Source organism: Shewanella insulae, assembly GCF_009831655.1.
Lineage (GTDB): Bacteria > Pseudomonadota > Gammaproteobacteria > Enterobacterales > Shewanellaceae > Shewanella > Shewanella insulae.
The window spans coordinates 173,015-403,700 of record NZ_WRPA01000001.1; the positions used below are offsets into that span (position 1 = coordinate 173,015).

198 protein-coding genes, 5 tRNA genes and 1 pseudogene (2 of these 204 cut by a window edge) are annotated in these 230,686 nt (G+C 51.1%); 108 read left to right on the plus strand and 96 right to left on the minus strand.

Annotated features, from left to right (window positions below; genetic code table 11):
- A protein-coding gene (gene sodB / locus GNT65_RS00770) for a superoxide dismutase [Fe] (protein ID WP_160793231.1) crosses the window boundary here: on the minus strand, positions 1-246 show its start. It extends 339 nt beyond the left edge of the window; the window shows 246 of its 585 coding nt (coding positions 1-246); the start codon lies at positions 244-246; the stop codon falls past the left edge of the window.
- A gap of 231 nt (positions 247-477) precedes the next feature.
- Here sodB and GNT65_RS00775 point away from each other — a divergent pair, with 231 nt between their 5' ends.
- Entirely contained in the window at positions 478-828 is a 351-nt protein-coding gene (locus GNT65_RS00775; RefSeq protein WP_160793232.1) for a Grx4 family monothiol glutaredoxin, read from the plus strand.
- A gap of 75 nt (positions 829-903) precedes the next feature.
- Here the strand turns inward: GNT65_RS00775 and GNT65_RS00780 are convergent, their stop codons facing one another.
- The gene (locus GNT65_RS00780; protein ID WP_160793233.1) at positions 904-2,139 is read right to left on the minus strand and encodes a uracil-xanthine permease family protein; all 1,236 of its coding nucleotides are present in this window, start codon (positions 2,137-2,139) and stop codon (positions 904-906) included.
- Positions 2,140-2,336: 197 nt separating this feature from the next.
- On the opposite strand from GNT65_RS00780, the gene GNT65_RS00785 reads away from it, so the two are divergent.
- Positions 2,337-3,449: a DUF2066 domain-containing protein gene (locus tag GNT65_RS00785; protein ID WP_160793234.1), complete on the plus strand. Its 1,113-nt coding sequence runs from the start codon at positions 2,337-2,339 to the stop codon at positions 3,447-3,449.
- Positions 3,450-3,469: 20 nt separating this feature from the next.
- Positions 3,470-4,228: a DnaA inactivator Hda gene (gene hda, locus GNT65_RS00790; protein ID WP_181006101.1), complete on the plus strand. Its 759-nt coding sequence runs from the start codon at positions 3,470-3,472 to the stop codon at positions 4,226-4,228.
- An 87-nt stretch (positions 4,229-4,315) separates the two neighbouring features.
- Here hda and GNT65_RS00795 read toward each other — a convergent pair whose 3' ends face one another.
- The 3 genes from GNT65_RS00795 to bepA form a co-directional block, all read right to left on the minus strand.
- Positions 4,316-4,687 carry a DUF2069 domain-containing protein gene (locus GNT65_RS00795; RefSeq protein WP_160793236.1) on the minus strand — a complete coding sequence of 124 codons (372 nt, stop codon included), beginning with the start codon at positions 4,685-4,687 and terminating at the stop codon, positions 4,316-4,318.
- 14 nt (positions 4,688-4,701) lie between these two features.
- Positions 4,702-5,049 (minus strand): arsenate reductase (glutaredoxin), encoded by a 348-nt coding sequence (arsC, locus tag GNT65_RS00800; RefSeq protein ID WP_160793237.1) that lies wholly within the window; start codon positions 5,047-5,049, stop codon positions 4,702-4,704.
- Between the two features lie 85 nt (positions 5,050-5,134).
- Positions 5,135-6,592 carry a beta-barrel assembly-enhancing protease gene (gene bepA / locus GNT65_RS00805; protein WP_160793238.1) on the minus strand — a complete coding sequence of 486 codons (1,458 nt, stop codon included), beginning with the start codon at positions 6,590-6,592 and terminating at the stop codon, positions 5,135-5,137.
- 170 nt (positions 6,593-6,762) lie between these two features.
- On the opposite strand from bepA, the gene GNT65_RS00810 reads away from it, so the two are divergent.
- Both GNT65_RS00810 and GNT65_RS00815 read left to right on the plus strand, forming a co-directional pair.
- On the plus strand, positions 6,763-6,984 hold the full coding sequence (locus GNT65_RS00810; protein ID WP_160793239.1) for a sulfurtransferase TusA family protein: 222 nt from the start codon (positions 6,763-6,765) through the stop codon (positions 6,982-6,984).
- Between the two features lie 169 nt (positions 6,985-7,153).
- Positions 7,154-8,254, plus strand: a complete 1,101-nt coding sequence (locus GNT65_RS00815; protein ID WP_160793240.1) for an AI-2E family transporter — start codon at positions 7,154-7,156, stop codon at positions 8,252-8,254.
- Positions 8,255-8,326: 72 nt separating this feature from the next.
- On the opposite strand, the gene GNT65_RS00820 is transcribed toward GNT65_RS00815, so the two are convergent.
- Positions 8,327-9,214, minus strand: coding sequence for a LysR family transcriptional regulator ArgP (locus GNT65_RS00820; protein ID WP_160793241.1), 888 nt, complete (start codon positions 9,212-9,214; stop codon positions 8,327-8,329).
- A 126-nt stretch (positions 9,215-9,340) separates the two neighbouring features.
- Between GNT65_RS00820 and GNT65_RS00825 the strand changes: the two genes are divergently transcribed.
- Positions 9,341-9,964 (plus strand): LysE/ArgO family amino acid transporter, encoded by a 624-nt coding sequence (locus GNT65_RS00825; protein ID WP_160793242.1) that lies wholly within the window; start codon positions 9,341-9,343, stop codon positions 9,962-9,964.
- 101 nt (positions 9,965-10,065) lie between these two features.
- Here the strand turns inward: GNT65_RS00825 and bcp are convergent, their stop codons facing one another.
- Positions 10,066-10,536, minus strand: a complete 471-nt coding sequence (gene bcp / locus GNT65_RS00830; protein WP_160793243.1) for a thioredoxin-dependent thiol peroxidase — start codon at positions 10,534-10,536, stop codon at positions 10,066-10,068.
- Positions 10,533-11,087, minus strand: a complete 555-nt coding sequence (locus GNT65_RS00835; protein ID WP_160793244.1) for a glycine cleavage system transcriptional repressor — start codon at positions 11,085-11,087, stop codon at positions 10,533-10,535. Before GNT65_RS00835 ends, bcp begins: the two co-directional genes overlap by 4 nt.
- 243 nt (positions 11,088-11,330) lie before the next feature.
- Between GNT65_RS00835 and dapA the strand changes: the two genes are divergently transcribed.
- The 7 genes from dapA to GNT65_RS00870 all read left to right on the plus strand — a co-directional run bounded on the left by dapA (position 11,331) and on the right by GNT65_RS00870 (position 22,577).
- Positions 11,331-12,215: a 4-hydroxy-tetrahydrodipicolinate synthase gene (dapA, locus tag GNT65_RS00840; RefSeq protein WP_160793245.1), complete on the plus strand. Its 885-nt coding sequence runs from the start codon at positions 11,331-11,333 to the stop codon at positions 12,213-12,215.
- 4 nt (positions 12,216-12,219) lie between these two features.
- Complete coding sequence (gene bamC, locus GNT65_RS00845; protein WP_160793246.1) at positions 12,220-13,341, plus strand: outer membrane protein assembly factor BamC; 1,122 nt, start codon at positions 12,220-12,222, stop codon at positions 13,339-13,341.
- 186 nt (positions 13,342-13,527) lie between these two features.
- Positions 13,528-15,897, plus strand: coding sequence for an EAL domain-containing protein (locus tag GNT65_RS00850; RefSeq protein ID WP_160793247.1), 2,370 nt, complete (start codon positions 13,528-13,530; stop codon positions 15,895-15,897).
- 163 nt (positions 15,898-16,060) lie between these two features.
- Positions 16,061-17,146 (plus strand): efflux RND transporter periplasmic adaptor subunit, encoded by a 1,086-nt coding sequence (locus GNT65_RS00855; RefSeq protein WP_160793248.1) that lies wholly within the window; start codon positions 16,061-16,063, stop codon positions 17,144-17,146.
- On the plus strand, positions 17,143-20,271 hold the full coding sequence (locus tag GNT65_RS00860) for an efflux RND transporter permease subunit (protein ID WP_160793249.1): 3,129 nt from the start codon (positions 17,143-17,145) through the stop codon (positions 20,269-20,271). The genes GNT65_RS00855 and GNT65_RS00860 overlap by 4 nt, the downstream gene beginning before the upstream one ends.
- Positions 20,272-20,495: 224 nt before the next feature.
- Entirely contained in the window at positions 20,496-20,810 is a 315-nt protein-coding gene (locus GNT65_RS00865) for a hypothetical protein (RefSeq protein WP_239880806.1), read from the plus strand.
- Between the two features lie 396 nt (positions 20,811-21,206).
- Complete coding sequence (locus tag GNT65_RS00870; protein ID WP_160793251.1) at positions 21,207-22,577, plus strand: hypothetical protein; 1,371 nt, start codon at positions 21,207-21,209, stop codon at positions 22,575-22,577.
- 96 nt (positions 22,578-22,673) lie between these two features.
- Here GNT65_RS00870 and GNT65_RS00875 read toward each other — a convergent pair whose 3' ends face one another.
- The 14 genes from GNT65_RS00875 to GNT65_RS00940 form a co-directional block, all read right to left on the minus strand.
- Positions 22,674-22,913, minus strand: coding sequence for a DUF2897 family protein (locus GNT65_RS00875; protein ID WP_160793252.1), 240 nt, complete (start codon positions 22,911-22,913; stop codon positions 22,674-22,676).
- A 30-nt stretch (positions 22,914-22,943) separates the two neighbouring features.
- Positions 22,944-23,681, minus strand: coding sequence for an 8-amino-3,8-dideoxy-manno-octulosonate cytidylyltransferase KdsB (gene kdsB / locus GNT65_RS00880; protein WP_160793253.1), 738 nt, complete (start codon positions 23,679-23,681; stop codon positions 22,944-22,946).
- 82 nt (positions 23,682-23,763) lie between these two features.
- Positions 23,764-24,834 (minus strand): 3-deoxy-alpha-D-manno-octulosonate 8-oxidase KdnB, encoded by a 1,071-nt coding sequence (kdnB, locus tag GNT65_RS00885; protein WP_160793254.1) that lies wholly within the window; start codon positions 24,832-24,834, stop codon positions 23,764-23,766.
- An 89-nt stretch (positions 24,835-24,923) separates the two neighbouring features.
- Complete coding sequence (gene kdnA, locus GNT65_RS00890) at positions 24,924-26,111, minus strand: 8-amino-3,8-dideoxy-alpha-D-manno-octulosonate transaminase KdnA (protein ID WP_160793255.1); 1,188 nt, start codon at positions 26,109-26,111, stop codon at positions 24,924-24,926.
- A 208-nt stretch (positions 26,112-26,319) separates the two neighbouring features.
- Positions 26,320-26,931, minus strand: a complete 612-nt coding sequence (can, locus tag GNT65_RS00895; RefSeq protein ID WP_160793256.1) for a carbonate dehydratase — start codon at positions 26,929-26,931, stop codon at positions 26,320-26,322.
- 131 nt (positions 26,932-27,062) lie between these two features.
- Positions 27,063-27,896, minus strand: coding sequence for an alpha/beta fold hydrolase (locus GNT65_RS00900; RefSeq protein WP_160793257.1), 834 nt, complete (start codon positions 27,894-27,896; stop codon positions 27,063-27,065).
- 6 nt (positions 27,897-27,902) lie between these two features.
- The gene (locus tag GNT65_RS00905; RefSeq protein WP_160793258.1) at positions 27,903-28,625 is read right to left on the minus strand and encodes a M15 family metallopeptidase; all 723 of its coding nucleotides are present in this window, start codon (positions 28,623-28,625) and stop codon (positions 27,903-27,905) included.
- Positions 28,619-29,749, minus strand: coding sequence for a succinyl-diaminopimelate desuccinylase (gene dapE / locus GNT65_RS00910; protein WP_160793259.1), 1,131 nt, complete (start codon positions 29,747-29,749; stop codon positions 28,619-28,621). The genes GNT65_RS00905 and dapE overlap by 7 nt, the downstream gene beginning before the upstream one ends.
- A complete protein-coding gene (locus GNT65_RS00915; RefSeq protein WP_181006120.1) occupies positions 29,746-30,090 on the minus strand; it encodes an ArsC family reductase in 345 nt (114 codons plus the stop codon). Before GNT65_RS00915 ends, dapE begins: the two co-directional genes overlap by 4 nt.
- A gap of 451 nt (positions 30,091-30,541) precedes the next feature.
- Positions 30,542-31,051, minus strand: a complete 510-nt coding sequence (crr, locus tag GNT65_RS00920; protein WP_160793261.1) for a PTS glucose transporter subunit IIA — start codon at positions 31,049-31,051, stop codon at positions 30,542-30,544.
- A 66-nt stretch (positions 31,052-31,117) separates the two neighbouring features.
- Positions 31,118-32,824, minus strand: a complete 1,707-nt coding sequence (gene ptsP / locus GNT65_RS00925; protein WP_160793262.1) for a phosphoenolpyruvate--protein phosphotransferase — start codon at positions 32,822-32,824, stop codon at positions 31,118-31,120.
- Positions 32,825-32,835: 11 nt separating this feature from the next.
- Positions 32,836-33,093 (minus strand): HPr family phosphocarrier protein, encoded by a 258-nt coding sequence (locus GNT65_RS00930; protein WP_160793263.1) that lies wholly within the window; start codon positions 33,091-33,093, stop codon positions 32,836-32,838.
- A gap of 31 nt (positions 33,094-33,124) precedes the next feature.
- On the minus strand, positions 33,125-33,517 hold the full coding sequence (locus GNT65_RS00935) for an ACT domain-containing protein (RefSeq protein ID WP_160793264.1): 393 nt from the start codon (positions 33,515-33,517) through the stop codon (positions 33,125-33,127).
- Positions 33,518-33,722: 205 nt separating this feature from the next.
- On the minus strand, positions 33,723-35,360 hold the full coding sequence (locus GNT65_RS00940; RefSeq protein WP_160793265.1) for a methyl-accepting chemotaxis protein: 1,638 nt from the start codon (positions 35,358-35,360) through the stop codon (positions 33,723-33,725).
- A 378-nt stretch (positions 35,361-35,738) separates the two neighbouring features.
- On the opposite strand from GNT65_RS00940, the gene GNT65_RS00945 reads away from it, so the two are divergent.
- Entirely contained in the window at positions 35,739-36,431 is a 693-nt protein-coding gene (locus tag GNT65_RS00945) for a DUF3334 family protein (protein WP_181006103.1), read from the plus strand.
- A 64-nt stretch (positions 36,432-36,495) separates the two neighbouring features.
- On the plus strand, positions 36,496-37,524 hold the full coding sequence (locus tag GNT65_RS00950) for a LacI family DNA-binding transcriptional regulator (protein WP_160793266.1): 1,029 nt from the start codon (positions 36,496-36,498) through the stop codon (positions 37,522-37,524).
- On the opposite strand, the gene GNT65_RS00955 is transcribed toward GNT65_RS00950, so the two are convergent.
- From GNT65_RS00955 to GNT65_RS00980, 6 genes are all read right to left on the minus strand, one after another.
- Positions 37,521-38,135, minus strand: a complete 615-nt coding sequence (locus GNT65_RS00955; RefSeq protein ID WP_160793267.1) for a 3'-5' exonuclease — start codon at positions 38,133-38,135, stop codon at positions 37,521-37,523. The two genes, GNT65_RS00950 and GNT65_RS00955, sit on opposite strands and share 4 nt — an antisense overlap.
- Positions 38,136-38,228: 93 nt before the next feature.
- Positions 38,229-40,313 (minus strand): elongation factor G, encoded by a 2,085-nt coding sequence (fusA, locus tag GNT65_RS00960; RefSeq protein WP_160793268.1) that lies wholly within the window; start codon positions 40,311-40,313, stop codon positions 38,229-38,231.
- A gap of 396 nt (positions 40,314-40,709) precedes the next feature.
- Positions 40,710-43,211, minus strand: a complete 2,502-nt coding sequence (locus GNT65_RS00965; RefSeq protein WP_160793269.1) for a glycoside hydrolase family 15 protein — start codon at positions 43,209-43,211, stop codon at positions 40,710-40,712.
- A gap of 97 nt (positions 43,212-43,308) precedes the next feature.
- Positions 43,309-44,859 carry an MFS transporter gene (locus GNT65_RS00970; RefSeq protein WP_239896950.1) on the minus strand — a complete coding sequence of 517 codons (1,551 nt, stop codon included), beginning with the start codon at positions 44,857-44,859 and terminating at the stop codon, positions 43,309-43,311.
- Positions 44,860-45,674: 815 nt separating this feature from the next.
- Complete coding sequence (locus tag GNT65_RS00975; protein WP_160793271.1) at positions 45,675-47,204, minus strand: M28 family metallopeptidase; 1,530 nt, start codon at positions 47,202-47,204, stop codon at positions 45,675-45,677.
- A 356-nt stretch (positions 47,205-47,560) separates the two neighbouring features.
- Positions 47,561-49,690, minus strand: a complete 2,130-nt coding sequence (locus GNT65_RS00980) for a glycoside hydrolase family 97 protein (protein WP_160793272.1) — start codon at positions 49,688-49,690, stop codon at positions 47,561-47,563.
- A 383-nt stretch (positions 49,691-50,073) separates the two neighbouring features.
- On the opposite strand from GNT65_RS00980, the gene GNT65_RS00985 reads away from it, so the two are divergent.
- The 5 genes and pseudogenes from GNT65_RS00985 to GNT65_RS01005 all read left to right on the plus strand — a co-directional run bounded on the left by GNT65_RS00985 (position 50,074) and on the right by GNT65_RS01005 (position 53,163).
- Positions 50,074-50,478 carry a GFA family protein gene (locus GNT65_RS00985; protein WP_160793273.1) on the plus strand — a complete coding sequence of 135 codons (405 nt, stop codon included), beginning with the start codon at positions 50,074-50,076 and terminating at the stop codon, positions 50,476-50,478.
- Positions 50,479-50,600: 122 nt separating this feature from the next.
- A pseudogene (locus GNT65_RS00990) lies at positions 50,601-51,674 on the plus strand (NAD(P)H-dependent flavin oxidoreductase).
- Between the two features lie 5 nt (positions 51,675-51,679).
- On the plus strand, positions 51,680-52,138 hold the full coding sequence (locus GNT65_RS00995) for a GNAT family N-acetyltransferase (protein WP_160793274.1): 459 nt from the start codon (positions 51,680-51,682) through the stop codon (positions 52,136-52,138).
- A gap of 50 nt (positions 52,139-52,188) precedes the next feature.
- Positions 52,189-52,629: a hypothetical protein gene (locus GNT65_RS01000; RefSeq protein ID WP_160793275.1), complete on the plus strand. Its 441-nt coding sequence runs from the start codon at positions 52,189-52,191 to the stop codon at positions 52,627-52,629.
- Positions 52,630-52,761: 132 nt separating this feature from the next.
- On the plus strand, positions 52,762-53,163 hold the full coding sequence (locus GNT65_RS01005; protein ID WP_181006104.1) for a DUF3465 domain-containing protein: 402 nt from the start codon (positions 52,762-52,764) through the stop codon (positions 53,161-53,163).
- Positions 53,164-53,167: 4 nt separating this feature from the next.
- On the opposite strand, the gene GNT65_RS01010 is transcribed toward GNT65_RS01005, so the two are convergent.
- On the minus strand, positions 53,168-54,451 hold the full coding sequence (locus GNT65_RS01010) for an HD-GYP domain-containing protein (protein ID WP_160793276.1): 1,284 nt from the start codon (positions 54,449-54,451) through the stop codon (positions 53,168-53,170).
- 318 nt (positions 54,452-54,769) lie between these two features.
- Positions 54,770-55,006 carry a hypothetical protein gene (locus GNT65_RS01015; protein WP_160793277.1) on the minus strand — a complete coding sequence of 79 codons (237 nt, stop codon included), beginning with the start codon at positions 55,004-55,006 and terminating at the stop codon, positions 54,770-54,772.
- 411 nt (positions 55,007-55,417) lie between these two features.
- On the opposite strand from GNT65_RS01015, the gene GNT65_RS01020 reads away from it, so the two are divergent.
- Together GNT65_RS01020 and GNT65_RS01025 are read left to right on the plus strand one after the other, a co-directional pair.
- Positions 55,418-56,884, plus strand: coding sequence for a DEAD/DEAH box helicase (locus tag GNT65_RS01020; RefSeq protein ID WP_160793278.1), 1,467 nt, complete (start codon positions 55,418-55,420; stop codon positions 56,882-56,884).
- An 892-nt stretch (positions 56,885-57,776) separates the two neighbouring features.
- Positions 57,777-58,238, plus strand: coding sequence for a hypothetical protein (locus GNT65_RS01025; protein ID WP_160793279.1), 462 nt, complete (start codon positions 57,777-57,779; stop codon positions 58,236-58,238).
- Between the two features lie 217 nt (positions 58,239-58,455).
- Here GNT65_RS01025 and GNT65_RS01030 read toward each other — a convergent pair whose 3' ends face one another.
- From GNT65_RS01030 to GNT65_RS01045, 4 genes are all read right to left on the minus strand, one after another.
- Positions 58,456-60,435 (minus strand): alpha-amylase family protein, encoded by a 1,980-nt coding sequence (locus GNT65_RS01030; protein WP_244952060.1) that lies wholly within the window; start codon positions 60,433-60,435, stop codon positions 58,456-58,458.
- A complete protein-coding gene (locus tag GNT65_RS01035; protein ID WP_244952061.1) occupies positions 60,435-62,372 on the minus strand; it encodes a glycoside hydrolase family 13 protein in 1,938 nt (645 codons plus the stop codon). The genes GNT65_RS01030 and GNT65_RS01035 overlap by 1 nt, the downstream gene beginning before the upstream one ends.
- Before the next feature lie 12 nt (positions 62,373-62,384).
- Positions 62,385-63,890, minus strand: coding sequence for a tryptophan halogenase family protein (locus tag GNT65_RS01040; RefSeq protein WP_160793281.1), 1,506 nt, complete (start codon positions 63,888-63,890; stop codon positions 62,385-62,387).
- 94 nt (positions 63,891-63,984) lie between these two features.
- Positions 63,985-66,714 (minus strand): TonB-dependent receptor, encoded by a 2,730-nt coding sequence (locus GNT65_RS01045; RefSeq protein WP_160793282.1) that lies wholly within the window; start codon positions 66,712-66,714, stop codon positions 63,985-63,987.
- Positions 66,715-67,199: 485 nt separating this feature from the next.
- Here GNT65_RS01045 and GNT65_RS01050 point away from each other — a divergent pair, with 485 nt between their 5' ends.
- The 4 genes from GNT65_RS01050 (at position 67,200) to GNT65_RS01065 (ending at position 75,135) form a co-directional block, all read left to right on the plus strand.
- Positions 67,200-68,825 carry an alpha-glucosidase family protein gene (locus GNT65_RS01050; protein ID WP_160793283.1) on the plus strand — a complete coding sequence of 542 codons (1,626 nt, stop codon included), beginning with the start codon at positions 67,200-67,202 and terminating at the stop codon, positions 68,823-68,825.
- A gap of 139 nt (positions 68,826-68,964) precedes the next feature.
- Entirely contained in the window at positions 68,965-70,230 is a 1,266-nt protein-coding gene (locus tag GNT65_RS01055) for a sugar MFS transporter (protein ID WP_160793284.1), read from the plus strand.
- A gap of 166 nt (positions 70,231-70,396) precedes the next feature.
- Positions 70,397-71,620: an RsmB/NOP family class I SAM-dependent RNA methyltransferase gene (locus GNT65_RS01060; RefSeq protein WP_160793285.1), complete on the plus strand. Its 1,224-nt coding sequence runs from the start codon at positions 70,397-70,399 to the stop codon at positions 71,618-71,620.
- Positions 71,621-71,871: 251 nt separating this feature from the next.
- Positions 71,872-75,135: a DEAD/DEAH box helicase gene (locus GNT65_RS01065; protein ID WP_160793286.1), complete on the plus strand. Its 3,264-nt coding sequence runs from the start codon at positions 71,872-71,874 to the stop codon at positions 75,133-75,135.
- An 81-nt stretch (positions 75,136-75,216) separates the two neighbouring features.
- Here GNT65_RS01065 and GNT65_RS01070 read toward each other — a convergent pair whose 3' ends face one another.
- Complete coding sequence (locus tag GNT65_RS01070) at positions 75,217-75,636, minus strand: secondary thiamine-phosphate synthase enzyme YjbQ (protein WP_160793287.1); 420 nt, start codon at positions 75,634-75,636, stop codon at positions 75,217-75,219.
- A gap of 176 nt (positions 75,637-75,812) precedes the next feature.
- Here GNT65_RS01070 and GNT65_RS01075 point away from each other — a divergent pair, with 176 nt between their 5' ends.
- The 7 genes from GNT65_RS01075 (at position 75,813) to GNT65_RS01110 (ending at position 83,046) form a co-directional block, all read left to right on the plus strand.
- The gene (locus GNT65_RS01075) at positions 75,813-77,738 is read left to right on the plus strand and encodes a VRR-NUC domain-containing protein (RefSeq protein WP_160793288.1); all 1,926 of its coding nucleotides are present in this window, start codon (positions 75,813-75,815) and stop codon (positions 77,736-77,738) included.
- Positions 77,739-77,938: 200 nt separating this feature from the next.
- Positions 77,939-78,508 carry a TlpA disulfide reductase family protein gene (locus tag GNT65_RS01080; RefSeq protein WP_160793289.1) on the plus strand — a complete coding sequence of 190 codons (570 nt, stop codon included), beginning with the start codon at positions 77,939-77,941 and terminating at the stop codon, positions 78,506-78,508.
- Positions 78,498-78,716 (plus strand): DUF4266 domain-containing protein, encoded by a 219-nt coding sequence (locus tag GNT65_RS01085; RefSeq protein WP_160793290.1) that lies wholly within the window; start codon positions 78,498-78,500, stop codon positions 78,714-78,716. The genes GNT65_RS01080 and GNT65_RS01085 overlap by 11 nt, the downstream gene beginning before the upstream one ends.
- A gap of 46 nt (positions 78,717-78,762) precedes the next feature.
- Positions 78,763-80,166, plus strand: a complete 1,404-nt coding sequence (locus tag GNT65_RS01090; protein WP_244952071.1) for a DUF3570 domain-containing protein — start codon at positions 78,763-78,765, stop codon at positions 80,164-80,166.
- Positions 80,167-80,258: 92 nt separating this feature from the next.
- Complete coding sequence (locus GNT65_RS01095; RefSeq protein ID WP_420853490.1) at positions 80,259-81,134, plus strand: FAD:protein FMN transferase; 876 nt, start codon at positions 80,259-80,261, stop codon at positions 81,132-81,134.
- 271 nt (positions 81,135-81,405) lie between these two features.
- A complete protein-coding gene (locus tag GNT65_RS01100) occupies positions 81,406-82,314 on the plus strand; it encodes an AbiJ-NTD4 domain-containing protein (RefSeq protein WP_160793292.1) in 909 nt (302 codons plus the stop codon).
- Between the two features lie 138 nt (positions 82,315-82,452).
- Complete coding sequence (locus tag GNT65_RS01110; protein WP_160793293.1) at positions 82,453-83,046, plus strand: hypothetical protein; 594 nt, start codon at positions 82,453-82,455, stop codon at positions 83,044-83,046.
- 159 nt (positions 83,047-83,205) lie between these two features.
- Here GNT65_RS01110 and asnS read toward each other — a convergent pair whose 3' ends face one another.
- Positions 83,206-84,606: an asparagine--tRNA ligase gene (gene asnS, locus GNT65_RS01115; RefSeq protein ID WP_160793294.1), complete on the minus strand. Its 1,401-nt coding sequence runs from the start codon at positions 84,604-84,606 to the stop codon at positions 83,206-83,208.
- Between the two features lie 246 nt (positions 84,607-84,852).
- On the opposite strand from asnS, the gene GNT65_RS01120 reads away from it, so the two are divergent.
- The gene (locus tag GNT65_RS01120) at positions 84,853-85,188 is read left to right on the plus strand and encodes a hypothetical protein (RefSeq protein ID WP_160793295.1); all 336 of its coding nucleotides are present in this window, start codon (positions 84,853-84,855) and stop codon (positions 85,186-85,188) included.
- A gap of 162 nt (positions 85,189-85,350) precedes the next feature.
- Here GNT65_RS01120 and GNT65_RS01125 read toward each other — a convergent pair whose 3' ends face one another.
- Complete coding sequence (locus GNT65_RS01125) at positions 85,351-85,932, minus strand: CoA pyrophosphatase (protein WP_160793296.1); 582 nt, start codon at positions 85,930-85,932, stop codon at positions 85,351-85,353.
- 9 nt (positions 85,933-85,941) lie between these two features.
- A complete protein-coding gene (gene pabB, locus GNT65_RS01130; protein ID WP_160793297.1) occupies positions 85,942-87,363 on the minus strand; it encodes an aminodeoxychorismate synthase component I in 1,422 nt (473 codons plus the stop codon).
- 127 nt (positions 87,364-87,490) lie between these two features.
- Here pabB and GNT65_RS01135 point away from each other — a divergent pair, with 127 nt between their 5' ends.
- From GNT65_RS01135 to GNT65_RS01145, 3 genes are all read left to right on the plus strand, one after another.
- Positions 87,491-89,014 (plus strand): fumarate hydratase, encoded by a 1,524-nt coding sequence (locus GNT65_RS01135; protein WP_160793298.1) that lies wholly within the window; start codon positions 87,491-87,493, stop codon positions 89,012-89,014.
- 175 nt (positions 89,015-89,189) lie between these two features.
- Positions 89,190-91,235, plus strand: a complete 2,046-nt coding sequence (locus GNT65_RS01140) for a dipeptidyl-peptidase 5 (protein ID WP_160793299.1) — start codon at positions 89,190-89,192, stop codon at positions 91,233-91,235.
- Positions 91,236-91,706: 471 nt separating this feature from the next.
- Positions 91,707-92,135 carry a GFA family protein gene (locus GNT65_RS01145; RefSeq protein WP_160793300.1) on the plus strand — a complete coding sequence of 143 codons (429 nt, stop codon included), beginning with the start codon at positions 91,707-91,709 and terminating at the stop codon, positions 92,133-92,135.
- A 92-nt stretch (positions 92,136-92,227) separates the two neighbouring features.
- On the opposite strand, the gene GNT65_RS01150 is transcribed toward GNT65_RS01145, so the two are convergent.
- The 4 genes from GNT65_RS01150 to adhE form a co-directional block, all read right to left on the minus strand.
- The gene (locus GNT65_RS01150) at positions 92,228-92,854 is read right to left on the minus strand and encodes a hypothetical protein (protein WP_160793301.1); all 627 of its coding nucleotides are present in this window, start codon (positions 92,852-92,854) and stop codon (positions 92,228-92,230) included.
- Positions 92,855-92,941: 87 nt separating this feature from the next.
- Entirely contained in the window at positions 92,942-93,265 is a 324-nt protein-coding gene (locus GNT65_RS01155; RefSeq protein WP_160793302.1) for a hypothetical protein, read from the minus strand.
- 296 nt (positions 93,266-93,561) lie between these two features.
- Positions 93,562-94,227 (minus strand): 2OG-Fe(II) oxygenase, encoded by a 666-nt coding sequence (locus GNT65_RS01160; RefSeq protein ID WP_160793303.1) that lies wholly within the window; start codon positions 94,225-94,227, stop codon positions 93,562-93,564.
- A gap of 239 nt (positions 94,228-94,466) precedes the next feature.
- Entirely contained in the window at positions 94,467-97,085 is a 2,619-nt protein-coding gene (adhE, locus tag GNT65_RS01165) for a bifunctional acetaldehyde-CoA/alcohol dehydrogenase (RefSeq protein ID WP_160793304.1), read from the minus strand.
- A 337-nt stretch (positions 97,086-97,422) separates the two neighbouring features.
- On the opposite strand from adhE, the gene GNT65_RS01170 reads away from it, so the two are divergent.
- Positions 97,423-98,058, plus strand: a complete 636-nt coding sequence (locus GNT65_RS01170; protein ID WP_160793305.1) for a YchE family NAAT transporter — start codon at positions 97,423-97,425, stop codon at positions 98,056-98,058.
- Between the two features lie 59 nt (positions 98,059-98,117).
- Here the strand turns inward: GNT65_RS01170 and GNT65_RS01175 are convergent, their stop codons facing one another.
- The 9 genes from GNT65_RS01175 to GNT65_RS01215 all read right to left on the minus strand — a co-directional run bounded on the left by GNT65_RS01175 (position 98,118) and on the right by GNT65_RS01215 (position 105,703).
- Entirely contained in the window at positions 98,118-99,443 is a 1,326-nt protein-coding gene (locus GNT65_RS01175; protein WP_160793306.1) for an anti-phage deoxyguanosine triphosphatase, read from the minus strand.
- Between the two features lie 28 nt (positions 99,444-99,471).
- Positions 99,472-100,059 carry a 5'-deoxynucleotidase gene (gene yfbR, locus GNT65_RS01180; protein ID WP_160793307.1) on the minus strand — a complete coding sequence of 196 codons (588 nt, stop codon included), beginning with the start codon at positions 100,057-100,059 and terminating at the stop codon, positions 99,472-99,474.
- A gap of 300 nt (positions 100,060-100,359) precedes the next feature.
- The gene (locus tag GNT65_RS01185; protein WP_160793308.1) at positions 100,360-101,574 is read right to left on the minus strand and encodes a pyridoxal phosphate-dependent aminotransferase; all 1,215 of its coding nucleotides are present in this window, start codon (positions 101,572-101,574) and stop codon (positions 100,360-100,362) included.
- Positions 101,575-101,851: 277 nt separating this feature from the next.
- Entirely contained in the window at positions 101,852-102,412 is a 561-nt protein-coding gene (efp, locus tag GNT65_RS01190) for an elongation factor P (protein WP_160793309.1), read from the minus strand.
- Positions 102,413-102,459: 47 nt separating this feature from the next.
- Complete coding sequence (earP, locus tag GNT65_RS01195; protein WP_160793310.1) at positions 102,460-103,629, minus strand: elongation factor P maturation arginine rhamnosyltransferase EarP; 1,170 nt, start codon at positions 103,627-103,629, stop codon at positions 102,460-102,462.
- A gap of 150 nt (positions 103,630-103,779) precedes the next feature.
- Positions 103,780-104,307: a flavodoxin FldA gene (gene fldA, locus GNT65_RS01200; RefSeq protein ID WP_011865715.1), complete on the minus strand. Its 528-nt coding sequence runs from the start codon at positions 104,305-104,307 to the stop codon at positions 103,780-103,782.
- A gap of 50 nt (positions 104,308-104,357) precedes the next feature.
- Positions 104,358-104,630, minus strand: coding sequence for a LexA regulated protein (gene ybfE, locus GNT65_RS01205; RefSeq protein WP_011865716.1), 273 nt, complete (start codon positions 104,628-104,630; stop codon positions 104,358-104,360).
- An 11-nt stretch (positions 104,631-104,641) separates the two neighbouring features.
- Complete coding sequence (locus GNT65_RS01210; protein WP_011865717.1) at positions 104,642-104,863, minus strand: DUF2788 domain-containing protein; 222 nt, start codon at positions 104,861-104,863, stop codon at positions 104,642-104,644.
- Positions 104,864-104,944: 81 nt separating this feature from the next.
- Positions 104,945-105,703, minus strand: coding sequence for an alpha/beta fold hydrolase (locus tag GNT65_RS01215; protein WP_160793632.1), 759 nt, complete (start codon positions 105,701-105,703; stop codon positions 104,945-104,947).
- Between the two features lie 298 nt (positions 105,704-106,001).
- Here GNT65_RS01215 and seqA point away from each other — a divergent pair, with 298 nt between their 5' ends.
- On the plus strand, positions 106,002-106,532 hold the full coding sequence (seqA, locus tag GNT65_RS01220) for a replication initiation negative regulator SeqA (protein WP_160793311.1): 531 nt from the start codon (positions 106,002-106,004) through the stop codon (positions 106,530-106,532).
- A gap of 44 nt (positions 106,533-106,576) precedes the next feature.
- Entirely contained in the window at positions 106,577-108,232 is a 1,656-nt protein-coding gene (pgm, locus tag GNT65_RS01225) for a phosphoglucomutase (alpha-D-glucose-1,6-bisphosphate-dependent) (protein WP_160793312.1), read from the plus strand.
- A 128-nt stretch (positions 108,233-108,360) separates the two neighbouring features.
- Here pgm and msrA read toward each other — a convergent pair whose 3' ends face one another.
- A complete protein-coding gene (gene msrA, locus GNT65_RS01230; RefSeq protein WP_160793313.1) occupies positions 108,361-108,840 on the minus strand; it encodes a peptide-methionine (S)-S-oxide reductase MsrA in 480 nt (159 codons plus the stop codon).
- 275 nt (positions 108,841-109,115) lie between these two features.
- Here msrA and astE point away from each other — a divergent pair, with 275 nt between their 5' ends.
- The 9 genes from astE to GNT65_RS01275 all read left to right on the plus strand — a co-directional run bounded on the left by astE (position 109,116) and on the right by GNT65_RS01275 (position 118,715).
- Positions 109,116-110,147 (plus strand): succinylglutamate desuccinylase, encoded by a 1,032-nt coding sequence (astE, locus tag GNT65_RS01235; RefSeq protein ID WP_181006121.1) that lies wholly within the window; start codon positions 109,116-109,118, stop codon positions 110,145-110,147.
- A 183-nt stretch (positions 110,148-110,330) separates the two neighbouring features.
- Positions 110,331-111,509, plus strand: coding sequence for a thiamine pyrophosphate-dependent dehydrogenase E1 component subunit alpha (locus GNT65_RS01240; protein ID WP_160793315.1), 1,179 nt, complete (start codon positions 110,331-110,333; stop codon positions 111,507-111,509).
- Between the two features lie 3 nt (positions 111,510-111,512).
- Entirely contained in the window at positions 111,513-112,490 is a 978-nt protein-coding gene (locus GNT65_RS01245) for a transketolase C-terminal domain-containing protein (protein WP_160793316.1), read from the plus strand.
- Positions 112,491-112,501: 11 nt separating this feature from the next.
- Positions 112,502-114,064, plus strand: coding sequence for a dihydrolipoyllysine-residue acetyltransferase (locus GNT65_RS01250; RefSeq protein ID WP_160793317.1), 1,563 nt, complete (start codon positions 112,502-112,504; stop codon positions 114,062-114,064).
- Between the two features lie 119 nt (positions 114,065-114,183).
- Positions 114,184-115,251: a quinolinate synthase NadA gene (nadA, locus tag GNT65_RS01255; protein WP_160793318.1), complete on the plus strand. Its 1,068-nt coding sequence runs from the start codon at positions 114,184-114,186 to the stop codon at positions 115,249-115,251.
- A 320-nt stretch (positions 115,252-115,571) separates the two neighbouring features.
- Positions 115,572-117,560 (plus strand): methyl-accepting chemotaxis protein, encoded by a 1,989-nt coding sequence (locus tag GNT65_RS01260; RefSeq protein ID WP_160793319.1) that lies wholly within the window; start codon positions 115,572-115,574, stop codon positions 117,558-117,560.
- A gap of 146 nt (positions 117,561-117,706) precedes the next feature.
- A tRNA-Ser gene (locus GNT65_RS01265) sits at positions 117,707-117,794 on the plus strand.
- 221 nt (positions 117,795-118,015) lie between these two features.
- Positions 118,016-118,207: a ribbon-helix-helix domain-containing protein gene (locus tag GNT65_RS01270; protein WP_160793320.1), complete on the plus strand. Its 192-nt coding sequence runs from the start codon at positions 118,016-118,018 to the stop codon at positions 118,205-118,207.
- Between the two features lie 163 nt (positions 118,208-118,370).
- The gene (locus tag GNT65_RS01275; protein ID WP_160793321.1) at positions 118,371-118,715 is read left to right on the plus strand and encodes a zinc ribbon domain-containing protein YjdM; all 345 of its coding nucleotides are present in this window, start codon (positions 118,371-118,373) and stop codon (positions 118,713-118,715) included.
- Positions 118,716-118,857: 142 nt separating this feature from the next.
- Here GNT65_RS01275 and cls read toward each other — a convergent pair whose 3' ends face one another.
- Positions 118,858-120,324 carry a cardiolipin synthase gene (gene cls / locus GNT65_RS01280; protein WP_160793322.1) on the minus strand — a complete coding sequence of 489 codons (1,467 nt, stop codon included), beginning with the start codon at positions 120,322-120,324 and terminating at the stop codon, positions 118,858-118,860.
- A 194-nt stretch (positions 120,325-120,518) separates the two neighbouring features.
- On the opposite strand from cls, the gene GNT65_RS01285 reads away from it, so the two are divergent.
- From GNT65_RS01285 to GNT65_RS01310, 6 genes are all read left to right on the plus strand, one after another.
- Positions 120,519-121,367 (plus strand): endonuclease/exonuclease/phosphatase family protein, encoded by an 849-nt coding sequence (locus GNT65_RS01285; RefSeq protein WP_181006123.1) that lies wholly within the window; start codon positions 120,519-120,521, stop codon positions 121,365-121,367.
- A 309-nt stretch (positions 121,368-121,676) separates the two neighbouring features.
- Entirely contained in the window at positions 121,677-123,455 is a 1,779-nt protein-coding gene (locus GNT65_RS01290; protein WP_160793324.1) for a DUF885 domain-containing protein, read from the plus strand.
- Positions 123,456-123,618: 163 nt separating this feature from the next.
- A complete protein-coding gene (locus tag GNT65_RS01295) occupies positions 123,619-124,299 on the plus strand; it encodes a response regulator transcription factor (protein ID WP_160793325.1) in 681 nt (226 codons plus the stop codon).
- A 401-nt stretch (positions 124,300-124,700) separates the two neighbouring features.
- Positions 124,701-125,828: a M14 family metallopeptidase gene (locus GNT65_RS01300; protein ID WP_160793326.1), complete on the plus strand. Its 1,128-nt coding sequence runs from the start codon at positions 124,701-124,703 to the stop codon at positions 125,826-125,828.
- Positions 125,829-125,836: 8 nt separating this feature from the next.
- Positions 125,837-126,154 (plus strand): hypothetical protein, encoded by a 318-nt coding sequence (locus GNT65_RS01305; RefSeq protein ID WP_041511287.1) that lies wholly within the window; start codon positions 125,837-125,839, stop codon positions 126,152-126,154.
- Positions 126,151-126,432 carry a YeaC family protein gene (locus tag GNT65_RS01310; protein ID WP_041511286.1) on the plus strand — a complete coding sequence of 94 codons (282 nt, stop codon included), beginning with the start codon at positions 126,151-126,153 and terminating at the stop codon, positions 126,430-126,432. The genes GNT65_RS01305 and GNT65_RS01310 overlap by 4 nt, the downstream gene beginning before the upstream one ends.
- A 63-nt stretch (positions 126,433-126,495) precedes the next feature.
- Here GNT65_RS01310 and ansA read toward each other — a convergent pair whose 3' ends face one another.
- A complete protein-coding gene (gene ansA / locus GNT65_RS01315) occupies positions 126,496-127,509 on the minus strand; it encodes an asparaginase (protein WP_160793327.1) in 1,014 nt (337 codons plus the stop codon).
- 122 nt (positions 127,510-127,631) lie between these two features.
- Positions 127,632-129,473, minus strand: coding sequence for a signal peptide peptidase SppA (gene sppA / locus GNT65_RS01320; RefSeq protein ID WP_160793328.1), 1,842 nt, complete (start codon positions 129,471-129,473; stop codon positions 127,632-127,634).
- Between the two features lie 165 nt (positions 129,474-129,638).
- Between sppA and GNT65_RS01325 the strand changes: the two genes are divergently transcribed.
- Together GNT65_RS01325 and GNT65_RS01330 are read left to right on the plus strand one after the other, a co-directional pair.
- Positions 129,639-131,654, plus strand: coding sequence for an oxidoreductase (locus GNT65_RS01325; protein ID WP_160793329.1), 2,016 nt, complete (start codon positions 129,639-129,641; stop codon positions 131,652-131,654).
- A 164-nt stretch (positions 131,655-131,818) separates the two neighbouring features.
- Positions 131,819-132,367, plus strand: coding sequence for a YciI family protein (locus tag GNT65_RS01330; RefSeq protein WP_244952063.1), 549 nt, complete (start codon positions 131,819-131,821; stop codon positions 132,365-132,367).
- A 114-nt stretch (positions 132,368-132,481) separates the two neighbouring features.
- Here GNT65_RS01330 and yfaE read toward each other — a convergent pair whose 3' ends face one another.
- The 5 genes from yfaE to ubiG all read right to left on the minus strand — a co-directional run bounded on the left by yfaE (position 132,482) and on the right by ubiG (position 138,281).
- Positions 132,482-132,862 (minus strand): class I ribonucleotide reductase maintenance protein YfaE, encoded by a 381-nt coding sequence (gene yfaE / locus GNT65_RS01335; RefSeq protein ID WP_160793330.1) that lies wholly within the window; start codon positions 132,860-132,862, stop codon positions 132,482-132,484.
- Positions 132,831-133,961 (minus strand): class Ia ribonucleoside-diphosphate reductase subunit beta, encoded by a 1,131-nt coding sequence (nrdB, locus tag GNT65_RS01340; protein WP_160793331.1) that lies wholly within the window; start codon positions 133,959-133,961, stop codon positions 132,831-132,833. The genes yfaE and nrdB overlap by 32 nt, the downstream gene beginning before the upstream one ends.
- Before the next feature lie 59 nt (positions 133,962-134,020).
- Positions 134,021-136,309 (minus strand): class 1a ribonucleoside-diphosphate reductase subunit alpha, encoded by a 2,289-nt coding sequence (nrdA, locus tag GNT65_RS01345; protein WP_160793332.1) that lies wholly within the window; start codon positions 136,307-136,309, stop codon positions 134,021-134,023.
- Between the two features lie 477 nt (positions 136,310-136,786).
- Entirely contained in the window at positions 136,787-137,545 is a 759-nt protein-coding gene (locus GNT65_RS01350; protein WP_160793333.1) for an HAD family hydrolase, read from the minus strand.
- Positions 137,538-138,281 carry a bifunctional 2-polyprenyl-6-hydroxyphenol methylase/3-demethylubiquinol 3-O-methyltransferase UbiG gene (gene ubiG / locus GNT65_RS01355; protein WP_160793334.1) on the minus strand — a complete coding sequence of 248 codons (744 nt, stop codon included), beginning with the start codon at positions 138,279-138,281 and terminating at the stop codon, positions 137,538-137,540. Before ubiG ends, GNT65_RS01350 begins: the two co-directional genes overlap by 8 nt.
- A 298-nt stretch (positions 138,282-138,579) precedes the next feature.
- Between ubiG and gyrA the strand changes: the two genes are divergently transcribed.
- From gyrA to GNT65_RS01370, 3 genes are all read left to right on the plus strand, one after another.
- Entirely contained in the window at positions 138,580-141,219 is a 2,640-nt protein-coding gene (gyrA, locus tag GNT65_RS01360; protein WP_160793335.1) for a DNA topoisomerase (ATP-hydrolyzing) subunit A, read from the plus strand.
- A 130-nt stretch (positions 141,220-141,349) separates the two neighbouring features.
- Positions 141,350-142,441, plus strand: a complete 1,092-nt coding sequence (gene serC / locus GNT65_RS01365) for a 3-phosphoserine/phosphohydroxythreonine transaminase (protein WP_160793336.1) — start codon at positions 141,350-141,352, stop codon at positions 142,439-142,441.
- Between the two features lie 205 nt (positions 142,442-142,646).
- A complete protein-coding gene (locus GNT65_RS01370; protein WP_160793337.1) occupies positions 142,647-143,171 on the plus strand; it encodes a hypothetical protein in 525 nt (174 codons plus the stop codon).
- Between the two features lie 125 nt (positions 143,172-143,296).
- On the opposite strand, the gene GNT65_RS01375 is transcribed toward GNT65_RS01370, so the two are convergent.
- Positions 143,297-144,487 carry an amino acid aminotransferase gene (locus GNT65_RS01375; RefSeq protein ID WP_160793338.1) on the minus strand — a complete coding sequence of 397 codons (1,191 nt, stop codon included), beginning with the start codon at positions 144,485-144,487 and terminating at the stop codon, positions 143,297-143,299.
- Positions 144,488-144,876: 389 nt separating this feature from the next.
- Here GNT65_RS01375 and aroA point away from each other — a divergent pair, with 389 nt between their 5' ends.
- The 10 genes from aroA to GNT65_RS01425 all read left to right on the plus strand — a co-directional run bounded on the left by aroA (position 144,877) and on the right by GNT65_RS01425 (position 154,844).
- Positions 144,877-146,157 carry a 3-phosphoshikimate 1-carboxyvinyltransferase gene (gene aroA / locus GNT65_RS01380; RefSeq protein WP_160793339.1) on the plus strand — a complete coding sequence of 427 codons (1,281 nt, stop codon included), beginning with the start codon at positions 144,877-144,879 and terminating at the stop codon, positions 146,155-146,157.
- 176 nt (positions 146,158-146,333) lie between these two features.
- Positions 146,334-147,026 carry a (d)CMP kinase gene (gene cmk / locus GNT65_RS01385; RefSeq protein ID WP_160793340.1) on the plus strand — a complete coding sequence of 231 codons (693 nt, stop codon included), beginning with the start codon at positions 146,334-146,336 and terminating at the stop codon, positions 147,024-147,026.
- 99 nt (positions 147,027-147,125) lie between these two features.
- Positions 147,126-148,793, plus strand: coding sequence for a 30S ribosomal protein S1 (rpsA, locus tag GNT65_RS01390; RefSeq protein WP_041511275.1), 1,668 nt, complete (start codon positions 147,126-147,128; stop codon positions 148,791-148,793).
- 72 nt (positions 148,794-148,865) lie between these two features.
- Positions 148,866-149,153: an integration host factor subunit beta gene (ihfB, locus tag GNT65_RS01395; protein ID WP_011865753.1), complete on the plus strand. Its 288-nt coding sequence runs from the start codon at positions 148,866-148,868 to the stop codon at positions 149,151-149,153.
- A gap of 122 nt (positions 149,154-149,275) precedes the next feature.
- Positions 149,276-149,593 carry a LapA family protein gene (locus GNT65_RS01400; protein ID WP_160793341.1) on the plus strand — a complete coding sequence of 106 codons (318 nt, stop codon included), beginning with the start codon at positions 149,276-149,278 and terminating at the stop codon, positions 149,591-149,593.
- A 1-nt stretch (position 149,594) separates the two neighbouring features.
- Positions 149,595-150,755: a lipopolysaccharide assembly protein LapB gene (gene lapB, locus GNT65_RS01405; protein ID WP_160793342.1), complete on the plus strand. Its 1,161-nt coding sequence runs from the start codon at positions 149,595-149,597 to the stop codon at positions 150,753-150,755.
- Between the two features lie 35 nt (positions 150,756-150,790).
- Positions 150,791-151,486, plus strand: coding sequence for an orotidine-5'-phosphate decarboxylase (gene pyrF, locus GNT65_RS01410; RefSeq protein WP_160793343.1), 696 nt, complete (start codon positions 150,791-150,793; stop codon positions 151,484-151,486).
- Between the two features lie 63 nt (positions 151,487-151,549).
- Positions 151,550-152,365, plus strand: a complete 816-nt coding sequence (locus GNT65_RS01415; RefSeq protein WP_160793344.1) for an SDR family oxidoreductase — start codon at positions 151,550-151,552, stop codon at positions 152,363-152,365.
- 38 nt (positions 152,366-152,403) lie between these two features.
- Positions 152,404-152,946, plus strand: a complete 543-nt coding sequence (locus GNT65_RS01420) for a DUF2058 domain-containing protein (protein WP_160793345.1) — start codon at positions 152,404-152,406, stop codon at positions 152,944-152,946.
- 146 nt (positions 152,947-153,092) lie between these two features.
- Complete coding sequence (locus GNT65_RS01425; protein WP_160793346.1) at positions 153,093-154,844, plus strand: acyl-CoA dehydrogenase family protein; 1,752 nt, start codon at positions 153,093-153,095, stop codon at positions 154,842-154,844.
- Between the two features lie 63 nt (positions 154,845-154,907).
- Here the strand turns inward: GNT65_RS01425 and dacB are convergent, their stop codons facing one another.
- The gene (gene dacB, locus GNT65_RS01430; RefSeq protein ID WP_338091750.1) at positions 154,908-156,383 is read right to left on the minus strand and encodes a D-alanyl-D-alanine carboxypeptidase/D-alanyl-D-alanine endopeptidase; all 1,476 of its coding nucleotides are present in this window, start codon (positions 156,381-156,383) and stop codon (positions 154,908-154,910) included.
- Between the two features lie 103 nt (positions 156,384-156,486).
- On the minus strand, positions 156,487-156,663 hold the full coding sequence (locus tag GNT65_RS20490; protein ID WP_181006106.1) for a hypothetical protein: 177 nt from the start codon (positions 156,661-156,663) through the stop codon (positions 156,487-156,489).
- 242 nt (positions 156,664-156,905) lie between these two features.
- Here GNT65_RS20490 and GNT65_RS01435 point away from each other — a divergent pair, with 242 nt between their 5' ends.
- The 3 genes from GNT65_RS01435 (at position 156,906) to GNT65_RS01445 (ending at position 159,452) form a co-directional block, all read left to right on the plus strand.
- A complete protein-coding gene (locus GNT65_RS01435; protein ID WP_160793348.1) occupies positions 156,906-157,238 on the plus strand; it encodes a DUF1904 domain-containing protein in 333 nt (110 codons plus the stop codon).
- Between the two features lie 11 nt (positions 157,239-157,249).
- Entirely contained in the window at positions 157,250-158,563 is a 1,314-nt protein-coding gene (gene pssA, locus GNT65_RS01440) for a CDP-diacylglycerol--serine O-phosphatidyltransferase (RefSeq protein ID WP_160793349.1), read from the plus strand.
- A gap of 133 nt (positions 158,564-158,696) precedes the next feature.
- The gene (locus GNT65_RS01445) at positions 158,697-159,452 is read left to right on the plus strand and encodes a tRNA-uridine aminocarboxypropyltransferase (protein WP_160793350.1); all 756 of its coding nucleotides are present in this window, start codon (positions 158,697-158,699) and stop codon (positions 159,450-159,452) included.
- 371 nt (positions 159,453-159,823) lie between these two features.
- On the opposite strand, the gene GNT65_RS01450 is transcribed toward GNT65_RS01445, so the two are convergent.
- The 5 genes from GNT65_RS01450 to GNT65_RS01470 form a co-directional block, all read right to left on the minus strand.
- A complete protein-coding gene (locus GNT65_RS01450; protein ID WP_160793351.1) occupies positions 159,824-161,152 on the minus strand; it encodes a Xaa-Pro dipeptidase in 1,329 nt (442 codons plus the stop codon).
- Positions 161,153-161,240: 88 nt separating this feature from the next.
- Positions 161,241-162,383 carry a serine hydrolase domain-containing protein gene (locus GNT65_RS01455; protein WP_160793352.1) on the minus strand — a complete coding sequence of 381 codons (1,143 nt, stop codon included), beginning with the start codon at positions 162,381-162,383 and terminating at the stop codon, positions 161,241-161,243.
- Positions 162,384-162,627: 244 nt separating this feature from the next.
- Positions 162,628-163,227 carry a response regulator transcription factor gene (locus tag GNT65_RS01460; RefSeq protein ID WP_160793353.1) on the minus strand — a complete coding sequence of 200 codons (600 nt, stop codon included), beginning with the start codon at positions 163,225-163,227 and terminating at the stop codon, positions 162,628-162,630.
- A complete protein-coding gene (locus GNT65_RS01465; RefSeq protein ID WP_244952064.1) occupies positions 163,224-165,053 on the minus strand; it encodes a sensor histidine kinase in 1,830 nt (609 codons plus the stop codon). The genes GNT65_RS01460 and GNT65_RS01465 overlap by 4 nt, the downstream gene beginning before the upstream one ends.
- 276 nt (positions 165,054-165,329) lie before the next feature.
- The gene (locus GNT65_RS01470) at positions 165,330-166,499 is read right to left on the minus strand and encodes an FAD:protein FMN transferase (protein WP_160793355.1); all 1,170 of its coding nucleotides are present in this window, start codon (positions 166,497-166,499) and stop codon (positions 165,330-165,332) included.
- Positions 166,500-166,692: 193 nt separating this feature from the next.
- Between GNT65_RS01470 and GNT65_RS01475 the strand changes: the two genes are divergently transcribed.
- The 4 genes from GNT65_RS01475 to GNT65_RS01490 all read left to right on the plus strand — a co-directional run bounded on the left by GNT65_RS01475 (position 166,693) and on the right by GNT65_RS01490 (position 170,954).
- Complete coding sequence (locus tag GNT65_RS01475) at positions 166,693-168,045, plus strand: FMN-binding protein (RefSeq protein WP_160793356.1); 1,353 nt, start codon at positions 166,693-166,695, stop codon at positions 168,043-168,045.
- 29 nt (positions 168,046-168,074) lie between these two features.
- Positions 168,075-169,115, plus strand: coding sequence for a porin (locus tag GNT65_RS01480; protein ID WP_338091751.1), 1,041 nt, complete (start codon positions 168,075-168,077; stop codon positions 169,113-169,115).
- 161 nt (positions 169,116-169,276) lie between these two features.
- Entirely contained in the window at positions 169,277-169,843 is a 567-nt protein-coding gene (locus tag GNT65_RS01485; protein WP_160793358.1) for a GNAT family N-acetyltransferase, read from the plus strand.
- 190 nt (positions 169,844-170,033) lie between these two features.
- Positions 170,034-170,954: a manganese-dependent inorganic pyrophosphatase gene (locus tag GNT65_RS01490; RefSeq protein ID WP_160793359.1), complete on the plus strand. Its 921-nt coding sequence runs from the start codon at positions 170,034-170,036 to the stop codon at positions 170,952-170,954.
- A 129-nt stretch (positions 170,955-171,083) separates the two neighbouring features.
- Here the strand turns inward: GNT65_RS01490 and GNT65_RS01495 are convergent, their stop codons facing one another.
- Positions 171,084-173,486, minus strand: a complete 2,403-nt coding sequence (locus GNT65_RS01495; protein ID WP_160793360.1) for a Lon protease family protein — start codon at positions 173,484-173,486, stop codon at positions 171,084-171,086.
- 290 nt (positions 173,487-173,776) lie between these two features.
- Between GNT65_RS01495 and GNT65_RS01500 the strand changes: the two genes are divergently transcribed.
- Entirely contained in the window at positions 173,777-174,736 is a 960-nt protein-coding gene (locus tag GNT65_RS01500; RefSeq protein WP_244952065.1) for a GGDEF domain-containing protein, read from the plus strand.
- A 1,385-nt stretch (positions 174,737-176,121) separates the two neighbouring features.
- Here GNT65_RS01500 and GNT65_RS01505 read toward each other — a convergent pair.
- On the minus strand, positions 176,122-177,393 hold the full coding sequence (locus GNT65_RS01505; protein ID WP_160793361.1) for a tyrosine-type recombinase/integrase: 1,272 nt from the start codon (positions 177,391-177,393) through the stop codon (positions 176,122-176,124).
- Between the two features lie 327 nt (positions 177,394-177,720).
- On the opposite strand from GNT65_RS01505, the gene GNT65_RS01510 reads away from it, so the two are divergent.
- The gene (locus tag GNT65_RS01510) at positions 177,721-179,292 is read left to right on the plus strand and encodes a DUF3369 domain-containing protein (RefSeq protein ID WP_160793362.1); all 1,572 of its coding nucleotides are present in this window, start codon (positions 177,721-177,723) and stop codon (positions 179,290-179,292) included.
- A 99-nt stretch (positions 179,293-179,391) separates the two neighbouring features.
- On the opposite strand, the gene GNT65_RS01515 is transcribed toward GNT65_RS01510, so the two are convergent.
- A complete protein-coding gene (locus GNT65_RS01515) occupies positions 179,392-179,865 on the minus strand; it encodes a hypothetical protein (RefSeq protein ID WP_160793363.1) in 474 nt (157 codons plus the stop codon).
- Between the two features lie 288 nt (positions 179,866-180,153).
- Between GNT65_RS01515 and ccoN the strand changes: the two genes are divergently transcribed.
- The 11 genes from ccoN (at position 180,154) to ttcA (ending at position 190,102) form a co-directional block, all read left to right on the plus strand.
- Entirely contained in the window at positions 180,154-181,581 is a 1,428-nt protein-coding gene (ccoN, locus tag GNT65_RS01520; protein ID WP_041511255.1) for a cytochrome-c oxidase, cbb3-type subunit I, read from the plus strand.
- 12 nt (positions 181,582-181,593) lie between these two features.
- On the plus strand, positions 181,594-182,199 hold the full coding sequence (gene ccoO / locus GNT65_RS01525; RefSeq protein ID WP_041511254.1) for a cytochrome-c oxidase, cbb3-type subunit II: 606 nt from the start codon (positions 181,594-181,596) through the stop codon (positions 182,197-182,199).
- Positions 182,200-182,214: 15 nt separating this feature from the next.
- Entirely contained in the window at positions 182,215-182,382 is a 168-nt protein-coding gene (locus GNT65_RS01530) for a cbb3-type cytochrome oxidase subunit 3 (protein WP_160793364.1), read from the plus strand.
- Positions 182,383-182,384: 2 nt separating this feature from the next.
- Positions 182,385-183,353 carry a cytochrome-c oxidase, cbb3-type subunit III gene (gene ccoP / locus GNT65_RS01535; protein ID WP_160793635.1) on the plus strand — a complete coding sequence of 323 codons (969 nt, stop codon included), beginning with the start codon at positions 182,385-182,387 and terminating at the stop codon, positions 183,351-183,353.
- A gap of 110 nt (positions 183,354-183,463) precedes the next feature.
- The gene (locus GNT65_RS01540) at positions 183,464-183,943 is read left to right on the plus strand and encodes a FixH family protein (RefSeq protein ID WP_160793365.1); all 480 of its coding nucleotides are present in this window, start codon (positions 183,464-183,466) and stop codon (positions 183,941-183,943) included.
- Positions 183,944-183,949: 6 nt separating this feature from the next.
- Positions 183,950-186,361 (plus strand): heavy metal translocating P-type ATPase, encoded by a 2,412-nt coding sequence (locus tag GNT65_RS01545; RefSeq protein ID WP_160793366.1) that lies wholly within the window; start codon positions 183,950-183,952, stop codon positions 186,359-186,361.
- The gene (gene ccoS / locus GNT65_RS01550) at positions 186,358-186,543 is read left to right on the plus strand and encodes a cbb3-type cytochrome oxidase assembly protein CcoS (RefSeq protein ID WP_160793367.1); all 186 of its coding nucleotides are present in this window, start codon (positions 186,358-186,360) and stop codon (positions 186,541-186,543) included. Before GNT65_RS01545 ends, ccoS begins: the two co-directional genes overlap by 4 nt.
- A complete protein-coding gene (locus GNT65_RS01555) occupies positions 186,540-187,232 on the plus strand; it encodes a sulfite exporter TauE/SafE family protein (protein WP_160793368.1) in 693 nt (230 codons plus the stop codon). The genes ccoS and GNT65_RS01555 overlap by 4 nt, the downstream gene beginning before the upstream one ends.
- A 55-nt stretch (positions 187,233-187,287) precedes the next feature.
- The gene (gene etrA / locus GNT65_RS01560) at positions 187,288-188,037 is read left to right on the plus strand and encodes an electron transport transcriptional regulator EtrA (RefSeq protein WP_160793369.1); all 750 of its coding nucleotides are present in this window, start codon (positions 187,288-187,290) and stop codon (positions 188,035-188,037) included.
- 94 nt (positions 188,038-188,131) lie between these two features.
- Complete coding sequence (gene uspE, locus GNT65_RS01565) at positions 188,132-189,064, plus strand: universal stress protein UspE (protein ID WP_160793370.1); 933 nt, start codon at positions 188,132-188,134, stop codon at positions 189,062-189,064.
- 84 nt (positions 189,065-189,148) lie between these two features.
- On the plus strand, positions 189,149-190,102 hold the full coding sequence (gene ttcA, locus GNT65_RS01570; protein WP_160793371.1) for a tRNA 2-thiocytidine(32) synthetase TtcA: 954 nt from the start codon (positions 189,149-189,151) through the stop codon (positions 190,100-190,102).
- 79 nt (positions 190,103-190,181) lie between these two features.
- Here the strand turns inward: ttcA and GNT65_RS01575 are convergent, their stop codons facing one another.
- Both GNT65_RS01575 and GNT65_RS01580 read right to left on the minus strand, forming a co-directional pair.
- Entirely contained in the window at positions 190,182-190,805 is a 624-nt protein-coding gene (locus GNT65_RS01575) for a DUF2987 domain-containing protein (RefSeq protein ID WP_160793372.1), read from the minus strand.
- Positions 190,783-191,610 (minus strand): glucosaminidase domain-containing protein, encoded by an 828-nt coding sequence (locus GNT65_RS01580; RefSeq protein ID WP_160793373.1) that lies wholly within the window; start codon positions 191,608-191,610, stop codon positions 190,783-190,785. The genes GNT65_RS01575 and GNT65_RS01580 overlap by 23 nt, the downstream gene beginning before the upstream one ends.
- 135 nt (positions 191,611-191,745) lie before the next feature.
- Between GNT65_RS01580 and yvcK the strand changes: the two genes are divergently transcribed.
- Entirely contained in the window at positions 191,746-192,657 is a 912-nt protein-coding gene (gene yvcK, locus GNT65_RS01585) for a uridine diphosphate-N-acetylglucosamine-binding protein YvcK (RefSeq protein WP_160793374.1), read from the plus strand.
- Between the two features lie 64 nt (positions 192,658-192,721).
- Here yvcK and GNT65_RS01590 read toward each other — a convergent pair whose 3' ends face one another.
- The 5 genes from GNT65_RS01590 to GNT65_RS01610 form a co-directional block, all read right to left on the minus strand.
- The gene (locus GNT65_RS01590; RefSeq protein ID WP_160793375.1) at positions 192,722-193,915 is read right to left on the minus strand and encodes an amino acid aminotransferase; all 1,194 of its coding nucleotides are present in this window, start codon (positions 193,913-193,915) and stop codon (positions 192,722-192,724) included.
- Between the two features lie 1,576 nt (positions 193,916-195,491).
- A tRNA-Leu gene (locus GNT65_RS01595) sits at positions 195,492-195,578 on the minus strand.
- Positions 195,579-195,616: 38 nt separating this feature from the next.
- Positions 195,617-195,690, minus strand: a tRNA-Cys gene (locus GNT65_RS01600).
- A gap of 35 nt (positions 195,691-195,725) precedes the next feature.
- Positions 195,726-195,801 (minus strand) — tRNA-Gly (locus GNT65_RS01605).
- 232 nt (positions 195,802-196,033) lie between these two features.
- A complete protein-coding gene (locus GNT65_RS01610) occupies positions 196,034-197,470 on the minus strand; it encodes a glyceraldehyde-3-phosphate dehydrogenase (protein WP_160793376.1) in 1,437 nt (478 codons plus the stop codon).
- 203 nt (positions 197,471-197,673) lie between these two features.
- Between GNT65_RS01610 and GNT65_RS01615 the strand changes: the two genes are divergently transcribed.
- Both GNT65_RS01615 and gap read left to right on the plus strand, forming a co-directional pair.
- The gene (locus tag GNT65_RS01615; RefSeq protein WP_338091752.1) at positions 197,674-198,513 is read left to right on the plus strand and encodes a DUF2989 domain-containing protein; all 840 of its coding nucleotides are present in this window, start codon (positions 197,674-197,676) and stop codon (positions 198,511-198,513) included.
- Positions 198,514-198,721: 208 nt separating this feature from the next.
- Positions 198,722-199,732 carry a type I glyceraldehyde-3-phosphate dehydrogenase gene (gene gap / locus GNT65_RS01620; RefSeq protein ID WP_160793377.1) on the plus strand — a complete coding sequence of 337 codons (1,011 nt, stop codon included), beginning with the start codon at positions 198,722-198,724 and terminating at the stop codon, positions 199,730-199,732.
- Between the two features lie 93 nt (positions 199,733-199,825).
- Here gap and GNT65_RS01625 read toward each other — a convergent pair whose 3' ends face one another.
- The 4 genes from GNT65_RS01625 to GNT65_RS01640 all read right to left on the minus strand — a co-directional run bounded on the left by GNT65_RS01625 (position 199,826) and on the right by GNT65_RS01640 (position 202,795).
- Positions 199,826-200,158, minus strand: a complete 333-nt coding sequence (locus GNT65_RS01625) for a hypothetical protein (RefSeq protein ID WP_160793378.1) — start codon at positions 200,156-200,158, stop codon at positions 199,826-199,828.
- A 246-nt stretch (positions 200,159-200,404) separates the two neighbouring features.
- Positions 200,405-200,680, minus strand: coding sequence for a hypothetical protein (locus GNT65_RS01630; protein WP_011865802.1), 276 nt, complete (start codon positions 200,678-200,680; stop codon positions 200,405-200,407).
- A 114-nt stretch (positions 200,681-200,794) separates the two neighbouring features.
- Positions 200,795-202,126 (minus strand): NAD(P)/FAD-dependent oxidoreductase, encoded by a 1,332-nt coding sequence (locus GNT65_RS01635; RefSeq protein ID WP_160793379.1) that lies wholly within the window; start codon positions 202,124-202,126, stop codon positions 200,795-200,797.
- A 102-nt stretch (positions 202,127-202,228) separates the two neighbouring features.
- A complete protein-coding gene (locus tag GNT65_RS01640; RefSeq protein ID WP_160793380.1) occupies positions 202,229-202,795 on the minus strand; it encodes a GNAT family N-acetyltransferase in 567 nt (188 codons plus the stop codon).
- Between the two features lie 121 nt (positions 202,796-202,916).
- Between GNT65_RS01640 and GNT65_RS01645 the strand changes: the two genes are divergently transcribed.
- On the plus strand, positions 202,917-203,996 hold the full coding sequence (locus GNT65_RS01645) for a hypothetical protein (RefSeq protein WP_160793381.1): 1,080 nt from the start codon (positions 202,917-202,919) through the stop codon (positions 203,994-203,996).
- Positions 203,997-204,067: 71 nt separating this feature from the next.
- Here GNT65_RS01645 and GNT65_RS01650 read toward each other — a convergent pair whose 3' ends face one another.
- Positions 204,068-204,763: an SDR family oxidoreductase gene (locus tag GNT65_RS01650; RefSeq protein ID WP_160793382.1), complete on the minus strand. Its 696-nt coding sequence runs from the start codon at positions 204,761-204,763 to the stop codon at positions 204,068-204,070.
- Between the two features lie 154 nt (positions 204,764-204,917).
- On the opposite strand from GNT65_RS01650, the gene GNT65_RS01655 reads away from it, so the two are divergent.
- The 3 genes from GNT65_RS01655 (at position 204,918) to GNT65_RS01665 (ending at position 210,765) form a co-directional block, all read left to right on the plus strand.
- Positions 204,918-205,928, plus strand: coding sequence for a phosphotransferase (locus tag GNT65_RS01655; protein ID WP_160793383.1), 1,011 nt, complete (start codon positions 204,918-204,920; stop codon positions 205,926-205,928).
- A 460-nt stretch (positions 205,929-206,388) separates the two neighbouring features.
- Positions 206,389-207,576, plus strand: coding sequence for an efflux RND transporter periplasmic adaptor subunit (locus GNT65_RS01660; RefSeq protein WP_160793384.1), 1,188 nt, complete (start codon positions 206,389-206,391; stop codon positions 207,574-207,576).
- 6 nt (positions 207,577-207,582) lie between these two features.
- On the plus strand, positions 207,583-210,765 hold the full coding sequence (locus GNT65_RS01665) for an efflux RND transporter permease subunit (protein ID WP_160793385.1): 3,183 nt from the start codon (positions 207,583-207,585) through the stop codon (positions 210,763-210,765).
- A gap of 271 nt (positions 210,766-211,036) precedes the next feature.
- Here the strand turns inward: GNT65_RS01665 and GNT65_RS01670 are convergent.
- Together GNT65_RS01670 and punC are read right to left on the minus strand one after the other, a co-directional pair.
- A tRNA-Ser gene (locus tag GNT65_RS01670) sits at positions 211,037-211,127 on the minus strand.
- An 80-nt stretch (positions 211,128-211,207) separates the two neighbouring features.
- The gene (gene punC / locus GNT65_RS01675) at positions 211,208-212,500 is read right to left on the minus strand and encodes a purine nucleoside transporter PunC (protein ID WP_160793386.1); all 1,293 of its coding nucleotides are present in this window, start codon (positions 212,498-212,500) and stop codon (positions 211,208-211,210) included.
- A gap of 130 nt (positions 212,501-212,630) precedes the next feature.
- Here punC and punR point away from each other — a divergent pair, with 130 nt between their 5' ends.
- The 6 genes from punR to GNT65_RS01705 all read left to right on the plus strand — a co-directional run bounded on the left by punR (position 212,631) and on the right by GNT65_RS01705 (position 215,931).
- The gene (punR, locus tag GNT65_RS01680) at positions 212,631-213,533 is read left to right on the plus strand and encodes a DNA-binding transcriptional activator PunR (protein ID WP_011865811.1); all 903 of its coding nucleotides are present in this window, start codon (positions 212,631-212,633) and stop codon (positions 213,531-213,533) included.
- Between the two features lie 154 nt (positions 213,534-213,687).
- The gene (locus GNT65_RS01685; protein WP_160793387.1) at positions 213,688-214,347 is read left to right on the plus strand and encodes a Bax inhibitor-1/YccA family protein; all 660 of its coding nucleotides are present in this window, start codon (positions 213,688-213,690) and stop codon (positions 214,345-214,347) included.
- Between the two features lie 188 nt (positions 214,348-214,535).
- Positions 214,536-214,925: a sulfurtransferase complex subunit TusD gene (tusD, locus tag GNT65_RS01690; RefSeq protein WP_160793388.1), complete on the plus strand. Its 390-nt coding sequence runs from the start codon at positions 214,536-214,538 to the stop codon at positions 214,923-214,925.
- A 36-nt stretch (positions 214,926-214,961) separates the two neighbouring features.
- Positions 214,962-215,318 carry a sulfurtransferase complex subunit TusC gene (gene tusC, locus GNT65_RS01695; RefSeq protein WP_160793389.1) on the plus strand — a complete coding sequence of 119 codons (357 nt, stop codon included), beginning with the start codon at positions 214,962-214,964 and terminating at the stop codon, positions 215,316-215,318.
- Positions 215,318-215,599 carry a sulfurtransferase complex subunit TusB gene (gene tusB / locus GNT65_RS01700; RefSeq protein WP_160793390.1) on the plus strand — a complete coding sequence of 94 codons (282 nt, stop codon included), beginning with the start codon at positions 215,318-215,320 and terminating at the stop codon, positions 215,597-215,599. The genes tusC and tusB overlap by 1 nt, the downstream gene beginning before the upstream one ends.
- Positions 215,600-215,607: 8 nt before the next feature.
- Complete coding sequence (locus tag GNT65_RS01705; RefSeq protein ID WP_160793637.1) at positions 215,608-215,931, plus strand: TusE/DsrC/DsvC family sulfur relay protein; 324 nt, start codon at positions 215,608-215,610, stop codon at positions 215,929-215,931.
- Between the two features lie 226 nt (positions 215,932-216,157).
- Here the strand turns inward: GNT65_RS01705 and serS are convergent, their stop codons facing one another.
- The 6 genes from serS to lrp form a co-directional block, all read right to left on the minus strand.
- Positions 216,158-217,444: a serine--tRNA ligase gene (gene serS / locus GNT65_RS01710; RefSeq protein ID WP_160793391.1), complete on the minus strand. Its 1,287-nt coding sequence runs from the start codon at positions 217,442-217,444 to the stop codon at positions 216,158-216,160.
- A gap of 19 nt (positions 217,445-217,463) precedes the next feature.
- Positions 217,464-217,838 (minus strand): fluoride efflux transporter CrcB, encoded by a 375-nt coding sequence (crcB, locus tag GNT65_RS01715; RefSeq protein WP_011865819.1) that lies wholly within the window; start codon positions 217,836-217,838, stop codon positions 217,464-217,466.
- Positions 217,831-219,162 (minus strand): AAA family ATPase, encoded by a 1,332-nt coding sequence (locus GNT65_RS01720; protein ID WP_160793392.1) that lies wholly within the window; start codon positions 219,160-219,162, stop codon positions 217,831-217,833. The genes crcB and GNT65_RS01720 overlap by 8 nt, the downstream gene beginning before the upstream one ends.
- Before the next feature lie 21 nt (positions 219,163-219,183).
- Entirely contained in the window at positions 219,184-219,810 is a 627-nt protein-coding gene (lolA, locus tag GNT65_RS01725) for an outer membrane lipoprotein periplasmic chaperone LolA (protein WP_160793393.1), read from the minus strand.
- A 134-nt stretch (positions 219,811-219,944) separates the two neighbouring features.
- Positions 219,945-222,452, minus strand: coding sequence for a DNA translocase FtsK (locus GNT65_RS01730; protein WP_160793394.1), 2,508 nt, complete (start codon positions 222,450-222,452; stop codon positions 219,945-219,947).
- A gap of 183 nt (positions 222,453-222,635) precedes the next feature.
- A complete protein-coding gene (gene lrp, locus GNT65_RS01735) occupies positions 222,636-223,139 on the minus strand; it encodes a leucine-responsive transcriptional regulator Lrp (protein WP_160793395.1) in 504 nt (167 codons plus the stop codon).
- A 179-nt stretch (positions 223,140-223,318) separates the two neighbouring features.
- Here lrp and ald point away from each other — a divergent pair, with 179 nt between their 5' ends.
- Both ald and trxB read left to right on the plus strand, forming a co-directional pair.
- Positions 223,319-224,434 (plus strand): alanine dehydrogenase, encoded by a 1,116-nt coding sequence (gene ald, locus GNT65_RS01740; RefSeq protein WP_160793396.1) that lies wholly within the window; start codon positions 223,319-223,321, stop codon positions 224,432-224,434.
- Between the two features lie 131 nt (positions 224,435-224,565).
- Complete coding sequence (gene trxB, locus GNT65_RS01745; RefSeq protein WP_160793397.1) at positions 224,566-225,516, plus strand: thioredoxin-disulfide reductase; 951 nt, start codon at positions 224,566-224,568, stop codon at positions 225,514-225,516.
- Positions 225,517-225,645: 129 nt separating this feature from the next.
- Here trxB and rplT read toward each other — a convergent pair whose 3' ends face one another.
- From rplT to thrS, 4 genes are all read right to left on the minus strand, one after another.
- Complete coding sequence (rplT, locus tag GNT65_RS01750; protein ID WP_011865827.1) at positions 225,646-226,005, minus strand: 50S ribosomal protein L20; 360 nt, start codon at positions 226,003-226,005, stop codon at positions 225,646-225,648.
- 18 nt (positions 226,006-226,023) lie between these two features.
- Entirely contained in the window at positions 226,024-226,218 is a 195-nt protein-coding gene (rpmI, locus tag GNT65_RS01755; protein WP_011865828.1) for a 50S ribosomal protein L35, read from the minus strand.
- Between the two features lie 87 nt (positions 226,219-226,305).
- Positions 226,306-226,848 (minus strand): translation initiation factor IF-3, encoded by a 543-nt coding sequence (infC, locus tag GNT65_RS01760; protein WP_160793638.1) that lies wholly within the window; start codon positions 226,846-226,848, stop codon positions 226,306-226,308.
- Positions 226,849-226,851: 3 nt separating this feature from the next.
- Positions 226,852-228,780 carry a threonine--tRNA ligase gene (thrS, locus tag GNT65_RS01765; protein WP_160793398.1) on the minus strand — a complete coding sequence of 643 codons (1,929 nt, stop codon included), beginning with the start codon at positions 228,778-228,780 and terminating at the stop codon, positions 226,852-226,854.
- A gap of 302 nt (positions 228,781-229,082) precedes the next feature.
- On the opposite strand from thrS, the gene GNT65_RS01770 reads away from it, so the two are divergent.
- The 3 genes from GNT65_RS01770 to GNT65_RS01780 all read left to right on the plus strand — a co-directional run bounded on the left by GNT65_RS01770 (position 229,083) and on the right by GNT65_RS01780 (position 230,404).
- Positions 229,083-229,346, plus strand: a complete 264-nt coding sequence (locus GNT65_RS01770) for a hypothetical protein (protein ID WP_160793399.1) — start codon at positions 229,083-229,085, stop codon at positions 229,344-229,346.
- Between the two features lie 120 nt (positions 229,347-229,466).
- Entirely contained in the window at positions 229,467-230,207 is a 741-nt protein-coding gene (locus GNT65_RS01775; RefSeq protein ID WP_338091753.1) for an SDR family oxidoreductase, read from the plus strand.
- A complete protein-coding gene (locus GNT65_RS01780) occupies positions 230,204-230,404 on the plus strand; it encodes a CPXCG motif-containing cysteine-rich protein (RefSeq protein WP_160793401.1) in 201 nt (66 codons plus the stop codon). Before GNT65_RS01775 ends, GNT65_RS01780 begins: the two co-directional genes overlap by 4 nt.
- A gap of 124 nt (positions 230,405-230,528) precedes the next feature.
- Here GNT65_RS01780 and GNT65_RS01785 read toward each other — a convergent pair whose 3' ends face one another.
- A protein-coding gene (locus GNT65_RS01785; RefSeq protein ID WP_160793402.1) for a riboflavin synthase subunit alpha crosses the window boundary here: on the minus strand, positions 230,529-230,686 show its 3' end. Its footprint extends 454 nt past the window's final position; only the last 158 of its 612 coding nucleotides appear in the window; its start codon lies off the right edge, out of view; it ends in the stop codon at positions 230,529-230,531.

Sequence of the window (230,686 nt, forward strand, 5' to 3'; positions counted from 1 at the left end):
TGCTAAACAGTTCCAGTAGAAGGTATGGTTCCAGATTTGAGCCGCGTTGTTGAAGATGCCACCGGTAGAAGTCTTAACGATCTCTTCCAGGCTCTTTTCGGCAAGCTCAGTACCTTCAACAAGACCATTTAGTTTCACTACATAGGTGTTGTGATGCTTACCATAGTGGTACTCGATGGTTTCCTGGGAAATATGGGGCTCGAGTGCGTTCTTCGCATAAGGCAGTGCTGGTAATTCAAAAGCCATGTTTTTTCTCCATTGACATTCAATTGTCTTTTTAGGTTTGCTCACAAAGGCACATTCTACCTGATAAAGTTGTGATGTGAATCATTGTTTGTTTGATTTTTTAGATTAATTCAATCGATAAGCTAACTCAGTGAATAACCCTGAAAAAAGTAGGTTTTCGTTATCCCTGAACCTAGCGTACAATAGGCTAAATTTGTTGACGTGGCTTTGCTGCAAAATTTAGGAAAGAAGATGGACACAAACGAAACTGTAGAAAAAATCAAACAGCAAATCGCTGAAAATCCTATCATCCTCTACATGAAAGGGTCTCCTAAGCTACCTAGCTGTGGATTTTCTTCGCAAGTGGCGCAGATCATGATTAACTGCGGTGCTCAATTTGCCTATGTTGATATTTTGCAGCATCCCGATATTCGTGCCGAGCTGCCTAAATACGCTAACTGGCCAACCTTCCCACAGCTTTGGGTTGAAGGTGAGCTGATTGGTGGTTGCGACATTCTGACCGAAATGTATCAGAAGGGTGAGCTTCAGACCCTAATCGCCGACACGGCCGCTAAGTACGCTGACCAAGAGGGTGAGGCTTAATCTTAATTACGCCTTACTATCGGATAAGAAAAAGCCCTTCAAGTGAAGGGCTTTTTTATGCTTGATGGCAGGTGGTTAAGCTGTTTCTTGTTCGGCGCTATCTTGGGGGTCAGGGAGCAGGAGGTTCATGGTAATGGCTACGATACCGCACAGACTGATCCCTGTGAGGCTAAAAGAGCCGATTCCAAATGCCATGCCGCCGATACCGAAGACCAGGGTGACGCCGACGATACAGAGGTTTCTTGGCTCTCCGAGATCGACATGGTTTTTGATCAGTGAATTCAGGCCCACTGCGGCGATGGAGCCAAATAGTAGACACATGATGCCGCCCATGACGGGGACGGGGATGGTCTGCATCAGGGCGCCGAGCTTGCCGATAAAGGCCAGCAGAATGGCGGTGATGGCGGTCCAGGTCATGATGGCCGGGTTAAAGGCTTTGGTCAGTGTTACTGCACCCGTCACCTCGGAGTAAGTGGTGTTCGGTGGGCCGCCGAGTGCCGATGCCGCTATGGTGGCGATGCCGTCGCCGCTTAGGGTACGGTGTAGGCCAGGCTTCTTCATATAATCTTTGCCGGTGACGTTAGAGATAGCCAGAATGTCGCCGATATGCTCGACCGCCGGGGCGATGGCCACGGGGATCATGAAGGCGATGGCGTGCCAGTTAAACTCGGGGGCCACAAAGTTAGGCATCGCCAGCCAACTGGCCTGGGCGACCGGGGTAAAATCTACCACACCAAAGATGAGGCTGAGGCCGTAACCGACTATGATGCCAGCTAGGATTGGCATCAGCTTAACTATGCCCTTGGCAAAAATCGCAACGGTAATGGTGGTCAGCAGTGAGGCGAGGGAGATGATCAAGGCGTGTTCGGGATCAACCAGAACCAGGCCGCCATCGCCGCTCTTGCCGAGCGCCATGTTAACGGCCACTGGCGCGAGACCCAGGCCAATCACGATAATCACGGGCCCGACGACAACTGGCGGTAACAGACGCTTGATGAAGGCATCCCCCCTAAATTTTACCAGGGTGGCCAGCATCAGATACACACATCCAGCTGCCATGAGTCCGCCCATGGTCGCGGGAATGCCCCAGGTCTGTACGCCGTAGAGTATGGGAGCGATAAAGGCAAAGGAGGAGGCGAGGAAGATAGGGACTTGGCGTTTGGTCACAAGCTGGAAGAGCAAGGTGCCTATGCCGGCGGTAAAGAGGGCGACGTTGGTATCGAGCCCGGTTAACAGCGGCATCAATACCAAAGCGCCAAAGGCGACAAATAGCATCTGCGCGCCCTGTAGGGGGATTGCTAAACGTTTCATTGTTATTCTCTTTTTATGGCTAAACCGCACAATGTTAACGTCTTGCTAGTATATTTGCACTTATCTTGATCACATTCTCTTTCTCACCTTGCCAATGCCCTGGAAAAAAGCGAATTTGGCGCCTTTTGCAGACAGGCATGGTTAACGCTTATGTGTTACACTGCCGCCATTGTATTCGTGAGTAGATAAAGATACGGATGTTTAAGAGTTTTTTTTCTATGGTAATTGTCGGCACCTTATGTGCCGCGAGCCTTACGGTATCGGCCGTCGAGGTGACCGAGCTGGATAAGAGCGTGATTAAGATCGCCGACCGCAGCCGGCAGGTGAAGAATCAGGCCTTGCAGCAGGCGATGCAAGAGGTCGTGTTGAAAAACACCGGCGATCGCGAAGTACTCAATGTGCCGCAGGTCAAGCAGGCTATTGCCGCACCGACTGCCTACATTCGTCAGTTCGGCTATCTGGAACAGGGCGGCGAACAGTATCTGCAGGCGTCATTTGATCACAGCAAGATCATCGGTTTGCTGCGACAAGCCGAGCTACCCGTGTGGGGCAAGCAGCGTCCCTTGACACTTCTCTGGCTGGTACAGGAAAACGAGGGCAAGCGTGAGCTGCTTAATGACTCATCAATGCTGGAAAGTCGTCGCTTGATTTCAGACTTGGCTCAGGCGCGAGGCGTGCCTATGTTATTGCCCATGATGGATCTCGATGATTCGATGGCGATCAGCGTCAATGACGTGAGAGGCATGTTTGCCGACCAGGTAGCCAAGGCGAGTCAGCGTTATGGCAGTGACTATTTTGTGATGGTCTCTATGGATAACCTGGCCGATGGTTTGGTGAACTTGAAGCTGGCACTCTATCCGGCGAGCAGCGAGCAGCCATTATTGAGTCCTCTGGCGACGCTATCGACTCAGGTTATGGGGATGGACGCCGCGATGACGGGGATCTTTGAGGCGATTAGCCAATATTATGTGGCACGTTATGCTATCGCCGATAGTGGCGAGGCCAATACCACTCAGCTCACCTTTGTCGATATCACTGATCGTCAGCAGCTGTTGGCGATTGAGAAATATCTGCATCAGCTCAGCGCCGTCAAGTCGGTGTCCCTCACTAAGCTTCAGGGGATCACTGCGGAGTTTTCGCTGCAACTGTTTGGCAGTGAGGAAGATCTGTATCGTTTGATCAGCCTGGAGCCCAAGATCCAGAGTCAGCCACAAACTAACAGCCAGCCAGGAGTCGGCGGCGATGAAATGGTCGATCCGTTATCGTCGTCACAGACTCCACGCCAAGAGTATATTTGGCAAGGGCATTAAGGTAAGCTGGGCGGCATTAAATGGTCGCCCTGGCTTTAACTCATAAGATTAGATCGAGATCCCTATACGTGTCACCCCATTCACCGGTACAACTCTCTTTACCCGTCTATCTGCCCGATGATGAGACCTTTAACAGTTACTATCCCGCGGCTGGTAATGACGAGCTGATCCAGAGCCTGCAGGCATGCGCCGAAGGAGATGCCAATAAGGCTGTGTATCTGTGGGGGCCGGTAAAAGCCGGACGTACACACCTGATGCACGCCACCTGCGCTAGGGCCAACGAGCTCAATCGCAGTAGCTTCTATCTGCCACTGGGTATTCATGCCAGTATTTCCACCGAACTGCTCGAGGGGCTAGAGTTGGTCGATCTCGTCTGTATCGATGATATCGATGCCATTGCCGGGCACCCCTTGTGGGAGGAGGCGCTGTTTGACCTCTATAACCGGGTGGCGGAGCAGAAACGCTGCGCCTTAGTGGTAAGTGCCAGTGCAACCGCCAGCGACGCAGGATTTGCCTTGCCGGATCTCGTGTCTCGGATGCAGTGGGGGCTGACCTATCAGCTGCAGCCTATGGCCGATGAGGAGAAGCTGGCGGCGCTCCAACGTCGGGCTGCGATGCGTGGCTTGCAGTTGCCCGAAGATGTTGGTCGCTTCCTGCTTAATCGTCTGGCGAGGGATCTACGTACCCTGTTCGACGTGCTCGATCGCTTGGACAAGGCCTCTCTGGTACATCAGCGTAAGCTAACCATTCCCTTCGTGAAAGAGATGCTACGCTTGTAGCACTTGTTTCGCTGTTAGGGTAAAGAATCACCGAAGATTACCCATAAAAAAGGCACCTCATGGTGCCTTTTTCGGTATCTGTGTAGGCTATTTCTTGCGCTTCTTCAATCCCAGGCCTAATTCCCGGCCACGGATGCGCGCGTAGAAGGGCAGGGTGACCATCAAGAGGCTCAACAGCGCCACCTCACAGATGGCGAACGCCAGCGCCGTCTCGGTGACATAGAGCAAGGTCAGGCCATGCAACATGTAGAGACAGATGATGAAGCTGGCCCAGGCATAGGTGTAGGGCTGGCCGGTCAAGATCCCCTTAAGCGGTGCCAGTAGGGGCAAGATCCACAGCAGGCTGAAGATCAACGAATATTGGCCGGTTAATCCTTGATTGCCAAACCAGGCGGTCATCATAAGTAGCAGCGCCACATAGGCGGCGCGGCTAATTTGGAACAGTGTCTTTGAGCTCATGTCGACTCGCAACCTTACAGGATGGCCAGTACGCTTTCTGGGGGTCTACCTATGGCCGCCTTACCATTAGCCAATACGATAGGACGCTCGATCAGCTTAGGAGTGTCGACCATGGCCTGGATCAGCGTCTCGTCGTCGGTGACTTCGGCAAGGTTCTGTGCCTTGTATTCCTCTTCCTTGGTACGCATCAGCTCACGGGGGGAGAGGCCCAGTTTTTCTAAGATGCTGCGGATCTCCACCTTAGTCAGTGGTGTCTTAAGGTATTCGATTACTTGGATATCGCAGGCTTTCTCTTCCAGCAGCGCCAGGGTCTGACGGCTTTTTGAACAGCGAGGGTTATGAATTATGCTTACTTGCGTCATGGCAGTTCTATCCATATCTAGAAATTTGCCGACATTCTACTGCAAAAGGTGAGCCGAGTCACAGCAAGATGGCCCACCTAACGCCTTAAAGTAGCTCGAGTTGTTTCTTAGACTGTTTGAACTGACGGATCCTGGCCTCGATCTTGGCCAGCTGCAGCGGATTTTTCTCCGACAGACGGTAGGCAAAGTTAAGCTGATCTATGGCGCCGTCATAGTCGGCGGCCAGCGCCATGGTTTCTGCCTTGGCAAAATGCTCCATGGCACGATTGCCTGTCTGTTTATAGGCATCGCTTAGCAGTTGTAACGGCAGCTGATTCTGCTTATCGAGGAAGATCATGTCTTCCAGCAGTGGGATGGCTTGCTTGGCCTGACCGTTTTCGATCAGCGCGTTGGCCAGGTTGATGTTAACCACCTGCGAGGTGGGCTTGAGCTTGCGCTCTTGCGTGAGCAGAGCGATCGCCTGTTGATGTTGATGGCGTTCCAGCAGGAGATCTGTCTTAGTGTCGATATAAAACAGGTTGTTGGGATCTTTTGCGAGCAGCTGGTCTATGATGACCTCAGATTCCTCTGCTTTCTCGGCGCGCAGCAGGGCGAGCGCCTTACCATACTGGGCCGCTTCCTCGAACTGGTAGCTATTCTTCCTCAGCTGGTCGTTAAACAGAGCCAGCGCCGCCTCTTCGCTGTAACTGGAGAAACGTACCTGGATGCGCGCCTTGGCGAGCTGAAAATCCAGGTTATCGGCCACATATCTGTGGGGATACTGGGCCGCGCGGTTTCTGGCCTCGGCTATTCGTGATTCCGGCAAGGGGTGGGTCAGCAACATCTGTGGTGGCTTAGTCGTGAAGCGGTAGCGAGTGGCCAGCTTAGAGAAGAAATCGGCCGCACCGTTAGGATCGAAGCCTGCATCGACCAAGATCTGCATGCCGATCCGATCTGCCTCTTTTTCGTGCAGGCGGGTGTAGTTGATCTGCGCCTGAGTCGCTAAGGCCTGAGTGGTCGCCATGGCGGCCATTCCCACCTGAGGTGCGGCTATGGTGAGCAAGATAGCGCCGAGTAGGCCGGCTATGGTCGCCGGAGAACTCTTCTGTTGCGCCTCGAGAGAGCGCGCCAGGTGTCTCTGGGTAACGTGGGTGATCTCGTGGCCCAATACCGAGGCTATCTGGCTCTCGTTATCGGCGTTGAGAAACAATCCCGTATGCACGCCCACATGGCCGCCGAAGAAGGCGAAGGCGTTGATCTCATCGTTTCTAAGCAGGAAGAAATAGAAGGGAGTCTTTACCCCAGTCGCATGGGCCACCAGACGGTTTCCCAGCTCGGTCAGGTATTGATTGAGTACGGGATCGTTAAGCATGGGGGCCGACGAGCGGATCACCCGCATGTAGGCATCGCCGTAGCTGTTTTCCTTCTCCAGGCTGAAGGTGTTCACCGCAGCGGTGCCGAGATCCGGTAGATCGTTGTTGGCAAAGCCTAGGGGGGCGATGGAGAACAGGGCCATCGACAAGGCGCCGGCAACCAGGGATTTTGCTTTATTCACTTTACTCAAACTTATCCTTAGCGATCTATTGATAACTGGGTCTGCTTACTTTGAACCAAATCGAGTCAATTAGTTCAGTTTGCCTGGAACTCGTGGCAAAGGCGTTGCCACCAATGTCTGCTTGTGGTTTCACTGGAGACTTAGGATAATAGCCCGAGTTTGCCTTTAGCAAGATCATTATGACTTTTATTGACTTAACCCACTACCGATGTCCCCTGGCCTTAGTTAAGCTAAAGATGGCCCTCAAACAGCTACCAAGCGGCGAAGTGCTGAGAGTTATGCTTAAAGACAACGGCTCGCGCCAGGATGTCCCCAGGTTTCTAAACAAGGCCAACTGGCAATATGTTGAGTTACAAAATGATGCAGAGATCTTGGTGTTATCGATAACGCGAGGCGACTAATTTTTACCCTTGGGGAGTTTCAAATATCGACCTTAACGAGTCTTTAGATAGAAATGAGTCTATAGATAGCAGAGGCGCCGATTAATTATTTTTCATGATGCTCGATGTTGCAGACCTAAGCGTTTAATTTACAGAGCGGTGGGTCTAGGTTTCTAAATAGGAAGAGTAGATGTTTTCAGTCATTACCAATTGGTATAAAGAGAGATTTAGTGATCCCCAGGCGGTGACCCTGATGCTGATTTTGCTCGGGATCGCCCTGACTATCTATTTTGCCGGGGGACTCTTGGCTCCCTTGTTGGTCGCCTTGGTATTGGCATTTCTGCTCGAATGGCCGGTGGCGCAGATGGTTAAGATCGGCATCAATCGCACCACGGGAGCCTCCCTGGTACTCGTGTTGTTTGTGGGGGTGATGCTGCTGATCACCTTCGGTCTGGTGCCCAGCATCTGGCGCCAGGGGGTAGCTCTGGTGACGGACCTGCCTACCATGCTGGATAAAGGTTTCATCACCCTCAAGGCCTTGGTGGAACAGTATCCGCAGTTTCTAAATGTCGAGCAGCTCGACGCCTCGGTCGGGGAACTCAAAAAGCTGCTGGATACTCAACACATATTGGATCTGGGTAAACAACTTATCGGCTACTCGGCCTCGCTTTTGGTACTCATGGTCTATGCCATCTTAGTGCCGCTGTTGGTGTTTTTCTTCCTCAAGGATAAAGATGAGCTGATCCGCGGCAGTAAGCGCTTCATTCCCGCCAACCGTGACCTGGCCCGTAAGGTGTGGCTGGAGATGAATCAGCAGATCTTTAACTACATTCGGGGCAAGGTGATCGAGATTGTGATCATAGGCGCCGCAAGTTATATCTTCTTCGCCATCATGGATCTGCGTTACGCCGCGCTGCTCGGGGTGTTAACCGGCTTCTCCGTATTGATCCCCTATGTGGGCGCAACCCTGGTGACACTGCCGATCGCTTTGGTGGCTTTCTTCCAATGGGGAATTAGTCCTGAATTTGGTTACCTGATGCTGGGCTACGGCATCATTCAGGCGTTAGATGGTAACCTGCTGGTGCCGATTTTATTTTCCGATGCAGTGGATCTCCACCCAGTGTTTATTATTGCGGCGGTATTGGTTTTCGGCGGACTCTGGGGGGTCTGGGGCGTCTTCTTCGCCATTCCGCTCGCCTCCCTGGTGAAGGCTGTGGTCAATGCCTGGCCTAAAGCCGATAAGCCTGAGCAGGAAAAGCCTAAGACAGAGGCCGAGCAGGGCGCACTCTAACCAGTATCCAAACGTTAAAGGAGCCGCGAGGCTCCTTTTTTATGGTCAGTTTTTATAGAAAGTGTTTGCGATTTATCTCAACGCCTGCTTGGCCGTTGCCGCCAGGGCGCGGTAGACCAAGGTCGTCTGCTTGGCCTTGATGTTCCAGTGTTGCCAGTAGAGGGGCACCTTCATGGTGCACTCTGGTGCGATCAGTTTTAACGCGCCGCTTTGCAGCAGGGGCTCGGCCTGAAGATGACCCACCAGGCCGTAACCCATACCCAGTAAGATAGCCTCCAGAAAGCTCTCGGAGGAGGGGATCTGGTGCTCGCGCCACTGCTCGGGCTCTATGGCAAAATGCTCCCCTAGAAACTTCTCATGCAGCTTATCTTTGGTGGAGAACACCACGGCCGGCGCCTGACGCAGACGGCTAGGGCTCACGCCATCGGCAAAATAGTCCCGAATAAAGTCCTCTGTGGCCACGCACAGGTACTCCATCTGTCCAAGGTACTCGCTGGAGCAACCCGTTAGTGGCGCCTCTGTGGTGGTCACACAGCCCACCGCCTCGCCGCTCTTGAGCAGATGGTGGGTGTATGATTCATCGTCGACAATCAGCTCCAGTAGCCAGCGATGGCGCTTAAACACTTCGGCGAGGGCGGGCAGAAACCAGGTGGCCAGGCTGTCGGCATTGACGGCTATCTTCACTACTGTGGGCAGCGATGGATCATCGGCGTCGATCTCGGCGCTGAGCTCACTCTCTAAGAGGCTCACTTGGGCATAGTGTCTGAGCAGGCGTTTGCCCATAGGGGTGGCCTGTACCGGATTGCTGCGGATCAGCAGAGTCTGACCGACTCTCTCCTCTAGCGCCTTGATGCGCTGAGATACGGCGGACTGGGTGATAAACAGGGCCTTTGCGGCGCGCTCGAAGCCGCCTTCGGCGATCACCACGCTCAAGGCTTTCAGGTGGGCGTAATCCAGCATCGAAACATCCAAATCATCATTATAAGTTTGACTAATGATACATTAAATTTATTAGTTGGGTTTATTTTTAGAAGATGGCTATGCTTGCGGCCTCATTATTCGTCGTGGTTTATCTGGAGTTTTCTCGTGCAAGCATTCATTCAAGGGATAGGCGTTGGTGGCAGCCTGATCATCGCCGTTGGGGCGCAAAACGCCTTCGTATTAAAGCAGGGGTTAAAGCGCGCCCATTCGTTGCCTATCGCCGCCCTATGTTCTTTTATCGATGCCGTGATGATCACCGCCGGTGTGGCAGGACTTGGCCATCTGATCCTGGCCTTTCCCTTAATCAAGGATATCGCCAGCCTTGGCGGCGCGGCCTTCTTGCTTGTCTATGGCGCTCAGGCACTGCGTGCCTCGTTCAATGCCCAGGGCCTGGATACCGAGTCGACTCAGGGGGCGGACACCCTGCGCGCCGCGTTGTTGACGACACTGGGGATCAGTTTACTTAACCCTCATCTGTATCTGGATACTGTGGTCTTGCTGGGCAGCATCAGCACTCAGTTTGAGCAGCAAGACAGGCATATGTTTGGCGCCGGCGCCGTACTCGCGTCCTTCGTGTGGTTCTTCGCCTTGAGCCTGGGCGCCAGGTATCTCACTCCGCTGTTTAAGCAACCAAAGGCCTGGTGCTATTTAGACAGATTCATCTTTGTGACTATGTGGAGTATCGCGGCGGCGCTGCTGTGGCCCTACGTTAAGGCCATGATGGGCTAATTGGTTGTTAAGCTGATTGGTTGATGGGCTAGTATTTAACGAATCTTTAGATAGTAAAAAAGCCGGCATTGCCGGCTTTTTTTATCGAATGCTAACTGGCGTTAGCTGTTTTCTTGAATATATTTCAAGACAACTTCGTGGTGGTCTTTGGTTTTGAATTTGTTGAAGATATGTTCGATGTTGCCGCTTTCATCGATAAGGAAAGAGGTGCGTACCACGCCCATGTTTTCACGACCCATGAATTTCTTGAGTTGCCAAACACCATAAGCTTCGCATACGGCATGATCTTCGTCCGCGAGCAAGGTGAAGTTCAACTCCTGTTTGTTTGTGAAGTTTGTGAGCTTCTTCGGTGTATCAGGGCTAATTCCAATAATCACAACATTCAGTTCATCAAGCTCTGATTTAGTGTCCCTTAGCGCACAAGCTTGAACAGTACAACCAGGTGTAGAGGCTCTTGGGTAAAAGTAAACGAGAACTTTCTTGCCTTTAAAATCGGCAAGGGAAACTGATTCATCATTTTGGTTCTGTAGGGTAAAGTCGGGGGCCATTTCGCCCTGGGTTAAGGTTTTCATAGATCGTCCTTAGGTTGTGTTTCGATACCCTGCATACGTTCGATATGGCAGCTTAGGTTCATCTCTTCTGCGAGGGCGGCGATAGTTTGTTCGAGTTTTTCGATATCGACCTTCTCTGGCACGTTGATGGTTAAGAAGACATTCTGTACCGGCTCGCCGTCTGGGGTTTCCTCGGCGTGGGAGCGCACTGCGGCAAGATCCAGTGAGCGATCCGCCAGGAATTGGGTAATACGCTTCATGGTGCCGCGCTGGTCTGTACCGTTGAAGGTCACTTCGAGGCGAGACACATAGTTTGGCGGCGTGTGCTGGGAGCAGCGCTTCATTACCGTTAGCAGGCCGAGCTCGACACTCAGGGCGGGGAGGCTGGCTTCCATCTTAGTGATCGATGCCCATGCGCCTGAAATCATCATGATCAAGGTAAACTCACCGCCAAAGAGGGCCATACGGCTATCGACGATATCGCAATCGCATTCGCTGGCTAGTCTGGCAAATTTACTGACGATACCAGGACGATCAGAACCCAGTGCGGTAACGACCAGATGATTGGACATGAAATTCCCCCATTGATTGGTAACTCGTTGTACAAATAAGCGTCGATTGAATAATGTCGGCGTTTTTTAGGTGGCTTATGCTATCACAAGTAATCAGTTTTGAGATCCCTGTCGTGATAAAGAGTCAAACATTTGACCTATCGGCAGCGGTGTTATCATTCTCCGTGATCTAGGGATACTTATGCTTGTTTTTACCTGTGAGCATCAGTACCATAGCCAGTCCTGAATCCTTGGGGAAATCACATGATAAACGGAAGCATCGTAGCCTTAATCACACCCATGAATCGTGATGGCTCAGTCGATTATGCAAGTCTCGAGAAGTTGGTTGAGTACCATATTGAACAGGGTACTGACGCCATCGTTGCCGTCGGCACAACCGGCGAATCTGCCACTTTACCTCTTTCAGAACATATTGACGTGGTTGCCCACACGGTAAAATTTGCCGCGGGACGCGTCCCGGTGATCGGTGGTAATGGCGCAAACGCCACCGCCGAAGCGATCGAGCTCACCAAGGCACAGGCCAACCTGGGCGTGGCCGCCATGTTAGGTGTGACGCCATACTATAACAAACCCTCGCCTAAGGGCCTGGTTGCCCACTACAGCGCCGTTGCGGCCGCTACCGATATCCCACAAATTCTCTACAACGTGCCCGGCCGTACCTCTGTGGATATGTTGCCCGAAACCGTAGCTCAGTTGGTCGAAGTGCCAAACATCATAGGGGTGAAAGAGGCGACTGGCGATCTTAGTCGCGTGGCTAAACTGCGAGAGTTATGCGGTGATGACTTCATGCTCTACAGCGGCGATGATGCCACGGCCCGTGAATTCCTTTCCCTGGGTGGTAATGGTGTGATTTCCGTAGCCAACAACATAGTGCCTAAGCAGTTTAAGCTGATGTGTGACGCGGCCCTCAAGGGCGATCTCGAAGCGGCCCTCAAGGCCGAGGCGCCAATGAAGGAGCTGTTCAGCGCGCTGTTTTGCGAGGCCAACCCGATTCCTGTGAAATGGGCTGCGCATCGCATGGGACTGATCAATCAGGGACATATTCGCTTACCGTTAACGGAACTTTCCGAGCAATATCATGGTCTGTTGCTAGAAGCGATGAAGAATGCCGGAATAGAGGTTCAATAATTAGATGCTAAAGCAAGTCACCCCAATTCTACTGGTTGCCGCCGTAACGGCCTGCAGCACGCCTATCGACAGACGTCAGGCCAATGGCAATGACGAGTATGCCAATGTGACGGCTCAGCCCAAACTGGTGATCCCAGCAGGATTGAATCAGCCGAAGTACAACACAGAGTATGATATCCCTGAGGTCGGCAGCAAGGTCGACAAGACACTTGTCGGCAAGAAGCTCGATATTCGTCCGCCGCTGCAGGTGCTGCCGATGGCAGAAGGTACCCATGTCGAGGAGTCGAGCGATAGCATCAAGATCGTGGTCGAGTCTATCGATAACGATATCGATCTACGCAACGAGATGTTCAGCATCTTGGATGAATATTTTAGTCGCCACGAGATCAAGATCCTCAAAGAGGACAGAGAAAGTGGTGTGATCGAAACCGATTGGATAGAAAATCAAGAGATTATCGATTCTTCTATGTGGGGTGCAGATGAAGTCTATTCGGTGCGTCAACGCTATCGCTTCAGCGTTAATGTGCGTCCACATGGCCGTAGCGGTAATCTTGCTATCGAATTAATTGAGCATGAAGAGAGCTTCGATGGTAAGGCGCAAGATATCCTGCTCACCGGCGAAGATAAGCGCCGCTACACTGTGGATATGCTCAACAACACCATCGCCTACATGAGCGTCAAGCGTGCTAAGGCGATCAAGGCGAAACGCTTGCGTGAAAGTCTGGGTATCGATGTGGCTCTAGTGAAGGCGCCAGAAGTGGCCGAAAACGAAACGACAGAGCAAAGCTACTGGTTGGCGGATGCTGGCTACAGCCGCACCTGGGATCGCCTGCGTATCGTCTTGCCGGAAATGGGTTTCGAGATCGTCGATTTGGATAGCAACAAAGGGCTTTACTATATCAATGTGAGTGACGATTCCGGTTTCTGGAGCTCGTTATGGAGCGATAAGAAGCTGCCGATCAAGGAAGGCTCTTATCGTCTACAGATAGAGCAGGACACTAACGATGAGACCAAGACCCGCATCTACCTTAAAGATAAGGAAGATAGTCCTGTGAGCAATGAAGTGGTCGAGGCTGTCTATGACGGTATGGCCGAGCTGATGAGCGAAGACCGTAAGGTCAGATAATTTCAGTGATTCATTAAGAAAAGAGGCCGCTTGGCCTCTTTTTTTTGCCTGTATACACAGCAAAAGACAGTAAGGCCAACCCCTGTTGGGTTAATCGGTTTTTGGATGGCGAGTCGGCAATCCATGCCATATAGTTAGTGGGACTGTCACACATAAGTTTGATGGAGCTAGTTAGCCGAGGTTGAGATGCCAGCTAAGGTGCCACTGCAGGATGTAGATGCAAAATACCTGAAGATCATCAGCGAGTTTGCCATCGATATGCTCTCGCTGAGCGGTGTCGATGAGATCCTCTGGCATCTGGCCAAGAATGTGGTGTCTCAGCTCGGATTCGATGATGTGGTTGTCTACCTGTTAGATCCTGAGCGAAATGTTTTGATGCAAAAGGCGACTTTCGGCGCCAAGAATCCCTGCGGTCATGAGATCCTGTCGCCAATCGAGCTCAAGTTGGGTGAAGGCGTGGTCGGCACGGTCGCCAAGACCAAGCAGCCGTTGATCGTTGCCGATACCCGACTGTTTCCTAACTATATTGTCGATGATGCGCCCAGACTCTCCGAACTCGCCGTGCCTATCTTGATGGATGGGGAGGTGATAGGGGTGATAGATACCGAACATCCCAAGAAGAATTTCTATACCTCGCAACATGAACGTATTCTTTTTGCGCTTGCCTCCATTACCGCGTTGAAGATCCACAAGGCTAATAACCTGGTGACGCTGCAAAAGCGGGTCGCGGCATTGGAATTTGCCAGTAAGATCCAAGATACCCTGTTCGCCATTGCGGAGATCATCTTCGAGACCGACTCGATTAAGGCCTTCTATCATAAGCTGCATGTTTGTACCGCCCGCCTGATCCGGGCCGACAACTTCTATGTTGCGCTACTCAGCGAGGATGGTCGCAGGTTACGTTTTCCCTATCATGTGGATCAATATGACGAGCTATATGATGATGCGGAGATAAGCGTCTCGCCTTCTCAGCTTGGGCTCGCAAGTTACGTGCTGTTAAAAAATAGGCCTCTGCTCGCCGATGAAACCCAGCTAGAGGAGATGGTTAGTCAGGGAGACATAGTTATCAATGGTGTCATGCCAAAGACCTGGCTCGGGGTACCCTTTGGCGATGAGGCATTTCGCGGGATCCTTGTGGTGCAGAGTTATCACGGTAGTCACCGTTACGGCGAGACAGACAAACAGCTGATGGTGTTTGCCGCTAAACATATAGGCAACGCCATCAGTCGCATGAATTTTAAGGCCCACCTTACCGAGATAGCCCTTTATGATTTCCTGACCAAATTGCCTAATCGTACCCTGTTCATCGATAGGCTCAATCAGGCCATTGGTAAGCTCACGCTTAGGGTCGGTGATAGTGGTGCCTGTTCTGGCCTGGGGTTAGTGCTGCTGGATATCGACCATTTTAAAGCGGTTAATGATGCCTATGGTCATCATATGGGTGATGAGCTGCTCAGGGAATTTGCTCAGCGCATGGACAAGGCGAAAGGCAAAGACGACACCCTCAGTCGACTTGGAGGCGATCAGTTTGGTCTGTTGTTGCTGGGTATAGACTCAGAGGAGGAGTGCCGTCAGCGCGTCGAAGGCTTACATCAGCAGATGCTAGAAGTGTTAAATCTGGGAGGGATCTCTATTACCCTGTCGGTCAGTCTAGGCCTGGTCTGTTGTTTCTCTGGGACGGTGAGCGCGGCAGATCTGATGCGCCGCGGCGATCAGGCGCTATTTAGAGCCAAGTTAATGGGCAGACATAGGCTGTGTGTGTTTGCGTCGGGTGAGCAGGCCGAGCTGCAGGAAGAACAGATCTGCCAGGAGTTTCGCCAGGCGGCCAGCCAGGGGGGGCTCTACTTAAGTTTTCAGCCCCAATATCGACTCAAAGACGGCGGTATCATGGGGGCCGAGGTGTTACTGCGTTGGGAGCATCCTAAGCTTGGCGTTATCTCGCCCCGGCGACTACTCGCTCCCTTGCGGCGTCAAGGCGAGTTAGAGCTGATCGATGCCGTGGTTGCTAAACTTGTGCTTGCTCACCTCAAGCAGTATCGCGGCGCCTACCCAGAGGGCTTTCGGCTCAGTGTGAACATTGCTGGAGATGGTAGCGCCTTGTTTGAGGAGCTGGAAACACTGGCTGGGCAGGGGGAGCTGGCGAGCTTGCTGGGGATAGAGATCCCTGAGTCCAGTCTGGCTACCGCCTACGATCAAGTCGGACCTTGTATCGCCAGGGCGAGGGCACTCGGTGTATTGGTGAGCCTGGATGATGTAGGGGCCAGTCATTCGACCTTCAGTTATCTGCAGCAGTATCGGTTAGATCGTCTCAAGATAGCACAGGGGCTGGTGAGTCCTATGGAGATGGCTTATGACAACCAGTTCATCTTAGAAACACTGATCAGCCTGGCAAGCAGCCTCGACATCGAGACACTGGCGCTGGGGATCGAGACCCGGGCCCAGTATCGGGTGATGCAGGCGTTAGGGTGCGACTATGGGCAGGGCGAATTTATGAATCCCTGTGTCGACGAGGATAACCTCCTGCTTATGCTGACAGAATCGCATCTGTATAGATGATCTGCCGGGTTGAATCGTTATCGATGAGATACCCTTTTGCGCCCTGAGGTAAGCAAGGTTGTTAATCATATGTTAAGTTTGTAAGTAAAGGTAAAACGCCTTGAAGCACCGATATTCCTAGGTACACTACCGATAACATAACGCCCATTCTCTCGGAAGATTGATGAAAAAAACGATAATAATCTCAATGCTTTTAGCGGCAGGCGCCGCCACCTATTATTTCACTCAGCAAACCGATTCACCCAAGGGACCACGCACTCGTCCTACGCCGAATGTGGTGATCGCTAAGGCGGAAATGCAGCCTATTCGAGACGAGGTCGAGGCTCTGGGTACCGGCAAAGCTAACGAATCTATCACAGTGACCCCTAAGGTGACCGACATGGTGACCGAGATTAACTTCGATGATGGTCAGATGGTGGATAAGGGCCGGCTATTGGTGCGTCTGCAAGACAGAGAGCAGAGCGCCCGGGTGACAGTGGCTCGGGTAAAGATGAAAGATCATCAGCGTGAACTGGCACGTATTAGCTCCCTGGTGACCAGCCAGACGGTGGCGGCATTAGAACGCGATCGCCTGCAGACATTGATTGATACCGCCAAGGCCGAATTAGAGCAGGCAGAATCGGCCCTCAAAGACAGACGCATACTGGCACCGTTTTCCGGGCGCCTCGGCCTGCGTCAGGTGAGTAAGGGCAGCCTGGTGACCCCAGGTACAGTTATCACCACTCTAGATGATATCTCGACCATTAAACTGGATTTCTCGGTGCCAGAGCGCTTCCTGCAGTCCCTGGCGATCGGCAAGTCGGTGGAGGCCAGCGCCGTGGCCTTCGAAGGTGAGCTGTTCACCGGCAAGGTCGTATCCGTCGATAGCCGCGTCAATCCCACTACTCGCGCCGTAACTGTGCGCGCCGAGATCCCCAACAAAGATCTGCGGCTGCTGCCCGGCATGTTGATGAAGGTGAAGCTGATTAAGCAGAGCCGAAATGCGCTCATCATCCCAGAGGCGGCTATCATTCCCATCCAGCGCGATCATTTCGTCTATCTGGTGAATGATGAGAATGTGGTTGAGCGTCGTCAGGTACAACTGGGCCTGCGTAAGCGTGGCTGGGTTGAGATAGTCGATGGCGTTGAGGTTGGCGAGCAGGTGATGGTGCGCGGCATTCTCAAGGTGCGTCCAGGTGACACAGTCAAGGTTCAGTACAGTGAACATTTCAGTTTCAACCAACAAGCTAAGGTGGAGCCGCTAGCATGATCTTGACGGATTTGTCGGTAAAACGACCGGTTTTTGCGTCCGTCATCAGCATGTTATTAATTGCCTTCGGTCTGGTCTCCTTCGAAAAGCTCCCACTGAGGGAGTATCCCAATATCGATCCGCCGATCGTCTCGGTGCAAACCAACTATCGCGGCGCCAGCGCAGCCGTGGTAGAGAGTCGTATCACCCAGCTGGTGGAAGACAGGATCAGCGGCGTCGAGGGGATCCGCAACATCAACTCCTCAAGTAGCGACGGTCGCTCCTCTGTGACCCTGGAGTTCGATGTCGGCCGAGATATCGAGGCGGCGGCCAACGATGTGCGCGATCGCATCTCGGGTCTGCTCAACAACTTACCGGAAGAGGCCGATCCCCCAGAGGTGCAGAAGGCCAATGGTGGTGATGAGGTGATCATGTGGCTCAACTTGGTCTCGGATCAGATGAACACCTTGCAGCTCACCGACTATGCCCGCCGGTACCTGGTCGATCGCTTCTCGGTGATCGACGGCGTGGCCAATATTCGTATCGGTGGCGGTAAGGTGTACGCCATGCGGGTGTGGATAGACAGGCAAGCCCTGGCGGCGCGAAACCTGACGGTGTCGGATATCGAATCTGTGCTGCGCTCGGAAAACGTCGAGCTACCGGCCGGTTCGGTGGAGTCTCAAGACAGACACTTCACCGTGCGCCTGGAGCGTACCTTCAAGACCGCGGAAGATTTCAACAATTTGGTGCTGGCCGAAGGGGAGGATGGTTACCTCATCAAGCTGGGTGATGTGGCTAAGGTGGAGATAGGCTCGGAAGAGGAGCGCATCACCTTCCGCGGTAACCGTGAGGCCATGATAGGCCTGGGGATCTCCAAGCAGTCGACCTCTAACACCCTGGAAGTTGCCCGCGCCGCCAATGCCCTGGTCGATAAGATCAACCCAACGCTGCCCGCCGGCATGGAGATCAAGCGCTCCTACGACAGCTCTGTGTTTATCGAGGCTTCTATCAAGGAGGTTTATCAGACCCTGTTTATCGCCATGTTCCTGGTGATAGTCGTGATCTATCTCTTCCTGGGCAGCGTGCGCGCCATGTTGATCCCGGCGCTGACGGTGCCTGTGTCGCTCATGGCAACCTTTATCGTGCTCTATGCCCTAGGTTACACCATTAACCTGCTGACCCTGCTGGCGATGATTCTGGCCATAGGTATGGTGGTGGATGATGCCATCGTGGTGCTGGAAAACATTCACAGACGTATCGAGGAGGGAGACTCCCCGTTAAAGGCGGCCTACTTAGGTTCACGTGAGGTGGCCTTTGCCGTGGTGGCGACCACCCTGGTCTTGGTGGCCGTGTTTATGCCTATCACCTTCCTCGAGGGGGATCTGGGTAAGCTCTTTAAGGAGTTCGCGGTGGCCATGAGCGCCGCGGTGATCTTCTCGAGTCTGGTGGCGCTGACCCTGAGCCCCATGATGTGCTCTAAGTTGCTTAAGCCTGCCGGTCAAGACCCTTGGCTGGTGCGTAAGATAGATGCGGGCATGGACTGGCTCTCGGCCGGTTACCGTGCGACCCTCAAGCGTGCCATGACCCATCCCTTTATCGTCAGTTCGTTGGTGGTTATCGCCTTGGGGATCAGTGGTTACCTGATGACTAAGGTGCCGCAAGAGTTTGCACCCAGGGAAGATAGGGGCTCAATGTTCCTGATCGTCAACGGTCCTCAGGGGGCAAGTTTCGAGTATATCAGCCCCTATATGGATGAGATCGAGGAGCGTCTGATGCCGCTGGTGGATAGCGGCGAGATCAAGCGTCTACTGATCCGTGCGCCTCGCGGCTTCGGTCGCAGTGCCAACTTCTCTAACGGCATGGCAATTATCGTGCTGGAAGACTGGGCAACTCGCCGCAGCGCGTTTGAGATCATAGGCGACATTCGTGCTCGTCTGTCGGATCTGGCCGGTGTGCGAGCCTTTCCCGTGATGCGTCAGGCTTTTGGCCGTGGCGTGGGTAAGCCGGTGCAGTTTGTGCTGGGAGGGCCGAGTTATGCCGAGATCGCCAAGTGGCGTGACATACTGCTGGAGAAGGCCAAGGAGAATCCTAATCTGGTCGGGCTGGATCATGACTATCAGGAAACTAAGCCCCAGCTGAGGGTGGTTATTGATAAGGACAGGGCGGCAGATCTCGGGGTCTCCATCTCTCACATAGGCAGAACCCTAGAGTCTATGCTTGGCTCACGCTTGGTGACCACCTTCATGCGCGGCGGCGAAGAGTATGACGTGATCATCGAGGGTAACCGGGATAATCAGAATACCGCTAGCGATCTGAGCAACATCTATGTGCGCTCAGACAGAAGCCGCGAGCTGATCCCTTTGGCCAACTTGGTGTCGGTGGAGGAGTTTGCCGATGCCAGTCAGTTGAACCGTTATAATCGTATGCGGGCCATCACCATAGAGGCCAACCTGGCCGATGGCTATAGCCTGGGTGAGGCGCTCGATTATCTCAACAATCTGGCATACACCTATCTGCCGGCCGAGGCGGTGATTAGCTACAAGGGGCAATCCCTGGATTATCAGGAATCCGGCAGTTCTATGTATTTCGTCTTCCAGCTGGCCCTGGGGATCGTCTTTTTGGTGCTCGCGGCCCAGTTCGAGAGCTATATTCACCCTATGGTGATCATGCTCACCGTGCCTCTGGCCACCTTGGGTGCCCTTATCGGTCTCTGGGTGACGGGCCAGAGTCTGAACATCTATAGCCAGATCGGCATCATCATGCTGGTGGGGCTGGCGGCCAAGAATGGTATCTTGATCGTGGAGTTCGCCAACCAGTTGCGGGATAAGGGGATCGAGTTCGACAGTGCCATCATCCAGGCGGCCAGTCAGCGTCTACGCCCTATCTTGATGACGGGGATCACCACGGCGGCCGGGGCTATCCCGTTGGTAATGGCACAGGGGGCGGGCGCCGAGACCCGTTTCGTCATCGGCGTGGTAGTCTTGTCGGGCATTATTCTTGCGACCTTCTTTACCCTTCTGGTGATACCTGTTGCCTACGGCCTGATAGCCAGAAATACAGGTTCGCCTGAGGAGATCAGCCAGCGACTGGACGCCGAACTTGCTCAGGATCAACACCATGCATCAGGCTTAAGAAACGCCGACTAGCTAAGTTAAAAGGCCAATCCTCAGATTGGCCTTTTTTGTCACTATTACCCATAGCCGGTTTAATGAGAAGTGGCGTATCTGGTTTTGCCTTCTGTCATGTCAGCTTGACAGTTGGTAACAAGAAAATCACATACAAAAGGGTTTGACCACTAAGGTCTCATTAACAAGGCGGGCCGACTATAGTAGGGTGGGATCAAAACTAAGTTGCAACAGGGAGAATGCAGATGACATTATCAATCGAGGCTAAGCATCAGCCTAAATCGGCGCCGGCGACGCTGCAGAAGAATGCCATTCGAGTCGATGGACGACTGACTATGAGCCGTGAAGCGCTCGACTTTAAATCTTACAGTTCTGACTGCCTCTATGGTCCATATCACCTGCCGTTGAAGGATATTGTTAAGGTGGAGACTTGCTGGGGTAAGGGCGCCGGGATCTTACCCATTACCCACGATGGGATCCAGGTAACCTTGGGTAATGGTGAGCGTTACCAGTTTATCGTGGCCGATCCCGATGCCTGGATTGAGAGTCTCTCGGCATAGCGCCGCCAGGTAATTCAGAGGTAGCGACTCGCTAATCTCTACCAGAGACTTATGCTAATAATAAAGGCTGGCCCTGTCAGTGCTAGCCTTTTTGATCCCAACGCGACTCCTTATCCTAATTCTTTTCCTTCTAATTGCTATCCTGCAGCGCGTTTATCTCACTGTGCTCCTCGCGAACTCTGCCGTTATCTCAACTTACTGTCATCTAATTGGGCCGTGCAACCCGCTGTATCCGCAAAGCCTCATTGCGTTAAGCATGAAATCACGAATAGTCGGGCAGCATTGAATCTACACAGAGTCGCCACTCCTTTTCAGTCTATTACCCTGATTGACATTTCTTGACGCAAAAAGTTTGTCATAGGTAAGGCCTTTGTAATTAATCTGTTAAGGAAGTTTATGTTAATTAAAAAACGCAATTGGAAATTGGCACTGCTCGGTGGCGCGGCGCTGTTAACCTCGGCCTGCGGTTCGGGTGAGTCGAGTAGCGACGCGGCGGCCTATATTCAGTTCTACAACGCGTCACCAAACAGTGTGGCGACTCATCTGGTGCTAGATGAATATGCCTATACGGCCGTTGATTTTAGTGATGCCTTGCCCAGATATGAATATCCTCAGGGGGAGACCGACGCCGCTATTCGCGGCTACGATGTCGCTGGTGACAGTATCGATCTCCATGAGTTTACGCTTGACCTACAGGATGGCGATAACCGATTGTTCGTGCTTGTCGGCGACTATGAGAGCAGTGAATATCTGGATATTCGTTATGAGCGCAGCGAGATGGATGGCATTAACGACGATGATGACAGCGACGAGAGCAAGATGGCCTTGCTGGTCGTGCATGGGGCCATGGGTGAGGGTGCCTATGATCTCTATCTGGCCAAGGCGGCAGCAGAATTTAGTGAGGCGGAGCCGTTAGGGAGCCTTAGCTACAAAGAGCACACAGAGGCGTTAATGCTGGACACAGGTGAATATGTGCTTTATCTGACAGAGCCGGGAAGTCGTGAGCCTGTGTTTCGTACCGGTACCATGATATTGACCAGTGAGACGGTCAATAAGCTGATCATTCACAACAGTTTTGGCCCGGGGGAGCCTAAGTTGGTGGTCGACAATGTCGACTCAACCGGCACGCCTGTGGGGTATGTGAATCTGGATGCCGATGCCGAATATCGGGTCTACAACGCCCTCAATCAAGAGAATACCATCGATCTGCAGCTTGACAGCGATGCCCAGAGTACCAAGTTGTCGGCCTTGGCGCCGCACACCCTTAGTGGCTTTAACCTGATAGATTACAACGACTATGGGGTCAGGGTGTTTGCCAGTGGGTCAAGTGACTTGCTGGCCAACAACCTTCTGGTGACCTTTAATCAGGATGAGAGCAAGACATTGGTGATCTATGACGATCAGTCTGGACAGACGCGGGGCATGACGATTGCTCACGATCATAGGCCGAGCGCCTTTGAACATACACTATCTGTGGCTAACCTCATCGACACCTATGACAGCCTGGATCTCTATTTTGTGCGCCAAGGGGAGACAATAGATACGGCCGTTTATAAGTTGACTTATCTAAGCTTTACTGAGCTGGCGCAGATCAAGCTGCCGACGGGCGACTATGACATCAGCCTGGTTCATCAGGAAGACAATGGCACTCTCACTTTGGTGTATCAATCAGATGCGCAGGCGATCGATAAGACTGGTAACTACACCTTAGTGCTGAGCCGGGACGACTGCCAGCCGCTGGGCCACAGGGCGATGTTGTTCCAGTAGTGAGTCGTTCACAAAAGTTGTGGTAAATAAAAAAGGCTTACCCGAGTAAGCCTTTTTTTATGTCGATTCGCATTACTATCGAGCCTAGGGTTTATCTTAGTCTGGGCGATTTGAAGAGTCTGCCTTCTGCTTTACCCCTTGGCTTTTAGCTTGGTTTTCAGCCCGATCTACACTCTGGTTTTCAGTCTGGTTTTCATCTTTCGCCGTGTGCTGTTTCTGCTGGGGCTTACCAAATGGCGGCAACTTAAACTTGTTGCTGTATTTAAGCACCGCCAGGTTGCTGGCGATCACCCCGAGCACCAAGATGATGATGAGCCAGACTTCGAGACTCGACATTAGTAATCTCCCTTACTCACTCAGTATTGGCTAGTCCACTGCCAGACGGGCTTCACAGACGCGAATATCTTCCGGGGTATCGACCTCGGGCGAGTCGAAGGCGCTGATGGCAACCTTGATCTTGTAACCGTGTTCCAGCGCACGCAGCTGCTCTAGCTTTTCGAGATCTTCTAAACGGCCCAGCGGCAGCTTGTTGAAGGTTCTGACAAACTCGCGGGTGTAGGCATAGACGCCAAGGTGCTTGTATACAGGGTAGTCATCAGTGTCGCGGCCGAAGGGGATACGGGCGCGAGAGAAATAGAGGGCGTTAAACTCGTTGTCGAACACCATCTTGACGTGTTTGGGATCGTTAAGCTCGTGCTCTTCGGTGATCTCATAGCCTAGGGTCGCCATACCGAATTCCCCTGGGTGACGCTCAAACAGGGTGATGATCTGCTCGATAGAGATGGGATCGATAAGTGGCTGATCGCCCTGCAGGTTGATCACCAGGTCCTCGTCCGCTAAACCAAGCTGAGTGATGGCATCCTCGATTCTGTCGGTACCGGAGGCAGCCTTCTCATCTGTCATGACCACCTTGCCGCCAAAGGCTTCGACGGCCTCCTTGATGCGCAGATCGTCGGTGGCTACATAGATGGCGGTTAAGCCTTTTGCCAAAGCCGCACGCTCGTATACATGCTGGATCATCGGCTTACCGTTAATCGGCGCCAAGGGCTTACCCGGAAAACGGCTAGAGCCATAGCGTGCTGGGATTAACAGAGTCACATTCATTTGGATATACCTATCAGTTACAGTGTGCTCAAGCATAAGAGAAGGGGCTCACTTGGAGCCCCTCACACCTTGAGCTTACAGGTTAGATTCGACGGAACAGTTTAGTCAACATCTCGTCGGTAACTTTCTCTTCCCAACCTTCGCCGTAGACGTTAGCCCACAGTGGCCCCATGCTCTTAGTGACGGCAACCATCTTAGCGATGGTTTCATCCGGCAGGTCTTTACAGATGTTCTTAGGCAGGGTGATGTTGTGCTTGTCCATCATCTGACGGAACTCGGCGACACCTTCAGGGTAGAACTCTTCCAGCACGTCGAACGCCAGACAGTTACCTATACCATGGTGATAACCCAGTACATAGCCTAGGCCGTAAGAGACGGCGTGACAGGCGCCAACCTGGCTATAGGCGATGCTCATGCCGCCCATGTATGAGGCCATCATCAGCTTGTCATCTTTCTCTGGGTGATCGTCCAGGAAGACTTCGCGGCAAAGATCCATCGACTTCTCGGCGAAGGCTTTGGCAAATTCGTTCAAGAAGGTGCCTTGTAGCGATTCGACACAGTGGATGTAGCAATCCATACCCGTATAGAACCACTGATCTGTCGGTACGCCGTCGATCAGCTCTGAATCCATGATGATCTGGTCAAATACAGTGTAGTCAGAGTTCAGACCTAGCTTACGTACCGGGCCACAAAGTACTGCTGTGCGAGAAGCCTCGGCGCCTGTACCTGAAACCGTTGGGATACCGATATGGTGAACGGCAGGGTTCTTGATCAGATCCCAACCCTGATACATGGCGCTGCCACCCGGGTTGGTCAGCATGAGTGAAACTGCCTTGGCCAGATCCATGGTGGAACCGCCACCCAGACCGATAACGCTAACGGGTAGCTTGCTGTTAAAGGCTTGTACCTGTTCGGTCAAATCATCAACCTGCTTAGTGGTTGGCTCGTCGTCTACGTTGACGTAGATCACTAAGTCCTGTGGCTTAGCGGGTACGCGCTGGGCGAGGGGCTTGTCCTGATGCACATCGTCTACCAGGAAGACCACGAAGTCTTCGCCTTGCTTACGCTCTTCCTCGAGCACGGTATCGAGCTGCGCGAATGAACCACGACCAAAGATCATTTTTGGTACGCATTTGAAATTTTTAAAACTCATTACAGCATTCTCCATTGAGACATCTAGTGTAAAAAGTAACGTCGCAGAGCCGAACGGGCCGCTGCGACAGGGAATTTGAGAGACGCTAATTAAGCGGCAAAGGCACGCTTGATGTTCTCGATGCGCTGGGCGATCTCTTCTTCAGTCCAAGAGAGTTTGATCAGCATCGAAATGGTGCGGCTCATGATGGCGTCTGACTTAGGCACAGACACCTGAGTATAGTCAGGTTTGTCGTCGATTAATGTGATCGGCAGAGCGGCTGGAGATTTAAGCTCTTGAATGTGCTTCCAGTTTGATAGGTAGTGCCAGTTGTTCACGTACCAGTAGAAGCAACCGTCAACGCCGTTTTCGGCCAGTTTCTTGTTGATCTCTTGGGTGCGTTCTTCGGTCGGTAGCATGAAGCTCAGGAAACCAGCTGAGTCGCCTTCAGGATCTGGGATCTCACGGAAGCTCACCTCAGGTAGCTCGGCCATGGCGTCTTTCAGCAGCTTCTTGTTCTTGCGCTGAATGTCGATGATGGTATCTAGCTTACGCAGCTGTGCCAGACCCATCGCCGAGTTCATCTCTGAGATACGGAAGTTCAGGCCCATGATAGGGTGGCCTTCTGCGCCGCGATCGTTGCCGACATGGTCATGGCCATGGTCAGAGAACATGTGGGCGTGGCCATAGATGGTGTCACTGTTGGTGATCACCGCACCGCCTTCACCACAGGTGATGGTCTTAACAGAATCGAATGAGTAGCAGCCTACGTCACCGATAGTACCAAGCGCCTGGCCCATATAGCTGCCGCCGATGGCCTGACAGGCATCTTCAAGCAGTACCAGGTCATGCTTTTCACAGATAGCCTTGATCTCATCCATCTTGGCCATAGAGCCACACATGTGAACCAGGTTTACAGCCTTGGTACGTGGTGTAATAGCGGCTTCGATGCCTTCTGGAGACAGACACAGTGTCTCGTCGATTTCGGCAAATACGGGAACGGCGCCGGCCATGAACACGGCTTCAACAGAGGCCACGAAGGTAAATGGTGGAACGATCACTTCATCGCCTGCGCCGATACCTGCGGCGGCCAGGGCAGTTTGCAGTGCAGCGGTACCGCTAGAGAGCAGGTGGGCGTGTTTGACATTCATCTTCTCGCAGAGCAGTTGCTCCATCTCACGCGTTTTCCAACGATCATTACGCATGTGATCAAAGTTGTAACGGAAGGTAAAACCGTTCTCCATTACGTCAGCAACTTCCTGTTTCTCTTCAGGACCAAATAATTCAAAACCAGGCATGGAATAGTTCCTTAGCATTCGCTGCGCCCGCGGCGCGAAAAATAAATCAATGCGAATTATAAACGCGATGGGTGTAAAACTGCGATGTTTATTAAGGAATATTTACCGAAATAAGCGGCTTTTTTTTGCTTTTAGGCGGGTGGCGTTAGCGATAGCGCATGATTTGACCATCATGCGCTCTGCGTACTGGTTGGCAAGGGGGAAGGGGTCACCTGTGGCTAAAGGTCTCGTTGTCTACCGTGACGTCGAGATCCGACAGCAGGCCGTTTTCGACACTGTAGATCCAGCCGTGTACCGCCACCTTATGGCCGCGTTCCCAGGCGTCTTGCACTATGGTGGTGCTGGCGACATTGCCGACCTGCTCGATGACGTTGAGCTCACACAGGCGATCGAAGCGGGTCTTCTCATCAAGCTCGGCAAGTTCCTTAGCGTGTAGGCGATGGATATCGCGGATATGACCCAGCCAGTTGTCGATGAGTCCAAGGCGTTCGTTGCCCATGGAGGCCTTAATGCCGCCGCAGCCATAGTGGCCGACCACCATGATATGTTTAACCTCGAGCACCTCGACGGCATATTGCAGCACAGAGAGGCAGTTGAGATCCGTATGTATCACCATGTTGGCGATGTTACGGTGAACGAACACCTCGCCTGGCATGAGATCGATGATCTGGTTCGACGGTACCCGGCTGTCGGAGCAGCCTATCCAAAGATACTCAGGGTTTTGCTGTTGGGCTAGTTGCTCGAAGAACTTTGGGTTTTCTTCAAGGATGCGGTTGGCCCAGCGGCGGTTGTTGTCGAACAAAGGTTTAAGTAGTTTCATTTAGTTAAAATCTTGGCTATGAAGAAGATTCTGCGGGGCTGCATTCTAGCACCAATCATTTGCCCTGCTGGTCTACTCAGTCTAGATGCTATCTCGGGCTAACCCGATAGCCGTCGACCTGAATGCGCGCCTTATCTTAAGTGTTTCCCAAAAAAGTCACTCAGATGCTGATTAATCCACTCACTCTGTTCCAGTGTCGAGATATGCCCAGCCTCGGGGATATGCAAAAACTCGCTGCCGTCGATGGCATCGTGCATCAGATAGCCCTCCAGCACGGGTCTGGGCTTATCCTGGGTACCTGTCATGATAAGGGTCGGCAGGGTAAGTTGCTCGATATCTTCCATGATGTCTCGGCGACCGAAGATGATGCGGCCGAGACGCGCTATGCTGTCGAGTCGTTCTGAGTCTAAGCTAGCAAGCGAGGACTTAAAGGAGGCGATGAGCTCGGGCTGCTTCTGCTCAACCTCATCGGCAAAAAACAGTGGCGCTATCTGCTCAATCAGCGGTGCGGGTAACTGGCCTGCGGTCGTCATGGCATCGAGCATGGCGTAGTATTTGGCGCGGCTGACTTCGGGTTCGAAGCCGAGGAAACAGCCCATCATCACTAGCGTCTTCACCCGGCGTGGCGCCATCAGAGTTAACTCGGCGCCCCACATGCCGCCAACCGACAGGCCTAAGATGGAAAACTCATCGATCGCTAGGTTGTCCATCAGCGCCAGATAATGCTGGGCGAGATGTTTGAGCGAGCGGCAGTCGCTTGGCAGCGGATCTGAATGTCCATGACCCCATAGCTCTGGCACGATACAGCGGTAATCTTGACTCAGGTGAGCGATCTGCGGCGCCCACATGGCGCTATCCCAAAGGTAGCTGTGACCGAGTAGGAGTACCGGCCCCTGGCCGACATCAAGATAGCTCATCTGCTGGCCGTTTATATTGAAACTATGGCGATAATGGTCGAGGTTCATGTGAGATCACTTCTTGAGAATTTGTTTAACAGGTCCGTTGGGGGATGGTGCAACGAAATAGACGTAGCGTGACACCAGCGCCTCGAGGCGGGTGAGAATAGGGCCCTTAAGCTCGATAGCTGCCAGCTCGAGTCGCGCCTTAAGCTTGTCGCTATCGAAGGCGGCGAGATACTTATCGGCGAGAGGGTAATAACTCAGGTGCCAGGGCTCTGGACTGACCCCACTGAGACCGGCCTGATAGGGAAAATAGAAACCAAAGTCGGCGGCATGGCTCGCTAACCAAGTATGCAGCTTATGACAGGGACCGCCCGGGTGATATTCGCTGTCGATAAGCTGTAACGACTGACGGTCGATGTTTTTGGCATCAAACAGGTCCAGATCGGTACCCCAGTGATGGCGCGACATGCCGGGTAGTGCAGACCAGAGTAGGATGGCATCCAGCAGCTGGTTGTCGTCTAAGCTCTGGATATCGATAGGCCGTGAGGCTTCGTCTAGTACCTGCCGTCTGCCGCTCGCCTTGGCATTCCAGATACTAAGCTGGCGGTCAAAATCACGGAAGCTGGAGCAGATAGCTATCTCTACGCCGTCACCGGCGGCGGCTGTCTGCATCCTGATGAACTGGGCCGCGCACTCGACTGCCAGTCTGTGCCCCTGACAATCGGTCAGGGGCAAGTTGCCATCGCCGTAGAGATCCAGACCTTCCAGGGCATTAAGATCAGGCGTTAGCAAAGCAGTTTTTCCAAGATACGTTCATACACTTTGGCAAGCTGCTCGATATCCTCAACCTTGACACACTCATTGACCTTGTGAATGGTGGCGTTAACCGGGCCAAGCTCGATAACCTGAGCCCCTGTGGGGGCGATAAAGCGCCCATCCGAGGTACCGCCTGAGGTTTGGGGATCTGTCTCTGTGCCCGTGATCTCATAGATGGCTTCACGGGTGGCATCCAGGAGTGGCCCTGCGTCGGTGAGAAACGGCAGTCCGTTAAAGATCCAGCTGATCTCATAGTCCAGCCCATGGGCGTCTAAGATGTTGAGCACCCGCTGGATCAGGATCTCGGCGGTAACTTCGGTGGAGTAGCGGAAGTTAAACATCACCTCCAGGCTGCCGGGGATCACGTTAGAGGCGCCGGTGCCGCCATTGATATTGGCTATCTGAAAACTGGTGGGCGGGAAAAATTCGTTGCCGTTGTCCCACTTCATACGCGCCAGCTCATCTAGGGCCGGGGCCGCCTTATGGATCGGATTATCAGCCAGGTGGGGGTAGGCAACATGGCCCTGAATCCCCTTGATGGTCAGATTACCCGTGAGGCTGCCGCGGCGACCGTTCTTGACGATATCGCCCAGCTTATGGGTGGAAGAGGGCTCACCGACCAGTGACCAGGTGATCTTCTCGTTGCGGGCCTCCAGGGTGTCTATCACCCGGGTGGTACCGTTGATGAAGGGGCCTTCCTCGTCGCTGGTGATCAGAAAGGCGATGGAGCCTTTGTGGTCCGGGTGCTTGTCGACGAAGCTCTCGGTGGCGACGACCATGGCGGCGAGGGAGCCTTTCATGTCGGCGGCGCCGCGTCCGTGAAGATAGCCGTCGATCACAATAGGGTCGAAGGGTGGCGTATGCCAACGATTAAGCTCCCCTACGGGGACCACATCCGTATGGCCGGCAAAGCAGAATAGCGGACCTTCTGAGCCGCGCCGCGCCCACATGTTGGTGGTATCTTCAAATACCATAGATTCGATATTAAATCCCTTAGCGGCGAGGCGCTTGGCCATCAGCGGCTGGCAGCCTTCGTCTAAGGGGGTCACCGAGGCTCTGGCAATCAGATCTTGTGCCAGTGAGAGGACATCCTGGCTCATCGGCTGAAGATCTCCTCATATTGTGCCGGCTTGAAGCCTACGCTGATCTGTCCCTTGTGGTCTAACACGGGACGCTTTATCAGTGTGGGATAGGTGAGCATGAGGGAAACGGCTTTGGCCTGGTCTATGTCGGATTTCTCGGCATCGCTGAGGTTACGGAAACTGGTGCTGCGTTTATTAAACAGGCTCTCCCAGCCGATCTGCTCGACCCAGGTGTTAAGTTGCGCTTCGGTTAATCCATCGACGCGAAAGTCATGAAAGGTCATAGCCTGTTGGTTGGCGTCGAGCCATTTGAGGGCTTTCTTCACTGTGTCGCAATTCTTAATACCGTATAGGGTCAAAATCTGATTCTCCATGTGGGGCAAAGGCCGTTTAGTGCTTTTATGAACTAATACCAATCGTAATAAATAATTGATCATTCTAGCTTGTTAAAACGCTCGATAACTGTATTAGTATTTTTAATTGTAGAATAACTACTTATCTAAAAATCCTGCTTTGTTCTCAAGCGTTTTTCCTGCGCTATTTCTGAGCACATGTTTACTGTGATTGGTATAACGTGAGTGCTTTTGTTAACTAGGGCCTTTGTAATACTTGAGCCGCTTCGGTGGCGACCACTTCTACTTGCTGCTCATTGTGGCACCGAGTCGAGTTCGCCTCAAGGGGTAAGCACAGGGCAAGTGTCTGTTTGAAAAAAAATCACTCAGCTGATGGTGAGATTTAGGCTAAGGATTAACGAGTTGCTGAAGTGAGTTAAGGGAACCCGGCACTGAATGCGCCGGGTGATAGTGCGCGTTAAAGCTGAACCGAGAAGATCACATCTTTGCCGGCTTCTATGCTGCCCATGCGCTTGTCGAGCCCCTGAATATCTTCCATGTTAGCCAGCACCACAGGCGTGAGCAGGCTCTCGACATGGGCCTTGAGGTAGTCAAGATCGAACTCGAGTATGGGATCGCCAGCCTTGACCTGCTGTCCCTCTTCCGCCAGACGGGTGAAGCCGTTGCCCCTAAGCTCGACCGTACCGACACCGAAATGGACAAACAGCTCAAGCCCCTGGGGTGACTCTATGCTAAAGGCGTGGTTGGTTTCGAAAATTTTGCCTATGGTGCCATCTACCGGTGCCACTATCTGTTTGCCCTTAGGGGCGATGGCGATGCCATCACCGACGATCTTTTCGGCAAAGACCACATCCGGTACCTTCTCTATGGCTACTATCTCGCCCGACACCGGCGCATACACGTCAATCCCGCCCGTGATGGGTGGTTGACCAGAAATTAAACGTCTTATGCGGCTTAAAAATCCCATTGAATTGCCCCTGTGCTAGCACGCTGTTGTGTCGCGTTGAATTATGCCTAGCATACTCAAAAATTATCAAGAGTGACAGTGTGTTAATAAATGATTTAATGCATCGATGCGTGATACTTGTAGGGCTCTGCGTGCGAGTTCGACGCAATCTGGGTATGACCACCGACTGAGAGCCTGCTTAACCTCCAGCAGAGAGGCGAGGTTGACGCTAAACTCTTCCAGCCCTAGGCCAACCAGGAGCGGAGCGGCGCCTGGGTTACTGGCGAGCTCGCCACACATGGAGACGCGCACCTTGGCGGCCTTGGCCTGCTCTATGATCTGAGCGATCAGGCGAATGATCACCGGCGAGAGTACGGGGTATTGGTCGATAAGCAGCGGGTTGGCACGGTCGGCGGCCATGGTGTACTGAGTGAGATCGTTGGTGCCTATGCTGACAAAGTCCAGCAGGGGTAACATGGAATCCAGGTTAAATACCGCCGCCGGGGTCTCCACGACTATGCCAAGTTCGAGTTCGCCAAAGCCTTTCTCTTCCTCCATTAGCTCCTGCTTGCACTGCTCCAGTAGGGTTAGCACCGCCTCGAGTTCCTCTATCTGATTGACCATGGGAAACATGAGGCGGATGGGTCCATGGTTGGCGGCCCTGAGGATCGCCCTGAGCTGGGCGCTAAACAGCTTAGGATGGGCGAGCGTGTACCTGACGCCCCTGAGGCCCAGGGCAGGATTCTCCTCGCTGTCCATGGCGAGGGCGGGCACCTCCTTGTCGGCGCCCAGATCCATGCTGCGAATGGTCAGCGGCTTGCCGTCGAGCAGCTGCAGGGCATCACAGTAGAGTTGATACTGGCGGTTCTCATCCGGCAGCTCATGGTTGTTCATAAACAGAAATTCGGTGCGAAACAGGCCAACCCCTTCGGCGCCTACATCGGCCAGGTGGTTGATCTCGCTGATGCAGCCAACGTTAGCCAGCAGCGGAATGGTGCGGCCATCCTTAGTCTGGGTGACAGTGCCCTTTAAGGCCTGTAGTGCTGCCTTGCGTTCGTCCGCCTGCTGTTTCTGGGCGTTGAGATCGCTTATCTGTGCCTGGTCGGGCTCGACATAGAGTTCGCCATTGATGGCGTCAACCGCCAGCGCCATGCCATCTGTCACCTCTAATGTCTGCCAGGGGCAGCTCATGAGGGTCGGAATACCTGCGCTGCGGGCCAGAATCGCCGTATGACTGGTGACGCCCCCGGTTTGCAGCACCAGGGCGCTGACGCGCTCAAGTGGCAGGGTAGCGAACTCCGCCGGGGTGATATCTTTGGCCAGTACGATGGCATTTTCTGGCAGGCGGCTAAGATTATCGCAGTGGCCGGTGAGCAGGGTGCGGATCAGACGCTGACCTAGGCTCAATACATCTTCGGCGCGTCTCGCCAGATAGGGCGAGTCAGCCTCTTGCATCGCCTGGGCCTGCTTGGCAAAGCTATGCTCCACCGCCAGGGCGGCTGAAAACTGGCGCTTGCCTATGGTGTCGCTGAGCTCGGCCAAGAGCTCCTCATCTTCTAGCAGCAGGAGGTCGGCCTCGATGAGCTGGTAGTTGTCCGATTCGGGATCTAGCTTGGCGGCGCAGGCCTGGCTTTGTTTGACAAGAGTCTTGAGGGCGCGATTGAGGCGCTGTTGCTCGCGGGCGAGCTGGGCGGGAGGCAGGAGGTGGTAGTCAAGTTTACTCTCGTAGGTGCGTAGCACCTTTGCCTGCCCGAAGGCGATGCCCGCCGATACCGCTATGCCTCGAATCGTCATCCTGACTCCTGTTAACTTAAGGTGATAAGCAACTCGGCGACGGTATCCACCGCCGTTTTTGCCTGTTCGCCATCGGCGCTGACCTTGACCTCGACGCCCTTATAAAGCCCCAGGGTCTGCAGCTTAAACAGGCTCTTGGCACTGGCCTGTTTGCCCTGACATTCCACTATGATGTCACAATCATAGGCCTTGGCCGCCTTAACGAGCAGGGCTGCTGGCCGAGTATGAATGCCGTGCTCGGCCATGATGGTGACTGTCTTTTGGTACATAAACTCGCTCTTTGGAAATGACGCTCGGCACTTAGGCCTGGTAATGAATGATCTGATAGTTGGTCTTCTTCAGTGCCTGTATCGCCTGTTGCAGTTTATCCTTCTTCACCAGAATATAATCGGTATCGAAGGTAGAGATGGCAAAGATACTGATCTTGGCTTCGGCCAGAATGCCGGAGACGCTGGCGAGGATCCCAGTCATGGAGAAACCTAGAGGGCCGAGAACCTCGAGGCAGCGCCAATTGCTTTCCTCTTCGAGGCTGTCGAGTTGTAGCTCGGCGGGAACCACCACTGAGAGTTCATCTTTGGTCTTGCCGATAAAAAACATGGGCTGACGAAACACCTCGGGCACTAACTCACTGTCTGGGCTGAAGCTGTGAATACTGTATAGCTGAGGATGAACCGCCAACGTCATTCGGGCCATGGTTTTGTGATCCCATCGATGATGAAAAATCTGATGTCGTTAAGCTTATCACAGATTTAATACCAGCTGTCGAGCTTTGCGCAGGGATTTTTTATGACTGTGTTTGACGAAATAGAGGCGTGCAATAGCCGTGGATACTTGGCGTAAAAAAGGGGAGCCCTATGGCTCCCCGCTTGGTTAAATCGCCTTAAATTCAGCTGTTAGTTTATACCTTAAACTGGCCTAAGATCTTGGCGCTGGTCTGGCTTATCTGACGCAGTGATTCTGCTGCCATGCGATTGCTCTCGTTGGCCTTGACCGATACCTCGGAGAGCTCGGTGATGCTACAGATATTACGGTTTATCTCCTCGGTGACCAAGGATTGCTCCTCGGTGGCGCTGGCCAGCTGGGTGTTCATGTCACTGATATGGGCGATCAACTCCAAGATGGTGTTGAGGGAGTCACCCACGGCCTGGGCTTGTTGCTGCAGCTCGACCGATTGGGTCTGAGTGTCGCTGTTGCTGTGCATCACATTGGCAACGCCGTTCTGGATGTCTGTGATGATCTTCTGGATCTCGTTGGTGGAGTCCTGGGTGCGGTTGGCCAGCGCGCGAACCTCATCGGCCACTACGGCAAAGCCTCGACCATGGGCACCGGCGCGGGCGGCTTCGATAGCGGCGTTAAGGGCAAGCAGGTTGGTCTGATCGGCGATACCGCGGATCACATCCAGTATGCTGCCGATCTGCTCCGACGATACCCCAAGGTGCTGAGTAATGCTCTCGGCATTTTTCAGCTCCTGAACTAGCTTATGGGTGTTGTCGACCGTACCATCCATCTGCTGCTTGCTGTCCTGGGCCTGCTGCTTGACGCTATTGGCCGCATCGGCTGCTTGCTGGGTGCTGCTGGCCATCTCATGGGTGGTGGATAACATCTGGTTGATGGCGGTGGCCACGCTGCTGGTCTCTTGATGTAGGTGATCCACGCTGGCGTTGGATTCGGCTACGGCATTAAACAGGCGGTCGGCATCCTGGTTCAGATCCTGACCAACTGGCTGAAGATCCGCCACCATCTTATTTATCTTGCCGACAAAGTTATTAAAAGCTAAGGCCAGAGCGACCACCTCATCTCTGCCTTTCGTTGGCAGGCGCTTGGTGAGATCGCCTTCACCCTCGGCGATATCTTTCATCGCATCGATCGCCTGATTCAGGGGCGAGCTGATGGAGTGATTGAGGACTAAGAAGAAGGCGAAAATGGGCGCCGAGATCAGGATCATTATGCCTAAGTAATTATACATGACGCTGATGGTGGTATCGTTTACGTCACTCATGTAGGAGGTGGTCACCAAGGTCCATTGCCATTCGGGGAAGGTTCGGGCCTCCATGAGCGCCTCCTCACGTTCACCCGTGACCGGGTTTTTCATCTCCATTCGCGCCTTGGCGATACCCGAGTCAGAGGCATCGTCAAGCAGACGATCCAGGCCATTGCCGCCCATCTGGCTGGACAGGGCCGAAGCCTTGATGCCGAGCCGGTCTGGCGCCGAGCCGTTGGCGAGCAGTGTGTGTTCTCGGTCGAACAGCAGGAAGTAGCCACTGGCACCATATTGGATCTGATTGACCAGGTTTGCCGCTTCCTGCTTGGCCTGTTCTGGTGTCAGGATATCTTGCTGGGACTGACGATAGTGGGTATCTATCACGCTCAAGAGGGTGGATAACTGCGCGTCGTTTTGCAGCCATTTCTGTTTAATCAGGTTGTTGCGCTGCTCGTTTATCGAAAAGCTGGCGAAGACAAAGGTGCCGATGGCGGCAAGTACCAGCATTAGGATGAGGCGTTGAAGAATGGTGAACTTTCTGAGGATGGCAAGCATTTTATATCCTATCAATCATCCGTTTAAATGTCGCTAATATACAGGCTAATAATTGCGATGAAAATGCGGTGAGAACGAATAGTCAATCGTTTGACTGTTTATTGTTAATTAATTGAACTGGCTCACGTTGACAGCGGATCCTATTGGCATTTTTACGCAATCGAACAATGTTTGTAGGCCTCTTTGTGAGAAGGTTAACGGTGCTTTGCACAGGCTTTTGATAGGGCGCATGCATGTTGAATCACGGGAATTAATATTAAAAATATCTGTACGATATTTGACCCCTGAATGAGAATTAACTAATCCCCTGTTTTGATTTTGATTTTTAGCCTAATAGCGCGCAGAATGGAGTATGACCTTTTTTTGTGTGATGAGATTATGACCTCGCAAGTGATCAGTTCCGACGATATTCTTCTTAAACTCTGCCACTCTGTGTGCCATGTGCTGTCCAGTACCACGGCGAGTCAGGTGAGCCATGCGGCCATGGTGCAGAGCATCACTAAGACCTGCCTCAAGCCAGATCTCGGCTGTTTCTCTATCTTCGATGGCGGATTCTCCGGCTTGGTGGTCATTAACTTTTCTGCCCCGGCTGCCGTAGAGATCTATCAGGCCTATATGAAGCAGATGGGCATGCCAGAGTCTGAGCTGGCCTTCTCTCATACCTCGGATGAGGTGGGGGATGTCATGGGGGAATTGATGAATCAGATCCTGGGGGATTTTATCGTCAAGGTTAACAAGGAGCTGCAAACCTCGATTAATCAGAGTCAGCCCAAGATGTTGACCATCAACAAGGAGCTGACCATCTCCATCGACACTAATCTGGATGAGGCAGTGGCGCGTAGGGTGGCCTTTAAAACTGCCAGAAATCATATCTTTTATCTTGAATATGCCATGGATAAGACAGAATTTATCAAGTTGGCTGAGTTTGAACACGAGGAAGACGATCCCGATGCCTTGCTGGCACAACATGGTCAGGGGAGCAAAGAAAAGGATGATTCCTGGTCGGCGGCGGTCAATAGTGCCGTAGTGGTCGACGATTCAGATGATCTGATGAAGGAGCTTGGGATATAATCTTAACCCTTGAGGGGCGAGCGACAGATCGCCCTGTTTGTGTATTACAAGGTCGTCCATAATTATGACAACGAAAGCTACCTCTATCGATATCGCATACCGCGCCGGGGTATCACAATCCACGGTATCGCGTGCGTTGCGAAACAGTCCGCTCGTCAATGAAGAGACGCGCTTGAGAGTACAGGCGATTGCCAAGGAACTTAATTATAAGGTCGACAAAAATGCCAGCAACCTGCGCACCCAGAGCAGCCTGACCCTGGCCTTGTTGTTGTGTGAAGATCCCACCAACGACGACTCTTTGATCAACCCCTTCTTTCTCTCTATGTTAGGTTCTATCACCCGGGCAACGGCGCAGCAGGGTTACGACTTGCTGGTGTCCTTTCAGCAACTCAGCAGCGACTGGCACGCCGACTATGAAGACAGTAATAAGGCCGATGGCATTATCTTGCTTGGATATGGCGATTACAAGGACTACGAAGAGAAGCTCAATAAGCTGACCGCTCAGAACACTCACGTGGTGATTTGGGGCCCAGCGGAACAAAAGTCTTCAGTCCTGTCGATCGGCTGTGATAATCGTCAAGGTGGCAGGATCGCGACCGAACACTTGTTGGAGAAGGGATTTAGCCGGATAGCATTTATCGGTGACGCCTCAGATCATTGTCCTGAGTTTCTGGCACGCTATCTGGGTCATCAACAGGCACTTAGGGCCGCAGGCGTGCCGTTACAGAAAAACCTGCAGATGGATGCCATTAGCACCGAAAGTTCGGGCTTCGAGGCCGCAAAGCAATTATTGGCACAGAAAACTCCCTTCGATGCGATCTTTGCTGCCAGCGATCTGATTGCCATCGGCGCCATGCGAGCGCTAAAAGAGCAGGGGATCCGAGTTCCCGAAGATGTTGCCGTTGTTGGCTACGACGACATTCCTGTGGCCAGTTTTGCCAATCCAGCATTAACGACTGTCAAGCAAGACACTAAGTTAGCTGGCGAGATCTTGGTTGAGAGCCTGCTGAAACTGATCAAGGGGCAGGAGGTGAGCAATCAGTTGATCCCCACCTGCCTGATCGAGCGTGAATCCTGCGGCAAACCAGGCTAACCTAAGTATGAACGCATAAACTTTTCAAGCTGATGCTTAGGTTGACGTTGCAGCTTGAGCATCAATTCAAAACTGGGCGCTGGACAGGCCCATCTTTGCGCCACCGCATCGGTAAGCGCCAGCCACAAGGCGCCAGTCACCTCGGCATCATTCAGTGCGCGGTGAAACACGCCGTCGTTGGCGATAGCTAAATAATTCACTAGGGTGCCCAGCTGATGGTTGGGTGCAGCTTGAAATAGACGCCTCGCCAGCAATAGCGAACAGGCAAAAGGTTGGGGTTGCTCCAGATTGATTCGTGCAAATTCAGCGGCTAAAAACTTCTGATCGAAACTGGCGTTGTGGGCCACCAGGTGACAGCCATTAATAAAGTCGGCAAAGTCTGCCATGACGGTTTCACAACGCGGCGCATCATTGAGCATCTCATTGGTGATCCCCGTGTAGTCTGCGATAAAACGGCTAACGGCAAAGCCAGGATTCATCAACTGCTGAAATCTGTCGATCACCACACCTTGATTGAGTTTTACCGCCCCTATCTCGATGGCGCGATCGCCCTGGGCGGGAGAGAGGCCTGTGGTTTCAAAATCCAATACCACTATGGCTTCTTGGGACATAAAGGCTCCTGTTAGGGATGGGCACAAAAGAAAAACCCTAACAACATACATTGTTAGGGTTTTTAGTAAAGAAACTTTAGTTAAGGAGTAAGATTACTTCTTAGCTTCTCTTTCTTTAACTTCAGCGATAACTTTTTCAGATACGCTGTTAGGACATGGTGCGTAGTGTGAGAACTCCATAGAGAACTGACCACGACCAGAAGTCATTGTACGTAGTGAACCGATGTAACCGAACATTTCTGATAGCGGTACGTCAGCCTTGATACGAACACCAGTCACACCAGCTTGCTGATCTTTGATCATGCCGCGACGACGGTTAAGGTCACCAATTACGTCACCTACGTTGTCTTCTGGGCTGAATACGTCAACTTTCATGATAGGCTCAAGTAGTTGCGCGCCAGCTTTTGGCATAGATTGACGGAATGCGCCTTTAGCAGCGATTTCGAACGCGATAGCTGAAGAGTCAACTGCGTGGAAAGCACCGTCAGTCAGTTCTAGTTCAACGTCTAGCACTGGGAAGCCTGCAACGGTACCGGTCTGCATCATGCTCTCGAAACCTTTCTCAACAGCAGGCCAGAATTCCTTAGGTACGTTACCACCAACAACTGAAGAGCTGAAGGTAAAGCCAGAGTTTTGCTCACCAGGACGGATAACATAGTCGATCTTACCGAACTGACCAGAACCACCAGACTGCTTCTTGTGCGTGTAGCTATCAGCAATTTCTTGAGTGATAGTTTCACGGTAAGCTACTTGTGGCTCACCAACGATTAGGTCAACGCCGTAAGTACGCTTCAGGATGTCAACCTTAATGTCTAGGTGAAGTTCACCCATACCCTTAAGGATGGTTTCGCCTGAATCTTCGTCAGTTTCAACGCGGAATGATGGATCTTCTGCGATCATCTTACCGATAGCGATACCCATCTTCTCGCTGCCGCCCTTGTCTTTAGGTGCTACTGCGATAGAGATCACTGGCTCTGGGAACACCATGGCTTCCAGAGTACATGGGTGCTTAACATCACACAGAGTGTGACCAGTTTGAACGTTCTTCATACCCACGATAGCGATGATGTCACCAGCTTGTGCGGTTTCAAGTTCGTTACGCTCATCAGCCTGCATTTCACACATACGACCGATACGCTCAGTCTTACCTGTTGCAGAGTTCAGGATGGTGTCACCCTTGTTGATGCGACCTGAGTAGATACGTACGAAGGTCAGGGCACCGAAACGGTCATCCATGATCTTGAACGCAAGTGCTTTCAGAGGAGCATCAGCGTCAACGATAGCGTGTTCGCCAGTCTCGTTACCTTCTTCGTCAGTCAGAGGCTGTGGGTCAACTTCAGTAGGTGAAGGTAGGTAATCAACTACTGCGTCTAGTAGAAGCTGCATACCTTTGTTCTTGAATGCGCTACCACAGTATGTTGGGAAGAAGTGCATGGTACGAGTACCTTCACGGATACAACGCTTGATGTCTTCCATAGATGGCTCTTCGCCTTCCATGTAAGCTTCCATCAGATCGTCATCCATCTCAACGGCAGACTCGATCAGTTGCTCACGGTATTCTTCAACCATGTCAACCATATCAGCAGGGATATCTTCGATGGTGTAGTTTTCAGCTTGTCCAGTTTCGTCCCAAACCCATGCTTTACGGGTTAGTAGATCGACAACGCCCTTGAACTCATCTTCGATACCGATAGGCAGTACCATTACGAGTGGGTTCGCTGCAAGAACGTCTTTAGTTTGCTTAACAACGCGCAAGAAGTCGGCACCCATACGGTCCAACTTGTTTACGAAAATGATACGTGCAACTTCAGATTCGTTTGCATAACGCCAGTTGGTTTCTGATTGTGGCTCAACACCACCAGAACCACAGAATACACCAACACCACCGTCTAGTACTTTTAGAGAACGATAAACTTCAACTGTGAAGTCAACGTGGCCAGGGGTGTCGATAACGTTGAAACGGTGATCGTTCCAGAAGCAACTTACAGCAGCAGACTGAATGGTAATACCACGCTCAGCTTCCTGTTCCATGAAGTCGGTTGTAGATTCACCATCATGAACTTCACCGAGCTTATGAATCTTGCCGGTTAGCTTTAGGATACGCTCTGTTGTGGTGGTCTTACCCGCATCAACGTGAGCGAAGATACCAATGTTTCTGTACTTTGATAAATCAGTCATTTTTCTACTCTATTGGAGTTACGTTCTAAAATTCGGGGGGAAGTATATCAATACTTTTCAAATTTTTTTATTCATTTTTATCAATTTTGCTGAAATATCATCTTTATCGGCAGAAATTACCCACTCTTTCTTGGCTCATATGGGGGGCAAACCCATAGCCGCTGCGGTTTTCGCTCATAAAAAGAACATGATGTTATAACCCGAAAATTCGTTATATCTTTTTATATAGCAATGTGTTGGGGCCTCTCGAGTGGCTAGCGGGCGATATTGAACCCTTAAGTTTTAAGTAAGCAAGTTAAGCGAGCTTCTGGGGGAGCCAATAAAAAAGCCAGTCTAATCGACTGGCTCTTTCACAGGGGAGGTGAACAGATTGAGATTAAGGCCTTAATTTGGTGCTTAGTCGTTTAGCGCCTTGGCAACATCCTCATAATGATCCCATACCTTAGCCTCTGTAATGGAGCGGACCATCTTGACATATTCGGCGTGGGTCCAGGCTAGTGGAGTCGCCGAATTGGTGCCTTGACCAAGCTTATAGTTAAAGCGGGTCTTATCGCCCACACCATCCCATACCTGCTCGGGGAGCATAAGGCCTTCGTTGGCGAAAGCTTCCATCCCCTTAACATAGGTCTGCACCAGCTGCGTTTTGCTTTTGTCGTTCAGCGTGCCATCAGCGATCGCCTTGGCCAGCTCGAAGTGGGCGCGCTCACCGGTGAAAAATGGCCAGACTCGGCCGCGTTGCCCCGGAGTATTATTGCCATTCTCGGCATAGTTGGCGCCAGTGTCGGTATCTTCACCGTAACCGTCGTTGCCATAGCGTCTAAAGCCTGGGAACTTGCTGCCATCTTTGGCGGTAAACTCATATTTTACCCTGAGGTTGTCCTCAAGCGCCGTGTTATCGATGAGTTTAAGGGTGTCATTAATGGTTTTGTCGTTGGCGCTCTTCACACCGTAACGCACCAGCTCCAGGAAGCCGCCATCGAGTACCTTACGCTGATCTAAGCCGGCGCGGCCATTATTGTCGGCGAGTCTATCTGCAGTCTCTGGCGTGCCATTGGGTGCAAGGCGAAGGTAGTAAGGCGCTTTGCTGCCATCCTGTGCGCTCAGCAGCCCCTTCTGGGTGACCACTAGTGAGTCCAGCTTTTCCGCCATCGCCTTGGCACTGGCCAGATATTTCTCGCTTGAGCTGATATCGCCCGCCTGTTTGGCGATATCGCTGGCGGTAATAAGCCCGGTGATGACAGCGGCTGCGGTAGAAGGTGAGTAGCCTTGCTGCTCTTCCCAGCGTTCCTGCTGCGTCTTAAGCGGCGTGATTTGGGTGTGGTTCCAGTCGAGGTTGACCTCGCCGCCGCTTATCAGAAAATCGGCCGCGGGTTTCAGCATGGTCTGGTACCAGTTGGCTATCTCGTCATCGCTCAGCACGCCAGCCTGCCAGAGCTTCCAGCCCAGCATGATAGGCATGGCGGTCTGATCCAGCTGCACGCCGACCCATTCTATCTGACCATCCACATGGGTCTTCTGCAGGAACCAGCCGGGCACGCCGCTATAGCCGGGTGTCGCTGCCGTAACCTGAACCTTCCTTAGATACTCGAAGGCCACCTTAGGCGTTTGGGTATCACCCATAGCCAAAAACGCCATGGCGCATTGATAGAAGTCCCTCGGCCAGACCGCCTTGTAGCCGGTCGAGCCAGTGACGGCAGAGACGCTGTCGCCCCAGGGATTAGAGAGTGAGGCGATAAGGGCGCCTGCATGGGTCTTATCTTCCTGGGCTTTTAGCACCATGGCGCTGGTATACAGCAGCTTACCTGCGTCGGCGGTATTAGCCGTCATGGTATTAAGGCTAGAGAGCGACTGCAGATAATCCTGCCAGCCGATGGTATCGCCTTCGCCGTTATAGGCGGCGAGCACCTTGTCATAACCATCATTTAGGGTGTCTTTGGTGTTTTGCTCGCTGCTGGCCTTATCTGGGCCAAAACCAAACACTAAGGTGATGCTGAGGCTTGGTCGGCTGGCATCGCCGACCTCTAGGGTAGGCAGCGCCGCCGTCATGGCCACATTACCTAGGCTTTGTTTGTCACCGCTGGTGCTGGCGTATTGCCAATTCATCTCGCCGTTGGCCTTAAGATCCGTCAGGCCGTCAGACTCGCCAACGAACCCCACGCTGCTAGCTGTAAAGGGAATGTCTCCGCGCACCGTCAGCACGCTGGAATCTTTATTTCCCGTGTAGGCGTAGAGGCTGTTGCCATCTTGGCTCACGCTGGCGATATCGTTGGCGCCGCTGTTGTCGACATGGGGATTAACATAGAGATAAGGGGTGATCCCTGGCTCGAAGGCGGTAAAGAACACCTGCATCACCAGGCTGTCGCGATCGGGATCGGTAAAGAAGTGCTTTTCTATCTGATACTTGCCCTCTATATCTTTGTTAATCACCTTGTAAGCGAGGGACAGTGGCCGCCCAGCTGCATCCTTATGCAGGTAATCTATGCTGGTGACGGTATTGTCCTTTTCCGTATCGACGAAGCCGTTACCGCTGATGATGAACTGCGCCTCTTTGAGCTGGGCGTTATGGATAAGCCCATACATGGTCTCGGTAAGGATCCCTTGTGCTAAGGAGAACCAGACCCGGCTAACGGGATTGGCCTGACTGCTCAGGTACTGATCGGCACCTTGCTCATTGGTCACATAGGGCTCATAAGAAGTGCCGATCCCTGTTTTGCCGGAAAAGGCCCAGGTAGGGGAGGCGCCGGGGGCACCCGGTGCAACTAAAATCGTCTCAGATACGCTGGCGGTTTGAGCTGGCGCGGCGTCGATATTACTCTTGGCGCCGCCACAGGCGCTGAGCAGGGCGCCCAGGGAGAGGGCAAGCAGAGAGCGCGTAAAAGGTACTGGCTTAGACGTCATATTAAGGGTCTCGTTTATTATGTTTATATTCTGGTTAAGTCAGTTAAGTCGTTTAAGTCTGTGTGTTTATTAGGGCTCAAGCCTCAAGCCTTACGCATTAGCGTTCGGCTTTGCTCGCTTGGGTGCTGACAAATAGCACGCTGATCCCCGCCAATATCATGAAACTGCCACCCAGAATGAGGGCAAAGATCGGCTTGCCGCCGAAGAAGGTCTTGAGCAGCACGCCGAGCACGCTGGCGGCCAGCAGCTGAGGGATCACGATGAAGAAGTTAAAGATCCCCATGTAGACCCCCATCTTGGCCGCAGGCAGGGCATTGGATAGTAGGGCATAGGGGATAGAGAGGATGGAGGCCCAGGCGATACCAACGCCTATCATGGGAAGCCACAGCAGATTCGGGTCTTGAATAAAGTAGAAGCTGATCAGGCCAATGCCGCCGCAGCAGAGGTTAATTAGGTGAGTGACCTTGAGGCCTACTGCCATTGCGAGCAGGGGGATGAAGATGGCGGCCACGGCGGCAAAACCATTGTATGAGGCAAACAGCATGCCCACCCAGTCGGCGCCATCGTTGTAGGCCTTTGACAGCACATCCTGGGTACCATAGTGATGGTCAGTTACCGCAGCAGTGGTATAGATCCACATGGAGAAGAGGGCAAACCAGGAGAAAAACTGCACTACCGCCAGTTGGCGCATCGCCTTTGGCATATGGAACAGAGCATCGACCACGCTAAACACCATGCCTTGATTGTGTCGTTCCTCGCCCTTGATCTGTTTCAGTGTCTTAGCGCAGAACCACTGGAGTGGGCCGAAGGCGAAGATCCCAAGGGCCAGCAGATAGAGCTGCTTGTCCAGAGACTGCATGAAGATGACGACGGTTAAGGTGGCGCCCACCAGACTCCAGAGCATGGCGCCTTTCTGATAGGCCTGCCAGCTGCGATCGTGATGCAGGGTTATCTGCTCGTCATTATCCTGTTCGAAGCGGGCCAATTCCTCGGGCGAATACTCTTTGGTGGTAAACACAGTCCAGCTGACGGCGAGTAGCAGCACGGCGCCGCCGAAATAGAAGGCGTAACGCACCGAATCGGCAATCTCGCCCTCGGGCGCCGTGTTTGCCACATCGAAGTAGTTAGTCAGCAGGTAAGGCAGGGCCGAGGCGACAACGGCGCCGACGCCGATGAAGAAACTCTGCATGGCATAGCCAAGTGGGCGCTGCTTACTTGGCAGGTTGTCGCCCACGAAGGCGCGAAACGGCTCCATGGCGATGTTGATCGAGGCGTCCATGATCCACAACATGCCTGCCGCAATCCAGAGCACAGGCGAGTGGGGCATGATGAAGATGGCTAGGGTGGTAAAGATGGCGCCAATCAGAAAGTAGGGGCGACGACGGCCCAGGCGGCCCCAGGTGTTGTCGCTCATATAGCCGATGATCGGCTGCACCAGCAGGCCTGTGAGCGGCGCGGCTATCCAGAGAATGGGGATGTCATCAATCGACGCACCGAGCGTCTGAAAAATGCGGCTGACGTTGGCGTTTTGCAGGGCAAAGCCAAACTGGATCCCCAGGAAACCGAAACACATGTTGAAGATCTGCCAGAAGCTGAGTGCAGGTTTAACCTTGGGGGTGCCTTGGGCGGATAGGGCGTTTTGTGACATCCGATGCTTCTCTTTATTATTCATTATTGATCTGCACAGCGCCTAAGGGCCGTGCAATCTGTATTTTATGGAAGTCGGTCGAGTGAAAAAAGAGGCGAATACACGCTTCCCTCAAACGGGTATTCGCCAAAAGCTAGGGTTCTACTTCTCTAGGCTTATTCACTAGGCTTAAGCCTTGATGAGTAGATAGAGACTCTAGCGCTCGCCTCTCATGCCTTCAGTGCCTGATGAGGTGAGCGTCGACCTGGCCAATTTCATAGGCAGTTACGCATGAAATTAAACACCAAGGCATGTTAACCCTGAGCCGAAACGACCGACAACTGATTACATACGTATTCATCATCAGGCGTTAACCTTTGTGTAGCCTGTTATTAACCTGGTGGCACCGAGGAATGGACGACTTAACTATAATAAAAACAGCTAATTAAAGCTGCTTTATAAGACTGCTAGTTTTATATCATTTCGGATTTGTAACAATGCTCGACATGTCCGTCTCTGTGTCTCTATTCACGCTAAAAGCGCGTTTAAAAAGGCCTACTGAGAAGGGAGAGTGGTCGAATAGTATTTAAGAGCGGGTGCTTGTTGAGGTAAAAATTAACTGGTTGATGAAATTATTTGTTAGGTAGATTGCGGAGCTTGCTCTATTCGTCGTATTTCTCGATTTAGCCAATTTGCGGTATTAATTCGGGGTCTATGTAGCTGGCGTCATTTGGATTATGGTAAAAAACAGGCCGCCATAGCGACCTGAATATTGGTTTTTACTATAATATCATTCAAATATTTAGATGCATCAATTTGAGCTTTTTGTGGATGAATTAGCGCGATTTTTCGGCGTTTTTGTCTGCTCCGCTTGCTGGACGGAAGAAGGAGCCTGCCGCACCGGGGAACACCACAGGGCTGGTGTTGCCGTTAAAGCCCACGGCGGCAACGCCGTACAGGTAGTTGTCGATCACCATGTTGCTCAGGGTGAAGCTGTTAACCTTGCCCACATAACGGCTATGGCTCCACTCCGGCTCTGTGGTCTTGCGCCAATAGATGCGGTAACCGGCAACCTCTGCGGTGGCATCCGCCTGCCAGCTAAGCCGGGTATCGGCCGATACCTGTCCCGAGATACTCACCTGAGTCGGCGGCGCAGGGGCCCAGGCCATAGACGCCAGGCTGATGGCGTTGAGGGCGGTTAGCTTGGCGGCGAAGGCCTCATCTACCCCCTCGATCACGTCGCCATAGTCGATACCGTTCTCCGTGCGTATGTCCTGATGCTGACGGTTGTAGTTCTCGTTGGTTTCCATCACGCGCACCGCAGGGAAGCCTGCCTTGTTAAAGGGCAGGTGATGTCCGCCGCGACCGAAGCGATCGAGTCGATAGATAAGCTGCACATCTAAGTTAGTCATATACTGATCGGCCAGCTGCTTGATGTGTCTGGCTAAATTTCGAGAGGCAGAATCGTTCTCGCCGCCACTGAAGTAACGCTCCTTGGCTTCTGCCTGTGTTTCTGCGATACGCACGCCCTCGGAGAACACCCGCACAGTATGGTTGCTCACCACGCCGTTGATCCCTTGGATGTTGCCTATCATGTCGTTATTGAGCACGGCCTCCACCTGCCAGCCCTGTTTCTTGGCAAAGTCGGCCAGGCCAGCGCCGCCATACAAGCCTTGCTCTTCACCCGACAGCGCCGCGTAGACTATGGTGCCACCAAACTGATACTGGCTGAGGACGCGAGCGGCCTCCAGGGCGCCGGCGACGCCGGAGGCGTTATCGTTGGCGCCGGGGGAGAAGGAGCTGGCGTCCATCACGTCGCTGACCCGAGAGTCGATATCGCCGCTCATCATCACCACGCGGTTAGGATCTAGGGTGCCACGTTGAATGGCGATGATATTCACCACCCGTGTCGGCTCGGGAATGCGCTTGCCCGATACTGTGTCACCCACCTCTATCACCTCAAGGCAGTGATCGCAGGCGGCGGAGATACGTTCAAACTCGGCCTTGATCCAGTTTCTGGCCGCGCCTATGCCGCGATCTTTATCTGTCTGACTCGATAGGGTATGGCGGGTGCCGAAATCCACTAAGGTTTGTATATCTTGCAGTATGCGTGCAGGCTGCGGCGCAGCCGCTACATCATACAGGCGCAGATCTTCCTGGGAGGGTGCCGCATAAGGACTCTGGCCCAGAGCGCTCTGGTTAAGAGCGCTTTGGCTTAATGCACTTTGGCTTAAAGCATTTTGGCTAAGTGCCGAGTGGCTGCTTCCTGCATGATGCAGAGGTGTGGCCGGAGGTGCTGCCTGGGCGGCGCCAGCGCAGATGGTCGTTAATACTAGGGTCTTGCCGATAGATGCCTTGATAGTCATGTTCTGCTCTTCTTTCTTGTTATTTTTCAATGCTTTCTATGCACTGAGCTAGCCTAGTTGGATAGCGACCATTTTGGCTAGCTTTGTGTGGGCTAAGAGTGCACAAATCACCTTAGCAGAATAACGCTAGCGCTTGGATGAGGGATCGCGGCTTTAGTCGTAGAAATGTAGGGGGAATCGCCGGAAAAAGGTAAACAAATGTTGCAGATGATGAGTCCTGGTCTGATATTACGGGATAAAACAGGAGAGGGAGAAAGGCGCCGCCAGAATAGAAAAGAGGATGCAAGCCTGCCTGAGCAGACTTGCATCCTCTAATGTGGTTTAAGCGCTAGATGTCTAGTGCAGGCATCAGAGTGTTAGAGCGCCTTGAAGCGAATGGCGACGCCGCCGCTGCTGGCAAGCTTTAATGTCAGCTGCTGCTTGCTATTCACCTTCTGGGTCTCAATCACATAGTCATAGGGATTGGTGCGCCAATCGGCCTTGTTGCCGTCGCGGTAGATCTGCGCCTCATAGCTCAGTGCCGGGTCGAGGAAATCGAGATCTATGCTGATCTCGCGCGCTTCATCGTCTGTGATCGCGCCCAGGTACCAATCCTTGCCCTGGCTCTTGCCACCACGCTCCTGACGGGCAAAGGCCACATACTCGCCTACCTCACCGGCCAGGGCGATACTCTGGGCCCAGTCGGTGGGGACATCCTGAATAAACTTGAATGCATCGGGATGCTGCTTGTAGTTGCGGGGCAGATCGGCGGCCATCTGAATTGGGCTGTAGAGCACCACATAGAGTGCTAACTGCTTGGTCAGCGTGGTCTGCACCCGGTTAACCGCGTCTAGGCCCTTAGGGGCCAGATCGAAGATCCCCGGGGTGAAATCCATGGGGCCAGCCAGCATGCGGGTGTAGGCCAGGGTAGTGGTGTGGGACGGATTGTTAGGCGGTGTGCCCCAGGCGTTAAACTCCTGACCACGGGCGCCTTCGCGGCTGATCCAGTTAGGATAGGTGCGGCGCAGGCCGGTATCTTTAATCGGCTCATGGGTGTTGATGCTGATATGCCGCTTGGCCGCCTCGGTGACGCTATGCAGGTATTCGTTGACCATAAACTGGCCGTCATGCCATTCGTGGTGCACCATGCCTTGGTCGTCGACCCGCTTGATATCGCCGCCATCTGCCACATAGCCTGTCTTCACCTGGGTGACGCCATATTTCTGATAGAGATCATATGCATCGCTCATCTGGTTGCGATAGTTGGTGACAGAGCCAGAGGTCTCGTGATGACCGATCAGGCGAACGCCCTTGCTGGCACCATAGGCAGAGATCTCGGGGAGATCGAAGTCAGGATAGGCCTTAGTGAAGCTGAATACGTCGCCGTTGTGGAACCAGCTGCCATCCCAACCTAGGTTCCAGCCTTCTACCAATACGCCGGCAAAGCCATTATCGGCGGCAAAATCCATGTAGCGCTTGGTCTCGGATGTGGTGGCGCCGTGTTTGTCGCCGGAGCCCCAGGTGTTCTCGTTGAGGTGCATGCCCCACCAGATCCCCACATACTTGCCGGGCTCGACCCAATCCACATCTCCCAGCTTGTTTGGCTCGTTGAGATTGAGGATAAGATCTGAGTTCAGCAGGCCGGTAGCCTTGTCGGCGATCTGAATCGTGCGCCACGGCGTGCTAAAGCCCGCTTGGGTCTTGACGCGAACGCCATCCGACCAAGGGGTGAGATCGGCACGCAGGGTGCCGTCTCTGCGCTGATCCAGCGTCATGGCCGCAAAGTCCACCAGCGCCGCCTCGTGGATGCTCATGTGCACCCCATCGACCAGGGTGAAGGTAAAGGGGGTATGAACCCTATCGACCTGTTTGAGCGGCGTCTTCTGATACAGGTACTCGTAGCGGTTCCAGCCGCGCGCCGGGATCCACCAGGCGGTGACTTTTTCAGGTTGTGGCAGGGTGAATTCGGTGAGCTCTCTGGTGATGTTGAGCTTATCTAAACTGCCTTGTTTAGGTACCCGGTAGCGAAAGCCCAAGCCATCATCGAACACCTTGAACTCGACCATGAAGTGGTATTGGCCATTACTCAGGGTGGCCGTCAGGCCGTTGTGTTTATCGATAACCCATTCACGCTCACCCCAAGGCTGTTGCCAGCGCTCATCGGCCCGGCTGCGTTTGACCTCCTCGATACTAAAGTCGTTGCCAAACTCCCCAAGAGACTGAAACACCATGCCAAGTTTCGATGGTTCGATCACCTTCTTGCCTTGGAAGCTGACACTGTACTGCGGCGACTGCTCGTCATCGCTCAGGCTGACCACTATCTGCTTGTCAGGTGAGGTCAGGGAGACAGTCTTGGCCTGGCTAGTGCTTGGCAGCATCATGCCTGTCGCCGCAATGGCGAGCGTTAGCGCCGATATGGCCGTTGCAGGACGAAACCTAGATCTAGATTGCGATGGGGTACGCGCACTGGCATAGCCGCGCGCTAGTGGTATTGGTGTGCAAGACATTCCGTGTACCTTTTTCTTTGTTGTTTTTAGGGTGAAGGGTTATTGCTTGTCATGAATGCTGGCCATGAGTGATAGCCATGTTAGAAGGGAAGGCTTGAGCTGAGCAATGCGCTGCATACGTATTCACGCACTCGCCTGTGAGTGGTCAGTGCTTTGTGTTCAGGGTTTAGCGCTTAATCGATTAGGCAGGCTAGTGAGAAATGGCGGGGCTAGAAGGAGGAGCACAGCAGGCTTGTTAAAGCCTTGCCACATTTAGTTACGCAATTTAGGTGTTTAGCGCAGAAATTTATACTGATCTGACGTCACAAGTTATGGCAGCATAGGGCCTGATTGCTGTTGTGCAGTCGTTTTATCGCAATAACTTAAGTCAGATCAGGAAATTTATGTATCAAGGAAGTTGTCTATGCGGTGGCATCAAAGTCGCCATCAGCGGACCCATAAGTCAGATCATTCACTGCCACTGTTCCCTTTGTCGTAAGTCCAGCGGCACGGCATTCGCCACCAATGGTTTCGTCGAACTGGTGGACTTCAATCTGTCTGATAAGGCCGATTTCCTAACAAGTTTTGAGTTCTCTCCTGGAAAGCGCCGCTATTTTTGTCGTCACTGTGCGTCACCTATCTACAGCGCCAACGATCAGGATAGTAAGCGTATTCGCCTCAGACTCGGCATATTGGATTCGCCGATCAACGAGCGCCCCATGTCTCATAACTTTGTGACCTCCAAGGCGAACTGGGAGGAGATGGATGCCAAGCTCCCCTGGTATGAGGCGCACGAACCAGGCCGCTAGCCTATCACGAGCTAATTTCTTGCGAGCTAGCAGCTTGTTAGATAGCCGTTAGCATAGCTCTGAGCTTAGTTCTGAGCTTATGTAGAATATGATGGTCGAGGCGGTTTCACTAAGGGTTGGTAATGAATAACAAAGACTTCAAGGCGTTGCTGGGCACCGAATTGCCTATCATTCAGGCGCCTATGGCAGGAGTACAAGACAGCAAACTCGCGATCGCCGTGGCCAAGGTCGGTGGGCTTGGCTCGATCCCCTGTGGCATGCTGAGCCCGGCACAGGTAGTCGATGAGATTAAGCGCTTTAGGGCGGCAACCTGTGCGCCGTTAAACCTTAATTTTTTCTGTCATGAGTTGCCACCGTTTGACACTCAAGCCCAAGCGCGCTGGCATGCGCTATTGGCACCTTATTTCGATGGACTCAGGATAGCGGCCGATCTCGGCTAAGGCGGTGCGAGTCGCATGCCTTTTAATCATGAGATAGCCGATGCCATAGAAGCCTTTAAACCTGAGGTGATGAGTTTTCATTTCGGCTTGCCCCAAGAGGATCTGCTTAAGCGGGTGAGATCCTGGGGATGCAAGGTGATCTCCAGCGCCACCACGGTGGCCGAGGCAGAGTATCTGGCGGAGCGAGGCGTGGATGGCATTATCGTCCAGGGCATCGAGGCGGGTGGTCATCGCGGCATGTTTCTCAGTGATGATGTGAATACCCAGGTGGAATTAGAAACGCTGCTGAAGCAGATCGCCTCGCGAGTCGATGTTGCACTGATCGCAGCCGGCGGAATAGGCGATGGTCACGGGGTGAAAGCCGCGATGGAAAATGGAGCCTGCGCCGTACAGATAGGCAGCGCCTATCTCTTGTGTGATGAGGCCAATACCTCAAGCCTGCATAAAGCAGCCATAGAACATGCGGCTAAGACTCAAGGGCACACTGCACTCACCAATATATTCTCGGGCAGGCCTGCAAGAGGCATAGTGAACCGCGCCATGACAGAGTTAGGGGCGATGAACCCTCACGCACCAGCCTTTCCCTATGCCACAAACCTTATGACGCAACTACGCAAGGAGAGCGAGGCCATCGGTATGAGCGATTTCTCGCCTCTCTGGTGCGGCGCAAATATCACAGCCTGCAGAAAGATCTCCGCCGGTGAGATGACTTTGGCGCTAATGGAAAGTGTGCCGCATGATAATAACTATGAGTAGAAGCTATGCAGACAATTAGTAAGCGAGATCATTTAACCATTAGTCAGGCAGAGGGAGAGAACAGCGAACTCGTCGATACCCTGGTAGATGGGGTTCGCCAGTTTAATTTCGACAAGATGGGCCAGGAGACGTCTGAGCCTCTCACCGTACTGGCCCATAATGACATGGGTAAGCTAATCGGTGGCGTCTATGGGCGAACCATCTATAAAAATTTTCTTATTCATGTGGTCTGGGTGGATGAGTCGGCCCGTGGCACAGGGCTCGGACGTGAATTGATGATAGAGGCAGAGCGCCTGGCAATTAGCCGCGGTTGCCTGCAGGCTCAGGTAGATACCCTAGATTTTCAGGCGCCAGATTTCTATCAAAAGCTCGGCTTTACCACAGCAGGGGTTATCCCGGCATACGAAGGCAGTCCAGCCCGTTATTTTCTGTTTAAGCGCTATTGTAATAGTGTAGTTCGTTAATCTTTTCAACAATAAAATCATTGCATTAATCTATTATTCAAGGATGAAAAATGTCTAAAAAATTATTTGTCAGCGCCATGTTGACCCTGGCATTAACTGCCTGTGGCACCACCCAAGAAACTCCCGGTGATTCTGAAACTATCAATAAGGCCCTATCGGCTGCTAATCTGGTTGAGGTGAGCGGGGAAAACCTAAGTGATTATTGGCAACCTAAGTCTACAAAACCTGTGATGCTGAAGTCCCGCCCTAGCTGGTTCCCTAAGGGGGCCGGCAAGTTTAGCTATTTTGTGATTATCGATAGTCAGGGCAATGAGGTGAGTAAGACACTGGTAGGCTCCATGCCCGAAGGTTGGATGACTCAAGCAATGCTAAATAAGATGCCTAAGGTTAGTTATCTTGCCAGTGCTAATAACCCAGAGCATATTACGGTAAAGGCGTTGTTAACTTCAGAAGTGATGCCTCGACACCTTATAAAGAGCAATTTGCATTGATACTCACTCAAGAGCTCAGTTTCAAGCGCCCAGTTTCAAATGCTCGGTCTCCAGCGTTCAGTCTCAAGTGCTCCTTATGGCGCTTGAGCCTTGCGCTCCTCAATCTAAACCAGCAAGTCAGGATATGAAGTTATGACTAAGATCTGCCGTGGGCTGTTACTCATCATCTTGTCGTTCGCAATTAGTTCGCCGATCCTGGCTGACGATGTCTTGCTGGGTCAGGCGTTTGAGCAAAGGCAAAGCGGCGTTCAGATCCAGGGGGAAGGCGAGGTGATTCGCCTGCTGAGTGATGATACCAAGGGCAGTCGTCATCAACGCTTTATTCTGCGTCTGGCCAGTGGTCAGACGCTGCTGGTGGCCCACAATATCGATTTGGCGCCGCGCATTGCCGATCTCAAGGTCGGAGACAGTGTGGGCTTCTTCGGTGAATATGAGTGGAATGAGCGCGGCGGTGTGATCCACTGGACACATCATGATCCAAGGGGACGCCATCCGGCGGGGTGGTTAAGCCATGGGGGCCGTAAATATCACTAGTCTGTTAGCTGGTTTCCAATTCGGACTCGATTAGCTGGACTGGTTCGTCTCGCGCTGGTTGCTCTGACGGTTTCTCATTTAGTGACGCATGCGAGAGTAACTCGAACCTATGGTTGATGGTGATAAAACTCTCCACCAATTTAGGATCGAAATGGGTGCCCTTATCCCGCTCTATAATCTCAAGCGCCTCTTGATGGCTAAATGGCCGTTTATAACAGCGTGGTGAGGTGAGGGCGTCATACACATCCACTAAGGCGACGATGCGGGCCGAGAGGGGGATAGCTTCCCCCTTGAGCCCTGCCGGATAGCCACTACCGTCCCACCATTCATGGTGTCCACCGGCGATATCACGCCCCATCTTTATGTAAGGACACTCGGGGGCGTAACTAAGCAGGCTCGCTAATACCTGAGCGCCGATAACCGGGTGCGCCTTTATCTGTTCAAATTCCTCCTGGGTGAGTCTGCCCGGTTTTAGCAAGATAGCATCGGCGATCCCCACCTTACCGATATCATGTAAAATAGAGGAGAGGGTGATCTCCTGAATAAAGTCGTCGGTTAATTCTGTCGGTGCATCTGTATCGGTTTGCCGCTGGGTAGCCAGCATCTTGGCATAGTGCTGCATGCGGATAAGGTGCGCGCCAGTCTCGTTGTCGCGATATTCGGCCAGTTTGGCTAGTCCCATTACGGTTGCCCGCCGCGAAGCTATGGTCGATCGTAGCGATTGGGTCAGCTTGCCCAGCAGGAAGGCGGCAGACTGAGTAACCATGGCATTGGTGACGATAAAGTTTATAGCCACCACAAACCAGATGAAGCTGTTATAGCCTTGAGTCTCGGGCCATTGAAACCATTGCTTATCGTAGGCAAGGCCAATCGTTATCAAGGCGGTAGCATTAAGCAGCTGGGCATAAAGACTAGCTTTTTTACCTATTAGTATGCTGGTGAGCGGGGGAAAGATAAACAACCAGAAAAAGCCGGCACCCGTGGGGCCTATGGTGATGAGAAATGCCACGCCGATGGCGAAAAACATCAAGCAACCTATACAGTAGCGCGCCGTTTCCTTGAGTCTGCGAGCCATTATGATATAGAGCAGTATCAGATAGGCCAAGGTGTCGAAGACAGCCATGGTAACCAGTCCCATCTTGATACAGAGGTAGACACTGGTAATGTAGACGGGCACGCATAAGATGGCGAGCAGGCCAAATAGCCGCTTAAAGATCAGTTCGCGCCAGATGGGCAGGGTATCGTGAAGATCGTGTGTGACCGATTGGCCTAAATAGGGATCACTCATAGTCAATCCTTTGCACTGCCAGAGGGAGAAAGATGCTGGCACAGCCTCTCTGACAAGATCCTAACTGCCGTGCGTCAGCCAGTGTGACTTAGAGTTGAGCACCTTGTAAAGCTATAAAGATAAGTCAACGATAAGGAGAAAGCGAAGGTGCCTTGTCTCTAGTCACCTCTTTATTATTGCCCATAACGGCGCCACCGGCTTAATTTACTCTTCCCTAAACTATTTATTTTGTATGCGAATGTGACGGGAAAACAATTAGCCCCGCCGGGATCGCAATCAAAAGGCTTACAAATAGAAGGCTTTAAAGTAGAAGGCCTGTTAGTAGAGTTCGGCCGGGATATCGTCTGGCGGCGTTATTTCATCTATGATCTCCCTATCAATCTCACGCTCTATGATGCGATCTTCTATCTCTCGCCGTGTTAGCTCATCTTCGAGGCGCTGGCAGTGAAAATCACAATAGCCGCCGCTGTTGTGTATGGTGTGGGTCGAGCCAGGATCGCTGCTTGCACAGGCGCTTAACAGTAAGATCGCGGCAAGGGTATATAGAGTCTTCATAATCGCTCCTGTTCATCTATTCACTGGCAGCTATACAGGTGAGTCGCTCCCGATATGCCGTCGGTGAGACCGTAAAGAGGCATTGCTTGTGTTAAGTCAGCGAAGCAAATGCAGCCGTTAGGGGCATGATGCCGCAATGAGCGCGATACAATAAGTTAGGTTCTATGATGAAAACGGATAGGTACCAGATTCTTGTAAAAGCTGACAATGACGGGCGGTTGAGATAGCTGGCTAAGATTGGTCGAGAGGTGCATTGGCGTTTTCAAGTCACTTTAAGCTTTCTATATTATTGGTTTACTTTGGGTAAACTGGACTAGTCTTAGCAAACGGCTCTGTTATACTAGCGCGCCTCAAATACCAGCCACTTGATTGGCTGACGATTATTGCCCTTGTGACCCTAAGAGAGAACCCATGACCTTTGCAAATCTTGGCCTGTCAAATGCTGTGCTCACCAACCTTGAGCAACTTGGCTACAGCCAGCCAACGCCAATTCAGCAAGAAGCCATTCCCCTGGCGCTCAAGGGTAAAAATCTGATCGCGGCGGCGCAAACCGGCAGCGGTAAGACGGCGACTTTCGTGCTACCTATGATCTCGACCCTGATCCAGGGAAAGACGCAGCGTAAGAAGCGGGCGCGGGCGATCATTCTGGCGCCGACACGCGAGTTGGTGCTGCAGGTAAACGATCGCATTGGCCAATATGGTAAAGGCTTAGGCCTGGTATCCATGGCCGTATACGGCGGCGTCGACGTGCAGGCGCAGAAGCAGCAGTTGATCGAGGGCGTGGATATCGTGGTAGCCACCCCGGGTCGTTTGCGGGATCTCTACACCCAGAGAGCGATCCGCTTCGATGAGGTGGAACTCCTGGTGCTCGATGAAGCCGATCGCATGTTAGATATGGGCTTTATCGAGGATATCACCAAGATCTTAGATACCTTGCCAGAGGAGAGACAAAACCTGCTGTTTTCCGCCACCCTGTCTCGGCCGGTGCGCGAACTGGCAAAACAGGCGGTGCCTAAGGCGATCCATCTGTCGGTCACTAAGAATCAAGAGAGCCAGCCAGATATCGAGCAGTGGATCACCACGGTCGATAAGGATAAGAAGTCGGCGCTGCTCAGTCAGCTGATTAAAGACAATGCCTGGCCCCAGGCGCTTATTTTTATCGAGACCAAACATGGCGCCGCCAAGCTGGTGAGTCAGCTGGAGAAGCGTGGCATTCAGGCCGAGTGTATTCACAGCGGTCGTACTCAGGCGGTACGAGAGCAGATCCTGGCAGACTTCAAGGCGGGTAAGATTGCCTACCTTATCTCCACCGGCATCTCGGCGCGCGGGATCGATATCGACAACCTGCCGTTGGTGATTAACTATGACCTGCCGTTTCCAGCCGATGAATATGTTCATCGTATCGGTCGTACCGGCCGTGCCGGCGCCAAGGGCGAGGCGATCTCCCTGGTGTCTAAGGATGACTTTAAGAATCTGTGCATGATCGAGAGCCGCCTCGATCACCTTCTCGAGCGCCGAGAGATAGAAGGTTTCGCGCCAAGAAAACCTGTGCCCATCTCTATCCTTAACTATGTGCCCAAGGCCAAACGTGAGCAGGCGCAAGGTGAGAAGGGCGGTGAAGTGTCGGCTAGCCAAGGAGAGAAGGATTCTAAGGACGCTAAGGATAAACGTAGAGAGGGTAAACCAAGAGGTCAATCCAAGTCTCAAGCTAAGGCATCACCTTATAAAGGTAACTCTACAGACAGGAAGGCTAGGCCTGCTAAAGCTAAATCAGGAACGCCTGGTGATCGCGGCGGTAAAGATCAAAGGTCAGAGCGTAAGGTTGAACAAAAGCCAGCCTTTAATCCTTGGGTCGATAGCAGGCCTAGTGAGAAATAAGGTCTAAAGGCAGAAAAGGTAGAAGCCCTCAGATTGAGGGCTTTTTTACATCTGCAGAACTCCTTACAGATGTTTTTGATTGGCCTCTTTGTAGGGGTTCTGCGAGATCCTCTAACCTACATGGATGTTGGAGGGGATATTGAAGGTTGCACCTTCTAAGGTATTAAACGCCTGCCCGGCGAGGGTTGTGCAGATACCCTTGTGAGACGCCGCAAGTACGCTCCCTGTAGGCTCTACCGTGAGATCCCTGTCACGGAAGCTCACAAGTGTATCTACACTAGATATCTAACGTCTCTTCGATTTGAGGTCATCTGGTGTTCGAGGATTCTCGATTTTCAGCTTGTGGTGTTTGCCCGATTGCTTGTTGGGAAATGTTTGAAGGTCGTACCTTCATGGTAACCTATCACCTGCGGTGGACTTATGTGCAGATACGCCTGTGACACGCTATGCGTCTTCTGACCTGAATGGATGTTGGGGAGGCAATTGAAGGTCATACCTTCATGGCAACCTAACGCCTCCGGCGGGGGAATGTGCAAGCACTCTTTTGGCACGCCGACTTTTTGTCAAAGAGAGTTATCCCTGGAGGCTTCACGGCGGCACTGACCTACATGGATGTAGGGAATGCCAAAAGATGTAGGGAACATATTTGGCCATGCCGCCGAGAGCCAAAAGTGTGCTTACACCCGTATCTCAACGCTTCTTCGATTGGAACTGATCTGGTTTGAATAGATTCAACTCTTTATTTTTTAGAGAGAAATCTTTGATTAAATGTGACCTGGCTTGTTGTATAGCCCCGACAAGATAGATTAAAGTATCACCAATTAAGGACAGAGCTAGGCCAACTCGAATCAAGCATCGACTACGCCATTCAGGGAATGAAAAAGCCAACCACATGCGCCAATCACCTCCTTTAGAAGATTACTCTGGCCCCACTTATTTACATGCTTGGTCTCCTACCTTACAAGGTAGCGTACCTTGCAAGGTCTCACTAATAAGTTGTTATGTACTTAATATGGATAATTTAAAATATTTTTACAGCAACCCAATAAAAAAGCATAACGTTTCTAGTGATTCACCTGTTTCATTATGTAAAGATCAAGCTATTGAGATTCTTTATGAAACTGTTGGTGATGAGCCGGGATGCTTTTTTGGTGTTATTAATAAAGCTGGTATTACTCTCCAATTTTATTTGAACGACTACGAAGATAATATTTGGTCTGAAATCCCTTTTCCTGAAAAAGGCGGTTCATATGGTACAATTTTATCTTTTGATGAGGTCGAGGAAATTGTTCGTAACCTCAATGGTGACTTCAATTTATCAGAGTTTCCCAGCTTTGAATTTGAAGCTTGGTAACACGTACATAACAAGCGCTTCAACAAAGACAAATACTGGTTGGCTCCTACGCTGCGCTTCGGATTATAGCCAACCAGCATTTGCCTGTTAAGAGGGTGTTGACATACAAGAGATTGGTATTTCAGACTGAATGAGTTGGTGTCCAAAGCGAGTAGGCTGAGCGTGGTTAATGTTCATTCTACTCGCTTTGATGTCTTGAAATGATGGGCTAGTAGGTTTATTTCTCTCCTACGACGAGCACCTTTGACTCAAGTGGTGCTAGGTCGAGTGTGACTTGGCCTCCCTTCGTCGTTAGTGTCAGTGGCGTTTTAGGTTTCTCATCACTTAGCATCTCTCTTAGCGGGTAGTTGCCCGGAGCGAGTTGCCAGCGATTAATTAAAGCTGTGGGTAGCTCTAGGGTGAGGTGCTTTGCCTTGTCTTTAGCGAAGTTGCTGACGATGATGAGCCTTTGCTTGTCGTCGAAGCGGCTGAAGGCAAACAGGTCTGCGTCATAGCCCTTGTCTTGGGCTATGTTGGCTGTGTGCAAATCGCCATATTCACTGCTTAGGGCGCTGAGGCTGTGGCTGAGGTTTAGCAGCTTGGCGTAATAGGCTCGCAGACTCAGCTCCTCTTTTGATGACTGACCGCCGTCGAATTTACCCATGTTCATAAAGCGCTGGTGGGCCGGCACGCCGATATAATCGAAGATGCTGGTGCGGCTCGGCTTACCAAAGCCTGCCTCTTCGCTGCCATCTTCGCCAACCTCCTGACCGAAATAGAGCAGGGTGGGCGCCTGGCTCAAAGTGGTGGAGATCACCATGGCAGGCAGGGCGCTTTTGGGATCACCGGCAAATTCAGGACTGGCGATACGCTGCTCGTCGTGGTTCTCCAGAAAATGCAGCATGTGCCCGGCGATGTCAGCAACGCTTTCGCGATCGCGCTCGATTGCTTGTGTCCCCGCCTTCCCCTGGATGATCGCCTTGAGGCTGTCGTAGAGTCCAACCTTGTCATAGAGGTAGTCCATCTTGCTCTGATGAATGTAGTCACGGTAGCGACTTGGGGTATAGACCTCGGCGAGCAGCAGGGCATCTGGGTTCGTCTGTTTGATATTGCTGTTTAAGTAACTCCAGAAGGCAACCGGCACCATCTCGGCCATGTCATAGCGAAAACCGTCGACGCCCTTGGCTAGCCAGTACTGGGCAATCTGGTTGAACTTATGCCAGGAGCTGGGGATGCTTTGCTTAGGCACCTGTTGCCAGAAGGCGTAATGCTCGGCAACAGATTTGGTGGCAAAGCCCTTAGGCAACTGAGGATGATCTATGCTGCCATCTGGCTTGATGCCATAGTTGATCTTGACCGTCTCATACCAGTCGTTCTGATCTGGCTTGGCCGCGCGGGCACCATTACCCGTCCATTTGGCGGGGAACTCCTCGAACTTGCCATCGACGAGGGGATGGGCCTCGCCGCCGAGGGCCTTAAGGTCCTGGCTAAGATCTGGCACCTCGAAGGGCGTACCCGCCACATAATAGAAGTCGTTGTCTCTGGCGTAGGCTAGCCGAGTGTTGTCATCAGCGCCGAAGTCGCTCACTCCTTGCGGGGCCGAAAGCGAGTGATAGCCGCGGGCCACATGGTTGGGGACTATGTCTATCACGACCTTCATCCCCGCGGCATGGGTGCGGGCGATCAACGCCTCGAACTCCTCAAGGCGCTTGGCGGGATCGTCTGCCAGATCCGGGTTAACGTTATAGTAATCTTTCACCGCATAGGGGGAGCCCGCACGGCCCTTGACCACATCGGGATCGTCAATGCCGATACCATACTCACTATAGTCACCGACCAAGGCATGGTGGGGGATCCCCGTATACCAGATATGGCTAACGCCTAAGGATTTGATGCTCTCTAGCGCCTTGGGTGTAAAGTCACTCATCTTGCCTACGCCGTTTTGCGCCTTGGTGCCCCAGGGGATGTTGGCGGTCTGGGTGTTACCGAAGAGACGGGTAAACACCTGATAGATGACAGGCTTAGTCACACATTTGCCGCACGTAGACTGCGCGTCAGTAGATTGGCCGCTAGCGGTTTTTGCATTATTTGCCGCCGCCATCTGGGGCAGGGCGAAGGTCTGGGCTGAGATCATCAGCGTGGCGCAACAAAGCGCGGCACTCAACTTATTTAGCGGAATGTTTAAGGGCCTTTTCAAGTCGTGACGAGCACTAGTCATTATTTCGCATCCTCAATGGCTAACAGGGTAACGCCTTGTCCCTCGATTTGAAGGGTCTTATCCAGCGTAACGGTTTCGCCGCTGATCACATCTTGAGCCGTGCGGACATCGCCCAGCAGATCCCGGTAGCGCGATAAAGGTAACTCGACTGTTTTTTCCAATTTGTTGTAGATCACCATGAGGCGCGCCTTGTCGTTGCAATCCTGTTTGGCGCAGCGCATCTGCACATATACGCCATCCTGAGGCACATAGTGGCGCAGGCCGCCGCTGTGGATGAAGTCTGCCTGTTTGCGGAAGTTAAGCAGGGTGCGGGTAAAGCTCAGCATAGACTGTTGATCGTCACTCAGCCCTTTGTTATCAAAAACTGAGATGGCATCTCCCTGCCAACCACCGGGGAAGTCGGAGCGGGTGATGCCATCATTACGATCTTTTGTCGGGCTTTGCATCAAAATTTCTGAGCCATAGAAGATCTGCGGAATGCGATTGCTGGTGAGCACATAGGCCAGTGCCATCTTGGTCAGGGCTAAGTTATCACCCAGCAGGCTGTAGAGGCGATTGGTGTCGTGATTGCCTTCGAACAACACAAGTTGCGTCGGGTCGGCATAGACCACATCGTTGGCGAGGAACTCATACAGGCGCATCATGCCTTCGCTCCAGCCTTCCTCTTCGCTCAGCGCCTTGATAAGGGTCTCATAGAGGGGGAAGTCCATCAGGCTCGGCAGCTCTGACTGATAGCCATCACTGTTGACCTTGCCCTTCTGCCAGTAGGAAACGGTTATTGGGTTACCCGTCCACTCTTCGCCGACGATGTTGAACTTTGGATACTCAGTCATGATGGCGCGGGTCCAATCGACCAGAAAATCCTTATCGGCGTAGGAGTAGGTGTCTTCGCGTATGCCGCTAAGCTGGGCGTATTCTACCCACCAGATGCTGTTTTGGATCAGGTAGTTGGCCAGCAGCGGTTGCTCCTGATTAAGATCTGGCATGGACTCCACAAACCAGCCCTGGCTGAAGTCGCGTTTGTCTTTGGCAACCGCGTAGGGGTCTTGCAGCGTGGTACGTCTGTGGGTGGTGAAGTCGATGGCAGGTGCATCTTGCGTCGAGGCTTGCTTTTTCAAGAAGCCATCGGGGCGATTGACCCAATCTTGGCTGGGCAGATCATCCATCCACCAGTGGTTAGAGCCGATATGGTTGACCACAACATCGGCGATAATGCCTATGCCTTTCTGTTTCGCCTCGATGGCCAGCTGGCGGTAATCGTCATTGCTGCCAAATCTTGGGTCGATGCGGTAGTGGTCGGTGACCGAGTAGCCGTGGTAGGAGTATTCGGCCTGGTTATTCTCGGTCAGTGGGTTGATCCACAGCTGAGTGACACCAAGGTCTGCCAGATAGTCCAGGCTATTGATGATCCCCTGAATGTCGCCGCCGTGACGGCCACCCGGATTGCTGCGATCGGCTTGCTCTATCATGTCCGCCTGGTTGTCATTGGCGGGGTCGCCGTTAGCGAAACGATCCGGCGTGATGAGATAGATAACGTCTTTGTTGCTAAAGCCCTGGCGAGCCGCGCTACCCTTGTCGCGCTTGAGCAGATCGTAGGTAACGCTAAATTGCGCCTGGCCCGGTTGTTCGAATGTCAGCTCAAAGCTCTGTGCCTTAGCGCCTTGGGTGTCCAGGTTCACAAACAGGTAGTTGGGGTTCTCGGTCGTCTCGACGCCTTTAAGGGTCACGCCGTCAGCCTTGATGCTGACCTTGGCCTTGGCGATATCTTCGCCGTGAACCATCAGCTGTAGCTGACTGTGCTGCATGCCCGCCCACCAGTTGAGGGGCTCGATTCTAAGTGCCTGCTCTTCTGCGTTAGCCAAAAAAGGAAGTGTGACGGTGCCAACTGTGGCTAATGCACCTAAGGTGATACAGCGGGAGAGGTGAGAGAGTTTCATCTAGGTATCCTTTTAATGCTCAGACTGCGCGGCGCAGTGTTGTTTGAGGTAGTCGTCGTGACTCGCCATGGCGTCAGTCGTCTTGGTAATGATTCTGTTTAGATTGTGGAGTAGCTCTGCGGTTTGTTCTTGGGAGAGGGCGCCTGCCAGCGGATGCGCGCTACTTGGCATCAGGCCTTGCCCCAGCATCACCTGGGTCCAGGCACTTTCGCTAAAGAGCGACTCTTGAGGGCAATTGATGACACCCGAGGCGGAAAAAAGTGCCATCTTGGCCGTTAAGGTATCAGGCACCGACATCTCGCGACAATGTCGCCAGAATGGGTCATAATCCCTTTGATTAAGCTTGTAATGCAAAATAATAAAATCGCGGATCTGCTCAAACTCTTCAGCCGATTGACGGTTAAATTCTGCCCTTAAGGCATCTAGATTCTTTTGGTTAGGAAAGAGTTTTATTAGTCGAATGATACCGCTTTGGATCAGGTGCAGACTGGTGGACTCCAGCGGCTCTAAGAAGCCACTGGCTAATCCCAGTGACACGCAGTTGTTCTGCCATTGTCTGGCGACGCGTCCCGGTGTGAACTGAATCGTTCTCGGCTTGCCTATTGGCGCGCTGTCTACATGCTTTTTCAGCAGTGATAGGGCCTCATCGTCACTCATGTATTGGCTCGAATAGACGATGCCGTTGCCGGTTCTGTGTTGCAAGGGGATCTGCCAGCACCAACCTGCCTTGTGTGCGGTGGCGCGGGTATAGGGGCGCCTCGGCTGACTGGCCTCTGTCGGCATGGCGATGGCGCGATCGCACTGCAGCCACTGGCTATAATCTTCATACTCGACCTTGAGCGCCTGTTTGATCAGCAGTCCGCGAAATCCCGAACAATCGAGATAGAGATCGCCGCGCACTCGCTGGCCGTCTGCTAGGTCGAGATAGTCTATGTTGCCGCTTTCTTTATCCAACACCACCTGGGTTATCTTGCCTTCGATGCGTCTTACGCCGCGTTGTTGGCTGTATTTTGATAACAGCTTGCCATAGAGGCCGGCATCGAAATGGTAGGCATGTGTAACGCCCGGCAGATCTGTACCAGGCAGTTGAGCCAGAGGCTGAAACTTATTGGCCTTAGCGGCCTGGAAATTTAGCGAGTAACGCCAGTAGTCGTTTGTTGACTCAGGATTTGAATTTAACCAGAGATGACGAAAGGGGGTGAGAGCAAGATCTTTGCCCTGAGCACCGAAGGCATGCATATAGGCCTGGCCTTGGGTGAGCCAGTGTTCAAATTCGATGCCTAGCTTATAGGTTCCTTGGGTTGCCTTGAGAAATTCGTACTCGTTTAAGCCTAACGCGCGATTAAAGACCTGCAATGGCGGAATGCTGGCTTCTCCTACACCAACTGTGGCAATCTCATCTGATTCCACCAAAGTGATTTTAAGCTGCTCTCCCATCATACGCGTCAGCATGGCCGCCGCCATCCATCCCGCGCTACCACCGCCGACGATAACCAGATGTTTTATCGCTGTCGTCATCTTTAGCTCCTTAAAGGCATGCTCCTGAAAACCTGCTCCTTAAAAAAAAGCCCCCGTAACAGGGTTACAGAGGCTATTTTTCAGGCCAGTTAGCTTAGAACTTGTAGTTCAAACCTAACATATAGTTGCGACCATAGTTTTGGAAGTCACGTACTTCGCGCTTGTCATCACCAAAGTAAGAGGTGAATGGCTCGTTGGTCAGGTTGTTTACCTGGAAGAGCACCGACAGACCGTAAAGGGCGTCGATACCACTCTCAGAGAAGTCATAACCAATCTGTGCGTCCACCACGGTTTCAGCCTTGATGTTCACGTTTTCACGTTGCAGGCTGATCTTGGTCACTTCACCTAGGAAGTCACTACGATAGCGTGAGCTGACGCGAGCGCTAAAGCCAGCATTTTCATAGTAAACAGTGGCGTTGAAGGTCTTCTCAGACAGACCCGGTAACGTGGTTGGATCGCTATCTGGCGTCTCTTTTACTTCACTGTCGTTATAGGTACCGCTCAGGATAGTACCGAAACCTTCCAAGCTGTCGGCGAACAGACCAAAGTCCAGTGACAGAGAGGCCTCGATACCCTGTACGTAACCACCTTGACCATTTTGCGGTTGAGTCACGTTACCGATAGGGTTGCCTGGCTGTTCTGGGAACAACTCACCAAAGTTGAAGTTGGATTGCTGATCATAGACGTAGTTTTCTAAGTCTTTGTAGAACACTGCCAGCGCGAAGTAGCCTTGATCGCTAAAGTAGTTCTCGTAGCTGATATCGTACTGACGTGCCAGCCAAGGACGCAGATATGGATTGCCGGCGCCACCTGACCAGTTAACACCATCGGTTGGGTTGGCGTTATAGCTGAAGTTCACGTTGGCGTTCATCTTGTCCATGCGCGCACGGGTCAGAGTACGAGCCGCAGCGACGCGAACCATTTGGTTTTCAGCAACTTCGAAACCCAGGTTGATGCTTGGCAACCATTCGGTGTAGCTGTCACCTGCAGTGATTGGAGTCTTAACTACCGAGCCGCTATCCACTGTCGCTACCGTGCCATCAGAGCTCTGGTCTGTGTAAACAGCTTGCAGGCCAACATTACCCGTGACAGGGATATCATAAAGATCTGTCTCAAGGTTCACCTTAACGAATGCCGTAGTCACCTCTTCAGACACATCCCATGAGTTGGTGGCGCGGCTCAGATCGACCGAGTCGGCATTGGTTTCGATATAGTTACCGTCGTTGTAGAAGGCCAATGAATCATAGCTCAGCATGTCACCCATGCCGAAGAAGGCGAGAGACGTTGGATCCAGCAGGTACTTTTCTGGCACTGTGAGCATGTCAGGGTAGTTCTTAAGTGTCAGATAGTAGCCGTTGTCGCGCTTGCTCTTCTCGCGGTCGGTGCGATTGACACCAAACTGAATGCTGCTGATAGCACCGTCATCGAAGATATATTCTGCAGCAAGGCGTAGTGATTTAAGTTCATCGTCAATTTCTGGCTTGTTGATGAAGCCATCTTGGCTGCTAGGACCCATAGGATCGCCCCAGCTAAAGGCGCCGCCCAGCTTGATCAGATTGGGATCGGCGTAGTTCAGGTTATGGGTAAAGTCGTACCCGCCCTGGCCGTCGTATTCAAAACCTAGTGTATCTGTGGCGCCGTTGCCGTTACCGCGACCCGTACCCGCATAGCTTTCCATACCCAAGTCGGTACGGCTTGCCTTAGAGAGGGCGATATCGGCTTCGACATTCCAGTTATCGTTGATGGCAAATTTGTTGTTCCACCCGATAGAGAGAGATTCGGCATCACGTACGTTGATGTCGTTACGTACAATAACCGCAGCGTCGTTGATCACCCCTTTAGTGACCAGGCCGTCTTGGGTCTCCAGTGCCGTGATCCCAGCGTTACCCCAGCCAGCTCCCCATTGCCCAGGGATCTCGATGCCGCGAAGGCGTTGTTCGTCTTTGAATTTGGTGTAGTAAACATCGATGACAGACTTGAAGCTGTCGTTTGGCTCATACTCGAGCACAGCCAATACGCCATCACGCTCTAGCTCACTTGAGCGAACGAAGGGCTTGGCACCGCCTAATACCTTAGGATTGTTTGCATCATAATCAAGCTCTGGGTAACCCCAGGCCTGCCAGCGCTCTTCCTGGTTAGGCGACTGCATGCGGGCATAACCCAGCGCGATCCCTATGGTTTCGTCGGCAAATTGATCTATGTAGGAGATGCTGCTGCGATAGCCCTTGTCGGTTGAATCGCTGTTTAGCGCGCCAAGATCGTTCATCTCACCGCGAAGTGAGACGGCAATCGTCTGTTCACCGTGAATTAGGGGGCTGATGGTCTGCATGTCGACGGTTCCGCCGATAGCCTGTGCCATTACTGAGGCATCTGGCGTCTTGTAGACGACGACACGGTTCAGTAGTTCAGAAGGATATTGGTCGAACTCGACACCGCGGTTATCGTTAACTGAGGCCTGTTCACGACCGTTTAGGGTGGCAGTGGTAAAGTCTGGGCCCAGACCACGAATCGAGATAACGTTCGCGCGGCCATCGAGGCGCTGCGCTGCAACACCCGGTAGTCGAGCGAGTGACTCGGCGATACTTACGTCTGGTAGTTTACCTATGTCTTCAGCTGAAATGGCTTCGACGACAGATGATGAAGACATCTTGAGTGACTGAGACTCTTGCAAGCTGCGACGGATCCCGGTGACTTCAATCACTTCGATCGATTGCTCGGCTTGCGTTTGGTTTTCTGTCTCTACCGCGTCGGCTGCAAAACCTTGCACACTGACACCGGCAGTAAGCAGGGCTAGCGTGAGTAGGTTAGGTTTAAATTGAAACATCCATCTTCCCCTTTTTTCACTCTATTCATACTGTATTACTTCTTATGCGTGAAATAAGGGGGGACCCTTGTTCACAGCTATATAGGTGAATGAGAGTGCTTGTTATTGTACTTGTTTCTAAGTTGTTATGTAGCAGACCCGATACTACTCTCGCATTCATCGCGGTCACAATATTATGCATACGTATTCAAAAGTGACCTCTGCCTCAAAAGGGGCTGTCGATGGGGTGCGTCAGGTCACAAAATAGCCTTTAAAAGTCAGGCTAACTATATGTTTATATTTGTTTTTACTCCAAGTGGTCACAAGGTGCTTTTAGCCTGCTGGTTTTGCATACGTATGCAGTGGTGTTGAACCCGATTTCCCGGATGACGTATGCTCGTTTCATTCTAATAACAATTGTTCGTCGACAACGATCGGGTAACAGGTATGCAACCCAGAGGCAGTCTCTTGCCTTTAATATAGTCGTTGGTGACCTAGGGGCGATAATGAACCAACTCTCTTGGTGGCGCGGCGCCGTCATCTATCAGATCTATCCTCGCAGCTTAATGGATTCCAATGGCGACGGTGTAGGGGACCTTCAGGGTATCATCAGTAAACTCGACTACATTGCGAGCCTGAATGTGGATGCCATCTGGATCTCGCCTTTCTTCAAGTCGCCAATGAAAGACTTCGGTTACGACATCAGCGACTACCGCGCCATCGATCCTATGTTTGGTACCATGGCGGATTTCGATGAGTTGATCGATAAGGCACATAGCCTAGGTATTAAGGTGATTATCGATCAGGTGCTGAGTCACACCTCAGATCAACACGCCTGGTTTAGCGAGAGTCGCCAAAGCCGCGACAACGCCAAGCAGGACTGGTATGTTTGGGCCGATCCTAAGCCAGATGGCACCGCGCCTAACAACTGGTTGGCGATCTTCGGTGGCTGTGCCTGGGAGTGGGAGCCTCGTCGTCAGCAATATTATCTGCATAACTTTCTGACCAGTCAGCCGGATCTCAACTTTCACAATCCAGAAGTTCGCCAGGCCGTGCTGGATAACGTCAAGTTCTGGCTCGATAAAGGCGTCGACGGCTTCCGCCTCGATGCGATCACCTTCTGTTATCACGATGAGCAGCTAAGGGATAATCCGGCTAAGCCTGCCGACAAGCGTCAGGGCAGGGGGTTTAGCGAAGATAACCCTTACGCCTATCAGTATCACTACTATAACAATACCCGTCCCCAGACCGTCGGTTTCATTGAAGAGCTGCGGGCACTGATCAACCAATATCCTGGCGTGGTAACACTAGGAGAGGTCTCCTCCGAAGACTCGCTGGCGACCATGGCCGAATATACCCAAGGCGAGGGTCGCCTGCATATGGCCTATAGTTTCGAGCTACTCACCGATGACTTTAGCCCGGCCTATATCCGCCACACGGTTGAAGCCCTGGAGCAGAGCATAGGCGATGGCTGGCCCTGCTGGGCGATAGGCAACCACGACGTGCAGCGTGTCGCTACCCGTTGGGGCAGAGACGCCTTTAATGCCGATATGGCCAAGATGCTCAACGCCATGCTCTGCTCGTTGCGGGGTAGCGTGTGTAGCTATCAAGGGGAAGAGCTGGGCCTCGGTGAGGTAGAGATCGCCTATGAGCAGCTGCAAGATCCTTTCGGTATCACCTTCTGGCCTATGTTCAAGGGGCGTGACGGTTGCCGCACGCCTATGCCTTGGCGACATGATGCTCAGCATGGTGGCTTTAGTGACAACTCCCCTTGGCTGCCAGTACCGGCCGCTCACAAGGCCGTGGCGGTCGATGTTCAGGACGCCAATCCTGAGTCGATTCTGAACCATTACCGTCACATGCTGGCCTGGCGTAAACAGCACCCCATTCTTGTTACGGGTGACATCAAATTTATTGAGTCAAGCGATGCGCTATTGGTGTTTGAGCGTCGCCTAGGCGAGCAGACCCTGCTGGTTGCCTTTAACCTGAGTGGTCAGCCACAGAGCTACAGCCTGCCAGATCTCGGTGAGAAAGCCCTGACGCCTTTGGATGGACATGGCTTGCCTAAGGCAGAGTTGAAAGGCGGTGTGATTCAATTCGACGGTTTCGGTTGTTTCTATGCTTGGAAATAAAGGGCTTGGAAGTAAAGGGCCTGGAAATAAACAGCTTAGAAATAGCTCATCAGAATAGATGGCTCTCGGTAGCCAGCTATTTGCGTGAAAATATTTAACAGCATAAACCAAATATACAATAACAAAAGAGAACTACACCATGGCAATGATGCAACAAAGTAGTACGGCTACCGGGGTCGGCGGTGAACAGGAGAACTATCGTTTCGCGTTAGTCTCCCTGACTTCACTGTTTTTCATGTGGGGCTTTATCACCTGTCTTAACGACATCTTGATCCCCCATCTTAAGGCGGCGTTTTCGCTCAACTATGCCGAGGCAATGCTGATCCAGTTCTGCTTCTTCGGCGCCTACTTCCTGGTCTCAATGCCGGCGGGTAAGCTGGTTAGAGCCCTCGGCTATCAAAAGGGGATAGTGACGGGTCTGCTGATCGCGGCTCTGGGCTGTGCGCTCTTCTATCCTGCGGCGGCGCTGGCAACCTACGGACTCTTCCTTGGCGCCTTGTTCGTGTTGGCTTCTGGTATCACTATTCTGCAGGTGGCGGCGAACCCCTATGTGAACGCACTGGGTAGCGTAGAGACCGCTTCTAGTCGTCTTAATCTTACACAGGCCTTCAACGCACTGGGCACCACGGTCGCGCCATATTTCGGCGCCGTGTTGATCCTCTCTGTCGCGGTGGAAGCCAGCGAGAGCCTGACTCAGGCCCAGGCCGAGGCGGAAGTGGTTAAACTGCCTTATCTCATTCTGGCCAGTGCCCTGGGCATCCTGGCGTTGGTGTTTGCCAAGCTCAATCTGCCGCAGATCAAAGAGCATTGCCAGAGCGGCGAGCAGGGCGAGGTGGTGCATAATGGCAAGACCAGCGCACTGCAATCACTGCATCTGGTGCTCGGCGCCGTGGGGATCTTCGTCTACGTGGGTGCTGAAGTGTCTATCGGCAGCTTCCTGGTGAACTTCCTGGCCCAGGATGACATTGCCGGACTCAGTGAGGCCAGCGCCGCGAGTTACATCACCTATTACTGGGGTGGCGCCATGGTAGGTCGTTTCATTGGTAGTGCCGTGATGCAGAAGGTGCCTGCCGGTACTGTGCTCGGTTTCAACGCCTTGATGGCGGCTCTACTGGTTGCATTGGCGATGACCAGTACGGGTACCGTGGCCATGTGGGCGATTCTGGGAGTAGGCCTGTTTAACTCTATCATGTTCCCAACCATCTTTAGCCTGGCGCTGCGAGATCTTGGGCCGCACACCTCACAGGGTTCTGGCGTACTCTGTTTAGCCATCGTCGGCGGCGCGATACTGCCACTATTACAGGGTGTGCTAGCGGATAACATAGGTATTCAGCAGGCTTTCTTCCTGCCGATCATCTGTTATCTGTTCATACTGTTTTATGGTGTGAAAGGGTCTAAATTCTAGGGGCTATGCTCTAAGGCTTGGGTCTTTAAACCTATAATTCAGAGGCAAGCAGCAATGCTTGCCTTTTTTATTGCCATAATGGCCGCTATCGCTTGCCTATTAGGGGCTTAACTCCTATGATCGCCAGCGATTTTTATTATCTAGCTCTGCTACTTTAGGCTCTACTATGTTAAATGCGTCGCTATCTCCAAGTTCAACCGAATTAGTTATCAATGTGCTGGCCATGGTGCTCGAAGAGGGTAAACCGCTGGACAGAGCCTATTCCCATCACTTCTCGGGTCTCAAGTTAGCGCCGTCAGAGCAGGCACGTATCACCTATGTCACCGGTGATCTGCTGCGCCGCCTCAACTTCTACTGCTATCTGGCGGATATCTCAACCGATGAGATTGCCCGCATGGGATCACGCCTGCTCAATGCCTGGCACATGGCGAACCAGCTGCCGATCCCTAAGTTGCAGTACACCTTGGCGATCGAAGAAGATGATTTTAATCAGCGTTTAGCCGATGCCAAGCAACAGGAAGCCTTGTTCGATGGCTGCCCCGAATGGCTCGATACCTTGGGCCAGCAGCAGTTAGGCGGTGATTGGGCCAAGGAGCGCGCCGCGCTGGCACAGGCGCCAAAGCGTTATCTGCGCGTAAACCCGCTTAAGACAGATCGTGAGGATCTTGCAAAGCGTCTAGCCAAGGAAGGGGTCGAGACCCGTGAGGTGCCTGGCGTGCCAAGTGCGCTCGAGGTGATCTCTGATGCGGCGCTGTTTCGCACCGAGTGTTTCAAGCTGGGGCTGTTCGAGCAGCAAGATGCCGGTTCACAACACGTGGCCGCGGCCGTGGGTGCCGAACCTGGCATGCGGGTGATCGATGCCTGCGCCGGCGCCGGCGGTAAGACACTGGCCATTGCCGCCCAGATGCAGGGCAAGGGCAGACTGCTGGCCATGGATGTGGAGCAGTGGAAACTGGATAACCTCAAGCAGCGTGCGCGCCGCGCCGGTGCCCACAATGTCGAGACCCGTATCATTGCAAGTAGCAAGACGATTAAGCGTCTTAAACTCAGTGCAGACAGGGTACTTCTGGACGTGCCTTGCTCAGGCCTTGGGGTACTTAAGCGTAATCCCGATGCCAAGTGGCGTGACACCCCGGATCGCCTACCTGTGTTGGTCGAGCTGCAAAAGGATATTCTGCAGAGTTACAGCCGCATGGTGAAGGTCGATGGCATCTTGATCTATGCCACTTGTTCTATCATGCCCCAGGAGAATCGCCAGCAAGTCGATGCCTTCCTGGCTGCTAACCCGCACTTTAGTTTCATCGACGATGAAACCGTGAGTGTGGCCGATAGCGGCTTCGACGGCTTCTATCTGGCGCGTATGAAGCGTACGGCAGAGTCCGCCTCTTAAATCCTTGAGATCCTCATTCCTTGTGATCTCAGTCACAGGTGTCGGCACAGGGCGTAGGTAACTGCGCAGTATGCCGACACTTGGCCTTTACTGGCTATAACTCGCCCGGCAATTAGTGATATCATCTCTCCTTTCAATCGCTGATCTTGGTTTATCTGCTTTTTTCTCGGACGATGTTATTACAAACCGCTGTACAAGAGTTTTCACATCAAGAAAGGTTTTCTGCACTGCAAGCCTTATTGGGTGGCCGGTTGCTGGAATGTCAGCGCCAGGCCCATATTATTCGCGGCGTCTTTGCCGGTGAGCCCCAAGTAAGCAGTCAGGTCTCCCTCAACGATCAGGGTAAGATAAGCGGCCGCTGCGACTGTGGTCAGCCACTTTGTGTCCATCAGGCCGCCTTGGTTGTCGAACAGGCGGCGAGAGCGGCGCTCGAGGAGCAGGGGCGTTCCAGACGCTCAGATACGGCGATTCGCCTGTTTCGCAGCGATCTCAAGGAGCGTTTCGATCCTTTTCCCGCCATGGCGCGCCACCGCATCCTCTACCTGTTAGCGCCGAGCAGCGAAGGCTTACAGCTTAAGGTGATCAAGGGCTATCTGAATAAGAATGGTCGTTATCAGCTCAAGGGGCCTCTGGGGTTCGAGCTGCTGCAGAGCCAACCTGTACCTAAATATGTCAGTCAGACAGATCTCAAGTTGCTCCACAGGCTCAGAGAGGTGGCAGGCGATCCTGGTGAGGGGCAAACCGGTGAGAGCAGCATTGTCGCGACTAGCCTGGAAGCGCAAACGGCCCAGCAAGCTCTGTCACCGGCTGAAACGTCAAGCGAGCAGGCGATCATTATCGATCTCGACTGTGCCCATGGCGGAGTGACTTCCGATCCTCACGATAGCAATGACAAGTTAGCTCTACTTGGTAGTGATTTCTATCGCCTGCTGTTTGCCAGCGGGCGTTGTTTCTTTGGCAAGGTGGCGGGAGAGCCGGTGCGTCTAGCGACCCACTATGATGAAGATTACTTAGATGAAAGCTTCATGGTGCGGCTTTGCCCCGGCGTCTGGCTGGACACTTGCTCGGGCACAGGCATTATCGATAAACGCCAGGACAGGCGGATAAATCAACATCTGCTAGAAGGCGTCGATCTTGACGGCGATTGGCTACCAAGGCTAGAGATCGCCCGCGAGAGCCTAGATAATAGCTGGCAGGAGCCACTTCTGGCCCCTGTAGATGTTGCCCGTTTTTCCATGGTACATAGAGGGCAGAGTTACGATTTTGAATCCTTGAATTACCTCGGGGCGGGTCACAAGGCCTTTATGGCGCAATTTGCCAAGTGCCAGTTACTACTCAACCCCTTGCCACTGCTCACCAGTCAATTTGAACCTGCCGTGACAGAGACGTTCAGTGAAGGCTTGCGTCTGGTTCCGGGGGAGGTGAGCGAGCATGTGATCTTGCTGCGCTACCTGTCGCTACTGGGCTGGCAGATAGAACTCGTGGCCAAGAAGCGCTTCGTTCAGGTGGCGGCCAATGCCTGGTATGGCGAGGTAAACAGCGCCGACAAGGATTGGTTCGAGCTCAGCCTGGGGGTTGAGGTCGAGGGTGAAAGGGTCAATCTTCTGCCGCTACTGGTCAATCTTATTCGTCAGGGCAAGCTGAGTCGAGATTTTCACCAAGGGGCGAGTACGAATCTTAGCGAAGATAAGGGTAAAAAAGATAAAACTCAGGAGGTACCACTCGAGCTTGAATCCGGTGCCATTCTGACGCTGCCTGCCGCGCGTATCCAACGTATCTTAGCCGTGCTCGATGAACTCTTTACCCAGCAGCCCCTCAATGATCATGAGAACCTGGTGCTGGCCAGACATCATCTTGGGCGTATTCCTCAGCTCGATGAAGCGATAAATCGAGACGAAAAGGCGCTGGCTTGGTCGGGGGAGGCCAAGCTGAGACAACATGCCGAGGCGCTAGGGCGTTATCTCGGTGAGAGCCAAACTGGCAAGTTGGCAAGGGCCGAATTGGTTGTGCCAAAAGACCTCAACGCCGAGCTGCGCCCCTATCAGATGGATGGCGTTGCCTGGTTGCAGTTCATCAAGCAACAGGGCTTCGGCGGTATATTGGCCGACGACATGGGGCTGGGTAAGACACTGCAGACCCTATGTAGCATACTAATGGATAAACAGGCTGGGGTGTGTAAGGCGCCAGTGTTGGTTATTGCGCCAACCAGCCTCTTGAGCAACTGGCAGCGGGAGATCGCCCAATTTACCCCAAGCCTGAGTAGCTTCGTCTGGAGTGGCCGCGCCCGTCATGATAACGAGCAGGCGCTGAAAGATGTCGATGTGCTGATCACCAGCTATGGGATCCTGGCCCAGGACGCCGAGCGGTTGACTCAGCTCAACTGGCATCAGGTGATCCTGGATGAGGCCCAGACTATCAAGAATAGTCGTAGCCGCATCACTAAGCTGGTGAACCGGTTACAGACTCGGCATCGCCTCTGTCTCACGGGCACCCCGATGGAGAATCATCTCGGAGAACTCTGGTCGCTGTTTCATTTCTTGATGCCGGGCTTCCTGGGCACCGCGAGCCAGTTTCAACGTCAGTTTAAACAGCCGATAGAGAAGGATCATTGCGACGCCAGTCGTCAGCGGCTGGCTCAGCGTCTGGCCCCCTTCATGCTCAGACGCACCAAGAGTCAGGTGGCGACAGAGCTGCCGACCAAGACGGTGATCAATACCCTGATCGAGCTCAGTCAGAGCCAGTCCGATCTTTACGAGACGATTCGCTTAACCGTGGCCGAGCAGGTGCAGTTGGCCCTCAGGCAAACCGGCGCCAAGGCCAATCGCCTGATGATCAGTAACGCGCTGCTCAAGCTGCGCCAGGTGTGCTGTCATCCGGCGATGCTGAATCTGGGTCAGATTGGCGACGCTGAGCGTTCAAAAGCGGCGATTTCCCCCGAGGCTAATTCCAAGGAAGGTGTAACGGGCTTCGATGGTGGTCAGGATGAGCTTAATGCAGAGTCATCGAAGCTTGCCTGGCTGGAGAACAAGTTGCCGAACATGATTGAAGATGGTCGCAACATACTCATCTTCTCCTCCTTTACCAGCATGCTGGACTTAATCGCTGAGCAATTGGATCGCCAGCAGATAGGCTATGAGATGCTCACCGGTCGCAGTCGCCATCGCGACAGGATCATAGAGCGTTTTCGTCGCGGCGAGGTCAATGTGTTCCTCATTAGCCTCAAGGCGGGCGGCTCTGGACTCAACCTGACCGAGGCAGATGTGGTGATCCATGTGGATCCCTGGTGGAATCCGGCGGCCGAGGAGCAGGCCAGTGACAGAGCCTATCGCATTGGTCAGGATAAGCCGGTATTTGTCTATAAACTGATTTGTCAGAATACGGTCGAGGAGCGGATACAGCAGCTGCAGCAGAGTAAACAGGCGCTGGCCCAAAGCATGTATCAGACCGAGAGCCTCACGGCCGCCGAGATGGACAGGGATGATTGGCTGGCCCTCTTACAGCCCATCACAGAGTAGCCAATCTAAGCGCAACTAAGGACCGAGCAGCCTGTCACTGATTAGTCAATCACTGAACCGTCAGTGATACCGATGTAGGGGCTATTCGCCCTGAATGGTCAGCAATAGCGTCCGGCTACTGGCGCGGTCGCGGGCCTCACACAGGTAGACCCCTTGCCAGGTCCCCAGGTTAAACTCGCCATTGGTGATCGGTAGTGTCAGCTCGCAGCCCAGCAGGGATGACTTGAGATGAGCCGGCATGTCATCAGCCCCCTCATAGGTATGGGTGTAGTAGGGCTCATTCTCCGGCACCAGACGGTTAAAGAAGCGCTCGAAGTCCTCGCGCACGCTGGGATCGGCATTTTCGTTGAGCGTGAGCCCCGCCGAGGTGTGTTGTAGCAGCAGATGGGCGAGACCTATCTTTATTTCGCGAAGTTGCGGGGCGGCGCGATAGATCTCCTCGGTGATCAGATGATAACCGCGCTGTCTCGGGGCCAGATTTATCTCGACTTGAATCCACATGAGCAGTTTTCCTACGCTGTTCTATCGCCAAATGACGGCACTTCTCGTTTCGCTAAGAATGCGTTAACTCCTCAGCCTTGTAAAGGGCCTTGTATTGTGAGTTATTTAAGGTACGTGACTAGGAGTATAATCACTGCTTAGCAGCTGATGAACAGAAAATTGAGAGCGAAACCTTAATGGCGCAGCGAGAGAAAGAGAGACAAACTCAGATTAGTAGAGACGCCTCGAAGAAGGCTAAGGTGCTGCCTGGCTATTACTACCTCACTAACTTCCAAACAATGCTCCAGGGTGTTGCCCGCCGATATGGCGATCTCCTCGATGAGGTCGAACTTGGCTTCATCGATAGCTTTTCTGCATTAACACATGACGCTCAGTGTCTGCTGGTTAGGCTTATCTCCCGCAAGGGCCCTTGGTTTTGCTTAGCTCAGCTTAGCTACGACGAGATGCAGGATATCCAGGGGGCTATCTCAACGCTTTGTGATCACAAGCTGATTTGCTATGAGCAGCCCGATATATCCTGGCTGCTGCAAAAGAGCACTAAGACGGAGTTAGGGCGAGCGATAGCCGAGGTTAGCAGTGCTTTGGTATCGGGAGAATCTGTCGAGGTGAGCTATCTCGATCCTGCTGCCGTTAAGTGGTTGAAGAAGCGCGAGCTAATCGAATATGCCCAAGGTGCGGGGTTGTTGTCGCGAATTTTAAGCCATTTGGTACCAGAAGACTACTGGTTTAACCTTAGCCCCAAGGTCGTCTATCGCCGGTTCGAATTACTCTATTTTGAGCGTATGAGTCAGTCCTTGAGTCAGTTCATCCTGGCCGATCTTGGTATTCATAATTTTGAAGCCTATTCGACGAGTATCGCCAGCCGCAGTTTCAATACGCGAGCAGAGATAGAAGGCTTGTATAGGTTGTCTGCGCTATATGAAGAGTTTGAAGAGGGTGACCTTGGTGGTAAGCCGAGCGATATTGACATCAAAAAATTTGATTCATTTTGTCAGCGGCTCACCGAGCTGCCGAATTTCACCAAAGATGCTGTGAATCAAAAACTAGCGCGCTTGACCCAGGGCCTCTGGCTAATGGCGGCGCGCCAACTAGAGCGCTTAGGTCAGTTTGAGCAAGCATTAGCCCTGTACGCCAATACCGAGAGAACGCCAAGCCGGGAGCGCCGGGCTCGCTGCCTGAATAAGCTTGGCCGTGATGATGAGGCGTTAGGGCTAGTTGAGCTGATGTTAGAGTCTCCAATAGAGGAGAGCGAGCGTCTGGTCGCCAGACGATTGCAAAAAAGTCTTCATCGCAGCCTTGGACTCGAGGCCCCCGAGCTCTGGCAAGGAGAATTTAATACCTTCAAGCTGGAATGTCAGCGCACTGGGGCCGATAAGAACCGGGAAGATGGCGTCTCAAATGCCGAGCGCGTAGAGCTGTGCGCCGCCAGGCACCTGAGCGCTGTGGAGGGTGAGCAGCTGCGTCTGTGTATCGAGGTTGAGAACCGCCTGTTCTGTAGCCTGTTCGGCCTGGCCTTCTGGGACATCATCTTCGCCGATGTCGGCGGCGCTTTTGCCAATCCCTATCAGAGTAGGCCGAGCGACATGTATCAGAGCGAGTTTTACCCACGGCGTAAAATCCCTATCGAGGAACGTCTCGCGGCATTAGCCTCGGGTGACACCCAGATGATAATGGAGCATTTTCATCAAAAACGCGGGATAACCAACGACTGGGTTCACTGGTCATTGTTTGAGGAGCCAAGCTTGGATCTGCTTGACCTTGGTATAACAAATAGACAAGACAAAGATGAGATACCGCTTCTCCTGCAACTGGCACTAATGGCCTTTAGCGGCGCCTTCCTGGCAAGGCTATTTCGTCAGATGCTGTTCGATCTGCGCTATTACCGTGCGGGTTTTCCCGATCTCATCCGTTTTCATCTCGCTAGCGAGAGCCTGTCAACTGATGACGGGATACCGAACTCGGCCAATAACAGAGTCACCGCCGAGCTTATCGAGGTGAAGGGACCGGGAGATGCCCTAAGAGACAATCAGATCATCTGGCTGGACTGGTTTAATCGCAACGGCGTTAAGGCCAGGGTCTGCTACCTCTCCTGGCTCGACTAACATTGACTAGCAAAAGGGTGTTTGCTCAGGAGTGCTCATAATGCACACTCTTTCTTGCTAAGTGGTGTATCTATATCTTTCGCTGTCCTAATGCCATGATTTTTTGCTAACCTCGTTAATAAGATACGAGACTTTTGTTAGGAAAGTCCGCCTGGTACAAGTTTTAAAGATTGTGCTTAACCGGCAATGAAGGATTTTTGATGTCGCGAGGACAGAATATGCAAGGCGTTCGGCCCTTGGTAGAAGGGGGAGTGAGATCCCGTATGATGGCCAAGCTTCTTTGGCTATCGATGGCAATGCTCTTTTGTCTGTCTATGGTGCTGCCGAGCCACGCTGCGCCGCGCCTTGACTTGAGCGCCAAGAACAAGAACGGCGAGTTGGTGTCTCTAGCGTCTTATAAAGGCAAGGTGGTCTATGTGGATTTTTGGGCCTCCTGGTGCGCGCCCTGTCGTGACTCCTTTCCCTGGATGGAGCTGATGCATCAGCGTTATGGCGACAAGGGGCTGGCGATCGTGGCGATCAATCTCGATGAAAAGAGTGAGTTGGCAGGGCCATTTCTGGCCGACTTCAACACTAGCTTCGATATCCTCTACGATCCCAAGGGTGAGGTGGCGACTCATTTTAACCTACAGGGTATGCCCAGCAGTTACCTGTTTGACGCCGAAGGAAATTTGGTTAGCGAGCATCTGGGTTTCTTCAAGTCCAAGCAAGTTGCCGTCGAGCAGGAGATCCAATTGCTGTTGAAGAAGAGGGCTGCCGATGGGAACTGATTTAAAGTTGCTGATCATATTGGTCGCGCTGCTGTCTGGTTGCGCGAATCTCGGCGTAAAGCCATGGGAGCGGGGACAATTTGCCCGGGAGGATATGCAGCTAGAGGCCGATGAGATGGATATGGCGATAGAAGACCATATCTATTTCAGTAAGGAGGGCGCCAGCGGTGGCCGTACCCTCGCAGGCGGTGGTTGTGGTTGTAACTAGGTTGTTTTAAGAGACTGCAGGGAATAAGGAAGATCGCTTGAGCGACATGAAGGACAGGCCGACACCAAATCAACTCAGGACAGTAGAAAGCGCCTCGCCAGAAAGCGAGTCTGTGATGGCATCCCTGCTGATGGCCAGCAGTCTGTTTCTCGGTGTCGGCGCGGCACTGACCAGTGACAGTGCGCTTGCGGGAGAGCAAGCCGCCGAGACGCGCGAGAACGCAGCAGAAGAGGAACAAGCGAGCGATCCGCTCGCCGGCGCGACCATAGATGCGGCCCTGGTCTACTATCAGGAGCAGGACAGGGTCACGGCGGCAGAAGGGATCATCAACTACCGCCAGGCGCTGGATGACGCCAATATCATACGCGGTAAGATCGCCTTGGACGCCCTGACCGGCGCCTCGGCCAATGGCGCGGTGATCCAGGCTCGCCCCCAAAGCTTTACCCGGCCTTCGGGTACCGGCGTCTATCAGGCAAGGGCCGGAGAACTGCCGCTGGATGACACCTTCAAGGATACCCGTTTGCAGCTCAGCGCCAACTGGCAGCATCTCTTCTCTGCCAAGTGGCAGGCCAGTCTCGGTGGGTATCTCTCTCGCGAATATGATTACACCTCACTCGGTGTCAATGCCGGGCTCGAGCACTCCTTCAATCAGAGTAATACCCAGGTGTTTGCCGGCGCGGCCTACTATTTCGATATCGTCAATCCTGTGGGCGGACGGCCCGTTGGAATGAGTGAGATGGTGTTTCGTAAAGACTTTGCCAGCGAGGCAGAGTTTAGGCAGGCGTTCGATGCCACCCGCTTCTATGAGAGTGCCCTAAAGCGCACATTCGATTTTAATGTGGGCGTCACTCAGACCCTGAGTCGTCGCTGGCAGGCCCAGGTGAGCTATGGCCTCTCGGCCGTCAATGGTTATCTTAACGACGCCTACAAGGTGGTTAGCCGGGTCGATAGTGGAGGGCAGGCGCTTGGCTACCACTATGAGCAGCGCCCCGACGAGCGGCTTAAACACAACCTCTATCTCATGACCAAGGGCGCCCTAGAGAGCGGCACGCTGACCTTTTCCTATCGCTACAGTGATGATGACTGGTCGCTGCAGGCCCATACCTTCGACGCCCGTTACCGCTACAACCTAAGCGGCGCCGCCTATTGGCAATGGCAGTTTAGGGCCTATCTACAGGATGCGGCCGAGTTTTATCACCTCTATCTCACCGAGGGGGAGCCCTTGCCCGAGTTTGCCTCGGCGGATCATCGTCTGGGTAAGATGCAGACCTATACGATAGGCGTCAAATATGGCCAGAAGTTAGAGCAGGGGATGCTGGCCAGTGTACGTCTCGCCTACTATCAACAACGCCCACAAAACCCGGGTGTCGAGCTGCCAGGTGAACTCGCCAGTTTCGATCAGTTCCCCCACATCGATGCCATAGTGCTGCAATTGGGAATGAGATTTTGAGCCTAGTCTCGGTAGAGGGTTTAAGCCTGTCACCACTGCTTGATGAGGCAATTGTTGAGGAGCATGCCCGCGCCGGACTCAAGGGCGAGTTTATGGCCATGGCCAGTCGCTGTGAATTCCTGGCGCATCCTAAGCAAGCAGGAAGTAAGGCGCAAGGGGGACAATCTGTAAGTGAGCGAGTCGCTCAGGCCTTTGACCGCGCCATGGCCGAGGTTAAGCGCATCGAGGCTAAGTACAACCGCTTTAGCGAGAGCAGCGTATTAACTCAGCTAAATTGCGGCGCCGGAGACTGGCAAGCGATCGACGAGGAAACTCTCGGGCTACTCAGGTTTGCCGAGCATTGCTATCGGCTCAGTCAGGGCAAGTTTGATATTACCGCCGAGCCCGTATTGGCCCTCTGGCCATTCGGCGTTGGGGAGAGTGTAACCACGCCGAGTGACAGCCAGATAGAGGCGGCGCTTGCACATGTAGGCTTCGAGCGGCTTATTATCGAAGATAACCACCTTTTTCTACCTTATGGCATGGGGATAGATCTTGGCGGGATCGCCAAAGAGTATGCTGCCGACAGGGCCATAGAGGTGTTGACCGGTGAGCTGCCCGAATATGATCTCTTAGTGAACCTAGGCGGCGATATGATCGCCTCTCCCGGCTGCGAGCGCCCCTGGCAGATAGGCATTGAAGATCCCCATGCACTCGATTCCGCTGCCAGGGTGGTGACGCTGAAATCTGGCGCGCTGGCCACCAGCGGTCACTCCCGGCGCTATCTGCTTCACCAAGGTAAACGTTATGGCCATATCATCGATCCAGGCACTGGGTACCCGATAATTGGCGCGCCGCTGTCGGTCAGCGTATTTGCCCCTCAGTGTGTGGTGGCGGGTATGCTGGCGACCCTGGCCATGCTACAGGGGGAGGAGGCCGAGAGCTTTCTCGCCGGTCAGGGGACCATGCACCATATCATCCCTGGCTAGCTTTTCATGACTAACTTTTCATGATTAGCTTTTCATGACTGGTTTTTCACGATTAGCCTTCAGGTATTTAAGGTGCGCTAGCGAGTCAATATCAGCGCTCACTTTGCCCATTCTGGCGCTAGTTGATACGACATGGCTTTGGTGCTCGTTTATCCGGCAGGATTTTGGTAGAGTGTTTAAAAATCAATAACTTTAGTTTAGTAAGTCATCAATAATAGGTTTATCAGATGCGCATGCGCACTAATAAAATGTTAATCCAATTTAGGTAACTATGAAGTACTTTAGTGATCCAGAAAGAGGCGCTTTGCCTCAAACAAAAAATGAAATTCCGCACAATGTGTGGCTTGGACTGACCGCTTATATTCAAGGTCTAATTGACACTGGGGGTTTTGGGGAGAAGTTCCCTGAGCTTTGCCCTGATGGTCAAGGTTGTTATGGAACTAATGAAAAAATGTTTTCATCAGCACTTCAAGCGGAAATTTTAGAGATTGAATATCCTTTTGTAACAGAGCAAGAAGAAGACGCAGATTGTTGGGTTTCTAAAAAAGTACCATTCACACCTAGCTATCTAGATGTACTTGATCTTATTCAGTTCTGTTATATCAATGTCAGTAAGCCTGTGCTGGGTCATTATCATCAGTTTTACGGTCATCATCATATCGCTTCATTTGATATTCAAACTGCACAAAGTGAATTCTTAAAAAAGATTAATACCATTTTTACCCGAAACGGTTTGGCTTATGAGTTGCTTGGGGATGGTCAAATTGTCAGGGTTGTGAGCAGCTCGCTTACTTCAGTTATTCAGAAGACTCAAAAAACGTCAGAGCAAGCACTGAATGATCTACTTGAGCATGCAAACACAAAAATTTGCAACCCTGATGTGCGGGTTAGATATGAAGCTTTGAAAGAGCTCTGGGATGCGTTTGAGCGTATAAAAACGGTCTCTAATCCAGAGAATAAAAAGCAATCAATGACTATTTTGCTAGACAGCTGCTCGTCTGATACAGAGTTTAGGGCTGAACTTGAGGAAGAAGCGAGAAAACTAACAAGCATAGGAAATACGTTCTTCATCCGTCATTCAGAAATGAGTCAGGTAAAGCTTTCTGACAGTGACCATATTGAGTATTTATTTCATCGGCTTGCAAGTTTTATGTCACTGCTAACGAAAAAATTGGGGTAACAAACTGTTTAAGAGTGATTCGCAACGCATGGCATTTTTACTATGCGTTGCGTTCAGTGTTTAAGGTGACCTGCGGAGGCTTCGGTATTGCGTTGCTCACACCTTAACAGGGCGTTAAGTTTCTTTATCGAGATCGACATGGAAGAAAAAGTAAAAGCGTCATGGGAAAAGGCACTTCACCCTGAGACGCTTAAAACAAATATTATTACCGCCTCTATATTTTCGATGGCCTTCGAAATGCTCAAGAGCAGCGTTGTTGAAAAGATAGAAGGTTTTTTTACAAATGGATTTGACGGAAATGGGATGATTGTTAGTCCTGAATATAAAGAAAAGGTGCTTAGCCTAAACAGAAGTCCTCTCTACGCATCATTGAAATGGTTGCAAGATATGCATGCAATTGATGATAAAGATTTAGAGAGATTCGAACATATTAAAAGGTGTCGTAATACCTTAGCTCACGAAATGCTCACTTTTGCCTCGTCAGGTGTAGACTTTGATGTCGCTGAAGTGTTTGAAGAAATGGTCGGTTTACTTAGAAAAATAGAAATTTGGTGGTTTGAAAACTTAGAAATGGCTATAGACCCAGATGCTTACCCCGAAGACCTAGACTTAGAGCAGGTGATTCCCGGCCCTGTATGGAGTCTTCAAATGCTTATTGACGTTGCGCTTGGGCCAGAGGAAGAAGCTCGAAAATATTATGATCACTTTGTCGCAAGTGCAGACAAAACTTAACAAGCGCAAGTTGTCGGACTGGTTTTCTGCTGCGCTCCAAATCAGCTGCAAATGCGGGCGTTAGCCCAAAGAAATTGCTATCTGAAACTTACGCCCATAAAAAAAACGCCCAGTAGGGCGTTTTTTTAATGCATAACTTGCTTTAGAAGTTAGCCGGCTCTAGAAGTTTGCTGATTTTGGCGCACGTGGGAATGGGATCACGTCGCGGATGTTCGATACGCCGGTCACGTAAGAGACTAGACGCTCGAAGCCCAGACCGAAGCCTGAGTGTGGCACTGTGCCGTAACGGCGCAGGTCACGATACCACCAGTAATCTTCCTTGCTCAGGCCCATCTCGTCCAGACGGGTATCTAGTACGTCAAGACGCTCTTCACGCTGGGCACCACCGATGATCTCACCGATGCCAGGAGCCAGTACGTCCATGGCCGCAACCGTCTTGCCATCTTCGTTAAGACGCATGTAGAAGGCCTTGATATCCTTTGGATAGTTCTTCACGACAACAGGTGCCTTGAAGTGTTCTTCCGCCAGGTAACGTTCGTGCTCAGATTGCAGATCGATACCCCATTCGACATCGAATTCGAACTTCTTGCCGCATGACTTGAGGATCTCGATGGCGTCTGTGTAGTCTACCTGAGCGAAATCGCTGTTGACGAAGCTTTCTAGACGCTCGATAACTGTCTTGTCGACGCGCTGGGCGAAGAACTCGAGATCGTCGCGGCGCTCGTTAAGCACGGCGCGGAAACAGTACTTCAGCATGCGCTCGGCCAGGCCGGCAACATCGTCTAGATCGGCGAAGGCCACTTCCGGTTCAACCATCCAGAACTCCGCCAAGTGACGGCTGGTGTTTGAGTTTTCGGCGCGGAAGGTCGGGCCGAAGGTATAGATCTTAGACAAGGCACAGGCGTAGGTCTCACCGTTTAGCTGACCCGATACCGTCAGGAAAGATTCCTTACCGAAGAAGTCTTCGCTGAAATCGACTTTGCCATCGTCGGTGCGTGGCAGGTTTTCCAGATCCAGTGTCGAGACGCGGAACATCTCACCGGCACCTTCACAGTCGGAGGCGGTGATCAGCGGGGTAGATACCCAGATGAAGCCTTCTTCGTTGTAGAAGTTGTGGATGGCATGAGACAGGCAGTTACGTACACGGGCCACGGCGCCGATGATGTTGGTGCGTGGGCGTAGGTGAGCCAGTTCGCGAAGGTGCTCGATTGAGTGACGCTTGGCCGCCATTGGATAGGTATCAGGATCATCAACCCAACCTGTAACCTCAACCTTAGTCACCTGCATCTCAAACGCTTGACCCTTACCTGGGCTTTCTACCACTTCACCTGTCATCACGACAGAGCAACCGGCCGTGAGGCGTAAGATTTCGTCGTTATAATTGTCTAAGCTATTTGGCACAACGCCCTGAATGGGATCAAAACAGGAACCATCATATACGGCAAGAAAAGAGATGCCGGCCTTGGAATCTCGGCGAGTTCTTACCCAACCGCGTACGGTAACTTGCGAACCAACCGCAAAATCACCCTTAAATACAGAAGCGACAGATGCAATGCTCATTGTTGCTTAGTTCTCCAACGAAACGTTTTATTAAAAATTTTGGAGGTTTATATTACCTTGCTGGTGGCTTTTCTCAAGGGAAAAACAGCAGATAGCTTGGCCTAAGGGCAAATAAAATGGGCATTTCAGCTAAGGTAGGCATGAGCGCCGGGAAAAAGCGGCCTTAATCTGCTGTTTATCTGCGAATGGTGTTAGGCTGGAAAGCTTGTTATGCTTAAAATATGGTCAGCTAATTCAGGGGGCTAGATGAAAAAAGTCAAAATTTTCCAGATTTTTTTAGGCACCTTGTCGATCTTAGGTTGGTCCCTGGCCGTGTACGCCTTGCTCCTCTTTGGCGAGGCCAGACCGGATCGCGCCGTGGGTTACTTTCTCAGTAAAGGGGCCAGTGTGCGTCTCTCCTGGGATCCCACCATCACCCTGAGGCTAGAGTATGTGATCTGGAGCTGCGCCGCCATCAGCCTGGTTAACCTGGCCTTTAATTTCTACGTGGCCCACCATAGCCGCATGGGCTATTGGTTCAATATCCCGCTGCTCCTGTTAACCTCCACCGCGGCAGGTCTCTATCTTAAGTTCTTTGTCTAGTTATTTGCCTAGTTCTTAGCTGCACATTTACTTTCACAGTATTCACAGTATTCACAGTATTCACTGTTTGCTGGCGCATAAATGCCATGAAGCTTTCGTAGGGTGGGCTAGCTGGGGCTTAGATCTTATTTGGAGTGGGCTTAGCTTTTGTTTGAAGCGGGTTTAGATCGGTTGTTCATTGCCTATCTGGCGGCAGAGCCTGTCTATCATAGCGGCGGTGGCGCCCCAGATAAAATAGTCGCCATAAGGGATGAAGTAGACGGGGTAAGTTACGCCGCGGCGGGAAAACTGTTTCTGAATGCGATTGGTGGGATCAAGAAGAAAGCTCAGGGGCACGCTGAACAGCTCATCCACCTCGCCGGGATCTAGCACAGGTTCGAAGGCTTCTCTCACCACACCTATGATGGGCGCGATGGCAAAGCCGGTGAAGGTGTTAAACATGGGGTATTGGCCCAGCACCTCGACATTATCTCGCGGTAGGGCGATCTCCTCAAACGCCTCTCGCAGGGCGGTGTCGGCGTAACTGGCATCACTCTCTTCGACCTTACCGCCGGGAAAGCTTATCTGCCCAGGATGGGCCCTGAGGTGAGTGGGCCGGCGAGTGAGTAGCAGCTCGAGTTCGCCACTGGCTTCCATCAGAGGAACGAGCACGGCGGCCTGTCGCAATGTGCGATGTATCTGCGGCCCTGTGTCTGTGGGCAGTAGGTGCAGGTTGTAGCGCCGTTTAAACTCGTCCAGTGTCATATACGCTCGTTAGTTACTCAGTACGGGGAGGATCTTACTCACCTTATCATAACTCTCCTGATATTCGGCATCGACCTGTGAGTCGGCCACTATGCCGCCGCCCGCCCAGCAGTAGAGGCGAGGGGCCTCGGCCACCAGGGTGCGTATGGTGATGCTGGTGTCCATCTGTCTGTCCTGGCTGATATAACCGATGGAGCCACAGTAGAGGCTGCGACGGGATGGCTCTAACTCTTCGATGATCTCCATGGCGCGGATCTTTGGCGCGCCAGTGATAGAGCCGCCGGGAAAAGCGGCCCTTAGCAGATCGCAGGGGCTGTTGGGGGCGGCGAGGTTTGCGGTAACTGTGCTCACCAGGTGATGCACCGCCGGAAAGCTCTCGATGGCAAACAGATGGGGCACCCGCACGCTACCAGGGCTTGCCACCTTGCCGATATCGTTTCGCAGCAGATCTACGATCATCAGGTTTTCGGCGCGATCTTTCTCCGATGCTGCCAGGGCTGCTGCGGCGGCCTTATCTGCTTCTTTGTTGCTGGATCGCGCCATGGTGCCCTTGATGGGCTTGGTCTCTATGGCATCGCCCTTAAGCTTGATGAAGCGCTCCGGCGAGATGGAGAGGATGGCGTGTTTTTCCAGGCGGATAAAGGCGGAGAAGGGGGCCTTGTTGCTGGCCCTGAGCTTCACGTAGGCCTGCCACTCATCGCCGCGATATTCGGCCTCGAAGCGCTGAGTCAGATTGATCTGGTAGCAATCGCCGCTGTGCAGATAGTCCTGCACACGGTCAAACTTCTCTTTGTATTCGTCCTTAGTGATCTGCGCCTGCCAGTCGCGGTTTAGGGCAAACTTCTCATCATTGGCTGCTTCGCTTGACCGCGAACTTAACCTTGCCTCTAGGTCAGCTAGTCGTTCTTTAAGCGCCGTTTCACTTCGGTAGTGCACCAGAGACCATGTCTGACTCTGGTAGCAGAACAGCAGCGCCCAGTCATAGAGGCCGACATTCATCTCGGGCAGCGCGATATCCTTGGCCGCTGTGGCAGGAAGCTTCTCTATGCGTCTGCCCAGGTCATAGCTAAAGGAGCCCAGGGCGCCGCCGCTGAAGGGCAGTTCACAGGCATGCGGAGTCGGGAAATAGTCGGCTATAGCGGCTTGCAGTATCGAGAAGGGATCGTCCTGGCTAGTTTCATCAGTTTTTTCACCACGAGAAGTCGTTGCTAAAGGATGCAGATGCCTGGTATCGGTCACGCCGTCTCGACAGGTGATGGTGGCTAGGGGATCGAAGCTGATGATGTCGTACTGGGCGTCAATATGCTCGGCGCCGGCGGAGTCCAGCAATATGGCCCAGGGCAGGTGAGCGAAGCGATCAAATACCTCAATGGTGGAGAGTTTCCAGTCTAACTTTTGCAGTGCAACGCCTTGAGTCGACGAAAAATCCATCGATAACCCTTATCTAAAATGTGATGTTCCCCTAAAAGTCGCGAAAGAGTATCATATTGTGAACGGATTCAAAAAAAATACGCGACCCTGCAAAAGGGCGGTGAATAACCAAACTGTGAGTAAGGAAATGTCTGTGACAATAGAACAGCCCATCATTAAGCAAGCGGACCTCATCGAGAGTGTCGCCGACGCTCTACAATATATCTCCTATTACCACCCTAAAGATTTCGTCGATGCCATGGCCGAGGCCTATGAGCGTGAAGAGAGTGCGGCGGCAAAAGATGCTATCGCGCAGATCTTGATCAACTCTCGTATGTCTGCCGAAGGCAAGCGCCCGCTGTGTCAAGACACAGGTATCGTGACCTGTTTTGTTAAGATCGGCATGGGCGTCAAGTGGGACAAGACAGACATGACAGTGCAGCAGATGGTAGATGAAGGGGTAAGACGCGCCTACACCAACCCAGATAACCCGCTGCGCGCCTCTATCGTTGCCGACCCTGCCGGTGGCCGCAAGAACACCAAAGACAACACGCCATCTGTGGTGCACGTCGAGATGGTGCCGGGCAACCATGTTGAAGTCGCTATCGCCGCTAAGGGCGGTGGATCGGAAAACAAGTCTAAGATGGTGATGCTTAACCCATCAGACGATATCGCCGAGTGGGTCGAGAAGACGCTACCGACCATGGGCGCCGGCTGGTGTCCACCTGGCATGTTGGGCATAGGCATCGGCGGCACCGCCGAGAAGGCTGCCGTGATGGCCAAAGAAGCCCTGATGGATCCTGTCGACATTCACGAGCTACAGGCCAAGGGCGCCGAAACCGCCGAAGAAAAGCTGCGTCTGGATATCTTCGAGCGCGCCAACAAGCTAGGCATTGGTGCCCAGGGCCTTGGTGGCCTGACTACCGTGCTGGATATCAAGATCAAATCGGCGCCAACCCACGCGGCCTCTAAGCCTGTTGTGATGATCCCTAACTGCGCCGCGACCCGCCATGTACACTTCCACCTCGACGGCTCAGGGCCAGCCGAGCTGGAGACACCTAAGCTGGAAGATTGGCCAGAGATCACCCGTGAAGCGGGCGAGGGCGTACGCCGCGTGGATCTCAATACCGTTACCCAAGCTGACATCGAGCAGTGGAAGAGCGGAGACGTGCTGCTGCTAAACGGTAAGATGCTTACCGGTCGTGACGCGGCCCACAAGCGCATTCAAACCCTTATCGAGAGCGGCGAAGGCCTGCCTGAGGGCGTCGATTTCACCGGCAAGTTCATCTACTACGTGGGCCCTGTTGATCCTGTGGGCGGCGAAGTGGTTGGCCCTGCGGGTCCAACGACGGCGACCCGTATGGATAAGTTCACCGACCTGATGCTGGATAAGACAGGCCTGATGGGCATGATAGGTAAGGCGGAGCGTGGCCCGGCCACTGTCGCGTCTATCAAGAAACACAAGGCGGTTTACCTGATGGCCGTGGGCGGCGCCGCCTACCTGGTGTCTAAGGCGATCAAGAAGTCGCGCGTGGTGGCCTTCGAAGACCTAGGTATGGAAGCCATCTATGAGTTCGACGTGACCGATATGCCGGTGACCGTTGCCGTAGACAGCGAAGGGGTTAATGCCCACGAAACCGGCCCTGCGACCTGGCGTGTCAAACTTGCCTAACCCAGAGTAAAGCATGAAGAAATGGGCGGGCTTAGGTGAGTCAGACGACTTGCTTAACCCCCCATTTTTGTTTAGTGTCTGTTGCGTATTTTGGCGACACTTTTTGGCTTTAGGCGCCATTTCTTAACATTAAGCATTGTCGCCTTGCCGTTCAACCATAAAGATGACTATAACAATGAAAAAAACTGCAATCATACTTTCCTTGGCAACAGCCGGTCTGGTTTCTGGCGCTCACGCCGCAACACCAGAGCCTTTCAAGGTACAACACCTGGTTAAAATGAATAAGCTGCATTCCAGTGCACTGTCAAATGACGGCACTAAAATCGTATATGCAGTTAAAAAATTTGATGATAAAGGCGAGGCGCAATCTGACCTTTATCTTCAGTCGCTGACCGATGGCAAGGTAAAACGCCTGACCTCGGCCAGAGGCACCGAGCATAGCGTCGCCTTTAGTGCAGACGATAAGAAGATCTACTTTCTGGCGGCGCGCGATGGCAGTTCACAGCTGTATGAGCTGGCACTCGATGGCGGTGAGGCGGTTAAGATCTCTAATCTACCGCTGGACGTAGAAGGCTTTAAGCTGTCTCAAGATGGCGCTCAGGTCGTGATGAACATGCGTGTCTACCCTGAGTGTGACACCTTGCAGTGCACCGCCGACAAGCGTGAGCAGGAAGCCGAGCGTAAGTCTACCGGCCGCGAATACAAGCAGCTGATGGTGCGTCACTGGGATACCTGGGGCGACCACAGCCGCAGTCACCTGTTTGTGGCAAAACTAGACGGCAAGATGATCGACAACGCCGTGGACGTCACTAAAGGCCTGGATACCGAAACCCCGCCGCTGCCATTTTCTGGTATGGAAGAGGTGACTTTTACTCCAGACGGTAAGTATGTGGTCTACAGCGCCAAGGCGCCGAGCAAGTCACAGGCTTGGGAAACCAACTATGACCTGTGGCAGGTCTCTGTGCTGGGCGGTGAGGCGAAAAACCTGACCGAGAGCAACAAGGCGTGGGACGCACAGCCAACCTTCTCGGCCGATGGCCGTTACCTGGCGTATCTGGCCATGAGCAAGCCCGGCTTCGAGGCGGATCGTTACCGCGTCATGCTGCGTGACACTGTGACAGGCCAAGAGAAAGAAGTGGCGCCGCTGTGGGATCGCAGCCCAAGCTCACTGACATTCGGCGCCGATAACCGCACTCTGTATGTTACGGCGCAGGATCTGGGCCAGGTCAGCATCTTCGAGGTCAACACGCAATTTGGTGACGTGAAGACGCTGCACAACGACGGCAGCAACAGCATCCTGGGTGTGACCGGCGACAAGATTGTCTTCAACCACAAGAGTCTGGTTGAGCCGGGCGATCTCTATACCATGTCTCTCGACGGTCAGAACGTAAATCGCCTGACCGAGGTGAACAAAGACAACCTGGCCAAGATCAAGTTTGGCGAGTTTGAACAGTTCAGCTTCAAGGGCTGGAACAACGAAGAGGTCTATGGTTACTGGATCAAGCCTGCTAACTACAAGCAAGGTAAGAAGTATCCCGTTGCCTTCCTGGTACACGGCGGCCCACAGGGCTCATTCGGTAACTCATTCAGCAGCCGCTGGAACGCTCAGCTGTGGGCGGGTGCCGGTTACGGTGTGGTGATGATCGATTTCCACGGCTCTACCGGTTATGGTCAGGCCTTTACCGACTCTATCTCTAAGGATTGGGGCGGCAAGCCGCTGGAAGATCTACAGAAGGGTCTGGCTGCGGTTACCGCGCAGCAGAAGTGGCTAGATGGCGACCGTGCCTGCGCCCTGGGCGGCTCATACGGCGGTTACATGATGAACTGGATCCAAGGCAACTGGAACGACGGCTTCAAGTGTCTGGTTAACCACGCGGGTCTGTTTGACATGCGCTCTATGTACTATGTGACCGAAGAGCTGTGGTTCCCTGAGTATGAATTCGGCGGCACCTACCAGGACAACAAGGCATTGTTCGAGAAGTTTAATCCGGTTAACTATGTCGATAACTGGCAGACACCTATGCTAGTTATCCATGGTGAGAAGGACTTCCGCGTGCCATACGGTCAGGGTCTGGCGGCGTTCAGCTTCATGCAGCGCAAAGGGATCCCGTCTGAGCTGCTTATCTACCCAGATGAGAACCACTGGATCCTTAACCCAGACAACCTGGAGCAATGGTACGCCAACGTCCTGGGCTGGATGGATCGCTGGACCGAGAAGTAAGCCGAGTTTAAGACTCGCAAGATGTGGGTGATAATTTAGTCACCCGATCATAAAAAAAGCCAGAACTGAGTTCTGGCTTTTTTTGTGTAAGAAAGGGATTTATTGCTGCACTCTTCAAATGCTGATCTCAAAGGAAAAACGACGGCCTTGTAAATCAGCCTGTTAGAATAGACGGCTTATGCGTGTAACGGCATAATAATCAAGCCGAGTAGCGGCACGATAATAAATGTGAGTAATCTGATCCGCTCAGGGGACACATGTACAATACTTGTTGGTATCTGCTTTATGCTACTCATGGTATGCACAAAGAGGAGCGTGCTTGATTTAAGTCGCCGATGTCTTAAATAGTGATGCTGGCATATGCACCATCTAGGAGGCGAATAGCTTTTGCGCGATCCATTCGAACAATCGAAACAGTCCGCCTGGAAATTCCCTTAAACAAAACTGCTAGTGTCAGGAGAGTTAGTCAAGATGAAAGGTAAATGTCTGTGTGGAGATGTCGAGTTTTACATAAGCGGACCTCTTCCTCATTTCTATCAGTGTCATTGCTCTTTATGTAGAAAGTTGTCTGCTTCCTCGTCAGATACAGCCACATTTCTTAATAGAGAGCAATTTACATGGATTAAAGGTGAGTCCATTGTTAATTCATACATCACTGAAACCGGTTATCGTTCCGATTTCTGTAGCAAGTGTGGCAGCACAGTCCCTCACCTGATGAGTAATAAAAAACAGTATTGGATTCCTGCTGGATTACTCGATGATGCTAAAGATAGCCGTGTCGTTGCGCACCTTTTTGTTGAGTCTAAAGCCAATTGGGACAATATCGGTGACAGCGGAACACAATTTGAAGAGATGCCCGATATGGAAACCCTGAATAACGTATTGCAGAGATCAAATTGACGGTCACTATCGGCGCGTAATTCTTCAGGAAGGCCCTGTTAAATTGAGAGCGTCATCTCCGTCAGCGGAACCTCTGATAAAGTCTGAAAAATCTATGTCGCTCTCCAAAGTGGTCGATCGAGATATGCGGCCAACTGTTTAGCGCTCGCTTCGATTTCTAACTCGCTGCCGTGATCCATCACATTGGCTCGCTCACCATTGCGAAAGACCAGATTAAGCTCATAGCTGAGATAAGATCGATTGTTAGAACGTATAGACTCTCTGATGAGCTGCAACGCATGGATGTCGCTGAGTCGTCCCTGGCGACTGGCATCACCTCTTTTCGAGCCATTGTAGCTTTTGCCGCAAAAATAGGTACCTGAGGCTTTATCGAAGGTTATGTGCTTCTTGCTGGACAGCATCAAGAGGCTAACCCCGATGAATAGGGCGCCGAGAATCGCCATGGCGATGCCACCACCAGATTCACCTTCGATGAACAGGGTGGGACTGGCGATGAAAAATATCCCTAAACCGGGTAGCAAAAACATCGAATATAGAATGAGGGCCGTCACGGAGTGTTTAATGACAATTCGGCCTTTGGTCTCGACCATATCTTGTGTCTTAAAGTTTGCGCCGCCAGATTTCAACGGATCCCAGCAAGTTTTCTCGGCAACAGGGTCATCCGTGTCAGCTAATTTCAATTCGAATTTATTGACTCTTATGTCCTTAATGGCGCTCATGGGCGTTTCCTTCTATGACAATACTCCTTAAGTGGAGAGTGTCTGGCTATGGGAGTATTAGGCTGGAGTCTCGATTGACGGCATCAGTTATGACTTGTTATCTGCCGTGCTCGCTATCTGTATATACATCGCCTGTGGGGCGCTCTCAAATGTGGCTGAGACGACCTCCCTGGCGATTGATTCTAGGTGAGCAACGCTCTGATCGCGTACATCATCTGCGCTAAACACAAGCGTTACCTGTGAGAGATCGCCATTGTAGATCTCGAAACCAACTTGCGCGTCCCAGCCGTATTTTTCCTTAACAAGGTTTTGTGCCTTTTGTTGCTTATTCAACATATCTTTTAAGCCGTTTGCGGCATCACAAGCAACAAGCATCACACTCATAATGAGTAAGCAAAGGATCCTTTTCATGTAGCATTCCCTATCATCTATCACCTCCTAAGAAGTGCGTACCTTGCTCGGCGCACCTAGCCAGCTTTGTTAGCAATTTTTAGAGGGGATAATTCATTTTTACAATAACTTAGCACCGTCTTTGGCTGGTTGCCAATAGGTTGACTTGGGTAGAAGATGGCAGATTTGCCGAGCGAGACTGCAGGTGGGGTGCTCGCTGTGAATTTGAGCTCGAGATTTGATGCCGCTCGGCGCCCAATTTCCTCTTACTTATATCTAAAGGGAATTCAGGCGCTGTAGCCTAGATACTGTAATGCTTAGTGCCCCGGCATGCCGTCGTTGATGCGATACCAAGAGGTGAGGCTGTATCTGTCGTGGTGCGACAGGGAGACCTCGTGAGGGAAGCGTTCGCTCAAGAAGATCACCATGGTGCCGAACCTTGGCTCGACCACCTGGAAAGGCTCTATCTCGTCGCCTTCATACATGAGTAGCTCTCCTCCGTGGCCCGGTTGCCAGTCTGGATTGAGATAGAGGATACTGGTGAGTTTGCGGTTGGTCTGACCACGAAAGGCATCTAGGTGGCGTTTGTAGAAGGCCCCGGGAGCATAATAGGCCAGCATGGCTTCCTGATCGAACAGACCCAGATAGAGGTAGCGATTGACGGCGAGGCGCAGCCGCTCAGACCAGGCAAAATAGGCCTGGGTAAAGTCCATCGTCTCGTTGAGCCAGCAGATCTTGTCCCGGCGAATCGATTCTATGACCTGTTGGTCTTGCTGGCGGCCGATGGCCGCGGCCTTAAAGTCCTCCTGCCTAAGACCCGTTATCCCGTTTAGCAGTGCCTGCAACATGGGCTGTGGAAAGAGATCATGTAGCACAACATAGCCTTGGGTTGCGAGTTGGTCGCAGACGTTGGCAAGCTGGGTATCAAAGTTTTCTAAATGAAAGTGATTTAAATCAAAGTCTAATTCTAAGTGCGCGGTCAATGGGATAAGACTCCTAACTCGGGGTGAAGCCTTATAGCCTTTTGCTGGCAGCCTGACTAACTAATAATTTTTATGGTTAAGGTAAAAAGCTTTTTCATTAAATTATTTGATTTTAAATCAACAGAGTAACTTAGGCTTTGCGAAGGTGAGGTAAAGAAAAAGGTGCTCTTAGAGCACCTTTTTACTTGTCACTTTACTTGCCAGTTAGGATAACTGGCATCGGCGCGAGTCATCTAAGGTTAGACTGCGTCTTGATACTTCTTACCATAGAAGCTGGCGGTGAGTATCGCCTTAAGCTCTGCGATTAGTGGGTATCTTGGGTTGGCCCCGGTACACTGATCGTCGAAGGCGTCTTCGGCAAGCTCGTCGAGCTTGGCGAAGAAGTCGGCTTCGTTGACGCCTGCTTCTTGGATAGAAGCCGGAATGCCAATCGTCTTCTTGAGTTCATCGATTTTTTCAAGCAACGCTTCCACTTTTTCTTCATCGCTGATGCCTTCGCCTGTAGCGCCTTGTAATTTCAGATGTTCAGCTATCTTTGCGTAACGACAAAGGGCCTTGGGTCGATCGTACTGGCTGAAAGCAGCCTGTTTGGTTGGCAGATCGGTTGCGTTGAATCGGATCACATTGCTGATCAGCAGGGCGTTAGCTAAGCCGTGAGCCAAGTGGAACTCGGCGCCCAGCTTGTGTGCCATAGAATGACAGATCCCCAGGAAGGCATTGGCGAAGGCGATACCGGCGATGGTGGCACCGTTGTGCACCTTCTCGCGCGCCACAGGAGCCTTAGCACCCAAGGTGTAGGCGTCTGGCAGATGTTTAACCAGTAGATCCAGCGCCTGTAATGCCTGACCATCGCTGTATTCGTTAGCCATCACGCTGACATAGGCTTCGAGCGCATGGGTGATGGCGTCGATACCACCGAAGGCGGTGAGAGACTTAGGCATATCCATGACCAGGTTAGGGTCGACGATCGCCATGTTGGGTGTCAGTTCATAGTCGGCGATGGGGTATTTCATGCCAGTCTGCTCGTCGGTAACCACGGCGAACGGCGTCACCTCTGAACCTGTGCCCGAGGTAGTAGGGATCGCTACCATCTTGGCCTTCTTGCCTAATTTGGGGAACTTGTAGATACGCTTACGAATATCCATGAAGCGCAGCGCCAGGTCGGCAAAATCGACTTCTGGGTGTTCATACATGACCCAGATGATCTTGGCCGCATCCATTGGCGAGCCACCACCGAGGGCGATGATCACGTCGGGCTGGAAGCTCTTAGCCACGCTGGCACCTTGGTTAACGATGGCGAGGGTTGGGTCGGCCTCTACCTCGTAGAAGACCTCGGTTTCCAGACCCTGAGACTTTAAGATCTTGATGGTCTCATCGCAGTAGCCGTTATTAAACAGATACTTGTCTGTCACGATCAGGGCGCGTTTCTTATCGTTTAGCTCTTCGAGTGCGATAGGCAAGCTGCCGCGGCGGAAATAGATAGAGGAGGGGAGTTTATGCCACAGCATATTTTCGGCTCGCTTAGCGACAGTTTTCTTGTTGATTAGATGGCTAGGACCAACGTTTTCTGAGATGGAGTTACCGCCCCAAGAGCCACAGCCCAGGGTGAGTGATGGTGCCAACTTGAAGTTGTAGAGATCGCCTATGCCGCCCTGAGAGGCCGGGGTGTTGATCAGAATACGTGCGGTTTTCATGCGATAACCGAAGGTTCTTACCCTCTCCGTCTGAGTGTCCTGATCGGTATAGAGGCCAGATGTATGACCTATGCCGCCCAGTGTCACTAAGGCTTCGGCCTTATTTAGCGCGTCGTCGAAATCACTGGCGCGGTACATGGCCAGTAGCGGAGAAAGTTTCTCGTGAGCAAAAGCCTCGGCTTCGCTGATCTCAGATGCCTGACCGATAAGCACCTTAGTGCTGGCAGGTACCTTGATGTTGGCCATGGCGGCGATGGTTGCCGCGCTCTGACCTACGATGTCGGCATTGAGCGCGCCATTTTTAAGGATCACCTTCTGCATCGCCTTGGCTTCTTTGGCCGTGAGGATGTAGCCGCCGTGGCTGGCGAAGCGCTCTTTGACCGCGTCATAGATGGCATCGACCACGACCACGGCTTGCTCTGACGCGCATACCACGCCGTTATCGAAGGTCTTGGACATCAGGATTGAGCTGACCGCACGTTTGATATCGGCGGTCTCGTCGATAACGATTGGGGTGTTACCGGCGCCAACACCAATTGCTGGCTTGCCTGAAGAGTAGGCGGCCTTCACCATGCCCGGGCCACCTGTGGCCAGGATCAGGTTGATCTTGTCATGGGTCATTAGCTGGTTGGACAGGGCAACGCTAGGCTCATCGATCCAGCCGATGATATCTTTCGGCGCGCCGGCTTCAATTGCGGCATCGAGCACCAGTCGGGCGGCGGTCGTCGTCGATACCTTGGCTCTTGGGTGTGGTGAGAAGATGATACCGTTGCGGGTCTTAAGGCTGATCAGCGCCTTGAAGATGGCGGTAGAGGTTGGGTTGGTTGTCGGCACTATGCCGCAGATAAGGCCCACGGGCTCGGCAATGGTGATGGTGCCGAAGGTTGGGTCTTCCTCTAAGATGCCACAGGTCTTGTCGTCCTTATATTTGTTATAGATGTATTCGGAGGCGAAGTGGTTCTTGATCACCTTGTCTTCCAGCACACCCATGCCGGTTTCGTTGGCTGCCATCTTGGCCAGTGAGATGCGGGCATCGGCCGCGGCCAGGGCGGCGGCGCGGAAGATTTTATCCACCTGCTCCTGACTAAAGTTGGCAAACTGTGCCTGGGACTTGGCGACCCGTTCGACCAGTTGGTCGAGTTCCTGTTGGTTGCTAACAGTCATAATATGATCCTTGGAAAAAAATTTAGCGAAAATCGGTTTTGGCTAAATTCTCTTGTTGGCCAAATTTGCTTTATGAAGGAAAATTACACTTTGAGCGGCTTGATAACCGTGATCTTCGCCGCAAAACCGCTTGTTAATGTAATAAAATAACATTGTGAGCGCAATGTGACGGTTTTCACAGCAGTAATTTTAGTCCTGTAAAAATAGAATATTTAAGTCAAAGTTGTGAAATGTGATAGAAAATCTCGTTTTTCCAGGCGAGGGCAATACTGTACAGTATGCGTTTTTCAACCATACTGCTTTTTAACCGACTAAAACGTCACTTGAGGAGATGACATTGGATTTAACACTCTATGTTAAATTTTTTCTTGGTTTGGTAGCGATAATCAACCCCATAGGTTTGCTGCCCGTGTTTGTGAGTCTGACCAGTCACCAGACGGAAGCGGAGCGTAACCATACGGGTAAGGTCGCTAACTTTGCCGTGGTAGTGATCCTGCTGGTGACCATCATCGCCGGTCAGCATATCCTCAACATGTTTAGTATCTCGCTGTCGGCCTTCAGAATAGCGGGTGGTACCCTGATCGCCATCATCGCCATGTCTATGCTGCAAGGTAAGCTGGGTGAAGTGAAGCGTAACCAGGAAGAAGACCGGGAGGCCTCGGGCATGGAGTCGGTTGCCGTGGTGCCTTTGGCCTTGCCTCTGATGGCAGGCCCTGGTGCGATTAGCTCGGTGATCGTCTCGGCGGCGCAGCATAACACCTTTAGTGACCTCATCGGCATGTCGATCACTGTTGTGCTCTTCGGCCTCACCAGCTTCACCCTGTTTCGAATGGCGCCGGTGATCTTTAAACTCTTGGGTAAGACGGGCATTAACGTGATCACCCGTCTCATGGGTCTGTTGATGCTCTCTATCGGTATCGAGGTGATGGCGGCCGGCTTCAAGGGCTTATTTCCCAGCCTGATAGGCAGTTAAGGATCTCTAGATAAGAAAAACGCGCCTGTGGCGCGTTTTTTTATGTCTGACTTATGTCGTCATTGTAGGTCGATCAGGGAGCCCGCCTTGGCGCTAAACAGGTGTTGGTGTAGGCGGGCGGCAAACTCGTCCGTCATTCCCGAGATATAGTCGGCGATCACCCGGTTGCAGTTGCCTTGCTGCCGGGCCATCTGCTGCCAGCGCTCCTGGGTATTGAGGGGTAACAGGCGCTCTGGATCCGAGGCGAAGGCCTCGAACAGTTCCATCACGATCTGCTGGCCCTTGTACTCTAGCATCTGGATTTCCGGCTTGCGGATCACCCGCTTGTAGACGAATTGCTTGAGTACATGGAGTGCCTCGGCGAAGGGGCCTTCCAGCCGAGCGTTGTACCTTAGTAGTGGCTCGCTAAAATTTGGATTCTCATCGATTAAGATGGCGGTGACGAAACCATTAACCAGGGTACCTATGGCATCTTTCCGCAGGTGATTCTCCAGTGCGAAAAGCTTATCGCCTATGGCGGAAAACTCCTTGGCAATCCAGTCATCCTGGCTGTCTGCCAGTACATTGGCCACGTCCTGTTGCCACATGGCCTGGGTGACGATCCCCATGACGATGGCATCTTCGAGATCGTGAATGGCGTAAGCGGTATCGTCCGCCAGCTCCATGATGGAGCAGTCTAGCGACTTGTGGCGGGTGCGTCTGTGTTGATCCCTTGCCACTGACTCTGCCGAGACGAATAGTTCTCTGTCGTTAATCGATAGCGGCTCAAGCACCCAGTCGAGCACTGACTTGTCCTCATCGAAGATCCCTTTAACTGGCCGCCACTGGCTGGGCTTGAGCTGGCGATAGCTATCGACGTCCGGCCTTGGCTGGGACTGATACAGTTCGGCATGGCTCGCAGGATACTTGAGGATCCCTAATAATGTGCGCCGGGTGAGGTTCATGCCAAAGTGTTGGGTATAGGGCTCGAGCGCCGTGAGGATCCTGAAGGTTTGCCCGTTTCCCTCGAAGCCACCGTCGCCGCGCATCATATAATTGAGTGCTATCTCGCCGCCGTGGCCGAAGGGTGGGTGGCCGATATCATGGGCCAGGCAGAGAGACTCTATCAGGCTCATGGAGTCGAGCAGGTGATGCAGGTCTGGGTATTTCTGCTTGAGCTGGGCGCAGATCCCTGTGCCTATCTGGGATACCTCTAGCGAATGGGTGAGGCGGGTGCGGTAGAAGTCGTTCATGCCGACCCCTAACACCTGAGTCTTGGCCTGTAGGCGCCTGAAGGCAGCCGAGTGCAGAATGCGGGCTCTATCGCGTTGATAGGGGCTACGGTGGTCGTTGCGCCTGAGTTTCTCTTCGCCCAAGCGTCTTTCATGCCAGATGGCAGATGTCATATGCTCTCCTCTTTGGCAGACTTCACTGCTATAGCAGGCGATTGATCTCGTCGAGATTCAGCTCGAAGCTGGGGATAAAGGTATCGATAAAATATTTTACCGCCGGATCGGGATTCTTGCCGAGGGATTCGGTGAGGCGGCGCTTGGCGGTGTTAAATTCATGGTTCCCAGCCGCTTGCTCTTCGAGACATTTTAGGTAGGCGCATAAAGTGTCGGCGGATTTCACCAGTTGCTTGTACTCTTCATCGGCCTGATCGCTCAGTAGCAGGTCGCGGTAATCTTCTTGAAACTCCTCGGGCACCATCTCCAGCAGCCTGCGCTCGGCTATCGCCTCTATCTTCTTGTACTCGGCCTCGATCTCCTTGTTGAAATATTTGACTGGGGTGGGTAGATCGCCGGTAAGGATCTCGCTGGCATCGTGAAAAATCGCCAGGGTGGCGGCGCGCTCCGGGCTGAGCTGCTTATTGAATTTTTTATTGGCTATGATGGCTAAGGCGTGGGCCACCATGGCGACCTGTAGCGAATGTTCCTGTACGTTTTCCGGGCGGACGTTGTACATGAGCGGCCAGCGTTGGATCAACTTCATCCTGGCCAGGTGGGCGAACAAATGACTCATACTGCTATCCCTGTTGCTAAGTTGCATTAACAGTAACACAGGGCAAGTAAATAGAAACAGTATCTTATACCAATCCTAATAAATACCTGATCATTCTAGCTTGTCAAAACGCTTGATAACTGCGTTAGGATTTTTAATCCTGGAATTACTAACTCTGGAATAACTACTTATCTAAAATCCTGCCTTGTTCTCAGGTGGTTTTCCTGCGCTTTATCTGCTCACTGACTCACCTTGTTGGTATTAAAAATAAAAAAGCGATCCTGAGATCGCTTTTCTTTGCTTGTTGACCGTTAAACAGGCCTATTGGCTGTAATCGGAAAGGAAGTCGCCAAACTCCACCAGCGCCTTATTCAAGTCCTCTTTGTGGGGCAGGAAGACCACCCTGAGGTGGTCGGGCTCTGGCCAGTTAAAGGCGGTGCCTTGTACCAGGAGTATTTTCTTTTCTTTGAGTAGATCCAGCACCAGGCGTTCGTCGTCCCTCAGGTTGAACTTCTTGGCGTCCAGTTTCGGGAAGGCATACAAGGCGCCTTTAGGCTTCTTACAACTTACCCCGGGGATCTGATTGAGCAGTTCATAACAGGTGTCACGCTGTTGGGTCAGGCGACCATCGGGTGACACCAATTCATTGATGCTCTGATAGCCACCCAGCGCCGTCTGAATAGCGTGCTGATTGGGCACGTTAGAGCACAGGCGCATGGAAGCCAGCATGTCTAAGCCTTCGATATAGCTCTTAGCGGCCTTTAGGTTACCCGAGAGCATCATCCAGCCGACCCTAAAGCCCGCGGCGCGGTATGACTTGGAGAGACCGTTGAAGGTTACGGTAAGAATATCGTCCGACAGGGTCGCAGCCGGAATATGTGTCTCGCCATCATAGAGGATCTTGTCGTAGATCTCGTCGGCAAACAGGATGATGTCGTGTTGGCGACACAGCTCTATGACCTCAAGCAGTAACTCGCGGGAGTAGACGGCGCCGGTTGGGTTGTTGGGGTTGATCAACACTATGCCTCGGGTGCGACTGTTTATCTTGGCTTTGATGTCGTCGAGATCGGGAAACCAGTCGGAGTCCTCGTCGCAGCGATAGTGCTGCGCCTTGCCGCCGGAGAGATGCACTGCTGCCGTCCATAGTGGATAGTCGGGTGAGGGGACCAGTACCTCATCGTCGCCGTTGAGCAGGCCCTGCATCGCCATCACGATAAGTTCTGACACGCCATTGCCTATGTAGATATCTTCGATATCGACGCCAAACAGCCCCAGGCTTTGGTAATGCTGCACGATAGCCTTACGCGCCGAGAACAGCCCCTTAGACTCGCTATAGCCTTGGGCGCTGGGCAGGTTGAGGATCACGTCGCGTACTATCTCTTCCGGCGCCTCGAAACCAAAGGGGGCCGGGTTACCTATGTTGAGCTTGAGGATGCGATGGCCTTCATCTTCCAGGCGTCTCGCCTCCTTATGAACTGGCCCGCGGATGTCGTAACAGACGGTGTCGAGTTTATTGGACTTAATGATAGGGCGCATCGAAACCTCGTGATTGCCAGTAAAGAAAAAGCTGATCGTGTGAAAGCTCGTAAGTTATCGAACAATAACGAAAAAAACTATTGTTTAAAAGGGGCTTTACCGCAATTTAGTAAATATTTTTAGAGGAATATACTGAAGGAGTTATTTACGAAAATCAAAACTAGTGATTTATTCTGCAGGCGTGCAAAGATAAAGGTGTAATCACTGTCTGTGTAAGCTGTAGGTACAAAAAAGCCAGCGAAATACGCTGGCTTTTACTATCGAGTTAACGGCTTGTTTAAGCGCGTTTCTTAAACTCGTGGGTACGAGTGTCAATCTCGATCAGATCGCCGGTCTTAACGAAGTCAGCAACGCTCAGGGTTGCACCACCAGCGATAGTGGCAGGCTTCATGACCTTACCAGAGGTGTCGCCACGTGCTGAAGGCTCGGTGTAGGTCACTTCACGTACAACAGTTGTTGGTAGTTCAACAGAGATAGCCTTACCTTCGTAGAAAGTCACCTGGCACTGTTCTTCCATACCGTCAACGATGTAAGCCGCTGCATCGCCAAGGTTATCAGCTTCAACGTCATACTGGTTGTACTCTGCATCCATGAAGACATACATAGGATCGGCAAAGTATGAATAAGTACAATCAAGACGGTCTAGAATGATATCTTCCATCTTGTCTTCACCCTTAAAGGTGGTTTCGGTAGATGAATCTTGAAGTAGGTTCTTCAGCTTCATCTTAACGATAGCCGCGTTACGGCCTGAGCGAGTTGTTTCAGTCTTTTGAACAACCCATGGGCTGCCATCTAACATGATCACGTTACCGGGACGGAGTTCATGAGCAGTTTTCATTTCTCTGTTTCCTATATTTTAGGGTGTTTCTATTTCAACGCAGTATCTTAGCTATTTTTAACGAATTGAACTAGTCGTGTTGCAAGATCTGCATCATTTAATGCTTCATTCGGCCAGTTTTGTGCGTGTTGCGTGAGGGCCGAATGTGCGTTATCCACTTGCTGCCAAAGGGAAGGCAGTGTCTCTTGGGCGCCTTGGTTAAAGCCAATATTGAGCTTTTTCCAGGCACTGGCGATTTCTGGGGCCAGATTATGACAATAAAATGCCATAAAGGCTTCTAATTTTATCAGGTGATAATCTTCTTCCTGGGGATAGATATGCCAGATGAAGGGCTTTGCTGCCCATTGGGCGCGCAGGAAGGAGTCTTCACCGCGCACGATATTGAAGTCTGAGCTCCAAAGCAGACGATCGTAGCCTTGCTGATCTGTCATCGGCAGCAGATGTATGGTCAGCTTACCGTGGCTATAACGGCTCCCCGGTGTCAAAGGCCCTTGCGGGTCGACGAAGGCCCCCAGACTATTGAGGCTGCGCCCGATAGGCACTAGTAGGTGAATCTGATTATCACCCTGTTGCCAATGGCGGCAAAGGGCCTCGAGGCTATCGCTCTCATAGCTGAACAGGCTGATGACAGTATGATCAGTTTGTATGCCACTGAGCCCTAATGTCTCAAAAAAAGCCTGCCGCTCGTTATTGTCCTGCCAGGCTTGCCTGCGTTGGAGCAGATCGGCTTCGCAGATGAGACCGCCTGTTTTAGGGGTAAAGCCTGGGAAATAAAACTGTTTCTTTAGACCGCTGCGCTGCAGCGAGGGCAGTCCGTGGCAGCCCTCGACCCAATCTTCTGCGCTCAGGTACTCAAGATTCAGCCAGACGGGGACCTGATTACCGCTTCGATGCAAGGCGGTGATCTGGTCTAGCACCTCTGGCGGCAGTTCACAGGCAAACGCCTCGATAAGCACGTCGCCCGGCTGATACTCCTGGGTCAGCGGCGTGTCCCAATGTTTTATGCAGACCCCTTCGAAGTTTTGGCTCGCGCACTTGGGATCCAGCTTAGGCAAGATATGGCCAAAGCTTGCTAAGTCGTCCACCCAGAGATTGACGGCTAATCCATATTCCTTCGCCAGCTGTTTGGCCAGACGCCAGGTGACGCCTATATCGCCATAGTTATCGACGACGGCGCAGAAGATGTCCCAGTGGTTGGCTTGTGTTTGACTCTGCATGGGGCGTGTTTAGCTTACTTTCTTGGTTACTCGGGTGAGTGTTAAACTCTGTATCTCTTGCTAAGGCGAGAGAGCATTCATACATCAGGGCTTATATATTAGCGCTAAAAAAAGCGGCTATTGCCGCTTCTTTTTGATGGAACCGAAAGATTAATCTTCCAGCTCTGCCAGGCACATCTCTTCGTAGATCTGCTTAACCCAGGCATCGACACGTTCTTCGGTCAGTTCTGGTTGACGGTCTTCGTCGATACCCAGACCCACGAAGTGCTTATCGTCGGCCATGCCCTTAGAGGCCTCGAAGTCATAGCCGTCGGTTGGCCAGTGACCGATAACCACTGCGCCGCGCGCTTCGACGATCTCGTTAACCATGCCCATGGCATCGAGGAAATACTCGGCGTAATCTTCCTGATCGCCACAACCAAAGATAGCGACCAGCTTACCGTCGAAATCGATCTGTTCTAATTCAGGGAAGAAATCGTCCCAATCGCATTGGGCTTCACCGTAATACCAGGTAGGGATACCGAATAGCAGCAGATCATATTCTGCAATCTGTTCTTTGGTACTCTTAGCGATATCCTTAACGTCGACCATCTTCTTGCCCAGCTTCTTCTGGATCATCTTGGCGACGGCTTCGGTATTACCTGTATCACTGCCGAAAAAAAGACCTACAGTTGCCATTGTCTTTCCTTTATCTAGTTCACTGACGTTTGTTTCAACACCACTTAAGCTCAGCTTCTGACCTGCTTAAGCAGTATCGATTCGATTAATTGGCTGCGGCTGATGTTACTGGCCAAAGCCTTTTCATTCAAGGCGTCGTATAAATCTTGTGACACCTTTAACTCTATTCGTTTTAATCCTGCGGCTCTGTCGCGTTGGATCTGATTTCGCTTGTTGACCTTTAGTTGTTGCTCTCGGGGAAGGGGATTACTGCGAGGACGTCCTCGGCGTTTCTCCGTAGCAAACAGGTCTATCGTTGTTCTGTCTGAAGATTCTTTTGCCATCGAATGTTCGTCTAACCTATACCAGAGCTCTCCCAGGAGAGTTGGATCAAGCCCTTAGCTATAAACCCGGCGCAGCCGAGAAATAATACTAACCAAACAATATAGCGGCCAAATTTAGGGACATTTCCCTGCTTGAGCACGTCATGTATTGCCATACCAATAAAGAAAAATATCGCCGCAAAAAACAGGTTTAAGCCAACAGCCTCTATCTGTTCCATGTACTGAGATAACATGCTGCGTTCCCTCAGGCTAAAAAAAGAGGCGCGAATATACCATAGTTAAGTGATATCTGCTACACGCTTTACTGACAAGATTCAGTCATTTTGCGCGATAAACTCGGCGACGATGCGATTGAAAATAGCCGGTTTTTGTGCGTGTAACCAATGACCTGTACCGGCCAACGATTTGGCCTGGATCTTAGGAAACTGGGACAAAAACCCTTGGCGGTGCGCCGCGGTGACATAGTCTGAATCTGCGCCGCGAATGCACAGGCTAGGGCCTTTGTATTGTTTATCTGCCAGCGGCCAGCCGATAAGGTGATCATAGCTGGACTTTAGCCCGGTAAGGTTCATCTTCCAGGCAAAGCCTTGCTCGTCCTTAGTGAGGTTTTTCAGCAGAAACAGCGCCGTACCTTCATCTATACCGGCGCTAAGCAGCTGCTTTTGTGCATCGGCGCGGTTAGCCAGCGCGCTAAGGTCCAGGTTGCTCAGGCCGGCAAATACCTTTTGATGTCTGGGTTGATAGGCAACGGGGGCGATATCCGCTGCCACCAGGCTCTTTACCCGATCGCCATAGAGCAGCGCCGTGGCCATGGCAATCTTACCGCCCATGGAGTGGCCGACCAGGTGCGCCGATTCTAGCTCGAGTTCGTCCATCAGGCCGATGACGGCCTCGGCCAGCATGGGATAATCCATGTTGGGCCAGTGAGGGCTGAGGCCGTGGTTAGGTACATCGAGGCGGATCACTTGGTGCTTATCGAGTGAGTTACCTAGGCTCTTAAGGTTATCCAGGTTGCCAAACAGGCCGTGGATAAGGATAACCGGGCTACCTTCTCCCGATTGGGTGTAATTCAAGCTGGTCATGGAGGCTGGTCTTGGAAAGTTAAGCATGGAAATAATTGGCTAAATTGTGCCTGTAAATTGCTGTAAAAGACAGCATTAAGCGCGATCGCGCCTTTCTCTGGCGGGTTTTTGCGCACTTGAGGGGTAATTTATTGATCTTGTAACCAAGTTGTGGATTTTTAATGCGATCGCTCTTTATTCCGGTGGGAAAGATAGCATACACTTGAACGGATCTGGCATCAGTTGCTGCGGATCGCATTCGCGATAACAATAACCTAATTACCTTTACCGTCTAAGGAAGATTCTAGTCATGAAATATATTGAGATTGATGAAGAGCTATATCGCCATATTGCCAGCAAGACAGAGCGCATAGGAGAGAGTGCTTCAGAGATCCTGCGACGATTACTCGGCCTAGACGTAGAGACGGTTGCCATGGAGCAGCCTAAGCAGATCAGCCAGCCAGGCCTGGATAAAGAGGTGGCGCAAACCCAACATGTGGCTGCGATCGATCCTGAGACGCTGATCGATAAGGCCGCGCTAGCCCAGCAAAAGGGCGCCGTCGGCCGTTTCCTGTTTACCTTAGAAGCTATCTATAAGGCCACGCCAACTCAGTTCGACCAAGTGCTGCAGATCCAGGGGCGCGATCGTCTCTATTTCGCTACCTCGAAAGAATCGCTACTCAAGGCCAGTAAGTCGGCCAACCCGAAAGAGATAGGCAACAGCGGCTTCTGGGTTACCACGAATAACAACACGGCGAAAAAGCGCACCATCCTAAGCGAAGTGCTGGGTCAGTTCGGCGTGCAAGAAAAACAGATTGAATCCATTATCGGTCATATTTAAGTGAGATACTGAGGCTCAATCTACCCGACACTTAGGAGTACATTTTGGCGCTACACGAGCGAGCCGGCAAACCGGCACAACAAAGGGACTTGGTTAATATTCCTAAACTGATGAGCCACTACTATCGGCTCTCACCGGATGTGACCATTGACGCGCAGAAGGTTACATTCGGCACCTCGGGTCACAGAGGCTGTGCCTTCAATAAGAGTTTCAACGAAAAACATATCCTGGCAATCGTCCAGGCAGTAGTCGATCATCGTATCGAGGCGGGCATCGAGGGGCCGATGATCGTCGGCATAGATACCCATGCACTGTCTCAGGCGGCTTATGTTACGGCGCTTGAGGTGTTAACCGCCAACGGCATTCAGGTGATCGTCGCCAAGGACGATGAATATACCCCGACTCCTGTGGTGTCCCATGCCATCATCAAGGCTAACAGGGAGCAGGGGGCGCCGCTGACCGATGGTCTTATCATCACGCCTTCCCATAATCCGCCTCAAGATGGCGGCATTAAGTACAATCCGCCCCATGGTGGCCCGGCCGAAGGCAGTATTACAGCCTGGGTTGAGCAGCGCGCTAACGAGTATTTGGCTAGGCAACTCGAAGGGGTGAAGCGCCTAACCTATTCTGTGGCGGTCACAACTACCCTTATTCAAGAGCGCGACCTGATGGCGGACTATGTCGAGGATCTTGAGCAGGTTATCGACATGCAGGCTATCAAGCAGGCTGGCATTCGTATCGGTGTCGATCCTCTCGGCGGTTCAGGTATCCACTATTGGGCCAAGATTGCCGAGCGCTATGGGCTGGATATCACCCTGGTGAACGATCGCATCGATCCCGCCTTTGGTTTTATGCCCCTGGATAAGGATGGCAAGATCCGCATGGATTGCTCATCGCCCTATGCCATGGCGGGTTTGTTGGCCCATCAGGATGGCTTCGATATCTGCGTTGGCAACGATCCCGATTACGACAGACACGGTATCGTCTGTCCGGGCTGTGGCCTGATGAATCCTAATCACTATCTTGCGGTAGCCATCGAATATCTATTATCTCATCGCCCACAGTGGTCGGCCGACCTCAAGATAGGTAAGACACTGGTCTCCAGCGCCATGATAGACAAGGTGTGCATTGAGCAGTCGCGCAGCCTCTGCGAGGTGCCTGTGGGCTTTAAATGGTTCGTCGACGGCTTGGCCGATGCCAGCTTCGCCTTCGGCGGCGAAGAGAGTGCCGGCGCCGCCTTCCTGCGCCGAGATGGTGGCAGTTGGTGTACCGATAAGGATGGTTTCATCTTGGCGTTGCTGGCGGCGGAGATCCTGGCGGTAACGGGTAAGACGCCTGCCAAGCTTTATGCCGAGATGGTCGAGCGTCACGGCGAGAGCTTCTACAAGCGTATCGACTCGCCGGTTAACCCCAAGCGTAAGGCTAAGTTTAACCAGCTGGTAAGCGCGCCGCTGAATGTCAGTGACCTTGGCTGTGAAGCCATGGCCGGGGATGCGATCCTCGAGGTACTCACCCATGCACCAGGCAATGGTGCGGCCATCGGTGGCCTCAAGGTGGTTACAGCCAACGCCTGGTTCGCCGCGCGTCCATCGGGCACAGAGGCGCTGTTTAAGCTCTATGGTGAGAGCTTTGTTAGTCAGGAGCATCTAGAGCAGGTGCTCGACCAGGCCCAGCAGATGATAGAGCGGCTCTTGACTTAGCAGCTGTTGCCCTAATCCGTGTTAGCCTAGCCAATAGCGCTGTAAAATTTAGTACCACAAAAAAGCCAGTGATTCACTGGCTTTTTTGTGGTACTAACTTGCATCGGGCCGCGTGGAAAAACTAAGGCCTAGTAGCTGAGGTGACAGCTAGGTAGATTGTTCTTTTCTAAATAGTTTTGGTGATACTCTTCGGCCTTGTGAAAGGTGAGCACTGGGACTATCTCGGTCACTATGGGTCTTAGTCCCCACTTACCGCTACGGGAGAGGGCTAACTTAGAGGCTTCCGCCGTCGCCTTCTGCACTTTGTCGTGGAAGAAGATGGCACTGCGATACTGGCTTCCTATATCGCCGCCTTGCATGTTGAGCATGGTGGGGTTGTGGTTGCGCCAGAACACATCCAGTAGATCGTCAAAACTCACCCTGGTCTCATCAAACTCCACCTGAACCACCTCGGCGTGCCCTGTTGTGCCTGTCTTAACCTCTTTATAACTGGTCGCCTTATCATTGCCGCCCATATAGCCGCAGGTGGCAGAGATGACGCCGTCTATCTGCTTGAAAAAATACTCAACCCCCCAGAAACAGCCTGCGCCAAATGTTGCTAGTGCCATGTACGACCTCTTCTAAATTTACCCATATCTATTTTTAACCGTCTAACCGTTTAGATGGCTAGATGTCCTTATTCTGTATTATTCGGTTAACGAATGCAATAGGGAAAATATGCGTCGATCGACTGGCCCGCGTGGTCGTCCCGTCGCTTAAATGTTACTATGCTGCCCAACTGATAATAATGCTAATAAATCCAAGGAGTCGCCTTCTTTCCACGAGCTGTGTGTGGGAGTGAAATGGCGATGCAGTAAAGGAGTTTGCTGTGCAAGACACCCTGATGTTGTCGAAAGACTTTTTGCAATTGACCCTAGACAATCCCGTAAGCCTGCCGGCGCCATTCGATTTTACCCTGGGGCAACACACCCAGGTGTCAGTGTGGGATACCGGTGTTATCCAATTCGAACCGCTCGCTAAGCAAGAGGGTGAGGACAAAGCGTTAAAGAGCATAGTGCTCTCCTCGGCGGTTCATGGTAACGAGACGGCGCCTATCGAGCTGTGTAACCAGCTGATCACCGCGCTGCTGTCTGAGACGCTTGTCGCCCGCCACCGTGTGCTGTTTTTGATCGGTAATCCACCTGCAATTCTTAATGGGACGCGTTTCGTCGAGGAGAACCTCAATCGCCTGTTTAGTGGCGCACATGCCAAAGGTGAGAGTAACGCCGAGCGGGAAAGGGCAGAGAAGCTAGAGCAGTATGTCGATAGTTTCTTTAACGCCGCACCAGAAGGAGGCAGTCGTTATCACTACGACCTGCACACGGCGATTCGCGCCTCCAAGCATGAGAAGTTTGCCATCTATCCTTATCCACACGGCGCGCCGTACAGCGGTGAGCAGATCATGTTCCTGGCCGCTTGCGGCATCAAGACAGTGCTGTTTCATCACGAGCCAACGACCACCTTTAGTTATTTCTCCGCCCATGGCTATCAGGCTCACGCCTTTACCATTGAGCTTGGCAAGGTGATGCCCATGGGGCAGAACGATATGACCCGCTTCATCGAAGTCAAAGAGATGTTGACCCGCCTAGTGTCTGGACGGGATCTCGAGCTTGGTGAGTTTGATGCGAGTCAGGTAAATCTGTATCAGGTTAATCGCTCAATCAATAAGCAGGCTGACGATTTCAGCTTTACGTTTGCCGACGATGTCGAGAATTTTACGGCGTTTCCAAGAGGTTATATATTGGCTAAGGACGGTGGGAAAGAGATTAAGGTGGAAGCCGAATCTGAGTCTATCGTATTTCCTAACGCCAATGTACCGGTTGGCCAGCGCACTGTGCTGTGTTTAGTGCCCGCTAAAGATTATCGCGTGGTGTAGTGTGTGGCTTGTAAAGCTAGCGATACATGGGGCAGGGCTGCTAGTTGTCGGCAGTGCCCTGTGATAGCTTGCTAGGTAGTTTACGTTAACGTAACTTTAACGCCGCGTCATAAAAGAGAATAGTGAACAACTTAGGCTGTTCGCAGTCAGATAACAAAAATACTCAGCTGATAAGAGAATAGTATGAGCAACGCAACGAGCAATACAGAGACTGTCCATCGCGTCAGTTTTCTCGACAAGGATTCATTATCGATCCCGATCCTGAAGATCCTTCAAGCCGACGGTACCACCTTTGAAAATGCTGTGTTACCCGTGATAGATCAGGATTTGGCTGCCAAAATTTATGATACTTGTGTATTCACACGAGTACTCGACGAGCGCATGTTAGCCGCTCAGCGTCAGGGCCGGATCAGCTTCTACATGACCTGTACCGGCGAAGAAGCCGCCGTCATCGGCAGTGTGGCCGCCCTGGACCAAGACGATGTGATATTAGCTCAGTACCGCGAACATGCGGCTATCCGCTATCGTGGCTTCACCACTGAGCAGTTTATGAACCAGATGTTCAGCAATGAGAAAGATCTGGGTAAGGGCCGCCAGATGCCGATCCACTACGGCTGCGAGGCGCTCAACTATCAGACTATCTCTTCGCCACTGGCGACGCAGATCCCTCAGGCGACGGGTGTCGGTTATAGCCTGAAGATGCAGGGCAAACGTAACGTAGCCGTCTGCTACTTCGGTGAAGGCGCCGCCTCTGAGGGGGATTTCCACGCAGGTCTCAACATGGCGGCAGTACTGAATTCTCCAGTTATCTTCTTCTGTCGTAACAATGGCTACGCCATCTCAACCCCGACCAACGAGCAGTTTGCCGGCAACGGTATCGCCAGTCGTGGTGTGGGCTATGGCATGCACACCATACGCGTGGACGGTAACGATATGCTGGCGGTGATGGCCGCGACTCAGCAGGCCAGAGCCTATGCGCTGGAACATAACAAGCCAGTGCTGATCGAAGCCATGACTTATCGCCTTGGTGCTCACTCATCATCGGATGACCCATCGGGTTACCGTTCTAAGGACGAAGAGGCCAAGTGGCAGCAGCATGATCCGGTTAAGCGCTTCAAGCTGTGGCTGATCAATAAGGGTTGGCTCGCCGAAAGCGATGATGCAGCTCTTTATGAGAAGTACCGCGAAGAGGTACTAGCTGCGGTGAAGGTTGCCGAGAAGTTACCTACACCTAATGTCGACGAGATCATCGAAGATGTGTTCGACGAACCGACGCCGAGACTCAAGCAGCAACTGACCGAGCTTAAGCAGCACATCAAGAAATATCCTGATTCCTATCCACGCAGCGCAGGGAGAGAATAAATCGTGGCCAAGATAAATATGTTACAAGCCATCAACGATGCCTTGACCCTTGCGATGGAAACCGACGACAAGGCGGTGATCTTCGGCGAAGACGTTGGCCATTTCGGCGGCGTATTTCGTGCTACCTCGGGTCTGCAGGATAAGTTCGGCCGCGATCGCTGTTTCAACACGCCGCTGACCGAGCAGGGTATCGCAGGTTTTGCCAACGGCCTAGCGTCCAATGGCATGACGGCCATCGCCGAGATCCAGTTTGCCGACTATATCTTCCCGGCGTTCGATCAGATCGTAAACGAATCGGCCAAGTTCAGATACCGCAGCGGTAACGAGTTCGATGTGGGCGGTATCACTTACCGTACTCCCTATGGCGGCGGCATCGCCGGGGGGCACTACCACTCGCAATCGCCAGAGGCTTATTTCACCCAGACGCCGGGTCTTAAGGTGGTCGTGCCTCGTAACGCCTATCAGGCTAAGGGCCTCTTGCTTGCATCGATTCGCGACAAGAACCCTGTCGTCTTCTTCGAGCCTAAGCGTCTCTACCGCGCAAGCGTGGGCGAGGTGCCGGACGAAGCCTATGAGATTGAGCTAGGCAAGGCAGAAGTGGTTCAGGAAGGCACAGATATTACCGTGCTGGCCTGGGGCGCGCAGATGGAGATCGTCGAAGAGGCGGCTAAGATGGCGGCCAAGAAGGGGATCTCTTGCGAGGTGATCGACCTTCGCACCCTGGCACCATGGGATGTCGACACGGTAGCGGCCTCGGTGAAGAAGACCGGACGCCTGGTGATCAACCATGAGGCGCCGCTAACCGGTGGTTTTGCCGGCGAGATCGCCGCGACCATTCAGCAAGAGTGTTTCCTCTATCTGGAATCGCCGATTAGCCGTGTGTGTGGCCTTGATACCCCGTATCCGCTGATCCATGAAAAAGAATATATGCCTGATGCGCTCAAGACCTTTGAAGCGATCAAAGCATCGATGAAATACTAGGAGCCCCAGGCATGATTAAAGATTTTATTTTGCCCGATATCGGTGAGGGCGTAGTCGAGTGTGAGTTGGTCGAGTGGTTGGTTGCCGAGGGTGATACCGTCACCGAAGATCAGCCTATTGCCGACGTGATGACTGACAAAGCCTTAGTGCAGATCCCTGCAGTGCACGGCGGTGTTATCAAAAAACTTCACTACAAGAAAGGTGATATCGCTATCGTACACGAACCTCTCTATTCGGTGGAGATCGATGGTGTGGTAGAAGATGAGGTGGTCGCCGAACCGACGGCCGATGCACCAAATGTTCAAACAGATTCACAGCAGACCGTTGCAGGCAAGCGCGTTGAAGAGTTCCTGCTACCGGATATCGGTGAAGGGATAGTCGAGTGTGAATTGGTGGAGTGGTTGGTGGCCGAAGGCGACATGGTGGTCGAAGATCAGCCTATCGCCGATGTGATGACCGACAAGGCCCTGGTGCAGATCCCGGCGATTAAGAGCGGTAAGGTAGTAAAACTCCATTACCGTAAGGGTCAGCTGGCACAGGTTCACACCCCGCTTTTCGCTATCGAGGTGGAGAGCGAAGAGGGCGGCGTTGCCGCGCCGGTTGCCGATACGGTAACTGCTGCTAGTGAGAGCCAAGATGTTGAGCTGCATGCTCCTGCCGGTAACGGTAAGGCGCTGGCAAGCCCAGCCGTGCGTCGCCTGGCGCGTAGCTATGACATCGATCTCAGCCAGGTACCTGGCTCTGGCAAGCATGGTCGTGTCTATAAGGAAGATGTCGAGCGTTTCCGTAGTGGCGAAGCCGTGAAGGCTAAGGCGGCAAAAGCGCAGGTAACAAGCGAGCCAAGTGCTGCGCCTGTTGCGGTTGCTGCTGGTGATCGCGTCGAGCCAATCCGCGGCGTCAAGGCGGTGATGGCCAAGATGATGACAGAGTCTGTCTCGACTATCCCGCACTTCACCTACTGCGAAGAGCTGGACCTGACCGAACTGGTTGCTCTGCGTGAGCAGATGAAGGCGCGCTACTCGAGCGACGATATCAAGCTGACCATGATGCCTTTCTTCATGAAGGCGATGTCGCTTGCGCTGACTCAGTTCCCCGGCATCAACAGCCGCGTGAATGATGATTGTAGCGAGCAGACCTTCCTGGCGTCACATAACATAGGCATGGCAGTAGACTCTAAGGTGGGGCTATTGGTGCCAAATGTGAAGGATGTGCAGCAAAAATCAATTCTTGAGGTCGCGGCCGAAATTACCCGCCTGACCAAGGATGCCCGCAGTGGTCGTGTTAGCCCGGCAGACCTTAAGGGTGGCAGCATCTCCATCTCTAACATCGGTGCCCTGGGCGGTACTGTGGCAACGCCTATCATCAACAAGCCTGAGGTGGCCATCGTCGCCCTGGGTAAGTTGCAGACCCTGCCACGCTTTAACGATAAGGGTGAAGTCGAGGCCCGTAAGATCATGCAGATCAGCTGGTCTGGCGATCACCGCGTGATAGACGGCGGCACCATAGCGCGCTTCTGTAACCTGTGGAAGCAGTATCTCGAGTCGCCACAAGAGATGTTGCTGGCGATGCACTAAAATCGCATGCCATTGCACTAATAAGAGCGTCGTTTGGCGCTCTTTTTTTTATCCATAGTTAATCTTTGGCGTCAGATTAAGTATAATGCCGCTAATTAGTCCCACTCTTTGGTTTGAGCATGAGTCAAGTAGCACCAAGCATCGAAAATATTCAGTATCCGTTTCCAGCAAAGCCCGTTCCATTAAGCGATAGCGACAAGCAGGCCTATAAGGCGCGCATCAAGCAGCTATTGAAGGAGAAGGAGGCTGTCTTGGTGGCCCACTACTATACCGACCCTGAGATCCAGGCGCTGGCCGAGGAGACGGGCGGCTGTGTTTCAGATTCTCTAGAGATGGCTCGCTTCGGTCGTGACCATCCTGCCAAGACGCTGATCGTGGCCGGGGTAAAATTTATGGGCGAGACCTCAAAGATCTTAAGCCCTGAAAAAACTGTACTCATGCCTACCTTGGATGCTACCTGTTCCCTCGATGTAGGCTGTCCTATCGACACCTTTAGCGCCTTCTGTGACGCTCACCCGGATCATACCGTCGTGGTATATGCCAACACCTCGGCCGCCGTTAAGGCGCGCGCCGACTGGGTGGTGACCTCGAGTATAGCCCTTGAGATCGTCGAGCATCTCGACAGCCAGGGTAAGAAGATCATCTGGGGACCCGACCGTCACCTGGGAAGCTATATCGCCAAGCAGACAGGTGCGGACATGCTGATGTGGCAAGGCGAGTGTATTGTACACGATGAGTTTAAGGCCAAGGCGCTGCGTCAGCTGAAAGAGCAATATCCCAACGCGGCTGTGCTGGTGCATCCCGAATCGCCAGCGAGTGTGGTGGAGATGGCCGATGCCGTCGGTTCCACCAGTCAGCTGATCAAGGCGGCGCAGACGCTAGATAACGACACCTTTATCGTGGCAACCGACAAAGGCATTTTCTACAAGATGCAGCAGGCGGCGCCTAACAAGACCCTGATCGAAGCCCCTACGGGCGGTAACGGCGCGACCTGTCGTAGCTGTGCCCACTGTCCTTGGATGGCGATGAATGGTCTTAAGGCGATTGAGGCGGCTCTGCTTAACGATGGTTCGGAGCAACATGAGATCTTTGTCGACGAATCACTCAGAGAGCGCGCCTTACTGCCGCTGGATCGCATGCTGGACTTTGCTAAGACATTGAATATGAAGGTTAAAGGCAACGCATAGTTTTTTAGCCCTTTTATGAGCTAATCCCTTTTCGATAGTAGTAAAAAGCGCCTCTAGGGCGCTTTTTTGTTGCCTATCGGCCTATGTATGTCCGGCTATACTAGACTTTATGGGCATTGTGAGCTTGTTTAAGGCGTGTTAAAAAATCAAAAGTGTCATTTTATTGGTGCCTTTAGTGCATGTTTTTAGGCGACTTTTAATTTAACGCCAGATTTTTATGCTAGTGTTAATACGTATTGGATAGGATAGGTGATCAAGGCCCTGCCAGTGATGTACCTAACACCACTCTATCAACCCGCGATGGTTAGGGATAACGCAAAATGAATATGCAATGGATCAGTGATCTCAATATTAGAAACAAACTTTTGCTGGTGATTGTGCCGCCTATTTTAGGGGCAACCTTCTTTGGCCTGTTCGTGGTCTATGGCCAATATCAGCTGCACCAGGGCCTCAGCCAGGTAGAGACCCTGTCTGAGTTGGCGGTGGTTAATAGCGACTTTGTCCATGAGCTGCAAAAAGAGCGCGGCATGAGCGCCGGTTTCATCGGCTCTAAGGGTAAGAACTTTGGCGATAAGCTACCTAAGCAGCGCCAATTAAGCGATGAGCAACTCAACAATTTCAGAACCTTTACCGCCAGCCACGAGTTACCCGAGGCGTTTGCCCAGCAGATGAACCAGGTCAGTCAGATGATGAATCAACTTGGTGATATTCGTCGCCGCGTCGATAGCTTGAGCATCAGTGTGCCGGAAGAGGTTACTTTTTATACTAAGCTCAATGGCTTGCTGTTGGCGATCGTCGATCAAACCAGTCAACAGGGGGCGAGTCGACAGATCGCTGTCGAATCCGCTAGTTTCGCCGCCTACCTACAGATGAAGGAGCGCGCCGGTATCGAGCGTGCGGTACTCAGCTCTACCTTTGGCAACAGCGCCTTTAAGCCCGGCATGTTCCTTAAGTTTGTTAATCTAGTGTCCGAACAGAACACCTACCAGGAGCGTTTTCTCTCCCTGGCCACAGATGGGGTGAAAGCCGATTTTCAGCAGGTTGCCTCATCACCTGCCTTTATGGCAGTAACCGCGCTACGGGAGAAGGCCATGGGACAGGATGCGAGCGTCCTCAAGGCACAAAGCTCGACCGATTGGTTTGCTGAGTCGACCGCTCGAATCGATGCCCTGCGTCAGTTTGAGCGCCAACTGTCTCATCATCTGCTGAGCGATACTCGCAGCGCCCTTGCAAGCGCCAAGTCGCTCATGGTGAGCGTGATCGCACTCATGGTGATCTCTGGACTGGTGGTGATCTTCTTGTCTGTGTTTATTGGTCGTTATCTGCATGGTTCCCTAAGGCATCTCTACCACAAGGTCACCGAGTCGCAGAAACACTACGATCTGAGTGTGCGGGTCGATCTCTCGAGTCAGGATGAGATAGGTCAGCTAGGAACCGCCTTCAATCATATGATGGCCGATTTTGAGAAGGTGATCGGCATGGTGAGGACCAATACTCAGGGGCTGCTTACCGCGTCTCAGGAGATGGAAGGCTGTGCTCGCACCATGCGCGAGGACGTTGCACTGGGTCATAGCGAAGTGGATCAGGTTGCCTCGGCGATGACTGAGATGAGCGCCACGGTGCAGGAGATAGCGCAAAATGCGGTGCAGGCGTCGGAAGCCTCGGGGCAGGCCAATAAGGAAGCCAAAGAGGGCAGTAAGGAGGTGGAGCGTACCGCGGACTCCATCAACGAGCTAGCCCAAGAGATCGCCGATGCGGCGCAGGCCATTAATAACCTGGATGAAGATATCAAGGGTATAGTCGATGTACTCGGGGTGATCAGTGGCATCGCGGAGCAGACTAACCTCTTGGCCCTTAACGCGGCGATCGAGGCGGCTCGCGCCGGTGAGATGGGACGTGGTTTTGCAGTGGTCGCCGATGAGGTGCGTAGCCTGGCGCAGCGGGCGCAGACCTCGACCGAAGACATTCGTAGCATGACAGAAAGGCTGGAGCGTGGCGCTAAGGTTGCCGTTAAGGCCATGGAGAGTGGCCGTAGTAAGGCGGAGATCAGCGTGGTTGAGTCGAAGCGTGCCGGTGAGGAGCTTATCCGTATCGTCAACGAGGTGAGCGTTATCGATAGCATGAATGAGCAGATCGCCGCGGCGACCCACGAACAATCGGCGGTCTCCGAGGAGGTGAATCAAAACGCGATGAAGATCAGTGACATTTACCGAAATACCCATGAGGTTTCGGATCGCCTTAGCCAGCTCAACGAGTCGCTACTTAACGATGTGAGCGCCATGTCTGAGCTGGTGAGCAAGTTCAAATAGGCCGGATAAGCAGCGAATTGGCGATCTATTACGCAAATGCCTGAGCAGACAGTTTTTTAGCTTGACCCTGTTTAGCGATTTGCGTAAAGTACCGCTCCGTTGATGCAGTTCCTTGAGAGTCTATTAAGGAAAGCGCGTCAAGATTCGGTGAGTTGTCCGAGTGGCTGAAGGAGCACGCCTGGAAAGTGTGTATACGGCAACGTATCGAGAGTTCGAATCTCTCACTCACCGCCAAATTCAAAGAGAAAGACGCCTAAGGGCGTCTTTTTTTATGTCTGTTTTTCTCTACCCTTCGTCCATTACCAGTACCGCATTCCTCCATTAAAGTGAGCTGCTCCTGCTCGTATAGTCACTCAAGGTGTGACTATTACCTCCTCAGTTAAGGGTTGCTATAGGCAGCTAGGGGGTTAGGGATTATAATCAAATGATAATGTTTTTGGTTTGAGGAGTAGGCTATGGAAAATAAGACGGCACGCTTTACCGTGTTACTCGACCCCAGTAAGAAACAGGCGTTTGAACAATTGTGCGCCTCTCAGGATTTGACACCATCACAGGTCGTAAGACAGCTGATCCGTGGTTATTTAGAGCAACATGGCGTGAGCTATGGTCAGTCCGAGCCGACTAAAAACCCTAAGGTTAAAGTCTAGCTAAGCTTGGTCTGAGGAAACTTAGCTGGCCTGGATATGATAATTTTATTATAATACAATTATCATTATGACCAGCTGTGAATTTATAGAGCCTTTGCCACCTATGGTGAGCCGGGCGAATGTCACGGCTGATCCTTACCTTTTTAATGAAAGAGAAAGAGTTATGAGCGATACAATTCCACCATGCCCAAAATGTGAGTCTCCCTATGCCTATGAAGATGGCTCATTGTTGATCTGCCCTGAGTGTGCTCATGAATGGAATCCTAACGAAGTGGTTGTCGATCCCGATGCGATCATCCTAAAAGATGCTGTAGGCAATCTGTTGGAAGAGGGTGACAAGGTAACCCTGATTAAAGATCTTAAGGTGAAGGGCACTTCACTGACCCTTAAGGTGGGCACTAAGGCGGTCATCAATCGTTTTGTAGACGCCGACCACGATATCGACTGTAAGGTCGACGGCCAAGGTCAGATGATGCTGAAGTCTAAGTTCGTGAAGAAGCAGAGCTAAGATTCAGATTTGTGTTTTATAGAAGACCTGCCAATTGGCAGGTCTTTTTTTATAGGCGTTCTTAGCTCAAACCCTAAGAATGCGAACTGAGTAACTGAGTAACTGAGTAACTGAGTAACTGAGTAATCAGGTCTATGCCGTATCAGAGTAGGGGACTGAAGAGATAGAAGAGGTGCTCTATCACCCTCTGATACAGGGGACGACGTTGCCAACGCTTGTACTCGAGTTGCTCAGCGTTCTCTATGTATCCTTTCTGCAGGTTTCTGAGGGATTGCGAAAACACCTTGTCATCCACCGCTAGGGTCAGTTCAAAGTTAAGCCATAGGCTACGCATATCCATATTAACAGTGCCGATTAGGCAATGCTCGTCATCGATCAGCACTGATTTAGTATGGAGCAGACCGCCTCTGAATCTGTGGATCTTGACGCCGGCCTTGAGTAGTTCGGCAAAGAAGGAGCGGCTGGCCCATTTCACCATGGTGGAGTCATTTTTCTGTGGAATGATGATGTTAACGTCGACGCCGCGTGCAGCTGCGGTTACCAGGGCATCTAACAAGTTTTCACTGGGGACAAAATAGGGGGTGGTGATCACTATCTTGCGGCTAGCCTGATAGAGACTCTGTAGCAATACCTGATGGATAACCTCCTCAGGCATACCAGGCCCAGAGGGGATCACCTGCACCAGAGAATCAGACTCGGGCGTATTCTCAGGCGTGTTTATGGGTAAGCCGGGCGGGGCTGGTAGGCAGCGCTTGCTGGTCTCCACTTCCCAGTCCCAGGCGGCTACGGCGTTCACCAGCGGTACCGCAGGGCCTTCCATGCGTACCATGACATCTATCCACTGGCCAACGCCCTCTCGTTGTTTAAAGTATCTGGGGTCGACCAGGTTCATGGAACCCGTGTAGGCGGTGCGATTATCGATAACCACTATCTTGCGGTGCAGGCGCAAGTCCAAGCGTCTGAAGAACATCCTCAATGGGCTAACACTGAGCGCCTGCGAAAGGGTTACGCCCGCCGCGCGCATTTGGCTTGGCCAGGTGGAATTGAAGAAGGTGCGGCTACCGGCGGCGTCCAGCAACAATTTAACCGTTACGCCACGCTTGGCCGCTGCGATGACCGCCTTAGCGACCTCATTGGCCAGGCCTCCCGGGTGCCAGATGTAAAACTCCATGGTCACACTCTCCTGCGCCTGCTCAACATCTTTGATTATCGCGTTGAGAATGTCAGAGGGGGTATGCTGTAAGTTAAGCTGATTGCCGCTTAGCGAAGGGATCCCCAGCTGGGTGTCACAGAGTTGACTGATGGCCCTGGCGTGCTCGCTCTGTCGCTCTGGTGTGTGTAGTGGGTGTTGGTAAAGGGCTGCAAACCATTGTCCGTAGGGTTTAAACATCGCCTTGGAGCGGCTGGCTCGTGTTTGTCCCAGATGTAATTCACCAAAGAGTATGTAGGCGATGATACCAACCAGTGGCAGGAAGTAGATCACTAGTATCCATGAGAAGGAGACGCCTATAGTGCGTCGTTTGATCACCAAGCGTAGCGCGATGGCGCCAAGAAATAACCAATAGATAAAGACGCCGGCAATGGCGAGAATTTGATGTACATTTTCCATGATGTTGGTTTGTGTCTAGATTGCACTTACTCTGATCTGAGTCGATAATGGCGCTAAATATACTATAGCCTGAGCGATATCATATAGGCTAAGAGGTTGGTGCAAAAGCACTAATTTCGACACTGACCTTTAATGATAACTTTCTGGATAAACTGAGTGATTCTGTGAGCCAAAACCTCCATCACCCACGGCTTATGCAGCGCCGTGGGATAAAATCATTACTATTATTACTCTTGTGTGCCTCAGTGTATGGGGCCATGGTTTATTACCTGAATGGCGAGCCCGAGGTGATGATGAGCGAGGTGGAACCTGTATTTGTCTCCCAGTGTCTGACGGCGCCAGGGGGGCAAGCCTTAGACAAGGCAGGAAGAATCAGGGTCGGTGTCTGGAATATTTATAAGCAGCAGAAACGGGGTTGGCAGCAGGATCTGACCGAGCTGGCCAGACGCAGTGAGCTGATGCTGTTGCAGGAAGCCAAGTTAAATGCCGGATTCCATCAATACCTCGATGGTTCGAGCCTGCATCTGGTGATGGCTAAGGCCTTTTCCCTACTAAAATCCCCCGTCGGTGTGATGAACCTTGCTACCCAGCAGGCCCGGGATGCCTGTGCCTATCATGCCGTTGAACCTTGGATTCGTTTCGCTAAGTCGACCCTAATCTCCCGCTATCCTCTGTCGAACGGCCAGACCCTACTGGTGGTCAATCTGCATGGCATTAACTTTGACTGGCAACTCAAATCCTATCGGGCTCAGTGGCAACAGATAGTACAGAAGATCAACCTACACCAGGGGCCTGTGATCCTCGGCGGTGATTTCAACACCTGGCGGGGACAGAGGATGGCCTATATAGAGCAGCTCGCCCATCGGCTGAGGTTGAAGGAGGCAGTCTATGAGGTGGATAAGCGTCATAGGGTGTTTGGTTATCCACTGGATCATCTCTATTATCGTGGCCTGAGTCTGGAAGCGGCCGAGTCTTTTACCAGTCAGGCGTCTGATCATAACCCTATTTGGGCCGAATTTAGGCTAAGGCCGCTGATGCACTAGGTTGGCTTGTCTCGGTTGGTTTGTCTCTTGGCCCAGTGGTGTTGTGAATTCTTTGACCTTCATCGGCTGCCGCTACCTCTTGATGTGTCGTTTTCGGCAATGGCTTTGTAACAAAGCTTGTCAAACTATGAGTGTAGGCTGCAATTTGGCTTGCAACGTGATTTACTATGGGCTGGCAGAACTAAGCTCATGTATAACCAATAGAATAAACGACTAAACAGTCGCTTAGCCAAGGCCATCTCAAGCAGCTGTACTCGCAGAGTTTATAAGAAACAGTTGGAAAAAATAAGAATCAAGGGAATCCTAATCATGAAAATAAGCGTCATTGCCGCCGCCATCGTCCTGGGGCTAGGTGGATTAACTGCCTGCCAGACACATACCGAAGAAACCACTAACCCTCAAGGCGCTAATATCGTCCAGGCGCAAGCACAGAGTTTTAAGCAGTTTTCGACCCAATTTATCGACGCGCTATGGCAACAGTCGCCTACATGGGCCCTCTATAGCGGCTATCACAAGTATGACGGTGTGCTTAAGGTACCTAATGCTCAAAGCCGTATTGAGAGCCTAGCCTTCGTCGATGCCCAACTTAAGCTGCTAAATGGGTTCGATATGAATAAGCTCACGCCCAGCGAGCTGATCGACTATAAGCTTATCGAGAACCTATTGAAGCAAGACCGCTGGGAGATAGAAACCTTTAAGTCATGGCAGTGGAACCCTGCTAATTACAATGTTGCGGGCGGTTTTGCACAGCTGATCAACGAAGATTTTGCGCCGCTTGACGAGCGGCTGCGCTCATTCTTGTCCCGTATGGAAAATGTGTCTGCCTACTATGTGGCGGCAAGGGAGAATATCGATAAGCCGACCTTGGAACATACGCAATTGGCCATCATGCAAAACCGTGGCGCCTTCAGCGTGTTTTCCGATGATCTGCTAAAGCAGGCCGCCGCCTCGGGTCTTAGCGATGATGAGAAGGCGCTGTTCAATTCTCGTTTCAAACTCGTAGTCGATGCCATCAAGCAGCATATCGACTGGTTGACTAGCCTTGAGGCTAAGCTAACCAAAGAGGGCGCCCGTAGCTTTAGAATTGGCGAGGCGCTCTATGAGCAGAAGTTTGCCTTTGATATTCAATCAGGCATGTCTGCCAAGCAGCTGTATGAAAAGGCGCTGGCTGATAAGGCGCGAGTGCAGGGCGAGATGGCAAAGATCACCAAGCAGCTCTGGAGCAAGTATTTCAAGACGCAGATGCCAAGCGACACTAAGGTGGCGACTCGTCAGTTGATCGACAAATTGTCGGCTCGCCATGTGAAGCGCGAAGACTTTGTCGCCGAGGTGCGCGCTCAGATCCCTGAACTGGTCAAGTTCGTCAATCAGAAACAGCTGGTTACCCTAGATCCTAACAAGCCACTGGTGGTACGTGAGACCCCTGAATATATGCGCGGGTTTGCCGGCGCCTCGATTAGTGCGCCTGGCCCCTATGAGAAGACGGGCAACACTTACTATAACGTCACACCACTCGATGGCATGAGCGACGCTTCTGCAGAGAGTTACTTGAGAGAATACAACCATTGGATCTTGCAGGTGCTCAATATTCACGAGGCGATTCCTGGCCATTATACTCAGTTGGTCTACTCCAATGAGTCGCCGAGTCTGGTGAAGAGCCTATTTGGCAACGGCGCCATGGTCGAGGGCTGGGCCGTTTATGCAGAGCGTATGATGCTCGAAGAGGGCTATGGTAACTTCGAGCCTGAGATGTGGCTAATGTACTACAAGTGGAACCTGAGGGTCATTGCCAACACTATCCTGGATTACAGCATTCAGGTGAAGGGGATGACCGAAGAGGAGGCGATTGCGCTGATGACTCAGGAGGCGTTCCAACAACAGGCGGAAGCAGAGGGCAAATGGCGCCGGGCGACCCTGAGTCAGGTGCAGCTAACGAGCTACTATGCGGGTTATCGCGAGATCTATGATTTCCGCGAAGAACTTAAGGCTAAACAGGGCGAAGACTTTAACCTTAAAGGTTTCCACGAACAGTTCTTAAGCTATGGTAGTGCGCCGGTGAAGTACATTCGTCAGCTGATGCTCAAGTAAGATAGACAAGTGATTAAGGCCCCTAAAGGGGCCTTTTTTGTCCCTTCGTCACTGCACCTGTGAGATGTCGGTCATAGTTTTATCCTCAGGTGAGATAAAGGACTGGATTGGCTCGATGAGTTAATGTAACCTTAATGATAATTGTTATCATTAAGGTTATTAAATGGAAAGAGTGCTACTCGTTGATGATGATCCCTTTGCGCGCGAAATCCTTTATCTTGGCTTAATGGCCAGCGGGTATCAGGTGCATTGTGCCAGTAATGGCCAGGAAGCGCTGTTGATCTTAGGTAAAATGGCGATAGATCTCATTATCTTAGATGTTGAGATGCCCCATCTGGATGGCTTTGCGTTTCTGCAGGCACGCAGCGATAATCTGCCGGTGATCCTCATCTCGGCAACCGATGAAGAGGAGAGGCGGATAAAAGGATTTCGCCTCGGCGCCGATGATTTTATCTCTAAGCCGGTCAGTGTACGCGAGCTGGTGGCACGCATCGATGCGCTACGCCGCCGCGCGGACATCACTAAGTCGCAGCTAACGGAGGAATTACCTCTGCCGATCAAGGGGATTGACTTTAATCCTAATGACTTCAGCATAGAGGTAGCCGAAAGGCGTGTGTCGCTCACGCAGACAGAGTTTAAGTTGCTCAAGTACCTGTTCGATCGCAAGGGCGAGGTGATCACTAAACAGGAACTGCAGCGTAGTGTGTTAAAGAAAGATCTCGGACAGTTTGATCGTAATCTGGATATGCATATCAGCAATACCCGGCGCAAACTGGCCAAGATCAGCCTGCCAAAAACCATCATCAATACGGTAAGGGGCCAAGGCTACAGCTTTCTCTGCTAGGGAGGGGCGCTCGTCCAGTCCGGGTTTAGGTGTAACTAAGCCTCTTTGTTCTTAATCCGTCATCTAGTGGTCGTTCGTTACATATCTGCCGTTAACAATCACTAGAGATTGCTACTCATCCACACCTAAGCTGTTTAGATAAGTCCTATTTCTGCATCTGTAGGCCGGTCTGGTATGTTTTTCTACGCTTTGTGATAGCAGCTTGCTGTGACTAATTCCTGTATGAACCGGCTATCAATAAAGCACAAACAAGCCACAAAGGTCGGTAATGGCTAGTCAAAATGACAGGTATAAAACTGACTTTTATTTAGTACTAGCGGTGCGAAAATGGCACGAATTAGTTTATCCTTAGGGCATCAGTAGGCCCGAGACGCCTGCGTTAACTCAATGAAGGAATGGATATGCTAATCAGTGCCAATTTTGACGGTGGTAATATTGAGGTCATCAATCAAGATGATATCAATAATGTGCAACTGGCCATTAGACCCGATGAAGGGGGCGAGTTTTTTCAGTGGTTCAACTTTCGTCTGCAAGGGGAAGTCGGCCAGCGCTATACCCTCAACATTATGAATGCCGGAGAGGCGTCCTACACCAAGGGATGGGAAGGCTATCAGGCTGCGGCCACCTACGACAGGCAGCAATGGTTCCGTCTGCCGACTCAGTATCAAGATGGCAAACTCACCATTGAGGTAGAGCTGGATTGTGAGATGATCCAGATTGCCTACTTCGCCCCATATAGTTACGAGCGTCATCAAGATCTGATCAGCGCCGTTCAGGTACATCCATTAGTGTCTATCGAACATCTGGGGAAGACCTTAGATGATCGCGACATGACCCTGGTTAAGGTGGGTGACGAAGATGAAGAGAAGGCCAAGATCTGGATCACCGCGCGCCAGCATCCTGGTGAAACCATGGCCGAATGGCTGGTGGAAGGCCTGCTGAACAATCTGCTCGATGGCGATTGTCCAACGGCTAAGGCGCTGCTGGATAAGGCTAACTTCTATATCGTGCCTAACATGAATCCCGATGGCGGCGTACGCGGTCATCTGAGAACCAATGCCAAGGGGGTTAACCTTAACCGCGAATGGCAGAGCCCCTCGCTAGAGAAGAGCCCAGAGGTGTACCATGTGGTCAATCGCATGAAAGAGACAGGCGTCGATCTCTATTACGATGTCCATGGCGACGAAGGCCTGCCTTATGTGTTCCTCGCTGGCTGCGAAGGTGTACCGGGTTACAACCAGAAGATGGCCGATCTGCAAGCCGATTTTGTTAAGGCCCTGCTGATGGCCAGTGCCGATTTTCAAGATGAATTTGGCTACGATAAGGATGAACCGGGTCAGGCGAATCTTACCGTGGCTTCAAACTGGGTGGCGCAAACCTTTGGCTGTCTCTCTAATACCCTAGAGATGCCGTTTAAAGATAATGCCAACATGCCAGATCCTATGTCTGGCTGGTCACCTGAGCGTTGTATCTACCTTGGCGAGGCGTCACTGCTGGCGATGCTGGCCGTGGTCGATAAGCTAAGATAGGAGGGGAGATGGCCTTAGTAGAATGCCCAAGCTGTCATAAGCGCATATCGAGTTTGGCTAAGAGCTGCCCACACTGTTCTTCCGGCCTGTCGGGAGATAATGAATCGCTTAATCGGATCAGTCATATTAAGCGCACTAACCAGCTAATGAATCAGAGTTTTCTGGCGATGACGCTGTTTATCGCCGGTGTAGTGCTCTGGTTTTGGGGCGGCGAACCCGCCGAGGGACTCAGAGCCAATATCGCTGGCATCTGCTTCGTCTTTGGCTTTATCGGTTATCTGATAGCCAGAATCCGCATCGTGTTACATAAACGGAAGAGTATATGAGTGATATCAATAAGGTGATCGATGATATGCCCCAAGAGGTATATGAGCGATTACTCAGCGCCGTCGAACTCGGCAAGTGGGAAGATGGCACTGTGCTGTCTGATGAGCAGAGAGACTCGACCCTGCAACTTGTGATGATGTACCAGGCTCGCAGGTTAGATCAGAAGGATCACTTCACCATTAATAATCAGGGTGAATTGAACGAGCTGTCGAAGGCTGAGCTGAAACGTCAGTTTAAGGGCGAGAGTATCGCCGCCTTCAAAGAGCAAGACCTCTAATAAAAAAGCCCCTGATGACAGGGGCTTTTTTTTACGTGTCAGTTTTATCTCAATTTAAGGCACTTAATCTTCGGTCAGCTCGCCGCAGAGATCTTGCTGCATCTGCACGCGAATATCGCTCGGCGATAGCGCGGTAGACAGCAGATAGTGCAGCTTAGTGAGCGCGGCTTCTGTGGTCATGTCGAAGCCACTGATGACCCCGGCCTTCGCCAGTGCGTTGCCCGTGGCATAGCCTCCCATGTTCACCTTTCCCTGCAGACACTGAGTCAGGTTCACTAAGATGACGCCACGCTCGTTGGCCTTGCGTAGACACTCGAGCAGCTCAGGATTTTGCGGTGCATTACCCACGCCGTAGGTAAGCAAGATCAATGCTTTGACCGGTTGCTGTAGTATGTTGTCTATGATCTCTGTGGTGATCCCTGGGTAGAGGGTGACCACGCCTATGGGCTGAGGGCTGATCTTGCTAACAGTCAGGGTATTGGCCTTAGTTTCGCTGATGCGACCCGCCTTGAGGCGAATTTTAATTCCGGCCTCCAGCAGTATAGGGAAGTTAGGCGAGGCGAAGGCATCGAAGCCGTCCGCATGGGCCTTGGTGGTGCGATTGCCACGAAACAATTTGTTGTTAAAGAATAAACATACCTCGGCCACCGGATAGTTGGCGGCGATATAGAGGGCGTTGAGCAGATTGGTCTGGCCGTCGGAGCGCAGCTGCGCCAACGGGATCTGTGAGCCGGTGACGATAACGGGTTTGGTCAGCCCCTGTAGCATGAAGGAGAGCGCCGAGGCGGTAAACGCCATGGTATCTGTGCCGTGGAGGATCACGAAGCCGTCATACTTGTCGTAGTTTGCCTTGATGTCGTCGGCAATCATCTGCCAGTCTGTCGGCGCCATGTTTGAGGAGTCGATCAGGGGACAATATTCGTTGATGACGAAATCTGGCATCTCTTGGTGAAAAAACTCGGGCATGGCCTTAACACAGTCGGTGAGAAACCCAGGTACCGGGGCGAAACCGTTATCTGTCTTTTGCATGCCTATGGTACCGCCCGTGTAGGCGACATAGATGGAGGGCTTTTTCATTATAGTGATAGCTTTATTGATGCAGGATTGGCGCGATTATACTTAGGATGGCGCCAATAAAAAAGCCCGCATCGGCGGGCTTTTCTGTCATGGAGGCTTTGCTGTGATTAGTAGCAGTGCCTTTAATAGTTACAGCTATCGCAGTAGAGGTAGAGACCGTTTGGATCGTCAAAGGCCTTAAATTCTTCGGCCACGCTAGAAACCTGGCCAAGCAACTGCTCGACAACGCTGCTTTGAGAGAGGCTCTTAGGCAGATAGGTGGAAGCCTGGGCAAACATCTCCTGAATGAACTGCTCTTGAGGGGAGAGTTCTTGTTCGATCAATTTTGTGTCGAACTTCTCTAACTTGGCCAACTCCGCCGCCTTAGTCACCGCCTGCTGCAGATCGCCAAGCTCGTCAACCAGGCCTAGCTCGAGAGCGCGTTTGCCTGACCAGACGCGACCCTGGGCAATCTTATCTACCTCTTCGAGTTTCATGCCGCGCTCCTCGGAGACCAGTGAAATGAAGTCTTGATAACCGCGCTCAATATGACGCTGAATGATCTCTTTTAGCTCGTCGCTGATCCCCTGGGTGGTGGAAAATGCGGTCCAGCCTGAGGTGGAGACGCCATCTGTGTGTATCCCAAGCTTTGCCAGGGAGTCTTCGAAGGTGGTAACCAAGCCGAAGATGCCGATAGAGCCGGTGAGCGTGGTTGGCGTAGCAAAGATATAATCGGCACTTGCCGAGATCCAGTAGCCACCTGAGGCGGCGTAGGTGCCCATACTGACGACCACAGGCTTGTTGGCCGCCTTGAGGGCGAGGACTTCTTGGCGGATCTGCTCAGAAGCAAATGCGCTGCCGCCTGGGCTGTCGACTCTAAGCACGACCGCTTTCACCTTGTCATCGAACCTGGCCTTGCGCAGCAGGGCTGAGGTGCTCTCGCCGCCGATCTGACCGGCTGCCTGGTGACCGTTAAGGATGTTACCCTTAGCCACTACGATGCCTATTGCGTCATGCATCAGCACAGGAGGGAACTGCTGGATCACACTCTGATAGTCATAAAAGCTTATCTGTTTAAAGCTATGTCCCTCTCTGGCCTCACCCAGGCGCTCGACCATATCAAGGCGGAACTGCTCGGCAGAGGCTAGCTTGTCGACCCAACCCAGGTTAATTGCCATCTCTGATGAGCGACCGTTGGCCTTGTTGAGCTCGGCAAGGTAACGTTCGGCGCTTAGCATCAGGTCGTCCTGTTTGATGCCGCGGTTTTCGCTGACCCTGGTTTCGAAGCTGCTCCAGATATCTTGCATGAGTTCGAGGTTGGCAGATTTCGCCGCCTCAGACATGTCGTCTCGCATGAATGGTTCTACAGCCGACTTGAAGGTACCCACCCTGAAGACATGGGCCTTGATCTTGAGCTTATCAAGCGCCGACTTGAAGTATTGGCGATAGCGGCTCAGGCCTTCGATCTCTACCGAACCCTGTGGATTGAGGTAGATGGTATCGGCGAAGCTGGCGAGGAAGTATTGATTCTGCCCATACCAGTTGCCCATGGCGATAATAGGTTTACCGGATGCTTTAAAGCGGGTTAAGGCGTCGCCTATGCTCTGCAGCTTGCTGATCCCAGTCCATCTCAGGTGGCCTATGTCGAGCACGATAGCCGAGATGCGTTTATCGCTGGCGGCATTGTCGATAGCATTTAGCAGATCGGCCAGCAGGATCTCACCATCACTCTGGCCCCCCTTGCCACTCTTCATGGCCGCCTCGATGGGATCCACCTGACGTTTCTGTTCTACCACGCTACCGGAAAGATCTAACACTAATGCAGAACCCTCTTCGACCCTTGGGCTCTCATCTGCGGCAAGGATCACGAACAGGAGGGCGATAAACCCGAAGAAGAATAGATTTAAGATCACCTTACGCGTGGTGTTAATCACCTTCCACAAGGTGGAAAAGATCCGTTTTAATATTGAGGGCTTAGCGGACATTATCCACTCCTATATGACTCTGATCCCTCTATGCTAACTGAAAACTACCATGGGGGCGAAATACAATTGTAAATGAATCTTAAGGCTGGGAGCACATTGAGTATTGAGCAAAATCGAATCAGCGGGTATGCTGATTTAAATCACTCGTTTAAAAAGGATGTTTTAATGTCGTTTCCACATTTATTAGAACCCTTAGATCTCGGTTTCACACAATTGAAGAATCGTGTGCTCATGGGCTCCATGCACACCGGGCTCGAAGAAGAAAAGGGCGGTTTTGAGAAACTGGCAAAATTCTATCAAGAGCGTGCTGCCGGTGGCGTTGGCCTTATCGTGACCGGTGGGATCTCGCCAAATTTGCGCGGTCGATTGGCGCCTAACGCTTGTCAGCTGAGCTTTCCCTGGCAGGTGGCCAAACATAAAATTGTCACTCAGGCGGTGCATCAGGCAGGCGGTAAGATCTGTATGCAGATCCTGCACGCCGGCCGTTACGGTTACCATCCTTTTTCGCAGGCGCCCAGCAAGATCAAATCGCCTATCACGCCTTTTACTCCTTCTGCCATGTCGGCCCGTCAGGTGAGGAGTACCATCAAAGACTACGCCACCTCGGCGGCGCTGGCCAAGAAGGCGGGCTATGACGGCGTAGAGGTGATGGGGTCGGAAGGTTATCTGATCAACCAGTTTATCTGCGCCAGAACCAACAGCCGCAGCGACGAATGGGGCGGCGAGTTCAGCCAAAGAGCTAAGTTCCCGGTTGAGATAGTCAAATCTATCCGTGAAAAGGTGGGAAGTGATTTTATCATAGTGTTCCGTCTCTCTATGCTGGATCTGGTGGATAACGGTTCCTCCTGGGAGGAGGTGGTGCAGCTGGCCAAATGGTTGGAGGCCGCCGGCGCGACCATCATCAACACAGGCATAGGCTGGCATGAGGCCAGGGTGCCAACCATAGCCACCAGTGTCCCCCGCGGCGCCTTTGCCTGGGTGACCGAGCGCCTCAAGCAGGAGGTTAGCGTGCCGCTTATCGCCACTAACCGTATCAATACCCCGGAAATTGGCGAGCAGATCATCGCCTCGGGTCAGGCGGACATGGTCTCTATGGCCCGTCCCTTCCTGGCCGATGCCGAGTTCGTCAACAAGGCGGCCGCCGGTGAGAGCCAGCTGATCAATACCTGCATCGGATGTAATCAGGCCTGCCTGGATCATACCTTTGCACTAAAACGCGCGACTTGCCTGGTGAACCCGAGAGCCTGTTACGAGACGGAGCTTAATTTTGTGCCGGCGACTAACAAGAAACGCATCGCCGTCATGGGGGCTGGACCTGCTGGCATGGCATTTTCTATCTATGCTGCGAGCCGTGGTCATAAGGTCGTCTTGTTCGAGGCCAAAGGCGAGGTGGGTGGTCAGTTTAATCTTGCTCGTAAGATCCCGGGTAAAGAGGAATTTGACGAAACCATTCGCTATTTTACCGAGCAGATGAAGCTCAACAAGGTTGAGTTGAGGCTTAATACTCGGCTAGACGCCTCTGTGGTTCGAGACGAGCCGTTCGACGAGGTGGTGATCGCCGCAGGTGTGGTGCCAAGAAAGCTAGATCTCCCCGGATTCGACAGTGCCAAGGTGGTGAATTACCAACAGGTGCTTAACGGCGAGGTCGAGGTAGGCGAGCGGGTTGCTCTGATTGGCGCCGGCGGTATCGGCTTCGATATGGCTCATTATCTTGGAGAGCAGGATTCGATAACTCTTAAGCCCGATACCTGGCTCAAACAGTGGGGCATAGACAAGGACTACGGTGAGCGAGGTGGCTTAACCACGCCAGCGCATGAACACACAAGCCGTAAAATTTATCTATTGCAGCGTAAAATCAGCAAGATGGGTAAGGGACTCGGCAAGACGACAGGCTGGATCCACCGCGCGGTGGCCAAGCACCATGATGTCGAGATGTTAAATGGGGTCAGCTACCAGAAGTTCGATGAGCAAGGCTTGCATATCCAGGTGGGGGAAACTACTAAGGTGCTAGAGGTAGACAACGTCGTGTTATGTGCGGGTCAGGAGTCTAATCGCAGCTTAATCGATGAGATGAAAAACACCGGCCTGCCCGTGCATCTGATTGGCGGTGTGGATGTTGCTGCCGAACTGGATGCTAAGCGTGCTATCCGCCAAGGTGCCGAGCTGGCCGCAAGCATCTAAAGATCTGCTGCAGTAAGTAAAGCCTACTTATAAGTTAAAGGCTAACCCTTGAGGGTTAGCCTTTTTTATGGCTTTGACATAACTTAAGTAAATGCTCGATGAGAAACCGGCAAGGTTTAAGAGCAGAATTATCAAAATTAACCTTTAAAAATGTGGATGAGACAATGAAAACAGCCAAGACTAATACCCATAGTTTACTCATTACCTTGGTGGGCGCTTTAGTGGCTCTGGCGGTGACTCTGGTGGTGGCTATGCCCTTAAGGGCTGAAAGCGATGATAAAAGCGATGGTAAAAGCTATGATAAAAGCTATGTTAAGAGTGATGACAAAAGTTATGACGCTGAGCTTGCGGCGAAAGTCGGCGGAGATGACTATGGCATGAAGCGCTATGTGATGGCCATGCTCAAGCGTGGCCCCAACCGAGAGCAATCAGAAGCGGAGGCAGAGCGGCTGCAAAGGGCTCATTTGGATAACATAGGCCGATTGGCAGAGGAGGGTAAACTGGTGCTTGCAGGTCCCTTCTTAGAAGAGGGAGACCTAAGAGGCATCTATATCTTCAACGTCACTAGCGTCGAGGAGGCTAAGGCGCTTACCGAGTCCGATCCCGCCATTAAGGCTGGTCGCCTCATCATGGAGCTTCATCCCTGGTATGGCAGCGCCGCGCTGATGGAGGTAAATCGACTACATCATAAGCTGGCGAAAAAAGCCATCTAATGTGTAATGTTGCTGACCAGTGCATGTGCCTTGTAATAGGCGAAGGATTGCGAACCATGGCGTGAGGTTGGTCTTTTCTAGGACTTTTAAGCTTGTTAAAGCGTCGCCTAGGGGCTATTCGGCGGCACAAGCTACAGGCTGAGGGGCATATGTGGTCACGACTTCGGCATCTTGAGGCGAAAGTTCCAGGTCGAGATCGCCGTCTGGATGGCAGCAGCAGGGCAGACACTCATCCGCTTCCAATTCCACCAGAGGTTCGGTGTGGTAGACCACGCTACCGCGATTAACCTTGGTCTTACAAGCACCACAAAAGCCGTTGCGGCACTCAGAGAAGATACGTACCTTTTTCTGCTCGAGGGCCGCCAACAGGCTTTGGTGGTTGCTGGTATAGAGGAGTACAGGCTGACCTTGAAGGCTCACGATTGGAGCCTTCTTAAAAACCGCCTGACTAAAGACCGTCTTGCTAGAGATCAAAGTCGGCAAACTCACTCTCATCGACAGAAGAGTCAATCTGACCCACCAGGTAGGAGGATACCTCCACTTCCTGCGGTGCGACCTGTACCGAGTCACTCTCCAGCCAGTTCTTCATCCAAGGTAGTGGGTTGCTCTGGTCGGCATATGGACTTGCCAGATTAACCGACTTCATACGCTCGTTGGTAATGTACTCAACGTACTGGCAGAGGATCTGCTCGTTCAGGCCGATCATAGAGCCATCTTTAAACAGGTACTTGGCCCACTCTTTCTCTTGCTCTGCCGCCTTGACGAAGATGTCGATAGCCGTCTGTTCGCATTCTTTGGCTATCTCGGCCATCTCTGGGTCATCCTTGCCACCTTGCATCAGCTTAAGGATATGCTGGGTGCTGTTAAGGTGCAGGGCTTCATCACGGGCGATGAGGCGGATGATCTTGGCGTTACCTTCCATCAGCTTACGCTCGGCAAAGGCAAATGAGCAGGCGAAGCTGACGTAGAAACGAATAGCTTCTAGTACGTTAACCGACATCATGCACAGGTAGAGCGCCTTCTTGAGTTCGCGGGTGGTGACTTCCACTGTCTTACCATTGATCTCGTGGGTACCTTCACCCATGAGGTGATAGATTTGGCTCAGCTCGATCAGATTATCGTAGTAATCGGCAATATCGCTGGCGCGTTTGAGGATCTCTTCGTTCTGTACGATATCGTCAAATACGACAGAAGGATCGTTAACGATATTACGAATGATGTGAGTGTAAGAGCGCGAGTGAATCGTCTCGGAGAAAGACCAGGTTTCTATCCAGGTCTCAAGTTCTGGCAGTGACACCAGCGGCAGGAAGGCGACGTTTGGTGAGCGCCCCTGAATAGAGTCAAGCAGGGTCTGATACTTAAGGTTAGAGATAAAGATATGCTTCTCGTGATCCGGCAGCGCTGCATAGTCGATCTTGTCTTTGCTGACGTCAACCTCTTCTGGACGCCAGAAGAAGGAGAGTTGCTTCTCGATCAGTTTCTCGAACACTTCATATTTTTGAACATCGTAACGGGCAACGTTAACGGATTGACCTAGGAACATAGGTTCCAGCAGGGCATTGTTAGGTGTTTGACAAAATGTTGAATAGGCCATTTTTCTATCTTCCGATAAAGGGGGCTAAGCCCCCTGATAAAAGGTTAAAACACGTAGAGTTAGATCTTACATGCGCCGCCTGCGCAGCTATCGTCTTCTTTCTCAATGGAGGTGATATCGTCATATTTATCTGACGCACCGTCACGCGTGTTGTGATAGTAAAGTGTCTTCACACCATATTTGTATGCCGTTAGTAGATCTTTCAGCAGCACCTGCATTGGCACCTTAGCGCCTGGGAAACGGCTTGGATCATAGTTGGTGTTGGCCGAGATAGACTGGTCAACAAACTTCTGCATCAAGCCCACCAATTGCAGGTAACCTTCGTTGCCTGGCATGTTCCAAAGCAGCTCATAGCTGTACTGGTATTTCTCGAAGTCGGGTACTACCTGCTTGAGCTGACCATCCTTACTGGCCTTAACGCTGATCAGGCCGCGTGGCGGCTCGATACCGTTTGTTGCATTAGAGATCTGCGACGAGGTCTCAGATGGCATCAGGGCAGACAGGGTCGAGTTACGCAGGCCGTGGGTCTTGATCTCCTCACGCAGGGATTCCCAATCCATGTGTAGCGGCTCGTCACAGATCTTATCGAGATCGCGCTTGTAGGTATCGATCGGCAGGATACCCTTGGCGTAGTTGGTCTCGTGGAAGGCAGGGCAGGCGCCTTGCTCTTTCGCCAGATTCATCGAAGCCTTCAGCAGATAATACTGGATCGCTTCGAAGGTCTTGTGGGTGATGCCGTTGGCACTGCCGTCCGAGTAGCGTACACCTTCTTTTGCCAGGTAGTTGGCGAAGTTAATCACACCTATACCCAGTGTACGGCGGTTCATCGAGCCCTTGTGGGCCGAGATGATAGGATAGTCCTGGTAATCAAGCAGGCTATCGAGTGCACGCACAGCCAAATCGGCCAGGCTTTCAAGCTCACCCAAGTTTTTGATGGCACCCAGGTTCAAGGCTGATAGGGTACACAGGGCGATCTCACCATCAGGATCGTCGATGTTGTTCAGTGGCTTGGTCGGCAGAGCAATCTCGAGACACAGGTTCGACTGACGTACCGGTGCAACCTTAGCATCGAAGGGGCTGTGGGTATTACAGTGATCGACGTTCTGGATATAGATACGGCCGGTAGAGGCACGCTCTTGCATCATCAAGGAGAAGAGTTCAACCGCCTTGATCTGCTTCTTACGAATACTCTCATCTTGTTCATACTTGACGTACAGGCGCTCGAACTCAGCCTGATCTTCGAAGAAGGCGTCATACAGTCCAGGTACGTCTGATGGGCTAAACAGGGTGATCATGCCGCCCTGAATAAGACGCTGATACATCAGCTTGTTCAGCTGCACACCATAGTCCAGGTGACGAATACGGTTATCTTCCACGCCGCGATTGTTCTTCAATACCAGCAGAGACTCAACTTCTAAATGCCACATTGGGTAGAAGAGGGTTGCTGCGCCGCCGCGCACGCCGCCTTGCGAGCAAGACTTCACCGCCGTCTGGAAATACTTGTAGAAAGGCAGACAACCTGTGTGGAACGCCTCACCACCGCGGATTGGGCTACCCAGCGCGCGGATACGGCCGGCGTTGACCCCTATGCCCGCACGTTGTGACACATATTTCACGATAGAAGATGCGGTCGCGTTGATTGAGTCTAGGCTATCGCCACACTCGATCAGTACGCACGAGCTAAATTGACGTGTCGGCGTACGCACACCAGACATGATTGGCGTCGGTAGCGAGATCTTAAAGGTCGAGGTCGCATCATAAAAATCTTTGACGTATTTAAGACGCGTCTCTTTCGGGTAGTTGGCGAACAGACAGGCTGCTACCAGAATATAGAGGAACTGGGCACTCTCGTAGACTTCGTGGGTCACACGGTTTTGAACCAGATACTTACCCTCTAGCTGCTTAACCGCGGCATAAGAGAAGTCCATATCGCGCCAGTGGTCGATATAGCTATCAAGTGTGTCTAACTCTTCACGGCTGTAGTCTTGGAGAATATGCGTGTCATATTTACCCAACTCAACCAACTTCACCACGTGATCGTAAAGCTTAGGCGGCTCAAATTGGCCGAAGGCCTTCTTACGCAGGTGGAAGATCGCCAGGCGTGCGGAAAGGAACTGGTAGTCTGGTGATTCCGGCGAGATAAGGTCGGCAGCGGCCTTAATAATGGTTTCGTGGATCGCTTCAGTTGGGATCCCATCATAAAACTGAAGGTGTGAACGTAATTCGACTTCCGATACTGAGACGTTATTCAGTCCTTTGGCCGCCCAAGTGATCACTCGGTGGATCTTATCGAGATCGATAGTTTCACGTTCGCCACTGCGCTTCGTGACTTGCATATTGCTGTTCATTGAAGATAAGCCTTGAATTAAATATCGCTGGGGGAAAACTCCACCCTACGTTTCCATGTAAAAACAATCGAAGGTGTTAAAAAAGTACTTGAGCACTACTGCAGTTCTAGTAGCTTCGACCGCCGCCCATACACAAGATATGGTGTTTTTTCTTTTATAGGATACAAGATAGTGAGGTTAGGGGGATATTGCAAGCGGGTTTTTAGGGGACAAGTTGTGGATATCTTGGGGGTAAGCCAAGGGGTTAGTAACGGCTTACCTTTAACCCTTGTTTTCAATTACGATAGCACAGCTGGGTTAAGATTTAGGCGACTGAATTTACCTATCATGAAAGCTAAATTATTGGCCAGTACGGCGGGATCTTTTTCTCTAAAAAAGGATCGCGATCTTAGTCTGGACGACTTTTTACTGACGCGTCACATACCCAACTGCTCGTGTGTGTGATAGAGCTCCTGTTACAGGAGGCGATACAGCCACTTAGCCCTGTTTTAGGAGCTCAAGCACGGCTAACGGGGTATCGAAGCCAAAATCGTGTGGCCACAGGTGCGCCTGATCATTGTTTCCAATATAACCCCAATGAGCGATGCCCCCTAGCATGTCACTATTGCGGGCCGCCTCGAGATCCCGCTTGGCATCGCCAAGATAGAGAATTTGCTCACAGCAAACGCTAAGTTGTGACGCCGCCAGGCGCATAGGCGCCGGATGAGGTTTACTCTGGGTGGTGGAGTCGCCACTGATGATTGCCGGCATCTTGTGGGCTAACTCGAGCCTGTGTAGTAAAGGCCGGGCAAAGCGAGCCGCCTTATTGGTGACCACCCCAAAAGGGATGCGTTGCTCATTGAGGTGCTCTAAAAGGCTGGCCATACCGTCAAACAGCCTGGCTGCTTGGCCATTAACCCTATGATAGTGATTAAGTAAGCCCTGTTGGATAGTCGCCTTCTCCTCATCATTAAGGTGAGGCTGGGCAGCGTTAACTAACGCCAGGCTGCCATGGGAGGCGGCAAAACGGATATCTTCCAGGGATTCGCTCGGCAGCCCAAAATCCTTAAGCGCCAGATTGAGCGCCAGCACGAGATCCGGCGCGGTATCGACTAAGGTGCCATCGAGATCGAACAGCACGCCTCTTATAGGCCTGGCGTCTAATGTTTTTATCTCATTAGCTTTAATATCAGTTAGCTTAGTGTCAATAGGCTTAGCGTCTAGAGGCTTAGTGCCTGTACCCGTACCTTCAGTCATCCTGCTTAACCGTGGCGATCATATAGTTGACCTCTAGCGACTTGGTATAGCGGAAGATCTCCGTCAGAGGATTGTAGGTGATGCCGGTCGCATCGACGCACTCAAGATCTACCGCATCGGCCATGCCGATCAGTTCGGATGGCTTGATGTATTTCTTATGATCGTGGGTGCCAACCGGTAGCATCTTAAGCAGATACTCGGCGCCGATCACTGTCTCTACATAGGCTCTGATGTTGCGGTTAATGGTTGAGAAGAACACATAACCACCGGGTTTGACCATATCGCTACAGGCCTTAATGACAGATGCAGGGTCGGGCACATGCTCGAGCATCTCCATACAGGTGACTACATCATACTGGCCTTGATGCCCATCTCTGTGATGCTCTGCCGTGTCCTGGATATAGTTGATCTCGACCCCCATCTCCAAGGCGTGCAGCTTAGCGACATCGAGGGGCTCGGCCCCCATATCCAGCCCATCTACCTTGGCGCCCAGGCGTGCCATGCTCTCAGAGAGAATACCGCCGCCGCAGCCGACATCCAGCACACGCTTGCCAAACAGGCCGCCGACGGCTTGATCGATATAGTTGAGTCTTAAGGGGTTGAGCTTATGAATCGGTTTAAATTCCCCTTCGGGATCCCACCAGGTGGCAGCCATCTTCTCAAACTTAGCGATTTCTTGTGGATCGACATTGACATTATTAGTCTCAGAAAAATGAGTTTCAGAAAGGTTAGACACGGACAGTCCTCTGAAGGGGATAAATGATGTAGCTATTATACCGATAGCCTTAGATAAACAAAGGAGAACCCGCCGAAAATGTCTGCTTAGTCATCAGATTGCTGTTAAAGCGTTCATCTTGCCTAAAACAGGTAGGGGTTTTACGCCGCAAACAGATATTTGGCGTGAAATTTCAATAGGGTCTAGCGCCTTTAAATATCTGTGTTAGAATGCCAAATCACGTTTTCAGGCTTGGTGAAATATTGCCTGGTTTTTAAGCAGTATTTTGTCGGCTAAATTTCAAGGGATCGAGCAGTTTATGACTGATCTGGCTTCATCTATAACACCAATTAATATTGAAGACGAATTAAAGAATTCATATTTGGATTACGCCATGAGCGTGATCGTTGGCCGTGCGTTACCCGATGTACGTGACGGTCTAAAGCCGGTTCATCGCCGCGTCTTATTCGCGATGAACGAGTTGAAGAACGATTGGAACAAACCATATAAAAAGTCGGCGCGTGTCGTCGGTGATGTGATCGGTAAATATCACCCACACGGTGACTCGGCGGTATACGACACTATCGTTCGTATGGCGCAGCCTTTCTCCATGCGCTACACCTTGGTCGATGGTCAGGGTAACTTTGGTTCTGTCGATGGCGACGCCGCGGCGGCCATGCGTTATACCGAGATACGTATGGACAAGCTGGCGCACCAGCTACTGGCCGACCTAGAGAAAGAAACTGTCGATTACGTACCTAACTATGACGGTACCGAGCAGATCCCAGCGGTACTGCCGACCCGTATTCCAGCGCTGCTGGTCAACGGTTCATCGGGCATCGCCGTCGGTATGGCGACCAACATTCCTCCTCATAACCTGTCTGAGGTGATCTCAGGCTGTTTGGCGCTGATCGACGAGCCAAGTCTCTCTATCGAGCAGCTGATGGAACATATTCCTGGTCCCGACTTCCCGACGGCGGCGATCGTCAACGGCCGTAAGGGCATCGAAGACGCCTATAAGACGGGTCGTGGTAAGGCTGTCATGCGTGCCCGCGCAACCGTTGAGACTGAAGACAACGGCCGTGAGCGTATTATCGTTACCGAGATCCCTTATCAGGTAAACAAGGCGCGTCTTATCGAAAAGATTGCCGAGCTGGTAAAAGATAAGAAGATCGAAGGCATTAGCGGCCTGCGCGACGAGTCTGATAAAGACGGTATGCGTATCGTTATCGAAGTGAAGCGCGGCGAAGTAGGTGAGGTGATCCTCAACAACCTATACGCCCAGACGCAGTTGCAGACCTCTTTCGGTATCAACATGGTGGCCCTGACCAATGGTCAGCCTAAGCTGTTTAACCTTAAAGAGATGCTCGAGTGCTTCATCCTTCACCGTCGTGAAGTGGTGACTCGTCGTACCGTATTCGAACTGCGTAAGGCCCGTGACCGGGCGCATATCCTCGAAGCACTGGCTATCGCGCTGGCCAATATCGACCCTATCATCGCATTGATCAAGGCATCACCAACACCGGCCGAAGCCAAGGTGAAGTTAGTTTCTCAAGGCTGGGCCCTTGGTAACGTGCAGGGTATGTTGGAGAAGGCGGGTGACGATGCGGCGCGTCCTGAGTGGCTGGCGCCGGAATTCGGTATTCGTGACGGCCTCTACTACCTGACCGAGCAACAGGCTCAGGCAATTTTGGATCTGCGTCTGCACAAGCTGACCGGTCTGGAACACGAGAAGATATTGGGCGAGTATGAAGAACTGCTGGAGCTGATCGCAGCACTGCTTTACATACTACGTAGCCCAGAGCGTTTGATGGAAGTGATCAAAGAAGAGCTTCAGGAAGTGCTGGAAAACTTCGGCGATGAGCGACGCACAGAGCTTAATGCCTCAGCAGTAGACATCAGCCTCGAAGATCTCATCAACGAAGAAGATGTGGTGGTGACCCTGTCTCACCTAGGGTACGCCAAGTACCAGCCGCTGAGCGATTACCAGGCACAGCGACGTGGTGGTAAGGGTAAGGCCGCGACTAAGGTGAAAGATGAAGATTTCGTCGAGAAGCTGTTGGTTGCCAATACCCACGACACCATCTTGTGCTTCTCTGACTTTGGTAAGATGTACTGGCTCAAGGTGTACCAGCTGCCGCTGGCAAGCCGTCAGGCCCGTGGTCGTCCAATCATCAACCTGCTGCCGCTGGCCGAAGGTGAGCGCATTACCGCTATCTTGCCGGTGCGCGATTACGACGCCGACAAGTATGTGATCATGGCAACTTCTCACGGCACCGTGAAGAAGACCTCGCTAGATCAATACTCTCGTCCAAGAGCCAACGGTATCATCGCCGTTAACTTGAAAGATGGCGATCAGCTGATCGGCGTCGATATCACTAACGGTGATAACGAGGTGATGCTCTTCTCTAATGAAGGCAAGGTCGTTCGCTTTAGCGAAGATCAGGTTCGTGGCATGGGCCGTACCGCGACAGGTGTTCGCGGTATCAAGCTCGAAGATGGTCAGAGCGTCGTCTCGCTCATCGTGCCTAAGAATGATGGTGCCATCCTCACCGTCACCGAAAACGGTTACGGTAAGCGTACCGACTTGGAGGAGTATCCAGCTAAGAGCCGCGCGACCAAGGGTGTGGTATCGATCAAGGTGAGCGAGCGTAACGGCGCCGTCGTCGGTGCGGTACAAGTACTGGAAAACGATGAGATCATGCTGATCAGTGACAAGGGTACCCTGGTACGTACACCGGCATCTGGCGTGTCGACCATAGGTCGTAACACTCAAGGTGTGACCATTATCCGTACGGCAATCGATGAGATGGTTGTTGGGCTACAGCGAATCGATGAGATCCAAGATGATCAGGAACTCGACGAAGAGGGGAACCCAATCGTCACGGATAACCTCGAAGAGCAGCAAGTCGAAGGCGAAGCGCCAGAGGCTGAGCCAAACGAGGAGCCAAACGAATAGCGTTTAGCGAGATTAACGGGCGTCCTTATGGACGCTCGTTTTGTTTCGGCAAGTGAAACATAATAAATAAATACGCCAATGGCATATAATCTGACGCAATAGAGTTGAAAGAAGAGCAAAGGAGAAAGCAGTGAGCGCGACATATAATTTCTGTGCAGGGCCGGCCATGTTACCTCAGCCCGTGATGCAAAAAGCACAAGAGGAGTTATTGGATTGGAACGGGCAGGGGGTCTCCGTGATGGAGGTCAGCCATCGTAGTAAAGAGTTTATCGCGCTTACCCAGCAGGCCGAGGCCGACATCAGAGAGCTGATGAATATTCCGAGTAACTACCACGTACTCTTTATGCATGGCGGTGGTCGTGGGCAGTTCGCCGCTGTTGTGAATAATTTATTAGGGGAACAAGGCAAGGCGCTCTATTTAGTCGATGGCAGCTGGTCATCTTCCGCGGTAGATGAGGCGAAAAAACTGGCCGGTGACGAGCAGATCGACACCCTGAATATTATTGAGAAAACCCATGGTGTTAGCCGTGTGGTGCTACCCGAGCTAAGTGAGCTCAAGCAAGAGTATCGTTACCTACATTACTGTCCTAATGAGACGGTAGATGGTATCGAAATTTTTGAAGAGATAAACTCGCCTTGGCCAATTGTTGCAGATATGTCCTCTAATATCATGTCTCGAGAGATAGATGTCAGCCGCTATGGGCTTATCTACGCCGGTGCCCAGAAGAACATTGGCCCCTCTGGCTTGAGTATCGTTATCGTTCGAGATGACTTGCTTGAGTATCCGCAGCTCCCTCAGGCGTCTATCATGGACTATCGTTTGGCAGTAAAACATGACTCCATGTTCAATACGCCCCCTACCTTTGCCTGGTATCTGGCGGCAGAGGTCTTCAAATGGCTTAAGGTACAGGGCGGTGTCGCTGAGGTCGCTAAGACCAATGCGCGCAAGGCCGAGATGCTTTATGACTTTATCGATAGCTGTGATTTTTATGAAAATCGCGTCGCCAAAGATAACCGTTCGAGAATGAACGTTACCTTTTATCTAAAAGATGAATCTTTGAATGAGCAGTTTTTGGCGCAGGCAAAGGCCGCAGGCCTGGTTGCGCTGAAAGGCCATCGCAGCGTCGGGGGTATGCGCGCCAGCCTCTATAATGCCATGCCACTGACAGGTGTCGAGGCCTTGGTTAGCTTCATGAAAGACTTTGCCAACGGCAATGCATAGGCTTATAGCCGTAGAAAGGTTGTAGAAGGCGAGTGGGAGGAATACTCAATAGCGAATTGTGGTTAGCGATTCGCTATTTTACCTTTAACGATATATTCCTTTGGTGTCCTCGTATTAGGTAGCGAATGGCGATTATCCGTTAGCGCGTTTTTATTCCCGTTACCCACCAGATTAAATGAAGACCGGTAAGAGTAAGGAAAGGTATATGCAAAAGGTGTTGTTGATTCTAGCTTTGTTGTGTCCATTGAGTATGTCTGCCTATAGTGCTGATAGTGCAGACACGACCCAAAACAAGGAAGCAGATTCGATTCAAGCCCCCATTTCTCTTATTAATGATTTTCATCAAGCACACAAGGCAGTGCTTGCACGCACTAGCGCCGACTTTGATACTGGTGTAACAGCTAAAATGGCCGAAGCGATAGCGGCAGAGTCTGCACTTATTATGGAGTATTTAATTCCTATCGAGTCCTATGTTGAGGGGCATTCTAAGACAGACACCCGACGTAAGGTTGAGAGAGACTGCGATGCCATTGCGCACGATGCTTATCTTCAGGGGCATCAACTTGGCTGGGGGGGAACGGGAGTGGTAACCGATGTTGCCGAGGCAAAGCGTGATCACTTGCTCAATAGATTGATCTACTATGTGGTCCGGATACACAAAGAAGATGACACCCGTTTTGATTTAGACGCTTGGTTAGCCATCTTAGGTATAGAAAAATTTGATGTCTAAATTGCTAGGAAGATAACGATTTTCACTACCTGGCTGATATTTCGATCTTTTTAAGCATAAAAAAGTCGCACGCAAAATTTGCAGTGCGACTTTTTTGTGACTAATTGCGGCTATTAAAGCCGCTATTACAACACCTTGGCGATGGACTCGGCGAGATAGTCCACGTTGCCAGTACCAATACCTGCGATGCTGATACGGCTCGAATCGACCATATAGATGCTGTGATCGGCCTGGAGCTGCGCGACTTGCTCAGGAGTAATGCCGAGGAAGGAGAACATGCCTTTCTGCTTGGCGATAAAGCTAAAGTCACGGGTCACGCCTTTTTCGGCTAGCTTATTGACCAGCATGGCGCGGTTACCATTGATACGGTCTCGCATGACCTTTAACTCGTCGAGCCATTGTTGCTTAAGCTCGCTCGATCCCAAAATCGTCTCGACGATGGCCGCGCCATGTGCGGGCGGCATAGAGTAGATGCAGCGTACCACATAGAGCAGTACCGAATAGGCCACATCGGCCTCATGGCTGTCTTTACCGACGATAGAGCAGGCGCCGATACGCTCACGATAGAGGCCGAAGTTTTTCGAGCAAGAGCTGCACAGGAGCATATCTTCTACATTGGCCGCCATCTGACGCACGCCATAGGCATCTTCATCAACACCATCGCCAAATCCCTGATAAGCCATGTCGATTAGCGGGGTAAAGCCCTGCTGCTTGGTCAGTGCGATCACTTGGTCCCACTGCTCATTGGTCAAATCCATGCCGCTAGGGTTATGACAACAGGCATGGAACAAGACCACATCATCGGCGCCAACCTGAGCGAGTGTCGCCAGCATTTCGTCAAATTTAAGCGTCTTGTTTTGGTAGTCATAGTAAGGGTAGGTCTTAACCTTAATACCGGCCGCCTCAAACAGACCTGTGTGGTTGGCCCAGGTAGGATCGCTTACCCAGATCACGCTGTTTGGATTGACACGTTTGATGAAATCAGCCGCGACGCGCAGCGCTCCCGTGCCGCCGGGGGTGGATACGGTGCGAATGCGGTTGGCCAGCAGCGCAGGGTTGTCTTGACCGAATGCCAGTTCCCCCATTAGCTGATTGAAGGCGGGAGAACCTGTTGGGCCTATGTAAACTTTGGTTGCCTCGGTATCGATGCGGTGCTGCTCGGCGCGTTTGACGCAGGCTAAGATCGGGGTGTTTCCCGCCTCATCCTTGTATACACCAACGCCCAGATCCACCTTGTTTGCGTGGGGATCTTCACGGAATTTTGTCATTAGCCCTAGGATAGGATCGGCGGGCATAGGGGAAAGATTCTCGAACATGGCTCCAACTACCTTTTGTCTTGTTATAGGCCCTTAATGGCCTTCGCTGTGCGTAGCCTTAGGATAAACTAATTTTGTACTGAAATTACAGCGCAAGACCCGATTTTATCGAACATTCAACTTGGCAAATTTTCATGCCAGTGGTGTAAGTGGGGTTAGCTTTTGGTGTTTTAGCTTGGAGCCATACAATGTTAAGAAAGAAAATTACTCATTAAGGACCATAAATTGTAAAAAAGGGTTGAATAGTCCGGCTCAATCAGTAATTTTATAACCACGAGGCTCAGGTTAATTGAGCAGATGGCCATTTTGTCGTGATGGCAAGTTTTTAGTATCTAACAGTATCAATAATCCGCGGTCGACTCTGGCTGCAACCAATTAAGAAGTGATTAATGAAACAACTACGACTCGATCCCATATCTAAGGTTAATGGCACCGTAAATATTCCCGGTTCCAAGAGTATTTCTAATCGCGCCCTGTTGTTGGCGACCTTAGCTGAAGGGAGAACCCGGCTCACCAATCTGCTCGATTCCGATGACATTCGGCACATGCTTACCGCCCTGAAACAGCTCGGCGTTAATTATCAGCTGTCAGACAATAACCGGGTTTGCGAACTCGAAGGCCTGGGCGGCGCCATTAATAGTGACACGGCTCAGACGCTGTTCCTCGGTAACGCCGGTACGGCGATGCGTCCCTTATGTGCTGCGCTCACACTTGGACGGGGTGAATTTACCCTAACCGGTGAGCCTCGCATGGAGGAGCGTCCCATCGGCGATCTGGTCGACGCACTTGGTGCCCTCGGCGCAGATATTCGCTACGTTAAGGAGCCTGGCTTTCCGCCACTCACCGTCAATGCCACAGGGCTCAATGGTGGCGATGTCGAGATAGCAGGGGATCTGTCTAGCCAGTTTTTAACCGCCTTGTTGATGGTGACGCCGCTTGCCAAGGCCCAGGTGAATATCAAGATCAAGGGAGAGCTGGTCTCCAAGCCTTATATCGATATTACCATCGCCTTGATGGCGCAGTTTGGCGTGACCGTCATTAATCACGACTATCAGCGTTTCGAAATTCCAGCGGGTCAAACGTATGTCTCGCCGGGCACAGTGCTGGTCGAGGGGGATGCCTCATCGGCCTCTTACTTCCTTGCCGCCGGCGCCATTCAGGGTGGCGAGGTAAAGGTGACCGGTGTTGGACTGAAAAGCATCCAGGGTGATGTGAAGTTTGCTGACGTGCTTGAGGCCATGGGCGCCGAGATAGAGTGGGGCGATGATTTCATTATCGCCAGAAGCGCGCCGCTACATGGGGTAGATCTCGATATGAATCATATCCCAGATGCCGCCATGACGATTGCCACGACGGCGCTGTTTGCCACAGGCACCACGACCCTGCGCAATATCTACAACTGGCGAATTAAGGAGACGGACCGTCTCGCCGCCATGGCCACCGAGCTGCGTAAAGTGGGCGCCGAGGTAGAAGAGGGTCATGACTATATTCGCGTCACTGCGCCAACTCAGCTAAATACGGCCGCTATCGATACCTATAACGATCATCGTATGGCTATGTGTTTCTCTCTGATGGCATTTGCCGACTGCGGCATTACCATCAACGACCCCGATTGTACTTCCAAAACCTTTCCGGATTATTTCGCCCAGTTTGCGGCGCTCGCCCAATAAGCCAAGTGCTTTCTCGCGGATCAAAATTTTTGATCCGCGAACCTAATTGATCCAATTGTGTTAATTCGTAACTTTTTGCCGCTTTATGCAAGCTTTTAGTTTATAATGCGCGCGCAGTTTTTTCGTGGACGACATTCAGGATCTTTAGGGAAGATAGATTTAATTTGGAGAATCATATGTCACAACGGGCTCCTATCGTCACTATTGACGGCCCAAGCGGTGCAGGTAAAGGCACAATTAGTCAACTACTTGCTTCGCGTTTAGGATGGAAGCTGCTTGATAGCGGTGCCATATATCGTGTCTTAGCCCTAGCGGCAATTCACCACAATGTAGAGCTAGACAACGAAGCCTCGCTGGCTCTGTTAGCGGCGCACTTGGACGTGCAATTCATCTCGGCTAACGGTAACGGCATTAAAGTGGTGTTAGAAGGCGAAGATGTTTCCCATGCCATTCGTAGCCAGCAATGTTCTAATGCAGCCTCTAAGGTAGCGGCTTTCCCCCGTGTTCGTGAAGCACTACTTCGCCGTCAAAGAGCCTTTGCCGAGGCGCCAGGTCTCATCGCCGACGGTCGCGATATGGGCACAGTCGTTTTCCCCACCTCACCCGCTAAACTTTATTTAACCGCTTCGGCTGAGGAAAGGGCTCAAAGGCGCTATAATCAGTTGCAGGACAAGGGCTTCGATGTTAATATCGACCGTCTTTTAGCCGAGGTCGTTGAACGCGATGAGCGTGATATGAATCGCCCGGTAGCTCCTCTGGTTCCTGCCGAGGATGCGCTGGTGATCGATACGACTGGCATAGGCATTGATGAAGTAGTTGAGCTTGCGCTCTCTCACATCAAGGCAAAATTACCTGACCTTGCCCTCTAGGGGACAGGGTCTTTACGATTTGTCACACGGATGCGACAAATGATTAATCTGACTCCACGTCTAGGATGGGCCGTGGTTTATTACTTAAAGTAAATTAACATGACTGAATCTTTTGCTGATCTATTTGAACAATCCCTTCAACAACTTGAGTTCCGTCCAGGTTCTATCGTTCGTGGTACTGTAGTATCAATCCAGAACGGTATGGTACTGGTTGACGCTGGCCTTAAGTCTGAAAGCCCAATCCCAGCTGACCAATTCAAAAACGCTCAAGGCGTTCTAGAAATCGCTGTTGGTGATGAAGTTGACGTAGCCCTTGACTCTGTTGAAGATGGTTTCGGTGAGACTCAACTTTCTCGTGAGAAAGCTAAGCGCCACGAAGCTTGGATCGTTCTAGAAAAAGCTTACGAAGATGCTGAAACTGTAATCGGTGTCATCAATGGTAAGGTTAAAGGCGGTTTCACCGTTGAACTAAACGGTATCCGTGCGTTCCTACCAGGTTCTCTAGTTGACGTTCGCCCAGTTCGCGACACTGCTCACCTAGAAAACAAAGAACTAGAATTCAAGGTTATCAAGCTAGACCAGAAGCGTAACAACGTTGTTGTTTCTCGTCGTGCTGTTATCGAATCTGAAAGCAGTGCAGAGCGTGATGCGCTACTTGAAAACCTACAAGAAGGTCAAGCCGTTAAGGGTATCGTTAAGAACCTGACTGACTACGGTGCATTCGTTGACCTAGGTGGCGTTGACGGTCTTCTGCATATCACAGATATGGCTTGGAAGCGCGTTAAGCACCCATCTGAAATCGTAAACGTTGGCGACGAAATCAACGTTAAAGTACTTAAGTACGATCGTGAGCGCACTCGTGTTTCACTAGGTCTTAAGCAACTTGGCGAAGACCCATGGTTAGAAATCAGCAAGCGCTACCCAGAAAACACTAAGTTGACTGGTCGCGTAACTAACCTAACTGACTACGGCTGCTTCGTTGAAATCGAAGAAGGCGTTGAAGGTCTGGTACACGTTTCTGAAATGGATTGGACTAACAAGAACATCCACCCATCTAAGGTTGTTAACCTAGGTGACGAAGTTGAAGTTCTGGTTCTAGACATCGATGAAGAGCGTCGTCGTATTTCTCTAGGTCTGAAGCAATGTAAGACTAACCCATGGGATGATTTCGCAGAGCGTTACGCGAAAGGTGACAAGGTTACTGGTAAGATCAAGTCTATCACTGACTTCGGTATCTTCATCGGTCTTGACGGCGGCATCGACGGTCTGGTTCACCTGTCTGACATTTCTTGGAACGGTACTGGCGAAGAAGCCGTATCTGACTACAAGAAAGGCGACGAAATCAGCGCAGTTGTACTGTCAGTTGACCCAGAGCGTGAGCGTATCAGCCTAGGCGTTAAGCAGACTGAAGACGATCCTTTCAATGCATACCTTGCAGATAAGAAGAAAGGTGCTATCGTAACTGGTACTGTTACTGCAGTAGACGCGAAGGGCGTTACCATCGAGTTAGCTGAAACTGTAGAAGGTTACCTACGTGTTTCTGACATCTCTCGTGAGCGCATCGAAGATGCATCTACTGTATACTCAGTAGGTGACACTGTTGAATCTAAGTTCATGGGTGTTGATCGCAAGAACCGTACTATCAGCCTGTCTATCCGTGCGAAAGACGAAGCTGATGAGAAGGAAGCGATGGCTAACTTGAACAAGCAAGATGACGTTGCTATGAGCAATGCCATGGCTGAAGCGTTCAAAGCGGCTCGCAAATAATTCGCCTGAAGTTCGGGGATGGCAACATCCCCGCTAGGTGACTGTGTTTGGCTTGATTATAGAGGGTACAGGATGACTAAATCCGAACTGATCGAAAAACTTGCCACTAGGCAGTCGCAGCTGTCGGCAAAAGAAGTAGAAAGCGCTATTAAAGAGATGTTGGAGCAGATGGCAACGACATTGGAAGGCGGTGACCGTATCGAGATCCGTGGCTTTGGTAGTTTTTCCCTTCATTATCGTGCACCACGTACGGGCCGTAATCCTAAGACTGGTACTTCAGTTGAGTTGGAAGGCAAATATGTTCCGCACTTTAAGCCTGGCAAAGAACTGCGTGAGCGCGTTGATGCTATCAACTCGTAAATGACATTGTTTTAAAAGCCTCCGAAAGGAGGTTTTTTTATGCCTAAATTCTAGGTATGGCTAGCTAGTTCGTTAAATTTCTTGGATAATCAACCCATCACCAAGGGTTTATGGAGAGTAACGTGAAGTCATTTATCGCGACCGTGCTTGTCGCCCTGTTTTTCGTCTTGGCTTTATTGTTTGGTGCGCGCAACGAACAGCTGGTGACCATAAGTTATTTTGTCGCTCAGGGTGAATATCGTCTACCCGTCGTACTCGGCGCGGTGTTTCTGGCTGGCTTCCTGGTGAGCTGGTTATTTGCGATATACCACATCACTAAGGTGAGGCTGCAACTGCGTAAGGCTAACAAGAAAATTGAGCAGTTAGAGGCCAAGTTACCTGCTGAAATCTTATCCCAGTCCACTCAAATCGAACATCAAGCGAAGGAAGTAAACGCTTAATATGTTAGAGATTCTGTTTCTGTTGTTGCCTATCGCCGCCGGTTATGGCTGGTATATGGGCCGCCGTAGTATAAGGCATAAGCAGAATAGCAAGCGTAAGCAGTTAAGCCGAGATTACTTTACCGGCCTTAATTTTCTTCTGTCTAACGAATCGGACAAGGCCGTCGATCTTTTTATCTCCATGCTGGACGTGGATGATGACACCATAGATACCCACCTCTCGCTCGGCTCATTGTTTCGTAAGCGAGGTGAGGTAGACCGCTCAATCCGCATTCATCAAAATCTTATTGCTCGTCCCACCTTAACCACAGAGCAGCGAGATATTGCCATGATGGAACTTGGCAAAGATTACCTGGCCGCCGGTTTTTATGACAGGGCCGAGGAGATCTTCCTCAACCTGGTGCGCCAGGAGGACCACAGTGAAGAGGCCGAAGATCAGCTTATCGCCATCTATCAAGTGACCAAAGACTGGCAGAAGGCGATCGATATCATCAAGAGCCTTAAGCGTAAGCGTCAGCAATCGCTGAAACATCTACAGGCCCATCTCTATTGTGAGCTTGCCGATGAGGCGGGTGATAGTGAGCTCAAGCTTAGGCATCTCGCACAGGCGATCAAGCAGGACGCCCAGTGCGGCCGCGCCATGTTAACCAGTGCCAAGCTGTTTCTCGCTCAGCAGGAGTTTGTCCGTGCCAAGGAGATGCTCTGCCGCTTGAAAGATGCCGATATTGAGCTTTTTCCCGAAGCGCTCGCCATTGCAAAAGAAGTTTACCAGTCGACCGACGATCTCGGCGCCTATCGCGAACTGCTACGGGAGGCGTTAGAGCAGGGCGCCGGCGCAAGTGTCGCCATCACGCTGGCGCAGCAGATGATCGCCCAAGGGGAAACCCAAGATGCCGAGAAGTTGATCCTCGATGGCCTCTATCGCCACCCGACCATGAAGAGTTTTCAGCATCTGATGAAGATGCAGATCCAACATGCCGAGGACGGTCAGGCAAAACAGAGTTTGAATATGCTCGCCGAACTGGTTGAGCAACAGATAAAATTCCGCCCCAGTTACCGCTGTTTAGAGTGTGGTTTCCCGTCCCATACCCTCTACTGGCATTGCCCTTCCTGTAAGAGTTGGGGCACCATCAAGCGGATCCGCGGACTCGACGGGGAGTAACTAGACAATAAAATGCAAAGCAACAGGAGAACAGCATGAGCAACAAACCTATTATAGTGGCGCTAGATTACGATAATAAATCCGAAGCTTTGCAGCTCATCGATCAGCTAGACCCCAACATGTGCCGGCTAAAGATAGGCAAAGAGATGTTCACTCTCTTTGGGCCTGAGTTGGTTAAAGAGATCCACAGTCGCGACTTTGACCTCTTCCTGGACCTCAAATTCCACGACATTCCAAATACCGTCGCCAAGGCCGTCGCCGCAGCGGCCGAGCTTGGGGTGTGGATGACCAATGTGCATGCCAGTGGTGGCCTTGCCATGATGCAGGCAGCCAGAGAAGCATTGCTTCCCTACGGCGACAAGGCGCCGCTGCTGATCGCCGTGACGGTACTGACCTCCATGAGCGATGAAGAGCTGGCGCTGCTAGGCATCAATGTGCCGGCGGCCGAACACGTTAAGCGTCTGGCAAGCCTCACCAAACAGGCAGGCCTGAATGGCATCGTCTGTTCGGCCCAGGAAGCCAGCATGTTAAAGGCAGAGTTTGGCGCCGACTTTAAACTGGTCACGCCGGGTATCCGCCCAGCCGGTAGCGATAAAGGTGACCAGCACCGCGTGATGACGCCGACTCAGGCACTGGCAGCGGGATCCGATTACCTGGTAATTGGTCGCCCAATTACCAAGGCGGCTAACCCGTTGGCGGCGCTCACCGAGATCCATGCATCGCTTAAATAGCTTGACCTGATCCACTGAGCCTCCTAATTTAACCCTTAAGGTTTTATTAGACAGGGAAATAAGATGTTCGATTATCAAGGGAAAAACGTCTTTGTGGTGGGCGGTACCAGTGGCATTAACCTAGGTATCGCCAAAGCTTTTGCCCAGGCGGGAGCAAACGTTGCCGTGGCAAGTCGTCGCCAGGAAAAAGTCGAGTCGGCGGTAGAGGCACTGCAAGCACTCAATGACAAAGGCAAGATGCTTGGCGTCGCCTTCGACGTGCGAGACCTCGACGCGCTAAAAGCAGGTTTCAAGCAGATAGCCGATGCCTATGGTCAGCTGGATGTGCTGGTCAGTGGCGCGGCCGGAAACTTCCCGGCGAAGGCTGCAGACCTATCTGAAAACGGTTTCAAGTCGGTCATGGATATCGACCTGCTGGGCAGTTTTCAGGTGCTTAAACAGGCTTATCCCTTGATGCGTCGGCCCGGCGGCGCTATCGTGCAGATCTCTGCGCCTCAGGCCTACATCGCCATGCCTATGCAATCCCATGTTAGCGCGGCCAAGGCTGGCGTCGACATGTTGACCAAGAGTCTGGCACTCGAGTGGGGAGCAGAGGGTATCAGGGTAAACTCTATCGTGCCCGGTCCCATCAGCGGCACCGAAGGATTCAACCGCTTAGCGCCCAGTGAGGCGTTACAGCAGGCCGTGGCGCAAAGCGTGCCGCTTAGGCGTAACGGGGTTAATGAGGATATCGCAAATGCTGCGATGTTTATTGCCTCACCTATGGCCAGTTACATTACCGGTACCGTTTTGCCGGTAGACGGCGGCTGGTCCCTCGGCGGCGCCAGCATGGCCATGAATGAGTTAGGCAAGTTAGCCAAACAACATAAAGAGAAGTAGGTAGCGCGGATTGCGTTACCCAATGAGTGAGAAGATAGATGGCAAACCCATTTCAAGAGCAGTTGCTCAAGGCTGGCCTGGTCAGCAAACAGAAGGTTCGCGATGCCAAGACCCAGAAGCGTCGCGATCGTAAAGCCAAGGTCGATGATGGTTCTGAGGCCTTGAAACAAGAAATCGCAGCGAAGAAGCAGGCGCAGATCGAGAAGGATAAGGCGCTCAATGAACAGCGCTTCGCCGAGGCGATGGAGAAGGGCCAGGTACGTGGCCTGATCACCGAGTTTAAGCGCTGCGCTATCGCCGTGCCAAAAGATGCCGAACTTAAGTTTAACTACACCTTAGGCACTAAGATCTTTAGCGTGTATGTGACCGAAAAACTCCAGAGTCAGCTGCTTAACGGCCAACTCGGTATCGTTCGTCACGAAGAGGTGAGTTACCTGGTGCCCCACAAGCTAGCCGAACGGGTTAACCTGCTGGTGCCCGACTGGTGTGGATACCTATGGCAAGCAGAAGACGCCAGTCAAGTCGTGGAAGAAGACGACCCATACGCCGATTATGTGATCCCCGACGACCTAATGTGGTAAGAGATCACATCATGAAAAGCCTCGCCCTTAACGCGGGGCTTTTTTATTTGCGCAACCGGACAATTTTTGGCTAAAGGGCTTTATTCTCGAGTTCAACTAAGATAGATTAAAACAACCGTTTTAATCTAACGTTTGAGAGAGACAAGATGAACCCATACCAGGCGCCTTTGGCCGACATGAAATTTCTGCTGGAGCGTGTATTTGATGCGCCACAAACTTGGGAAGCGCTCGCTCCCTTGGCCGAGACCGTCTATATGGACACGGCGGCGGCGATCCTCGATGAGGCAGACAAGATCTCTCGGGATCTCATCCATCCTATTAATCGCCCCGGTGATGAGCAAGGCGTTAGCTTTGAAGATGCCAAGGTGATCACACCCGATGGCTATCGCGAGGTGTATGACCAATATGCCGAAGGCGGTTGGATAGGCTTGTGCGGCGATCCTGAGTTTGGTGGCATGGGGATGCCCAAGATGCTAGGCGTCTTAGTTGACGAGATGGCCTACAGCGCCTGTAACGCCTTTACCTTGTATGGCTCCCTTACGGCAGGTGCGGCGCTCTGTATCAATGCCCATGGCAGTGAAGCGCTAAAAGAAAAATATCTGCCTAACCTTTATTCTGGCCAATGGGCCGGCGCCATGGATATGACAGAGCCTCAGGCCGGTTCAGATCTGCGAGGCATACGTACCAAGGCTGTGCCCCAGGAGGATGGTAGCTATCTGATCTCAGGCAGTAAGATTTTTATCACTGGCGGCGATCATGACCTCACCGAAAATGTCATTCATCTTGTACTGGCCAAGCTGCCGGATTCTAACGGCATCTCACTCTTCCTGGTGCCTAAGATCAAAGTGGATGATAACGGCGAGCTTGGCGAAGCAAACGGCGTCACTGTAGGCTCAATCGAACACAAGATGGGACTCAAGGGTTCGGCAACCTGTGTGATGAACTTCGATGATGCCCAGGGGTATCTGATCGGCAAGGCTAACCGCGGTTTAGTTTGCATGTTTACCATGATGAACTATGAGCGCCTGGCAATCGGTATTCAGGGACTAGGTACCTCTCAGGCGGCTTATCAGATGGCCAGCGACTACGCCAAGGAGCGTCTTCAGGGCCAGGCCGCGGGCGGTAGCGACAACGCCAGCGATCCTATTCTGGTACATGGCGACGTGCGCCGTATGCTGATGACCATACGCTGTTACACAGAAGCGGGACGTGCGCTGTCAGTGTATACAGGTCAACAACTGGATCTGGCCAAGCATGCCGAGGGAGAAAAGCAGCAGAAGGCGGCGCGTTATGTTGGCCTGCTTACGCCTGTCGCTAAGGCTTTCTTGAGTGACCGTGGCCTGGATGCTGCCGTGATGGCGCAGCAGGTGTTTGGTGGTCATGGCTATATTCGCGAGACAGGTATCGAGCAGCTGGTACGCGATACCCGCATCGCCCAGATCTATGAAGGCACAAACGGCATTCAAGCCATCGATTTTCTGGGCCGTAAGACCACGGGAGACGATCTGCGCGCATTGACTGAGTTTGTTGCCGAATGTCAAAGTCAGCTTGAGGCAATGACGAATGTCAGCGACGAGCAAAAAGCGCTCATCGAAACGCGTTTCGATGCCTTACTGGCGACGGCTGATACTATTAACGCTAACAAGCTTAGTCAACCCGCCTTGATCAACGCCTGCGCCGTCGATTTCCTCGATGCCTTTGGTCACTTGATTTATGGCTATTTCTGGCTATTGATGGCCGATAAGGCCGCCGATCACCAAGACGCTAGCTTTAGCAAAGCAAAACAACAGCTAGCAGATTTCTATCTTGCCAAGCTGCTGCCTAAGGTGGACTATCACCTGGCGCAGGTTAATGCCGGTGATGCAAGCATCATGGCGATGGCAGACGAGTTATTTTAGTCGTTAACAGAAATATTGCTCTGATGATATATGGAAACGCCTAGGTCATAGACCTAGGCGTTTTTACTTGGCGGTTACTTGCTTTGTTGTTTCACCTTGATCGGTAATTGTCCCTGCAGTGCTTTGTTTAGGTTTGTCGAGCATGCTCTGCAAGAAGAGGGCACTGAAAGGGGCTAGACTCTGCTTTTTACTTTTATGGCTCTGGCCATTTTCCATCACCACGAAGAGTATTTGATGTGTGTCCTCAAGTGTCAGGAATCCGGCTAAGTTGTCTACTCCTTGCATAGACCCCGTCTTGGCAGCCACCTTTTGCATCAGTGGTGGTCGTCGAAATCCCCGCTTATAGGTTAGGGTGCCACTGATGCCTGCAATGGGGAGTAATTCCTTAAGGCTATTTAAATTGTCGTCTTTAGCTATCAAGCTCAACGTCTGTGCCAGCTGCTTAGCCGAAATCAGGTTGTAGCGGGAAAGGCCTGAGCCGTCGATGATCTGTGAATGAGTCAGATCTATCCCTTCAGCCGTGAGTATTTCTTTAACTGCCTTGGCGCCGGCATTAAAGCTCTCTGGCACCTTGTAGTAGTGGGCTCCTACCGTCTTAAACAAACTGTCGGCGATCAGGTTGTCGGAATCGAGCAGCATGGTGCTAAGCAGTTCGCTAAGCGCGGCTGATCTATGTGTGACTAGGGGGCGTAATCCATAAGGGGGCTGATGAGCGATGGCCACATCGCCTTTGATTTGGATGTTTGCACTCTTAAACATTCGCGCGAGCATCTGCTTGGCGTAGAGCTCTGGGTCATCCACCGCAATGGCAAGGTTAAGTGGCTTGTCTCCCGGATAACAGCCACTGATATGATAATGATTGTCTGGAAGTCTGGCTAAATTCAGCTCGCAGAAAGGCTTCTTCTGCGTCTTATCAAACACCGCTGTGGTTGATACCTTGATGGGCAGGTAGCGAGGAAAACTCAAACGGCTGGCATTACTCGCCAGTTTCGGCTTTAGCTGACCCTTAACGCAATTTTGATTGACGATAAAACGTGAGACTGGCGCGGCGTAGCAGATGCCGAGATCGTCCCAGACCCAACCCGGAGCACGGGTCTGCTCCCGGTCTTGGCCAACGAGTAAGAGATTTCCCCTAATCGTATGAATGCCTGAGTCTTTTAAGGCCTTTATCATCGCCCTTAGATCATCTGTGGTTAACGTAGGATCGCCGCTAAAGCTCAGATAGAGATCGCCATTCAGTCTGCCACTAGTGTGCACTGCCTTAGTCGAGAATTGGCTGATAAAGTGAAACTCATCGCCTAGCACCCGCTGCGCAGCCACAGCGGTTAATAGCTTCTGGGTACTGGCAGGCAATAAGAGGGTGTCGGCATTGTGCTGATAGAGTACCTCTTTGGTGGTTAGATCCTGTGCATAAACCGCTAACTGGGAGTGGGGCGGCGCTATTACTGCCAAGAGATTGTCGTAATAGTCCTGGCTGGCTGTCACTTCAATGTTAGCGGCAGTTGCTGCTAAGGGGGAGACCAACAAAGTGGCTAGCACATAGGCTAGCCTCTTAGTCATATATCGGGGAAGAGGAGTAAGCCCTCGGATCAATCTAGTATACATAAGCGGTTAATTACATCCTTGTCTGCGGTACACTTGGCTAATCGTCTGCCTTAGGATCATCTTTTTCCATCAAGCGGTATAAACGCAGGGTGACGAATAGCACTAAGACAATAAAAAGTGGCAGCACCAGAATGCCCAACTGGGTTTTAAAATGAAAGATGCCCCAGGCCATGAGTAGGGTTAATCCCAGAGTGAGAAGGATGGTTTTATTCATGCTGAAAGCTAACCAATGAAAGAATGAATGACAGATAAGCTTATTGTAAGGTGTTTTACGCCTAATGTCGGTGAGTTAAACAAGAATTAAGATCAAGGATGCAAAAGTTTGTGCTTTAACCGCTGATTCTGCTTAATTTTAGCTCGGTTTATCCCATGAGCGACTGACAACAACAGAAAACCCTTGCCCCAAACCCGGTAAATGGGTAATTTCTACCCCTTGAGATTTGGGAAGGAACCAGTATGCCACACATTCGTATGCGCGGTTTACCGCAAGAGGCGGTAGCTAGTATCAGTGAGACATTACTCGATGAGTTAGCAAGTCAGTGCCAGATAAAGGCCGACGGCTTTACCCTAGACTGGGTGCCAAGCGTCAGTTATCGAGCCGGTAAGGTCGATAAGACCTTCGTGCAAGTCGAAGTGCTTTGGTTTCCTAAAGACCCCGAAATTCGTCACGCAGTAGAGCAGATCATTCGTCAGGCTGTATTAACGGCTTACTCGCCTGAAAAGCATATCTCAATCATGTTTATGGCACTCACGCCACAATGCTACTACCGTGATGGGCAGCATTTTTAAAGGAGGATACCTTGCTGGATAAGCTAGGTGGAATTGCGTTACCGACCGACGCCATACGTTGGTTACTAACGCCTGCGGCGCTTAAGGCCGAACTACTCAAACAGATCGCTAACGCAAAACGGGCGATAACCCTGGCCGCACTCTATCTCGAAGATGATGAGGCGGGCAGGGAGATATTGGCAGCGCTGATGGCGGCCAAGGCAGCCCGACCTGAACTAGATATCACCGTCTTGGTGGATTTTCATCGTGCTCGACGCGGGCTTATCGGCCATAAGGGTGACGGTGGTAATTACCTCATGTACCAGAAGGTGGTTAATTCGGCAGAGCACCCAATCAATATTCTCGGTGTGCCGGTAAAGTCTCGCGAGTTTATGGGGGTGCTTCACCTAAAAGGCTTCATTTTCGACGACACTGTCATCTTCAGTGGTGCAAGCCTGAATAACATCTATCTGCATCAAGGCGAGAAGTATCGTTTCGATCGTTATCACGTGATCGAATCTGCGCCGCTCGCCGAATCGATGCGTCAGATGATCATGGAGTTTATCGTCAGTGATAGAGCCGTGACCTCGCTCACTCAAGATAAGCGCACAGAGCTGTTACCCGAGAAGAATGACGTTCGCAGCCTGAAACAGCGGCTTGCCAAGGCCAAGTATCGTTTCTCGGCGACCAAGACGGGGAATCGCGTCACGCCAGTGGTTGGGCTAGGTCGCAAGAAGAACAAGCTGAACAAGTTGGTGATCGACCTGGTGGCCCAATCACAACAGAAGCTATTTATCTGTACGCCTTATTTTAATCCGCCTTATATTCTATCCAGAGCCCTGGCTAAGCACCTTCGTAAGGGTAAGCGTATTGACATAGTGGTCGGTGATAAGACGGCAAATGACTTCTATATTCCACCTGAAGAGACTTTTTCGACCATTGGGGCCTTGCCATACATGTATGAGCAGTCGCTGCGTAAGTTTGCCAAGCGTCAGCAGTGGGCCATCGATGCCGGTCTGTTAAACATCCATCTGTGGAAGCATGATCGCAATAGCTATCATCTTAAAGGGATTAGCGCCGACGATCGCCAACATCTCATTACCGGCTCTAACCTTAACCCAAGGGCCTGGGCGTTAGATCTTGAAAATGGTTTGCTACTGCAGGATGACACCCAAGCCTGGACCGAGCAGTTCAAGCAGGAACAGGAGCACATTCTCGAACATACCGAACGTCTCTACCACTATAGCCAGATAGAGACACTGAACAACTATCCTAAGGCGGTGCGAAAGATCATGAATCGGATCCGGCGACTGAGGGCAGACTTCCTACTACGCCGCATCTTATGATGTGAGAAGGTAAGGTTAAAGGCGAGCCTCATGGCTCGTCTTTTTAATTTGTATACCATCGGCTCGATTCTCAGCGCTAAACTTATCAGTGTAGTCAGGCGATGAGTAGGGCTAATTTTTAATAGGTTTTCCAATGACACTTCCACCCCATGCGGTTCACCAGCGTTATCAGTATCGCAAGGCGATCTCTACCCGGCCCTATAACGCGCGAGGGAAGAATATCGAGCGCTGCGAAGCCTGTCTGTTGGCGCAGCGCTATTGCACCTGTGATACCCGTCGATTGCTGCAATCCCAGGTGAGCTTTCTGTTGGTCATGTATGACGACGAAGTGTTAAAGCCAAGCAACTCGGGGCGCCTGATTGCCGATCTGATCCCAGATACCCATGCTTATATCTGGGATCGCACAAGGACTAATCGCAAGCTCTTAGGGCTACTCGATTCAAGCGAATATCAGCCTTATCTGGTTTTCCCCAGCGAATATGCCACGCCATCGCAGGCCGTGGTGCCCGATGTAGCGCTGAAAACACGATTAGCCACAGATACCAAGCGGCCGCTGTTTGTGCTACTCGACGGTAGCTGGCGTGAGGCGATAAAGATGTTTAATAAGAGTGGTTATCTACAGCAGCTACCTATGCTCTCGTTTGCACCAGACGCCGCCGCTCGATATGGTCTGCGGAAGGGGAGTCGTGACTTTCAGCTCGGAACGGCAGAGGTGGCGAGCCTGGTGCTTAGTGCGGCGGGTGAAGCACAAAATGCGACCAGCCTTTCTGCCTGGTTTTCGCTTTTTATCGAATCATCCCTCTATAGCCGTAGCCGAAAGAGCCCTAAGGATCTTGCGCCGCTGGACAATCTTAAAGCCGAGTTTCTAGATACATTGGGTGGGGAATAAGCATGGTGTTTTGCGCCTTGGGCATTATTTACTTATAGTGAAGATAGGGGCCGTATGCTATGGCCCCAAAAATAGCGCAAGTATCTGACAGATTAAGGAGTGGCTATGTTACGTATCATGTTGCGTAGTATTACATTTGGCGGCCTTTTACTGTTACTCGCCAGCTTTTCACCAAGCACCACGCTCGATAGCTCTAGCGACTATGTCGCCGCAGCGCCGCTAAGTTATAAATCGCTAAGTTATAACAGGTACCAGGCCATCTATTTTTGTAAGCAAAATCGCTGGGCCTTCTGCCAAAGTTGGGGTGAGCTGAGCGTAACACGCCTCGCCTGATTGGCCCAGACTGTCTACAGGCAGTCTAGGCCTTGTCATTAACGCTTATAGATAACGCCATCCTTCATCACAAATCTCACTCGTTCCATCACAGAGATATCCGCTAACGGGTCGTCGTCTACCGCTATGATATCGGCATAGAAGCCCGGCTTAAGCTGGCCCAGGCTATCTTGTTTAAGCAGGGCGGCACTGTTAATGGTGGCTGCTTGTAGCGCCTGGGTGGGTGTCATGCCAAAAGTCACCATGCGGGCGAACTGTTTACCGTTGTCTCCGTGGGGATAGATGGCGGCATCAGAGCCAAATACCATTCGGGCTCCGGCCAAGGTCGCGCGTCTGAAGCTGTCGCGCTGAGCCTTAGAAACCTGCTTCTCTTTCTCTATGTTTGCCTGTGGCACTCCGTTAGCTTCGCCATAGGCCAGCGTGTATTCGGTATTGTAGATATCACAGGAGAGATAGGTGCCGGCCTTGACCGCCATCTTAATCGCCTCTTTGTCCATGAAGCTGCAATGCTCTATGCTATCTATCCCTGCGCGAATGGCGGCCTTGATGCCATCGGTACCGTGGGCATGAGCGGCGATCACCAGGCCGCGTCTATGGGCTTCCTCGGCGGCCGCGCCCAACTCCTCTTCGCTATATTGTTGTACGCCGACCTTAGTCCCCTTGGAAAACACGCCGCCGGTAGCGCAAACCTTGATCGCATTGGCGCCATATTTGATGTTCTCACGCACCTTTTGTCTCACGGCCCAAGGACCGTCGGCGACACCACCGGCAACGCTATGCCTCTCGGGTGGGGCGAAGTTATCGTCACAATGTCCGCCTGTGATACTCAGTGCATGACCTACCGCCCAGATCCTCGGCCCAGGGATCTCTCCGGCATCTATGGCATCGCGGGTGGCTATGACTGAGTACCCCGAGGCGCCGAGATCTCGAACCGTGGTAAACCCTGCCATCAGGGTACTACGTGCATTTTTAACCGCCTTCACTGTCTGTCTTGGGATAGAGTAGTTCATCGACTCGAGAAAATTGTCTTCGGCATCACCAGAGAGGTGAACATGCATATCCATGACCCCGGGTAGCAGGTATTTATCTTCGAGGTTAACTAGCCTATAAGCCGTTTGATCATCAATCTCGCCCCGGTTGCCGACAGAGACTATCTTATTGTCCCGTACCACTATGGCGGCATCTTCAATGGTTTTACCCTTAGCAACATCCACGTATCCCTTGGCAAGTAGTAGCGTATCTTGTGCTTGTGATACGGCAGGCAAGCATAGCGTAAACGCCACTCCCGTCAGAGATTTTAATAACGGCTTACTTTGAGAAGGGGTAAGAGTGTGCTGAAAGCGATACTTAAGGCGCCAGCTGATCATAGAGTTTCTTTATAGTTATTAGTGGTTCACGGACAAACCATCTTAATCTACAAAGGAGATGAATGACGAGCAAGCATAAATGGAAGAGTTAGCTGGCTTGCTGGTCGAATACCCGCTGCCAGAACTCGGCGCCCAGGGAACTGATAACCCGTGACTCGCCATTTAGCAAGATGGCGATACCTAGATCTAGTTCCGGCGAATAGGCCACTTCGGTGACATAACCGGCCACCCAGCCAGCGTGGTAGATAAGACGATGGCCTGCAAATTGATAGATCCGCCATCCCTTACCATAGTGTGCATCATCGAGAAATGGCTTCCAATCGCGGCGTCTCAGTTCCTTAGTGGTGCGCACGCCTGGCGTGGTGACATCTTCGAGTACCAAAGGGGAGATTACATTGGGTTCATGGCCAAGGTTGGCCATAAGCCATCTCGCCATATCCTTGATGCTGGCATTCACGCCGGCCGCTGGCGCAAGTTGATAGTAGTTAGGTTTTACCTTGACCTGTTTGAAACCATGTTTGGTCTTAATGTGAGGCTCGGCGCGATTACGAGTCTGATTAAAGGCTTCATAGCCGATAGAGGCCGTCTTCATCTTAAGGGGCGTAAAAAGACGCTCTGCGATCAATTGTTCATAGGCTTTGCCGCTCTCCTGCTCAATGGCTTGCTCGATGAAGGAGAAGGCCACGTTTTGATAGCTGTAACAGACACCGGGAGGGCAGATGGGAGTCAGCTCGGCAAATTTGGGAATGATCTTGTTTAGCTTAACATTAGCGTTTACCAGGTTATCGTAACTATTTGGCATCAGGCCCGTGCTTTGGCCAATGACATGGCCTAGGGTGATAACTCGACTATCGGCAGGCTTTGCCAGGGAGAACTCTGGAAGGTATTGATTGATCGGTTGCTGCCAGCTGAGTTTATGTTCGTGTACCAGTTGACTGGCTAAGGTGCCGGCAAAGGTTTTCGATACCGATGCCAGGCGAAACACGGTATCGGCATTAACCTTCTTACCACTGCCCTGACGGCGTTTCCCGTAGGTATCCAGGGTGATGATGTTTTCGCCCTGAACAATCACAAAAGCGCCGCCAGGTACCTTGTTTTGTTTGAGTTGTTTGTGAAAATTTTGCTGAAAACTTTTACCTATGTTTTGGTAAGACTGCGCCCAAGCCGGGGCATTGAGAAGGAGTGCGCAGCAGCACACGGCGAGAGAGGAAAGGGCCGTTTTTAAAGACATTAATGGGCTACCCGAATAAGCTAATTGTTTATACTAGTTGTTATTGCGACGTCAAAGTCGTGTCAAATTATGGATAAATGTCACGACTTTGACGCCCAAGCCATACTAACTAAAGCGGGAAAAAGATGTAAGCCAGGTTCGCTCATTTCCCATTACAACGGCTAAGGATTAACCGCCTCATAAATGATAGGGCGTTTTTCATACACTTTCTGGATACGGATTTCTTCAAAAGATGAAAACAATCTTAGGGTTTAGTTATCGCCATTAAATAAGCGAGCTCGGCGACATTATTCACCTGCATCTTCTGCATCACTTTTTGGCGATGGAGTTCGACGGTTCGCTGCGCCACATTCAGTTCGGCGGCGATGATCTTATTGAGCTTACCGGCTAACACATAGGTCATTACCTCCTGTTCCCTCGGAGTCAACAAGGCTAGTCGCTGAATAATACTCAGCTTGAGCTGCTGGCGCTTAAAAGCATCTTCAGTCGTTTCACTAGCCTTTTTCAATAAGCTTAATAGCTTGTCACCATCGGCGGGTTTCTCCAAGAAGTCCATGGCACCCTCTTGTATCGCCTGTACGGCCATAGAGATGGTGCCATGACCCGTTAGCATGATGACACTAAGGGGGCTCTCTTGTTGGTGAATTCGTCTTAACAGTTCCAGTCCATCTATACCCGGCATCTGGATGTCTAAGATGGCCACGCCAGCTTGTTTAAGGTCGACTTTCGCCAGAAAACTATCCGCGCTTAAAAAGGTTTCCGGTTTATAGCCCATCCCCTCAAGCATCCAATTGAGGGAGTCTAATACGTCTTGATCGTCATCGACTAGGTATAGCCTACTCATTTTGTCTCCGTTAGGGGCAGGGTTAGGACTATGGATAGGCCCATGTTGAAACGGGGAAAGTGGCTATTGAGATCCCGCTCTATGACATCTGCCGCTGTCAAGGTTTGATTGTTAAATGCTTGTATTGTGCCGCCATGTTCCTCGACGATACGTTTGCACACCACCATACCCAGCCCTAAGCCATTAGCCTTAGAGGTTTCAAAGGGAAAGAATAGGCGCTTTAGTGCGGTTTCACTCAGGCCTGTACCGGCATCGCTGAAGGTGATGATGGCGTTAGCCGAGTCGTTGCTAATGGCTATAGCCAGTCGCGGATCAGGACTGGTTTCCATGGCATCTAAGGCGTTGCGCAGCAGGTTGACAAATACTTGCTGCATTAGACTTGCGTCAACGTTAACCGTCAATGGCCAGAGGAACAGCTGTGGTTTTAGGTCAATGCGATTGAAATCTGGCTGCATCAGATTGAGGGTATCTTCTATAAGCTCCTTAAGATCGCATGCTTCATAGACACTGGGCTGTTGGCAGAACTGGCGAAAGCGCTTTACGGTATTTTGCGCGCGATCGACCTGTTGCAACATCTTGGTTAGCGCCTGCCTTAATTCGGATTGATTATCGCCGAGTCGATAGATGCTTCCTTGTGCCAAATATCGGATGCCGGCTAGCGGCTGATTGACTTCGTGGGCAATGCCTGAGGCCATCTCTCCGGTCAATAGGATTCGTTGGGCGCGATAAAACTGTTTCTGCTGTTCAAACAGCGCCTTTTGAGTGTTCTTGTGTTGGGTCATCTCATCACTTAACGCCTGGGTACGTTTGATGACCAGGCGTTTTACCCTTAGATGGTGAAAGTAACCCAAGAGTAAGATGACGGCAATAACTAGCGCCCAGGGGATGGCCCTCTCGACCAGGCGCTGCCAATTTGTGACGAAAGGCCAACGTTCCAGGCGCTTAAGGAGGTTAAATACCTGGCTATCTTCAACGGGAACAGACCAAGCTCGGTAGCGACCAAGCTTGGCTTCTGTGTCTAGTTCATCGATATCGAGCAGTGAACGGACTATTTGACGGGCAATTTGATGGTCCGTATTACCTAACTTAGAGAAGGCATAACCAGGGTAGAGGGAACCTGAAGTCTGACATTCAAACCCGGGGTGAACCTGAGGTAACAGTACATGAAGTTGACCTACTTCAAGCCTTCCTTGCGCGATTGCCGATTCGAGTACACAACTCGGTAAGATGGCCACATCTGCGCTGCCCTTAACTATGTGGTCGAGTAACTTATCTTGGGGAAAGCCGACAAACTCGAGGTGTTTGAGATCCTTAAATGGGTTAATCCCCCGATTGATCAGCTCGCCGGCGAAGATTTGAAAGCCACCGAAGGCATTAGGGTCGGAAGAGATTAACTTGCGCTGCTTAAGATCTTTCAGGCCATTGATTTCAAGCGACTCCCTGGCAATTAACGCCGTACCAACAGCCTGTTCAGGGTTAGCATGCTTTAGTGGCACCAGGGTGAGCAAGTGACTGACGCCATAGTCTTTCTTTAGCGCTACTGTGATTAGCGCGTTACCTATGATGAAATCTAGGGCATTCTTTGACACTCTCTCTACCAACTCATCAGGCCTAAGGGGAATTAAGACCAACTCGATGCCTGTTTGTGCCGATACCCTGGATAGAGAGGGCGCCCAACGTTGATAGACCACATCGGGATCGGCAAAGGCGAGGGCGCCAACCGTATATTTTCGCTTCTCCTCACCGTAATCTTGGCGAGTGCCGTCGCTCGCTTCTGCAAGATCAGCTTGGCAGATAAACCCGAAGAGCAGGAGAGCAACACTCAAGATAATACGCTTTGCTTGCTCTAGTACCTTTAGGCCAATACGGGTTCCTCGTCTAAGGTAAACTTGACGCTCAATCTCTAAAGTACTGCTATTAGACCAGGGAAATTTCATAGGCTCATCTTGGGGTTAAACGCTGGGCTAATTATGACTCATTATTTTATGAACTCTTAATACTTGTTCGGCTATGGTGATCTTGTTCACAACAGCGATAAATTTGCGGAAAACCACTATAGCCATTTAAAAATAAATAAGGAGACTTTATTAAATCTTGTGTATTTAAAACTTGTATTTATTAAAGTTCGCAGACTTTATTTTGTCGCCCTGCTTGTTCAAATACCAAGCCGCTTCAATCCATGGGTGATCATTTACATATTTAAGCCCTTGTTCAACCGGCATTAAAAATAACATGGTCGAGATGATATCGGCGTATATGTGGTGACTCGATAATATTACGGTTACCGCCACACCCTCTTTTTCCGGATAGAGGGTATTTGGATCGATAATATGATGGTACTGCTTGCCATTAACCTCGAAGTACCTTAAATAGTTGCCACTGCTGACAACAGTAAGGTTCTCACCAGCGATGACCTCATGGTAGAGTCCTTCCTGAGTCTGGCATTTCTCCAGGGTATATTCACTCTGTTTACAGACAGGATCTTCAATCGCGGTAATAAAGCTGCGTCCGCTGGGATGCTCTCCGTAGTGCCGAATGTTGCCCCCGGCATTAATCACGAATGCCTCTGCACCGTCACGCCTGAGTTGATCAAAGAGCTTTTCTACCATCCAACCTTTGGCGATTCCGCCAAGATCAATACTCATTCCGTCAGCCATGGTAATGGTATGGTTCTGCCTGTCTAAGGTGATGTTACTTATGTCTACATATCGTGCGGCTTGGCGCAATGAGTGCTCGCTAGGCAGTTCACATTCCCCTGGTGTCTCTTGACATAAAAAACGTTTTTTTCGCCAGAGACTGATAACGGGGGACAGCGCCACATTAAAGTAGCCCTGGCTCTCCTGATGCCAATCGATAGAGGTCGCTATCAAATCAGTGAGTTGGGGATCGATATGATGGGTGAGCGTAGGCGCCTGGTTTATCGTCTTGACGTTAGTGACATGGGGATATGCGGCATAGTTTGAGGCAAGATAGTGGTAATCCTGTATTACAGCTAGGGCATTACACAGTATGGCCTCGGCCTGCTCGCTGGCAGTTTGGTAGAGGGTAATGTTGATGGAGGTACCAAAATAGCTCAAGGTTGTCAGTGTGGCGCGATCTTTCTCGATATTAATGAGTGCGTTATCATCGCAGGGATAAAATTGGGCCAGCACCTTAGATGAATACTTCTCTTTCGCCAAATGAAAGTGCTGGCTTTCGTTGTCTAAGCCTTGTTCGGTCGCTTTGCATTGTAGAGAAACAGCCAAGAAAATTAGTAACAGTGTCTTTTTCATTGCGCTAAATAATAAGTGGTGGATAATTAATTATTAGCCTGCAAAGGCTTTGGATAAATCACATTTATATTATTTTGTTAACTGGTTCAAAGTTATTAACTCTCATCAATTAAACTGCGGTTTTCCGTAGTTGCCGCCAATTATTCAATGTTTATGCTGATAATTAACTTTATGCTGTACAGGTAATAAAATAATGGCTAAGTCCAAAAAAATTAAAAAGAGTCTTATCGTTTCCACGATAGGTTTAGCGACGCTTACGGCCCTGGGGTGTGCCTCTCAGGCTACACAGGGTAAGTATGTCGATGGTGTTCATCAGGTACAGGCAAAAGGTAAGAAGAGTCAAATTGTTTTAGAGGTGACGGTGGAACAAGGCGAGATAGTCGACATGAAGACTAAGTCCCACAAAGAAACCGAGTCGCTCTATCTGAATGCCGAACGCCTGCTTCCTAAGATTGTTAAAAATAACGGTCATGAAGGCATAGATGCAGTCTCTGGAGCGACCTATTCATCTAACGGCATCCTGAAGGCGGTCAATGACCTGCCACGCAGTAACGGCATTCAGCCAAAGTATGTGGCTGTGGGAGCGAAAGATACTCTGGGGGACGATGATTTTAAGCTTAAGTGGTCGATTCAACCCAAATTGGGCTTGCTAGTGGGCGACTATTACTATGAGGAGGCAAGGTTTCGTCAGGGTCACATGGGTAGCATGACCATAGTGACAGACAGTCAGGATAGAAATGACGTTATCTTGGCCGAATTTAACGAAAGTGGGCGTCCTAACTACTATACCCGCTTGTATCAAGATGTGCCTAAGCGTATGTCCGAGTACAACTTCTCTATGGGTAAGAAGAAGGGGACGGCATGGGTACAGTCGGCGTTGACGATGGAAAAGCTCATGGTCGAACAGAATAAGCTGACCTTCGAGCCCAACCCAAATCATGACCCCAAGCTAGCCAATAAGCTAAAAGAACCTAATCGCCTCAAATATTTAGGTATAGATATTGTTGCGGGTGCATCAAACAGCATTCAACAATCTATGATCCCGTTAACCGCAAAGATTCATCATCGCATTCATACCGACGGCAGTTCACTGAAGTTCTATCAGCTTGCCGAGAAAGTGCTAGATGAGAAGGGACAGTGGACGGGAATAACGGCCATGTTACGACTCGTGGTGGACCCTGGCACCAAGCAGATCGTCAAGGCCCATTTCGATGAGATCTTCGCCGATGAAAAGGCGCAGATACAGGATGCGTCACTGAAGAAATTCTATCGACAATCTAAATATGACTCTATCCATTACTCTGAGCCAGCGCGCATAGGTTTCAATGTCATGGTAGATGCCCTCAATGTACACCTACAGTCCGGCGGTTCACTGTTTGACATCAATGACCTGCCGGCGACTGGCGATACAGGTAACTACGCCGCCACCGGATTCACCAAACGTTCTAGCTCGTGGGACCTCTATCTAGGCCAGGCCGAGAAGCTCTATCACAAGATGCGCCAAGATGGCGTGATCGCCCAGCACAAGCATCCCGCTTCTAAATAACAACACTTAGCTTAAAAGAGATGATGATCATGAAAACTTTCACATTAACATTATTAGCCAGTAGCCTGTTTGTCGCACCTCAGGTCATAGCCGGAGAACTAGTCGATTTTTATGGCCGACTCGATTACTCGGTAACTCATTCCGATAGTGGCAGTGCGACCCATAGCGGTAAAAGCGGTACTATTCTTGAGAATAACTTCAGCCGTATTGGTGTTAAAGGCCAGACAGGGTTAGTCGCAGACTGGTCGCTATTTTACAAAATCGAGGTTGGGGTTAACGGCGCCTCCCAAGATAAAGCTAACAAGCCTTTTTCTGCCCGTCCGACTTTTATCGGCTTTAAGCATCCACAGGCGGGTCAGTTAGCAATCGGGCGCATTGACCCTGTGTTCAAAATGAGTAAAGGTTTTGCCGATGCGTTTGACAACTATAGTCTAAAGCATGATCGCCTAATGCCTGGTGATAAGCGTCACGGTGACTCGCTAGAATACAAGAGTCCTAAGTGGAACAAGCTGCAATTGGGTGTGAGTTACCTGATGGAAGACAACTACTTTAACGACTCTGATCTGCGTAAGGATAACGGTAACTATCAAATTGCAGTGACCTATGCAGATAAGTTCTTTAAAGCGAGTGACTTTTATTTTGGCATCGCCTATTCAGACGGTATTGAAGACATAAAAGCGACCCGATTCGTCGGACATGTTAAGTTCGATAACCTAAAGCTAGGCACCATTATTCAACAAACTGAACTCGTTAACCCTACTAAGCCACATTATCAAGAGCGCGATGGTGTCGGTTACATCCTTAGCGCAACCTATCAGATCGAACAGCTGTTGTTGAAGGCCCAATTCGGTAGCGATGATTCGGGTACGGGCAAAATTGCGGGTCGTGTGTACGACGCGCTGGGCGAGTCGGCCTTAGTCGTGCCTGAGGTCTCACAATGGGCGGTTGGCGCAGAGTACCGTTTATCTAAATCTGCTCGTATCCACACTGAAATCGGTCAATTTGATGTGAAGCAGTATGAAGACTTTGATGACACTGTCGTGAGCTTAGGTTTCCGTTACGACTTCTAGTTTACAGCCTATTAAAATGCCCCCCCCGGCGCATGGATGCGCCATTATCGACCCACCTCGTTTATTTTCCCTTCATTGCGCCGCGACCTTGCTGGCGCTATTCAAAAGTGGCTATCATAGCTAGCTGACTAAGATGAAAAGCAATAATAACAAGGAGTCCCATGCAAATCGAAAATAGTGAGCGTTTACGCTATGAGCCGGTCACCAAAGAAGATGCGCAGCTATTATTTGACCTCAACCAAGATCCCGAGGTGATGCGCTACATCAATGGCGGCAAGCCATCGACCATGGCAGAAATTAATGACTTTTTTATCCCTCGTATAGAAGGCTTTACCAACAATGATACCGGGTGGGGGCTTTGGAAGGTCACCACGCTAGCCTCCAAATCTGGACTTAGCAACACCTATATCGGGTGGATCTTGGTGCGGCCGATGGATTTTTATACCAATAACCCGAAAACAGCAGATCTTGAGGTGGGCTGGCGCTTCACCCAGGCCAGTTGGGGCAAGGGCTATGCCACAGAAGCTGCCAAAGCCGTCTGCAAGGCGCTAGTTGTACATGCAAGTGCCATCGAAAAGCCCATTACCCATTTCAGTGCCATCGCCGAACCGGCCAACTCTGGCTCGATAAACATCATGACCAAACTCGGCATGAAATATATTAAAAACGATAGCGTCGAAACACCTGAGGGGGAGGTAGAGGTGGTGCTATACCGCATGTCTGTTTAGGCATGAAGACTCGATAGGGATATGAGGTTAGCTAGTTAATGGATAAGGGCGAGATGAAGAGCTTGTCAGGTCCCACAATTATCTTGAACCCCTGCATTAGACTAGCGTCTAACCAATTAAAGGCAGGGGATTAATGTAAATTGATTTTCCTTTTGGTAAAATGCCGCAAAATTTATTGTGAGAGTTAACTATGCCAATGTACGTTGTGGGTCATAAGATCCCAGATTCAGATTCAATTTGTGGTGCCATCGCGCTGGCTTATCTTAAGAATCAAATCGGCGAAGAAGCCATCGCCGCACGATTGGGTGAACCTTCACCAGAGACTGCCTTTATTCTGGAGCGCTTCGGTTTTGAGGCGCCTATGTATAAAGAGCACTATGCTGGCGAGCAGGTCTATATCGTCGATCACTCCGAGCTGACTCAGGCACCGGACGATATCGCCGAGGCAACCATTGTCGGTATCGTTGATCATCACAAGCTAGGCGATCTAACCACTTCTACGCCTCTCGAGTGTTGGATCCGTCCCGTGGGTTGTAGTAACACAGTGATCAAGATGATGTACGACTTCTACAATGTCGAGATCCCGAAAGATATCGCCGGCATCATGATGTGTGCCATCCTGAGCGATACCGTGATCTTCAAGTCGCCAACTTGTACCACTGCCGACATTAAGTGTGTCGAGGCCCTGGCAGAGATCGCCGGCATCGAAGACTACAAGGCGCTGGGTATGGATATGTTCAAGGTTAAATCGGCTGTCGAAGGCACGCCGGTACGCGATCTCGTGATGCGCGACTTTAAAGACTTCAACATGAATGGCAACCTGGTTGGTATTGGCCAACTTGAGGTGATCGACCTGTCTGTGTTCGATCAGGTTAAGGCCGAACTCGAAGCCGATATCGCCGCACTTAAAGAAGAAGGCAAGCGTCATAGCGTACTACTGCTGCTGACAGATATCATGAAAGAAGGCTCTGAGGTATTAGTGGTTTCTGATGATGCAGACTTGACTGAGCGTGCCTATGGCAAGGCTAGCGAGAATGGTCGTGTCTGGTTAGATGGCGTACTCAGCCGTAAGAAGCAGGTGGTTCCACCGCTGCAAGAAGCCTTCGCTTAATTGCGTTAGCTAATCGCTCGTCGTAAGCGAATTAAAAAAGCCGGTCTAGAACCGGCTTTTTTATTGATAAATGGTTGAAGCCAACGAATTGAGCATGGTTAATGTTGAAGTAGGTCTTAGCCTTTATTATTAAACCTTAGCCTTTTGCGTGCGTTTAACGTGGTCTCTTAGTTTCTGCAATCTGGCATCGGCCAGGGCATAGAGGCTTTCCTTCGGATAATCTTCGAATTCGAAATCGCGTTCCCCGGCTGGAATACCGGTTAAGATCTCAACTGCCTGGTCCACATGCTCGATAGCCCAGATAGAGAATTCTCCTTTGCTCACGGCATCGACAATATCCGCTCTTAACATCAGGTTTTGCACATTAGTACGCGGAATGATCACCCCTTGTCCCTTGTGGCGTCCCTTGATTTTACAAACATCGAAGAAGCCTTCGATCTTCTCGTTAACCCCGCCTATGGGCTGCGCCTGACCAAATTGACTCATCGAACCTGTGATGGCAACATCCTGGCGCAGTGGCACCTTGGCAAAAGCCGATACTATGGCGCACAGTTCTGCCATTGAGGCGCTATCACCGTCGACGCCCGAGTAGTTTTGTTCGAAGGTGAGGTGAGTAGTGAGGGGGATCTTATCTGTCTGACCGAAGATAGTGGCAAGATAGGCCGTGAGGATCATCACACCCTTGGAGTGGATCTGACCGCCGAGTTCAACCTTGCGCTCGATATCAAACACGGCACCTTCGCCGAGTGAAACGCTGGCAGTAATGCGACTCGGCGCGCCGAATTGATGATCTGAGGTCGCAACCACAGACAGGGCATTGATCTGACCCACGACACTATCCCTAGTGTCGATCAGCGTGGTGCCATTGACGAAGCTCTGCATAACATGGTCGCGCAGGCGGCAGACCCTGAGCTCATGATTGTGCAATGCCTGCTTTACATGGGTGGCTCGGATCATGGTTGCCTTACTGGATTTCGCTACATAATTAGACTCACGCAGCAAGTTGGCGATATCAGCAGAATGCAGTGATAACTTGTTTTGCGCATCTGCCTGGCGCGCACTGAACTCTATGATACGTTTAATTGCGCCGCGGTCGCAGTGCAGCATCTTGTTGCCGAGCACTATGCTGGAGATAAATTTTGCATACTGTACCTCTGAGGCATCTGTGCGTGGCATCTCGTCTTCAAAGTCGGCTGTAACTCTAAATAGCTCTTTAAATTCAGGGTCATAGTGCTGAAGTAGTTGATAGGTTTGATAGTCACCAAACAGTATGATCTTAACGTCTAGCGGGATGGCCTCAGGGTCCAGCGAGATGGTGCCCGAAAGCGTAACTTCGCGTTCCAGCGAGCTGAGACTGAGTTTACGCGAGCGTAGAGCACGCTTTAAACCGTCCCACACATAGGGCTGCTCTAACACCTTGATGGCGTCGATCATCAACACGCCACCATTGGCCTTGTGCAGGCTACCGGGGCGGATCAGCGAGAAATCGGAAAAGATGGTGCCCTTATAGGTGGCATTCTCGATGTAACCGAAGATATTGTGGTAGTTGGGGCTCTCCTCAATCACTATTGGCATGGGAATGTCGCCATGATTCACCAGCACGTTGACCTGGTAACGCCTCGGCATCTTCTTCGCTAGGGATGCGTAGGAGAGGGCGACCTGCTCCTCGTTCTGCTCGAGGAAGATATCCAGATTCTCCAAGATGTCTTTGTGCATCTCATTAAGATGAGCTTTCACCTCGGGCAGTTCGGCGTAGCCTGTTTTAATAGGTTCGAGTAGGTGGACTAAGACCTCTTGAGCTACCTGCTCATCATGTTTCTGTTGCTTGTCAGAATAGCTTTCTTCCCAGGCGGTAAACTTGCGCACCACCTCTCTTAACTTTGATTCTAATAGGCCAATGTTTTTTTCCAGCGTCGCCTGTTCCTTAGCACTCAGCTCGGCGAAACTCGACTCGGTATGAGGCTCTTCGCCATTCATGGCGACCAGTTCATAGCTGCCTTGGGGATTGATAGATAGGCTTATCTGCTTGGCGGCCGCTTCCTTGGTGATCTGACCCAGTGCCGATTCCTGTTTCTCGGCGAGTTGCGTCTTGAGTTTCTCGGCGCGTGAATAATACAGCTCGTTATCAAAGGCCAAGGGCAGGGCCTTAACCAGTCGTTTCATCAAGTTTTCGATATCAGTCTTGAAGGTTTGCGCCTGACCCCTTGGCAACTTAAGCACCTTAGGCGTACGGGCATCATCGAAATTGACCACATAGCACCAATCGAAGAGCTGGTGGTGGCCGTTAGGATCGTATCTGTCTAGGTAACGCATCACCATGGTGCGTTTTCCCAGCCCATTTCGGCCGATGGCGTAGATGTTATAGCCTTTATCTTTCATCGACATGGCAAATTCTACCGCCTGTTGGGCACGTTCTTGTCCAACAATTTCGTTGAGTGGCGTCAGCTGTTTAGTCGATTTAATGCTGGGATCGAGTAGGGCGAGTGTCGAAAAACGATAGAGCTTGTCACTGGCTAGAGGAGAAATTGACATAGGCGAGTGCCCTCGTATGACAAATGTTAATCCCAGTGTAGACAGCTCATTTTTCAATTTACAATCATTTTTTGTGTCTAAAGAGGGGTTTAGTTAAATTCCGGGTCTCGTTCGCTCAATATCTGAACAAATTAAGGCTGTGCCAGACCCAGGTTAATAACGGCTAATGCCGTCTCTTAGTCCCCGCGTTGAAATTTGTACCATTAAATCCCGCAGATAAAGGATAACTTGTTACTATAACCAGTCGTGGTTAACACAACTATACTCTTGTTAGGAACAGGGAACGTCAATTGAAACGAGAAGAGACAGTTTATATGCCGTATGATGCGCCCAATCTACACCCAGATCTGCTTCAATGTCTGGCCAGCGATAGCTACCTGTTACAGCTCACCCTAGATACCTTGCCTGTACCCATCTTCTATAAGGATAAGGAAGGCGTGTACCTGGGCTGTAACAAAGCCTTTGAATCTTTCATCAAACTCACGCGGGAAGAACTGATAGGTAAAAGTGTCTATGAGATCTTCGATGAAGAGCTAGCCGAGGTCTACCAACGTGCCGATCAGGCGCTTTTCGACAATCCAGGTGTACAGATCTACGAAAAGCAAATAAAAACCCGTGAAGGCGATTCTGTCTTTGTACGTTTTCATAAGACTAGCTTTAACGACAACCAAGGGCGAGTTGCCGGCTTGATAGGTGTCATTTTCGATATTACAGAGCTAAAGGCAATGGAAGAGCAGCTTACGCACCATGCCATCTATGACGATCTGACCCAGTTCTACAACCGCCGTGAAGGCATAGTCATAGGCGAGCGTCTGCATCATGCCTGTTGCCAGCAACAGGGTGAATTGGGCGTGATTCTTATCGATGTCGATTACTTCAAATTGATCAACGATACCTATGGTCATATGACCGGCGATGATGCACTGCGTCATATCGCCGCCATTTTGAAGCAGGCACAAGATCAAGAAGATATCGTTATGCGCTGGGGAGGCGAAGAGTTTGTCGTACTCGTCAGTCGACCCTTTGGCACAGCACAAGATTTTGATAATTACCTATATGAGCACGCACAAACTTATTGTGAGGCCATAAGACAACACCGTTTTCAGGCGGGCGATGACGCGCTGCAGATCACTTTTAGCTGTGGCCTAAGCGCGTTCGAGCCGAGTAAGAGTCTGACCCAGATGCTACACGATGCCGACGCTGCGCTATACAGGGCAAAGGATGCAGGTCGCGACAACGTCAGCTGGTAATGGCGTGTCTTCATACATCTTATTTAACATAATATACATTGTGCGCAGTTTTGGGTGTGGGGATAGAATGAGGCGTAAAGCGGTTAGAAAGTGAATTGTGAGGTTTATCTAATAATGCAATTACCTTTTCATGGTCATTATTATTCATTTCAAGTGCAACCTGTAGAATTACCTTTGCTTCACTTTTAAACACTTCAGGCTTTACAGGTACTCTTGGTGGCGTATGTGAGATTTTTACCGATTCACGTAGTTCTTTTGTACTTGGTGAATAACTCGGTAAGTTTAGACATGTAAAATCCCTTTAAAAAGCCAGTTAAATAACATACCAAATTGCAGAATTCGCACAATACAAGTTCAGGGACATTTTTACGACCGATTTATAAAAAGCTTTCTCTTTCGGATCTCTCCTACACAACGAACCTTTACACAACGAACTTTAATCTACAGTTAGGTATTTGCTTAAAAGCATCTTTCAGCCATGAATGGCTCAATCATTAGGCGTCGCTACGTAAAATCTGACGGGTAATCCCCTTGATAAAGTTATTTCATGCACGTAGCGACGCGTGCAAATTGTGTTGGATTTTCCCCTGGTTTACGGTTCGTTAAGAAACGACAGAAAATCGAATTCGCGCCATCAATTAGCAAGCATTAGGATAGCCAAGCACTAATGATAATGAATAGCTTATCTGCTGCAATAATCAGCCTTAGCAATAGCAAACCGATTTGCTTAAAGTGGCTTGGTGTTAACGCTCAGACGCCTATTTAAAAATAAACCAGGCTTTACGATTACATTCTTCCTGGTGCATTACTTTGAGTACATTACTTTGAGTGCTTTGGATTGATGCATTTCATCGAATGCTTTCAATGAACGAGTAATTCAAACCTTAACGTATGACTAACTTAATTACAGTTTAGAGTGAGACAATCGCTACACCCGCGATACGCTTAGCAACCAATAAAATACTAGCTATGTGCTCAGATACAGACGTTCAAAAATAACCTAAGTGCACTAGCGGTTTTGATGTTCAGAATTGACATATTGAGTGAGCGCTGCAAATCAGAGAAACAGCTCAATCGAACTTTTAGTCAGATGCCGATAATGATACTTATCGGCATTAAGGTATATGAGAAACGCAGTTTATTCCTAAACGAATAAAATTCAATCACCCGGTCATCATAATATTTATAGGTTCGCAGACACCTTTAGTTAATGCTTAACTAAAGCGTCATCTGAGTGACATTGAATCGCAAAACAGCTTGTTTAAACTGACATCGTCAACTCAAATTAGAGCCCTGTCTATTAAGTCTTTTCTTGTTGAGATACTTAAGCGATGCGACCGCTTTAGGCTCCCTACCCGTGTCTGCCCGGACACGGGCTTTTTTGCTCATTCAATGCCGGCTAATCTGTCCATAGGCTTATTGGCCGCACTCTGATGCCTTTCAGCCTGAGACGTGTGCAAATACTGAGATGTGGTATCTATGCTGTCATGCCCTGCGTCTGCCTGAACATGGGATAAAGGCCTACCATTTAGATTGATGTCATGGGTGATTCCGGTATGGCGGATATTATGCACAGTCAACTGGCGCATCACCTCGGCATCTTCTGTTAGCCCGTCTTTTTCGGCGATATCGGCTGCAAGATTGATTATAACTTGCACCGATTCTCTCACCTGGCGTATGCCCAAATTTGCATCGATCAAACCTGCATCACGCCCTCGCCCAGCCGCCCTGTGACGCACAAAAATCGGCGTCTGTTCCTGATAGCCGGGTAAAGGTGTCAGGCCCAAATGTTCCCGGTACTGTTTGAGTGCCGCTATTAATGCATTGGACAAGGGGATTTGGCGCTGCTTGCCCCCTTTACTCTTGGGAATATGAAAACGCCAGATCCCAGTCTGCTTATCCTGCTTAAATTGCCCCATGATGGGGCTATAACCGGTTCGCGCACTCACATCCGACACCCGCAGGTAGCAACCATAAATTAACTTAATCAGAAACTGGCTGCGTTGATGAGTTTCGGGCTCACTGATTGCAAGTTGTTCGACCGTTGATATCACATAGGACCATTGCAATTCAGTAAAAGCGAGACCACTGCCCTCCTCTTCGCACATGTCAAACTTTCGTTTGTGGGAAAATTTAGAGTGGTTCATCCAGGCCTGGGCCGGATTGCGCTCACAGTAGTCTTCCGCCATCAAGAAGCCATAGAAGGATGAAAGTATTGCCATCTTAGTTTTTAAGGCATTATCGCTTAACTTATATTGTTCACCTCTTTTTCCAACAAAGGGGCGCCACAAGGGATTGGGGATCCTTTGCTGACTCCCCTTATCCAACTTGAATTGAGCGACATTAAACTCACCTATCAAGGCCTTCGGTGGTGACTGACAATAGGCCACAAATCTATCCATGTCACGTCTAGTGATCTGACTGGGTGATGACTCGGCGACATCGAAGCACCAATGCAGAAAACAGGTTATCTCACTTCGAAAACTCTTATAGCTGTTCTCATTATCTCGCTGGGCAAACAATAGATCGCTGACCAGTTCATAGACATAACCCGCATCTTCGACCCGGTTCATGGCGATTGCCGTAATGTGCTGATTAATGATGGGGTTACCGGCTTCGATATAATCGATCGCTTCAAATAAGGGTAAGGCGTGCAAGTATCGACTCCATTAGCATGATGACACTTAGACTTTGTATCGAGCCACTATAACAAGAATTTTATTAAAATAACCAATAAAATTAGCTGCTTAATTGTTTTGTTAGACATTCTACTTAAATCAATCTTCCAGTGGCTGCCAAAGAAGAGTTTTTGCCGATCACCGCGAGACGTCAATTACAGCCTAGATTGCCATACCCAAATCAGACTAACTGCTTAAATTATTCTGAATTTTAATTGGCACAGCCTTTAAATTCTCCAGCCAAAATTGGCGTCAGTAACTACACTAGTTATTAGAGTCAATTTAGTTAACCTAAGAGGGGTACGGATGCTGATTGATATGGCGAAGAAGAGTCCACTGTTCTCAGGTAAAAAGAAAACAGCCGAAACAGAAACCGGACCGGCCTGGCGCATACTGATTGTTGATGATGAACCCGATGTACACACAGTGACAAAGCTCGCGCTGTCACGGTTTAAGTTGGACAACCGTGGTATCGAGTTTATTAACGCCTATAGTGGCGAGGAAGCGAAACGTGTACTGCAACAAGAAAAAGATGTTGCCATGGCCTTTATCGATGTGGTCATGGAGAGCGATCATGCCGGCCTCGAGCTGGTAAGATGGATTCGAGAAGAACATAAAAACCGTAGTATCCGGTTGATCTTACGTACAGGCCAACCTGGCCAGGCGCCAGAGGAAGACGTGATCGTCAATTATGACATCAATGACTATAAGGCGAAGGCCGAGCTGGATTCGAGAAAACTGATCACCAGTGTCTACTCTGCGCTTCGAAGCTACCGCGATATCATGGAGATCGAAGCGGCCAAACAAACACAAATTCGCTATCGAGAAGGACTCGAGCGTGTGGTGAAGGCCACCTCCGGTCTGTTCGAATTGCGAACCTTACATCACTTTGCCGATGGCCTGCTAACTCAGGTGGCCAACCTGCTGAATCTCAACAACGAGACCTTGCTATTAACCTGCAATGCCATCGACGCAATGAGCAAAGAGTTAAGTACAGACAAACTCCACATCTTGGCTGGTACCGGCCAATTTGCCAGTCACCATGAAAAAGCCATACCCGAATCTATAGAGAAATTACTCAAACGTGCGTTGGAGGAAAAGACCTGTCTGTATGAGGACAACTTGTTCGTCGGCTACTTCCCCGCCAAGAGTGGTTGGATCAACCTCCTCTACATGGACAACATACACGCCATTGGTGATCTGGATAAGAAACTCATCGACATTTTTGCAATCAATGTCGGCGTGGCGTTTGAAAATCTACTGCTTAATAAAGAGCTCGAAGACACTCAATCAGAGCTCATCTTCCGTCTCGGTGATGTGGTGGAGAGCCGGTCGAAAGAAGCCGCAAACCATGTTAAACGCATGGCCGAGTACTGTTATATATTGGCCAAATTAGCTGGCTTGGACGATCAACAGGCCGATCTTATCAAGCATGCCTCACCCATGCATGATATAGGTAAGATAGCCACGCCCGACTCAGTATTGTTAAAGCCCGGCAAATTGACGGAAGAAGAGTGGCAGATCATGCGCCAGCACCCAGCCATCGGCCATCAGATATTGGGAAATTCCGAGCGCCCCATTCTCAACGCTGCCGCCATCATAGCCATGCAACATCATGAGAAATATGACGGTAGTGGCTACCCTGACGGGTTAAAAGGTGAAGATATTCATATCTTTGCACGTATTGTGGCTATAGCAGACGTGTTCGATGCGCTATCTCACGAGCGGTGTTATAAGCCGGCCTGGCCATTAGATGAAGTGATTGCCGAGATAGAGAAAGGCTCAGGTTCTCACTTCGACCCTGCCCTCACCACGCTCTTTATCGACAACATAGATAAATTTAACAAGGTGAGACTCGCCCTAAGCGATACTAATTAACACCGCCTTTGCTGACGCCAAACTCGGGCTGGCTTAGGCGCTGTTTTTGGGCAGGAAAATATATGGTATTAACTCAAACAATGGCTAAGAGAGCACATATTAGCCATTGCTTGGCTGACTATCGGCTAAAAAATCGTACATCACAACGCTATTTTCGCCATTTAAGTCAAAGCTTGCGATAAGACGCCACACCATATAATTACTGCTGCAAGAGCCGTATATTAGCGTTCCTTGATAGGTGTTTTTGCTGGTTTCGTCAAGAAAAAGTGGGATAACCCCCATAAACATGTCTCTTCCCTCAACCCTAACCGCTAGATTAGTCAGTGGCTCAGTGCTGGTTAGGGTCACGCTTAACGGTTTCTCACTCGGGGTATTTTCCGGCGAGATCCTAAGAGAAATAACTGTGTTACCTACCTGTTTTTTGCAAGCCGTATGATGAAAATCGCACAGACTTTGGTCGATTTCAAACGCACCTTCCGCAGCTGTTTCTAGCCCAGTGTCTGGCGTGTCTGAAGCAGGCTCACAGCCCGACATCAGTAGTGTTGAAAATAGGACCGAGATGAAGGAAATCACGGCGAGTTTCCGTTTTAGCAGCACAATTATTAACCTTTTGAATCATAGTGTTTACATTCTATCCAGGTAGTTTGATCTGGATCAATATCGCAGGCCGCATAATTCCTATCTTTTTTGATATTGCTCAAGTATCATTGCGTTACTCGGCATTAATTTGCGTTAATGTTGCGTGACACATTGACACAATCTTGTTTGTTTCGTAGGGAAACAGGCCTTTGATGTCATTTTACCGGGTAAAGTGCCACTTTACTCAAACAATAAGTATAAGTAATAAGCAGTGGAAGCAATATGATGAACCATTCCCAGCCTCAAGGCGCTGATTACAATTACACTGTTGTCCGCCAATTTGCCCTAACCACAGTTCTGTGGGGCATTATCGGTATGACAGTAGGTGTATTGATCGCGGCCCAGTTAATCTGGCCACAACTCAACTTCGAAACTCCATGGCTAACGTACAGTCGTCTAAGACCACTGCACACCAACGCCGTGATTTTCGCGTTTGGTACTTCAGCGTTATTTGCAACATCCTATTATATCGTCCAGCGTACCTGCCAAACCCGCCTATTTGCACCTAAACTAGCTGCATTTACCTTCTGGGGATGGCAAGCCATTATTCTTTCAGCCGTTATTACTCTACCGCTCGGTCTTACCAGCAGTAAAGAATACGCTGAGCTTGAATGGCCTATCGATATCGCTATTACCATAGTGTGGGTAGCCTATGCCGTTGTGTTCTTTGGCACAATTGTGAAACGAACCACGTCACACATCTATGTGGCAAACTGGTTCTTCGGCGCCTTCATCATCACGGTTGCAGTACTGCATATCGTGAACTCTATGGCAGTACCTGTCAGCCTGTTCAAGTCATACTCATTATACTCTGGCGCCGTCGATGCCATGGTGCAATGGTGGTATGGCCACAACGCCGTTGGCTTCCTACTGACCGCAGGTTTCCTGGGTATGATGTACTACTTCGTACCTAAGCAAGCGGGTCGTCCTGTTTATTCTTACCGTCTGTCTATCGTTCACTTCTGGGCGTTGATTGCACTGTACATCTGGGCGGGTCCACACCACCTGCACTACACAGCGCTTCCAGACTGGACGCAGTCACTGGGTATGGTGATGTCTCTGATCCTGTTCGCACCTTCTTGGGGCGGTATGATCAACGGTATTATGACCCTGTCTGGCGCTTGGCATAAGCTAAGAACCGACCCTGTTCTGCGTTTCCTGATCGTTTCTCTGTCTTTCTATGGTATGTCGACCTTCGAAGGTCCTATGATGGCCATCAAGACAGTTAACGCACTTTCTCACTACACCGACTGGACCGTAGGTCACGTTCACTCAGGCGCGCTAGGCTGGGTGGCTATGGTATCTATCGGTTCGCTTTACCACCTGATCCCTGCAATCTACGGTCACGGTCGTATGTACAGCACACAACTGATTAACGTTCACTTCTGGTTAGCGACTATCGGTACAGTACTTTACATCGTTTCAATGTGGATCTCGGGTGTTATGCAAGGTCTGATGTGGCGTGCAGTTAACTCTGACGGCACCCTTACCTACAGCTTCGTTGAAGGTTTGGAAGCATCATACCCATTCTACTTTGTTCGCTTCTTAGGTGGCCTGTTCTTTGTCACTGGTATGCTGCTAATGGCATACAACGTGGTTAAGACAGTAAAAGCGCCAAAAGAATCTTTGCCAGCGCTGGCTGAAGCATAAGGAGTAGATTTGATGAAATTTAATCATGAGATAGTCGAGAAAAACATCGGTCTGCTGGGTATCTTTACCGTTATTGCTATCAGTATTGGTGGCCTGGTACAGATCACTCCCCTGCTTTTCCAAAAAGACACTACTGAGCCAGTAAACGGACTGCGTCCATACTCAGCGCTTGAGTTAGAAGGTCGTGACATCTACATCCGTGAAGGTTGTGTAGGCTGTCACAGCCAGATGATTCGTCCGCTACGTGCTGAAACTGAGCGTTACGGTCACTACTCTGTTGCCGGTGAGTCAGTTTGGGATCACCCATTCCTGTGGGGTTCTAAGCGTACTGGTCCAGACCTGGCCCGTGTTGGCGGTCGTTACAGCGACAAGTGGCATGAAGTTCATCTACTTGATCCTCGCGCAGTAGTACCACAATCAAACATGCCTGCCTTCCCATGGTTGGCCGAGAACGTCCTAGATGGCGAGCTAACGGCTAAGAAGATGGAAGTGTTCCGTGGTTTCGGTGTGCCTTACTCTCAAGAAGATATCGACAACGCTAAGAAAGCCGTTGAAGGTAAGACTGAGATGCAGGCACTGATTGCTTACCTGCAGTCGCTAGGTCACGCACTGAAATAAATTGGAGGCATAAATATGGATTACGGCACAGTACAAGGGATTATTACCATTGTTGTTATGGTGACGTTTGTCGGTATTTTTGCATGGGCTTATAGCGGTCGCCGTAAAGCGCAATTCGACGAGGCCGCTAACCTTGTTTTCTCAGACGATGAGAAAAACAAGGACTCAGGAGAACATAAGTGATGATGAGTAGCTTCTGGAGTATTTGGATTACCGTACTCACAATTGTGGTAATCGCAGGATGTTTCATCCTACTGTTTGTTGTCTCTAAAAACACCACAGGTGTTGAAGAAGGCAAATCAATGGGTCACAGCTTTGATGGCATTGAAGAGATCAATAACCCGCTGCCTAAGTGGTGGAGTTATATGTTCTACATCACCATCATCTTCGGTGTGGTCTATCTGGCGGCTTACCCAGGCCTAGGTAACTTCAAAGGTTTCCTTGGCTGGTCAAGCGCGAACCAAAGCATTGGTACCGACAAAGGTATCAAAGAAGATTCTGCTGCTGCCGTTGCATTGGCTGCAAAGGAACAGCGCTGGGTTCAGTACGACCAGGAAGTCGAGAAGGCTAATGCCAAGTACAGCCCCATTTTCGAGGCGTATCTGGCAACACCGCTTGAAGAGCTGGTTAAGAACGAAGAGGCCCTGAAAGTCGGTGGTCGCCTGTTCCTACAAAACTGTGCTCAGTGCCACGGTAGTGACGCGCGCGGTAGCAAGGGCTTCCCTAATCTGACTGACGGTGATTGGTTATATGGCGGCGACCTTGCCACCATCAAGACCACTATCATGAACGGTCGTAACGGCATGATGCCACCAAAAGGCGGTCTACCTATCGAAGACAGCGAGCTGAAAGGCCTGGCTGAGTACGTGGTAAAACTGTCTGGTCGCGATCACGATGAAGCCTTGGCTGCTCAGGGTCAGGCATCATTCATGAAAGGTTGTTTTGCATGTCATGGTATGGACGGCACAGGCAACAAGTTCATGGGTGCACCTAACCTTACCGACAACACTTGGTTGTACGGCGGTAGTCGTGGTGTGATCCAAGAGAGCATCAAGAACGGTCGTTCTGGCGTGATGCCTGCTTGGAAAGATGTCTTGGGCGAAGAGAAAGTTCATGTCATCGCAGCCTATGTTTATAGCTTGTCAAACAAGTAATTACATATAAGTAACACCAAGGCCTCGAGACAGATCGAGGCCTTTTTTTTAAGTGCTATCACTGCCATTTAACGGTAAGATATGGCCAACAAAAATAACAGGTAGTATCCATGAATAAACCACAAGCTTGGTATAAACAGTTTTGGCCTTGGTTTCTGATTATTTTGCCTCTGTGTGCCGTATTTGCCAGTGTGAATTTGATGTTCCTCGCAGTCGAAAATAAAGACTCCTTGGTCTCGGAAGACTATTACAAAGACGGCAAGGCCATTAACATGGACCTGCGTAAGATTAAACATGCCAAGCAGCTTGGCTTGCAGTTTGAGTTACATCTGGCGAAAGATGAGGTCACCCTCACCCAGCATGGTGGCGAGCCCTATGCCGCTGCGCTTAACGTATCCTTCTATCATCCTACCCTGCAAGAGAAAGACTTCGCCCAAGTGGCCACTGCTGACGGCAATCAGGTCTACCATATCAAGCTTGCCTCACCCATTCAGGGGAGCTGGGAGGTTAGACTCGAAGGATTTGATCGCAGCTGGCGTATCCAGAAACGTCTCGAACTCAAAGATAATCAGCAATACTGGTTAAACTAATTTTCTATGGGCGCGTTAAACTGCTTTCATTGCGGCGAGCCGGTCACTACCGGCCGTCAATTCGAGACCCTTATCGATGATGTTCCTCAGCCAATGTGTTGTCCCGGTTGCCAGGCGGTATCTGCCGCCATCATCGATGCAGGGTTAACCAATTATTATAAGTACCGAACCGAGCCCGGCAGCAAGCAAACAGCACTGGTGCCCGAGGCGCTAAATGCCTTTTCCGCGTTCGATCTTAAAGAGGTCCAACAGGACTTCGTGCATCAAGACCTTCATCAAAACAAGCAGAGTGCCAGTACCTCTCTCACCATAGATGGCATTACCTGCGCGGCCTGTGCCTGGTTGATCGAACATAAGCTGCAACATCTCGACGGCATCAATAAGATAGCGGTCAACACCACCACAGAGCGCGCCCAAGTCAGCTGGGACCCTGAAAAACTCAAGCTGTCAGAGATCCTGGCACAGATCAGTCGCATCGGTTATCAGGCTGCCCCTTACCAGGTGGATGATGAAGAGATACAGAGCAAGAAGAATAGTCGTAAGTTCCTGCTCAGACTCGGGCTGGCAGGCTTTGCCACCATGCAGGTGATGATGTTTGCCCTGGCGCTCTACTCTGATTACTTTACCGATCTCGATGTTGAGTTCAGGGACTATTTTCGCTGGGTCAGTATGATATTTGCCGCGCCTGTGGTCTTCTATTCGGCGCAGCCCTTCTATTTCAGCGCCGTGCGCGCCATGTTATCCGGCAGACTCAACATGGACGTGTCAGTGTCCATCGCCATCTGCGGTGCCTATATCGCCAGCTGTATTGCTACTGTATCTGGCCAGGGCGAAGTCTATTTCGAATCCGTCAGCATGTTTACCTTCTTCCTGCTGCTGGGACGCTATTTTGAGCAAAATGCGCGGCAGAAGGCGTCGGTGAGTTCTAATAACCTGCACAAGTTGATCCCGCTCACCGCCAACTTGCTGGATGATCATGGCAACCAGACAGAGGTACCCGCCAAGCGGTTGCAGGTTGGCGATCTCATCATGGTCAAACCCGGCGAGGTGATCGCCGCCGATGGCGACATCATCGAGGGCATGAGCAGCGTCAATGAGGCCATGCTTACCGGTGAGCAGATGCCGGTGACAAAGCATGTCGCGAGCCAGGTGTATGCGGGCACCATCAATGTGGACCATCCGATAAAGGTGCAAGTCACCGCTACCGGGCAAGACCAACTGGTTGCCGAAATTATTCGCCTGCAGGAGGCGGCGTCGAACAATAAGCCAAAGGTGGCACTCTACGTCGATACCATCTCAAACTACTTCACCTGGACCATCTTGGTCATTGCCGCCCTCACCTATCTGGTGTGGAAACACTATTGGCCGGAAGATGCCTTTTGGGTCACACTTTCCGTCCTGGTAGCCACCTGTCCCTGCGCGCTTGCATTGGCTACACCGACTGCGGTTACCTGCGCCACCGGCCTCTTTACCAAACTGGGGGTGGTTGCACGCCGACCAGGCGTGTTTGAGAAACTACCCAAAGTCGATCAGGTGGTGTTCGATAAGACGGGTACCCTCACCTGTGGCAGTCTCACCCTGAGTGATATTCAGCGATTCACCCAAGATAATTCCCTCGATGTGCTGGCCATCGCCGCCGCCATGGAGTCACATTCGATTCATCCAATCGCTAAGGCGTTCGCGCCTCATTATAAGAATGGCTATCGTTTGGAAGAGAGTCAGTATGTCGCCGGCGCAGGCGTGCAGGCTAAGGTTAACGGTGCTGACTATTTCCTCGGCAGCGAAGATTTTATTCGCCAAAGCACTCAAATTACCGATTTCCAAGGTCAACACAGTGTCTACCTTGCCGACCAAGAAGGTCTAGTCGCAGGTTTTACCCTGAGTGATACGGTGCGAGAAGATGCCAAGGAAACCTTAGTTACCCTCAAGGAGATGGGCTTTGCAAGCTGCATCGCCAGTGGCGACACCAGCGAACATGTGGAGCAAGTTGCCGACGCTGTGGGAATACAGACTCTACACAAAGGTCTTAAGCCCCAAGATAAACTTGCGCTTATCAATCAATTCAAGGATGAAGGTAAACAGGTCGTTATGTTCGGCGATGGCGTCAATGATGCGCCGGTACTTGCCGGAGCTAACCTGTCGGTGGCCATGGGAAGCGGCGCGGATATCGCCAAAAATAGTGCAGACCTTATCTTGCTGGGGGATCAGCTTTCACGCTTTCCTCAGGCGGTTCGCATCGCTAAGATGACGGAGCAGATCATCAGGCAAAATCTGATCTGGGCCCTTGGCTATAACCTGCTTATCATTCCTTTAGCGGTTAGTGGACACGTGTTACCCTACATTGCTGCCATCGGCATGTCGGCCAGCTCATTAATTGTTGTCGCCAATAGCCTCAGATTACTAAAGGTTCGTTTATGAGTATTATCTATGTGTTGATCCCGATCGCCATGCTGTTTGTACTGGTTGCCGTGGGTATCTTCTTCTGGGCGGTTAAGTCTGAACAGTTTGACGACCTAGACAGGCAGAGCGTGTCTATCCTTTTTGATGATGACATCAAGGAAAAGCCCAACGAGTCAAACGATGAGTCGACCCCACATTGATCGACTTTAGTATTACCGGCGCCTTTCTGGTTGGCCTGATGGGCGCGGGCCATTGCATCGGCATGTGTGGTGGCTTGGTAGGTGCCTTCTCCCAGCAACTCCCAAAAAAGGCCAGCGATAATATCCTGCTCGGTCAGTTGCAATTTATCCTAAGTTATAACCTAGGACGTATCCTTAGCTACACCTTGGCCGGCGCTCTGGTTGGCGGCTCCGCCAGTTTGCTCAGCACCCTCTTTAGTCTTGATGCCTACCTTGTTGGCATGCGTGTGTTAGCCGGCGTGATGATGATAGTCACGGGCCTCTATATCGCGCAGATTTGGTCTGGCGTGGTGCAGATAGAGCGTTTGGGGAAATTATTGTGGCGTCTTATCGGTCCTATTGCGAATAAGTTGTTACCGATAACCGATTTAAAACAAGCCTTTGCAGCAGGCCTACTATGGGGCTGGTTGCCCTGTGGTTTGGTCTATAGCACCCTGACCTGGGCAGTTGCTGCAAACTCGGCCGAGCAAGGGGCCATGATCATGGCGGCCTTCGGGTTGGGAACCCTGCCGGCCTTGGTCAGCGTCGGCGTCGCAACGCGCTATTTTGCTCAGTTAGTTCAGGCTAGAAAAGTAAGGCTTATCAGTGGTTTAATCTTAGTAAGCTTTGGCATACACACTTTGTATATTGCATTTTCTCAGCTAGGCTAGCTGTGACTATTAAATTAGTTTAACATAAGCCTAATTGCGAAATTCGAGAGAGATTATGACAGATAATATTAAAAGTCGTCGTTCGGCTGTACCCGGATGCGCCATTCATTGTCATGACTGTAGCATGGGTACCTTATGTATCCCTTTCACGTTGAATAACAACGAACTAGATCAGCTTGATAACATCATTGAGCGTAAGAAGCCGATACAAAAAGGCGAACAAATTTTTAAGTCTGGTGATTCACTAAAATCTCTCTATGCGATCCGCTCGGGGACTATCAAGAGCTATACCATCACAGAACAAGGCGATGAACAGATCACAGGCTTTCACCTGGCCGGTGACGTCATAGGTTTCGATGGCATTCACTCTCAGACCCACCAGAGTTTCGCCCAGGCGTTAGAGACCTCTATGGTATGTGAAATTCCTTTCGATACCTTGGATGAGCTCTCAGGCTCTATGCCTAAGCTTAGACAACAGATCATGCGTCTCATGAGCAACGAGATCCAGAGCGATCAAGAGATGATATTGCTGCTCAGCAAGAAGAACGCCGAGGAACGCCTGGCCGCTTTCATCAGCAATCTCGCCAGCCGTTTTGGCAGTCGTGGCTTCTCTCCCAAGGAGTTCCGCCTCACAATGACACGCGGTGATATAGGTAACTATCTTGGTTTGACCGTAGAAACCATCAGTCGACTCCTTGGACGTTTTCAAAAGGCAGAATTGATCGAGGTAAAAGGAAAGTACATTACCATCGTCGATTTTGACTCACTCAATAAGTTAGCCGGTAACAATAAGATAGGCCGCTAATACGTCGATTTTCTGGGCAAATTTGATCTAAAACAAGGCAATTTGCCCTATATCGCTCATTATTTAAGTACCACCTCAGATAAAGGAAGAATCTATGAAGGACTATCATAAGATCCTTGTTGTAGTGGATCCAACTAGCGACAAGCAATCAGCCCTCGCCAGAGCCGTCGAACTCGCCTCTAAGAATCAAGCATCAATCACCGTTTTTCTCTCCATTTTCGATTTTTCCTATGAAATGACCTCTATCCTCTCGGGTCATGAACGAGAAGCCATGCGCCAAGGGGTGATTGCCCAGCGCAGAGCCTGGCTCGATGATATCCTGGCAGATTACAAAGACACAGGCGTTGCCATCGACAGTGAAGTGATCTGGCATAACCGTCCGTTCGAGAGCATCATCTTACATGCCATCGAAGGTGGCTATGACCTGATCGTCAAGGGAACCCATGAGCACGATAAGCTCAAGTCGGTGATCTTCACCCCGACCGACTGGCACCTGATGCGTAAGGCGCCAGTGCCAGTGCTATTGGTGAAAGAACATGACTGGCCTGTGGCCGGTAAGATCTTGTGCGCCATCAACGTGGCCTCGGAAGATGACGATCACCAGACTCTTAACGGTAAGATCATCCAGCACGCGCAAGATCTTGCCAAGAAGTTTGATGCTCAGGTACACCTGGTCAACGGTTACCCTGGTACCCCGGTCAATCTAGCCATCGAGCTGCCGGATTTCGACGCCCACACCTATAGCGAAACCATTCGCATGCAACATGAGCAGCGAGTCTGTTACCTTGCAAGCAACTATGGTATCTCCAGCGACTTCTGCCATATCAAAGAGGGCTTGCCGGAGGATGTGATCCCCGAGCTTGCCGAGCAGCTGGATGCCGAGTTGGTGATCTTAGGGACCGTTGGTCGTACAGGCTTCTCTGCGGCGCTTATCGGTAACACGGCCGAGCATGTGATCGACAGCATCAACTGTGACCTGCTGGCGATTAAGCCCGACGGTTATAAGTCACCGTTAGAAGAGGAATGATCGCCTTAGGCCATCTTCTTTAGCCCCATTTTTTAAGCTATACTACGCGCCCAGAATTTTACGATACTAGGCGCGTTTTTTATTATGTCTGAAGAAACCCTCTCAAAGAAACAGATAACTCGGCTAAACAAGCTACAAAAGCGCCTAAGGCGCGAAGTCGGTAGTGCCATCGCCGATTACAATATGATTGAAGAGGGCGACACCGTCATGTGCTGTCTTTCCGGCGGCAAAGACAGTTATGCCATGCTGGATATTCTGGTCAATCTGCAACAGAGAGCGCCGGTTAACTTTAACCTGGTAGCCGTTAACCTGGATCAGAAACAGCCGGGGTTCCCTGAAGATATTCTGCCGGCCTACCTAGATAGCCTAAAGGTGCCCTATCATATTCTCGAGAAAGACACCTACTCGATCGTTAAAGATAAGATCCCAGAAGGCAAGACCACCTGCTCGCTCTGCAGCCGTCTGCGCCGCGGCACCTTATACGGTTTTGCCCAAAAGATTGGCGCGACTAAGATAGCCCTGGGACACCACAGAGACGACATCATAGAGACCATGTTCCTCAACATGTTCTATGCCGGTAAGCTCAAGGCGATGCCGCCTAAGCTGTTGTCGGACGATGGCGCTAACGTAGTGATCCGTCCCCTCGCCTACAGCCGCGAGAAAGATATCGCAGAATATGCCGAGTTAAAGGCGTTTCCAATCATCCCTTGTAATCTGTGTGGCTCACAGGAAAACCTTAAGCGCGCGGCAGTCAAAGAGATGCTCAAGAGTTGGGATAAGCAGTTCCCTGGCCGTATCGAAACCATCTTCACCGCGATGCAAAATACCAGCCCGTCACAAGGCGTCGACCGAGAGCAGTTTGATTTCGCCTCATTGCAACAAGATCCCGATGCGCCGATGAAGGGCGATGTCGCAGAATCAGATCTGCCGGCATTCGATTTCTTGGATCTTGCCAACAGCGGCCATATCGATCTCGACGCGGCACAGCGCAGCAGCGATCAGCTCAAGATAGATGTGGTGAGTACCTATACGCCTTAGGCGCTTATGTCAGGTATAAAAAAGCCCTCATTTGAGGGCTTTTTATTATTAAGTCATTGCGCCTAATTACGCACTGAGACTAGGAGCTCTTCACCCAGGGGCTAACCACCTTAGGTGTCTCACTAAAACTGATAGTGGAAAGTACGCTAATATTCTCGCTCGGCAAACGATAGATGCCATCAACCTGCTCTACTTTACCATCTATCGTCACCTGTGCCTTATCTGCAAACTCAAAACTGAGTCCGGCAATATCATCGGCGAAATATTTCATCGGAAAGCCCTGCATCTGCTTGAGCAGTTGATCCATCTGCATGGCGAGCTCGCTGAGTGCTGCCTGGCTATATTCGTTTGATGGCGACTTGGCGCGGATCTGCATCGCCACACCACAGCGGGTGGCATCATTCTTCATCTGCAGATTAATCAGGGCACGCTCAGATTTCAAAGTCTCATCAAAGGGGATGTAGAGTCGTTGATCTGCCGATACCGTCAGCGGGTAATTCCGTTTCTCAGTGGTGATTGAGCCACTCTCGATTACACAGCCGTCGTCCTTGGGGACGGAGAAGGCGATGTCGATGAGGGAGTAATTACCCTTGTTCATCTGCTTCATTCTTTGATAGAAGCCCTGATAGTCGAGAGAAATGGGCGTTGCCTGAACAACACTCGTTGTCAATAAGAGACAACTACACAGCAGGACTTTGTTCATGATTTTCCACCAAAAATTGATTGTTATGACGTAGCATGTCGAGAAGCTCCTCTACATAAGCTTCCTGACGCTCTGAATAGTTCATCAGTCCGTAGACTAACTTCTCGGCACTGACCGGCTGATTCTGTGCACGCAGGTCGGCCCGGATGGCACGAAGCAGCGAATAGGCCGCATTCGAGTTGAGGTTGCGCATATAGGAGCCTACCGAATCTTCGACACTCTTAAATACGGCAACCTCATGACTCAGCCCTTCGGTACGCGATTGGGGTACTAAGCCGCAGCCCTTCTTGAAACACCATTGCCCGAAGAAGTTCATCCCTTCCCTGGCGAAACGGCTACTGCCCCATCCGGTTTCGTTGGCAGCCTGAATGAGCACCAGATCTTCTGGAATGGTATCGACGCGCTTTAACAATTCATCTAGGGATTCTAGGGTCGCACTTCGCATCGAGTACTGGTACTTACTCGCCAACTGCAGAATACGGTAGTCTTCCGCTTCGGAAAGGGGTTGTTGATTTAGGAGGTGCGTACGCGATTGTTGCAAGAATTTTCGTTGATCGCTAATCACAGCGTTGTGATGTCTGATCGCCGGGCGTAGAAAGTCGAAGAATGCCTGTTTCTTCTCGGCGACGTCGGCAATCGCCTGAAAATCTGGGATAGCGCTAAACTGGCTGCTATTTTTCAAGATAGTGCCTGGTTCCTGCTCTGACGTCGTCTTTCGCTCTATCAGAAACAGTTTCACCGCCAAAACAGCCAGTGCAACTATGCCGAGGGATAATATCAACTTATTGATCTGACCTGTTTTCAAATGCTTCGCTCATATCGTGAGATCATGGGCGGCATTATATGTCATCTGGCTGATGAACAAAACCGCTATACCCAGAGGGGGAATTAGTTATAATGACCGGCAGGTAAATGGGGATTCAGGAAGGAAATACCCAAAATGCGTGATTGCGCCATCAATCAATATCAACATGTCGTCGCCATCGGCGGAGGCCACGGACTTGGCCGGGTCTTATCCTCGCTTTCATTTCTTGGCCCTAAGCTCACGGGAATCGTTGCCACCACAGACAACGGCGGTTCTACCGGGCGCTTGCGCCAGCAGCAGGACTGTATCGCCTGGGGCGACCTACGAAACTGTCTGTCTCAACTTGCCAGCCGCCCTTCTGTGGGCTCACTGCTGTTTGAATATCGATTCGGCGGTAAGAGCGAGCTTGCCAATCACAACCTTGGTAACCTGGTTCTGATGGCGCTGGATGATCTCTGTGTTAGGCCTCTCGAAGCCGTCAATCTGATCCGCAAACTGCTCAACATAGAGACCAAGGTGATCCCCATGTCGGAGCAGCCGACTCATCTTGTCGCCATACAGTCTTGTGGCAATCGTATCTTAGGTGAGGTCGAGGTAGACCAAAAATGTGAAGACCCCATCGCCCTCTCGCTGGAGCCTATGGTGGATGCTACGCTTGAAGCCTGCGAGGCGGTTAGTCAGGCCGATCTTATTATCTTAGGACCAGGGAGTTTTCTGACCAGCATCATGCCGCCACTGCTACTGCCTAAATTAAGTCAGGCGTTACATGCCTCTAAGGCAAAAGTGATTCTGATCGACAACCTCACCCAAGAGCCCTCGGCCGCGGCTAACTTCAGCCTGGACAAACGTCTTGGCTGGTTTAAACAGGTAATGGGTAATAAGTCGGTCGATCATGTCCTCTGCCACGGTGACAAGTATCTCACCACAGGGATTGTCACCCACTATCCGCTGCGTAGTCGCCATCATCAGGCACTTCATGACAGAGCGGCGCTGGCCGACGCCCTGTCTCTTATCGTTGAACCACAAGCGCTCGACGCACCGGCATAAAAAGACGCCACGTTATTGCTAGCGTGGCGTCTTTATTTATCTAGTATTTTACCTAATATGAAGCTTACAGCACCTGGGCGATAGCGCGGCAGATGGTATCCATGTTAGCGCGGGTCATGCCGGCAACGCTGATGCGGCCCGAACCTACGATATAGACACCAAACTCCTCTTTCAGGCGTGCCACCTGCTCCTTATTAAGGCCAGAGAAGCTAAACATGCCGTTTTGCGCCGAGATAAAGCTGAAATCTTGCTCGACCCCCTGCTCAGACAATGTCTTAACGAACAGTACGCGCATCTCTGCGATACGTTCGCGCATCTGTGTCAATTCTGCTTCCCATAATTGGCGTAGCTCCACGTCGCCGAGAATGGTCGCGACAATCAAGGCGCCATGTGCCGGTGGATTAGAATAGCTGCTGCGAATAGTGCTCTTGATCTGGCTAAAGGCACACTTGGCTGTCTCTTCATTTTCGGCAACTAAGGTCACCGCGCCGATACGTTCATTGTAGAGACCAAAGTTCTTCGAAAATGAGTTAGCCACAAGCAGCTCTGGCACTTTGCTGGCGACCAGGCGCAGGCCCTGTGCGTCTTCTTCTACGCCGGCACCGAAACCTTGATAGGCGAAGTCAAACAAGGGGATCAGTCCTTTATCGACACAAAGCTGGGCAATCACTTCCCACTGGCTGATATTAAGATCGATACCCGTTGGATTGTGGCAGCAACCGTGCAGCAGGAGTAGATCGCCGCTTTCGGCCTGCTCCAGGCTGGTAAGCATGGCATCGAAGTCGATGTCATGGCTGGCAGCATCATAATAACCATATTGCTTAACCGTTAAACCGGCAGACTGGAAAATGTTGTTGTGGTTTGCCCAAGTTGGATTGCTGACCCACACGGTGCGAGAAGCGGTATTGCGCACCACGAACTCGGCCGCCATTCTAAGCGAACCTGTACCGCCCGGCGCCTGAGCCGTTACCGCGCGCTTTTCGCTCATCACGGCGTGATCGGTGCCGAACAACAAGCCTTGTACCGCCTGGTTATAGGCTGTTACGCCATCGATACCCAGATAGCTCTTACTGGTTTCGGTTTCCAGCAGTTTTTGCTCGGCTAACTTCACTGACTTGAGGATCGGCGTCTGGCCAGACTCATCTTTATAGATGCCAACACCTAAATTAACCTTATCTGCGCGAGGATCGGCCTTAAAAGCATCGGTAAGACCAAGAATGGGATCTGCGGGAGCCAGTACAACCTGGTTAAATATCATGGTGGTGTTCCTAAACGTCGATATAAGAAGGGGGTCGGGGCTAGTTATACCACTGTCTTAACGCCCTTCAAAGCGGATATTTTTCTATATCAATATTTTTCTTGTATCGCCCTAGCTTTTCTGATTTTTAAAGACTTATAGAGGAATAATTTTAGAGATTATCGAACGATATGAGCAAAATTTAGCAGATTACTTAAGATGAGATCAGGCTCACATTAGCTCTACTCAGGCTTGTTGATTTGCGTGCTTAAAGTCACGGAAGGTAACGGATGGATAGGCTCGATTGCTCTAACAGCTGCGTTAGACTAAAAGCTTTTCGTTCAAAAACAACAAAGCCCCACATTATAGTGAGGCTCTCTAGGATCATATTCATTTGATTATGATGGTACCCGAGGACGTACTTGAATAAAAATCACATACTTTGTTTAATCATGCTTCAGTAAATATTAAGCACCCAAACAGCCCCCGCAAAGCTTCACTAGCTATGAAGTTCACAAAACCCAACTTAATATGCACTTAGCTCATTCTGCGGCGAAGTCATCTAACTAAAAGGTCAAACGATAACTATAAAAATTCATAAGCCATTCAAGTAGGTCCGCCCATGCTCAGAAAGTACATACCCATAACCCGGACGTTCGATTCCATACCCTAAAGCTCCGCAATTAGGAACAAACAAGATGATCGGGACTCTGTTTAAAAAATTGTATTCTGTAAGTTTCATCAACTTCCTACTGACCGTAGAATGACTTGGATAGCAAGCCCCATTTTCTTTTCGATACTCCTCATAAACATCTGTCGCACAAATTTCACGGTGTTTACTGACAATTCCAAGGATATTTATCTCCACACTTCCTATGTTGACCATTTTAAAATCTCCATTAAACATTTAAGGACTGTCAAGAAATGGGTTAGTCACCGGCGATTTCCGATAGCCAAGATTAATTGGCTTCTCATTTCTTATGTAGCCTTGAGAAAGCACATTTAGCACCTAGATAGGCATCCATGTCGCATGTTCGATCAATCGGGAAAAGTCATTAAAGCTTCTCTTAGTGCCTCACTTTACGCTGATATGTAATCCATTTTCTAACAGCGAATCCATTCTAGTAGCCTCTTACTCGCAGACTTTGCTAACGTGCACGAACAGTTTTTTTCATCCATTCCAAGTTGTTTTCTGAAAGGCTTTTAAAAATAGCTTGCTCCATCTATTGCATCGTCATATGTACTATCCTTATCATCTGGTCTAAATGATAAGACTATAGCAGCTGGTAACATCTTTGCTGGAAATCCTTGAAGAGCGTCTGCTTTGGTCAATAGCCTTATTTGTCAAACTCCAAGGGGAGCATAACCTAATTAAATTAAGTCGCTATGCAATGAAAGTTGCAAGTTATCGATTGCTAAGATCCCGTTTATATACAGAATGGGAAACGGCAAGTTATATACAAATTTGAAATAGTGATTAATAAACTAGCTTTTGCTGTTTAAATACAATCAGTTGACTGTAACGACAAAGGAAAAGGAAAAGACCATTAATTTATAGGTCTTAATGTACATCATTGGATTACATTGATTATTGAGGTGGTACCCGAGGACGGACTTGAACCGTCACGCTGTTACCAGCGAGGGATTTTAAATCCCTTGTGTCTACCGATTCCACCACTCGGGCTTAGTGTGTTTTATCGTGATTTACGTTAAAACGAAAAGTGGAGGCGCGACCCGGAGTCGAACCGAGATCGACGGATTTGCAATCCGCAGCATAGCCATTCTGCCATCGCGCCTTTATCTGAAGCGGTTTACGGTATGACCGTAAATTTGGAGCGACATATCGGGTTCGAACCGATGACCTATACCTTGGCAAGGTATCGCTCTACCAACTGAGCTAATGTCGCATCTGAAACGCTTGTCAGTCAAGTGCCCTATCGAGCTTTCCCCTGACTGCGGAAAGGAATTCTACCGATTTACCTAAAAGTGTCAACGTCTATTTATGGCTTAAACAAGGTTTGTTGCGTCAACTGCTGCATTAATCACCTTTGTGGCTCTTTGTTAAGCATATTCAATTTCTTATGGATAAAAAAACGCCCCGGTACTTACCGAGGCGTTCAGATTTATCTGGCATTTAGCTTAAGCGACAGGTAGAGACTGGTAGTTAAGACCTAGCATCTTCTGCATTACGCCAACAACCTGGCAGCTATAACCGAACTCGTTGTCGTACCAGACATAAAGAATGCTACGGTTGCCATCGGCGATGGTTGCCTGTGAATCGACAACGCCTGCGTAGCGAGAACCAACCAGATCAGAAGAGACAATCTCAGTCGACTCGGTAAAGTCAACCTGGTTTTGTAGCTCAGAGCATAGCGCGACGTTGCGTAGATACTCGTTCATGTCTTCTTTGCTGGTTTCGCCATTCAGGTTCAGGCTGATAATTGCCATAGACACGTTCGGTGTAGGTACACGAATCGCGTTGCCGGTTAGCTTACCAGCAAGCACTGGCAGCGCCTTAGCTACAGCCTTGGCCGCACCGGTTTCTGTGATAACCATGTTCAGCGGTGCGCTGCGACCACGACGATCGGCTTTGTGATAGTTATCGATCAGGTTTTGATCGTTAGTGTATGAGTGAATCGTTTCAACGTGACCGTTTACGATGCCATACTTGTCGTTAACCGCCTTCAGTACTGGCGTAATAGCGTTAGTAGTACAACTTGCCGCCGAGACGATAGTGTCTTCGTCCAGGATATCGTTTTCGTTAACGCCATAAACGATGTTCTTAATAGCGCCCTTGGCCGGTGCGGTCAGCAGTACCTTAGCGGCGCCGTTACATCTTAGGTGTAGTCCCAGGCCGTCTTCGTCTTTCCAGATACCAGTGTTATCGACCACCAGTGCATTGTTGATGCCGTAACGAGTGTAATCCACTTCATCTGGTGAGTTGGCATAGATCACCTGAATATAGGTGCCGTTGGCGATGATTGCATTGTTCTCTTCATCGACTTCGACAGAGCCGTTGAAAGGACCGTGTACCGAGTCACGACGCAGCAGGCTGGCACGCTTCTCTAGATCGCCCTTACGACCACCGCGCAGAACGATAGCGCGAAGACGCAGCTTGTTGCTCACGCCCGTTCTTTCGATCAGTAGACGCGCTAGCAGACGACCAATACGGCCGAAACCATATAGCACGACATCGCGCGCTTCTTGGTTGTCTTCGTGATCGATTGCCGAAGCCAACTCTTGTGTCATATAGGCTTCGATCTGGCTCGCGTCGTCATGCTCGCGCCAGTAGTTAACCGCTAATTTACCGATATCAACTTTACATTGCTTAACCGCTAATTTGCTGAGGGCCTCAACAAAAGGGAAACTTTCGCGTAATCTGAGTTTGTCACCCACATGACGACGCACTAAACGGTGTGACTTAATGATCTCGATAGTGGAAGCATTAAGAAGTGGCTTACCGTATAGAACGACTTCTACACCTTGGTTACGATATAACTTACCAAGTAGAGGCTGCATCGCCTCCGCCATTTCGAAACGTTCTTGCCAGCTTTGTAGGTGTTTATCAGCGGTCATTTACAGATCCTTTATCTCACTTTTACTACATTTATTGTAGAAATGATTGAGTAACAAAAAGAAAAGACCAATACTCTATTATTATCGGACGTCAATCCTGTTATTGGTCGGCGCCATTGTAATGAAAAGTGAGCTTGCGATCTAGTAAGATATTTTCTCTAACCGTGTAATTTTATTAGATAAAATCCTAGGGAGACACGCTTTTGAGATTAAATTTTGTAATCATTACACCAATAATGTCTCTTTTAGCGATTTTCAGCCTGTTTGGCTGTGATAATGCTGCTAATACCGCCACGATTTGTAAAAATAATCCTGAGCTGTGTGACGATTTACACCGGGATAGCTGGTGCAGATATGAGCGAGCAGACCTGATCCAGAAGCGATATGCCCTCAAAAACACCCCCTCGCCCTCCGGTAAACAGGTCTATCAGCATCTGATCAATCTGGAAAACTACAGTAAATGCATTGAACTCGCCGCCGGTGTGCAGCACATCTTACATCCCGAGCGCACGAACGACAGAGTGAGAGCCTTCGGTATCAGCGCCCAGAATCTGGAGCAGCTAAGGGATACCACCAAAGGTGATCCAGATCTCTATCTCTCCTACTATCACTGGATTCGCCTGAACGATCAGGCCGCACTCTCTAGGGTCGTTAACGCATTACATGCCGGCAAGATAGAAGATGTAGAGATCCTCGCGAGCCTCGCCTCCTATTACCAGAAGTCGGATCTCAACAAGGCTAAGGCTCTGTATTTGCAATTGCTTGACCGTACCGATCCCGATACCTTTAATCCAGATTGGTTGTTAGGCCTTGCCAGTATCTACCACCAGCAAAACGATCTCGAAAAAACATACCTCTTCTCAAAAGCCAACGTATTGATGACGCGCAACACGGCATCCGATGCCAAAATGAACGCCCTTATTAAGGGCAACCAGCAACTGGCTAAATTTTTAGATGAGCAAGCCAGCACCTTAGTGGAACATCTCGAAAACGGTGACTACGCTTCTAGTGAGATTCGTAACCAGTTGAATACCTCTTCTTAAGAGAGGGTTCGTTGCTGGCAAAATGTTTGCCACTAGTATTTTTTTTACAGAAATCGGCCCGGTTTTTGTAAAAAATCTGATCTTTGTAAAGAAAACAGCAAAATTGTTAAGCTAACTAGCCAATAAAACCCGATAACGCTTGACGATAGCTGTCAATTTGGTAATTTTACTACCAGATATTTTTATACATTTACCTGAGGGATATGAGATGACTATCCGCGTAGCAATTAACGGCTATGGCCGTATCGGTAGAAACGTACTTCGCGCACTTTATGAAAGCGAAAAGCAATACCCAATCCAAATCGTTGCGATCAACGACCTGGGTGATGCATCAATCAACGCTCACCTGACTAAGTACGACTCTGTACACGGTCGCTTCAATGCAAAAGTTGAGCACGACGACGAGGCTATCTACGTCAACGAAGACAAGATCAAGACCTTCTCTGAGCGTGATCCTGCGAAACTGCCTTGGGCCGAGCTTGAAGTCGACGTTGTCTTCGAATGTACCGGTATCTTCACTTCTAAAGAAGCGGTTCAGCCTCACCTAAACGCTGGCGCGAAGAAGGTGATCATCTCTGCACCGGGTAAGAACGTTGACGCAACTGTTGTTTACGGCGTAAACAACGAAGTGATCACCTCTGATATGACTGTGATCTCAAACGCTTCTTGTACCACCAACTGTCTGGCGCCTTTCGCTAAGCCGCTGAACGACGCTATCGGTATCGAATCGGGCCTGATGACTACCATTCACGCCTACACTAACGACCAGCGTCTATCAGACGTTTATCACACTGACCTGCGCCGCGCACGTGCCGCCGCTATGTCTATGATCCCAACTAAGACTGGCGCTGCTGCAGCCGTTGGTCTAGTGGTACCTGAGCTGGCTGGTAAATTTGACGGTATGGCAGTACGTGTCCCTACAGTGAACGTATCTCTGGTAGATCTATCGTTCGTTGCCGCGCGCGACACTACAGTTGAAGAGATCAACGCCATCATAGAGAAAGCAGCAAGCGTTGCACCTATGAGCGAAGTGCTGTCGGTAAACAAAGAGCCACTGGTTTCTATCGACTTCAACCACAACCCATTCTCTTCTAACTTCGACGCCACACAGACCCGTGTCAATGGCCGTCTAGTTAAAGTGATGGCATGGTACGACAACGAATGGGGCTTCAGTAACCGTATGCTAGATAACGCGGTTGCCCTAATGACTGCTAAGTAAGCAAAGTTACATTAAAGTCGTACTCATGAAAAAGGAGCCATTTAGGCTCCTTTTTTGTATCTGTTTTTTGTTTTCTGTTTATCCTTAAACACCTTATACGGTGCGCGCCATGGCGTCATCCAGGCTCGCTACCCCCTGACTAAGGTAACCTAACAAAATTTCTCGCTCGTCATCGGTTAATTCAACCGACAACACATAACGATAGAGTTCCAGTAACCGGCTCTTATAGCCAAGTAGCTGTTTGATGGTGATAGCGCCGGGTAAGAAGTAGTGCTCCGCCAGACAATCTGTGACCCGCTGGCAATCGCTCTGAATAAGACGCTTGATAAAATAGGCGCGGCTATTGGCAGCATGTAATGCACCGGCCTGCGCCGCAGGAATATGTTTGAGTTGTGCTTGAAGTCTTGGGGTGGCATTTGCTTGCATAGTGAACCTCTTAAGCCTAACACTTATTTCGTTTCACTATTATATTGGCGACAAACTGAACAGCGGCTTACCCGAAATGAATTAAGTAGCTTTTAAATAAGCCTTTAAACAAAAACCTTAAACCAGTTCTTGAACCTAATCTTAAGCTAGATATAGACAGGCTAAGCCTAATTTGGCCAGATTCTACTAGACTTGGCCACCTACCGCTCGCCATTGTCTCCAGTTGTGCTAACACATAGAATCAAGCTAGAAGCGTTTGATACGTACTACTTTCATCACTTCAAAATCGAAGCCTGCAACAGTTTCGGTTTCGGGATAATAGGTCATATTGACCTTGTGTCCCTGTAGGCTGCGATACTTCTTGGTGCGACGAAACTTAAAGGGAGCGTCACAGCCTTCTATGGTTACCGTATGTTGCACCCATTCATCAATCTCTCTCTGGGTATGGGATAAAATTTTCACGCCCTCTGAATGCACCAATTTCTGATGTTTATCGAGCATCTTATCTACAACATGTTTCATAGCGGGTAACCTTTATCGATGAGTTCTAACCTGTTTAAAAAAACGACAGTAGCAAATTATAGAACATCTCATCGGCTTTGCGTGTGGTTAGACCATGGTAGCAAAAATTCCTCCCTAACTGTACCTGTCCCTGAGCCAAGCATATTGATAATAGGCACTTTGTCCTAAGCGTCTCAGTCGCGCGAAGGGAAACTTAGGCAGTGGCGCTTGATAGAGAGGTAGTTCGGGCAAAGACTCTCCGGCAATATGCTGTGCCAGGCGATAGGCAGCCTGAGCCGAGAAGGCGACGCCTGAACCGCAGTAACCCAGACTGTACCCCATATCCCCTTGGCTATAGACATGAGGCATATCGTCCAAGGCGGCTGCAATCCATCCGGTCCAGTTATGATCGATAGCGATGTCTGCCAGCGCCGGGAAGCAATCTGCCATGGCGCTTTTTAACCGCTCGCCATAGCGGGGATCGCTGGCATCGGCGCCGCTTATCGCGCCGCGACCACCAAACAGCAATCGATTATCGCTAAGCAAACGGTAATAGTACTTGAGCCTGCGGGTATCCATCACCACCTGATGTGTCTTAAGGCCCGTCGCCTTAAGCTGCGCCCTACTGAGGGGGGCCGTTACTATGATGTTACTCAAGATGGGGAGATAGCGATTATCGACCGCCGGATTAAAACGCTTTGGGGTATAGGCATTACCGGCGCTCACCACCTGCTTAGCGATAAGCTCCCCCTTATCAGTGATTAATCTATGGTGAATCCCCTCTTTTAACCACTCCTTCACGCAGCTATCTTCATACAAGGCCACGCCCAGGGATTGCACCATGCGTTTATAGCCCAAACAGAGTTTTAGCGGATTTACCCCAAAACCATCATTTAGGCGAAGCGCGCCGTAGGCTTGATGATTATCCATGTAACTCTCTTTTAGTTCGCAAGGCGAGAGAAACTGAGCATCATCACCCAGATGCTCGGCGATAAAAGAAGCAGCGCCTTTTAGCGTACTATAGGCCTTGGCATTATGCGCTATCTTAAGATAGCCGTTGGGTTGAGGGTCGCAGGCGATATCATGCTGTTCAATCAACTGCTGGACTCGGCGCACCGCATTTGAAAACTCATTATAGATCCCTTTGGTGGTCTCCATGCCCCACTTCTTGGCCATCTGACTATAGCCCATACGTCCAGAGCCTTTGAGCACGAAGCCTGCGTTGCGACCGCTGGCACCAAAACCTATCTGATTCGCCTCGAGCACCCTGGCCTCGATATTAAATTCGCTGGCAAGATAATAGGCCGTCAGTAGCCCGGTAAAGCCACCACCTACGATGGCGACATCGGTTTGAATTCGGCCGTTAAGTGCTGGCAAGAGTTCGGGACGCGAGACCGTGGTAGCCCAATAGGAGTCTGGCCAGGGCTGACCACCTGGAAAGTCGTTAAGTAAGGGATCGTAGGACATAGTGTTTATGGCTTATAGAAAGTGATGATGCATATGGCGTTATCGCGATTTAACATCTTTGACTGGCTCGCGCTCGAGCCTAGAAATAGTCATAGCGTTAGCCTAGAAAGTCAGGATCATCTCGCAGGCGACGCAATGGCAATCGCTGCCACATAAGACGCAGACATAGTCGGGATGATCAGGGTTGTTATTCCAGCGCTCTGGATGTTCTTTAATAAGCAAACCGCCTGCCTTGGTAAAGTAGCCTACCGCGGAGTTTTCCGGGCTTTGTTTCCAGAGATGGCTAACTCCAGCCAAGGCTCCCTGGACTTTACAGGCCTCGATAGAGCTGTCTAGCAGTGCTTTGCCTATACCTAGGCCTCTCGCCTCCTCGGCCACCGTGTTGCATTTAAAATAACAGCAATCTTGCGGTTCAACGGGCCAAAGCTCGGGCGAGCACCAACGGTCCAGCGACCAGTTGCCCGGCGCATAGGTGAGACGAAATCCAACCAGTCTGTCATCTAGGTAGGCCACAAAGTTGGCGTTAATATTCGACTTAAACGCCTTCTTCTGTATCTGGCTCAGCATCTGCTCATCCAGATAGCCATCGCCATGCACCAGATTACCAAGGGCGATAACCCGCTCAAAATCTTCCTGCGCTAAGGGCCTAATTTCTACTTGGCTAATCATCGCCTTACTCGTCTGTTTACCTTGAATTAACCTCAAGGTAACATAAAACCCCTTTAAAAGAGTATGGATACGACTAAACGCATACTTCTTATACAATCCCAAATAGTAATGGAGTAGTTGGGTGAACATAGATTCCGCTAGACCGGCGCTGGAAGATAAACTAAAGCAGATCGCTTCTGCTCCAAAAAGATTCATGAATCGTCTCACCACGGTATGGCAAAGGTTGACCCTGCCTCAGAGACTCTATCTGCTTGCCGCGCTACTCTTGATGAGCGAGCATTTAGGCTTAGTGGCCATTATCACCACCATCGCCCTCACCCTGGAATTTTGGCCCCTGTTCGAGCGTGTCTGGCACTCCCTCGCCGGTAAGGCAATATTGCTACTCTTCTATGCCATAGTAGCCAACTATGCCTTGGCGATGGCGGGAGCAATCGTCAACGAGGTGGTGGGTGTGCCGGCGAATCATTTTAACTACACCCATAACTTTGCTATTTTGCTGCTTCTGCCCGCCTGGATCCTGGGCATTAGCGCCGTAGGCCTATTGTTTGTACAGCTGCTGATGCCTTTTTATCTCATGATCGCCCTGATCTTAAAACCCATTGGCATCAAGCTCTTTTCCCTTACCGGCAATAACCATTACCGTTTCACTACCCTGATGGTCAGGTTCGTCCTCTCCTTTGTCCTGCTCTATCATTTGATCCTGCTTATCGGTGATGTGGAGCAGAGGGTAGAATCTGCGCTAAGCGACATAAAAACCATGGAGCAATCACTAAAGAAAGACTCGAACCAAAATCAAAAGATGCGGCCAACCATCGAGACAGATGGCGCGGTTGCCAATGGAGATGTCGGGTACCAACCCGGTGCCAATGCTGGCGGGATAGAAAAGGAAGCTTCGTTGTTGGATCAGGATTTCATCCAAGTTCAACCAGATGATCAGACAGATAATCAACAAGATAGGGAGTTGGCGCTCGAATATGCCTCTTTACGACAAACCTATCATGATGTGATCCGCGTATTGATTGCACAATTTGCCTATTACTATGAGGCAGATAGCCGTTCTCGTTGTGAAAAGCATGAAGATGCCAACGTGGTCGAACTCAACGACTATGAGATTCTCGAGGTGGTACCAGACAATGCCGCAAAATATCGTTATCGCTTTACCGTGAGAAAGTGTATTTCGCCGGCCTTTCCGGACAAATAGTTAAAATATCCCGCTTGGGCGCAGATGCGCCCTCACCTTATCTACTCGTTATCCTCGGATAACTCCCGCAGTTACCAGGGGATCACCTGGCCATCGAAATTCAAGAATAACCCGGATTGGCCAGCGTCTAACTTATCGATACACTCAGCCATCTGGGCTACCGCCTCATTAACGGTGATCAGCGCATTTGGCCCACCCATGTCGGTCTGCACCCAGCCAGGGTGGAATGCTACGCAGTAGATCTCCTCGCTGCTAAGATCGATAGCCAAACTCTTAAGCGCAGCGTTGAGGCCCGCCTTAGATGATCGATAGAGATAACTGCCGCCGCTTTGGTTATCCGCCATGCTGCCCATCTTCGAAGAGATACAGACAACCTTGGCATTTGTCGCCTTCTGCAGCATGGGGTAACAAGTCTGAGTTACCATAAGGGGAGCTATGGTATTAACCGCCAATACCTTTTGCCATTCGGGGGCGTGTAACTGTCCGAAACCTATGCCTTTAGGACCGTAATAGCCGGCGTTATTGATCAAGAGATCTATGGGGGCATCATTGAGATGCCGCGGCAATGCTTGCACCGAGGTCTCATCGGTGACATCCAACTGAATGATGGTGAGGTTTGGATGGCTCTCCGCTAGCTGGATCAAGGCGCTTGCCTGCGCAGGCTGTCGGCAACAGGCACTAACGCTATCTCCGTTAGCGAGATAATACTTTACGAAGCCTAAACCTATGCCACGATTCGCTCCGGTGATCACCACATGCTTTGCCATAACGATTCCTTGGATTGTCGATAGTTACCCAGAGAGCATAACCTAAGGCTATGCGCTTTGCCTACTTTCGCTTTCCTCCGCTCGCACCGTCTGCGACAATATTGGCAACTAGATGACCAAGCTCAACGCGCTGGCGTAAAAGGAATCAACTATCTTGAATATTGAGCAGTTTCTTTGCCAAACATTTTCATCCAAACAGGCCATCAAGCTCGCGAGACTACAGACCCTATGGAGTGGTTATGGCGAGATAGCACGCTATGAGGTGCAAGGTCTCTCTCAACCCGTGATAGTCAAACATATCGCACCACCAAGCCAGAGCGCTCATCCCTACCAGTGGGACTCTGACCTATCCCACCAACGCAAGATGCGCTCTTATCAGGTAGAACTCAGTTGGTACAAGAACTTTAGCGGTCGCTGTCAACCAGACCTGAATCTTCCGGCGCTATTGGCAGCTCATCAAAATCCGGATAACCAAGAGATGCTGCTGGTGCTGAGCGATCTTGATGCCGCTGGTTTCAACTTACGCCACGATAGCCTCACGCTACCTCAGCTATATGCCGCGATCGACTGGCTAGCCAGTTTCCATGGACAGTTTGCCCATGAGGTATCAACAGATAGCCCTTATAAAGAACTTTGGCCTATCGGTACCTATTGGCACCTGGCGACTCGTCCCGAAGAATTGGCCGCAATGGCAGACTCCCCGCTTAAACAGGCGGCAGCGGAAATAGATACCAGGCTTAACCTCGCAAGATTTCAAACCTTAGTGCATGGCGATGCCAAGGTGGCAAACTTCTGTTTCCACGACGCTGCGGAGACACTTGGCATTAAAGGGATTGCCGCGTTGGACTTTCAGTACGTTGGTGCGGGTATTGGCATTAAGGATTTCATCTATCTACTCGGCAGTTGCATTGATGAATATGAGTTATTTCAATGCTATCGCCCTGCATGTGAGCACTATTTCAAACGATTGAAGGCACAACTAGAGCAAAGATGGTCAAGCGAGCGGGTCGATGAATTGATAGCGGAATGGCGGTTGCTCTTGCCCTTTGCCTGGGCCGATTTCGAGCGTTTTCTGGCCGGCTGGCAACCTCTGCACCACAAGCGTAACGCCTTCAGCCACCAGATGACGGAGCGCGCACTCGATGCGCTAAATGGCGTAAGATGACAGCTGTCTAAAAGCCTAAGCAAGCGCCCCCAATCCCGAGGCAAACTGAGATGTTTAGCGCTACAATCATACTAAGAGAGTGTTCGATATACGCAAACGGGTGAGTACCCAAATGTGCTATCTAAGTTAGCCAATAACGCGGCATCACACTCTCTTTCTAATACCTATGCGCCCTGCTCCGTTTAAGCTTACTCTTCATCACAAATCTATGGCAGTCTGGCTACCTATACCTTAGCCAACGTTTACGCTATCCCTCAGGCCTAAAGCCTAAACCTAAGCTGCCTGACCAAACCTATTTAGTGCCTACTAAACCGCCACCTTACATACCTGTTTACATTTAACCGCTTTAACAAATTACCCATTTCGATAACATTTACCCTGTAAAAAAATCTTTCGCCTAAGTATAAAAGCCTTTTTGCTAATAAATTTATTATCTTAGCTCCAACAAGAGGAAGTGTTTGTGGCTACCGTAAAACAGTTCGTATTGCCCATCGCCGTGTTAGTACTCGGGGGCGGCACCTTTGCCGTGCTAGCATCGATGAAAAAACCACCAGAAGAAAAACCTGTCGTTGACAATACGCCCGTCGTGGCCGTCGAGATTATCGACAAACAGCCCATGACTTTCACCGTAAACTCCTACGGTGTCGTCAACGCCAAGTATGAGACTGAGTTAGTCTCTCAGGTCACCGGCGAGATCGTCTACCTAAGCGATGCCTTTGTTCGTGGTGGTTTCGTAAAGAAAGGACAGGTATTGGCAAAGATAGATCCTAGCGACTACGAAGCCGCCCTCATCGATGCCAAGGCCACAGTCGCCAGCGCAAAAGCAACCCTGGTACAAGAGAAAGCCTATGGCAAGGTGGCTGCCGAAGAGTGGAAGCGAATCGAAAACGGTACGCCAACCGAACTAAGCCTGCGTAAACCCCAACTGGCACAGGAAGTGGCCCGACTCAACTCATCAGAAGCAGGGCTCAAGCGAGCGACCCGTAACCTCGAGCGTACGGTGATCAAGGCCCCCTATGATGCCCTGATAGAGAGCCGGCATATCGGCCTGGGCTCCTATGTGTCCAGCGGCACCCAACTGGGTAAGCTGCTCAGCACGGAGAAGGCAGAGATCCGCCTTCCTCTACCAGATAAAGAGATACGTTACCTCGACAACAAGGGTCTAGGCGCTCAGGTTATGCTCAAGGGTAACTTTGCCGGTGAGAGTAAAGCATGGCGCGGTAAGATAGTACGCAGCGAAGGCGTTATCGACAACCGTAGCCGCATGACCTATCTGGTGGCCGAGGTGCTCGATCCCTATGGGCTAAAGGACGACAAGCAGCCGCTTAGATATGGCAGCTATATCACGGCGCAGATCCACGGCTCTCAGGCTCAGGATGTCACCACCATCGCCAGACACCTGGTAGTTAACGACAAGGTCGCCATCATGACGCCGGAAAACACCTTGGCATTTAAGCCGGTAGATATCCTGCGTCAGCAAGGTACTCAAGTAGTGATAGGCGATGGATTAAATGATGGTATGCGCCTCATCACCTCGGCGCTGGATTACCCCATCGAAGGAATGAAACTCGCGCTGGCCGGCGACAAACCGACACCGACCCAAGATGAAGCCGTCGCCGAACAACTGGCTATGGAAGACAAGGAGTAGCGGCGAATGCCAGATCCAAATAAAGGCATAATCGCCTGGTTTGCCCGCAACAGCGTGGCAGCAAACTTGTTGATGATCATCATCATTATCGGCGGTTTGCTGACCGCCAGCACTATACGCAAACAGTTCTTTCCCCAGGCGGAGACTAACTGGGTCGAATTTAGCGCCTTCTATCCAGGGGCTGCGCCCCAAGAGGTAGAGGAAGGGATCACCATCAAGGTCGAGGAAGCTCTGGAGCGGATACAAGGCCTGAAGCGCGTCATCACCTACTCAAACCGAAATTCGGCTTCGGGTTATTTTCGCATCGAAGATTCCTATGACCCTCAGGTGGTGCTGGATGAGATCAAATCTGAGATCGACTCGATCTCCAGCTTTCCCGATGGCATGGAGCGCCCTCGCGTCGAGAGAATAAAGCACAGACAAGAGGTGTTTTATATCAGCCTCTACGGCGACCTGCCTCCCAAGCAGCTTAAGGAGTTCGGTGAGAAGATCCACGATGAGTTGATGCAGCTGCCAAAGGTGAACATAACCGAATTCTATGGCGGGCTGGACTATGAAATAGCTATCGAGGTCAGTAAAGACAGGCTGCGCGAATATAATCTCTCCTTTAACGATGTGGCCAAGGCGGTTCGCGGTTATTCACGCAATATGTCGGCCGGTCAAATCAAGGCGGAGAATGGCTACATCAGCCTACGGGTACAAAACCAAGCCTATGTTGGCTATGAGTTTGAAAGCCTTCCACTTATTACCCTGGAAGATGGCACTAAGCTCCTTCTCGGTGACGTGGCCAATGTGATCGACGGTTTCGAAGAAGGGATCCAATATTCCAAGTTTAATGGCAAAAACTCGGTGACCTTCTTTGTTGGTGCATCAAACGATCAGAGCATGACGGACGTGGCAAAGGTGGTAAACCAATACGTCGAGGATAAACAGGCCAGTCTGCCACAGGGATTGAATCTCGAGACCTGGGTGGATATGACCTATTACCTTCAGGGCCGACTCGATCTTATGCTAGATAGCATGAAGAGCGGCGCCATCTTGGTGTTTATCATGTTAGCCCTCTTTCTGCGGGTTCGCCTAGCCTTCTGGGTGATGATGGGGCTACCAGTCTGTTTCTTAGGCACACTGCTCTTCATGCCGGCAGCAATGATAGATGTCACTATTAATGTGATCAGCCTGTTTGCCTTCATCCTGGTGCTGGGGATAGTGGTCGATGATGCCATTGTCATGGGCGAAAGCGCCCATAGCGAATGTGAAGAGAAGGGGCAGACCCTGGACAATGTGGTCCGCGGCGTGAAGAAAGTAGCTATGCCAGCTACCTTCGGCGTGTTAACCACAATCGCCGCCTTCCTGCCGATCACCATGGATGACGGCCCCTCGGCGGCCTTCGGTCAGTCGATCGGTTACGTGGTGATCTTGTGTCTGTTGTTTTCGCTGGTGGAATCCAAGCTCATCCTGCCGGCACACTTAGCCAGGATGAAACAGAAAACCCAAGTCAAGCCTGGCTCGAAGAATCCCATCAATCTGCTGCGCATTGGGGTGAATTACCTTCAGGCTAAGGTGGACAATGGACTGCAGTTTGTCATCTATCGTCTGTACAAGCCTTCACTGACACTGTCGGTAAAATACAGATACATGATTATCGCCTTATTCATCTCCTTAATCTTGGTGTGCGCCGGCCTCTATTCCGGCGGGATCCTTCGCTACGTGGGACAACCTAAGATCCCCCATGATTTTCCGCGTATCAGTGTCGAGATGAACCTGGATTCCTCGGAGCAAGCGACCCTGTCTGCTGCATTGGCAATCGAACAGGCACTCTATAAGGTTGACGATGAGCTAGAACGCGAATTTGGTCAGCGAATGATCGCAGACATGCAGGTAGACCTTCAAGGCAGAACCAGTGCTCAGGTGATGACCAAGTTAGTGGCGCCCGAACAGCGCCCCCTGGACACCTTTGCCCTGGCCGAACGTTGGCGAGCGGCGATGCCGCAGATCCCAGGAGTAAAATCCTTCAACATTCGGGATAACCTGTTTGGCGGTGGTCGTGACGATGGCGATATCAGTTTCCGCCTCGAAGGTAAAGACGAGGCTCAACTGATTGCCGCCGCTAAGGCGCTAAAGACCAAGCTCAACAGTCTGCAGGGCGTTGGCGATGTCAACGACAGTCGCCAGTCCAGCGCCAAAGAGGTGCAATTTAGCCTTAAGCCACTGGCAAACAGCGTCGGCCTCACCCTCGCCGATGTGGCCTCTCAGGTCAGCGCCAGCTTCTACGGTCTCGAGGCTCAGCGCATCCTGCGTAACGGCGAGGAGATCAAGGTGATGCTGCGCTATCCCGAGGAGCAGCGTAACGCTATCGCCCACGTGACCGAGGTGATGATCCTCACGCCACAGGGCGCAGAGATCCCCCTCTCCGAAGTCGCCGAGATCCAGGTCACCCAAGGGGTCAGCGGGATCAGGCGTGAAAACGGTAACCGTACCATCAATGTATGGGCCTCTGTCGATGCGTCACAGGCCGAGCCTTTCAAGCTAGCCCAGGACATTCGCGATAACTTTATCCCTGAGCTACTGCGCCAGTACCCCAGGGTGCAGAGTGAGGTCGCAGGCAACATTCAGGAACAGATAGATAGCGCCAATACCCAGATGCGTAACTTCATCATCTCGCTGTTGGTGATCTACAGCCTGCTGGCCGTGCCGCTCAAGTCCTATGTGCAGCCCATGATGATCATGTCGGTGATCCCCTTTGGCATCATAGGCTCGGTACTTGGACACATGCTGCTTGGCATAGACCTAAGCGCCCTTTCCCTCTTCGGCATCATCGCCGCTGCGGGGGTGGTGGTTAACGATTCCCTGGTGATGGTGGATTACATCAACCGAGCGCGCCTGAGTGGCATCACCATGAAGGTTGCCGTGATTGAGGCGGGTTGCCGTCGTTTCAGGGCTATTCTGCTCACCTCGCTCACTACCTTCATCGGCCTGGTGCCCATCATGAGTGAAACCAGCATGCAGGCTAAGATGGTGATCCCTATGGCGGTGTCCCTCGCCTTCGGTGTCCTGTTTGCCACCATAGTGACCCTGGTATTGATCCCATGTCTCTACGTTGCCATCGAAGATACTAAGACAGTGTTTAATTGGATCTACAACCGAATCACCGGCGTTAAGGTGAACAAACCCGTGATTTCAGAGCAGTAGTCTGACTACTACTTGCTAAAACAGAAAAAGCCCGTGTAACAGCGGGCTTTTTTACAACCAAGCGCCTCTCCAGCGCCAGAAAGCTGAGGCACCATCATTCAAACAGCCTTTGAAAATGAAAAAAGAAACGAAAAAAGGCTTCCATTTCTGGAAGCCTTTTCTCTTAATGTGGCGGAAAGATAGCAGGGCTTAAACGTTAGGAGCCCGGTTGTTGCTCATTTCCTATATGCTAGATAGCACAAAGCCCGCTAAAAAACGGGCTTTGGTAATATGGCGGAGAGATAGGGATTTGAACCCTAGACGGGCTATAAACCCGTGCCGGTTTTCAAGACCGGTGCATTCGACCACTCTGCCATCTCTCCGAACGCCGCGAATAATATAGCGCCCTATTTCGCTTGTAAAGGGAAAATAGACCTAAAAGGCGCATTTGGCGAACTTACGCTCACTTTGTCGAATCTTCATCCTGATGCAGCGCTATTTTAGCGGGATCAGGGGTAGAGATGGCACCGAAAACGGATCGCCAGTTGTCATAGCCACGCACCTGATAGCCGATTAAAACCCCTATGGCACTGATGACTATGCCTACGCCAATCGCCTTCTCTCCGCTACTGGCCCAAAGTGCAACGAGTGAAGATGCACCGAAGGCGATACTGATCTGCAAGAAGTTCTGTAGTCCCGCCGCCTTGGCCGACGCCAGCTTGAACACCTGTAGCGCCGAGTTAACCACTATCGGGTAACAGGCGCCGTTGGCGGCCGCCATCACAGAGAAAATACTCAGTAGAGGCCAAATACTAGCGGCAGGATAACATAGGGTTACCAGAGCGATACCGGCAACACAGGTGCCAAACAGCAATAAGACCCAAGTGAGTGTCACCTCGGCGCCAAGGCGACGTATGAATAGCTTGCTCAAGTAGCCCCCGAGAATAAACATCACGGTTTGTGGAACAAAACTCAGGCCTATCGCCTTGGCCTCAAACCCATGTTGCTCCATCACTATCGGCCAGAGGGTAAGATAGGAGAAGAAGGCCGCAGAGCAGGCGCCAAATACCAACACGTTTCCCAGATATCTGGGGCTAGCCAGCATATCCAAGTAGCTCACACGCACACTCTTTCGAACCTGTGTGTCTTTGCCTTGCTCACCACTAGCCCCTTGCGCCTCGCTATTAGCTAGGTTTTCCCTGTTATCCCCCCAGACAAGAGTCGCCAGGATAAGCACTAGGCTCAAGGCGCCAAGGATGAAGAAGATACTGTGCCACTGCTGCCATTCCAGCAGGTAGGCGCCTAAGATGGGGGCTAGGGCCGGCGATAAGGCCACGAGTGGCATGATGTTGCTAAATACCTGTTGCGCCTCGTCTGCTTTATAACGATCGATCACTATCGCCTGCCATATCACAGACGCACTACAGGCGCCAAGGGCCTGGAAGAAGCGCGCAACGTTAAACATGGCGATGGAGTCGCTATTGGCGATCACTAGGCTGGCGGCGCCAAACAGGGCAAGCCCCAAAACCAGGCTTAGCCGTTTACCTATAGCCTGTACCAAGGGGCCATATAGCAGCTGGCCCAACGCCAGACCGGCGAGAAAGAAAGTCAACGAACCGGCAACCTGTGTGGCACTGGCATCCAAACTTGTTTCAATTGCTTTGAAGGCAGGTAAATACATGTCAGTCGCAATAAAGCCCAACATGCTCAGTAGCGCCAGATAGATAAGAAAAGAAAAATTAGCGATTTTATTCATAAAAATAGAAGATTCACTTTAACTAACCAAAGAAGTCGGTGAGTCTATTGACTTGCCAATTGCTTGTGAAACGTTTATTTTTGCTTACAGCCTTCAAATATTCTCACGGCAAATTTAGGAGCAATTCAAGATGCTTTCAGAACAGTCGATGCAATTAATTGATATGGTGGCCCGTGTCGGAAGTTTTACCGCAGCGGCCAACAAGTTACATAAGGTGCCCTCAGCCGTGAGTTACGCCGTGAAGCAGGTTGAGGAAGATTTGGGGGTCGTTCTGTTTGAGCGCCATCACCGAAGTGTGAGCCTCACCCCGGCAGGCGAACACTTCGTTAAACAGGTACGCTCCATGCTCACCCACCTGGCATCGCTGAAGGAAGACACCAAACGCGTGGCTAATGGCTGGCAGCCCACGCTGTCGATAGCTCTGGATAACATAGTGCGCGCCGATAAGATCAGTAACCTGATCGCCGATTTCTACCGTCACTTCGACAATGTCGAGCTGATCATTCGCATCGAAGTCTTTAACGGCGTCTGGGAGGCCATCGCCACCGGTCGCAGCGACATCGCCATTGGGGCGACGACAGCTATTCCCGTGGGCGGTGATTACCGCTTTAAGGACATGGGGGATATCGAATGGACCTTCCTGGTGAGTAAACATCACCCCTTAGCAGCCATAGATAGACCCCTGCTGGATGATGAGCTGCGCAGCTACCCCTCTATCTGTCTGGAAGACACGTCTCGAGAGATCCCTAAACGCATGACATGGCTGTTAGATAACCAACGCCGTTTGGTGGTGCCCGACTGGATCCGCGCCATCAACTGCTTCCGCGAGGGCCTTGGCATAGGTTACATGCCCAAACACTTCGCCACCCCCTTTGTGCAGGCCGGCGCCCTCATTGAGAAAGAGTTGGAGCGCCCTAAGGCACCAAGCCCCTGCTGTTTGGCCTGGAACGATGCCAATATGTCGCCTGCCATGGCCTGGGTGCTCGATTATCTCGGCGATAGCGAAAAACTACAGCGAGACTGGTTTAATTAACGGATCGTCAAGCAGATGGGCTTTCGCCCTCCCCTTAGCTCGGTTATGATAATAGTCTTGTAAAACAAGTTAAATCCGGTTCATGAAATGGAACTCTTGTAACCGATTTGACTCAAATAAACCATCAAGTTAGTGATAGTCACTGGAGATAAAGATGACGCAAGAAACACTATATGCAAGCCATGCTTCGACACAAGAAGTGAATAAGCTGCTTAAAAATACCTATCTGCTACTCTCGATGACACTGGGCTTCTCAGCGCTCTGTGCGGGACTGGCCATGGTAATGCAAATCAGTCCTCTCATGTCTATCGGTCTGTCGATCGGTGGTTTCATTTTATTGTTTGTCACCCTGAGAAAAGCCGAATCGGCCGCGGGTCTGTTCTGGGTGTTCGCCTTTACCGGTATGGAAGGCGCATCTTTGGGTTACATGCTTAACCATTATGCCGGCATGGCCAACGGTCCTCAGCTAATCATGCAGGCCTTAGGTCTAACTGCCGTGGTGTTTGTAACCCTGAGTGGCTATGCCATCACCACCAAGAAAGACTTCTCTTTCATGCGTGGTTTCCTGCTGGCCGGCCTGGTCATTGCCATCGTTGCCGGTATCGCCAACATCTTCATCGGTAGCGGCGCTGTGTTCATGGCCCTCAACGCGGGTATAGCTCTGTTGATGACAGGCTTTATTCTGTTCGACACCAGCCGCATCGTTAACGGTGGTGAAACCAACTACATTCGCGCTACCGTGGCCTTGTATCTGGACTTCTTGAACCTGTTCATCTCTATTCTGCATCTGCTGGGTGCAGGCGGCGACGACTAATCTGTCGCCTCTTAATTGCAGCCCGCCCAATTCGGCGGGCTTTTTTATGGCCTTTGTTCATGAACAATAGGTCCTTTTCTTTGGCAAAACAGCCAGGATATCGACCGGGTGTTTGGGATCGATTTAAAAAACAGATAGAATAGCCCATTAAAGCCGAGCTCTTACGGCGCAATATTAAGTTAGGGTTAATGAGTAAGCTCATCATTCAAGTCAATCAGCCGGGTTATGGCCAGGGCAGCAGCTATCAGGCGCTCCAGTTTACCCAGGCAGCTATAGACGCCGGCCATGAAGTACTAAAGGTCTTTTTCTATCAAGACGGCGTGTTGTCGACCAATCACCTACAGTCTCCCGCTTCCGATGAGTTTGCCCTCTACCAGGCATGGCGTGAGCTAGGGCAGACACATCAGGTGCCTCTGGTCAACTGCGTATCGGCGGCGCTACGCCGCGGCGTACTTTCTGCGGCAGAGTCGGCGGAAAACCAGTTACAACACTGGAATCTCGAGCCTCCCTTTCAGATGGGGGGCCTAGGCGAACTCGTGACCGGCGTAGAGCAAGCCGATCGCGTGATCTGTTTTTAAGCCCCAGATGTTAAACATCCGCTTTTTGGAAAAATGATGAAAAAGATTGCCATTATCTTCAGGCACGCGCCCCATGGCAGTGCAAAGGGCAGAGAAGGATTAGATTTTGCGCTGCTCAGCGCCACTTTCGAGCAAGAGATCAGCCTGATCTTCGCCGATGAAGGCGTACTCAACCTAGTGCCACAACAGACGCCGGAAGCAATAGGGGCCAAAGATTTCCTAGCTGCCTTCAAGGCTCTCCCCCTGTACGATATCGAGTGCGTCTATGCCTGTCATCAGAGTCTGGCTGACTATCAACTGGAGGAATCAGCACTGGCCATCCCGCTGGAAGTGAAAACCCCGGCCGAGATAGCTGAGTTGCTAACCCAAGCCGATGAGGTCTTTGTCTACTGATGATACTGCATATCGTTCAATACTCCGCGGCCCAGGATAATGCCCTAGCTACCAGCCTTCGTTATATTCAACCCCAAGACACGCTCTTGTTGATGGGCGATGGCATCAACAGCCTGTTGCAGCGCAAATGGCAAGCCACCTTGAGCGACACACAAGTCTGCCTACTCGAGCAAGATGTGGTCGCCAGAGGCTTACAAACCCGGTTAGGTCAATATCAGCAGCTTAGCCAGGCCGAATTTGTCCAATACACATTAACTCACGCTAAGGTGATCACTTGGTAAATTTTATTATGTACGGCAATGCCCAAATCCCCACAGATCCCCAGGGCTACCTTAAAAATGTCGATGACTGGAATGAAGAACTGGCAGAGCTTATCGCGACAGAAGAAGAGATAACGCTGACGCCCGCACACTGGGAAGTGGTGCATTTCGTGCGCGATTTCTATATGGAGTTTAAGACAAGCCCTGCCATTCGTGTGCTGGTCAAGGCCATAGGGCAGAAACTTGGCCCCGAAAAAGGCAATTCAAAGTATCTCTATACCCTATTCCCCTTGGGCCCGGCAAAACAGGCCACCAAGATCGCGGGACTGCCTAAACCTGCCAAGTGCATCTAGTCCTTTAGTCTGTTTAGGCCAATCTATTAGCTTTCGTTTAGTGATAAAAAAACCTTCGCAGTTGCGAAGGTTTTTTTTGTGGTTAGAGATTTTTCATCACTAACATAATCGCTTTACCAAATGTTGCTAACATTACTGCGAAAAAGATACAGATAATGACGACATAGGTCAGCCACTGAAAATAGCGCCCACCGTTATCCATGTTTCACACTATCTCTCTATCGCGTTAGCCTATTTGTGTCAGGCCGCCCATGTATGAACGCAGCGCCTCGGGGACAGTAATAGAGCCATCGGCATTCTGATAGTTTTCCAGCACGGCCACTAAGGTACGACCAACGGCCAGACCCGAACCGTTCAGTGTGTGCAATAGTGACGGCTTCTTAGCTGACTTAGCCTTGTAGCGCGCCTGCATGCGACGGGCCTGGAAGTCCTGCATGTTGCTGCAAGATGAGATCTCACGGTAGGTGTTCTGCGCAGGCAGCCAGACTTCGATGTCGAAGGTCTTCGCCGCGCCAAAGCCCATGTCACCTGTGCAGAGCACTACGGTGCGATATGGCAGGCCTAGGCGTTGCAGCACGGTTTCGGCGTGCAGAGTCAGGCTCTCGAGTGCCGCCATAGAATCTTCCGGCTTCACCAGCTGAACCAACTCGACCTTGTCAAATTGGTGCTGACGGATCAGACCACGAGTATCACGGCCATAAGAGCCCGCTTCGCTGCGGAAACAAGCCGTATGAGCCGTCATCTTAATCGGCAGCTCGTCTTCATCGATAATGGTATCGCGAGCCAGGTTAGTCAGCGGCACCTCGGCTGTTGGGATCAGGCTAAGACCCTGCCCCTCTTCGGTCGCCGGCTTAGTGTGAAACAGATCTTCACCAAACTTAGGCAGCTGACCCGTACCCAATAAACTGTCTTCGTTAACCAGCAGTGGAACATAGGTTTCAGTGTAACCATGCTCTGTGGTGTGTAGATCCAGCATGAACTGAGCGAGCGCACGATGCATGCGAGCGATCTGCCCCTTCATCACGATGAAACGCGAGCCGGTGATCTTAACGGCGCTCTTGAAGTCTAAACCTGCGTGTTGCTCGCCCAGGTCAACATGATCTTTGACTTCAAAATCAAATTGCTTAGGCTCACCCCAGCGGCGGATCTCAACATTTTCGTTTTCATCTGCGCCAATAGGCGCCGACTCGTCCGGCAGGTTAGGTACACTCATGGCGATAGCGTTAAGCTCTTCCAGCAGCTGGCCGAGTTCGGCCTTCTTGCTGTCCAGCTCGGCGCCGAGATCGCCGACCTTGGCCATGATAGGCGCAACATCTTCACCCTTTGCCTTAGCCTGACCGATAGATTTGGAGATTGCATTACGGGACGCTTGCAGCTCTTCTGTAGCCACCTGTAGTGACTTACGCTTTTCCTCTAATTTGCTGAGACGATCCACATCCAGGATAAAACCACGGGTGGCGAGACGCTCGGCGGTCGCTTCTAATTCAGTACGTAAAAATTTGGGATCTAACATGTTTTTAGTTTCTTAATAGTTAAATGCGAGAAAAAACCAACTGCTGTCCTAAATAGACCATGAATAAACATAGACATAGGTTCAGAGCGATATTTGTAAATGCTTTCAACCAGGCGCCCTGCTGCATCAATAGCAGGGTTTCGTTCGAAAAAGTTGAAAACGTCGTAAGTGCTCCTAATAACCCAACACCTACTAATGCTTTGATTTCAGGACTGACCTGACTCGCCTCACCTAGGGCATAGATCACGCCCATCAGGAAGGAGCCGATCACATTGACCATGAGTGTACCAAAAGGAAAAGAAGAGCCAAACACCTGAATCATGAATATTGAAATAAGATAACGAAATACGGCGCCGATGGAACCACCCAAGGCCACAAAAATGAGATTATTCATAGCGTTTCACCTCACTTGCCCTGTCCATTTCTGCCAAGGTGGCCAGCTTGGTCTTGATACGCTTCTCGAAACCATGCTCGCTGGGGTAATAAAACTGCGTGCCTGCTAGCGGCTCGGGGAAATAGCACTCACCGCTGGCATAATGATTGGGTTCGTCATGGGCGTAGCGATAACCTTCACCAAGGCCGATATCGGCCATCAATTGAGTCGGCGCATTACGCAGATGGTTCGGCACCGGCTGACTGCCGGTTTCCCGGGCCAACTGACGCGCCGCCTTGAAGGCGGTATAGACTGCGTTACTCTTGGGGGCGCAGGCGAGATAGACCACGGCCTGGGCGATCGCTCGCTCCCCTTCGGCCGGCCCCACCCTATGGAAACATTCCCAGGCATTGACCGCCACCGACATGGCCACAGGATCGGCGTTACCTATATCTTCCGAAGCGATGGCGAGCAGGCGGCGAGCCACATAAAGCGGATCGCAGCCGCCCTCGAGCATGCGGCAATACCAGTAGAGCGCCGCATCCGGCGCAGAGCCGCGAATCGACTTATGCACCGCAGAGATGAGGTCGTAATATTGATCGCCATTTTTATCGAACCCGGCCAGTTGCTGGCCGGCGACCTCGATGAGCATCGAAGGATTAAACTCGCCGCCGTCTGGCAACATATCGCTCATCAGTTCGATAAGGTTTAATGCCTTACGGGCATCACCGTCACAGAGACTGGCGAGTTGGCTCGCCACCTCATCTGGCATCTTCAGCTGGCGCTTACCCAGGCCGCGCTGCTCATCTTCCAGCGCCTGACGGATTATCTTGATGATCTCCGCGTCTTCCAGGCGCTTGATCAGATAGACTCTGGCGCGGGACAGCAGCGCGTTATTGATCTCAAACGAAGGGTTTTCCGTGGTGGCACCGATAAAAATCACAGTGCCATCTTCGATAAAGGGCAAGAAGGCATCTTGCTGACTCTTGTTGAACCTGTGCACCTCGTCGACAAACAGCAAGGTCCGCTGCCCACGGGACTGGGCCACACTCTTGGCGTGCTCGATGGCGGCGCGGATCTCTTTGACCCCTGAGGTGACTGCAGAGATCCGCTCGACATGAGCATTGGCATGATGAGCAACCAGCTCGGCAAGCGTTGTCTTGCCAGTGCCCGGTGGTCCCCAAAACATCATGGAGTGGGCTCTGCCAGCCTCGAGGGCTTGACGCAGGGGCTTGCCCTCACCTAACAGATGATCTTGGCCTATATACTGCGCCAGGGTTTCCGGCCGCATTCTTGCGGCGAGCGGACGAAAATCGGGAGCGAAATCGAAACTTAAGCTAGACACTATTGGCTTTAATCCAATGATTTAATCCAAAGCCTTAAGGCGCTGATCGTCGATATCGACGCCTTCGGGAACGGTAAATTGAAACAGGTTAGCATCGGCGTCCATCAAAGGCGCTTGGGCTGACAGGTTAAAGACGCTGAGGTTACCCTGCTGGTCTGTCAGCTTCATCACCTCGAGTTGCTTATCCTTAAAGCAGACCTCGACCCCGGTCACACTGGCATCGACGGCCTTTGGGGTGATCTGATAACAATCATCTTGTTGTCTGACCTGATAGGCCTTCCAGGTTGCTTCGTCGCGGTGAACCAAGAGAGCAATCGGCGAAGCATCTATGGCTTGATTGAAATCCAACACAGATACCTCTTCGGCGAACGGATTATAGATCCATACATCCGTGCCATCGGCAACGATAAGCGACTCATCGGGCTCGGTCAGATGCCAGTAAAATTGATTGGGCACCGCCAAGACAAAGGTGCCCGTGCCCTGCTGGATCACCTTGTTATTAACATCGGTCACCTGCTGGCTAAAATTGGCCTTAAGGTTGTCTAGCTGGGCCAGTGCATCCTTTAAGGCTGCGGCGTCATCGGCGTAGCTTGATGTAGCCATCACCAAAGGAAAGGCACAGACTAATTGAGATAAGGGCTTTAACATTGCAAATCCTTTCATTTTAAAAGCGCTCGCTATTAACTTGCTTTACTGTCCACTTCATATCTCGGGACTTTTAACGCTCAACGCTTAATACGAGAGTGTTACACGAGTTTGTCACGATAATGATTAACGAGAGCTTAATAATCTTTCGGCGGTGGAGGCGCTAACACCTCACGGTTACCATTATGACCTTGAGAGCTCACGACCCCCTGCATCTCCATCTGTTCTATGATGCGAGCCGCGCGGTTATAGCCAATCTTAAACTTACGCTGCACGCTGGAGATAGAACCACGGCGAGTCTCGGTAACGAAGGCCACGGCCTCATCGTAGAGAGAATCCATCTCTTCATCATTCTCGGCGGCTTCACCAGGTAAAAGCACCTGCTCGCCTTCGGCCGAACCTTGTAGTATCTCATCAATATATTGTGGCTTGCCTCGGCTATGCCAGTCGGCTACCACGGCATGAACTTCATGGTCATCTATAAAGGCGCCATGGACACGGATAGGCACACTGGTGCCCGGTGGCAGATAGAGCATGTCACCCATACCGAGCAGGGTCTCTGCCCCCTGCTGATCTAAGATGGTACGCGAATCGATACGAGAAGATACCTGAAACGCCATACGGGTCGGGATGTTGGCCTTAATCAGACCCGTAATCACATCGACCGACGGACGCTGGGTCGCCAAGATAAGGTGAATACCAGCCGCACGCGCCTTCTGGGCAATGCGGGCGATCAACTCTTCCACCTTCTTACCCACGATCATCATCATGTCGGCGAACTCATCGACCACCACCACGATAGACGGCAGCTTATCTAACTCTGGCGCCTGCTCTTCCATGCTGTCTTGTGAACGCCATAGGGGATCTGTTATCACCTCACCGCGCTCCTTGGCTTCCTTGATCTTGGCGTTATAACCCTTAAGGTTACGAACCCCGAGGGCCGACATCAGCTTATAACGACGCTCCATCTCGCCCACACACCAGCGTAGGGAGTTGGCAGCTTCCTTCATATCGGTCACCACCTCACAGAGTAGGTGTGGAATGCCTTCATATACAGAGAGTTCCAACATCTTAGGGTCTATCATGATGAAGCGTACATCGTCGGGCCCAGACTTATATAGCAAGCTGGTTATCATCACGTTAACCCCAACAGACTTACCCGAACCTGTGGTACCGGCAACCAGGAGGTGTGGCATCTTGCCAAGGTCAACCACAACGGGCTCGCCTGAGATATCCTGACCCAGCACCATGCTGAGGTGCGACTTGCTATGCTCGAAGGCTTCGCTACCCAGCACGTCGCGCATAAATACGGTTTCGCGGAACTTGTTGGGGATCTCCAGACCCACATAGGCCTTACCCGGTATCACCTCGACCACACGAACGCTCTCGGCTAGCAGTGAGCGCGCCAAGTCTTTAGACAGGTTGGTGATCTTAGAGGCTTTCACCCCAGGTGCTAGCTCCAATTCGAAACGGGTCACCACGGGGCCTGGGAAGACACCCACTACCTTGGCAACAATATTAAAGTCCGCCAGTTTAACCTCGACCAGACGGGCAACCTGATCAAGCTCCTCCTGGCTGATAGGGTTTGTCTTACGGTTTGGCACGTCGAGCAGTGAAATATCCGGCAGCGGAGTCACCGGCTTCTTCGGCTGTGCCTCTTCACCGCCCGGTAGCACCACTATGCCATCGACAATCTTAGCCTGCTCAGCTTTCTGTTTCTTAGGCAGTACGGCGCCAGTCGATTGCTTGGTATCAAAGTCGATTGAGACTTCATCCTCCTGAGCACTAAAACTCAGAGCAGGCTCTTGTGCTTCTGGCTCGGCAGCAACGGGCGCTGCCGTTGGCAGGCTGAAGCTTGGCTCCTTGGCCCGCCCGCGAGAAGAAGAGGCCGATTCAGCCTCATCTTCATAGCAGTCATCATCCTCATCTTCGTATGCGTCCTCTTCAGCCCTAGCCAAGGCCTTTTGACGGCGAGATTCCTTAAATCTGTCAAATACAGACATAAAGCCCTTAGTGTCGTCGGTTTCAGGCGCGCTGGAGAACTTCTCAGGGACATGCTTAAGCTGTTTGAAACACCAGATGGTGCCAAAGCCTATTACCTCGACCACGGTTAGCCAGCTGATTCCGGTAAGCAAGGTAAAACCAGCCCCTACGAAACAGAGCAGCAGCAAAGTGGTGCCTAGCTGATTAAAATAGGGCAGCATGGCATCGGCTATCACATCACCGGAGACGCCACCGGCTGAAAATTCGTATATGTCATTGGCATTCATGCTGGCCAGGGATGCCAGACTAAAGGTGATCAACAAGAAGCCGATCAGCCTTAGGCCCACCGAAAAGTAATCGATCTCCAACAGACGATGGATACGCTTGAACAACAGCCACCCCGTCACTGCGACTATGATAGGAATAAGATAAGCGGTATATCCGAAGAAATAGAAGAGCACGTCGGCGAGCCAGGCTCCCACCGCACCGGTTACATTTTTAATCTCACCTTCAAAATTAGACTGACTCCATCCCGGATCAGACGAATGAAAGCTACTAAGCGCAAGCAGTATATAGGTGGCGACCATACAGCAGATGATGAGTCCGCCTTCGAGCAGACGCTGCAGACCGCTGAGTGTTTTGACGCTATTTCCCTGAGACAAAAGACAACCCACAAAGCAAAAACGAAAAAGATGAGCCTAAGATATCAAAATAATTCGCGCTATGCAGCGTTTTACCTGCCTATACAGCACAATAGCGAAGTAAAAGCTGGTCATTGGTGAAAAACTATTCGAGGTGAAAAAAAAGGAGCCTGAATGGCCCCTTTTTTACGACATAAATCGTTTTTAAGACTCAGCCGTTACATTGATTGCAACTCTATTAGTCTGCTTGACTTCTTCCATCACAACGTAGGTACGAGTATCAGAAACAGCGGGCAACTTCAGTAGAGTTTCACCTAACAAGCGACGATAGGCAGACATGTCAGAAACACGGGTCTTCAATAAATAGTCGAAGTCGCCAGAAACCAGATGACATTCCTGAATATCATCAAGCAGCTGTACGGCACGATTAAACTTATCAAATACTTCTGCAGTATCGCGATTTAGCGTGATTTCTACGAACACAAGTAATGATGCCCCAAGGTAATGGGGATTTACTAGCGCAGTATATCCATTGATGTAACCTTGCTTTTCGAGTCTTTTAACTCTCTCTAAACAGGGAGTGGGGCTCAGCCCTACACGCTTTGACAACTCAACATTCGAAATGCGGCCGTCCATTTGCAACTCGTTAAGGATGTTACGATCGATCCGATCTAAGTCTTTTATAGGACTCTTTTTATTATTAACCATATTTATAACCTTGCTTTATCACTAAAACAACATTTACTGCTACGTATGTCTAAAGTTCAGCAGCATTAACTGCCGAAGTGATACTATACTAGATTTCCCTGAAACAATCACGTTCAGGACCTATAAAATAACAATTCAACCCAGAATAAATGGGTTTTTATTCAATTTGAGGCTCGAAGATGATAATTGGTGTACCTAAAGAAATCAAAAACCACGAATATCGTGTTGGTATGGTGCCGTCAAGTGTCCGCGAATTGACCCTAAAAGGTCATGAAGTATTTGTAGAGAAAAGTGCTGGTGTTGGGATCGGTTTTAGCGACCAGGACTATGTCGATGTTGGCGCATCAATCTTAGACACTGCTGCTGAAGTGTTTGCGAAAGCAGAAATGATCGTTAAGGTTAAAGAGCCTCAAGCGGTCGAGCGCGCCATGTTGCGTGAAGATCAGTTGCTGTTCACTTATCTTCATCTTGCCCCGGATCTGCCACAAACTGAAGATCTCGTTAAAAGCGGTGCCGTCTGTATCGCCTATGAGACTGTGACCGATAACCGTGGTGGTCTTCCCCTACTCGCGCCAATGTCTGAAGTTGCCGGTCGTATGTCTATCCAAGCTGGTGCCATGGCACTAGAGAAATCTAAGGGTGGCCGTGGCATGCTACTCGGTGGCGTACCCGGTGTTGAGCCTGCAAAAGTCGTTATCATCGGCGGTGGCATGGTAGGTACTAACGCTGCGCAAATGGCCGTAGGTCTTGGCGCCGACGTTGTTATCCTAGATCGCAGCATCGATGCACTACGTCGTCTAAACGTTCAGTTCGACAACCGCGTAAAGGCGATCTATTCAACGGCCGACGCTATCGAAAAACACGTACTGGAAGCCGACCTAGTGATCGGTGGTGTACTGGTTCCTGGCGCTGCAGCACCTAAGCTAGTGACCAAAGAGCTCATTAAGCGTATGAAGCCAGGCAGCGCTATCGTTGACGTCGCCATCGACCAAGGCGGTTGTGTCGAGACCTCTCACGCTACGACTCACCAAGACCCAACCTACATCGTTGACGACGTAGTACACTACTGTGTGGCAAACATGCCTGGTGCAGTGGCCCGTACTTCTACCTTTGCACTGAACAATGCCACCCTGCCCTACATCATCAAGTTGGCAGACCTGGGCTATCGCGAAGCATTACGTCAAGACAAGCACCTGCTAAACGGCTTGAACGTGATGCATGGCAAGGTAACTTGCAAAGAAGTTGCCGAAGCCCTCAACTTTGAGTTTGTCGATCCAAGCGTACTGCTCGCTTAATCACTCACAGGGTGTAAACAAAGGGAGCCAATGGCTCCCTTTTTCGATTAGGACAATCTAAAAGATTGCCTTTACCCCTTAGGGGAAATTCCCTACAATCGCTGCAATTCGCTAAAGGCACGGAGAAAAAGATGAGCCAAGCTAGACACTGTAACTTATTAATTTTGGGTTCGGGCCCTGCTGGGTACACCGCCGCTGTTTATGCTGCCAGAGCAAACCTAAAGCCTGTAATGATCACGGGTATGCAGCAAGGTGGTCAGCTGACCACCACAACTGAAGTCGAAAACTGGCCGGGCGACGCCGAAGACCTAACGGGTCCGGCTTTGATGGAGCGTATGCAGAAGCATGCCGAGAAATTTGAGACAGAGATCATCTTCGACCACATTAACGAAGTGAACCTGCAGGAACGTCCTTTCCAACTGAAAGGCGACAGCGGTGAATATACTTGTGATGCCTTGATCATCTCTACCGGCGCATCGGCCATGTACCTGGGCCTGGAGTCGGAAGATGCCTTCAAGGGCAAAGGTGTATCGGCATGTGCCACCTGTGATGGTTTCTTCTACCGTAACCAGAAGGTTGCCGTGATCGGTGGCGGCAACACAGCCGTTGAAGAAGCGCTTTATCTGAGTAACATCGCTTCAGAAGTACACCTGATCCATCGCCGCGACGCCTTCCGCTCTGAGAAGATCCTGACCAAGCGTCTGATGGACAAGGTTGAGAACGGCAACATAATACTACATCTGGACAGCACCCTAGATGAAGTCGTTGGCGACAACATGGGTGTGACTGGCGTGAAGATTAAGAGCACCAAAGATGGCGCCATCACAGAGTTTGATGTCATGGGCGTATTCGTCGCCATCGGCCACAAGCCAAACACTCAGATGTTTGAAGGTCAGCTAGAGATGAACAACGGCTACATCAAGGTGCAAAGCGGCCTAAACGGCAATGCCACTGAAACCAGCATTCCTGGTGTGTTCGCCGCGGGCGACGTGATGGACCAACATTACCGTCAGGCGATCACCTCTGCCGGCACAGGTTGTATGGCGGCCCTGGACGCAGAGCGTTTCTTAGACGCACAATAAGCGTTTGTGATTTTAAAAAAGCAGGCCGAGTGCCTGCTTTTTTTGTTTTTAAGATCAGTCAAATAAATTTGAGATGATCGGGGACAAAAAAAGGGACCCAGGGGTCCCTTTCAAAGCAAAGCTCACTAATTACTTAGCTAGAGCTTCTTTTGCCTTTTCAACTAGAGTGGCGAAAACCACTTTGTCGAATACAGCGATGTCTGCCAAAATCTTACGATCGATTTCGATAGACGCCTTTTTCAGACCGTTGATGAAACGGCTGTAAGACAGACCATTTTGACGAGAAGCCGCATTGATACGTGCAATCCACAGTTGACGGAATTGACGTTTCTTTTGACGACGGTCACGGTAAGCATATTGGCCAGCTTTGGTTACTGCTTGCTTAGCAACACGGTAAGTACGTGAGCGAGCTCCGTAATAACCTTTGGCTAGTTTCAGTACTTTCTTGTGACGAGCACGAGCGGTTACACCACGCTTAACTCTAGGCATTGTTCTTTACTCCTCTAATTAAGCGTATGGTAGTTGACGTGCAATTGCTGGCACATCAGACTTCGCAACTAAACATTTAGCACGTAAGTGACGTTTACGCTTAGTGCTCTTCTTGGTCAAAATATGACGTAAATGGGCTTGCTTGCGCTTAAAACCGTTAGCGGTTTTCTTAAAACGCTTTTGTACACCCTTGTCTGTTTTCATTTTAGGCATTGCTAAAACTCCGCATTGGGAAATTAATAAAACGCAAGGCGAGCAGAGGCCCTCAGAGAGGTCTCTGCTACTTTTATATTTGCCTTACTATTTCTTTTTCGGCGCGAGTACCATCACAGCCTGGCGACCTTCCATTTTTGGAAAAGCCTCCACGATTGCTATCTCAGCCAGGTCATCTTTAATACGATTCAAAAGATTCATACCAAGACTCTGGTGAGCCATCTCGCGACCACGGAAACGCAGCGTTACTTTCGCCTTGTCGCCGTCTTCTAGAAAACGCTTCAGGTTGCGTAGTTTTACCTGATAGTCATTTTCGTCAGTACCGGGACGGAATTTAACTTCCTTCACCTGTATCTGTTTCTGCTTCTTCTTTTGCTCTTTTTGGGCCTTAGCCTTATCAAAAAGATACTTTCCGTAGTCCATTATGCGACATACAGGCGGCTCAGCGTTAGGGCTGATCTCTACGAGATCTACGCCAGCTTCATCTGCAAGTTCTTGCGCTTCGCGAAGACTTACAATGCCGATAGTTTCTCCGTCTAGTCCATTTAGGCGTACTTCAGATACACCAACAATGAGCTCGTTAATTCTATTCGCCGCTGCTTTACGCACGTCTGCTTTCTTGATCTTTATGACCTATTCCTCCAACAAATTTAGACTACGGAGCGAAATCTGTTCTTTAACCATGGCAGCAAATTGATCGATTTGGATCTTGCCTAGGTCAACACCATCTCTGGTTCGCACCGCGACTTCCCTATTTTCCATCTCTTGATCACCCACGACCAACAGATAGGGAACACGCCTTAGGGTGTGTTCGCGTATTTTAAAGCCAATCTTTTCATTCCTCAAGTCTTTCGAGGCACGAATCCCCTGATCTTTAAATAATTTGACCACTTCGTCAACATATTCAGACTGTTTATCGGTGATATTCATCACGACTGCCTGAACCGGTGCCAACCAGGTTGGGAACTTACCTGCATATTCCTCAATCAGGATACCCAGGAAACGTTCCAGTGACCCCAAGATAGCACGATGAATCATCACAGGTGTTTGACGACTGTTATCTTCGGCGACATAAGTCGCGCCAAGACGTCCAGGCAATGCATAATCTAGCTGCACCGTACCACACTGCCATGCGCGGTCGAGACAGTCATGCAAGGTGAATTCGATCTTAGGACCATAGAAGGCACCTTCACCGGGTAAAATTTCATACTCGATGTCGTTAGCCTTAAGGGCTTCCATCAGTGCCTGCTCTGCCCTGTCCCACATGGCATCGTCGCCGATACGCTTCTCTGGGCGGGTAGAAAGCTTCACCACGATGTCATGGAAGCCAAAGGTCGCGTAGGTATCGTATACCATCTTGATGCAGCCGCTCACCTCTTGCTGAACCTGCTCTTCGGTACAGAAGATATGGGCATCGTCTTGGGTAAAGCCACGGACTCGCATCAAACCATGGAGAGAACCCGATGGTTCGTTACGGTGACAGCAGCCAAACTCTGCCATGCGCAGTGGCAGGTCGCGGTATGACTTGAGGCCTTGGTTGAAGATCTGCACGTGACCCGGGCAGTTCATCGGCTTAACCGCGTACTCACGGTTTTCAGAATGAGTAGTGAACATAGCCTCGGAATACTTATCCCAGTGGCCACTGCGTTCCCACAATACGCGGTCCATCATCAAGGGGCCTTTCACCTCTTGATAGGTGTACTGACCCAGCTTCTGACGAATAAACTTCTCGAGTTCAAGGAACAGGCTCCAACCGTCGTTGTGCCAGAACACCATACCAGGCGCTTCTTCCTGCATATGATAAAGGTCGAGCTGCTTACCTATCTTACGATGGTCACGCTTAGCGGCTTCTTCGAGACGTGTCAGGTGTGCCTTAAGGGCCTTCTTGTCAGCCCAGGCCGTGCCATAGATACGCTGCAGCATCTTGTTGTCTGAGTTACCACGCCAGTAGGCGCCGGCAACACTCATCAACTTAAAGTGATGACAGAACTTCATGTTAGGCACGTGGGGACCACGACACATGTCGGTATATTCTTCGTGATGATAAAGCGCAGGCTTGTCGTCTTTACTGATGTTCTCATCCAAGATAGCCATCTTGTAGCTCTCGCCACGCGACTCAAAGGTATCGCGGGCTTCTTGCCAGCTTACGACGCGCTTCACTACATCATAGTTAGTCTTAGCCAGTGCAAGCATGCGCTTCTCTAGCTCGGCTACATCTTCCTCGGTCAGCTTGTGGTCAATATCCACGTCATAGTAAAAACCGTTATCGATCACCGGGCCGATAGCCATCTTGGTTTCAGGCCACATCTGCTTAATGGCGTGACCCAAGAGGTGAGCACATGAGTGACGTAAGATCTCTAACCCTTCATCGTCTTTTGCGGTGATGATAGCGAGCTCAGCATCCGTCTCGATCAGGTCGCAAGCATCTTTCAGCTCGCCATTAACGCGGCCAGCGATACAGGCTTTTGCAAGACCAGGACCTATGTCAGCGGCGACGTCTAGGGTTGATACGGCGTTTGCAAACTCACGCTTGCTGCCATCGGGAAGTGTAATTACAGGCATGTATAATCCTTATCCAGTGGTGACCCCTACGTAGGGCCACTTGGTCATATTGAGAAAAATTTAAGCAACTGAAGCGCAAAACATTACAGGAGTTTTAGCCTACCTCAGCGCAGGCTAGCCATTCTAGGGCCGCAACAGGCAAATCGCAAGGATTAGCGGTGTCCATTGCACTAAAACATCGCAATCCTCATTGTCTCCCTGCCATTGTCATCATTTATCCATCTGGATGTCATCGAAGAGTCATTTACTCCCCCTACTCTAGCCGCCATATCGTTATGGCTAAATCGTTAAGGAGCCCGACTATGATGAAACTCATTTTATTGACCGCACTTATCTATCAGCCTCTCTATCCAAATGACGGCACGCGGGGCGCCGCAATGTTAGCAAGCTCCGCAGCCCAAACAAGCCAGCAAACAATGGAAGGGTCAGTTGCTATAACCTCTGCGAATCTAGAGCAATTGAAAGTGGAGATCGCTAGCGAGCTGGATAAACAGCTCAAGGCCTTACACTCAGATCTGGCTCAGCAAGACCCTCAGCAGGCATTACTCGCCAGCCAGAATCAATAGCTACGACTTATTTGATAGCCACTGCTTAGGCGATAAACCGAATCGCTACTGAAAGCCGTTGCCTAACAATATAAAGTCATCCAAGATTATCCCACATGGATAAAAACTATTGGAATGACAATGAACAAGTGGGCTTTGGTAACCGGCGGCGCCAAACGCATAGGCGAGGCAATCGCATTAACCCTGCACAAGAGAGACGTTAATCTGCTACTGCACTACAAGGGCTCTAAGGCAGAGGCAATGGCTCTGGCCGATAAGCTAAACCAGATGCGAGAAGGCTCCTGTCAGACACTACAGGCGGATCTTTCAACCGAACGGGGTGTAGAAAGCCTAGTTCAACACATTAGCACCCATCGACTCCCACTGAGTGCATTGATTAACAACGCCTCCTTGTTTGTCCCAGACAATAAAGCAAGTGATTGGCAAACCTGTCAGCAGCTCCTAAACCTTAACCTGTTGGCCCCCTATCACTTGGCTACAAGACTTGGCGACAATCTGGCGAACAACCAAGGTAGCGTCATCAACCTAGTGGATATTCATGGCGACCGCCCCCTAAAACACCATGGACTATACTCAATATCTAAGGCCGGATTAAAGATGGCGACTCAAGCATTGGCACAAGAGCTAGCGCCTAAGGTAAGAGTTAACGGCATATCACCGGGCGCGATACTTTGGCCCGCCCAAAGCGATCAGGATGCGATAGAGCGAGTCACCCGGGCTATCCCACTCGAGCGCCCCGGCAAGACTAAAGATATCGCCGATGCGGTGAGCTTTATACTGGACAGCTCTTACCTCAATGGGCAGGTTATCGCCATCGATGGCGGACGCAGCGCAACCGGATATACAGGAGCCGACGGATGAAAATTTTTGATAAAGTGATCTGTTGTCCCCACTGTGGGCACCATCAACACATCAATCTCGATATGAGTTGTGGCGATCAGGACTACTATGACGATTGCCGTGTCTGTTGTAATCCGATCCACTTTAGGACGCATATCGACGATTCTCGACAGAAAATTGAGGTCTATGTCGACTCAGACGATGAGCAATTCTATTAGCTCAAACAACGCAATTCTCGGACACAAACAGCCATGGTGCTGTATCTGTTTAACTCCTGAAACAGATTAAGGTTAGCCGCATCTGACCAACCTTAATCTAGACCTCGACCAACAATCCCGGCCATTAGCCCAAGCGCTTGGCCAATACCCGCTCTACCGTGTCAACTATGGCCTGTGTCTGACTGTCTATCTCGATATTGAGCATGGTGCCAACAGCGACCTCGTCTAAATTAGTGAGCGCCAGAGTTTCTGGGATCAGATGTAGCATAAAGCCAGACTCAC

Coding starts and splice junctions, on each gene's coding strand:
- GNT65_RS00775 (WP_160793232.1), top strand. CDS start 478: ATGGACACAAACGAAACTGTAGAAAAAATCAAACAGCAAATCGCTGAA.
- GNT65_RS00780 (WP_160793233.1), bottom strand. CDS start 2,139: ATGAAACGTTTAGCAATCCCCCTACAGGGCGCGCAGATGCTATTTGTC.
- GNT65_RS00785 (WP_160793234.1), top strand. CDS start 2,337: ATGTTTAAGAGTTTTTTTTCTATGGTAATTGTCGGCACCTTATGTGCC.
- hda (WP_181006101.1), top strand. CDS start 3,470: ATGGTCGCCCTGGCTTTAACTCATAAGATTAGATCGAGATCCCTATAC.
- GNT65_RS00795 (WP_160793236.1), bottom strand. CDS start 4,687: ATGAGCTCAAAGACACTGTTCCAAATTAGCCGCGCCGCCTATGTGGCG.
- arsC (WP_160793237.1), bottom strand. CDS start 5,049: ATGACGCAAGTAAGCATAATTCATAACCCTCGCTGTTCAAAAAGCCGT.
- GNT65_RS00810 (WP_160793239.1), top strand. CDS start 6,763: ATGACTTTTATTGACTTAACCCACTACCGATGTCCCCTGGCCTTAGTT.
- GNT65_RS00815 (WP_160793240.1), top strand. CDS start 7,154: ATGTTTTCAGTCATTACCAATTGGTATAAAGAGAGATTTAGTGATCCC.
- GNT65_RS00820 (WP_160793241.1), bottom strand. CDS start 9,214: ATGCTGGATTACGCCCACCTGAAAGCCTTGAGCGTGGTGATCGCCGAA.
- bcp (WP_160793243.1), bottom strand. CDS start 10,536: ATGAAAACCTTAACCCAGGGCGAAATGGCCCCCGACTTTACCCTACAG.
- GNT65_RS00835 (WP_160793244.1), bottom strand. CDS start 11,087: ATGTCCAATCATCTGGTCGTTACCGCACTGGGTTCTGATCGTCCTGGT.
- dapA (WP_160793245.1), top strand. CDS start 11,331: ATGATAAACGGAAGCATCGTAGCCTTAATCACACCCATGAATCGTGAT.
- bamC (WP_160793246.1), top strand. CDS start 12,220: ATGCTAAAGCAAGTCACCCCAATTCTACTGGTTGCCGCCGTAACGGCC.
- GNT65_RS00850 (WP_160793247.1), top strand. CDS start 13,528: ATGCCAGCTAAGGTGCCACTGCAGGATGTAGATGCAAAATACCTGAAG.
- GNT65_RS00855 (WP_160793248.1), top strand. CDS start 16,061: ATGAAAAAAACGATAATAATCTCAATGCTTTTAGCGGCAGGCGCCGCC.
- GNT65_RS00860 (WP_160793249.1), top strand. CDS start 17,143: ATGATCTTGACGGATTTGTCGGTAAAACGACCGGTTTTTGCGTCCGTC.
- GNT65_RS00865 (WP_239880806.1), top strand. CDS start 20,496: ATGACATTATCAATCGAGGCTAAGCATCAGCCTAAATCGGCGCCGGCG.
- GNT65_RS00870 (WP_160793251.1), top strand. CDS start 21,207: ATGTTAATTAAAAAACGCAATTGGAAATTGGCACTGCTCGGTGGCGCG.
- GNT65_RS00875 (WP_160793252.1), bottom strand. CDS start 22,913: ATGTCGAGTCTCGAAGTCTGGCTCATCATCATCTTGGTGCTCGGGGTG.
- kdsB (WP_160793253.1), bottom strand. CDS start 23,681: ATGAATGTGACTCTGTTAATCCCAGCACGCTATGGCTCTAGCCGTTTT.
- kdnB (WP_160793254.1), bottom strand. CDS start 24,834: ATGAGTTTTAAAAATTTCAAATGCGTACCAAAAATGATCTTTGGTCGT.
- kdnA (WP_160793255.1), bottom strand. CDS start 26,111: ATGCCTGGTTTTGAATTATTTGGTCCTGAAGAGAAACAGGAAGTTGCT.
- can (WP_160793256.1), bottom strand. CDS start 26,931: ATGAAACTACTTAAACCTTTGTTCGACAACAACCGCCGCTGGGCCAAC.
- GNT65_RS00900 (WP_160793257.1), bottom strand. CDS start 27,896: ATGAACCTCGACCATTATCGCCATAGTTTCAATATAAACGGCCAGCAG.
- dapE (WP_160793259.1), bottom strand. CDS start 29,749: ATGAGCCAGGATGTCCTCTCACTGGCACAAGATCTGATTGCCAGAGCC.
- crr (WP_160793261.1), bottom strand. CDS start 31,051: ATGGGATTTTTAAGCCGCATAAGACGTTTAATTTCTGGTCAACCACCC.
- ptsP (WP_160793262.1), bottom strand. CDS start 32,824: ATGACGATTCGAGGCATAGCGGTATCGGCGGGCATCGCCTTCGGGCAG.
- GNT65_RS00930 (WP_160793263.1), bottom strand. CDS start 33,093: ATGTACCAAAAGACAGTCACCATCATGGCCGAGCACGGCATTCATACT.
- GNT65_RS00935 (WP_160793264.1), bottom strand. CDS start 33,517: ATGGCCCGAATGACGTTGGCGGTTCATCCTCAGCTATACAGTATTCAC.
- GNT65_RS00940 (WP_160793265.1), bottom strand. CDS start 35,360: ATGCTTGCCATCCTCAGAAAGTTCACCATTCTTCAACGCCTCATCCTA.
- GNT65_RS00945 (WP_181006103.1), top strand. CDS start 35,739: ATGACCTCGCAAGTGATCAGTTCCGACGATATTCTTCTTAAACTCTGC.
- GNT65_RS00950 (WP_160793266.1), top strand. CDS start 36,496: ATGACAACGAAAGCTACCTCTATCGATATCGCATACCGCGCCGGGGTA.
- GNT65_RS00955 (WP_160793267.1), bottom strand. CDS start 38,135: ATGTCCCAAGAAGCCATAGTGGTATTGGATTTTGAAACCACAGGCCTC.
- fusA (WP_160793268.1), bottom strand. CDS start 40,313: ATGACTGATTTATCAAAGTACAGAAACATTGGTATCTTCGCTCACGTT.
- GNT65_RS00965 (WP_160793269.1), bottom strand. CDS start 43,211: ATGACGTCTAAGCCAGTACCTTTTACGCGCTCTCTGCTTGCCCTCTCC.
- GNT65_RS00970 (WP_239896950.1), bottom strand. CDS start 44,859: ATGTCACAAAACGCCCTATCCGCCCAAGGCACCCCCAAGGTTAAACCT.
- GNT65_RS00975 (WP_160793271.1), bottom strand. CDS start 47,204: ATGACTATCAAGGCATCTATCGGCAAGACCCTAGTATTAACGACCATC.
- GNT65_RS00980 (WP_160793272.1), bottom strand. CDS start 49,690: ATGTCTTGCACACCAATACCACTAGCGCGCGGCTATGCCAGTGCGCGT.
- GNT65_RS00985 (WP_160793273.1), top strand. CDS start 50,074: ATGTATCAAGGAAGTTGTCTATGCGGTGGCATCAAAGTCGCCATCAGC.
- GNT65_RS00995 (WP_160793274.1), top strand. CDS start 51,680: ATGCAGACAATTAGTAAGCGAGATCATTTAACCATTAGTCAGGCAGAG.
- GNT65_RS01000 (WP_160793275.1), top strand. CDS start 52,189: ATGTCTAAAAAATTATTTGTCAGCGCCATGTTGACCCTGGCATTAACT.
- GNT65_RS01005 (WP_181006104.1), top strand. CDS start 52,762: ATGACTAAGATCTGCCGTGGGCTGTTACTCATCATCTTGTCGTTCGCA.
- GNT65_RS01010 (WP_160793276.1), bottom strand. CDS start 54,451: ATGAGTGATCCCTATTTAGGCCAATCGGTCACACACGATCTTCACGAT.
- GNT65_RS01015 (WP_160793277.1), bottom strand. CDS start 55,006: ATGAAGACTCTATATACCCTTGCCGCGATCTTACTGTTAAGCGCCTGT.
- GNT65_RS01020 (WP_160793278.1), top strand. CDS start 55,418: ATGACCTTTGCAAATCTTGGCCTGTCAAATGCTGTGCTCACCAACCTT.
- GNT65_RS01025 (WP_160793279.1), top strand. CDS start 57,777: ATGCGCCAATCACCTCCTTTAGAAGATTACTCTGGCCCCACTTATTTA.
- GNT65_RS01030 (WP_244952060.1), bottom strand. CDS start 60,435: ATGACTAGTGCTCGTCACGACTTGAAAAGGCCCTTAAACATTCCGCTA.
- GNT65_RS01035 (WP_244952061.1), bottom strand. CDS start 62,372: ATGAAACTCTCTCACCTCTCCCGCTGTATCACCTTAGGTGCATTAGCC.
- GNT65_RS01040 (WP_160793281.1), bottom strand. CDS start 63,890: ATGACGACAGCGATAAAACATCTGGTTATCGTCGGCGGTGGTAGCGCG.
- GNT65_RS01045 (WP_160793282.1), bottom strand. CDS start 66,714: ATGTTTCAATTTAAACCTAACCTACTCACGCTAGCCCTGCTTACTGCC.
- GNT65_RS01050 (WP_160793283.1), top strand. CDS start 67,200: ATGAACCAACTCTCTTGGTGGCGCGGCGCCGTCATCTATCAGATCTAT.
- GNT65_RS01055 (WP_160793284.1), top strand. CDS start 68,965: ATGGCAATGATGCAACAAAGTAGTACGGCTACCGGGGTCGGCGGTGAA.
- GNT65_RS01060 (WP_160793285.1), top strand. CDS start 70,397: ATGTTAAATGCGTCGCTATCTCCAAGTTCAACCGAATTAGTTATCAAT.
- GNT65_RS01070 (WP_160793287.1), bottom strand. CDS start 75,636: ATGTGGATTCAAGTCGAGATAAATCTGGCCCCGAGACAGCGCGGTTAT.
- GNT65_RS01075 (WP_160793288.1), top strand. CDS start 75,813: ATGGCGCAGCGAGAGAAAGAGAGACAAACTCAGATTAGTAGAGACGCC.
- GNT65_RS01080 (WP_160793289.1), top strand. CDS start 77,939: ATGTCGCGAGGACAGAATATGCAAGGCGTTCGGCCCTTGGTAGAAGGG.
- GNT65_RS01085 (WP_160793290.1), top strand. CDS start 78,498: ATGGGAACTGATTTAAAGTTGCTGATCATATTGGTCGCGCTGCTGTCT.
- GNT65_RS01090 (WP_244952071.1), top strand. CDS start 78,763: ATGAAGGACAGGCCGACACCAAATCAACTCAGGACAGTAGAAAGCGCC.
- GNT65_RS01095 (WP_420853490.1), top strand. CDS start 80,259: ATGGCCATGGCCAGTCGCTGTGAATTCCTGGCGCATCCTAAGCAAGCA.
- GNT65_RS01100 (WP_160793292.1), top strand. CDS start 81,406: ATGAAGTACTTTAGTGATCCAGAAAGAGGCGCTTTGCCTCAAACAAAA.
- GNT65_RS01110 (WP_160793293.1), top strand. CDS start 82,453: ATGGAAGAAAAAGTAAAAGCGTCATGGGAAAAGGCACTTCACCCTGAG.
- asnS (WP_160793294.1), bottom strand. CDS start 84,606: ATGAGCATTGCATCTGTCGCTTCTGTATTTAAGGGTGATTTTGCGGTT.
- GNT65_RS01120 (WP_160793295.1), top strand. CDS start 84,853: ATGAAAAAAGTCAAAATTTTCCAGATTTTTTTAGGCACCTTGTCGATC.
- GNT65_RS01125 (WP_160793296.1), bottom strand. CDS start 85,932: ATGACACTGGACGAGTTTAAACGGCGCTACAACCTGCACCTACTGCCC.
- pabB (WP_160793297.1), bottom strand. CDS start 87,363: ATGGATTTTTCGTCGACTCAAGGCGTTGCACTGCAAAAGTTAGACTGG.
- GNT65_RS01135 (WP_160793298.1), top strand. CDS start 87,491: ATGTCTGTGACAATAGAACAGCCCATCATTAAGCAAGCGGACCTCATC.
- GNT65_RS01140 (WP_160793299.1), top strand. CDS start 89,190: ATGAAAAAAACTGCAATCATACTTTCCTTGGCAACAGCCGGTCTGGTT.
- GNT65_RS01145 (WP_160793300.1), top strand. CDS start 91,707: ATGAAAGGTAAATGTCTGTGTGGAGATGTCGAGTTTTACATAAGCGGA.
- GNT65_RS01150 (WP_160793301.1), bottom strand. CDS start 92,854: ATGAGCGCCATTAAGGACATAAGAGTCAATAAATTCGAATTGAAATTA.
- GNT65_RS01155 (WP_160793302.1), bottom strand. CDS start 93,265: ATGAAAAGGATCCTTTGCTTACTCATTATGAGTGTGATGCTTGTTGCT.
- adhE (WP_160793304.1), bottom strand. CDS start 97,085: ATGACTGTTAGCAACCAACAGGAACTCGACCAACTGGTCGAACGGGTC.
- GNT65_RS01175 (WP_160793306.1), bottom strand. CDS start 99,443: ATGACATCTGCCATCTGGCATGAAAGACGCTTGGGCGAAGAGAAACTC.
- yfbR (WP_160793307.1), bottom strand. CDS start 100,059: ATGAGTCATTTGTTCGCCCACCTGGCCAGGATGAAGTTGATCCAACGC.
- GNT65_RS01185 (WP_160793308.1), bottom strand. CDS start 101,574: ATGCGCCCTATCATTAAGTCCAATAAACTCGACACCGTCTGTTACGAC.
- efp (WP_160793309.1), bottom strand. CDS start 102,412: ATGAAAACTGCTCATGAACTCCGTCCCGGTAACGTGATCATGTTAGAT.
- earP (WP_160793310.1), bottom strand. CDS start 103,629: ATGCAGAGTCAAACACAAGCCAACCACTGGGACATCTTCTGCGCCGTC.
- fldA (WP_011865715.1), bottom strand. CDS start 104,307: ATGGCAACTGTAGGTCTTTTTTTCGGCAGTGATACAGGTAATACCGAA.
- ybfE (WP_011865716.1), bottom strand. CDS start 104,630: ATGGCAAAAGAATCTTCAGACAGAACAACGATAGACCTGTTTGCTACG.
- GNT65_RS01210 (WP_011865717.1), bottom strand. CDS start 104,863: ATGTTATCTCAGTACATGGAACAGATAGAGGCTGTTGGCTTAAACCTG.
- seqA (WP_160793311.1), top strand. CDS start 106,002: ATGAAATATATTGAGATTGATGAAGAGCTATATCGCCATATTGCCAGC.
- msrA (WP_160793313.1), bottom strand. CDS start 108,840: ATGGCACTAGCAACATTTGGCGCAGGCTGTTTCTGGGGGGTTGAGTAT.
- astE (WP_181006121.1), top strand. CDS start 109,116: ATGTTGTCGAAAGACTTTTTGCAATTGACCCTAGACAATCCCGTAAGC.
- GNT65_RS01240 (WP_160793315.1), top strand. CDS start 110,331: ATGAGCAACGCAACGAGCAATACAGAGACTGTCCATCGCGTCAGTTTT.
- GNT65_RS01250 (WP_160793317.1), top strand. CDS start 112,502: ATGATTAAAGATTTTATTTTGCCCGATATCGGTGAGGGCGTAGTCGAG.
- nadA (WP_160793318.1), top strand. CDS start 114,184: ATGAGTCAAGTAGCACCAAGCATCGAAAATATTCAGTATCCGTTTCCA.
- GNT65_RS01260 (WP_160793319.1), top strand. CDS start 115,572: ATGAATATGCAATGGATCAGTGATCTCAATATTAGAAACAAACTTTTG.
- GNT65_RS01270 (WP_160793320.1), top strand. CDS start 118,016: ATGGAAAATAAGACGGCACGCTTTACCGTGTTACTCGACCCCAGTAAG.
- GNT65_RS01275 (WP_160793321.1), top strand. CDS start 118,371: ATGAGCGATACAATTCCACCATGCCCAAAATGTGAGTCTCCCTATGCC.
- cls (WP_160793322.1), bottom strand. CDS start 120,324: ATGGAAAATGTACATCAAATTCTCGCCATTGCCGGCGTCTTTATCTAT.
- GNT65_RS01285 (WP_181006123.1), top strand. CDS start 120,519: ATGCAGCGCCGTGGGATAAAATCATTACTATTATTACTCTTGTGTGCC.
- GNT65_RS01290 (WP_160793324.1), top strand. CDS start 121,677: ATGAAAATAAGCGTCATTGCCGCCGCCATCGTCCTGGGGCTAGGTGGA.
- GNT65_RS01295 (WP_160793325.1), top strand. CDS start 123,619: ATGGAAAGAGTGCTACTCGTTGATGATGATCCCTTTGCGCGCGAAATC.
- GNT65_RS01300 (WP_160793326.1), top strand. CDS start 124,701: ATGCTAATCAGTGCCAATTTTGACGGTGGTAATATTGAGGTCATCAAT.
- GNT65_RS01305 (WP_041511287.1), top strand. CDS start 125,837: ATGGCCTTAGTAGAATGCCCAAGCTGTCATAAGCGCATATCGAGTTTG.
- GNT65_RS01310 (WP_041511286.1), top strand. CDS start 126,151: ATGAGTGATATCAATAAGGTGATCGATGATATGCCCCAAGAGGTATAT.
- ansA (WP_160793327.1), bottom strand. CDS start 127,509: ATGAAAAAGCCCTCCATCTATGTCGCCTACACGGGCGGTACCATAGGC.
- sppA (WP_160793328.1), bottom strand. CDS start 129,473: ATGTCCGCTAAGCCCTCAATATTAAAACGGATCTTTTCCACCTTGTGG.
- GNT65_RS01325 (WP_160793329.1), top strand. CDS start 129,639: ATGTCGTTTCCACATTTATTAGAACCCTTAGATCTCGGTTTCACACAA.
- GNT65_RS01330 (WP_244952063.1), top strand. CDS start 131,819: ATGAAAACAGCCAAGACTAATACCCATAGTTTACTCATTACCTTGGTG.
- yfaE (WP_160793330.1), bottom strand. CDS start 132,862: ATGAGAGTGAGTTTGCCGACTTTGATCTCTAGCAAGACGGTCTTTAGT.
- nrdB (WP_160793331.1), bottom strand. CDS start 133,961: ATGGCCTATTCAACATTTTGTCAAACACCTAACAATGCCCTGCTGGAA.
- nrdA (WP_160793332.1), bottom strand. CDS start 136,309: ATGAACAGCAATATGCAAGTCACGAAGCGCAGTGGCGAACGTGAAACT.
- GNT65_RS01350 (WP_160793333.1), bottom strand. CDS start 137,545: ATGACTGAAGGTACGGGTACAGGCACTAAGCCTCTAGACGCTAAGCCT.
- gyrA (WP_160793335.1), top strand. CDS start 138,580: ATGACTGATCTGGCTTCATCTATAACACCAATTAATATTGAAGACGAA.
- GNT65_RS01370 (WP_160793337.1), top strand. CDS start 142,647: ATGCAAAAGGTGTTGTTGATTCTAGCTTTGTTGTGTCCATTGAGTATG.
- GNT65_RS01375 (WP_160793338.1), bottom strand. CDS start 144,487: ATGTTCGAGAATCTTTCCCCTATGCCCGCCGATCCTATCCTAGGGCTA.
- aroA (WP_160793339.1), top strand. CDS start 144,877: ATGAAACAACTACGACTCGATCCCATATCTAAGGTTAATGGCACCGTA.
- cmk (WP_160793340.1), top strand. CDS start 146,334: ATGTCACAACGGGCTCCTATCGTCACTATTGACGGCCCAAGCGGTGCA.
- rpsA (WP_041511275.1), top strand. CDS start 147,126: ATGACTGAATCTTTTGCTGATCTATTTGAACAATCCCTTCAACAACTT.
- ihfB (WP_011865753.1), top strand. CDS start 148,866: ATGACTAAATCCGAACTGATCGAAAAACTTGCCACTAGGCAGTCGCAG.
- lapB (WP_160793342.1), top strand. CDS start 149,595: ATGTTAGAGATTCTGTTTCTGTTGTTGCCTATCGCCGCCGGTTATGGC.
- pyrF (WP_160793343.1), top strand. CDS start 150,791: ATGAGCAACAAACCTATTATAGTGGCGCTAGATTACGATAATAAATCC.
- GNT65_RS01415 (WP_160793344.1), top strand. CDS start 151,550: ATGTTCGATTATCAAGGGAAAAACGTCTTTGTGGTGGGCGGTACCAGT.
- GNT65_RS01420 (WP_160793345.1), top strand. CDS start 152,404: ATGGCAAACCCATTTCAAGAGCAGTTGCTCAAGGCTGGCCTGGTCAGC.
- GNT65_RS01425 (WP_160793346.1), top strand. CDS start 153,093: ATGAACCCATACCAGGCGCCTTTGGCCGACATGAAATTTCTGCTGGAG.
- GNT65_RS20490 (WP_181006106.1), bottom strand. CDS start 156,663: ATGAATAAAACCATCCTTCTCACTCTGGGATTAACCCTACTCATGGCC.
- GNT65_RS01435 (WP_160793348.1), top strand. CDS start 156,906: ATGCCACACATTCGTATGCGCGGTTTACCGCAAGAGGCGGTAGCTAGT.
- GNT65_RS01445 (WP_160793350.1), top strand. CDS start 158,697: ATGACACTTCCACCCCATGCGGTTCACCAGCGTTATCAGTATCGCAAG.
- GNT65_RS01450 (WP_160793351.1), bottom strand. CDS start 161,152: ATGATCAGCTGGCGCCTTAAGTATCGCTTTCAGCACACTCTTACCCCT.
- GNT65_RS01455 (WP_160793352.1), bottom strand. CDS start 162,383: ATGTCTTTAAAAACGGCCCTTTCCTCTCTCGCCGTGTGCTGCTGCGCA.
- GNT65_RS01460 (WP_160793353.1), bottom strand. CDS start 163,227: ATGAGTAGGCTATACCTAGTCGATGACGATCAAGACGTATTAGACTCC.
- GNT65_RS01470 (WP_160793355.1), bottom strand. CDS start 166,499: ATGAAAAAGACACTGTTACTAATTTTCTTGGCTGTTTCTCTACAATGC.
- GNT65_RS01475 (WP_160793356.1), top strand. CDS start 166,693: ATGGCTAAGTCCAAAAAAATTAAAAAGAGTCTTATCGTTTCCACGATA.
- GNT65_RS01480 (WP_338091751.1), top strand. CDS start 168,075: ATGAAAACTTTCACATTAACATTATTAGCCAGTAGCCTGTTTGTCGCA.
- GNT65_RS01485 (WP_160793358.1), top strand. CDS start 169,277: ATGCAAATCGAAAATAGTGAGCGTTTACGCTATGAGCCGGTCACCAAA.
- GNT65_RS01490 (WP_160793359.1), top strand. CDS start 170,034: ATGCCAATGTACGTTGTGGGTCATAAGATCCCAGATTCAGATTCAATT.
- GNT65_RS01495 (WP_160793360.1), bottom strand. CDS start 173,486: ATGTCAATTTCTCCTCTAGCCAGTGACAAGCTCTATCGTTTTTCGACA.
- GNT65_RS01510 (WP_160793362.1), top strand. CDS start 177,721: ATGCTGATTGATATGGCGAAGAAGAGTCCACTGTTCTCAGGTAAAAAG.
- ccoN (WP_041511255.1), top strand. CDS start 180,154: ATGATGAACCATTCCCAGCCTCAAGGCGCTGATTACAATTACACTGTT.
- ccoO (WP_041511254.1), top strand. CDS start 181,594: ATGAAATTTAATCATGAGATAGTCGAGAAAAACATCGGTCTGCTGGGT.
- GNT65_RS01530 (WP_160793364.1), top strand. CDS start 182,215: ATGGATTACGGCACAGTACAAGGGATTATTACCATTGTTGTTATGGTG.
- ccoP (WP_160793635.1), top strand. CDS start 182,385: ATGAGTAGCTTCTGGAGTATTTGGATTACCGTACTCACAATTGTGGTA.
- GNT65_RS01540 (WP_160793365.1), top strand. CDS start 183,464: ATGAATAAACCACAAGCTTGGTATAAACAGTTTTGGCCTTGGTTTCTG.
- GNT65_RS01545 (WP_160793366.1), top strand. CDS start 183,950: ATGGGCGCGTTAAACTGCTTTCATTGCGGCGAGCCGGTCACTACCGGC.
- ccoS (WP_160793367.1), top strand. CDS start 186,358: ATGAGTATTATCTATGTGTTGATCCCGATCGCCATGCTGTTTGTACTG.
- etrA (WP_160793369.1), top strand. CDS start 187,288: ATGACAGATAATATTAAAAGTCGTCGTTCGGCTGTACCCGGATGCGCC.
- uspE (WP_160793370.1), top strand. CDS start 188,132: ATGAAGGACTATCATAAGATCCTTGTTGTAGTGGATCCAACTAGCGAC.
- ttcA (WP_160793371.1), top strand. CDS start 189,149: ATGTCTGAAGAAACCCTCTCAAAGAAACAGATAACTCGGCTAAACAAG.
- GNT65_RS01575 (WP_160793372.1), bottom strand. CDS start 190,805: ATGAACAAAGTCCTGCTGTGTAGTTGTCTCTTATTGACAACGAGTGTT.
- yvcK (WP_160793374.1), top strand. CDS start 191,746: ATGCGTGATTGCGCCATCAATCAATATCAACATGTCGTCGCCATCGGC.
- GNT65_RS01590 (WP_160793375.1), bottom strand. CDS start 193,915: ATGATATTTAACCAGGTTGTACTGGCTCCCGCAGATCCCATTCTTGGT.
- GNT65_RS01610 (WP_160793376.1), bottom strand. CDS start 197,470: ATGACCGCTGATAAACACCTACAAAGCTGGCAAGAACGTTTCGAAATG.
- gap (WP_160793377.1), top strand. CDS start 198,722: ATGACTATCCGCGTAGCAATTAACGGCTATGGCCGTATCGGTAGAAAC.
- GNT65_RS01625 (WP_160793378.1), bottom strand. CDS start 200,158: ATGCAAGCAAATGCCACCCCAAGACTTCAAGCACAACTCAAACATATT.
- GNT65_RS01630 (WP_011865802.1), bottom strand. CDS start 200,680: ATGAAACATGTTGTAGATAAGATGCTCGATAAACATCAGAAATTGGTG.
- GNT65_RS01635 (WP_160793379.1), bottom strand. CDS start 202,126: ATGTCCTACGATCCCTTACTTAACGACTTTCCAGGTGGTCAGCCCTGG.
- GNT65_RS01640 (WP_160793380.1), bottom strand. CDS start 202,795: ATGATTAGCCAAGTAGAAATTAGGCCCTTAGCGCAGGAAGATTTTGAG.
- GNT65_RS01650 (WP_160793382.1), bottom strand. CDS start 204,763: ATGGCAAAGCATGTGGTGATCACCGGAGCGAATCGTGGCATAGGTTTA.
- GNT65_RS01665 (WP_160793385.1), top strand. CDS start 207,583: ATGCCAGATCCAAATAAAGGCATAATCGCCTGGTTTGCCCGCAACAGC.
- punC (WP_160793386.1), bottom strand. CDS start 212,500: ATGAATAAAATCGCTAATTTTTCTTTTCTTATCTATCTGGCGCTACTG.
- punR (WP_011865811.1), top strand. CDS start 212,631: ATGCTTTCAGAACAGTCGATGCAATTAATTGATATGGTGGCCCGTGTC.
- GNT65_RS01685 (WP_160793387.1), top strand. CDS start 213,688: ATGACGCAAGAAACACTATATGCAAGCCATGCTTCGACACAAGAAGTG.
- tusD (WP_160793388.1), top strand. CDS start 214,536: ATGAGTAAGCTCATCATTCAAGTCAATCAGCCGGGTTATGGCCAGGGC.
- tusC (WP_160793389.1), top strand. CDS start 214,962: ATGAAAAAGATTGCCATTATCTTCAGGCACGCGCCCCATGGCAGTGCA.
- tusB (WP_160793390.1), top strand. CDS start 215,318: ATGATACTGCATATCGTTCAATACTCCGCGGCCCAGGATAATGCCCTA.
- GNT65_RS01705 (WP_160793637.1), top strand. CDS start 215,608: ATGTACGGCAATGCCCAAATCCCCACAGATCCCCAGGGCTACCTTAAA.
- serS (WP_160793391.1), bottom strand. CDS start 217,444: ATGTTAGATCCCAAATTTTTACGTACTGAATTAGAAGCGACCGCCGAG.
- crcB (WP_011865819.1), bottom strand. CDS start 217,838: ATGAATAATCTCATTTTTGTGGCCTTGGGTGGTTCCATCGGCGCCGTA.
- lolA (WP_160793393.1), bottom strand. CDS start 219,810: ATGTTAAAGCCCTTATCTCAATTAGTCTGTGCCTTTCCTTTGGTGATG.
- lrp (WP_160793395.1), bottom strand. CDS start 223,139: ATGGTTAATAATAAAAAGAGTCCTATAAAAGACTTAGATCGGATCGAT.
- ald (WP_160793396.1), top strand. CDS start 223,319: ATGATAATTGGTGTACCTAAAGAAATCAAAAACCACGAATATCGTGTT.
- trxB (WP_160793397.1), top strand. CDS start 224,566: ATGAGCCAAGCTAGACACTGTAACTTATTAATTTTGGGTTCGGGCCCT.
- rplT (WP_011865827.1), bottom strand. CDS start 226,005: ATGCCTAGAGTTAAGCGTGGTGTAACCGCTCGTGCTCGTCACAAGAAA.
- rpmI (WP_011865828.1), bottom strand. CDS start 226,218: ATGCCTAAAATGAAAACAGACAAGGGTGTACAAAAGCGTTTTAAGAAA.
- thrS (WP_160793398.1), bottom strand. CDS start 228,780: ATGCCTGTAATTACACTTCCCGATGGCAGCAAGCGTGAGTTTGCAAAC.
- GNT65_RS01770 (WP_160793399.1), top strand. CDS start 229,083: ATGATGAAACTCATTTTATTGACCGCACTTATCTATCAGCCTCTCTAT.
- GNT65_RS01775 (WP_338091753.1), top strand. CDS start 229,467: ATGAACAAGTGGGCTTTGGTAACCGGCGGCGCCAAACGCATAGGCGAG.
- GNT65_RS01780 (WP_160793401.1), top strand. CDS start 230,204: ATGAAAATTTTTGATAAAGTGATCTGTTGTCCCCACTGTGGGCACCAT.